Annotated in this window: 204 protein-coding genes and 3 tRNA genes (2 of these 207 running past the window's edge); 95 read left to right on the top strand and 112 right to left on the bottom strand. The window is 41.5% G+C overall.

The window, feature by feature from the left end:
- Positions 1-266, top strand: the 3' portion of a protein-coding gene (locus AFM12_RS08945; RefSeq protein WP_229308479.1) for an aminoacyl-tRNA hydrolase. The gene continues 37 nt to the left of window position 1, outside the view; 266 of the gene's 303 nt are visible here — the last part of the coding sequence; the start codon falls outside the window, past its left edge; it ends in the stop codon at positions 264-266.
- 88 nt (positions 267-354) lie between these two features.
- On the opposite strand, the gene AFM12_RS08940 is transcribed toward AFM12_RS08945, so the two are convergent.
- From AFM12_RS08940 to AFM12_RS08925, 4 genes are all read right to left on the bottom strand, one after another.
- Positions 355-942 carry a GNAT family N-acetyltransferase gene (locus AFM12_RS08940; protein ID WP_055146855.1) on the bottom strand — a complete coding sequence of 196 codons (588 nt, stop codon included), beginning with the start codon at positions 940-942 and terminating at the stop codon, positions 355-357.
- Positions 942-1,343: a ketosteroid isomerase-related protein gene (locus AFM12_RS08935; protein ID WP_055147878.1), complete on the bottom strand. Its 402-nt coding sequence runs from the start codon at positions 1,341-1,343 to the stop codon at positions 942-944. Before AFM12_RS08935 ends, AFM12_RS08940 begins: the two co-directional genes overlap by 1 nt.
- A 135-nt stretch (positions 1,344-1,478) precedes the next feature.
- A complete protein-coding gene (locus AFM12_RS08930; RefSeq protein ID WP_229308478.1) occupies positions 1,479-2,540 on the bottom strand; it encodes an MFS transporter in 1,062 nt (353 codons plus the stop codon).
- 105 nt (positions 2,541-2,645) lie between these two features.
- A complete protein-coding gene (locus AFM12_RS08925) occupies positions 2,646-3,584 on the bottom strand; it encodes a D-2-hydroxyacid dehydrogenase (RefSeq protein ID WP_055146853.1) in 939 nt (312 codons plus the stop codon).
- 48 nt (positions 3,585-3,632) lie between these two features.
- Between AFM12_RS08925 and murB the strand changes: the two genes are divergently transcribed.
- Together murB and AFM12_RS08915 are read left to right on the top strand one after the other, a co-directional pair.
- Complete coding sequence (gene murB, locus AFM12_RS08920; RefSeq protein WP_055146850.1) at positions 3,633-4,652, top strand: UDP-N-acetylmuramate dehydrogenase; 1,020 nt, start codon at positions 3,633-3,635, stop codon at positions 4,650-4,652.
- A 34-nt stretch (positions 4,653-4,686) separates the two neighbouring features.
- Entirely contained in the window at positions 4,687-5,280 is a 594-nt protein-coding gene (locus tag AFM12_RS08915) for a DUF6962 family protein (RefSeq protein ID WP_055146847.1), read from the top strand.
- Here AFM12_RS08915 and AFM12_RS08910 read toward each other — a convergent pair.
- From AFM12_RS08910 to AFM12_RS08880, 7 genes are all read right to left on the bottom strand, one after another.
- Entirely contained in the window at positions 5,277-6,089 is an 813-nt protein-coding gene (locus tag AFM12_RS08910; RefSeq protein ID WP_055146844.1) for a hypothetical protein, read from the bottom strand. The genes AFM12_RS08915 and AFM12_RS08910 overlap by 4 nt on opposite strands.
- A gap of 62 nt (positions 6,090-6,151) precedes the next feature.
- Positions 6,152-7,147, bottom strand: a complete 996-nt coding sequence (gene trpD / locus AFM12_RS08905) for an anthranilate phosphoribosyltransferase (RefSeq protein ID WP_055146840.1) — start codon at positions 7,145-7,147, stop codon at positions 6,152-6,154.
- Between the two features lie 46 nt (positions 7,148-7,193).
- Entirely contained in the window at positions 7,194-7,760 is a 567-nt protein-coding gene (locus AFM12_RS08900) for an anthranilate synthase component II (protein WP_055146837.1), read from the bottom strand.
- Positions 7,761-7,787: 27 nt separating this feature from the next.
- On the bottom strand, positions 7,788-8,246 hold the full coding sequence (locus AFM12_RS08895; protein WP_055146834.1) for a hypothetical protein: 459 nt from the start codon (positions 8,244-8,246) through the stop codon (positions 7,788-7,790).
- A gap of 35 nt (positions 8,247-8,281) precedes the next feature.
- Positions 8,282-9,700, bottom strand: coding sequence for an anthranilate synthase component I family protein (locus AFM12_RS08890; protein WP_055146831.1), 1,419 nt, complete (start codon positions 9,698-9,700; stop codon positions 8,282-8,284).
- 277 nt (positions 9,701-9,977) lie between these two features.
- Entirely contained in the window at positions 9,978-10,592 is a 615-nt protein-coding gene (locus tag AFM12_RS08885; RefSeq protein WP_055146828.1) for a superoxide dismutase, read from the bottom strand.
- A gap of 60 nt (positions 10,593-10,652) precedes the next feature.
- Positions 10,653-11,111 carry a nucleoside deaminase gene (locus AFM12_RS08880; protein ID WP_055146825.1) on the bottom strand — a complete coding sequence of 153 codons (459 nt, stop codon included), beginning with the start codon at positions 11,109-11,111 and terminating at the stop codon, positions 10,653-10,655.
- 88 nt (positions 11,112-11,199) lie between these two features.
- On the opposite strand from AFM12_RS08880, the gene nadC reads away from it, so the two are divergent.
- Positions 11,200-12,051 carry a carboxylating nicotinate-nucleotide diphosphorylase gene (gene nadC, locus AFM12_RS08875; protein ID WP_055146822.1) on the top strand — a complete coding sequence of 284 codons (852 nt, stop codon included), beginning with the start codon at positions 11,200-11,202 and terminating at the stop codon, positions 12,049-12,051.
- 74 nt (positions 12,052-12,125) lie between these two features.
- Complete coding sequence (locus AFM12_RS08870) at positions 12,126-12,392, top strand: hypothetical protein (RefSeq protein WP_055146819.1); 267 nt, start codon at positions 12,126-12,128, stop codon at positions 12,390-12,392.
- Here the strand turns inward: AFM12_RS08870 and AFM12_RS08865 are convergent.
- Complete coding sequence (locus AFM12_RS08865; protein WP_055146816.1) at positions 12,389-12,970, bottom strand: LOG family protein; 582 nt, start codon at positions 12,968-12,970, stop codon at positions 12,389-12,391. The genes AFM12_RS08870 and AFM12_RS08865 overlap by 4 nt on opposite strands.
- Positions 12,971-13,074: 104 nt before the next feature.
- On the opposite strand from AFM12_RS08865, the gene AFM12_RS08860 reads away from it, so the two are divergent.
- Entirely contained in the window at positions 13,075-14,187 is a 1,113-nt protein-coding gene (locus tag AFM12_RS08860) for a Gfo/Idh/MocA family protein (RefSeq protein WP_055146813.1), read from the top strand.
- A 67-nt stretch (positions 14,188-14,254) separates the two neighbouring features.
- Here the strand turns inward: AFM12_RS08860 and AFM12_RS08855 are convergent, their stop codons facing one another.
- Positions 14,255-15,013, bottom strand: coding sequence for an HpcH/HpaI aldolase family protein (locus tag AFM12_RS08855; RefSeq protein ID WP_055146810.1), 759 nt, complete (start codon positions 15,011-15,013; stop codon positions 14,255-14,257).
- A 174-nt stretch (positions 15,014-15,187) separates the two neighbouring features.
- Here AFM12_RS08855 and AFM12_RS08850 point away from each other — a divergent pair, with 174 nt between their 5' ends.
- Positions 15,188-15,691 carry a gluconate 2-dehydrogenase subunit 3 family protein gene (locus tag AFM12_RS08850; RefSeq protein WP_055146807.1) on the top strand — a complete coding sequence of 168 codons (504 nt, stop codon included), beginning with the start codon at positions 15,188-15,190 and terminating at the stop codon, positions 15,689-15,691.
- 20 nt (positions 15,692-15,711) lie between these two features.
- Positions 15,712-17,421, top strand: coding sequence for a GMC oxidoreductase (locus AFM12_RS08845; protein ID WP_055146804.1), 1,710 nt, complete (start codon positions 15,712-15,714; stop codon positions 17,419-17,421).
- 43 nt (positions 17,422-17,464) lie between these two features.
- On the opposite strand, the gene AFM12_RS08840 is transcribed toward AFM12_RS08845, so the two are convergent.
- The 3 genes from AFM12_RS08840 to AFM12_RS08830 all read right to left on the bottom strand — a co-directional run bounded on the left by AFM12_RS08840 (position 17,465) and on the right by AFM12_RS08830 (position 21,819).
- Positions 17,465-18,331 carry a DUF4249 family protein gene (locus tag AFM12_RS08840; RefSeq protein WP_055146801.1) on the bottom strand — a complete coding sequence of 289 codons (867 nt, stop codon included), beginning with the start codon at positions 18,329-18,331 and terminating at the stop codon, positions 17,465-17,467.
- Between the two features lie 2 nt (positions 18,332-18,333).
- A complete protein-coding gene (locus tag AFM12_RS08835; RefSeq protein WP_055146798.1) occupies positions 18,334-21,108 on the bottom strand; it encodes a TonB-dependent receptor in 2,775 nt (924 codons plus the stop codon).
- A gap of 66 nt (positions 21,109-21,174) precedes the next feature.
- On the bottom strand, positions 21,175-21,819 hold the full coding sequence (locus AFM12_RS08830; RefSeq protein ID WP_055146795.1) for a PepSY-like domain-containing protein: 645 nt from the start codon (positions 21,817-21,819) through the stop codon (positions 21,175-21,177).
- A gap of 219 nt (positions 21,820-22,038) precedes the next feature.
- Here AFM12_RS08830 and AFM12_RS08825 point away from each other — a divergent pair, with 219 nt between their 5' ends.
- The 15 genes from AFM12_RS08825 (at position 22,039) to AFM12_RS08755 (ending at position 37,906) form a co-directional block, all read left to right on the top strand.
- Positions 22,039-22,620: an RNA polymerase sigma factor gene (locus tag AFM12_RS08825; protein ID WP_055146792.1), complete on the top strand. Its 582-nt coding sequence runs from the start codon at positions 22,039-22,041 to the stop codon at positions 22,618-22,620.
- Entirely contained in the window at positions 22,613-24,052 is a 1,440-nt protein-coding gene (locus AFM12_RS08820) for a hypothetical protein (protein WP_055146789.1), read from the top strand. The genes AFM12_RS08825 and AFM12_RS08820 overlap by 8 nt, the downstream gene beginning before the upstream one ends.
- A gap of 126 nt (positions 24,053-24,178) precedes the next feature.
- Positions 24,179-24,823, top strand: a complete 645-nt coding sequence (locus AFM12_RS08815; protein WP_131458266.1) for an outer membrane beta-barrel protein — start codon at positions 24,179-24,181, stop codon at positions 24,821-24,823.
- A gap of 53 nt (positions 24,824-24,876) precedes the next feature.
- A complete protein-coding gene (gene tyrS, locus AFM12_RS08810; RefSeq protein ID WP_055146783.1) occupies positions 24,877-26,190 on the top strand; it encodes a tyrosine--tRNA ligase in 1,314 nt (437 codons plus the stop codon).
- A 199-nt stretch (positions 26,191-26,389) separates the two neighbouring features.
- Entirely contained in the window at positions 26,390-26,863 is a 474-nt protein-coding gene (locus tag AFM12_RS08805) for a hypothetical protein (RefSeq protein WP_055146780.1), read from the top strand.
- Entirely contained in the window at positions 26,860-27,084 is a 225-nt protein-coding gene (locus tag AFM12_RS08800) for a helix-turn-helix domain-containing protein (protein WP_055146777.1), read from the top strand. Before AFM12_RS08805 ends, AFM12_RS08800 begins: the two co-directional genes overlap by 4 nt.
- 89 nt (positions 27,085-27,173) lie before the next feature.
- Positions 27,174-29,831, top strand: a complete 2,658-nt coding sequence (locus tag AFM12_RS08795) for a DUF1553 domain-containing protein (RefSeq protein ID WP_055146774.1) — start codon at positions 27,174-27,176, stop codon at positions 29,829-29,831.
- Between the two features lie 54 nt (positions 29,832-29,885).
- Entirely contained in the window at positions 29,886-31,379 is a 1,494-nt protein-coding gene (locus tag AFM12_RS08790; RefSeq protein ID WP_055146771.1) for a DUF1501 domain-containing protein, read from the top strand.
- A 22-nt stretch (positions 31,380-31,401) separates the two neighbouring features.
- Entirely contained in the window at positions 31,402-31,824 is a 423-nt protein-coding gene (locus AFM12_RS08785) for a hypothetical protein (protein WP_055146768.1), read from the top strand.
- Positions 31,825-31,928: 104 nt separating this feature from the next.
- Complete coding sequence (locus tag AFM12_RS08780) at positions 31,929-32,180, top strand: hypothetical protein (RefSeq protein ID WP_055146765.1); 252 nt, start codon at positions 31,929-31,931, stop codon at positions 32,178-32,180.
- Entirely contained in the window at positions 32,177-32,458 is a 282-nt protein-coding gene (locus AFM12_RS08775) for a type II toxin-antitoxin system RelE/ParE family toxin (RefSeq protein ID WP_055146762.1), read from the top strand. Before AFM12_RS08780 ends, AFM12_RS08775 begins: the two co-directional genes overlap by 4 nt.
- 397 nt (positions 32,459-32,855) lie before the next feature.
- On the top strand, positions 32,856-34,319 hold the full coding sequence (locus tag AFM12_RS08770) for a formylglycine-generating enzyme family protein (protein ID WP_055147875.1): 1,464 nt from the start codon (positions 32,856-32,858) through the stop codon (positions 34,317-34,319).
- Positions 34,320-34,328: 9 nt separating this feature from the next.
- Positions 34,329-35,135 (top strand): 3-coathanger stack domain-containing protein, encoded by an 807-nt coding sequence (locus AFM12_RS08765; protein ID WP_055146759.1) that lies wholly within the window; start codon positions 34,329-34,331, stop codon positions 35,133-35,135.
- Positions 35,136-35,627: 492 nt separating this feature from the next.
- The gene (locus AFM12_RS08760) at positions 35,628-36,527 is read left to right on the top strand and encodes a sugar phosphate isomerase/epimerase family protein (RefSeq protein ID WP_055146756.1); all 900 of its coding nucleotides are present in this window, start codon (positions 35,628-35,630) and stop codon (positions 36,525-36,527) included.
- The gene (locus AFM12_RS08755) at positions 36,524-37,906 is read left to right on the top strand and encodes a c-type cytochrome domain-containing protein (RefSeq protein ID WP_055146753.1); all 1,383 of its coding nucleotides are present in this window, start codon (positions 36,524-36,526) and stop codon (positions 37,904-37,906) included. Before AFM12_RS08760 ends, AFM12_RS08755 begins: the two co-directional genes overlap by 4 nt.
- Here AFM12_RS08755 and araD1 read toward each other — a convergent pair.
- The gene (gene araD1 / locus AFM12_RS08750; protein ID WP_055146750.1) at positions 37,884-38,891 is read right to left on the bottom strand and encodes an AraD1 family protein; all 1,008 of its coding nucleotides are present in this window, start codon (positions 38,889-38,891) and stop codon (positions 37,884-37,886) included. The two genes, AFM12_RS08755 and araD1, sit on opposite strands and share 23 nt — an antisense overlap.
- Before the next feature lie 169 nt (positions 38,892-39,060).
- Between araD1 and AFM12_RS08745 the strand changes: the two genes are divergently transcribed.
- Positions 39,061-40,683, top strand: a complete 1,623-nt coding sequence (locus AFM12_RS08745) for an ABC-F family ATP-binding cassette domain-containing protein (RefSeq protein ID WP_055146747.1) — start codon at positions 39,061-39,063, stop codon at positions 40,681-40,683.
- A 76-nt stretch (positions 40,684-40,759) separates the two neighbouring features.
- Here AFM12_RS08745 and AFM12_RS08740 read toward each other — a convergent pair whose 3' ends face one another.
- The 3 genes from AFM12_RS08740 to AFM12_RS08730 form a co-directional block, all read right to left on the bottom strand.
- Entirely contained in the window at positions 40,760-41,314 is a 555-nt protein-coding gene (locus tag AFM12_RS08740) for a DUF4136 domain-containing protein (RefSeq protein ID WP_055146744.1), read from the bottom strand.
- A gap of 119 nt (positions 41,315-41,433) precedes the next feature.
- Complete coding sequence (aroB, locus tag AFM12_RS08735) at positions 41,434-42,465, bottom strand: 3-dehydroquinate synthase (protein ID WP_055146741.1); 1,032 nt, start codon at positions 42,463-42,465, stop codon at positions 41,434-41,436.
- A 26-nt stretch (positions 42,466-42,491) separates the two neighbouring features.
- Complete coding sequence (locus tag AFM12_RS08730; RefSeq protein WP_082391256.1) at positions 42,492-43,373, bottom strand: 1-acyl-sn-glycerol-3-phosphate acyltransferase; 882 nt, start codon at positions 43,371-43,373, stop codon at positions 42,492-42,494.
- A 27-nt stretch (positions 43,374-43,400) separates the two neighbouring features.
- Between AFM12_RS08730 and AFM12_RS08725 the strand changes: the two genes are divergently transcribed.
- Together AFM12_RS08725 and dinB are read left to right on the top strand one after the other, a co-directional pair.
- The gene (locus AFM12_RS08725; protein WP_055147873.1) at positions 43,401-43,877 is read left to right on the top strand and encodes a DinB family protein; all 477 of its coding nucleotides are present in this window, start codon (positions 43,401-43,403) and stop codon (positions 43,875-43,877) included.
- Positions 43,878-44,951 carry a DNA polymerase IV gene (gene dinB / locus AFM12_RS08720; protein WP_055146735.1) on the top strand — a complete coding sequence of 358 codons (1,074 nt, stop codon included), beginning with the start codon at positions 43,878-43,880 and terminating at the stop codon, positions 44,949-44,951.
- Positions 44,952-45,067: 116 nt separating this feature from the next.
- Here dinB and AFM12_RS08715 read toward each other — a convergent pair whose 3' ends face one another.
- The 3 genes from AFM12_RS08715 to AFM12_RS08705 all read right to left on the bottom strand — a co-directional run bounded on the left by AFM12_RS08715 (position 45,068) and on the right by AFM12_RS08705 (position 49,627).
- Positions 45,068-46,795, bottom strand: coding sequence for a glycoside hydrolase family 13 protein (locus AFM12_RS08715; RefSeq protein ID WP_082391255.1), 1,728 nt, complete (start codon positions 46,793-46,795; stop codon positions 45,068-45,070).
- 96 nt (positions 46,796-46,891) lie between these two features.
- The gene (locus AFM12_RS08710; RefSeq protein WP_055146732.1) at positions 46,892-48,229 is read right to left on the bottom strand and encodes a Gfo/Idh/MocA family protein; all 1,338 of its coding nucleotides are present in this window, start codon (positions 48,227-48,229) and stop codon (positions 46,892-46,894) included.
- Between the two features lie 21 nt (positions 48,230-48,250).
- Positions 48,251-49,627 (bottom strand): 3-keto-disaccharide hydrolase, encoded by a 1,377-nt coding sequence (locus AFM12_RS08705; RefSeq protein ID WP_055146729.1) that lies wholly within the window; start codon positions 49,625-49,627, stop codon positions 48,251-48,253.
- 125 nt (positions 49,628-49,752) lie between these two features.
- On the opposite strand from AFM12_RS08705, the gene AFM12_RS08700 reads away from it, so the two are divergent.
- A complete protein-coding gene (locus tag AFM12_RS08700; protein WP_055146725.1) occupies positions 49,753-50,616 on the top strand; it encodes an AraC family transcriptional regulator in 864 nt (287 codons plus the stop codon).
- On the opposite strand, the gene AFM12_RS08695 is transcribed toward AFM12_RS08700, so the two are convergent.
- Positions 50,613-51,833, bottom strand: a complete 1,221-nt coding sequence (locus tag AFM12_RS08695; RefSeq protein ID WP_055147867.1) for a peroxiredoxin family protein — start codon at positions 51,831-51,833, stop codon at positions 50,613-50,615. The two genes, AFM12_RS08700 and AFM12_RS08695, sit on opposite strands and share 4 nt — an antisense overlap.
- Before the next feature lie 142 nt (positions 51,834-51,975).
- On the opposite strand from AFM12_RS08695, the gene rsmH reads away from it, so the two are divergent.
- The 3 genes from rsmH (at position 51,976) to AFM12_RS08680 (ending at position 55,526) form a co-directional block, all read left to right on the top strand.
- Positions 51,976-52,920, top strand: a complete 945-nt coding sequence (gene rsmH / locus AFM12_RS08690) for a 16S rRNA (cytosine(1402)-N(4))-methyltransferase RsmH (RefSeq protein ID WP_229308477.1) — start codon at positions 51,976-51,978, stop codon at positions 52,918-52,920.
- Positions 52,921-53,059: 139 nt separating this feature from the next.
- Entirely contained in the window at positions 53,060-53,431 is a 372-nt protein-coding gene (locus AFM12_RS08685) for an FtsL-like putative cell division protein (protein WP_055146722.1), read from the top strand.
- 4 nt (positions 53,432-53,435) lie between these two features.
- Positions 53,436-55,526 (top strand): penicillin-binding transpeptidase domain-containing protein, encoded by a 2,091-nt coding sequence (locus tag AFM12_RS08680; RefSeq protein WP_055146719.1) that lies wholly within the window; start codon positions 53,436-53,438, stop codon positions 55,524-55,526.
- Positions 55,527-55,561: 35 nt separating this feature from the next.
- Here AFM12_RS08680 and AFM12_RS08675 read toward each other — a convergent pair whose 3' ends face one another.
- Entirely contained in the window at positions 55,562-56,128 is a 567-nt protein-coding gene (locus AFM12_RS08675; protein WP_055147861.1) for a DUF1572 domain-containing protein, read from the bottom strand.
- An 86-nt stretch (positions 56,129-56,214) separates the two neighbouring features.
- On the opposite strand from AFM12_RS08675, the gene AFM12_RS08670 reads away from it, so the two are divergent.
- Together AFM12_RS08670 and AFM12_RS08665 are read left to right on the top strand one after the other, a co-directional pair.
- Complete coding sequence (locus AFM12_RS08670) at positions 56,215-57,429, top strand: M14 family zinc carboxypeptidase (protein ID WP_095533207.1); 1,215 nt, start codon at positions 56,215-56,217, stop codon at positions 57,427-57,429.
- A 5-nt stretch (positions 57,430-57,434) separates the two neighbouring features.
- Positions 57,435-58,196, top strand: a complete 762-nt coding sequence (locus tag AFM12_RS08665) for a carboxypeptidase-like regulatory domain-containing protein (RefSeq protein ID WP_131458264.1) — start codon at positions 57,435-57,437, stop codon at positions 58,194-58,196.
- Here the strand turns inward: AFM12_RS08665 and AFM12_RS08660 are convergent.
- Complete coding sequence (locus tag AFM12_RS08660; RefSeq protein ID WP_055146713.1) at positions 58,193-59,431, bottom strand: D-alanyl-D-alanine carboxypeptidase; 1,239 nt, start codon at positions 59,429-59,431, stop codon at positions 58,193-58,195. The two genes, AFM12_RS08665 and AFM12_RS08660, sit on opposite strands and share 4 nt — an antisense overlap.
- A 26-nt stretch (positions 59,432-59,457) precedes the next feature.
- The gene (locus AFM12_RS08655; RefSeq protein ID WP_082391254.1) at positions 59,458-60,144 is read right to left on the bottom strand and encodes a DsbA family oxidoreductase; all 687 of its coding nucleotides are present in this window, start codon (positions 60,142-60,144) and stop codon (positions 59,458-59,460) included.
- A gap of 47 nt (positions 60,145-60,191) precedes the next feature.
- Here AFM12_RS08655 and AFM12_RS08650 point away from each other — a divergent pair, with 47 nt between their 5' ends.
- Positions 60,192-61,763, top strand: coding sequence for a phytoene desaturase family protein (locus tag AFM12_RS08650; protein ID WP_055146707.1), 1,572 nt, complete (start codon positions 60,192-60,194; stop codon positions 61,761-61,763).
- Between the two features lie 39 nt (positions 61,764-61,802).
- Here the strand turns inward: AFM12_RS08650 and AFM12_RS08645 are convergent, their stop codons facing one another.
- Together AFM12_RS08645 and AFM12_RS08640 are read right to left on the bottom strand one after the other, a co-directional pair.
- A complete protein-coding gene (locus AFM12_RS08645; protein WP_055146704.1) occupies positions 61,803-63,005 on the bottom strand; it encodes a pyridoxal phosphate-dependent aminotransferase in 1,203 nt (400 codons plus the stop codon).
- A 362-nt stretch (positions 63,006-63,367) separates the two neighbouring features.
- Positions 63,368-64,015, bottom strand: coding sequence for a response regulator transcription factor (locus AFM12_RS08640; RefSeq protein WP_055146701.1), 648 nt, complete (start codon positions 64,013-64,015; stop codon positions 63,368-63,370).
- Positions 64,016-64,614: 599 nt separating this feature from the next.
- On the opposite strand from AFM12_RS08640, the gene AFM12_RS08635 reads away from it, so the two are divergent.
- Entirely contained in the window at positions 64,615-65,409 is a 795-nt protein-coding gene (locus tag AFM12_RS08635) for a sensor histidine kinase (protein ID WP_157687344.1), read from the top strand.
- 48 nt (positions 65,410-65,457) lie between these two features.
- Positions 65,458-66,168: a LytR/AlgR family response regulator transcription factor gene (locus AFM12_RS08630; protein WP_055146695.1), complete on the top strand. Its 711-nt coding sequence runs from the start codon at positions 65,458-65,460 to the stop codon at positions 66,166-66,168.
- Between the two features lie 6 nt (positions 66,169-66,174).
- Here AFM12_RS08630 and AFM12_RS08625 read toward each other — a convergent pair whose 3' ends face one another.
- A complete protein-coding gene (locus tag AFM12_RS08625) occupies positions 66,175-69,156 on the bottom strand; it encodes a lantibiotic dehydratase (protein ID WP_055146692.1) in 2,982 nt (993 codons plus the stop codon).
- A 145-nt stretch (positions 69,157-69,301) separates the two neighbouring features.
- Between AFM12_RS08625 and AFM12_RS08620 the strand changes: the two genes are divergently transcribed.
- The 3 genes from AFM12_RS08620 to tpiA all read left to right on the top strand — a co-directional run bounded on the left by AFM12_RS08620 (position 69,302) and on the right by tpiA (position 73,380).
- Complete coding sequence (locus AFM12_RS08620) at positions 69,302-70,027, top strand: YebC/PmpR family DNA-binding transcriptional regulator (RefSeq protein ID WP_055146689.1); 726 nt, start codon at positions 69,302-69,304, stop codon at positions 70,025-70,027.
- A gap of 238 nt (positions 70,028-70,265) precedes the next feature.
- Positions 70,266-72,491, top strand: coding sequence for a carbohydrate binding family 9 domain-containing protein (locus AFM12_RS08615; RefSeq protein ID WP_055146686.1), 2,226 nt, complete (start codon positions 70,266-70,268; stop codon positions 72,489-72,491).
- A gap of 127 nt (positions 72,492-72,618) precedes the next feature.
- Positions 72,619-73,380 (top strand): triose-phosphate isomerase, encoded by a 762-nt coding sequence (tpiA, locus tag AFM12_RS08610; RefSeq protein WP_055146683.1) that lies wholly within the window; start codon positions 72,619-72,621, stop codon positions 73,378-73,380.
- Positions 73,381-73,523: 143 nt separating this feature from the next.
- Here the strand turns inward: tpiA and AFM12_RS08605 are convergent, their stop codons facing one another.
- The gene (locus AFM12_RS08605; RefSeq protein WP_055146680.1) at positions 73,524-74,210 is read right to left on the bottom strand and encodes a sulfite oxidase-like oxidoreductase; all 687 of its coding nucleotides are present in this window, start codon (positions 74,208-74,210) and stop codon (positions 73,524-73,526) included.
- A gap of 103 nt (positions 74,211-74,313) precedes the next feature.
- A complete protein-coding gene (locus AFM12_RS08600) occupies positions 74,314-74,961 on the bottom strand; it encodes a DUF1684 domain-containing protein (protein ID WP_082391253.1) in 648 nt (215 codons plus the stop codon).
- A gap of 24 nt (positions 74,962-74,985) precedes the next feature.
- Here AFM12_RS08600 and AFM12_RS08595 point away from each other — a divergent pair, with 24 nt between their 5' ends.
- Both AFM12_RS08595 and AFM12_RS08590 read left to right on the top strand, forming a co-directional pair.
- Positions 74,986-75,603, top strand: a complete 618-nt coding sequence (locus AFM12_RS08595; RefSeq protein ID WP_055146677.1) for a rhomboid family intramembrane serine protease — start codon at positions 74,986-74,988, stop codon at positions 75,601-75,603.
- Complete coding sequence (locus AFM12_RS08590) at positions 75,600-76,454, top strand: LytR/AlgR family response regulator transcription factor (RefSeq protein ID WP_055146674.1); 855 nt, start codon at positions 75,600-75,602, stop codon at positions 76,452-76,454. Before AFM12_RS08595 ends, AFM12_RS08590 begins: the two co-directional genes overlap by 4 nt.
- On the opposite strand, the gene AFM12_RS08585 is transcribed toward AFM12_RS08590, so the two are convergent.
- Positions 76,444-76,695 carry a hypothetical protein gene (locus AFM12_RS08585; protein ID WP_055146671.1) on the bottom strand — a complete coding sequence of 84 codons (252 nt, stop codon included), beginning with the start codon at positions 76,693-76,695 and terminating at the stop codon, positions 76,444-76,446. The two genes, AFM12_RS08590 and AFM12_RS08585, sit on opposite strands and share 11 nt — an antisense overlap.
- 144 nt (positions 76,696-76,839) lie before the next feature.
- Between AFM12_RS08585 and AFM12_RS08580 the strand changes: the two genes are divergently transcribed.
- Positions 76,840-77,760, top strand: coding sequence for a DnaJ C-terminal domain-containing protein (locus tag AFM12_RS08580; RefSeq protein ID WP_055146668.1), 921 nt, complete (start codon positions 76,840-76,842; stop codon positions 77,758-77,760).
- Positions 77,750-78,040 (top strand): chaperone modulator CbpM, encoded by a 291-nt coding sequence (locus tag AFM12_RS08575; RefSeq protein WP_055146665.1) that lies wholly within the window; start codon positions 77,750-77,752, stop codon positions 78,038-78,040. The genes AFM12_RS08580 and AFM12_RS08575 overlap by 11 nt, the downstream gene beginning before the upstream one ends.
- Before the next feature lie 6 nt (positions 78,041-78,046).
- On the opposite strand, the gene AFM12_RS08570 is transcribed toward AFM12_RS08575, so the two are convergent.
- Positions 78,047-78,418 carry a DMT family protein gene (locus AFM12_RS08570; RefSeq protein ID WP_055146662.1) on the bottom strand — a complete coding sequence of 124 codons (372 nt, stop codon included), beginning with the start codon at positions 78,416-78,418 and terminating at the stop codon, positions 78,047-78,049.
- Positions 78,419-78,638: 220 nt separating this feature from the next.
- On the opposite strand from AFM12_RS08570, the gene AFM12_RS08565 reads away from it, so the two are divergent.
- From AFM12_RS08565 to AFM12_RS08555, 4 genes are all read left to right on the top strand, one after another.
- Complete coding sequence (locus tag AFM12_RS08565; RefSeq protein ID WP_055146659.1) at positions 78,639-79,364, top strand: hypothetical protein; 726 nt, start codon at positions 78,639-78,641, stop codon at positions 79,362-79,364.
- A 69-nt stretch (positions 79,365-79,433) separates the two neighbouring features.
- Positions 79,434-82,478, top strand: coding sequence for a serine hydrolase domain-containing protein (locus tag AFM12_RS08560; RefSeq protein WP_055146656.1), 3,045 nt, complete (start codon positions 79,434-79,436; stop codon positions 82,476-82,478).
- Between the two features lie 327 nt (positions 82,479-82,805).
- A complete protein-coding gene (locus AFM12_RS19690; protein ID WP_131458260.1) occupies positions 82,806-83,021 on the top strand; it encodes a hypothetical protein in 216 nt (71 codons plus the stop codon).
- Positions 83,011-83,799 carry an immunity 49 family protein gene (locus AFM12_RS08555; RefSeq protein WP_055146653.1) on the top strand — a complete coding sequence of 263 codons (789 nt, stop codon included), beginning with the start codon at positions 83,011-83,013 and terminating at the stop codon, positions 83,797-83,799. The genes AFM12_RS19690 and AFM12_RS08555 overlap by 11 nt, the downstream gene beginning before the upstream one ends.
- A gap of 530 nt (positions 83,800-84,329) precedes the next feature.
- Here AFM12_RS08555 and moaA read toward each other — a convergent pair.
- From moaA to nirB, 7 genes are read right to left on the bottom strand one after another with little or no spacing between them, the layout of a single operon-like run.
- Entirely contained in the window at positions 84,330-85,310 is a 981-nt protein-coding gene (moaA, locus tag AFM12_RS08550; protein WP_055146650.1) for a GTP 3',8-cyclase MoaA, read from the bottom strand.
- Position 85,311: 1 nt separating this feature from the next.
- Entirely contained in the window at positions 85,312-86,442 is a 1,131-nt protein-coding gene (locus AFM12_RS08545; RefSeq protein ID WP_229308476.1) for a cysteine desulfurase family protein, read from the bottom strand.
- A 40-nt stretch (positions 86,443-86,482) separates the two neighbouring features.
- Entirely contained in the window at positions 86,483-86,881 is a 399-nt protein-coding gene (locus AFM12_RS08540; RefSeq protein ID WP_055146647.1) for a hypothetical protein, read from the bottom strand.
- Positions 86,882-86,935: 54 nt separating this feature from the next.
- Positions 86,936-87,538, bottom strand: a complete 603-nt coding sequence (locus AFM12_RS08535) for a response regulator (protein ID WP_229308475.1) — start codon at positions 87,536-87,538, stop codon at positions 86,936-86,938.
- A gap of 56 nt (positions 87,539-87,594) precedes the next feature.
- On the bottom strand, positions 87,595-89,058 hold the full coding sequence (locus AFM12_RS08530; RefSeq protein WP_055146642.1) for an ATP-binding protein: 1,464 nt from the start codon (positions 89,056-89,058) through the stop codon (positions 87,595-87,597).
- Positions 89,058-89,408 (bottom strand): nitrite reductase small subunit NirD, encoded by a 351-nt coding sequence (gene nirD, locus AFM12_RS08525; RefSeq protein ID WP_055146639.1) that lies wholly within the window; start codon positions 89,406-89,408, stop codon positions 89,058-89,060. The genes AFM12_RS08530 and nirD overlap by 1 nt, the downstream gene beginning before the upstream one ends.
- Positions 89,409-89,438: 30 nt before the next feature.
- Positions 89,439-91,973 carry a nitrite reductase large subunit NirB gene (nirB, locus tag AFM12_RS08520; RefSeq protein ID WP_055146635.1) on the bottom strand — a complete coding sequence of 845 codons (2,535 nt, stop codon included), beginning with the start codon at positions 91,971-91,973 and terminating at the stop codon, positions 89,439-89,441.
- A 226-nt stretch (positions 91,974-92,199) separates the two neighbouring features.
- Between nirB and cobA the strand changes: the two genes are divergently transcribed.
- The 3 genes from cobA to AFM12_RS08505 are packed head-to-tail and all read left to right on the top strand — an operon-like array spanning position 92,200 to position 97,917.
- On the top strand, positions 92,200-92,955 hold the full coding sequence (cobA, locus tag AFM12_RS08515; RefSeq protein ID WP_055146632.1) for a uroporphyrinogen-III C-methyltransferase: 756 nt from the start codon (positions 92,200-92,202) through the stop codon (positions 92,953-92,955).
- Positions 92,948-96,490 carry a nitrate reductase gene (locus AFM12_RS08510; protein ID WP_055146629.1) on the top strand — a complete coding sequence of 1,181 codons (3,543 nt, stop codon included), beginning with the start codon at positions 92,948-92,950 and terminating at the stop codon, positions 96,488-96,490. Before cobA ends, AFM12_RS08510 begins: the two co-directional genes overlap by 8 nt.
- On the top strand, positions 96,487-97,917 hold the full coding sequence (locus AFM12_RS08505; protein WP_055146626.1) for a rubredoxin: 1,431 nt from the start codon (positions 96,487-96,489) through the stop codon (positions 97,915-97,917). Before AFM12_RS08510 ends, AFM12_RS08505 begins: the two co-directional genes overlap by 4 nt.
- Before the next feature lie 70 nt (positions 97,918-97,987).
- Here the strand turns inward: AFM12_RS08505 and AFM12_RS08500 are convergent, their stop codons facing one another.
- Positions 97,988-99,226, bottom strand: a complete 1,239-nt coding sequence (locus tag AFM12_RS08500) for a pyridoxal-dependent decarboxylase (RefSeq protein ID WP_055146623.1) — start codon at positions 99,224-99,226, stop codon at positions 97,988-97,990.
- Positions 99,227-99,391: 165 nt separating this feature from the next.
- Here AFM12_RS08500 and AFM12_RS08495 point away from each other — a divergent pair, with 165 nt between their 5' ends.
- Positions 99,392-99,892 carry an ExbD/TolR family protein gene (locus AFM12_RS08495; protein WP_055146620.1) on the top strand — a complete coding sequence of 167 codons (501 nt, stop codon included), beginning with the start codon at positions 99,392-99,394 and terminating at the stop codon, positions 99,890-99,892.
- On the opposite strand, the gene AFM12_RS08490 is transcribed toward AFM12_RS08495, so the two are convergent.
- Positions 99,846-100,658, bottom strand: coding sequence for a tRNA threonylcarbamoyladenosine dehydratase (locus tag AFM12_RS08490; protein WP_055146617.1), 813 nt, complete (start codon positions 100,656-100,658; stop codon positions 99,846-99,848). The genes AFM12_RS08495 and AFM12_RS08490 overlap by 47 nt on opposite strands.
- Positions 100,655-101,320 carry a TatD family hydrolase gene (locus AFM12_RS08485; protein WP_055146614.1) on the bottom strand — a complete coding sequence of 222 codons (666 nt, stop codon included), beginning with the start codon at positions 101,318-101,320 and terminating at the stop codon, positions 100,655-100,657. Before AFM12_RS08485 ends, AFM12_RS08490 begins: the two co-directional genes overlap by 4 nt.
- A gap of 83 nt (positions 101,321-101,403) precedes the next feature.
- Between AFM12_RS08485 and fucP the strand changes: the two genes are divergently transcribed.
- Both fucP and AFM12_RS08475 read left to right on the top strand, forming a co-directional pair.
- A complete protein-coding gene (gene fucP / locus AFM12_RS08480; protein WP_055146611.1) occupies positions 101,404-102,675 on the top strand; it encodes an L-fucose:H+ symporter permease in 1,272 nt (423 codons plus the stop codon).
- Positions 102,676-102,720: 45 nt separating this feature from the next.
- On the top strand, positions 102,721-103,326 hold the full coding sequence (locus tag AFM12_RS08475) for a hypothetical protein (protein WP_055146608.1): 606 nt from the start codon (positions 102,721-102,723) through the stop codon (positions 103,324-103,326).
- Here the strand turns inward: AFM12_RS08475 and purU are convergent.
- Positions 103,323-104,162 carry a formyltetrahydrofolate deformylase gene (gene purU / locus AFM12_RS08470; protein ID WP_082391251.1) on the bottom strand — a complete coding sequence of 280 codons (840 nt, stop codon included), beginning with the start codon at positions 104,160-104,162 and terminating at the stop codon, positions 103,323-103,325. The two genes, AFM12_RS08475 and purU, sit on opposite strands and share 4 nt — an antisense overlap.
- A 215-nt stretch (positions 104,163-104,377) precedes the next feature.
- Between purU and AFM12_RS08465 the strand changes: the two genes are divergently transcribed.
- A complete protein-coding gene (locus AFM12_RS08465; RefSeq protein ID WP_055146605.1) occupies positions 104,378-105,790 on the top strand; it encodes a tetratricopeptide repeat protein in 1,413 nt (470 codons plus the stop codon).
- Between the two features lie 6 nt (positions 105,791-105,796).
- Here the strand turns inward: AFM12_RS08465 and AFM12_RS08460 are convergent, their stop codons facing one another.
- On the bottom strand, positions 105,797-107,833 hold the full coding sequence (locus AFM12_RS08460; RefSeq protein ID WP_055146602.1) for a tetratricopeptide repeat protein: 2,037 nt from the start codon (positions 107,831-107,833) through the stop codon (positions 105,797-105,799).
- A 161-nt stretch (positions 107,834-107,994) separates the two neighbouring features.
- Between AFM12_RS08460 and AFM12_RS08455 the strand changes: the two genes are divergently transcribed.
- From AFM12_RS08455 to AFM12_RS08435, 5 genes are all read left to right on the top strand, one after another.
- Positions 107,995-109,701: a tetratricopeptide repeat protein gene (locus AFM12_RS08455; RefSeq protein WP_055146599.1), complete on the top strand. Its 1,707-nt coding sequence runs from the start codon at positions 107,995-107,997 to the stop codon at positions 109,699-109,701.
- Positions 109,702-109,708: 7 nt separating this feature from the next.
- Positions 109,709-110,524: a lipoprotein insertase outer membrane protein LolB1 gene (gene lolB1, locus AFM12_RS08450; RefSeq protein ID WP_055146596.1), complete on the top strand. Its 816-nt coding sequence runs from the start codon at positions 109,709-109,711 to the stop codon at positions 110,522-110,524.
- Between the two features lie 9 nt (positions 110,525-110,533).
- Positions 110,534-111,721 (top strand): murein hydrolase activator EnvC family protein, encoded by a 1,188-nt coding sequence (locus AFM12_RS08445; RefSeq protein WP_055146593.1) that lies wholly within the window; start codon positions 110,534-110,536, stop codon positions 111,719-111,721.
- 61 nt (positions 111,722-111,782) lie between these two features.
- On the top strand, positions 111,783-112,598 hold the full coding sequence (panB, locus tag AFM12_RS08440; protein ID WP_055146590.1) for a 3-methyl-2-oxobutanoate hydroxymethyltransferase: 816 nt from the start codon (positions 111,783-111,785) through the stop codon (positions 112,596-112,598).
- Positions 112,599-112,660: 62 nt separating this feature from the next.
- Complete coding sequence (locus AFM12_RS08435; protein WP_055146587.1) at positions 112,661-114,688, top strand: ComEC/Rec2 family competence protein; 2,028 nt, start codon at positions 112,661-112,663, stop codon at positions 114,686-114,688.
- A 61-nt stretch (positions 114,689-114,749) separates the two neighbouring features.
- On the opposite strand, the gene AFM12_RS08430 is transcribed toward AFM12_RS08435, so the two are convergent.
- Positions 114,750-115,295 (bottom strand): cob(I)yrinic acid a,c-diamide adenosyltransferase, encoded by a 546-nt coding sequence (locus tag AFM12_RS08430; RefSeq protein ID WP_055146584.1) that lies wholly within the window; start codon positions 115,293-115,295, stop codon positions 114,750-114,752.
- Between the two features lie 111 nt (positions 115,296-115,406).
- On the opposite strand from AFM12_RS08430, the gene AFM12_RS08425 reads away from it, so the two are divergent.
- Together AFM12_RS08425 and AFM12_RS08420 are read left to right on the top strand one after the other, a co-directional pair.
- Complete coding sequence (locus AFM12_RS08425; protein WP_055146581.1) at positions 115,407-115,901, top strand: hypothetical protein; 495 nt, start codon at positions 115,407-115,409, stop codon at positions 115,899-115,901.
- On the top strand, positions 115,902-117,110 hold the full coding sequence (locus AFM12_RS08420) for an S-adenosylmethionine:tRNA ribosyltransferase-isomerase (protein WP_055146578.1): 1,209 nt from the start codon (positions 115,902-115,904) through the stop codon (positions 117,108-117,110).
- Here the strand turns inward: AFM12_RS08420 and AFM12_RS08415 are convergent.
- Positions 117,096-118,124: a LacI family DNA-binding transcriptional regulator gene (locus tag AFM12_RS08415; RefSeq protein ID WP_055146576.1), complete on the bottom strand. Its 1,029-nt coding sequence runs from the start codon at positions 118,122-118,124 to the stop codon at positions 117,096-117,098. The genes AFM12_RS08420 and AFM12_RS08415 overlap by 15 nt on opposite strands.
- Before the next feature lie 204 nt (positions 118,125-118,328).
- Here AFM12_RS08415 and AFM12_RS08410 point away from each other — a divergent pair, with 204 nt between their 5' ends.
- The 4 genes from AFM12_RS08410 (at position 118,329) to AFM12_RS08395 (ending at position 125,397) form a co-directional block, all read left to right on the top strand.
- Entirely contained in the window at positions 118,329-121,199 is a 2,871-nt protein-coding gene (locus AFM12_RS08410; protein WP_055146573.1) for a glycosyl hydrolase 115 family protein, read from the top strand.
- An 84-nt stretch (positions 121,200-121,283) separates the two neighbouring features.
- On the top strand, positions 121,284-122,483 hold the full coding sequence (uxuA, locus tag AFM12_RS08405) for a mannonate dehydratase (RefSeq protein WP_229308474.1): 1,200 nt from the start codon (positions 121,284-121,286) through the stop codon (positions 122,481-122,483).
- A gap of 20 nt (positions 122,484-122,503) precedes the next feature.
- Positions 122,504-124,594 carry an alpha-glucuronidase family glycosyl hydrolase gene (locus tag AFM12_RS08400; RefSeq protein WP_055146571.1) on the top strand — a complete coding sequence of 697 codons (2,091 nt, stop codon included), beginning with the start codon at positions 122,504-122,506 and terminating at the stop codon, positions 124,592-124,594.
- A 47-nt stretch (positions 124,595-124,641) separates the two neighbouring features.
- Positions 124,642-125,397, top strand: coding sequence for an SDR family NAD(P)-dependent oxidoreductase (locus AFM12_RS08395; RefSeq protein WP_055147845.1), 756 nt, complete (start codon positions 124,642-124,644; stop codon positions 125,395-125,397).
- A 103-nt stretch (positions 125,398-125,500) separates the two neighbouring features.
- On the opposite strand, the gene AFM12_RS08390 is transcribed toward AFM12_RS08395, so the two are convergent.
- Positions 125,501-126,784, bottom strand: a complete 1,284-nt coding sequence (locus AFM12_RS08390) for an enolase C-terminal domain-like protein (RefSeq protein ID WP_055146568.1) — start codon at positions 126,782-126,784, stop codon at positions 125,501-125,503.
- Positions 126,785-126,965: 181 nt separating this feature from the next.
- On the opposite strand from AFM12_RS08390, the gene AFM12_RS08385 reads away from it, so the two are divergent.
- Entirely contained in the window at positions 126,966-127,394 is a 429-nt protein-coding gene (locus tag AFM12_RS08385; RefSeq protein WP_055146565.1) for a hypothetical protein, read from the top strand.
- On the opposite strand, the gene AFM12_RS08380 is transcribed toward AFM12_RS08385, so the two are convergent.
- The 3 genes from AFM12_RS08380 to AFM12_RS08370 form a co-directional block, all read right to left on the bottom strand.
- Entirely contained in the window at positions 127,391-128,701 is a 1,311-nt protein-coding gene (locus AFM12_RS08380; RefSeq protein ID WP_055146562.1) for a DEAD/DEAH box helicase, read from the bottom strand. The two genes, AFM12_RS08385 and AFM12_RS08380, sit on opposite strands and share 4 nt — an antisense overlap.
- A 65-nt stretch (positions 128,702-128,766) precedes the next feature.
- Positions 128,767-129,747 (bottom strand): glycosylasparaginase, encoded by a 981-nt coding sequence (locus AFM12_RS08375; RefSeq protein WP_055146560.1) that lies wholly within the window; start codon positions 129,745-129,747, stop codon positions 128,767-128,769.
- A 3-nt stretch (positions 129,748-129,750) separates the two neighbouring features.
- Complete coding sequence (locus AFM12_RS08370; RefSeq protein ID WP_157687338.1) at positions 129,751-131,514, bottom strand: sialate O-acetylesterase; 1,764 nt, start codon at positions 131,512-131,514, stop codon at positions 129,751-129,753.
- Between the two features lie 214 nt (positions 131,515-131,728).
- Here AFM12_RS08370 and purH point away from each other — a divergent pair, with 214 nt between their 5' ends.
- Positions 131,729-133,243 (top strand): bifunctional phosphoribosylaminoimidazolecarboxamide formyltransferase/IMP cyclohydrolase, encoded by a 1,515-nt coding sequence (purH, locus tag AFM12_RS08365; RefSeq protein ID WP_055146554.1) that lies wholly within the window; start codon positions 131,729-131,731, stop codon positions 133,241-133,243.
- 74 nt (positions 133,244-133,317) lie between these two features.
- Positions 133,318-134,712: an MBL fold metallo-hydrolase gene (locus AFM12_RS08360; protein ID WP_055146551.1), complete on the top strand. Its 1,395-nt coding sequence runs from the start codon at positions 133,318-133,320 to the stop codon at positions 134,710-134,712.
- A gap of 88 nt (positions 134,713-134,800) precedes the next feature.
- Here the strand turns inward: AFM12_RS08360 and AFM12_RS08355 are convergent, their stop codons facing one another.
- The 3 genes from AFM12_RS08355 to AFM12_RS08340 form a co-directional block, all read right to left on the bottom strand.
- Positions 134,801-135,292, bottom strand: a complete 492-nt coding sequence (locus tag AFM12_RS08355; RefSeq protein WP_131458256.1) for a hypothetical protein — start codon at positions 135,290-135,292, stop codon at positions 134,801-134,803.
- Positions 135,293-135,409: 117 nt separating this feature from the next.
- The gene (locus tag AFM12_RS08345; protein ID WP_055146542.1) at positions 135,410-136,162 is read right to left on the bottom strand and encodes an ABC transporter ATP-binding protein; all 753 of its coding nucleotides are present in this window, start codon (positions 136,160-136,162) and stop codon (positions 135,410-135,412) included.
- A gap of 7 nt (positions 136,163-136,169) precedes the next feature.
- Positions 136,170-136,901, bottom strand: a complete 732-nt coding sequence (locus AFM12_RS08340) for an MlaE family ABC transporter permease (protein ID WP_374754266.1) — start codon at positions 136,899-136,901, stop codon at positions 136,170-136,172.
- Between the two features lie 105 nt (positions 136,902-137,006).
- Between AFM12_RS08340 and AFM12_RS08335 the strand changes: the two genes are divergently transcribed.
- Both AFM12_RS08335 and AFM12_RS08330 read left to right on the top strand, forming a co-directional pair.
- Positions 137,007-137,711, top strand: coding sequence for an SDR family oxidoreductase (locus tag AFM12_RS08335; RefSeq protein WP_055146539.1), 705 nt, complete (start codon positions 137,007-137,009; stop codon positions 137,709-137,711).
- Between the two features lie 66 nt (positions 137,712-137,777).
- Complete coding sequence (locus AFM12_RS08330) at positions 137,778-138,251, top strand: DUF5606 family protein (protein WP_082391279.1); 474 nt, start codon at positions 137,778-137,780, stop codon at positions 138,249-138,251.
- 4 nt (positions 138,252-138,255) lie between these two features.
- Here AFM12_RS08330 and treF read toward each other — a convergent pair whose 3' ends face one another.
- Positions 138,256-139,863, bottom strand: coding sequence for an alpha,alpha-trehalase TreF (treF, locus tag AFM12_RS08325; RefSeq protein WP_055146536.1), 1,608 nt, complete (start codon positions 139,861-139,863; stop codon positions 138,256-138,258).
- 35 nt (positions 139,864-139,898) lie between these two features.
- On the opposite strand from treF, the gene AFM12_RS08320 reads away from it, so the two are divergent.
- From AFM12_RS08320 to AFM12_RS08305, 4 genes are all read left to right on the top strand, one after another.
- Positions 139,899-140,894: a hypothetical protein gene (locus AFM12_RS08320; RefSeq protein WP_157687335.1), complete on the top strand. Its 996-nt coding sequence runs from the start codon at positions 139,899-139,901 to the stop codon at positions 140,892-140,894.
- 11 nt (positions 140,895-140,905) lie between these two features.
- On the top strand, positions 140,906-141,874 hold the full coding sequence (gene nadA / locus AFM12_RS08315; protein WP_055146530.1) for a quinolinate synthase NadA: 969 nt from the start codon (positions 140,906-140,908) through the stop codon (positions 141,872-141,874).
- A gap of 3 nt (positions 141,875-141,877) precedes the next feature.
- The gene (locus AFM12_RS08310; RefSeq protein ID WP_055146527.1) at positions 141,878-142,342 is read left to right on the top strand and encodes a DUF1648 domain-containing protein; all 465 of its coding nucleotides are present in this window, start codon (positions 141,878-141,880) and stop codon (positions 142,340-142,342) included.
- 162 nt (positions 142,343-142,504) lie between these two features.
- A complete protein-coding gene (locus tag AFM12_RS08305) occupies positions 142,505-144,154 on the top strand; it encodes a S41 family peptidase (protein ID WP_082391250.1) in 1,650 nt (549 codons plus the stop codon).
- A 3-nt stretch (positions 144,155-144,157) separates the two neighbouring features.
- On the opposite strand, the gene AFM12_RS08300 is transcribed toward AFM12_RS08305, so the two are convergent.
- The 4 genes from AFM12_RS08300 to rseP all read right to left on the bottom strand — a co-directional run bounded on the left by AFM12_RS08300 (position 144,158) and on the right by rseP (position 147,034).
- On the bottom strand, positions 144,158-144,604 hold the full coding sequence (locus tag AFM12_RS08300; protein ID WP_082391249.1) for a hypothetical protein: 447 nt from the start codon (positions 144,602-144,604) through the stop codon (positions 144,158-144,160).
- Between the two features lie 19 nt (positions 144,605-144,623).
- Positions 144,624-145,103, bottom strand: a complete 480-nt coding sequence (locus AFM12_RS08295) for a MarR family winged helix-turn-helix transcriptional regulator (RefSeq protein ID WP_055146521.1) — start codon at positions 145,101-145,103, stop codon at positions 144,624-144,626.
- 87 nt (positions 145,104-145,190) lie between these two features.
- Positions 145,191-145,664 carry a DUF6702 family protein gene (locus AFM12_RS08290; protein WP_131458254.1) on the bottom strand — a complete coding sequence of 158 codons (474 nt, stop codon included), beginning with the start codon at positions 145,662-145,664 and terminating at the stop codon, positions 145,191-145,193.
- Positions 145,665-145,687: 23 nt separating this feature from the next.
- The gene (gene rseP, locus AFM12_RS08285) at positions 145,688-147,034 is read right to left on the bottom strand and encodes an RIP metalloprotease RseP (protein ID WP_055146515.1); all 1,347 of its coding nucleotides are present in this window, start codon (positions 147,032-147,034) and stop codon (positions 145,688-145,690) included.
- A 339-nt stretch (positions 147,035-147,373) separates the two neighbouring features.
- Between rseP and AFM12_RS08280 the strand changes: the two genes are divergently transcribed.
- The 3 genes from AFM12_RS08280 to AFM12_RS08270 are packed head-to-tail and all read left to right on the top strand — an operon-like array spanning position 147,374 to position 149,649.
- The gene (locus tag AFM12_RS08280) at positions 147,374-148,342 is read left to right on the top strand and encodes a YpdA family putative bacillithiol disulfide reductase (protein ID WP_055146512.1); all 969 of its coding nucleotides are present in this window, start codon (positions 147,374-147,376) and stop codon (positions 148,340-148,342) included.
- 45 nt (positions 148,343-148,387) lie between these two features.
- On the top strand, positions 148,388-149,086 hold the full coding sequence (locus AFM12_RS08275; protein ID WP_055146509.1) for a 3'-5' exonuclease: 699 nt from the start codon (positions 148,388-148,390) through the stop codon (positions 149,084-149,086).
- The gene (locus AFM12_RS08270; protein ID WP_055146506.1) at positions 149,083-149,649 is read left to right on the top strand and encodes a hypothetical protein; all 567 of its coding nucleotides are present in this window, start codon (positions 149,083-149,085) and stop codon (positions 149,647-149,649) included. Before AFM12_RS08275 ends, AFM12_RS08270 begins: the two co-directional genes overlap by 4 nt.
- Before the next feature lie 49 nt (positions 149,650-149,698).
- On the opposite strand, the gene ilvA is transcribed toward AFM12_RS08270, so the two are convergent.
- From ilvA to AFM12_RS08235, 7 genes are all read right to left on the bottom strand, one after another.
- Positions 149,699-150,946 (bottom strand): threonine ammonia-lyase, encoded by a 1,248-nt coding sequence (gene ilvA, locus AFM12_RS08265; protein ID WP_055146503.1) that lies wholly within the window; start codon positions 150,944-150,946, stop codon positions 149,699-149,701.
- Positions 150,947-151,054: 108 nt separating this feature from the next.
- Entirely contained in the window at positions 151,055-152,098 is a 1,044-nt protein-coding gene (gene ilvC / locus AFM12_RS08260) for a ketol-acid reductoisomerase (protein ID WP_055146500.1), read from the bottom strand.
- Positions 152,099-152,234: 136 nt separating this feature from the next.
- Complete coding sequence (ilvN, locus tag AFM12_RS08255; protein ID WP_055146497.1) at positions 152,235-152,780, bottom strand: acetolactate synthase small subunit; 546 nt, start codon at positions 152,778-152,780, stop codon at positions 152,235-152,237.
- A 1-nt stretch (position 152,781) separates the two neighbouring features.
- On the bottom strand, positions 152,782-154,524 hold the full coding sequence (gene ilvB / locus AFM12_RS08250) for a biosynthetic-type acetolactate synthase large subunit (RefSeq protein WP_055146494.1): 1,743 nt from the start codon (positions 154,522-154,524) through the stop codon (positions 152,782-152,784).
- Positions 154,525-154,532: 8 nt separating this feature from the next.
- Positions 154,533-156,218, bottom strand: a complete 1,686-nt coding sequence (gene ilvD, locus AFM12_RS08245; protein ID WP_055146491.1) for a dihydroxy-acid dehydratase — start codon at positions 156,216-156,218, stop codon at positions 154,533-154,535.
- A gap of 278 nt (positions 156,219-156,496) precedes the next feature.
- Complete coding sequence (locus tag AFM12_RS08240; RefSeq protein ID WP_055146488.1) at positions 156,497-157,309, bottom strand: enoyl-ACP reductase FabI; 813 nt, start codon at positions 157,307-157,309, stop codon at positions 156,497-156,499.
- Positions 157,310-157,540: 231 nt separating this feature from the next.
- Positions 157,541-157,616: transfer RNA gene (locus AFM12_RS08235), tRNA-His, on the bottom strand.
- A gap of 152 nt (positions 157,617-157,768) precedes the next feature.
- Here AFM12_RS08235 and AFM12_RS08230 point away from each other — a divergent pair.
- The 8 genes from AFM12_RS08230 (at position 157,769) to AFM12_RS08195 (ending at position 167,356) form a co-directional block, all read left to right on the top strand.
- Entirely contained in the window at positions 157,769-158,545 is a 777-nt protein-coding gene (locus AFM12_RS08230; RefSeq protein ID WP_055146485.1) for an SDR family NAD(P)-dependent oxidoreductase, read from the top strand.
- A gap of 16 nt (positions 158,546-158,561) precedes the next feature.
- On the top strand, positions 158,562-159,416 hold the full coding sequence (locus tag AFM12_RS08225) for a fumarylacetoacetate hydrolase family protein (RefSeq protein ID WP_055146482.1): 855 nt from the start codon (positions 158,562-158,564) through the stop codon (positions 159,414-159,416).
- Between the two features lie 65 nt (positions 159,417-159,481).
- On the top strand, positions 159,482-161,365 hold the full coding sequence (locus AFM12_RS08220) for a mucoidy inhibitor MuiA family protein (RefSeq protein WP_055146479.1): 1,884 nt from the start codon (positions 159,482-159,484) through the stop codon (positions 161,363-161,365).
- Position 161,366: 1 nt separating this feature from the next.
- Entirely contained in the window at positions 161,367-162,569 is a 1,203-nt protein-coding gene (locus AFM12_RS08215) for a DUF2130 domain-containing protein (protein ID WP_082391248.1), read from the top strand.
- A 73-nt stretch (positions 162,570-162,642) separates the two neighbouring features.
- A complete protein-coding gene (locus AFM12_RS08210; RefSeq protein WP_055146473.1) occupies positions 162,643-164,118 on the top strand; it encodes a S41 family peptidase in 1,476 nt (491 codons plus the stop codon).
- Positions 164,119-165,156 carry an energy transducer TonB gene (locus AFM12_RS08205; protein ID WP_055146470.1) on the top strand — a complete coding sequence of 346 codons (1,038 nt, stop codon included), beginning with the start codon at positions 164,119-164,121 and terminating at the stop codon, positions 165,154-165,156.
- Positions 165,157-165,212: 56 nt separating this feature from the next.
- Entirely contained in the window at positions 165,213-165,908 is a 696-nt protein-coding gene (locus AFM12_RS08200; protein WP_055146467.1) for a glycosyltransferase family 2 protein, read from the top strand.
- Positions 165,905-167,356, top strand: a complete 1,452-nt coding sequence (locus tag AFM12_RS08195; protein WP_055146464.1) for a cellulose synthase family protein — start codon at positions 165,905-165,907, stop codon at positions 167,354-167,356. Before AFM12_RS08200 ends, AFM12_RS08195 begins: the two co-directional genes overlap by 4 nt.
- On the opposite strand, the gene AFM12_RS08190 is transcribed toward AFM12_RS08195, so the two are convergent.
- Genes AFM12_RS08190 through hisIE form a run of 3 tightly spaced genes read right to left on the bottom strand, consistent with a single transcriptional unit; the run spans position 167,353 to position 168,674 of the window.
- A complete protein-coding gene (locus AFM12_RS08190; RefSeq protein WP_055146461.1) occupies positions 167,353-167,736 on the bottom strand; it encodes a hypothetical protein in 384 nt (127 codons plus the stop codon). The genes AFM12_RS08195 and AFM12_RS08190 overlap by 4 nt on opposite strands.
- Complete coding sequence (locus AFM12_RS08185) at positions 167,733-168,071, bottom strand: phage holin family protein (protein ID WP_055146458.1); 339 nt, start codon at positions 168,069-168,071, stop codon at positions 167,733-167,735. The genes AFM12_RS08190 and AFM12_RS08185 overlap by 4 nt, the downstream gene beginning before the upstream one ends.
- Positions 168,072-168,674 carry a bifunctional phosphoribosyl-AMP cyclohydrolase/phosphoribosyl-ATP diphosphatase HisIE gene (gene hisIE, locus AFM12_RS08180; protein WP_055146455.1) on the bottom strand — a complete coding sequence of 201 codons (603 nt, stop codon included), beginning with the start codon at positions 168,672-168,674 and terminating at the stop codon, positions 168,072-168,074.
- A gap of 114 nt (positions 168,675-168,788) precedes the next feature.
- Between hisIE and AFM12_RS08175 the strand changes: the two genes are divergently transcribed.
- Positions 168,789-168,861 (top strand) — tRNA-Gly (locus AFM12_RS08175).
- Between the two features lie 57 nt (positions 168,862-168,918).
- Positions 168,919-169,007 (top strand) — tRNA-Leu (locus tag AFM12_RS08170).
- Positions 169,008-169,245: 238 nt separating this feature from the next.
- Here the strand turns inward: AFM12_RS08170 and AFM12_RS08165 are convergent.
- Positions 169,246-170,367, bottom strand: coding sequence for an aspartate aminotransferase family protein (locus AFM12_RS08165; protein ID WP_055146452.1), 1,122 nt, complete (start codon positions 170,365-170,367; stop codon positions 169,246-169,248).
- Positions 170,368-170,392: 25 nt separating this feature from the next.
- Entirely contained in the window at positions 170,393-171,361 is a 969-nt protein-coding gene (gene argC, locus AFM12_RS08160) for an N-acetyl-gamma-glutamyl-phosphate reductase (protein ID WP_055146449.1), read from the bottom strand.
- Between the two features lie 230 nt (positions 171,362-171,591).
- On the opposite strand from argC, the gene lgt reads away from it, so the two are divergent.
- Positions 171,592-172,410: a prolipoprotein diacylglyceryl transferase gene (gene lgt / locus AFM12_RS08155; protein WP_310586859.1), complete on the top strand. Its 819-nt coding sequence runs from the start codon at positions 171,592-171,594 to the stop codon at positions 172,408-172,410.
- Here lgt and AFM12_RS08150 read toward each other — a convergent pair whose 3' ends face one another.
- From AFM12_RS08150 to AFM12_RS08110, 9 genes are all read right to left on the bottom strand, one after another.
- Positions 172,411-173,778, bottom strand: a complete 1,368-nt coding sequence (locus AFM12_RS08150; protein WP_055146447.1) for an NAD(P)/FAD-dependent oxidoreductase — start codon at positions 173,776-173,778, stop codon at positions 172,411-172,413.
- A gap of 5 nt (positions 173,779-173,783) precedes the next feature.
- Positions 173,784-174,923: an aromatic ring-hydroxylating oxygenase subunit alpha gene (locus tag AFM12_RS08145; RefSeq protein WP_055146445.1), complete on the bottom strand. Its 1,140-nt coding sequence runs from the start codon at positions 174,921-174,923 to the stop codon at positions 173,784-173,786.
- A gap of 33 nt (positions 174,924-174,956) precedes the next feature.
- Positions 174,957-175,967 (bottom strand): glycosyltransferase family 2 protein, encoded by a 1,011-nt coding sequence (locus tag AFM12_RS08140; protein ID WP_055146442.1) that lies wholly within the window; start codon positions 175,965-175,967, stop codon positions 174,957-174,959.
- A 3-nt stretch (positions 175,968-175,970) separates the two neighbouring features.
- Positions 175,971-176,609: a PglD-related sugar-binding protein gene (locus AFM12_RS08135; RefSeq protein ID WP_055146439.1), complete on the bottom strand. Its 639-nt coding sequence runs from the start codon at positions 176,607-176,609 to the stop codon at positions 175,971-175,973.
- A gap of 53 nt (positions 176,610-176,662) precedes the next feature.
- Complete coding sequence (locus tag AFM12_RS08130; RefSeq protein ID WP_216598501.1) at positions 176,663-177,652, bottom strand: ketoacyl-ACP synthase III; 990 nt, start codon at positions 177,650-177,652, stop codon at positions 176,663-176,665.
- A gap of 4 nt (positions 177,653-177,656) precedes the next feature.
- A complete protein-coding gene (locus tag AFM12_RS08125; protein ID WP_055146433.1) occupies positions 177,657-178,709 on the bottom strand; it encodes a ketoacyl-ACP synthase III in 1,053 nt (350 codons plus the stop codon).
- 3 nt (positions 178,710-178,712) lie between these two features.
- A complete protein-coding gene (locus AFM12_RS08120) occupies positions 178,713-178,943 on the bottom strand; it encodes an acyl carrier protein (protein ID WP_055146430.1) in 231 nt (76 codons plus the stop codon).
- Between the two features lie 75 nt (positions 178,944-179,018).
- Positions 179,019-180,923, bottom strand: a complete 1,905-nt coding sequence (locus AFM12_RS08115) for an ArnT family glycosyltransferase (RefSeq protein WP_157687332.1) — start codon at positions 180,921-180,923, stop codon at positions 179,019-179,021.
- 104 nt (positions 180,924-181,027) lie between these two features.
- Entirely contained in the window at positions 181,028-182,305 is a 1,278-nt protein-coding gene (locus AFM12_RS08110) for a DUF349 domain-containing protein (RefSeq protein WP_055146425.1), read from the bottom strand.
- 144 nt (positions 182,306-182,449) lie between these two features.
- Here AFM12_RS08110 and AFM12_RS08105 point away from each other — a divergent pair, with 144 nt between their 5' ends.
- Positions 182,450-183,271, top strand: a complete 822-nt coding sequence (locus AFM12_RS08105; protein WP_055146422.1) for an aminotransferase class IV — start codon at positions 182,450-182,452, stop codon at positions 183,269-183,271.
- Here AFM12_RS08105 and AFM12_RS08100 read toward each other — a convergent pair.
- The 5 genes from AFM12_RS08100 to AFM12_RS08080 form a co-directional block, all read right to left on the bottom strand.
- Positions 183,255-184,829 (bottom strand): alanine/glycine:cation symporter family protein, encoded by a 1,575-nt coding sequence (locus tag AFM12_RS08100; RefSeq protein WP_055146419.1) that lies wholly within the window; start codon positions 184,827-184,829, stop codon positions 183,255-183,257. The genes AFM12_RS08105 and AFM12_RS08100 overlap by 17 nt on opposite strands.
- Before the next feature lie 239 nt (positions 184,830-185,068).
- The gene (locus AFM12_RS08095; protein ID WP_055146416.1) at positions 185,069-186,526 is read right to left on the bottom strand and encodes an amino acid permease; all 1,458 of its coding nucleotides are present in this window, start codon (positions 186,524-186,526) and stop codon (positions 185,069-185,071) included.
- A 91-nt stretch (positions 186,527-186,617) separates the two neighbouring features.
- Entirely contained in the window at positions 186,618-187,646 is a 1,029-nt protein-coding gene (locus AFM12_RS08090; RefSeq protein ID WP_055146414.1) for a PorP/SprF family type IX secretion system membrane protein, read from the bottom strand.
- Positions 187,647-187,806: 160 nt separating this feature from the next.
- Positions 187,807-188,904, bottom strand: a complete 1,098-nt coding sequence (gene gmd / locus AFM12_RS08085) for a GDP-mannose 4,6-dehydratase (RefSeq protein ID WP_055146411.1) — start codon at positions 188,902-188,904, stop codon at positions 187,807-187,809.
- A gap of 23 nt (positions 188,905-188,927) precedes the next feature.
- On the bottom strand, positions 188,928-189,473 hold the full coding sequence (locus tag AFM12_RS08080; protein WP_055146408.1) for an SPOR domain-containing protein: 546 nt from the start codon (positions 189,471-189,473) through the stop codon (positions 188,928-188,930).
- 461 nt (positions 189,474-189,934) lie between these two features.
- Between AFM12_RS08080 and AFM12_RS08075 the strand changes: the two genes are divergently transcribed.
- From AFM12_RS08075 to AFM12_RS08065, 3 genes are read left to right on the top strand one after another with little or no spacing between them, the layout of a single operon-like run.
- Positions 189,935-191,947 (top strand): T9SS type B sorting domain-containing protein, encoded by a 2,013-nt coding sequence (locus AFM12_RS08075; protein ID WP_082391247.1) that lies wholly within the window; start codon positions 189,935-189,937, stop codon positions 191,945-191,947.
- Entirely contained in the window at positions 191,922-193,388 is a 1,467-nt protein-coding gene (locus tag AFM12_RS08070; RefSeq protein WP_055146403.1) for a capsule assembly Wzi family protein, read from the top strand. Before AFM12_RS08075 ends, AFM12_RS08070 begins: the two co-directional genes overlap by 26 nt.
- A complete protein-coding gene (locus AFM12_RS08065) occupies positions 193,385-194,845 on the top strand; it encodes a capsule assembly Wzi family protein (protein ID WP_055146400.1) in 1,461 nt (486 codons plus the stop codon). The genes AFM12_RS08070 and AFM12_RS08065 overlap by 4 nt, the downstream gene beginning before the upstream one ends.
- On the opposite strand, the gene AFM12_RS08060 is transcribed toward AFM12_RS08065, so the two are convergent.
- The 26 genes from AFM12_RS08060 to AFM12_RS07930 form a co-directional block, all read right to left on the bottom strand.
- Positions 194,835-196,706: a polysaccharide biosynthesis protein gene (locus AFM12_RS08060; RefSeq protein WP_229308473.1), complete on the bottom strand. Its 1,872-nt coding sequence runs from the start codon at positions 196,704-196,706 to the stop codon at positions 194,835-194,837. The genes AFM12_RS08065 and AFM12_RS08060 overlap by 11 nt on opposite strands.
- A gap of 106 nt (positions 196,707-196,812) precedes the next feature.
- Positions 196,813-197,754, bottom strand: coding sequence for an MraY family glycosyltransferase (locus tag AFM12_RS08055; RefSeq protein ID WP_157687329.1), 942 nt, complete (start codon positions 197,752-197,754; stop codon positions 196,813-196,815).
- 7 nt (positions 197,755-197,761) lie between these two features.
- Entirely contained in the window at positions 197,762-198,664 is a 903-nt protein-coding gene (locus tag AFM12_RS08050; protein WP_055146391.1) for an NAD-dependent epimerase/dehydratase family protein, read from the bottom strand.
- Positions 198,665-198,723: 59 nt separating this feature from the next.
- Positions 198,724-200,019, bottom strand: a complete 1,296-nt coding sequence (locus tag AFM12_RS08045) for a phage tail-like protein (protein WP_055146388.1) — start codon at positions 200,017-200,019, stop codon at positions 198,724-198,726.
- A gap of 175 nt (positions 200,020-200,194) precedes the next feature.
- Positions 200,195-201,409, bottom strand: a complete 1,215-nt coding sequence (locus AFM12_RS08040; RefSeq protein WP_055146385.1) for a glycosyltransferase family 4 protein — start codon at positions 201,407-201,409, stop codon at positions 200,195-200,197.
- Positions 201,410-201,424: 15 nt separating this feature from the next.
- Positions 201,425-202,285: an SDR family oxidoreductase gene (locus tag AFM12_RS08035; RefSeq protein ID WP_082391244.1), complete on the bottom strand. Its 861-nt coding sequence runs from the start codon at positions 202,283-202,285 to the stop codon at positions 201,425-201,427.
- A 1-nt stretch (position 202,286) separates the two neighbouring features.
- The gene (wecB, locus tag AFM12_RS08030) at positions 202,287-203,414 is read right to left on the bottom strand and encodes a non-hydrolyzing UDP-N-acetylglucosamine 2-epimerase (protein WP_055146382.1); all 1,128 of its coding nucleotides are present in this window, start codon (positions 203,412-203,414) and stop codon (positions 202,287-202,289) included.
- The gene (locus AFM12_RS08025; protein ID WP_055146379.1) at positions 203,407-204,396 is read right to left on the bottom strand and encodes a polysaccharide biosynthesis protein; all 990 of its coding nucleotides are present in this window, start codon (positions 204,394-204,396) and stop codon (positions 203,407-203,409) included. Before AFM12_RS08025 ends, wecB begins: the two co-directional genes overlap by 8 nt.
- A 2-nt stretch (positions 204,397-204,398) precedes the next feature.
- A complete protein-coding gene (locus AFM12_RS08020) occupies positions 204,399-205,535 on the bottom strand; it encodes a glycosyltransferase family 4 protein (RefSeq protein WP_055146376.1) in 1,137 nt (378 codons plus the stop codon).
- Positions 205,519-207,354, bottom strand: a complete 1,836-nt coding sequence (asnB, locus tag AFM12_RS08015) for an asparagine synthase (glutamine-hydrolyzing) (protein WP_229308491.1) — start codon at positions 207,352-207,354, stop codon at positions 205,519-205,521. The genes AFM12_RS08020 and asnB overlap by 17 nt, the downstream gene beginning before the upstream one ends.
- A 37-nt stretch (positions 207,355-207,391) precedes the next feature.
- A complete protein-coding gene (locus AFM12_RS08010; RefSeq protein WP_374754265.1) occupies positions 207,392-208,489 on the bottom strand; it encodes a hypothetical protein in 1,098 nt (365 codons plus the stop codon).
- A gap of 1,292 nt (positions 208,490-209,781) precedes the next feature.
- Positions 209,782-210,753: an SDR family oxidoreductase gene (locus tag AFM12_RS08000; protein WP_055147830.1), complete on the bottom strand. Its 972-nt coding sequence runs from the start codon at positions 210,751-210,753 to the stop codon at positions 209,782-209,784.
- 4 nt (positions 210,754-210,757) lie between these two features.
- Positions 210,758-212,065, bottom strand: coding sequence for a Vi polysaccharide biosynthesis UDP-N-acetylglucosamine C-6 dehydrogenase TviB (gene tviB / locus AFM12_RS07995; RefSeq protein WP_055146367.1), 1,308 nt, complete (start codon positions 212,063-212,065; stop codon positions 210,758-210,760).
- The gene (locus AFM12_RS07990) at positions 212,032-213,081 is read right to left on the bottom strand and encodes a Wzz/FepE/Etk N-terminal domain-containing protein (protein ID WP_055146364.1); all 1,050 of its coding nucleotides are present in this window, start codon (positions 213,079-213,081) and stop codon (positions 212,032-212,034) included. The genes tviB and AFM12_RS07990 overlap by 34 nt, the downstream gene beginning before the upstream one ends.
- Positions 213,081-215,360 carry an SLBB domain-containing protein gene (locus AFM12_RS07985; RefSeq protein ID WP_055146361.1) on the bottom strand — a complete coding sequence of 760 codons (2,280 nt, stop codon included), beginning with the start codon at positions 215,358-215,360 and terminating at the stop codon, positions 213,081-213,083. The genes AFM12_RS07990 and AFM12_RS07985 overlap by 1 nt, the downstream gene beginning before the upstream one ends.
- Before the next feature lie 293 nt (positions 215,361-215,653).
- Complete coding sequence (gene cysC, locus AFM12_RS07980) at positions 215,654-216,244, bottom strand: adenylyl-sulfate kinase (RefSeq protein WP_055146358.1); 591 nt, start codon at positions 216,242-216,244, stop codon at positions 215,654-215,656.
- Between the two features lie 150 nt (positions 216,245-216,394).
- Positions 216,395-216,754 (bottom strand): hypothetical protein, encoded by a 360-nt coding sequence (locus AFM12_RS07975; RefSeq protein ID WP_055146355.1) that lies wholly within the window; start codon positions 216,752-216,754, stop codon positions 216,395-216,397.
- Positions 216,755-217,672: 918 nt separating this feature from the next.
- On the bottom strand, positions 217,673-217,984 hold the full coding sequence (locus tag AFM12_RS07970) for a nucleotide sugar dehydrogenase (protein WP_055146352.1): 312 nt from the start codon (positions 217,982-217,984) through the stop codon (positions 217,673-217,675).
- Complete coding sequence (locus tag AFM12_RS07965; RefSeq protein WP_055146349.1) at positions 217,985-218,971, bottom strand: VWA domain-containing protein; 987 nt, start codon at positions 218,969-218,971, stop codon at positions 217,985-217,987.
- Between the two features lie 3 nt (positions 218,972-218,974).
- Entirely contained in the window at positions 218,975-219,793 is an 819-nt protein-coding gene (gene murQ, locus AFM12_RS07960; RefSeq protein ID WP_055146347.1) for an N-acetylmuramic acid 6-phosphate etherase, read from the bottom strand.
- 3 nt (positions 219,794-219,796) lie between these two features.
- On the bottom strand, positions 219,797-221,176 hold the full coding sequence (locus AFM12_RS07955) for a dipeptidase (protein WP_055147827.1): 1,380 nt from the start codon (positions 221,174-221,176) through the stop codon (positions 219,797-219,799).
- A gap of 245 nt (positions 221,177-221,421) precedes the next feature.
- Entirely contained in the window at positions 221,422-222,207 is a 786-nt protein-coding gene (cysQ, locus tag AFM12_RS07950) for a 3'(2'),5'-bisphosphate nucleotidase CysQ (protein ID WP_055146344.1), read from the bottom strand.
- Between the two features lies 1 nt (position 222,208).
- Positions 222,209-222,805: a glycerol-3-phosphate 1-O-acyltransferase PlsY gene (plsY, locus tag AFM12_RS07945; protein WP_055146341.1), complete on the bottom strand. Its 597-nt coding sequence runs from the start codon at positions 222,803-222,805 to the stop codon at positions 222,209-222,211.
- Positions 222,806-222,941: 136 nt separating this feature from the next.
- Positions 222,942-224,780 (bottom strand): glycosyltransferase family protein, encoded by a 1,839-nt coding sequence (locus AFM12_RS07940; protein ID WP_095533206.1) that lies wholly within the window; start codon positions 224,778-224,780, stop codon positions 222,942-222,944.
- A gap of 21 nt (positions 224,781-224,801) precedes the next feature.
- A complete protein-coding gene (ruvB, locus tag AFM12_RS07935; protein WP_055146338.1) occupies positions 224,802-225,830 on the bottom strand; it encodes a Holliday junction branch migration DNA helicase RuvB in 1,029 nt (342 codons plus the stop codon).
- A gap of 80 nt (positions 225,831-225,910) precedes the next feature.
- A complete protein-coding gene (locus tag AFM12_RS07930; RefSeq protein ID WP_082391242.1) occupies positions 225,911-228,574 on the bottom strand; it encodes a T9SS type B sorting domain-containing protein in 2,664 nt (887 codons plus the stop codon).
- A 127-nt stretch (positions 228,575-228,701) separates the two neighbouring features.
- Here AFM12_RS07930 and AFM12_RS07925 point away from each other — a divergent pair, with 127 nt between their 5' ends.
- From AFM12_RS07925 to AFM12_RS07910, 4 genes are all read left to right on the top strand, one after another.
- Complete coding sequence (locus AFM12_RS07925) at positions 228,702-229,145, top strand: GNAT family N-acetyltransferase (RefSeq protein WP_055146332.1); 444 nt, start codon at positions 228,702-228,704, stop codon at positions 229,143-229,145.
- Between the two features lie 47 nt (positions 229,146-229,192).
- Positions 229,193-229,771: a peptide deformylase gene (gene def / locus AFM12_RS07920; protein WP_055146329.1), complete on the top strand. Its 579-nt coding sequence runs from the start codon at positions 229,193-229,195 to the stop codon at positions 229,769-229,771.
- Between the two features lie 3 nt (positions 229,772-229,774).
- Positions 229,775-230,557 (top strand): amidohydrolase, encoded by a 783-nt coding sequence (locus AFM12_RS07915; protein ID WP_055146326.1) that lies wholly within the window; start codon positions 229,775-229,777, stop codon positions 230,555-230,557.
- Between the two features lie 98 nt (positions 230,558-230,655).
- On the top strand, positions 230,656-230,686 hold the beginning of the coding sequence (locus AFM12_RS07910; protein ID WP_157687326.1) for a WD40/YVTN/BNR-like repeat-containing protein. Its footprint extends 956 nt past the window's final position; the window shows 31 of its 987 coding nt (coding positions 1-31); its start codon is at positions 230,656-230,658; the stop codon falls past the right edge of the window.

Genomic DNA, 230,686 nt, shown 5'->3' with positions numbered 1-230,686 from the left:
ATTCACAAAAAGCAAAGCTTCGCGAGAAATGCCCAAATCAGATCAACCAAAACGATGAATGGGTGATTACTGCTCAGGAAACCCGGTCGCAGGTCAAGAATAAGGAACTGGTTATAAAGAAGTTTAAACAATTACTCCGAGAAGCTTTTCAGGTACCCAAAGCCCGGAAATCCACTAAACCCACCATAAGCTCCATTGAAAAGCGACTGAAAATGAAGAAGATTAAATCACAGACTAAATCTTTGAGAGGGAAGGTTGATTATTGACTTATTCACAATTGGCTCTGTTTCCGGGTTCTTAGGATTACTCGTGGCACGACTCTCTTTCTACGCTGTTAGTCTTGCCACGAAATTTTTAAAGCGTTTTCGTCCAGTACTCCATTAGTTTGGGAGATTCCTCCGGCTCATCAATGTCTTTCCAGCTGAACAATGATTGTAATGTTTCTGACTTTGAGTAGCCTCTCTTTTTCCAAAAAGGTTTTAAATCTTGATAATCGGCTGGTCGAAGTGGGTGAGTTTCCGGTCGTTTGATAGCACAAAAGACAGAGAACTGAGCTCCTAAGTTTCTCGCATGAGCCTCCCTTTCTTCAAAAAAACGATTTCCCAAGCCTTGTCCACGGTATTCTTTGAGCAAAATGCTTTCGCCGAAATAGCAAATAGTATTAAGATCTGTACTGGCTTTTAAAAAGGGCTCCCGGACTTCAGCTGTTTCATCTTTGAGAGGAATGCATGTTGTAGCCCCTACCATTTGATCAGTATTAAAAACCGCAAATAAAAAGGATTGAGGAGCATTTGTATAAGTTTTAAGATATTCCCGCTCGTAGTCAATTGACCCATCATAGAGATAAGGGTAATCACGAAAAACCTGAATTCTCAATTCGGCCAGAGGTTCAAGAACCTCTTTGATTTCCTCCCCTATGAACGACTTAAAACTTAATATCATTAAGCTCCTACTTGCTTCAGCCAATCTTCAAGATTATAATAGGTGGTTACCCGGGTAATTTTACCTCCCTTTTGTTCCAGAAAAGCACCAGCAGGCAAAACGTAGGTTTGACCATTGGCGGCAGGCAAGTCGCCATCTGTATTTTTATATGTGCCATGTACGGTAAACTCGGCTGCCAGTCGTGAACCATCCTCGCTAGCCAAATAAGTCAAATCCCTCAGCTCTTCATCGTAGCATTCGTCCATGTGTTTGAGAAAAGAACGGAAATGATCAAGGCCGTAATTTGAGTTTCCCTGATTAGAATCGTGTCGTACATTTTCATCCAGCAGGCCAAGCATCACTTCCCAGTTTTTGGCATTGAAAGCCTCGTAGTATTTTTTTATTATGGCGATTGAACTCATAGAATCAGTTTTTTGCTGCAAACGTAGTGAATTGAAACCTAAAACGGTTTCAAAAAAAGTCCAATATCTACTCTACACTTTGAATTTTACGAGCTACAAAAACACTGATGAAAAGCATGGCAATAGCATAATAGCCTACCCAATTAAATGGTCCAGATAACCGTTTTCCCTTTGAATCAGAATGGCCCCGCCTATGCTGGAGGCAGCCGACTGAGCCAATAATTGCACAGAAGAATTAATGGCCATAAAGCCACCTCTTTGTTTAGGTGTAACTACGGATGAAACCATGGCCTGTGTAGGAATTATCCGACCATTGGTAAAAATGAAAAAGATTCCGGAAACCATTAAAACAACGTACAAAGGAACCGGAATAAGATTAGTAATCAGGAAAATAGGGATCATAGACAAAAAAGCGAACGTCACAAAAACCGGATACTTGCCCTTGCGGTCCGCAATCCTCCCTACAATGGGAGCGGAAAAGATCGTTAACATGCCCCCGACCAAATAAATCAGGTAAATATCGGCTTCGCTATAACCAATATTAGAAACGAGGGTAGGTGCGATATACGGAATGATACTGAAATGCCCGAGCATGATAATGGTTGAGAGTGCTAAAGCCCAAAGCTGATTCGGGGTCTTGATGATGCTTAAAATAACTTCTCTTCTTTTCTGCTTTTTCGAATCATCAAATAAATGAGCATCGACATTGGGTACAAAGAAGATAACCAGAACAGTAATAATGAGCCCTAAACCAGCCACAAAAAAGAAGGGAGCATGCCAGCCTGCCTTGCTGGCCAGATAAAGGCCACCCGGCACACCTGCCACTGAAGCAAATGAAAAAGCCATCATAATATAACTCATCGCTACGGCTCGTCTTTCATAATTAAACGAGTCTGCCACAATGGAAAGCACCTGAGAGCCGATCATGCCACCAAATAAACCCGTTACAATTCTGCTCGTCATCAGCACGGCAAAATTTGGCGAAATAGCACAGGCAAAGGTACCCGCCACAAAACCGATATAAGCAAATAACAACACTTTCTTCCGGTCAAACCGGTCCGCAAAAAAGGCCAGACTAAAGCCAGAAATACCTGCTGCAAGTCCATAAGAGGCCACCAGGTTCCCAAACTGCTGGGCATTAATTTGGAAGATCTTCATCAATTGCGGCCCCAGGGGCATCAGAATGATGAAGTCCATGATGTGAGTGAAATTAACCAAGGTCAGAATAACTAGCAGCAGCTTTTCTTTGGAGGAAATTTTTTGCAAGAATAAACTAAGAGAACGCTAACTGCCTGTTTAAGTTCAATTCACCACATTTATCGGATCACCTTTTTGCCAGGCTTTGATATTATCAGTGACAATTTTAAATAATCTTCTTCTGGCCTCGAGCGTTGCCCAGGCTATATGCGGGCTAACAAGCAAATTCTTAGCTCCGAAAAGCGGATTCCCTTTTTTAGGTGGTTCTACCGAAACAACATCCACGGCTGCTCCCGCAATAACCTCTTTTTCAAGTGCTTCTCTCAGATCAATATCATTGATCAGCGGCCCTCGTCCGGTATTGATTAAAATTGCGGAAGGTTTCATTTTCGCAAAAACACTTGCATTCATAAAACCCTCGTTTTCATCAGTTAAGGGACAATGCAAACTGACAAAGTCAGACTTTTCTAAAAGCTCATCCAAGTCGACAGTTTGAAATACTGGATGAGGTAATGATGATTTTCGATTAACAAGCACATTCATTTCAAAGCCCTGAGCTACCTGTGCTACTTTTTCACCAATATCACCTATGCCTACCAAACCAATGGTTTTTCCGGCGAGCTCTGTCAAAGTGTAATCATAAAAACAGAAATCAGGTGAATTCACCCATTTTTCGGGTTGATTGTGCTCAGCAATACTATTGGTAAACCTGAGAATCATAGCAAATACATGCTGAGCTACCGACATCGAACTGTAGTTTTTCGCATTCGTTACTACAATGCCATGCTTTTTCGCCGCATCAAGATCTACGACATTATAACCTGTGGCTGTAACTCCTATGTATTTTAAATTAGGTAATTGACTAATTATCTTTTCGTCTAAGATTGCCTTGTTTGTAAGAATCACTTCTGCATCTTTAGCCCTCTCTACCGTTTGATCGTATGGAGTACGGTCATAGCTTGTAAAGCAACCCAAAGTCTTAAGCTCGCTCAGGTCTAGTTGTTCGGGTTTACTTGTGAAGGCATCGAGAAAAACAATATTCATGGGATATGATAAGGGTTTCGGTAAATTGCACCGAAATTTATTCTGTGCATGCCAAAGATACTCAAAAATGCCTCATTAAAGCCCTATAATACCTTTGGGCTTGAAGCCGCAGCAGCTTTTCTCACAACTATTTCATCTGTTGAAGATCTCAGTGAGTTGGTCAATTTGCCTGACTTTGAAGAAAAGCAAAGCCTTGTTCTTGGAGGTGGAAGCAATTTGCTCTTGACACAAGATTTTGATGGTATGGTCATCAAAAATGAGATCAAAGGCATTCATTCTATCAATGAAACAGATGAACATATCTGGCTAAAAGTAGGTGGAGGTGAAGTTTGGCACGACTTCGTAATGTATTGTGTGAATCAGGGTTACGGAGGCGTTGAAAACCTCTCGCTGATCCCGGGAACCGTTGGGGCGGCTCCTATGCAGAATATAGGTGCATACGGAATTGAAATTAAAGATGTTTTCGATTCGCTGGAGGCCTTTAACTGGCAAACAGGAGCAATTGAAACATTTGATAATCCAACCTGTGGCTTTGGCTATCGTGAAAGCATATTCAAACATAGTCATAAAGGGAAATACTTTATTGTCAACGTTACTTTCAAGCTGAAAAAGAGACCTGAACTAAATATTGAATACGGAGCTATTCAAACCACATTGGCTGATATGGGCATTACAAACCCTACCATTAAAGATGTTAGTAGGGCCGTTATTACTATCCGGCAATCAAAATTGCCGGACCCCAAAGAGATTGGAAATTCAGGGAGTTTTTTCAAAAACCCGGTTATTAGTAAAGCACTTTTCATAAAAATTCAGGAGAAATATGATAATGTGCCATCCTATCCCATAGACGACGAAAATGTGAAAATACCTGCCGGATGGATGATTGAAAAAGCTGGATGGAAGGGCTATAGAAGAGGTGATATCGGTGTTCATAAAAATCAGGCACTGGTGCTGGTTAATTATGGTAACGGCTCCGGTTTAGAAATCAAAAAGTTATCCGAGGAGATCATTGCCTCGGTCTTTGAAAATTTTGGTGTAAACCTTCAGCCCGAGGTAAATATTATCTAAATTCGGTTTCCTAACCCTGAATAATCAGATCCGAATGGAGACTTCTCACGTTATTTCTGACCTTATTTTAGGCCTCACCGGCCTTTTTGTTTTCTTCCGCTATCTACTGAAACTTCCACTCATGGAAACAGTGCTTTGGGAAGCTTTTGTGCTTTCTGTAGCTGTCGCTGCTTTTGCCGGTGCTGCTCGTTTTGCCGGTATTGATAATGCGGGCCTGGTTTCAAACTTTTTTCAGAATATGGCAGCTACAGTGGGAGCCTTAGGGCTGGCGGTGGTTTCCTGGTTCAAAGTTTGGGAAAACGACACTTTGGATTCCACTATTGGTTGGTCTGTTCTTGGAGTTGGTTTTATAATTTTCGCTCTTCTTCAGGTTGGCATCATGCCAGACCTTATTTCTCATATTCCGGTGGTTTCAATGATTTTAGTTGCCATTGCTGCCATTTATGGTATCACCAAAGGCCAAACCAAACTCGGCATCTGGTTACTGGCTGCTGTACTTTTTGCCGCACTGGCCACCTTCAGAAATGAGTTTGTGACAGATCTTGACAACTCCATAGATGCCTATCATTATCTGCTGGCCATTAGCCTGATATGTTTCGGAATGGCGGCGGCGAGGCCTTCGGTTTAAAATTCTGAATAGGCTATTTCGTAAACAGACCAAACATCACCGGCCTTCCTTCCATACGGGACGACGTATCCGGGCCTCTCAGTAAGAATAGTCTTTACATTCATAATATTCCCTGACTGAGGCTCAAATTCATACTGATTTTGAAGTGCCACAGGAACTATATTAGGTCCAAAGCCGAAATAATCTTTCAATAAATTCTCAGAGCCCAATTCAAGAAATGACAGAAAATCAATTGGTTTTCTGCCTGTATAGATGTTCCAATATTTTCTCAACTTTTTGGGTAAAAAACTCTCTTCCTTTATATAAGTGTAGTCAAAATCAGAAGTAGAACAATCAAAACAAATACTGTTCTTAACGTTACCACCTTCATACCTGAACCAGGTATGTCCCCATTCTGCCCCGGGTTTATGAATTCTTAAGAGACCTTCCTCTGTAAGAGAAATGTCACTGGTATCGGCATTGATCATCTGGTTATTCCGGTAAAAAGAAAAGATATAGCGAATCAGATCTCCTGCTTCATTGTATAAAAACGTCCTGCTGCTGAATTCGTCGGGGTAACCTACTGCAAAAGTGGTCGAAGAATCTACCTGTCCCTCATCATTATAAAAGAAGTCAATCTTATCTGTGTATGTTGAGTAAGAATAGGTGGCTTCATGCATTTTTAGATCTGCATCATAGAAAAAATTCCACTCTCCTCTCGCTGAGGTGATTTTGGAAACCAAACTAGTCTCAGGAGAAAGGTCTTGCTTTTTGTCCTTACAGGCTACTATTACAACCAGCACGGCCATTAGTGGAATCAACTTCTTCATGGTGTAAATTTTGAGATAAAATTAAACCGAAGAATAGCTATTCTAAAACCTTAAAATAAGTTTCAATCAGCCAGTAACTGTAAAGCTTTCAGTGCCTTACCGCTCTCCAGCGATTCCTTTGCTTGTGCAAAAGCCTTTTTTATAGGGATGTTACGAGCAACGCCCAAAGCCATGGCTGCATTGGCAAGTACCACGTTCGTTTGTGCCATAGTTCCTTTGTTCGCCAATATATTTTTCATGATTTGAGCTGACTCCTCAAGTGAGCCTCCACCGTAAATTTCTTCAGGTTTAATGGCTTCCAGGCCAAAAGCAGATGGCGAAAACAACTCACCCTCATCAGCCGAAGGAAAATGCGAAGAAAACATGAAGTCGCCGGTCAATGAGATTTCATCATAAACTGCCAGGTCAAAGACGACCCCAAAGCGACCACCCAATTTTCGAAAGACCTGCTCATATAACTCAAAAACACACAAATCATAAACTCCTGAAATCTGCTTTTTGACTTCAGCAGGATTCAGAAGTGGCCCCAGCATGTTAAAGAAGGTTTTCATGCCCAATTCTTTTCTTACTGGTCCAACATGCCGCATCGCCGGGTGAAAAAGTGGGGCATGCAAATAGCAGATTCCAGCCGTTTCCAGCTTCTTTTTCAGGTAATCTGTATCATTGGTAAACTTTATTCCCAAATGTTCCAGCACTGTACTGCTGCCCACTGAGCTGCTCACACCATGATTACCATGTTTAGCTACCTTTTGACCCGCTCCGGCTACAATGAAGGCCGAAGTAGTAGAGATGTTGAAAGTATCTTTGCCATCACCACCGGTACCACAAACATCCATAGCATCAAACTCAGAAAGATCAATTTTCACTGCGACTTCCAACATTGCTTCACGAAAACCCTCCAGCTCAATGGCCGTAATACCCTTTTGTTGAATACCCATCAGAAAGGCCGCGATTTGAGAAGTATTGACTTCTCCGGCTGCTATTTTTGATAACGCCGTGAAAGCTTCTTCTTTGGTTAAAGATTGGTTTTGAATGAGTTGGTCAAGGTAGGTTTTCATAGTCGGTTTTTGTCTGGGGTTTTGCTGAGTGTAAATTTAAAAATGCTTAACTCCTCATCCAATTCTCCACCATCTTCACCCCATGCTCCGTCAAATAGGCCTCGGGGTGAAACTGAACGCCTCTGACATCATATTTCTGATGGGCCTCAGCCAGTACAAAGTCGTTTTCATCTTTAGCCGTCACTTTTAAGTCAGAAGGCATGGTTTCCGGCAGAACTGTCCAGCTGTGATAACGACATACCTCAAAACGTTTTGGGAGGCCTTTAAAGAGGACTTCATTTTCATCAAGCACTTCACAAGGGGTGGTTACTCCATGCAATACCTCGCCCATATTATCTAATTTACTGCCAAAAGCCTCTCCTATCGCCTGGTGGCCCAGACACACTCCAAAAATAGACTTTGAGGTTTTGTATTCGGCTAGCAAATCCATCATGATACCGGCCTCTTCAGGAATTCCCGGACCCGGTGAAAGAAGAATTTTGTCATACTTTTTGACATCTTCCACAGCTATCTTATCATTTCTGAAAACATCCACGTTTCCGCCCAAATCTTTGAGGATGTAAACCAGGTTGTAAACAAAGGAGTCGTAATTATCTAAGACGAGTATTTTCATTTCAATCTATTTTAAGCCCACAGGCTTCTATTTCTTTTTCAATCTTTCTTTTCCTTCTTTTGAAAGGACCATTCCCTCATTTCTGGTCATGGTTTTAATGTTTTTGACTTTCCTGAACCGTAGAGCTGACCAATCTTCATCCACCGCTACCATTCTCACCGGCTCATAACCCATTTTACCTAAAGCAGCCCAGCCATTATCCCGGTTAAACTCACACTTATATTTTTTCGAGCTTCCTTTTGGGTATGCAAACCAAAAAAGTCCGTCCTCTACCAATTGTTTTTCAATGGCAGGAGCAAACTTTTCAATCTCCTCCAGTTTTGTACAAAATGCAAGAACAAATTCAATTGGCTCAGTCCCCATCTCAAACTTCTCCTCGATAAAAGCCTTAAAGTCAGCCATTGTTTCCGGATATTCTTCCGGAGCATTAAGGATCAAAATCGACTTCTGGTTTTTAAAATTGAGCTTTTTGAGTAAGGGTGTCATAATGAGTTTCTTTTTAGGGTATAAATCTAAACTTTTTATAACTCCTCCGCCCGTTTCATGGCGTCTCTTAAAGCTCCCAGCTTATTACCTACTTCAGCCATCTCGCTTTCAGTATTTGACTTGTCAACCACACCCATCCCGGCCTGATAAAACAGCGTATTATTTTTGCTCAAAAACGTTCGAATGGCAATCGCATGGTTAAAGTTTCCCTTGAAATCCATAAACCCGATGGCACCTCCATAAATGCTTCTGTTGGTCGGTTCTAACCTGTTAATAATGCTCATGGCCATATGTTTTGGAGCACCCGAGAGCGTACCGGCCGGGAAAGTATCAGCTACCAGCTGCAGAGGGTTTGTACCCGGAGTCATTCTTCCGGTTACTTTAGAAACTAAGTGTATCACATGACTATAAAACTGGACTTCCTTAAAAACCTCCACTTTTACTTTGTCAGAACTTCTGCTCAGGTCATTTCGGGCCAGATCTACCAGCATCACATGCTCGGCAGATTCTTTCGGGTCAGCATCCAATTGTTTGGCCAGTTCGGCATCTCGTTCGTCATCTCCACTTCTTCTGAAGGTACCTGCGATTGGATGAATCTCCGCCATATCATCCTGAATATGAATCTGTTTCTCTGGTGAAGAACCGAAAATGTGGTAGTCACCACCATCAAAATAAAACAGATATGGAGAAGGATTGATACTTCGCAAAGCACGGTAAACATTGAAGTCATCTCCCTCAAAAGTCTTTGAGAATCTTCTTGAAGGCACAATTTGAAAAACGTCTCCTCGATGACAGTGCTTTTTGCAGGTTTCTATAATCTCCCGCATTTCTTCATCATTCAGGTTGCTCTGCTCTTCACTAGTCGCCTTAAACTGCCGGTGACTTAGTTTTGGTGTGTTCACAAAGAGCTCGATAGTCTCTAATCCATTCTCCACAGGTTTTACCTCCTGACCTTTTTTGAAATAAGAATGCTCCAGTATATGCAGTTCATCTTTGAAATGATTGACGGCCACCACATAACGGTAAACCCGGTAGATCAAGGATGGAATAGCCGTTTCCTCTGATTTCTCCTGAATTTCAATATCTTCAAAATACTCAACAGAATCATAGGTCATATGCCCGAAAAGTCCGTTGGTAATAAAACCATGCTCAGTGGCCTCCGGCTCAAATTTCGCTGCAAAATCACGTAAGGTTTTTACAGCGTCTTTACGATTCTCCAGCCTGAATTCTTCTGATGTACCGTCGGGGTATTCTGTTTTTACCTCGCCGTTATCAATCACAATACTGGCTATGGGGTCGCAGGCGATATAGCTGAAGCTGTTTTGCATCGCATGGTAATCAGCACTTTCCAGAATCACCGAGTATTTGTATTGATCCCTCAGTCGGAGGAAAATACTCACCGGAGTCAGCGTATCAGCCAGCAGGCGTTTTGATCTTGTCTTAATCTTGTACATTTCTTATCTTTTGTTTTTGTCTCTCCGATGTCATTCAGGCAGGTCGTACGGAGAGGGTCAAAAAAAAACGGCCTGCTGTGTTGAACAGCAAGCCGCAATATTGTTAAAGCAAAGCATGGTCTGTTCAACTCCCCTGAGAAGAACTCCACCACCAATTGTTTGCTCTGCTTGTTAAAATCATGGCGTAAAAGTAGAAAGGAAATTTTAAAATGCAACGAAGGGCACAAAAAAACCCGGTCTCTCAACCGGGCCTTTCAAATATAATCATCATCGAAAATTATCCTTTTGCAGCAGCGTAACGCTCTTCTACGGCGTTCCAGTTTACAACGCTCCAGAAAGCATCGATATAATCAGGACGCTTGTTTTGGTATTTCAGGTAGTATGCATGCTCCCATACGTCCAATCCTAAAATCGGGGTACATGGGCACTCAGCTACATCCATAAGTGGATTATCCTGGTTTGGAGAAGAGCACACACAAAGTGAGCCGTCAGCTTTAACACCTAACCATGCCCAGCCTGATCCGAAACGCGTGGCAGCAGCTTTCTTGAATTCTGCTTTGAACTCGTCTACAGAACCAAAAGTAGAAATGATTGCTTCTTTTAACGGCCCTGAAAGATTTCCGCCGACACCTTGCGGAGCCAGAATCGACCAGAAGAGAGAGTGGTTATAATGACCACCTCCGTTATTTCTTACAGCAGCTCCGCTTTTACCAGCTACCTTCATGATTTCCTCAATTGATTTGCCCTCCAGATCAGTACCTGCAATCGCGTTGTTCAGGTTTGTAACATAACCATTATGGTGACGATCATGGTGAATTTCCATGGTCATTGCATCAAAATGAGGTTCTAGTGCGTCATTGGCAAAGGGTAGTGCCGGTAATTCAAAAGCCATATTTAAAAGAGTTTAAGTGTTCAAAAATCTGTTGTGCCTAATAAACAGGCTCTTTCGCATTTATGTTCGCAATTTCCCGAAAAATTCTTTGAGCAAGACCTCGCTTTCCGAAGCCAGCACACCTGAAATCACCTCTTTTTGATGATGAATGATCTGATCAGAAAACCTCTGATACCCGCGTTTCTGATCAGCCGCACCAAAGATGATCTGATCTACCTGACTCCAGGCGATAGCCCCTGCACACATCACACAAGGCTCGAGTGTAATGTAAAGCCTGCAATCTCTTAAATATTTCGCATCCAGGTGATTCGCCGCGGCCGTTATCGCCAGCATTTCTGCATGAGCAGTTACATCATTGAGTCGCTCAGTCTGGTTATACCCTTTACCTATGATCTGATTATTATCGGTAACAACGATGGCTCCCACAGGCACTTCCCCCTCTTCCATGGCCTGTTGTGCCAGGTCCAGAGCTTTGGCCATAAAATATTCATGCGAGTAAAGCGGATAACTATTCTTCATAAAACAAAACTATCGAATAGCCCTTTAAAATGATTGCCATGCAAAGGTTTTTTAGCCTATTTGCAATGCAATTCATAAACCCACAAAAATGGAAATCAAAGAAGCAGATGTTAGAGCATTTATTCAGGCCGCACTGAAAGAAGATGTAGGCGATGGTGATCATACTTCGCTTTCCACTATCCCTGCAGAAGCTAAAGGTAAAGCCCGTTTAATTGTTAAAGATGATGGAGTTTTAGCCGGTGTCGAGTTGGCAAAAGCCATTTTCCGGGAAGTTGATCCAACGCTGGAAATGGAAGTGCTTATGAATGATGGTGACGATATAAAATATGGTGATATCGCCTTCTATGTCAGCGGGAAAGATCAGTCGATTTTAACAGCAGAGCGATTGGTCTTGAATTGCATGCAACGTATGAGTGGAATTGCCACCACCACCCGCGAAATTGTCAATAAATTGGAAGGAACCAAATGCAAGGTGCTGGACACCCGAAAAACAACCCCAAACTTTCGATTACCAGAAAAATGGGCTGTAAAAATCGGAGGCGGGGTTAATCACCGCACAGGTTTATATGACATGATTCTGATCAAAGACAACCATGTCGACTATGCCGGTGGCATCAAAAATGCTCTCAATGCTGCTCAAAAATATCTCATTGAAACCGGGCGGGAATTACCTATAGAAATTGAAGTCAGAAACCTTGACGAGCTCAATCAGGTCTTAGAAGTCGGAGGAGTAGTTAGAATTATGCTTGACAATTTTGATTATGATCTTACTCGTGAAGCTCTTCAAATTATTGATGGTCGTTTCCCAGTGGAGTCTTCCGGCGGCATTACTCCCGAGACAGTTCGTTCATATGCTGATTGTGGAGTTGATTACGTCTCTATGGGCTACCTCACTCACTCGGTAAAAAGCCTTGATTTAAGTCTTAAAGCCGTAAAATAAAACCTTTTGCATATTTTGGCTTTCGGAAATGATGCCTTTTAAATTTGATTTATAATCATATCTGTGTAAATCAAATGAAACTAAAATTACTCCTTTCCGTAGCCGCTATTGTTCTTGTTTTTGCCTCATGTAGAAAAAAAGCCGGCCCGTTAAACTGTGCTGCTGCCTCTGTTAGATATTCAGAGAGCTTTAGTGACTTTTTTAATAATGAAACAAGAGGCAATTGTGAAGCTGTCAAAAAATCAATTCAGGATCTCTATCAAAGCTGTACTACACTGGCTACCGCTGACAGAGAGTCATATGAAGAATTTGAAAATAGTTTTGATTGCAGCGATTACTAAATCTGATCTCGCTCAAGCCATTTGAAAGCAGGCTGAGGTACGTATTCGTCCATTAGCTGAAATAAATGATCAATCGAACCGGAGACTTGAAGGATGTCACGGTTCGGTTGTTTCAAAAAGCCTTCCGTCACCATGTGATCAAGCTGTTTGATCATAAGGTCATAAAAGCCTTTAACATTTAGAAGGCCTACTGGTTTTTTGTGCAAACCTAATTGCGACCAGCTCAGAATTTCAAAAAGCTCGTCCATACTTCCAAAACCACCAGGCATTGTGACTATTCCATCACACATTTTTTCCATCAGAGCCTTTCGTTCATGCATGGTTTCTACCACATGAATTTCAGTCAGGTTTGGATGACCAACTTCCATTTTGTCGAGAAAGGAGGGAATAATGCCTACTACCTCTCCCCCATTTTTTAATACCGTATCGGCTATCGTACCCATTAGACCCAGGCTGCCACCACCATAAATCAGACGCATGCCACGTTTTACCATTTCCTCTCCTAGTTTAACGGCCGTTTCATTATACAGTGGATCGTGGCCGGGATTAGCTCCGCAATAAACTAAAAGTGATTTCATATAAAATTCGAGATTTGGTCTATTAAAAGAATGATGGTCAAAAATAGGAGAATAATTTCACTAATTTGGGTCAACGTTCAACCTTAATACAAGCTTAACCTGCAATGAAAAGCTCAGAAAACAGAAGAGAATTTATCAAAAAAATGGGCCTTGGCAGTCTTGCTCTCCCCGTTTTTTCCTCTATCCCTTTTTCAGAAAAGCCACCGAAATATGAAGGCAAAAAAATCGGAATAGCCCTTGTTGGGCTCGGCTATTATGCCACAAAACAAATCCTGCCCGCCATTGACGCTTCTCCTTACTGGCAGCTAACCGGAATTGTAACCGGTACGCCCTCTAAAATCCCGGAGTTCAAAGAAAAGTACAATCTGAAGGATGAAAACATTCTCAATTATGAGAATTACGACAAGCTCAAAAACTGCTCTGATATAGACGTGGTTTATGTCTGTTTGCCCAATGGCATGCACGCCGAATACGCCATCAAAGCAGCCAAAGCCGGCAAGCATGTGATCACCGAAAAGCCTATGGCTAACTCGGTGGCAGAATGTGAAGCCATGATCAAAGCCTGTAAAGACAGTAATGTCAAACTAGCAGTGGGCTATCGCTGTCATTTTGAGCCTTTCAATAAAGAGGCCATGCGTTTTGGCAGGGAAAAAACCTTTGGTGAAATCAACTATATCAACAGCATGTTTGGCTGGCGTGCCGGTAATCCAAACATGTGGCGTCTTGATGGAAAATTGGCTGGTGGAGGACCGCTGATGGACGTTGGCATTTATAGCATTAATGCTGCCCGGTATGTAAAAGCGATGGAACCAACCTCAGTCATTGCTCATTTTGGTCCGATTACCCGGCCTGATTATTTTGACGAGGTTGAAGAGTCTGTCAGCTGGCATATGGAGTTCCCGGATGGCACCGTTTTCACAGGCTTTACCAGCTACAATACCAATGTAGAGAAGTTGGAATGCTACGGAGACCAAGGTTGGTTTGAGATGGGCCCGGCCTTTAGTTATGGTCCCTTAAAAGGCAAAACCTCAAAAGGCCCGATGGATTTACCCGTTGTACACCATCAAACCTACCAAATGAATGGAATGGGTCCGATGTTTTTGAGTAAAGACCCTTTACCAGATCATATTTCAGGTTTGGAAGGATTAAAAGATATAAAAATCATGATGGCGATTTATGAGTCAGCCAAGGCTGGTGGGAAGAAAATGATGCTGTAAAATTTACATCAAATTGATCAAAATCCCTTTTTGTGAATGCATTGAGGGGTTTTGGTTTTTGAAAACATCATCCCCTAAAAGTTTTTAAACTCTCTTTCGCCCCTGAAATAATTGCCTTGGCATCGTTATAGACCGTCACCAGCCTGAAACCCATTTCAGAGAACATTTTAGCGTCTTCAGCACTGCCGCAATGGACTCCGGCTTTCAGGCTATTCTTTGCACAGGTATTGAGAATGGTGTCAAAAACATTCTTCATTTCGTTGCTTTCGAAATCAGCCACTTTGGGGTGACCCATTGAAATGCTCAAATCCCATGGGCCGAGAAAAAGGCCGTCAAGTGTAGGCGTTTGGGCTATATCCTCAATGTTTTTAAATGCATCCGGTGTTTCTATCATTGCCATGGTCACGATTTGCTCGTTGGCCTGCTCAAAATAACCTTCATGAATAGCTCGGGCTCTCAGCGGTCCATAACTCCGGTAACCTTCTTGCGGATATCGGCAGGCACCTACAAACTTTTCAGTATCCGCACGGTCATTGATCATCGGGCAAATGATGCCCATTGCTCCCGCATCCAGCATGCTCATGATATAAGCTGGATCATTCCAAGGCACTCGCACAAATGGCATCGTTTCAGTGGCTGACATAGCCTGAAAAATACGAAGAACGGTTTCAAAATCTTTGGCATGACCGTGCTGAGCGTCAATAGTCATGGCATCAAAACCCTGATGGGCTATCAGCTCGGCCGTCCAGCTATCTGAATTTGAAATCCAGGCATTGCCGGCGGTTAAATCTTCTTTCCAGAGCTTTTTAATCAGGTTTGGCTTCATGCTTTCGTTTAAAATTTGCCTGAAATTAGGAAAAGAAAACCGGACATACCTGCAATTCTACATCCACTTATTTGATCTACCTATCTGGTAAATTGGGCTATAATCTCTCTTGCCACTATTTTTCGACTCATTTCTTTCTAAATTTACCACCCACTTCATTAAACCTATTGAAAAATGAATAGAAGAAGTTTGTTAAAAAATCTTGGTCTTGGTGCCGCAGCAACTGTTGCTTTGCCTGCTTGGGCCGTTAGCTGGACCGAAAAATCATTGCCTGCATCTCCCGCTTTGAAAAAAGCTGATGAAGCGATGTTGAGGCAAATTATTGACATACTCATTCCTAAAACAGATACTCCAGGTGCCCTTGAATTGGGTATTGAGAATTTCGTAAAGGCAATGATCAATACCATGCATACCGAAGAAGAACAGAAATTCTTCTATAATCAACTTGCTGGTTTTGACACCTATGTTGAAAAAAAGTATCAATACAATTTTGATGAACTTTCTCCAAAAGGACGAGCAGAATGCTTGAAGGAACTAGAGGATACTGAAGTTCAAAAGTTCTTCAACATCATAAAAAGATACACTGTACAGGGTTATACCGGATCTGAATGGTATATGATAGAAAAAGCCGGTTATCAGTACGCTCCTGGCTACGGGCACGGCTGCATAGATGCTTAACCTAAAACCTTATTGAACCAATGACCAATAAAGATAAATCAACAAAAAAAAGGAAGTTTGACGCCATTGTTATCGGATCGGGCATCAGTGGTGGTTGGGCGGCCAAAGAGCTTTCTGAAAAAGGCTTAAAAACACTGATACTTGAGCGAGGACCAGATGTCAAACACAATATTGATTACCCCACTACGGCGATGATGCCCTGGGAGTTTGAACACGGACTTCGACTACCGCTCAAAGAAAGGGAAGAAAATCCGATAGCCTCGAAATGCTATATTTTTAATGAAGATGCCAAGCATTTTGTAGTTAAGGACAAAGAGCACCCTTACGTTCAGGATAAGCCTTTCGACTGGATCAGAGGCTATCAGGTTGGTGGAAAGTCATTACTATGGGCTCGTGAAACCCAACGCTGGAGTCAGCTTGATTTTGATGGACCAGCACGTGATGGTTTTGCGGTGGAATGGCCGGTAACCTATGACGAGATTGCTCCATGGTATAGCTATGTTGAGAAGTTTGCGGGTATTACCGGAAACCGCGATGGTTTGCCCCAGCTTCCTGATGGTGAATTCTTGCCTCCTTTTGAGCAGAGTTGCGTTGAAGAATATTTTGATGGTTTCCTTCAGAAAAACTATCAAAACCGCAGGGCGATCATTGCCCGCAAGGCTCATATAACCGAACCACAGGACATTCACCTTCAACAAGGTCGTGGAAAATGCATGCACCGAAACCTTTGTCAAAGGGGCTGCCCTTTTGGCGGGTATTTTAGCAGTAACTCATCTACAATTCCGTGGGCGTTAAATACCGGAAACTGTATACTTAGACCTGATTCTGTAGTTCATTCTATCATTTACGATGAGAAAAAAGGGAAGGCTACGGGCGTAAAAGTAATTGACAGAATCAGCAAGGAGGAAATTGACTTCTTCGCCGATATCATCTTTGTGAATGCTGCAGCCATGAACACCACGGCCTTGCTTTTAAATAGTAAATCGAGCCGCTTCCCCAACGGAATTGGAAACGATAATGAACTGATGGGCAAATACATTGCTTTCCATAACTACCGTGCCCGTGTGAGCGGGCGTTATGAAGGCTTTTTGGATAAAACTACCGATGGTCGCCGAGTTGGAGGCAGTTATATGCCGAGATGGCGTAACCTTTATGAGCAAGAGACCGATTTTATACGTGGATATGCAGCGGGTTTCTCAACAGGTCGTGGAGAAAGTTTTAGTACCGATGGAGTGGGTGAGGAATTGAAAAATAACCTTTTCAATCGAGAATTAGGCTCGTGGTATGTGGGCTCACATATGATGGGAGAAACCATACCAAAAGAGAAAAGTCAACTGACCCTTGACTCCTCAAAAACTGACGAATGGGGCATTCCACTGATTCATTTCAATTTGGATTACGATGATAACGATGAAAAAATGGTCAAAGACTATATCGATAACACCGTTGAAATGTTCGAAAAAGCAGGCTTTACAGATGTAAGAGCCTCTGACTCAAAACAAGCTCCGGGACTTGACATTCACGAAATGGGCGGTGTAAGAATGGGGAAAGACCCCAAAACGTCTTTATTGAACAAATACAATCAGCTGCATGAGTGCAAAAACGTTTTTGTGACTGACGGAGCCATGATGACTTCCACTTCTACGCAAAACCCTTCGCTTACCTATATGGCGTTTACAGCGAGGGCTGTAGATTATGCCATAAGTGAGAGAAATAAAGGAAATTTGTAACTAAAAGGCAGGTGAGGTTTCTCCTCACCTGCCTTTTTAATAATTACTCTGCTCTTTTTACGGTTAATCTTAAAGTATCGGCATTTACACCAGTAAAAATTCCCAATCCATTGGAGATTGTGCTAATTGGAGTAGAAATGTTTTGTGTACTGGTATTATTATTCTCATAAAGAGCGGCATAATCTGGGTTAAGACGGTAGAGAATGATATTGTAGTTCCCAAAATACTCAAAAGACTGTGGCTGCAGATTTGTTGCATTCGTTAACACAGGTTGATTATTAAATCTACGAGCTGGTCTTGTAAAACCATTTTCATCCTCCGGGAATTGAGTTACTGGATCAAGGCTCTCTTCTGCGTACATGGCCGCTACAAAATGGTAAACTTCATCCGGGTTATTCCAGGTGACTTCAATAGGAGTTCGGTCTTCTTGCTGAAAACCTCCGCCTGGTCCTCCAAAGCCACCTTGGCCAGGCACAAACCCACCCGAAAAATCTCTTTCAATTCGCTCTATTTCTGATAAGCTCAGTTGAAAACCTTGAGGTTTTACAGGGAGAATGGTGCTTGCTGAAACTGTTCTTCCATTATATTGAAAACTCATGTTGTAGGTAGTTCCTTCAATTCCCAGAACCTCGCTTGATTCATAATGGCCTGAAGCAATCTCATTAAGTGTTAAATTCTTGCCATCATCACCGGTAATAATAATTTCTAATCCGGATATGCTTGTTGATACATTTTCTTCTTCATTGAAAGAATACGGAATCTCTGTAAAAACAGTCATGGATACTTTTTGACCCGGAGCCAAAAAGGCCTCTATCACCGGCTTGTCTCCTGGTAAAATCACATCATTGATTTCTGTACAAGAGAAAACTATCAATAATAAAATGAGTAAAGAAAAAGCTATATTTTTCATTTCTATTTTAGTCTAAAGCTTAAACTTAAATTAGGTGTAATACCCAGATAAGTAACATCTGTGGTTTGAAGAACAGATACATCTGATTCTTCTATAATTTCAAAACGTTTATACCAGACATTGGTACGGTTGTACAAATTGAATACAGACAACCCTATACTTCCATGTTTAAAATTATATGTAGCTGATACATCCATTCTATGGTAATCGTCAAACCGGTTCGCGTTTTTGTCGGAAGGGTTTGTGAATGTTTTGGAGGTTCCATCCAAAAGTGTCAGGTCATAAGCTCCAATTATAGAAGTATAAGGCCTACCAGTGGAGTAAATAAATGTGGCGGCCAAATCCCATTTTTTAACAGAATAAGAGCCCACTGCTTTAAACTGATGTCTTACATCCTGATCAGAGTAATAAGGTCTATCAGAAAATGCATCAATTTCTCTCACAGCTTCTGAAAGCGTATAACCAAGCCAGCCGGTATATTTGCCAAACTTTTTTTGAAGCAATAAATCCATTCCTTTAATGGTTTCATTTCCGTTAAAAAAGGTTTCCTCCACTGATAAACCTCCGCCTCTGGGACCATCTGGGCCAGGAGGGCCTCCAGCATTCACATCGGGCACGAAACGAAGAGAATATTCGGTAATCCCTGTATTTTTCTTTTGATAAAACTCTACATCAACCAAATAGTCTTTAAGCTCATAAGCCGCTCCAATGATCAGGTGTTTTGACTGTGTCACAGGAAGGCTTTCTCCGTTTGCAAGGATCCAAAAATTTCGGTTACCCTGAGAAATGTCCTCACGGTTAATTTGTTTAATAAATTGATTATAAACGCCGCCACCACCTTTTAACTTAAGTTTATCGTTTAGCATATAATTGAAGGTCAAACGGGGCTCCAGGTAGACTTTACTAGTTACATCAAAATGATTTAAACGTATGCCCGGGATAAGCTCAAGTTTTCCGTTAATTACTTTGAGCCTGTCCTGCAGATAAAAAGAAGAAAGTATTCCCTGGTCATCTCTATCAAGAATGGTAACAGTGTCGTTTTGAGTGTAATTAAATTGAATGGCATTTTGAGTAATCATCGTTCCAAACTCAAACTGATTATTTGCACCTACTTTCCATTCCCAATCCGATTTAAATGAGATATCAGACAAACCGTTGGTTTCGAACCGGCCAAGCTTATTGTTTATCGTAGAGTCTCCCCTTACAATACTTATGTTTCTTGAGTTATCCCGATGACTAAAAAAATCTGAAAAACTAACTAAGGTATTAGAGTACAACTTATTACTCCATTGCCTTGACCACTTTAAGCTAGCTCCTGTGTTGCCCCAGTTTGACAAATCATTGGTAGAAGAGCCAAGATCAAGCCCGGCATTCTGAAATGGACCAAAGCCGGAAAAGCTTGTTTGGGTAGAGTTATCCATGTTATCTGTGCCATTAAAAAAGCTCAGGGAGAACACGTCCTTGCGGGTAGGCCTGAAGGTTAGCTTGGCATTCAAGTCATAAAAATACGTGGAAGCTTTCTCTGAGGTCTGAAGGTTGTTACCGCCGAAACGTCCACCTCCGAAACCTCCGGCCGGTCCTCCACCAAAACCGCCTGTTTGGGTCTCTTCTTCTTCAGCTGTAAATTTGTCAAAGATTTTAGTGTAAAGAGCCCCCCTGTAAGATCTTCTGGCCGCGGCCAGGAATGTCACTTTATCTCCAATTGGCGTTTCGACAAACCCGCTTGCACTTAGAAGGCTTAAATCTGCACCTGCGTTAAACTCCTTGCTATTTCCATCTTTTCCGGTAATCTCGGCTACCGCTGAGATTCTTCCGCCAAAACGTGCATCAAAACCTCCCTTGTAAAGTTGTATATCCTTGATTGCATTATAGTTGAAAGCTGAAAAGAACCCGAATAGGTGGTCGACATTATAAACCGTAAAGCCATCATATAAGACCAATGTCTGATCTGGAGTACCTCCACGAACATACAAGCCCGAAGAAGATTCGTTAGAGGCACTTACTCCCGGCATCAATTGAAAAGCCCTGAAAGGATCCTTCTCACCCACGTTTGGTAATTTGGCAATATTCCTTGGTGTCATTTTAATCATACCCACCACCTGATTTGCCTGTACCATTTCGGTTTTATTCGCCGTGACAGTAATCTCCTCAAGATCATGCGAGTCTTCTTTTAGCTCAATTAGGAAATCCTCGATATTACTTTGTGGAGTTAGACGAATTACCTTTTTCAAATAACCCACATAACTCACCTGTAGCAAAACAGTATCTGAAGGCACATTCAAGATAGTGAAGTAGCCATCAACATTAGTTTGGCTTCCTATGCCTGACTTATTATAAACGGATATCGTTGCGAAAGGGAGGGTCTCGCCTGATAATTCATCCTTTATTACACCGGACAGACTGAAGTTATATCTGGTAGGATCATGCAAGGAAGTATTATTTTCTTCTTTACGATTTATATAATCTGCTTTCGAAATAAGCTTTGCAACGTTTGGATTTACAAACTCAGCAATTACATCTAAATCATTTTTTTCAATTATTAAATCAAGAATTCCTTTCAAGTCAAGATTATCAATCCATACGGTAGTTTTTTTGTCTGGAATTAATTCAGGGTCATACTCAACTTTAACACCATATTTCCACTGGATTTCTTCCAGGATTTTTTTGATACTGGTATCAGAAAAGTGTTCTGACTTTATTTTTATGGAGCGGCTTTGAGCCATCACTTTACTTTGCCCTAAAAGCCCTAACAAGACGAAGAATAAAATTTTTTTCATAGTATTATTCAAAAAAATGGGGTCAATAAAAATTAACCCCATTCGCATTTCTCAACTCTAAACTATCTAGTTTCTTCCCCCTTTATTTGGGCCACCTTTTCCGTGCTTTTTGCCGCCTTTATCTTTCATGTTGAACTCACTCACAAAATTGCCATCCGCATCAAAACCTACGCCCAGATAAGTGTCGTCAGATTGAAGAATAAGCACACCATAACTTCCGTCATCATGTAGTCTGGCTTTCTCGATGGTAGCATCAGCATAGTTTGCTGAGATATAGTCGGTTATTGCCGTTGGCAAATCCGCGACATCTACCGCCGTTCCTTTGCCTTTATGAGTTTTTTCTTCAAGAAAATTACCATCAGCATCAAAAATCAATCCGGCATGTGTGCCGTCAGCCAGCGTAATTTTAACCATAGTGTACCCAGTCTCATCATTTGTGCCGGCTCTGTCAATGGTAGCATCAGCGTAATTCGCCGAAATGTAATCCGTAATGGTAGCAGATAGATCCTCTACGGCTACTTCCGTAATATTACAATGCCCACGATGACCTCTGACGACACCGGTAGAGTCATCAGTAGTAGCAAAAAATAGCATGTCTAACATAGCCGAATCTCCGGCAGCCGCATCTGGGCCAAGATTAAGGCTTTCACAACTTGTAAAAGCAAGGGGGGCGGCCAGTAAAAAGGCCCAAACAAATTTTAAATGTCTCATTTTTAAAGATTTAAGATTTTGAAAATAAACGTAAGGTTAGCTTACAGGTAAAGTTTAAATCATATCCAATCCTTTGTTTCGTGTTTCTTGCCTTTCAATACGCAGCTCTCCAGAGGCGGCGTTGCCCCGAGAGAAAAAAATTTTTAAGGCAACGAAAAGAAACCCACCTTGCGTATTAATAATCAGGTAAAGTAAGTTTTGATCTAAAACCCTTCTTTTTTGTCACTGTTTCGAGCAAAAAAACGGCCTTTTGATCTTGAAGAAGTCCTGAGTGGCTGCCTGAAAAACAGGCAGTCTGCTCAGAAGACGCTCTATGAGAAATACTATGGTTTTGCTAAAAATATCAGCCTAAGATACGCCTCAGGTCATGATGAGGCTGTAGAAATGGTTAATGACGGCTTCATGAAGATTTTTACCAAAATCTCAATGTATGACCCGAATCAGTCCTTTGATGCCTGGTTTAAAACCGTAATGGTGAGAAGCTGCATTGATTACTACCGCAAAAACCATAAAAAAGTGGCTTTTGTGGATGTTGACGAGCTGCACTACCTGGCATATGACGACCAATTGCTGGAGCGAATCAGTGCTGAAGAAATCATTGAACTTATTCAAAACCTTCCGCCTGCCTACCGAACTGTTTTTTCACTTTATGTAGTGGAAGGCTACAGTCATGCTGAGATAGGCAAAATGCTGGGTATTAACGAGGGGACATCTCGCTCTAATTTGGCCAAGGCCCGAATGAAAATGCAGGAGATGGTAAAAATTTATGTTTCAGACCAAAACGACTATAGAAATGTCTGAGGAAAATTTTGATAAGAAAATTCGGGAAAAGCTGTCAAAGCATTCTCCGAAATATGAGACAGGAGCATGGGACTCCTTCAAAAAAATGCTACCCGCTCCATGGTATATCAGGGCATTCCGTGATTACGGAGCCTGGCTTTTCGGAGGCATGGCAACTACGGCCCTGGTGCTTACTACTATTTATCAATCGCAAAAAACAAACAGACTGAATGAAGAGATTTTTACACTAACAGAAAAATTAAATCAAAGCTCAGAAGTAGATACCGTCTTTGTTAATACCCACTCTGTAGACACTGTTCTGGTCAAAGAAACAGTCACCCAATATGTGCCTGTAGATCGAATAGTTTATGTAGATAAAAGTGCGGAGGCAAAAGCTATAGAAAATTCCACAAGATTGGAATTGGAGGAGAATAGCCCTATCACCACGGAAAACACCGATAAGGTTGTTGCTTCACCTCAAAATCAGGGTAATACAACAAGTGAAAAAGTACCTTCAAAAAAATCGCCGAATCTGGTCACGAAAAACTCACAAGAACCAGGAATGGCCAAGAGTCAAAGAGTTGATGATATCCGGCAAAATGAAGAATCGTCGATAAAAGAAGAACGCACTGTTTACGACGGTAAAATTCCTCAAAGTGATGTTAGTGATCAAACTGAGGTTAAAAACAAGTCTTTTAATGAGCCGGAAGATGTTACGGTTTTTGAGGAAAAGATGAATGACGCCGGCGAAGTAACGGAACTCGCAAAACCTTCTGTCCAACTTGAAGAGCTGGCCGAAGAGGAAGACACTGAGCCAAAACGAACAGACCCAAAAGAAAAAGCGAAAAAGCCTGTCAACTGGCCAAAAATGAGAGCTGGAATTTCTTCTGATTATATTGGCTTTAATTCTCTGCTTACAGGACCTACCGTTGAGGTATTTTTGATGGACAAACTGAGTCTGAATACAGGTGTTTTGTTCTCTCGTCAAATAGAAACTAAACATCCCCTTGAGATGGATTTCAATCGCAAAACAGGAAAGCGTTTTGAAGAAGAGTACGGTCGGTATATCCCAAAAGAAAATCCTCAGATTAAGGATATCAGCATCAAAACTTCCTTAATTAAGATGCCTGTAAATTTCAATTATTATATCAATACATGGAGCAGGTTCAATTTTATGGTTTCTGCTGGTACCAAACTTGACCTTTCTGTTTATCAGGATGTTAATTTCTCAAGCGGCGTTCTTGGTAGTCAGATTAGCAGGCGTTTTGAGGCCCGGCCTAAACCTAAAGTGTTTAATAACCTTTTCTATGGAATGGGTGTGCAGTACCAGTACCGGGGGGTTGTAGCCCAGCTGGCTCCGTATTTTGAGTTTGCCTTCCGTAACCCAGATTACTTTACACCTCCTCGAAATGTGGGTATAAATGGTTCATTAAAGTTTCAATTCGGGAAGTAGAAAACGATTTTAAAGAAATTTAACCGAGACAATTTCATTGAATTTTTGTCCTGAGAGACCCTTTCTGTATTTTTGCCCCTCAAAATAAAAAACGGGCCGGGATTTCGTTATCAGGTCAAAAACAAAATGAAGAATAAATTCATCCTTGGTTTTCTGTTGATCAGCTCTGTGGGCTTCGCTCAAATGAAGCAAAGCACCTTTGTTTTTGGACCAAAAATAGGCCTTCAAGCTAACCACATAGCGATTGTTGACAATCCCGGAGAAACCTCCTCTAAGCTCAGCATGCAGTATCAGGCAGGTGTTTTTACACGTCTGAATCTGGGAAAACTAAGCCTGCAACCAGAAGCCGTTTTTCAGGTTAAAGGTGGTAACCTTGTTGACCCCAACCAAAAACTCACTTTCCGTTATCTTAGCACGCCTATTCTTTTGGGTATTTCTCCTTTCGAAGGATTTCACCTTGAAGCCGGGCCTGAGTTTAACTGGTCGCTGAATCAGGGCTGGAAAAAAGAAGGAGTAGAACAATACGGACCTGACCTAAAGAAAGATAATGCTTTTATCGTTGGAGCCCGAATTGATATGCTGGACATGTTCTCCATGTTCAGTTTAAACCTGCGATATGCTCATGGCCTTAATAGCTTCAACACCCGCATTCAAAACGATGGCACTCCGCTAGATTTGAGAAACAGGACTTTCCAACTTGGCATAACCTACAACTTCTCTGAATATTACAAGTGGTGGAAGAAGTACGGCATCAAAAAATCAAAGAAATAAATCACTAAAATATTCGCCCAAAGCTCATTGCTATGGGCCCATAGCTATATACAATGAACTTCATAGAAGAACTGGAATGGAGAGGCATGCTGCATCAGATGATGCCCGGCACTGCAGAGCAACTGGAAAAAGAAATGACTTCAGCTTATATCGGATTTGATCCTACGGCCAAGTCTCTTCATATTGGAAACCTTGCAACAATCATGTTGCTGGTACACTTTCAGCGGGCCGGCCACAAGCCTTATGCACTTGTAGGAGGAGCCACTGGTATGGTGGGCGACCCTTCCGGCAAATCAGCCGAACGCCAGTTTTTAGATGAAAACGTATTGAGAGAAAACCAGGAAGGTATCAAGGCCCAGCTGGCCCGATTCCTTGATTTTGAAAGCGGGAACAATGCCGCTGAAATAGTCAATAATTACGACTGGTTCAAAGAGATGGGCTTTTTGCAATTTCTGAGAGAAGTGGGTAAGTATTTGACCATCAACTATATGAGCTCAAAGGATTCTGTAAAAAACAGAATTACCACAGGTATTTCTTATACCGAGTTTACCTATCAACTGCTTCAGGGTTACGATTTCTATCATTTGTATAAAAATCACGGAGTTCGCCTGCAAATGGGTGGCTCTGACCAGTGGGGTAACATCACCACAGGTACCGAGCTTATCCGTAGAAAAGAAGCCAACGATGGCTCCGATGCCGACGGCGAAGTAGAATACTCTGCTTATGCCTTAACGACTCCATTGGTAACTAAACCAGATGGCACCAAATTCGGAAAGTCAGAAAGCGGTAATGTTTGGCTTGATCCAGAGATGACCAGTCCATATCAGTTTTACCAGTTTTGGATTAACCAATCTGACGAAGTTTGTGAGCGACTAATTCGTGTATTCACCCTGCTGAGCAAAGAGGAAATCGAAAAACTGGAAACTGAGCATAAAGAGGCTCCACACCTAAGAATTGTACAACAAGCTATCGCCAAAGATGTGACCATTCGGGTTCATGGTGAAGAGCAGTACAATTTGGCCGTAAAAGCCTCAGAAGTTTTGTTTGGAAAAGCTACGCTTGAAACCCTACAAAGTCTGGATGAAAAGACGTTCAACTCTGTTTTTGATGGCGTACCAACGACTGAAATTTCAAAGGCGGACTATGGTGCCTGCGAGAGTCTTTTAGATTTAGTTTCGGTAACCACGAACGGCGAGATCTACGCCTCAAAGGGAGAAGCCAGAAGAGCCTTCAAAGGAAACGCTGTAAGTGTCAACAAAACCAAAATTCAGGACGAGAGAACTCCTGTTTCAGACCTGACTTTGTTGAATGACAAGTATCTGTTGATCGGGAAAGGGAAGAAGAATCATATTGTGAAAGTTTCTTAAAACTTTCGGCATTCTACTTTCTGTATTTTTTTCTGCATGTGTTTGACTTTGATGCGAAAAAAAGTGGTCTCTGACCTCTGAGAAACTCCTATTTATCATATAAAAGGTGAAACAAAGATTTAAGAACCTTGAAATATATTTAACGTTTTATTTTAAATATTTAAAACATAATTTACATTTGAGTTCTAAATCTTAAGATATGAACTCAAAATCAGACACTCTTTTCCGGCTACTTGTTGGCCTAATTATTATCTCCGCAATTCTCCACGTGATGAGCTCCCGATTGGGCTACTATTACGAATTCCCGTTTGTGCCGTTTAGTCTATTTGCTTTGAACGCTATCGTTTTAACCGTTTATGGAATCATTGCTTTTCAGCTGGGAAAAGTGAGAAAATCGTATCATCGGCAGTCATATTTCAGTCCTGTTGAAATAAGGCGTTTTAAGCAGATTGGTGTGCTTTTGTTATTTCTCATTCCCATCAATGGACTTATTGAGGTATTGAGAGACTTCTACACTGGCAACCCTTCTCCAGGCAAGGTTTTCCTAAACTTTTTAAGTTACTCGTTCTTTAAGTCCCCATCGTTTTTATTTGCTGCCCTTATCATTTTTATACTGATAGAATACCTACCAGTGGCCGAAAAAAACCGAGCTGATCTCGGAGAAATCATATGAATATCATTGTCAATCTGGACATAGAAATGGCCAAAAAGCGTATGTCGCTCAATGAGCTCTCTGAAAAAGTTGGGGTCACAACGGTCAACCTCTCGATTCTGAAGAATCAAAAAGCCAAAGGCGTGCGTTTTGAAACCCTTGCTAAAATCTGTAGAGCTTTAGATTGTACTCCAGGCGATTTGCTGGAAGTGAGCTTTGAGGAAGAAGAAATCAACGACTGAGGTTCTCTTCAAAATCTTTGCCGACAGTTAAGGTTGAAATAGTTTACAAATCCTGTTAACTTCAATTTCCTGATTCAACCTAACCTTTGATGCGATTCAAATTTTCTCTGTTTCTAAGCCTTCTTTTTGGCTTCAGCCTTCTGCAATCCTGCACTTCAGGAGATGAAGTTGACTTCAGTAGACAAATAAAACCTATTCTCAATAAGCGTTGCATCGCCTGCCATGGTGGTGTTAAAAAACAAGGCGGGGTTTCATTCCTTTTTGAGGAAGAAGCAAAATCAAAAGGTAAATCTGGCAAAATGATTATCGTAGAAGGTGATGCCCATGCCTCAGAAATGATTCGCAGGCTAACACTTAGTGATCCTGACGAACGAATGCCCTTTGAGGCCGACCCTCTTCCTGAGGAAGAAATTGAACTGCTCACTCGATGGATAGAACAGGGAGCAAAATGGGGTGAACATTGGGCTTACCAAAAAGTTGAAAAACCCGAAGTTCCTGATAAAGACCAGGATTGGGCCAAAAATGAAATCGATCATTTTATCGCTGTGAAAGCGGAGGAAAAAGGGCTTGAAGTATCAAAAGAAGCAGAACCTGAAGTACTCGCCCGCAGGGTTGCACTTGATCTGATTGGTTTCCCAGCACCAGATTCTCTCAAAGCGGCTTATCTCGCAAACCCAACAGATGAGAACTATGAAGCATACGTTGACCAGCTGCTGGCCTCTCCGCATTACGGAGAAAAATGGACCTCCATGTGGCTTGATCTCGCCCGCTATGCAGATACCAAAGGCTATGAAAGGGATGATGAAAGAAATATCTGGCGTTATCGCGACTGGCTTATCCGATCCTTTAATACGGATATGCCCTATGACCAGTTCATTACCGAGCAATTAGCCGGCGACTTACTCGAAAACCCCACTGATGACCAACTCATAGCCACCGCCTTCCACCGTAACACCATGACCAATGACGAAGGCGGTACGGATAATGAGGAATTCAGGGTTGCGGCGGTGATTGATCGGGTAAACACCACCTGGGAAACCCTGATGAGCACCACTTTTGCCTGTGTGCAGTGCCACAGCCACCCCTATGACCCCTTCCGACATGAAGATTATTACCGGTTCATGGCCTTTTTCAATAATACCCGGGATAACGATGCCTATGCCGAGTACCCGGTTTTGAGGCATTTTGATCTGGAACAAAAGGAACAGCTTGGTCAATTGACAAGTTGGGCGACAGATCATTTGAACGAAGATCAGGCCAGCGAAATCAAACACTTTATCAAAACTTTTCAACCTGCCATCAATTCTCTGGAAACCGACGAGTTTGTAAATAGCGAGCTCAGCGATACCAAATGGCTGGCCATGCGTAATAATTCCTCCGCCCGTTTATCTAATGTTGACTTGACAAATGACAAAAAACTCATCTTTCGTTATGCTTCCGGTCTGCGTTCAGGTAGTCTTTTTCTCCATACTGGAAGCCCAAAAGGGCCCGTGATAGGACAGTTTCGCCTCAAACCAAATAAAGGTGGCTGGCAAATTGCTGAGATTCCACTGCAATCCGTTGGTGACAAACACGATATCTTTTTCACATTCAGCAGCTCCCAATTAAAAGATCCTCTACAAACGGGTATTCGATTCGACTGGTTTCATTTCACGGATGCACCCTACGAAAACCTGCCGAAGCCTCAGCAAAACACCTTTTGGAGTCTGGTTAAAACCAACACTGAAGAAACCCCCATCATGCTTGACAATGTGGAAGAATGGAGTCGCGAAACGCATGTTTTTGAGCGGGGAAGCTGGCTTTCAAAAGGTGAAAAAGTGGTGGCTGGTGTTCCGGTTTCACTCAATGAATTCCCGGAAGAATACCCTCAAAACCGCCTTGGTCTGGCTCAATGGATGACGGATAAAAAACATCCGCTTACCTCAAGAACTATGGTTAACAGGGTCTGGGAGCAGTTTTTTGGTCGTGGATTGGTAGAAACGCTTGAGGATTTGGGCACTCAAGGAGCAGAACCCACTCATCAGCAATTGTTGGATTATCTGAGTTATCAATTCATGTATGAAGACGAATGGCACTTGAAAAGGCTCATGAAGAAAATTGTGATGAGTGCCACTTACCGTCAGGATTCCCGAATCAGTAAAAAACAACTGGAGAAGGACCAGTTCAATATGTACCTTGCCCGTGGACCAAGAGTCCGGTTATCGGCCGAACAAATCAGGGATCAGGCTCTGGCTATTTCGGGCAAATTGAACCCCGAAATGTACGGAAAACCGGTGATGCCTTATCAGCCTGATGGCGTTTGGTTATCACCTTATAACGGCAAAAAATGGAAAGAAAGCGACGGTGGTCAGCAATACCGAAGAGCCCTTTATACCTTCTGGAAACGTACCAGCCCTTACCCATCTATGATTAATTTTGACGGGGTTGGGCGTGAGGTTTGCTCGGCCCGCCGAATCAATACCAATACACCATTACAGGCTTTGACCACACTAAATGATTCTGTTTATGTGGATCTGGCCATTCATTTTGCTCAGCAAATTGAGCTGAGAGATATTGATCAAAGCATAGTTAAGGCATATCATCAGGCCACTGGCAAAGCCATTGATCCTAAACGGAAGGAAGCATTGAAAAATCTTTACGATGAGGCATTGAAAAGCTATCAAAAAGAGGAAGAAGCCGAAACATTGGCCTTTGCCATGGTCACCAATGCTTTATTTAATATTGATGAAGTGATCATGAAAAATTAAACTGCCGGGCCTTCGACTCACCGAGTCCTGCGGACAGGCCCAAACACTGGAAAAATGAGTAAACGAAAAAACATATTCACCGAAGCTCTGGAAGCCAAATTTCAGGAGCAAACTCGCAGGAACTTTCTCAAAGAGAGTTTTATGGGGCTTGGAGGACTGGCTCTTGGTGGTCTTCTTGGTTCTTGTGAAACGGGTTCTAAAGGCAGCTCATCACTCTTTGACACTGGCAATCCTTTGATGGTCAAGGCTCCGCATTTTGCTCCTAAAGCCCGCTCAGTCATCTACATTCATATGGCTGGAGCCCCATCTCAACTGGAGCTTTTTGACTATAAACCCGAACTTCAGAAACTCAATGGGCTTGACTGCCCCCAATCTTTGCTTGAAGGGAAAAAGTTTGCCTTTATCAGAGGCGTTCCAAAAATGCTGGGCCCACAGGCCAAGTTCAGTCAGCATGGTGAAAGCCGAGCCTGGATCAGTAATTATTTGCCACATTTGCAGTCGGTGGCTGATGAAATCACCTTCCTGAAATCGGTAACCACTGATCAGTTTAACCATGCTCCGGCACAGCTGCTGATGCAAACAGGCTCTGCAAGGCTTGGTCGGCCAAGTATGGGTTCCTGGGTCACCTATGGACTTGGCACCGAAAATGCCGATTTACCCGGTTTTGTGGTTTTGACGAGTGGTGGGGCCAATCCAGACGCAGGAAAGAGTGTTTGGGGGAGTGGATTTTTGCCTTCGGTGTATCAGGGGGTGCAGTGCCGCTCAGCGGGTGATCCTATTTTGTTTCTCAATGACCCGGAAGGTGTCAATCGAGACCTACGACGTGCCTCCATTGATGCCATTAATAAGGTCAATCAGCAGCAATTTGAAGAGTATGGAGACCCGGAAACACTAAGCCGTATTTCTCAATACGAGATGGCGTACCGAATGCAAATTTCGGTGCCTGAAGTCATGAATATCAATGATGAGCCCGAGTACATTCATGAGATGTACGGCACTCAGCCAGGTAAAGCGGCCTTTGCGAATAATGCCCTTCTCGCCCGGAAATTGGTAGAAAAAGGGGTGCGTTTTGTACAGCTTTTCGACTGGGGCTGGGATACCCACGGTACCAGTCTGGATGGCTCCATTGACGTGGGTCTCATCAATAAATGCCGCCAAAGCGATAAGGCTGTTACCGCTCTTTTACTCGATCTCAAACAAAGAGGATTACTAGATGAAACCCTGGTCGTTTGGGGTGGAGAATTTGGCCGTACACCAATGGCTGAGAACCGCGAAGGTAAGCCAAATGCCTTCAAAGGCCGTGATCACCACGCCGAAGCCTTTACCATGTGGATGGCCGGCGGAGGCATCAAAAAAGGTTATACCTATGGAGAAACAGATGAAATTGGCTACTCGGCTATTAGCGGTAAAATAACCCCACATGATATTCAGGCCACTATCCTGAACCAATTGGGTTTTGACCACGAAAAACTAACTTATGAATTCCAGGGTCGCCCTTTTAGATTGACAGACGTGGAGGGGAATGTGATTAAGGAGATTTTGGGGTGAGTGGTTCTTTTGAATTAGATTTATGACATTAACGAATAAAGAAAAAGTTGGACTTTCTTCCCTAGTCTTGATTGTCTTATTTGCCATTTGGCAAAGTTTATCAAAAGAAAGATTCAAATCTAAATTTGAAAGCTGTAGAAAGCAGTTTACACCTTGTTATATTACAAAAGCTAATTATCACAAATTAAAAACATCTGGTCTTAACCTAGGTTACTCCTATTCGGTGGATGGTGATGATTACGATGGTTATTACAATTTTGGATTGTCCTTTACTGATGAATTTGAAATAGTTATTTTAGGCGAAACTGTACCTTGTGCATTTTGCGAAACTGATCCTGAAATTAGTATCCCTTTGTTAATAGAGGATCAATTCAAGGAGCTAGAACTAAATTATCCAGATTCTTTGGCTTGGTCACGAAAATATGAGATCAAGAATCTACCCTGATAGAATAGATATAGGCAAACTGAATTCACTAAATCTTAGGTTTTGACAGAATTGCCTCAATTAATACGTTTGATATACGTATATTTAACGTAAATTAAACGGATATGCTTAAGACAAAAAACAGAAAAGAGATTACACTGGATGATCAAACGGTTTCGCTTTTGCAAATGAAAGCTGATATAGAAGGTCGAAAGCTTAAGAACTATATGGAACGGGTTTTGACTGAAACTGCCAATGATTTTGCTTTGTCTGATGAGTACAAAACCATGATGGATGGACTACTTGATAAGCATCAGTCTGGAGAATTAAATTTTCTGAGTGAGGAAGAATTCAAAGCTCAAACTGCTCGAAAATGAGTTTTCAAATCAGGTTTGAACAAGGCTCTTTATTAGATTTCCAGGAAGGAATGAAGTATTATGACTCGATTTCCAATGAACTTGCTGAACGGTTTCATGCAGATTTCTGGGACACTATTGATAAAATAAAAAGCAATCCGCTCCATTACCAAAAGCGATACAGAAATATACGAATCGTTTTTACAGAGAATTTCCCCTTTGGTGTTCACTATTTTATTGAAAATGAAATGATTTATGTTTTAAGGGTTTTACACACCAAAAGATTCTTCAAAACCTAGGAAAATCTCTTGAATAAGCCAGTTAGATTGTTAATGCTATGAACCGCAGGAATTTTATCAAAAGCAGCGTTTCATGCTCAGCAATTTTCACTACCTAGGGCTCTGTCTTTGTTGAGGTGAAATGCGGCCTCTATCCGCTATTTGCAAAAAATACAACACTATTCCTGATCTTTAAATCTGATGTATATAAGATTGGCAATAGTATCTTACTAAAACCAGAATTTTGATATCACCACAACTAACTTTCAGCTAAGGAGTGCCGGCTTATTAAGAGTTTGACTATTGGAATTAGCTCGACTAAAAGGTTCTTTTCGAGGCAATTACCATAAAATAAAAGTTTTTGTGGTCGGGAGTTATTTTCATTTGTTTTGAAGCAAAAGAAACTCCTTACAAGCTTATGAAAAGAATAATACTACTATGCTTAACCTGTTTAAGTATTCAAGTCTGGGCAAATAATTTGGTCGTTAGTAATGTCGCACTTGTAGAATACAATGATGTTTCTAACTATGTAAAAGTTCAGTTTGACCTAAGTTGGGAAAACTCCTGGAGGTTGAGCTCCGGGCCTGCTAATTATGATGCTACCTGGGTATTTATTAAATATCGGGTCAATGGTGGTGCATGGACTCATGGTATCGTTAGTCAAGCTAACTCTTCGGCTCCGGCTGGGGCAACCATAGACGTCATGTCTGATGGTATGGGGGCATTCATTTACAGAGATGCTGATGGTAACGGAAATGTAGATTTCGATGGGATAAAATTAAGGTGGAATTTTGGGTCAACCTCTATTAATGATCAAATCGATGTTCAGGTACAAGCGATAGAAATGGTTTATGTACCACAAGGTAGCTTCTATCTTGGTGGAACCACTGGAGATGAGTCTAATAAGTTTTACGCAGGAGGTTTTAGTACATCTTCCTCCTTTTACGTGACTTCAGAAAATGCAATAACCATTGCAAACACAAGTGGTAATCTTTATTATACGGGAGATAACGCTTCAGGAGGCGATCAAACAGGCACTCTGGGTGCTAGTTTCCCAAAAGGGTATAATGCATTCTATTGTATGAAGTATGAAGTAACCGAAGGCCAATGGTTGGCTTTCTTTAACTCTTTAACCGAAACACAAAAGACCAATAGAGATTTAACCGATGCGACTCGCAAAAACAGTGATGGTGTTGTAAGTAGAAATACAATAGCCTGGACCGGAGGAAGTGCTGAAGCAACAAGTAGTGCACCCGACAGAGCTCTAAGTTATGCTAGCCCTGGAGATATAAATGCTTACATGGATTGGTCTGGGTTGAGACCACTTACAGAGCTTGAATATGAAAAGGCTTGCAGAGGCCCTGTGCTTCCAAAACCAGGAGAGTTCGCCTGGGGTAGTGCTAATATTGCCAATAGTGCATATACACTTGTTAGTTCAGGTTTGTCAACTGAACGAATAAGTAACCCTGCCACATCGACAGGGAACGCAATTTATTCTGATACTAATGGGACTATTAGTGGACCTTTACGTGCGGGTATTTTTGCCAGATCTGCCGTGACCAAAAATCGAGAAGAAACTGGTGGTTCTTTCTATGGAATCATGGAAATGAGTGGTAACCTATATGAAAGAGTAGTTACGGTAGGCACGGCTCAAGGGAGAAGCTTTTCAGGAATCCACGGTAATGGTATAATTTCTTCTACCGGAAACGGCACTGCTGTTAATTGGCCTAATAACTCAACTGGAGATGGATATAGCTATCGTGGTGGGTCCTGGCTCAATGGCTCTGATTTTATAAGAGTTTCAGATCGTTTTGATGGAGCTTCAATTATTGGAACAGGAAATAATCGTCTCGGTTTTCGCTGTGCCAGAACTGCACCTTAAGTCATAGAAATGAAAGTAAATTTTAGGCTTTTATTCTTATTTGCGTGGCTCATAAGTCTCAATTCCAAAGCCCAGTTTAATGGTTCAAATGGTGATGGCTTCGACAAGACCACTTTTTCAGGCTACCTGGATGGTGTTGAGCCTTTATTATTTGGCGGTGGAAATGGGGATGGTTTTGATCTAAAGCTTTTCAATGGTTATTTAGACGGTACTGAACCAGTATTGTTTGGAGGTGGTAATGGAGATGGGTTTGATCGGCTCCAATTTATGGGTTTCCTGGATGGTTATGAACTAGCTTTGTATACTGGTGGAAATGGAGATGGTTTTGATCAATCATTGTTTTCGGGTTACTTAAACGGAACTGAACCCGTTCTATTTGGGGGTGGAAATGGAGATGGGTTTGATCTGATATTATTCACCGGATACTTAGATGGCCTTGAACCAGTGTTGTTTGGTGGTGGAAATGGAGATGGTTTTGATCAATCAAATTTCCTGGGTTATTTGGATGGAGTAGAACCAAATTTATTCAGCGGGGGCAATGGAGATGGTTTTGATTTTGGAGCTAGAAGTGCATATTTATCGCCGAATGGACCTTGTGTTCAAGGAACCTTACTTACTATTAATGACAATCCAATTAACTCAGGTATTTATGAAAATCAAGGCACTATATCATCAGAGGGCAAAATAAATTCAGGGAGCAATGTGGAGTTTACATCTAACCGAGAGATTATCCTTCAGCCAGGATTCAGTTCCGAAAACAATACTGTTTTTCATGCTTTCATTGGTCCTTGTAATACTGTGCCCGTGAATTTATAGTTAGTTCTGCCTATTTAACATTTCAATGCTTGGTGATGCTTCTCCCTTCGTTTTAGTAAATGTAGTGTCAGGTCGATATTTGAAGAAAACCGTCATTCCAAACTTTAGAATAAACCCGTAGCAATTGTGACCTGAGTCTATCCGAAAGGATATCCGGCTTCTTATATTTCAATACTCAACTGAACTTCAATTTTCTAATATAATTTAGATTTCATACGAAATTTAACCTAAAAGTTGTCAAGTAAAAAGAATGGCCTGATGCCGTTAAACATATGCTTTAAAGGAGAAAATTTATATATACTCAAACACACCTGTTTAGAGAGCGATACTTAATAAGTTTTACCCATTGCTCCGTGTTTGGTGGCTTACATTTAATCATTAATTTCACCCATCTTCTTAATTCATTAAATTTTAAGGTTTGGGCCTGCCAGGAATAAAAGAGTTGGTCGATATAAGAAAATCCAGACTATGTCTGGACAATTACTAAACCCTATGAACCGCAGAAATTTTATCAAAAACAGCATGGCCACTTCGGCTCTATTGAACATAAACATGGAAACTAAACCTAATCTTAAAATTAAACCAATCATCATGGCCACGGATTGGGGCTATTCAGGTGGCATTTCTGAATTTTGTAAGCTGGCAAAAAAAGAGGGTTATGACGGCATAGAAGTCTGGTGGTCTTCACATGAAAAAAGACCTTTGGAGTTATTTAATGCTTTAAAGGAGAACGAACTAAAAGTCGGCTTTTTGGTTGGTGATGGCAGTCCTGATTTTGAAACACATTTTAATCGTTTTAAAGCAAATCTTAATGGGGCTTTAGAACAGGGCTATCAGAAGCCGTTATATATCAATTGCCATTCTGGTAAAGACTATTTCCCTGCTGAGCAAAATCAACGCCTTATCGAATATACCATTGAAACCGCGGCTAAATCCGGGATTGAGGTAACCCATGAAACGCATCGGGGAAGAATGTGTTATTCGGCACCTATTACACGCGAGTTTTTGTTGAAGTATCCTCAGATGACACTTACGCTGGACATTTCACACTGGTGTAACGTACACGAATCACTGCTGGATGACCAACCGGAAACTGTTAAACTGGCTCTGGAAAGGGCCCGTCATATTCATTTAAGAGTCGGGCACCCGGAAGGACCGCAAGTCAATGATCCCCGTGCTCCGGAATGGGCAGATGCTCTGAAACATCATTTGACATGGTGGGATGAGGTAGTAGCAAACAGACTACAAAGTGGAGCAACTTTTATGACATTTTTGACCGAGTTTGGCCCGCCTCATTATCTTCCGACATTGCCTTACACACAGCAACCTGTTGCAGATCAATGGGAGATTAATGTGCATATGATGAAACTGATCAGAGAACGCTACGCATGAAAGAATTCATAGCCCAGTTTCACCCTTTGTTAGTTCATTTGCCTATCGGTTTTTTGCTGATCGGGCTTGTCTTTTTTTTGTTACACAAAAAAGGCGTAGAAGGTATCTCAGATAAAACGATTCGGTGGATTTTGCTTTTCTCGTTTTTGGCCTCCCTATTCTCTTCAATATCTGGCTATCTGCTGGCCGATGGCGGAGGATATGATAGCGAGCTAGTTAATAAACATCGCAATGGCGGAATTTCCTTAATTCTCCTTACTGGTCTTCTTTATATTCTTAACCTCAAAGAGCAAAAAGGACTGATCATCAACATTCTATGGGCAGTTAGCAGCATCTCTCTATTCTTGACTGGTCACTGGGGTGGAAGCCTGACCCATGGCGAAGACTTTCTCAGTTTTGGGTCCACGGAATATACAAAACCTGAAATCACAGACCCTCAACAGGCCTTGGTTTATCAGGAAATCATTGAACCCATTTTTGCGGAAAAGTGCTGGAGCTGTCATTCCTCAAAAAAGCAAAAAGGAGACCTACGACTCGACTCCCCGGAAGCCATACTTCAAGGTGGTGAAAATGGCGAAATTTTGACTGCTCATCAGCCTAAACAATCAGAATTGTACAAGCGATTATTATTAGAAAAAGAAGACGATGACCGCATGCCTCCTGATGGTAAACCTCAGCTGACGAAAGATGAAATTCAGTTAATCGAATGGTGGATTGCAACAGGGCTTTCATTTGATCAAAAGGCGGGAGATTTGGAGCAGTCCCCGGCAGTACAATTGGCTTTGAAAAGTCTTGTCAAAGCCGAAGCGACGCCGGCTCCGATACCTCCTGTTGAACAAAAACCAGTTGAGGAATCGTTAATACAGAGCCTAAATGTAAATGGTGTTTCTCTTCAAAAAGTAGCCGATGAGTCCCCGTTTCTCAGTTTGTCAATTATCTCAGGCCAGCCTGATCAATCGGTTTGGAAAAGCTTTGAGCCACTTTCTAAAAACATCATATGGTTGAGAATTAACAATCAGGAATTGACGGCCGAGAAACTCAAAGCGATCTCTGGGTTTGAATATCTGACGACTCTGGATTTGAGTCAAAATACATTTGAAAACTCTTCCCGACCTGATTTTTCTCAATTCACTTACCTTCAAAAGCTCAACCTCGCTAATAGCAATATTTCCTTTGAAGCTTTACAAACATTAGCAGAATTGGAGAATCTCGACAAACTTTTTCTTTTTGGAACGTCATTGTCAAAAGAACAAAAAGAAAAGTTCAAAACCATGCTGCCAAAAACTACCATAGAATTCGGCAACTATGAAGTACCAACACTAGAGGGAGATACTACTGAATTTACAATGGAGATGCTTACTTCAGCGAAAGAACTTTGATCTGTTTTTCAGTTGATTCGTCATGCTTAATCGGGTTGATCAAAGCCTTACCCATCTGAGGCCAGTCGATGACCATTGAATCATCCTGCTCAAGTTTTATTCCGGCTCCATAACTAAAGGCACCTGTGCCAAAAAAATGAATATGAACCTGACCAGGTACACGATGATTGTCGTATTTGAAATGGTGATATTCCAGATTTTCAAGACTGTGGGCCATGTTTGCTTCGCCAGTTTTGACTTCTTTTTCCCAGAGCACCTTGCCGCCCTTTTTGACAGTCACCATTCCTCTCAAGTTATTGAAAATATTTTCATCAATCACCAGCTCAGGCCCAATGCTACAAGTTCTTATTTTTGAAGGAGCCAAATACAAATAATTAATTTTTTCCATAACGTGATCTGAGTATTCATTGCCCGTGGCAAAACCTATTCTTACCGGTTCCCCATTTTTGTTGATCACGTAGATACCAGCGATTTCAGGCTCCTCTCCCCCATCCAAGGCATAATTTGGGATGTCAAGCGGCTCAAGGTGCCCTTTGAGAACCGTTCCGTTTCCTTTGTAAAACCACTCGGGTTGCGTTCCAACTTTGCCCGCTCCGGGTTTCCCACCTTCCTCTCCCATGAAATACATTTTCATAGAGTCAGTTTGGGTGCCTGCATCGGCGGCGGCATTCATTTTATCCCGATTCTCGGCACTGGCTTTATGGGTTAAACCTGTGCCGGCCACCATACATTTATTGACATCCGTCGGGTGGTCAAAACAAGGAAGCCATTGCCAATCAGTTTTGCCTGCCCATACCTCCTCATAATTCAGTTTTTGACCAGAAAGACTGAGCTCCACGAGCTCTTTCATGGATTTCTTAGTATCCATCGCCTGATTTACCAGATCGTAAACAGAGGTGAAAATATTGAGCAAATGCAGCTTTTCTCCTGAAACCAGAGCTACTTTCCGCTCTTTAGACGGACTGAGCAATTGAACTAAACGCATATTTTAGGAAGAGTTTGAGCTGACGAATTTAAGGCAGATCATTGGGCTTTGCACGGATAAAATAGAACTATTTGCAGCCCTTAAAAGTTGAACAAATTCACTCTTTTCATATTGCATTGCAAAAAACGTATCTTTGCACCCATTTTTAGAGGCAGATTAAACATTCATTATGCTAACAGTCAATAATATATCTCAGGTTTTTGGTAAAAGAACCCTTTTCGAAGAAGTAAACCTGAAATTTGCTCCAGGTAACGTGTATGGTCTGATCGGGGCCAACGGTGCCGGAAAATCCACTTTTGTGAAGATATTGTCAGGCGAGCTGGAGCCTACTACGGGAAAAGTTAGCCTTGACCCGGGCGAAAGAATGTCGGTGCTGAACCAGAATCAAAATGCCTTTGATGATTTCTCTGTATTGGAGACGGTGATGCGAGGCAATGAGCGTTTGGTAGAAATTATGCAAGAGAAAGACGCCATCTACATGAAGGAAGATTTCACGGAAGAAGATGGTAACCGTGCCGCTGAGCTGGAAGCTGAATTTGCTGAAATGAATGGCTGGGAGGCTGAGTCTGATGCTGCTGCATTACTTTCAGGCCTTGGGGTAAAGGAGGAATATCACCATACCCTGATGTCAGAGATGAACCCGGCTGAGAAAGTGAAGGTTTTGCTGGCCCAGGCCCTTTTCGGTGAGCCTGATGTACTTCTTCTGGATGAGCCTACCAACAACCTGGACATTGAATCAATCATCTGGTTAGAGAACTTCCTTTTGAATTTCAAAAATACGGTGATCGTTGTTTCTCACGATAGACACTTCCTGGATAACGTTTGTACATATATCGCCGACCTTGACTTCAAGAAAATCACCCTTTACGGTGGTAACTATAGCTTCTGGTATGAATCTAGCCAGTTAGCCGCCCGTCAGAAGGCTGATCAGAATAAGAAAGCCGAGGAGAAAAAGAAAGAACTGGAGGAGTTTATCCGCAGATTCTCTGCCAACGTGGCGAAATCAAAGCAGGCTACAGCACGACAGAAAATGCTCGACAAACTTGATGTTTCGGCTATTCAGCCTTCATCTCGTCGTTACCCATACATTGGTTTTAAACCTGAGCGTGAAGTAGGTGACCAGATTTTGAATGTTGAGAATCTCAGCTACAAAAACGAGGAAGGAAAATACCTTTTTAAAAACCTGACTTTCAGAGTGGCCAAAGATGAAAAAATCGCGTTCCTGAGCCAGGATGGACTTGCTGTAACCGCATTCTTTGACATCATCATGGGTAAGAAAAAAGCAGAGTCAGGTACTTTTCAATGGGGTGTTACCATCACTAAAGATTATATGCCAAACGACAGCAGTGAGTACTTTAATGACAGCTCGCTGAATTTGGTCGATTGGCTTCGTCAATACTCTGAGGATAAGGATGAAACTTTCGTTCGCAGCTTCCTGGGTCGTATGCTCTTCTCTGGTGAAGAGGCGTTGAAAAAATGTACAGTCCTTTCGGGAGGTGAAAAACAGCGTTGTATGTTCTCAAAAATGATGCTCTCTAACGCAAACGCTCTTGTTTTTGACGAACCAACAAACCACCTTGACCTGGAATCTATTCAGGCCTTGAACAAAGGGATGGAAGAATACGATAGCGTGATTTTGTTCACTTGTCATGACCAGCAATTGACCAATACGGTAGCCAATAGAATCATTGAGTTGACACCGAACGGCACTTTGGATAAGCTGATGACTTTTGATGATTACGTAAGAGATGAAACGGTGAAATCTCAGCGTAAGGAATTGAGAGGTGAGTAATTGAAATTATTTTCAAAGCATAAAAAATCCCCCGGTCCAGACAGATCGGGGGATTTTATTTACGTGCTAGTTTAAATTAAATGCCTGTCAGTTTTCGGGGCTGTTCACCCGCCGCAAAGAGCGGATACTGATCAAATATCGTTCGGACGACGTTTCGGTAATAATTAATAGGTTTCTTCACCTTCTTATTGAAAACTCCGCTGGCGTAACCTCTCCAAATAAGCTGACTGCTCTCAGCATCAAGTAAAGACACCAGAATCATACCGCCACCAAAGTTGAAATTTTGGGTTTTATAGGTATCGTCAAATTCGTATTTATTCACCCAGCGATCAAGCGATGGCTGAAAGTAACCTTTGTATTCTACACGATCGCGAATGATACTATAGCTTACCAAAAGACCCGGTGCGTCATCTGTCAATTTATAACCACGAGCTCTCATTTGTCTTCTGATAGCATCCTGAATTTCTGTACATATAAATGAAGTATCTACTTCACACGCCAGAAAATTATAATTCTTGTAAGTTGTAAAATCGGTAGCGTAACTGTAATCATTGTCTACCATAAGTTTGAGGGAGTTGCAGGAGGCTAATCCCAAAACTAAAAGGGCCAAAAGAGGAAGAAGTCTTTTCATAAATATCAGTGTTTTCAGGTTCTTAGATATGAAGTATACGATTCAGGGCTCCAAAAAGTTGCACCCGAATTCTAAAAATAACTTCGAAAACCATTAAAAACAAAGGACTTAACCCAAAATTACTCGCCGATGTATTGACGCAGGGCTTTTTCCATTTCCTCTTTATTGCAGATAACATCAAAGCCACAAGAACCTTTCCCATCAAGAAGTGAGAATCTCACCTGACCTCCCTTGTTCTTCTTATCCTGTAAAGTATGTTGCAGAATAGCCTCCAGGTCACCTTCTAAAATTTCCACCTTTCCATAAATTGAGAATAGAAATTCCTCAATTTCAAGAAATAGAGATTCGTCGATTAGCCCTCGCTCAAGGGAGATAGAAGCCTCGCAAATCATGCCCGCAGCAATAGCCTCACCATGCAATAATCTTTCTTTTTCCGGGCTCTCCAGAAAATAGGTCTCAATAGCATGACCTAGCGTATGTCCAAAATTCAAAATTTTACGACGACCTTTTTCAGTAGGATCACTGGCGACAACCTCTTTTTTGATTTCTACTGAGTGGGCAATCAGGTCTGCAAAATCTTGATCATCAAAATCAATTCTTCTGATTTCATCCCATTTTGCTCCATCAGCAATCAGGCAATGCTTTGCAACCTCAGCAAAACCGGATCTCAATTCCGCCCATGGCAACGACTTCAGAAAATCGGCATCAATCAACACCGTTTTCGGCAATTGAAAAACCCCGATATGATTTTTGTAGCCATTGAAATCAATACCCAATTTACCACCAACACTGGCGTCAACCTGAGCAAGAAGTGTCGTCGGAATCTGAATAAAATCAATGCCTCTTTTATAGGTAGCCGCACAGAAACCGCCCATATCTCCGATAACTCCACCACCTAAATCAATCATTAGCGAATGACGGTCAAGCTCGTTATCCGTCATCACCTGCCAGATGTGCTGACAAGTGCCCAGATTTTTCTGTTCTTCGCCACTTTTGATCTCAATTAAAATATGCTCCGGCAAAAGCTCTTTGATGAGTGGATAGCAATGCTGACCGGTATTTTCATCAACCAAAACCGTGATTTTTGAGTAATCACCAGCCTTAAGAAACTCAGGTAACAGCGTAGTGATAGAGCCAATTTTTACAGACATATTTTTAAAGGTTTTGCGTCAATGAATTACAGAAATTGAGAAATAAAAATACCCAGAAGTAGCCAGTAAGTCCCGGCGGTAACATAATAAATGCCATACCAAACCGAGTCAAAAAAGATGGTACGGCCGAACTTCCTTTTGGTAAACCAATGAATGAAAAGAAAAAGTGGTAAATGAATGAGCCAGCCTAGATAGTGCACCAGATTCCTCAAAAAACCAACCGGCTTGAAATTATGATCTATCATCGCCTCCATCTCTTCAGTAAGTTTTGCGGTGAAGACTTTTGCAAATTCAGCCGGGTCCTGAGTGAGATCAAAGTCCTCTTTTCTCAAAGGCTTGGCGACTCTCAGATTAATCCTTTTCCCGAAGTTTTTGAAGCTATCGTAGGTACTAACCACCGGTACCACCTCTGCATCTATTCCATCTTTCCAGGCTCTTAAAGCCATGGCAGAGGTACCCATCCTTTTCAATGGCAGAAGAGTAGTTTGATTTTTACATCTGCCCTCAGGGTAAATTAAGACCTGTTTATTATTTCTAAGGAGCTCATGGCACCTATCAAAAGTCTGATTATTCTTCGCCATGTTCTGCTTTCCCTCGGTAATTCTCCAAATGGGTAAAATATGAACCAGATCAAGAATAAAGGCTACAGCTTTATTATTAAAAGCATCGCCACGGGCTAAGGCATGAACATACCTTTTGGTCTCTATATGCAATAAGATAGCGTCGTAAAATGAGTTAGCATGGGTAGCGGCAAAAATGATAGGCTTGGTATCAGAAATGTTCTCCATGCCCTCGGCATCCAGCCGTTTTACAAAGAAAAAATTGACTATTCTTGCATAAAGCCGCATAAACCAGAATACGATCGGCTTTACCTTTGGGTGCATTTGGGGGTAACTGTAACTGCTCATAAAATTCCGACAAAAATAAGCATTGCGATGCAAGAAACCGCAGAAAGATTAAGACAGCTGATTAACAGCCAAATAGGGACATTAAAGCTGGTTTCCGAGGCCGAAGCTTCGGTCAAACCAAGTCCTCAGAAATGGAGTAAAAAGGAAATATTAGGTCATCTGATAGACTCCGCTACCAATAACCAAACCAAGTTTGTTAAAACCATGGAAACTGGCGGACAGGATTTACCTGGATATCATCAGGACGAGTGGGTGGAGCTCCAAGCCTACCAAAAAGCAAACTGGTTACAATTAATTGACCTCTGGCGGGCCATCAATCTACACCTTGCTCATCTCATAGAAAATACTCCCGAGAGCACTTTACAGAACACTTTGACCATTGAAAATGCCGGACCTTTTACACTGGAGTTTATCATGAAGGACTATATTGAACATACGAAACACCACCTTCTGCAAATATTGCCCGATGCTGGCCTGACCTCTACTTTTAAAATGGTTTACTAGGTGGAACGCCTCCGTAAAATCATACATATCGACATGGACGCCTTCTTTGCTTCAGTAGAGCAAAGGGATAACCCGGAACTGCGTGGTAAACCAGTGGCCGTGGGCGGCAGTGCACAGCGAGGCGTGGTGGCGGCAGCAAGTTATGAAGCCCGCAAATTCGGGGTAAAATCAGCCCTTCCATCTGTTACAGCGAAGCGACATTGCCCTAACCTTATTTTTGTTAAGCCTCGTTTTGATCAGTATAAGAGGGTTTCCAACCAAATCAGGGAGATTTTTGCGGAATACACTCCGCTCATTGAACCGCTTTCGCTCGACGAAGCCTATCTGGATGTTACAGAGAATCTGAAAGGCATTGAAACAGCTACAGAAATCGCCCGTCAAATTCGTCAGAAGGTTAAAGAACAAACTCAACTTACAGCCTCTGCTGGAGTTTCTTTCAATAAATTTCTGGCTAAAACGGCTTCTGATGTCAATAAGCCAGATGGAATGTTTGTGATCAAACCGCATCAGGCTCAGGCTTTTGTAGAGAAACTGGAGGTTCGACGCTTTTTTGGGATCGGGAAAGTGACGGCTGAGAAAATGGTAAAACTGGGCATTTTTACCGGCAAAGAGTTACGAGAGAAGAGCTTGGAGTATTTGGTCAACCATTTCGGAAAGGCCGGACAATATTATTATGAAATATGCCGGGGAGAAGATCACCGTCAGGTCAACCCCGAGCGAATCCGAAAATCAGTAGGCGTGGAGAATACCTTCAAAACAGATTACAACGAGCCTGACGACCTCTACCGTGAATTGGACATTATCTTGGAAGAGCTTCAAAAACGGCTTCAGCGAAGCAAAGCCTATGGCAAAACGGTGACCTTGAAAATCAAATACCAGGACTTTGAGCAAATCACCCGAAGCCGAACTTCACAACTGCTAATCATGGATCAAAACACAATTGGCCATATGGCCTACGAGCTACTCAATGCTCTTTTACCTCTGAACAAAGGCGTTCGTCTCATGGGAGTCACACTCTCCAATCTTGAATTTGCGGATGAGATAGAGGGACGGCAGCTGACGTTGGATTTTTGAATTTCGAATAAAAATGAACCCTCTTATTTTTCGCCACTAAGTCACCAAGACTCAAAGTAGCACAAAGATTATTCTTAGTGATACATGAAGTCTTGGTGGCTATTCGGAGATGACGTCTATTTTAACCTGAAAACCATACCCTGATAAGGTTTCAGGCTCACAGTACCATTTGCTAGATCAACATTCTCATAATTATTGACCAAAACCTCTTCGAGGGCAAGGTTCTCATCAAGTTTCAGTGAAGTTACTTGTTTCGAAAAATTGAGGAGTATCAACATTTTTTCTTGTCCCAGTGTACGGGTGTAGGCATAAATCTGTGGATGCTCCTTAGCGAACAATTCGTAAGTACCATGAATCAAAACCAGGTTTTCTTTTCTCAATTTCACCATCTTTTTGAAGTGATTCAGAATGGAATTTGGGTCATTCTGCGAAGCCTCCACATTGATGGTTTTATAATTTTCATTCACAGGCAACCATGGTTTTCCAGTGCTGAAACCTGCATTTTGAAAAGTGTTCCATTGCATAGGCGTACGGCCATTATCGCGGGACGAGAAATTGAGCTTTCTCATGAAAAGCTCCATGTACTCACCCTCCATCATCGCTTTTTGATAGCTGTTTTTGGCGGCGATATCCTGGTATTGATCTATGGTCTGGAAATCAATATTGGTCATACCTATTTCGTCTCCATAATAACAATACGGCGTACCCCGCATACTTAAAATAAAGGTATTCAGCATTTTTGTGGACGGTGCTCTAAACTCCGGAGAATCATCACCCCAGCGACTTACCATCCGGGCCTGATCGTGGTTAGAAAGGAAAACGGAAAGCCAGCCCTGATCAGCAAAGGCACTATCCCATTTAGAGAACACTTGCTTCATTTTGCTCAATTCATAGCCACCGTATTGAGCAACATCCACGCCATCAAAAGCATATGCCATATTGAGCTCGTTTCGGCTGGCATCCACCAAATCATGGGCATCCTGAAAATTACGACCGGCTCCTTCGGCAACGCTCATCACAGGGTATTTGCTGAATACCTGCTCGTTCATTTCTTTGAGGTAATCATGCAGACCATCCTGCACCGCATAGTACTCAAAGAAATTCTTCTCATACCCATCGGGTAATTTCGGGAAAGTGGTGTCTTTGGCGGCAAACTGGAAGGCATCCAAGCGAAAACCATCCACGCCTTTCTCTGCCCAGAATTTCATGATGTCATACACTTCCTGACGCACTTTTGGGTTCTCCCAATTCAAGTCCGGCTGCTGTTCCGAAAAATAATGGAGGTAATAAGCGTTTGTGGTGGAGTCATATTTCCAGGCATCACCCTTCGGGTCAAACAGACTATAGCGGTAATTCGGCTTTCCTTTTTCGGCCGGCCACCAGTGATAATAATCGCGGTAAGGGTTATCCCTTGAGCTACGCGATTGTTTAAACCATTCGTGCTCATTGCTGCTGTGGTTCACTACCACGTCCATCACCAGTTTAATCCCCCTGTCATGCATGCCTTTGAGCAGTTTATCAAAGTCTTCCATAGTCCCGAACTCCGGCTGAATATTGCGGTAATCGCTAACATCGTAGCCATTATCGGCATTAGGTGAACTGTTAAACGGGCACATCCAGATGGCATCGATGCCGAGGTCTTTCAAATAATCCAGCTTTTCGTAGATCCCGTTCAGGTCACCGATTCCATCGCCGTTGGTATCATTAAAGCTTCGCGGGTAAATCTGATAGATGACCAGCTCTTTCCACCAGTCTAGCTTTTCGGTGGTTGATTCGTTTTCTGCCTTCGGTTGGCATGAAAATGCAAGGAAGCCTGTAAGAAGGCTAAGAAGGTATTTGTTCATGTTAAAGTATTTTCAATGCCGAAAGTACAAACTTTCTCCAAACAAAAAACCCGCCTCTGCTGAGACGGGTCTTTGCTATTAACCTAAACTTATTCATCAATATTTAAACGGAACGCCTCCCGCTAAAACTTCCTGATTAACTTGGTCAAACGTTACCCGCTGACCAGTTCGGTAAGCAGCGTTTGACATGATTGTGGCTATAGAGTGCTGATATCCAGCCTCAATTGGTGCATTGTTCTTTTTACGCGAACGCACACATTCCATCCAGTTTCTAACATGATTCAGGGTGAGTGAGTCGCCCCCAGTATTGGCACCAGTTTCTACTTTCTCTCCTTCTAATGTCATTGGTGTCAAACGGTTTTCTTTCATGCCCATTTGAGAAGCCATCCTCTGTGTAAGGCCACCATTGTCAGAAATCTCGTTGGTATCCAGATTGATCATTCCACCGTTGGAATAATACAGCTCTTTTGTCCCTCCCGCTGAGTTTGAGAATCTACTTGTAAACTGCACCTGGAAGCCTTTTGATAGGTCATCTAAAGGACCGTAATCAAACACCACCGTTAAGGTATCCGCATTGCTACGACCATCTTTCCATTGGTAAATTCCACCATTGGCCACCACACTTCTTGGGTGAGGCAAACCGCTAAACCAGTGTACGGTATCAATCTGGTGACTCATCCACTGACCCGGTATTCCTGATGAATACGGCCAGAAAAGACGATACTCCAGATATTTTCTTGGGTCAAAATCTTCGTATGGACGGTTCATCAGATATCGCTTCCAGTCCACGTCGCTTTCTTTGAGATTCGCAACCAATTCTGGTCTTCTCCAGCGGCCGGGCTGGTTGACATTCCACATCAACTCCACCATCACGATATCACCAAATTTACCCGACTGGATGTAATTTGCCGCCGCATGATAGTTCGCACCGCTTCGTCTTTGAGAACCTATTTGCACGATCTTACCGCTGTCTTTGACTGCTTTTAACACCGCACGGTTGTCTTCCATGGTTTCAGCCAGAGGCTTTTCTGCGTATACGTCACAGCCGGCCTGCACCGCCTCAATAGTATGTAAGGCATGCTGAAAGTCAGCCGTACTAATCATTACGGCATCCACAGAATTGGAAGCATACAGCTCCTCGTTATTCATGAATTTGGTCACCTTGCTGCCTAGCTCTTTCTGAAGATAAGCCTGACCTTCATCACGGCGTTTGTTCCAGATATCTGAAACAGCCACCATCTCGAAATTCATTTCTTTTTGAAGGGCTTTGAAGCTGGATACATGAGACGAGCGGTGACGGTCTGAAAAACCAACACAACCCACTCTTACCCTATCATTTGACCCGATAATCCGGGCATAACTTGACGCCGAAATTCCGGTGGCGACACCGGCCATCAGCGACTTTTTAATAAATTCTCTTCTTGTATTATCCATTATTTCAATAGGTATTAATTCTTAAAGTTTTCTCACTTTCAGGCTACGAAAATGTACCTCATCGCCGTGATCCTGAAGAAGAATTGGGCCCTGATCTGCCGCACCGAAACCTTCGAACTTCTGGTATTTGCTACGAGCTACCAAAGCATCATAAATGTTACTTTTACGCACGTACTCCACTACTTTAAAGCCATTTAGCCAGTGCTGTACGGTATTATCAGGCATCACCACCAAACGGCCCTGATTCCACTCGCCGATTTTCTTTTTGAAACGCGGATTCTGATCACCTGACGGAATCAAATCATACAAAGAAGCCAGCGTACGGTTTCCAACAGCCCCCATCTTTGCATCCGGGTGCTTTTCATCGTCGAGAACCTGATACTCTAGTCCAATGCCACTCTTTCCACCGCTATCAAAATCTTCATTCACAAAGTATTTTATACCTGAATTTGCTCCTTCAGAAAGCATAAATTCAAACTTCAGTTCAAAAGCACTGAACTGCTCTTTGGTCACGATGTCATTTCCGGTTTCAGAGCCATCAGATTTGTGTATCACAATGTCGCCATCTTCCACACTCCATCTTTTTCCACTCATTTCCTGACTGTTCACGGCTCTCCAACCCGTAAAATCTTTACCATTAAAAAGCATCTCAAAACCCTGAGCTTTCTCCTGAGCAGATAGGTCGTTTTTCAACATATTAACTACAGGAACATTATCGTAAGGAGCAGGCCTCAGATTCTCAGTTTTAATTTTGATGTTTCTCCATCGGATCTGCATACCCTCGTGCATATCGCCATAGATTCCATGAACCTGAAGAGCTATAAGGCCCTCCGGAGTCATATCGTCCACAAGGTGTGAGATTGGAACACCATTCACCCAGGTTCTGATGGTATTGCCGATGGCTTCAATTCTGTACAAGTTCCAGTCATTGTGTTTGAAAGCATTCTTAGCTTCAGGTCGTCCTTCCGGCATACATAACCAACCGCGGCGGGCCTCATCATAAATTCCACCCGACCAGGCCCTGTCAGAAGGGTCAATTTCCATCTGATACCCATGAACCCGACCATTATTAAATTCAGGAGTTGACAAGCTTCTGAACTGTATACCGGAGTTCATTCCTTCATCCACTTTGAGCTCTAGCTCAAGGATGAAATCACCATAAGTTTCGTTGGTACACATGAAAGAGTTAGGAGTGTTGGCCACAGTGGTGCCGATCACCATTCCATCTTTCACTTCGTATTTAGCTTCTCCATTTTTCTGATTCCAGCCGATCAGGTTCTTTCCGTTGAAGAGCATTTTCCAGCCATCGGCCTTCTCTTGAGCTGTTAATTGAGCTTTTGAGGGCATTGCAATGCAAAAAAGTAAGCCCAAAAGGGGTAGATAATTTAGTTTTTTCATCAATAGGTTTGGTTCTTTTTTGACAAATCTACGAAAGCAAAGGTTAAAAAAATAGAAATTTTCGAGATCGATCTAATACTATTTTAGCAACAGTTTTATACTTTTGGTCAAAAAAAACTCAGATCGTGAAACCTCAGTTATTAAAAATATCCAATCCTTTAGACTATTCGTTCAATCTCTTTGAGCAGGAGTGCCCCTATTTTGGTACGCCTTGGCACTACCATCCGGAGGTTGAAATTGTATTAGTTCAGGAAAGCGAAGGAGAAAAATATATCGGGAGCAGTATCACGGAATTTTCACCGGGCGACCTCACAATGATCGGTTCATATGTGCCACACTACTATAAAAATTACGGTGACTATTATGAAGGTAATCCTAAGAAAATGGCCCGATCAACAGTGTTACACTTTAACGAAGATTTTTTGGGTGACAATTTTCTTGATGCACCGGAAAACAAGAAAATTCAGGATCTGATTATTAATGCTAAACGCGGAATACTCTTTCACGAAAATGTAGCCCAGAGCCTCAAAAAGGATTTTGCAAAACTCTCAAAAACGGAAGGCCTCGACCGTTTGTTATTATTCCTTTCAATTTTAAATGAGCTCAGCAAAGCCGAGGACATGACTTTTCTGACTACCGACCCGATGCAGCTCACTAATCATCAGGATTCAAACCGCATAAAAAAGGTTTTTGAGCACGTTATGCAGAATTTCAACGAAGATATCAAATTAAGTGACGTGGCCTCGCTGGCCAATATGAGTGAATCGGCCTTCAGCCGTTATTTTAAAAAGAGAACACGTAAGACCTTTAGCACTTTTTTGACCGAGATCAGAATAGAACACGCCTGTAAACTATTACAAAAAGATCATCATAGCGTTTCGGAGGTCTCTTATGAAAGTGGATTTAACAATCTATCCAACTTCAACCGTCAGTTTAAGAGTTTGAAAAATACAACGCCCCTGAATTACAGGGCTCGGTTTTTGGGTTAAACCTCTTCAGCGATAAGCTTCTCCATAAATCGATCAAAATCCTCGGTGAACTTCTCATAATATTCACCAGTACCCGGCCCGGAAAAACCAGTGTGTATTTTCCGTACCTTCCCTTGCTTGTCAACATAAATAGTGGTCGGGAAACTCATGACATGATTTAACATCGGCAAAGCTTTGGCCGCTTCTTTCCCTGAATTGAGGCCAGCTAGCAACACCTCGTAATCCATTCCGAAACGTTCTTTCATTTTCTGAATTTTCGGAAAAGCAAATTCAGGATCGGTCTTTTTCTCAAAAGCCAAACCAACTATCTCCACCGGAGCATCGGGGTGCTCATTGAGCCATTTGACATAGAATTTACTTTCATCCATGCAGTTTGGGCACCAACTTCCTAAAATTTGCACCAGCACCACTTTACCCTGATATTTTTCATCCTTTAATGAAACCATTTCACCCTTCTCATTCGGAAATGCAAACTCAATGGAATCATACCCGTCCTTCAGATAAGTCAAGGTCTCAGCATCGGGAAGTTCAGCGTTTTCGTCTTTCGCCGCCAGCCAGGTTTCTTGATAAAGCAAACTGCTGGAGAAACGACCGCCTTTAAGACTATCACCCTCTATTTTGGCTTTGAACAGGAAAATGTGAGTGCCGTCAAAGCAACTCATTTTGAGACTATCGCCAATTACATTCCCGGCCAAAAAACGATAATCACCAGTGGTGGTTAAAAATGTTCCATTGACCTCAGCTCCATTTTGCTCAAACAAACCTATTGCCGCATAGGAGTCTCCTTCTTCTTCATAAAAGGTGGTCGCCCATTTTCCAGAGACATTTGCGGTACCAGGTTCGCCATCAAAACGCTGTTCTATTCCTTTTTTGGCATAAAAAGCCCCTGATCTGGTATCAAGATTCCCGAGTTTTTTGCTGTAGATGCCTTTGAGTTCATCCCCATCTTGCTTTGCAATAATTTCAGCATCAAAAACCTCCATTGAAATTACCAGCGAGTCATTCCGGTAAGATAGCTCATCCAGTTCCAGAACCTCTTTTCCGTTGACAGCATAAACATGAATTCCATCCCCCGCCTTTTCAAATTTCAGATGAAAAGGTACTTCCCCAATAACCGTTGGCACACTGGCACGCCATAACCCATCAAGATCGATGGTTGGTTCAGAACAGGAGAACAATAAACCCAGGAACGGGAAAAGGAGAATCAATTTTTTCATGTGTTCATTACTATTAATTTCTTTGGTCACATGCGACCTTTGATGATTGAAATAATCATTTCATTATTTTTAATGCCTATTTCAATCATGTCGGTTTCATGTGAGATGGTCTAAAGGCATTTTGACTACTTTTGCAAACATAATGAACGAGAGAGAAAGTTCTACAAACCCGATGGAGAATACGGAATACCATGTACCCGTAATGCTGCAGGAATGTCTTGACGGCCTCCAGATTAAACCTGATGGCCTATACGTAGACGTTACTTTTGGCGGTGGCGGACACTCAAAAGCCATTCTGGAAAAACTAACCACGGGTAAGCTCTATGCCTTTGATCAGGATGATGATGCCAAGGCAAATGCCGATAAAATTGAGGATAAAAATCTGGTTTTTGTAAAGGCGAATTTCAGGCATATCAAAAAGTTTCTTCGCGTTTACGGGGTCAAAAAAGTAGATGGCATATTGGCCGATCTCGGCATTTCATCTCACCAAATTGATGAACCTACACGAGGTTTCTCTACTCGTTTTGATGGCGAGCTGGATATGCGGATGAATAACAAAGAAGGGCTATCAGCGAAAGAGGTGGTCAATGAATATTCTGCAGAGCAATTGCATAAAATCTTGGGCATGTATGGCGAAATCAAAAATGCCCGCACGGCGGCTCAGGCTATAGAAATGGGGAGGGCGAGCCACCCGATTGAAACCATTGCCCAATTGAAAAACATCTTGGAATCTGTAGCTCCAAAACATCGGGAATTCAAATATTTCGCACAGGTTTTTCAGGCCCTTCGTATTGAGGTCAATGAAGAAATGAAAGTATTAGAAGAATTTCTTCAACAAACACCCGAGCTTCTCAACCCCGGAGGTCGACTGGTGATTATGTCTTACCATTCGCTGGAAGACCGCATGGTTAAAAACTTTATCCGCGGTGGGCATATTGACGGCAAAATTGAGAAAGATTTTTATGGCAATATCATGAAGCCGCTAGAAGCAGTTACCCGAAAACCGAAGACAGCCAGTGATGAAGAATTGCAACGCAATCCACGATCACGTAGTGCCAAATTACGCATAGCAGAAAAGCCAGAATAACCGGAACCTTTTCACCTACTTTCCTAGACCGTCAAAAATCTGTTGTTGAGGATACTCTCAGGTAGCTTGGGTTTTTCTACTGGGTTTGATTACATTTGATTATTGCTTAATCGTTTTTAATTAAACGTTCCTAATAATCATGGCTGTAAATACTCCCCGGGGTCAACGGAAAGAATCGCCGTTTACCCATCTTACAAATCGTCTCAATTTTTTTGAATGGCTGGCTGAAAAGCTGGAAATGACAGAGGATTTTCCTACGGAAATGCTCAAAAAGGCTCTTTTTGCCTTCCTTTTAGTCTTTATTTATATCTTTTTTCAACATAATATTGAAACCCTTTTCAGGGATTTGACTAAAGCCGAGACGCAGATTAAGGAAAAACGAGCGTCTTATATTTCACACAAATCTGCTGTGATGGTAAAAAGTAAGCACTCTCAGGTTTCTGAATCTTTAGAGGGCCGTGGACTGCATCGCAATGTGGAACCACCTGTAAAAATCATCGCTAAAAACTAGGGTCATGAGCAGTATCAAGAGTCAAATTCAAAGCCACTCCCTTCGGGTATTTATAGGTATTAGCCTCTTCGGTGTTATTATCGTTTGGGGTATTTGGAGAATTCAAAGCAATGAGGAGCTGGTCAATAAATCTGTAGAACGTAGCCTGATTTTTGAGGAGGAAATCCCTGCCATGCGTGGCAACATTTATGGTTCCGATGGCAAAAGCTTGCTGGCCACCTCAGTTCCCCATTATTATATGGGCCTTGACACCGATCAGGCCAGTGATGAGCTTTTTGACAATAGTATTGACTCACTGAGTATGATGCTGTCCCGTTTTTTCAAAGACAAAAGCAGGCAGGAATATAAGTCGCTGATCAGCCAACGTAGAAAAGACCCCAAAAGAAGATACCTGCGTGTGGTAAACCGCCGGATCTCTCACCAGGAAAAAGAAGAATTACAAAAACTGCCGCTTTTTAGGGAGGGTAAGTTTAAGGGTGGTGGAATTTTTGAACCCGTTCCTACCCGCTCATTGCCTTTTAACAGCATGGCCATGCGAACCATCGGCAGCCTGGATCGCGAGACGAAAACTAAGGGGCTTTTCGGAATAGAATACTCTTATAATGCCTATTTGGCAGGTAAAAACGGGAAAGCTTTGGTGAAGCGACTGGCCGGTGGCGTAAAGCTTCCTCTTGAATCAAACAGTAATTCCGAAGCCAAACCTGGCATGGATGTGGTGACTACAATTGATGTCAATTTTCAGGATATTGTGGAGAGTGCACTTCGCAAGAAAGTAGAAAGCACTAATGCCAAATATGGCTCGGCAATTTTGATGGAAATTGAAACCGGAGAAATAAAAGCCATCACCAACCTAAGTCGTCGGGAACGCAACGGGGAGGTTCATTTTCTTGAGGATATGAATCATGCCGTTCTGAGCTCCACCGATCCGGGTTCAACATTCAAACTGGCTTCCATGATGGCAGTAATTGAGGAGGGAAACCTTTCGCTGGATGATTACGCCGCCAACTGTAACGGGAAAATTATGCATCACGGCCTGCCATTCACCTGCGATCATGTTCACGGTGATATTACGGTTGGACAAGTTTTTGAGAAATCATGCAATATTGGCGTATATAAGCTCATTGAGAAGGTTTTCGGGATGAAAGGCATTGATAATTATGTCAATTATATCAGCCAATACAACCTTGACAAACCCGTTGGCTTTCAGCTCAAAGGCGAGAAAAAACCGTACTTCAAAAACTCGCAGGACAAATCCTACAGCCGATCTACGCTACCTTGGATGAGCATTGGCTACGAGTCTTCAATCGCTCCGCTTCAAATGATGGCCTTCTATAATGCCGTGGCCAATGATGGCTACTGGGTAGAGCCATATCTGGTCAAAGAAATCAGAGAAGGGAATCAGATCATAGAGCGATATGAGCCTCGAAAAAGCAGCAGTAGAATTGCCTCAAAAGATGCCATTGAAGCTGCCAAGGCCATGATGAAAGGTGTGGTGGAAAACGGCACCGGATCAGGCATTAAAAATGGTTTCTGCAAAGTGGCCGGTAAAACCGGAACCGCTCAAAAGCTCAGCAGCGAAGGCTACAGCAAGCAAGGTCGTTATTACACTTCATTCATGGGCTTTTTCCCAGCCGACAATCCGAAATACACCTGCGTGGTGGTGATAGATGCTCCTCAAGGTTTTGGGATGTACGCTTCCAAAGTATGTGCTCCGGTTTTCCGGGAAATCGCCGATAAGGTCTTTGCCTATGATGTGAAAATTCACCCGGCTCAACAAAAACAGCAGGAAAGAAGGTTGTTAGCTCTGCAGCAAAAAGCCGGAATCTCAACCGATTTGCAGGAAATCGCTGAAGAACTCAATCTGCCAGTAGAGCCAGAAGCAGACGGACTACTCAAAGCCGCTATAGTAAAAAATGACAGTCTGGTTTGGCAAAAACTGGATGAAGATAATGGCCTGCCGAATGTCACTGGAATGACCCTGCGAGATGCCCTGCCAGTTCTGGAGAATAAAGGCTATACGGTCAAACACCGTGGCCTTGGGAAGGTGAAAGAATATGCCCTTTCAGGAAGCACAGTGAGTTTGGTTTTGAATTAAGAGTCGTAGAAATCAGCCTTTTCTCCAAACCTTAATTATTTCTTCCCTAAATACTCATCCGTAAAATGTCCGCGTTTCTTTTCTGTAGCAAACTTTTCGGCATTATAGGCTTTTGAGTCGCCTCTTGGGATCGATAGACTTTGCCATTGATCACCTCTGATCATGCGACCGATATAAACGATTTGACCAACATGATAAGAGTAATGAGCCAGTTGTCGATTTATAGCTTCCGTAATGGTATGGCCTTGATTTCGGATATAAACGAGTTGATTGAAATTCTCCGTATTTACAGAATCCAACGCCTCAAACAAGCAGGCCCAGCCTTCTTCCCATTTTTTGAGTAATTCGTCTTTTGATTTGATTTCATCCTCAAATTCAGCATCTCGGTTTCGCCAATCCTTTTCTCCATCTGATGTCAGAAAGTCTGTCCAGCGGGAGAGCATATTGCCCCACAGATGATTTACAGTTATGCCGATAGAATTACTGGCCTCATTAAATTGCCAGAAAAGCTCTTCTTCAGTTAGTTGATCAAAAGTTCGCTCACCCAATTGTTTGTAATACTCAAACTGTTTGCGGATACTTTCCAGATAATTCTCAATCATGATGATAAATTTGAAAGGTGTGCCGGAGATTCTGCCAAAAGCCAAAAATCATCCTTTAATTTGAAGAATAAATATAAGAACAGAACGTGAGCCCTGCGGAAATCCTGAATATTTACGAAGAAGTCAAAGAGCCCTTTTTTACGCACCGCCGGTTTAAACACCGCGATCTTTTGCCATTGATCGAGGCCTCTTCTCTGAAAAAGGAAGTGATCGGTCAGTCCTTTGAAGATCAGGACATCTATAAGTTCCGTTGGGGAAATGGACCTGTCAAGATTTTGCTGTGGTCACAAATGCACGGCAATGAGGCCACGGCCACGATGGCCTTGTTTGATCTGTTTCATTTTTTCGCAAAAATCAAAAACGAGTTTACAGAACTTCTTCTCAATTCGCTGGAACTGCATTTTATCCCGATGCTCAACCCCGACGGGGCCGAGCGGTTTATACGGCGAACCGCTCAGCAGATTGACATGAACCGCGATGCTCTTGCTTTGGCCTGCCCTGAAAGTCGCCTTCTCAAAAAAATGCAGGATGAACTAAAACCTGCCTTTTCTTTCAATCTCCATGATCAGGACGTCCGTTGGGCAGCCGGCCAAACTGAAAACCAGGCTTCCATCGCATTTTTGGCCACTGCCTATAACACCACCTGTGAGTGGAACCCAAACCGTACACGGGCCATGCAGGTAATTTGTGAAATGAATGATGTTCTTCAATCATTGATTCCAGGAAAAGTGGGTCGCTTTTCTGATGAATTTGAACCCAGAGCCTTCGGTGATAATATACAAAAATGGGGTAGCAGCCTGATTTTGATCGAAAGTGGTGGAAACGGCCAAAACAGGGAGAAAATGGAGTTGAGAAAACTCAATTTTCTGGTGATCCTAATAGCATTGGAAGCCATTGCAAAACAGAATTATACAGATAGAAAGCTGGAAGAATACGAAGCGATTCCGCTCAACACCAAATGTCTTTTTGACCTGCTGATAAAAAATGTTGAATACCAAGGGCAAGCCATCGATATTGGTATTTACCTCAATGAAAAAAATAACGAAGATGCCAGTTCATATACTCTTGAAAGCTCGGTGGAAGACCTTGGCGACCTGAGCACTTTTTTCGGAATCGAAACTTTTGACGGAACCGGCCTCACGGTTCAGCCCCTCTCCGACTTTTCAGAAATATTAACAAAGTATCAAGAACAAGTAGGCGATACAGATCGTTTAGCCTTTGAAAAAAAGGCTAACTTCGCATTGACCGAAAACGGTAACCTCCGCTATTTCGTCATCAATGGAATCATTCATACCTCATAAATCACTTGTCTAAGAGAAATGTACTTCTGATTACACTTTTACTGCTCTGCAATTGGGCTGTGGCCCAAAAGCAATGGTCGGTTTTTGGTAAAGTAGTTAATCAAGAGAACGGCAAACCCATCTCTTCATTAACCGTGACAAATCAACGAACAAGCCATGTGGTGGTCACGAATGCAGAAGGCGATTTTTACATAAGAGCCGCTGAGGGCGATTCATTAATAATTACCGGAATTGGATATGGTAGGCAGGCCGTCTACTGGGACAAATCCATTGAGGACTTGGTTGTGGGAATTGAGCAAACCGCCATTGGGCTGGCTGAGGTGGTTGTCAAAGACAAAAGAACGGAGACTATTGAGCGTGAAATCAAAGAGTTTCTGGAAAACCCACATAATTCCGCCACTATGAAACGTGATATCATGGGAAACTTGGTTCAGCTCAGTGGCAGCGGAGGATTAGGTGGAGGAGCCGGAATTTCCATTGATGCTTTGTATGATCTCTGGAGCAAAGAAGGCAAAAACCGCCGTAAAGCCGCCGAGCTTGAATACCAGGATCTGAAGCGTTTTTACATAACCCTTCGCTATAACAAAGGGAAGGTGGCCACCATTACAAAACTGACCGAACCCGACTTAACAGAGTTTATGAACTACTGTAAACTCGACGATGGATTTATTCTGGAGGCTTCTGATTATGATCTCACCTACCAGATTTTGATGTGCCTCCGTGAGTATAATAATACGGCTAGTTTTCCAGGAGTGAGGAGAAACTAAAATCTTGATTTTACCTCAATCAGGAAATCCGCTGTTTCAGAACGGGTTTTGCTCACGGACTGAGTGAAATTATTATTCATTACCCCAAAAAGCAACAGCCTGCCTTTGTCGGTTTTCATAAACCCGGCCAAATTATAAACTCCACTCATAGAACCCGACTTAGCATAAATAAACGGGGCTTCTTCTTCGGCAAATGTCTTCATGGTTCCATTTAAGCCGTTGGTCGGTAAAAAAGTTTTCAGACGTTCAAAACCCAACTCATTTTCTATTAGGCTGACAATTGTTGTGAGGTCTTTTGGAGTAAACAAATTATACCTTGAAAGTCCCGAACCATCAACCCAACGTGGTTTTTGAGGAAGATGCATTAATTCGTTCTGAAGAAGTCGCTCAATAATTTTTCCGGTATTGATGGAATCCGAAAACATTTTCAGACCCGATTGAAGAAGTAATTGTTCCGCAAAGAAGTTATCACTTCGGTGCATCATATAGATCAACGCCGAATCGAGAGATACAGAATATTGATTTTTATAAGAGTCTACGTTCAGTGCTTCGCCTATTGAAACATTTGTTCCCAAGTCTTTACTAAGAATACCTGAAAGCAATTGATCATTCATGATCATTGGAAAGGAAACCTTTTCGCCAATGGCCAAAGTCTCAATTTCAAAACCTTTGCCTAATGGAATAATTTTTTCAAGATCTTGGTCGGTTTTCTCAAAAAAATCTGGTTCAAAATGTAGCCCTTCCTCAGATTTTTCGGCTTTCAGCAACTGCCCATAAACAGGAAAAGCCGAAAGAGCTACCTGGTAATTATCTGCTGCATCGTCCCACATCCAGCCCTGCCCGTATGCCGGTCCGATGTAAAGGCTGTTATCAAGAACAATGGGCTTGTTTCCTGTTAAAACCGGGTATTCTCTTTTAAAATCAGGATGTTGATAAGAAGGGTCAAAAGCTCCTCTTACATAAAGAGTATCCGGTGTTTCAAGATATTGAAAAGCCAAAAGGCTATCCAGAAGAAAATGGGTGGCTGAATAAAGCGTAAAAAGCTTTGTGGTACTAGCTGGCACAAAATACTTATCTGCATTTTTTTGAAAGAGCGTATCTCCCGTCTCAAAATCAATGAAAATGAAACCTTGGTGAAAACCCTGATTCTGTGGTAAAATCTTTGAGAAACGCTTTTGAACTGAACAGCTATTCAGCAAAATTAGAATCGCAAAACCCGCAAATAGCTTTTTCAAACTTTATACAATTAATGAATCCGAATTTAGCAATTCGGATCATCAATTGAGCAGGCATCAGCCTCTTCTTCTTTGATTTTATTTGAGACCTCGGCCAAAGCCTCTACAAAAACCTCAGACGGTTGAGCTCCGCTCAGCCCATACTTTTGATTAATAATAAAAAATGGAACACCGCTTATACCCAGATTCTGATAGTGCCTGATTTCCTGCTTAACCCAATAACTGGCTTCCTGATTTTCTAAGGTTTCAAGGGTTCGTAATGAGCTCCAGCCAAATTCTTCCATGAGCTCTACAATCACATCAACCGAGCTCAAGTCTTTTCCTTTCTCAAAATATGAAGAGAGCAGAAAACCTTTAAGCTCAGTAGCTCTTCCTTCCTTTTGGGCTTCGTGTAGCAAATTGTGAAGCTTCAATGTGTTTGGAACACGTTCAATTTGGTCAAAATCAAATGCAATTCCGGCATTTTCACCAGCCTGTAAAACCCGCTGCGAAAGCATCTCAAAGCGATCCATGCTTCCGAATTTATTGGTATAATGTTCTACCTTATTGACCCCTTCTTCGGGCACTGTGGGATCAAGTTGAAATGGATGCCAATTGACCTCAACCTCCAGTTCCGGTAATTCCTCCAGGGCTTTTTCCAAATGTCTTTTACCAATATAGCACCAAGGGCAAACGACATCAGAAACGACGTCAACTGTGATTTTCTTCTTCATACCCTGAGAACATTTTCGGGCTATGAAAGTTCCTTTATTTTTGGGAGATGAATAATAGTTTTGATATCATAATTACTGGTAGTGGACATAATGCTTTGGTAGCGGCTTGCTATTTGGCTAAAGCAGGAAAAACTGTTCTCGTTTTGGAGAAAAACGATTATCTGGGCGGTGCCACTACGTCTCAAAAAACTTTCCCCGAATTTGAAGCTTACCTTTCTCGATACAGCTATTTGATTAGTCTTTTACCCCAGCAAATAATCGAAGACCTTCAGCTGGACCTACCTTTACTTCAAAGAAAAACAGCTAGTTATACTCCATATGAAAATGAAGGTAAAATTGAGGGCTTATTGCTGAGCAATATCAATTCTAAACTGTCAAAAGCCTCAGTTCTGAGCCTTAGACTTGGTGAAAAAGAATGGGAGGGCTATCAAAAGTTTCAGGAACGATGTCAAACGTTTGCTTCGCTCATTTGGGATTCTATTCTTCAGCCATTGGCTTCTAAAAGTTACTGGAAACAAAAATTTGAAAATGCAGGCGAGTCCGAACTTTGGGAAGATATTGTAGAAAAACCAATAGGAATGTTTATTGAGAAATATGTCCAGTCTGACATTTTGAGAGGGGTTTTGCTCACGGATGCCCGAATAGGCGTACTTTCTCATGCCTATGACCCCTCTCTTCTTCAAAATCGCACATTTATTTATCACATTATCGGAAACAAAACGGGCGAATGGCGGGTACCCAAAGGAGGGATGGGCAATCTGGTGAAGCAACTTATTCAAAAAGCTACTGAATTGGGCGTAGATTTCAAAACCTCCACAGAGGTCAAAAAGCTCCAAGAAATAACTGAGGGTATGGAAGTTAGAACCGAAAAAGAGGTTTTCAGAGCATCTAAAGTTTTATGGAACGCAGCACCAGCTATCCTTGAAAAAACCTTGGCAAACTATCATTCAATTCATACTCAAAAAGATGAAGGAACAGCCTTCAAAATCAATATTTTGCTGGAGAAGCTTCCACAATTGAAAGATAAAAATGTAAAGCCTGAAGAAGCTTTTTCGGGTACATTTCATATTAATCAGTCATTTAGGCAACAACAGAAAGCTTTTGAAGAGATAATGAATGGCTATTTACCGAAATACTTTCCATGTGAAATGTATTGTCATACATTGACCGACAATTCGATTCTTTCTGATGAATTGAATGAAAAAGGTTTTCACACAATAACCGTTTTTGGATTGGATATGCCATACCGCCGTTTCACAGAGAATAATGAAGCCCAGAAAGAAAAAATACTATACTCCTTTTATGATGGCATTAACCAGTTTCTGGAAGAACCTATACAAAATTGTATTGCCAGAAACAGTGATGGAAGCCTTTGTATCGAATGCAAAAGTGCTTTAGATCTGGAGAAAGACCTTGGCCTGCCTATGGGCAACATTTTTCATAATGACCTCAGTTGGTTCTTTGCGGAATCCGAAGAAGAGGCTGATCAGTTCGGCGTAGAAACGGATTTGGAAAATCTGATACTCTGCGGCTCCGGAGCCAAAAGAGGCGGAGCAGTTAGTGGAATACCAGGGTATCTGGCGGCAAGGATGGTTCTTGAAAAAGAAAAGCCCGATTGACAAGATCAACCGGGCTTTAAAATCTATTATTGATAGAAATTACTTCAAATTAGCACTAGCCTTTCTGATTCTTTCAATCGCTTCTTCAAGAGACTCGTCAGAGGCTGCAGTAGAAATACGAATACAGTCCGGAGCTCCGAAACTTTCGCCTGCTACAGTGGCTACGTGAGCTTTTTCCAGTAGATAAAGACTGAAGTCGTCGCTGTTCTTGATCGTAATCTCACCATCAGACTTACCGAAGAAATCACTAATATCAGGGAAGGCATAGAAAGCACCATCCGGTACATTAACCTTAAAGCCAGGAATTGATCTAAGACCGTCAACTACAAGTGCTCTCCTAACAAGGTAGGCTCTCTTCATAGTTTCGGCGGCAGTCATATCGTCCCAAGCCACTACGGAGGCTCTCTGAGCAATATGATTAGTTCCTGAGGTCACCTGACCCTGCAGTTTTGTAATTCCTTTGACGATCCACTCAGCGGCACCGATATAACCAATCCTCCAGCCAGTCATAGCAAATCCTTTTGCCATTCCGTTTACTGTAATAACACGGTCTTTAATGGAAGAGATTGAGCCAATTGAGAAATGACCTTCTTCCATAAAGTTGATGTATTCATAAATTTCATCAGCCAATACATATATATTCTCGTGTTTTTCAATCACTTTCGCTATAGCCGTCAATTCATCTTTGCTGAAAACAGCACCCGTTGGGTTTGACGGTGAAGAGAACATGATCACCTTCGTTTTATCAGTAATAGCTGCTTCTAGCTGCTCAGGTGTTACCTTAAAACCATTTTCAAAAGAACCGTTAAGAATAACCGACTTTCCTTCTGCCAGTTTAACCATTTCAGAGTAGCTCACCCAGTATGGAGCAAAAATGATCACCTCGTCACCTGGGTTTACCATCACAGCCAGAGCATTTGCCAATGAATGTTTAGCACCTGTTGAAACCACGATATTCTCAGGTTTCCAGTCGATATTATTGTCGCGTTTAAACTTGTCTGCAATAGCTTTTCGCAACTCAGGAATACCAGGGACCGGAGTATATGAGTGAAAACCGGCATCAATTGCCTTTTTGGCTTCCTCACAAATGTGCTCAGGAGTTTTGAAATCGGGCTCACCGATTGATAGGTTGATAACATCAATCCCTTGCTCACGTAACTCACGTGATTTTTGGGACATCGCAAGTGTAGCTGAAGCCTCAAGGTTCAGGATACGGTCGGCTACTTGATGTACTGCAGACATGATAAAAAAATTGGTTTTGTTAATAATTAGAAATCCTATTTAAAAGCCTGAAAATCAATTGATTTCAACAGGCCTTAAAAAATCGGTGGCAAAATTACGCCCTTCTCTCACTTAATGAAAAGAATTGTAGATTTTATTGAAGCGGGCAAGAAGAATTTTTAACTATTTACTTCGTCTTTTGAAAAGTTGAAGCCCTATAAAGTACAAAACTCTACGAAATCGCTTTCGTAGAGTAGAGACTTAAAAGTTATAGATGTGTATTTAGCAGGTTGTGAATCTTTTCAATAGTTCCCAAAAGAAACATTCCCAGCTTCTTGGGACAAATATATTACACGAATTCGTGTATTGTCTATATCAGTTTTCTATGCCGATATAGAATAATAGGGCTTTAAAGATATCGCCACACCAAGTAGCTGATTCCTTCCCTTTAATTTCAGCTTGTTCATAATATTAGCCCTGTGATTGTTTACTGTTGCTTTACTGATTGTAAATCTCTGAGCAATCTCAGGGGTGGTGCATGACTCTGACAAAGCCTTCATTATCTCCAGTTCTCTTGGAGTAAGAAGACCTAAAAGTGAGTCATCTACCATTGAACTAATTTTCATGGAACCAGAATCCATCAGCAACTTCTCCACATTAGGTGAAACATACGCTCTGCCTGCAGTAATTTCATGAAGAGCAAAGAAGAATTGACTCATACTGTCGGTTGACATAACATGACCTTCAACAGAAAGACTGTTAACAACTTCTTTTGCTTCCATAGAATCCTGAGACATGAACAATATCTTGCTCGCACTTCCAGATTCCTTTATTTTTTTTACCAATTCAATGCCATTCATTCCCGGTAAGGGAAAAGCTATAATGGCAATGTCTGGCTTCGATGTTTCTATCTGCTTTCTTGCCGACTCTCCTGAAGTAGCATATGAATCAACTTCATAATTTCTACTTTGTAAAGACTCTCTGAGAAGCTGACAGAAAAAAGTGCTCTTATGAGCTATTGTGATTTTCATACTTTTAAAGGTTTAATTGTTCGCTTTGGATATTAAACCTTCAAAAACGTGCCAAAAACCGAAATGTTTTTGACTAAAAATTCATAAAAAAATATTAATACGGTATTGTATGACAATAAGGTATTGTATGACAACCTGATGCCGCAGTCTTGTTTGAATTAAACATTTTAACTACTGTTGTCTTGCGAATTGAAAGGTTTTGCTTTTGCATAGCTATTATTAATTATTTTTTGTAGTAAACTTTAACTATGCCAAAGGTCACATACGCGATTCGAATAGAATAATTTTTTACACCAATTAACTGATTGGCCATCCATAAAGGCTTATTCGGTATGCAAGCTACTTTTTCAAGGATTCGCAGCTTCATTGCCACCTATAAAATAGAAATCAAGAAACATTTCTTAGGATGGTGTGTTTTTTATCTCATTGATTTTGGCTTTGTTCTTGGATTCGAAGACCGGACAGGATTTGAATTTTATGCAATTTACTTCAGCTCAGCTTTTCTATATATCCTAACTTTTTATTCGGTTGTTTCTATATACGTCAAGTTTCTCCCCCAAAAACCAATAATTGGCTTGCCTCTTGCGGTGTTTATTATCATGACTTCTGCTTTGGCGAATTGTTTATGGCAGATTTACATTATTGAGTATGAAAGAGCTGTAGATTCATTAAATAATTCATTAGAGAACACATTCGTTCGATTTTTCATCTTCGAGGTTTGGCGGTTCTCAACCTCCGGACTGTACGCCTTTGCTTATTGGATCTATTTACAAAGGACCCAGGAGCAGAACCTTAGAATTGTAACAGAAAAACAACTATTCAAAACGGAGTTAAACTTTTTAAAAGCCCAGATTAATCCTCACTTTCTTTTCAATACATTGAACTTCGTATATGGTGATGTAGCACCTAAAAGTGAACGTGCAGGAAAAGCAATTCTAAAGCTCACCAATCTCATGAGATACTCTGTAGAGAGTACCAAAAATGAGAAATCAAATCTCAAAAAAGAGGTGGATGCGATAGACGAATACATAGAGCTTCAGAAAATCCGGTTTCAGGACAGAGTTTGTGTCCAATTTGTTAAAGAGGGCCTTTTCCCTTTCTTTGCTTTGCCACCATTGGTGTTAATGTCAATCGTGGAGAATGCTTTTAAATATGGAGTTATTGATGATCCGGCAAACCCAATAGACATCTCCTTAAAGGTAACTCAAGAAGATATGCTTTTCAAATGTAGGAATCTGAAAAGAAAAGATTTTGCCGACCGCGAAACAACAGCAGTTGGTGTTGCCAACATAAAAAGAAGACTTTCTATGCTCTATGAGAAAAGCTTTGATTTAGCTGTGAATGACACGGAAGATATTTATGAGGTAAATCTCTCCGTAGTATGGCAGAAATAAAAAATATGTATACCTTTAATTGTATTTCGTACATCAAAACTCCCCAACATGAATTGCATTGTTGTCGATGATGAAAAAATTGCCATTGAAATCATCGAAGGTTATATTGAGAAACTTCCATCGCTTCACCTTATTGAGTCTTTCTCTGACTCGGTAAAAGCATTGGATTTTGCACAGAATAATGATGTTGATCTCATTTTCCTTGATATCAATATGCCGACCATTACAGGTTTAACTTTTATGGAATTATTAAAAGGGAAATCTATGGTGGTATTAACCACTGCCTATTCTGAGTATGCCCTTGAAGGTTTCAAACATGATGTTGTGGATTACCTGACCAAACCGATATCATTTGAACGCTTTTACGAAGCAACTCAAAAAACCAGTCGTAGAAAGGCGAATAAAACGGCAAGTAATACCATTGATGACTACATCATGGTTAAAACAGACAGAAAGGGTAAGTATGTGAGAATTAAGTTTGAAAATATTCTTTACATAGAATCTTTAAAAAATTACGTCGCTATATACACCTTGCAGGGCGAAAGGATAGTTACTTTGCTCACGATGAAAGAGCTGGAAGAACGTTTACCAGAAGATCATTTTTTCAGAGCTCACAAATCATTCATTGTTTCTCTTGACCAGATCAACCATTTAGATGGGGGTGAAATTATGCTTACGGATTCTGATGCTCGTATACCACTTGGAGTCACCTATCGTGATCGTTTCTTTAAAGTTCTGGAAAGTAAGATTATGCAGTAATTACTTTCACTTCATTTTGGCTATGGCCGATCGATAAAAACGTGAGATCATGTCATAAATGATCATTTCATGCCTACGAGGCTCGGTTAATATAAATCGGTTGATACTCATATGAATAAACGTTGAAACGAGGTTATCTTTTATTAAATCGGTTGCTTCTTCCAAGCCTTCTAACAAAGATCCTAATCGTCTGGAGAAATCATCGTAAATTTCATTTTCCCCTGATGTCAGTATATCTTCTATCAACTGTCTTTTTAACCTAAATTTCTGATCTAGTTGCCTCTTTTCTGATTTAGACACCCTGAACTCATTCAACAAGGCTCTACGATTTCTTTCTGCAAGTTCATACTTCTGCTGCTGAGATGTGTAATTGAAAGCCGATAGATATAGGTCCACCATTTTTATAGCAGCTTTCCATCTGAATTCTTCTCGCTCATCGCCTTCAAACTGACTCAAAAGGTAAGATATAAAACCTGAATCTAGGTCATGAATTGCTTCGGCAATCTCTATATTCTTTGCACCATACCTTTCCAATTCCCTGTGATAAGATTCTAGCTGAACTTTTTGAATGAATCTGTCATTCAAAAAGCCCTTCAGACTTTCTTGCACCACTCCCATAACAGCAGAGAAGTCCTCCCTGCTTTTGATAAGAAACCGAATACGTAAATGAGAATCAGGATCATTAAACCTTACAAAATGCCAGATATTAACCAGCTCTTTGGACTTTAAGTCCCGAACAAGAGGGTAGATTGTATTTATAAGAATCTTATCAGCAGTTTTTTCGGAACAGTAGAGTTTAAAATAAAGCCATTCCGAACCTGGATCCCAAATACGCTTAACAGTTTCACCAGAGGGCTTCTCAGGCACCTTCGATTCATTGATCTGCCCCCCTGAATTCACCCACCCAACCATTTGGTTCGCAAAGATTTTTTTTGAATCAAAGTCAGTTATGTGACCCGAATGACCGAGATATTCCAAAAGCTTAACTTTCTTTTTGTTTTTAATTTCATTTCGGAATAAATCCAGCACAAAATCAGAATGAAAGAATATCACCAACTCATTGTCTCCTTCCACGATAATTACCTTATCTGGAATATTCCTTTTTAACCTCCAGGCTTCAAACTTTTCAATTGAGGTTATTTTTTGAATGCCCAAAATATCGTCTTCATTTAGATTCCATTCCGCTCTTTTGACGATAACATTTTTGTGTGAAACCCGTGGTAGAAAGGGAAATTCCTCTGCCCAAGATGGCCAACCAAATTGTAGGCCGTTCTGAAATCCCTGAGTTTGGAGCTCTCCCAGAAACTGGTACAAAGGAAGACTCTGAAAAGCAAAATTATGAGCATTTGAAAGCCTTGGAACTACCGACCTGCCACTAACTTTGTCACGCAGGATAATATTGTCTCCTTTCACTGAGACCATTAAATCCCGGGCTGCAATTTGACTACCTTTGGTCGCATCAGAATGTGCTAAAAATGGAATTTCATATTTCCGGAAGGCAGGGCGATAAATAATATTTCCTACTTCTTCCTGAGGGAAATGAACAATTTCGGCTAAAACTGATTCTGAACTTTCCTGCTCATCCTCAGCGATTTTGATTAGCTTCTGTCTTAGCTCTTCGTTAGCCTCAGCAAATCTGGCAGAAAGATTCAAAGCACTACTTCCTCCAGCCATTTCAAAAAGCAACTTGTTTTTCTCAATCAACCTGAAGATTAAAGAGTAAGTTGGTGCCAAACTAACCTCATTTTCTACACAATCAATAAATTCAATCAATGGAATCTCATACTCCTCGTTTCGTAAGAGATTTTGAAACATTTTGTATTCAGAAGCAACAATTTTGAGATCAGGTTTGAACGAGCCTTTATCAGAAATGACGCCCTCCAATAAGGGAGCCACAAAGTCAGAATTATTGCCAAATCCGATCCCGATTTCGTCATCTAAAACCTCCAAAAGAGGTATTTCCTGCTCCTCATATCTGCGATAAAATTCCTCTGCAAACTTGCCCAGTGAGTTTGAAGTCTTTAGGAATGAACATCTCCCTAAAAGGTCAACAACTTCTAATAACTCATCTTCATAACTCTTGTTGACCGTCCCTCTTATATCTTGAAACGAAGTTACCTGAAAGAGAGCTTTGTGTGAATACGGAAAACCCAGATCTTCAATCTGATCGTAAATTTCTTTGAAATTCTGCTCTGCATTGACCTTTCTTTGATCCAGCTGACTAAGAAGTTCTTGTAACTTTTGAAGCGGATCGAAATAGGAGGTGCCTGAAGCTGATTCAAGTAATTTTTCAAAATACCCATTCCCCGTAGCAGAAGGCTCCAATTCGCTGACCAGGATTTGATTTCCAATCAATACTTCTATAAACTCCTCTGACTCGTCTTTTTCAAAACCACAATTCCTAATGACCAAAACGGCCTGATCAAATGTAAGGCCTTCGCCAATCTTCCTAAAGACCTCGTCAATTAGCTCATTCTCTTCAATAGCTGAAACTTGGTAACTCCTTTTACCTGAACTTTGTGAGTACTCCACATACCTCAACTGCCCCCCTAACCTGTAAATACTGCTATTCGGAAAGTACTTCAGGTTTTTTTTTACCGAAATATCCTCCTCCAGTCTTTTCTGAACCGAACAAAGAAAGCTCATATCGAACCTAGTTGCCCTACTGGTTTTGGGCTTAACTTTTAGATTGGTTGTTTCTCCCCAATCGCAAAGCCCAACTCCAGAAAATAATCCGAAAGGAGTGCAACGTCCGCTTGCCCGCAAAATATATTTAGCTGCCGAAAATAAAGTATTTCGGTAATCTTTTCCAGAAAGAGCATCGAGATTGGTTATTGAGTAATAGAGGTTAGGGGAAGCAATATATACTGCCTCCAAAAATTCGGGTTCTTTCAGCTTTTCAAGGACATCCTTTTCTTCTAATCTCTGGATTTCGGGCAAAGTCGGTGTCCTCAGAATAAGTGAGGGATAAAAACGGGTCAGATTCATTAGGGTTGGGGTACCTAACAAAAATGCAAATTCTCGCTGGTTAATACCAATAAATCTTCATCAAAAACCTTGAAGAAAAACCTTTTCTCTTGCGATTCATTTTTTACAAAAGAATTAATTTTGAACCCAAATCTTAAAAAATACTATGGGAAGAGCATTTGAATTCCGAAAAGCACGAAAAATGAAACGGTGGAGCACCATGGCTAAAACCTTTACCAGAATCGGCAAAGATATCGTCATGGCCGTTAAGGAAGGTGGGCCTGACCCTGCTGCGAACTCCAAATTACGTGCGGTAATTCAAAACGCAAAGGCTGCAAATATGCCTAAGGCAAATGTGGAAAGTGCTATCAAAAGAGCATCTTCTAAAGACCAGGAGGATTATAAAGAGATTGTACTCGAAGGTTACGGCCTTCATGGTGTAGCTGTTTTAGTTGAATGTACAACTGATAATAATAACCGAACGGTAGCCAATGTACGAAGCTATTTTTCTAAAACCGGCGGAAGTTTAGGAACGAATGGAATGCTGGATTTTATTTTTGAGAGAAAGTGCGTCTTTAAGGTACAAAACAAAGAAGGGCTGGATCTTGAAGATCTGGAGTTGGAGTTAATTGACTTCGGGGTTGATGATATATTCGTAGATGATGAAACTGACCTCATCAATATCTACGGTGAATTCAAGAGTTTTGGTGATATTCAAAAATACCTGGAAGAAAATGGTTTTGAGATTGACAGCTCAGGTTTTGAGCGAATTCCATTGGACACAAAAACGCTCTCAGAAGAAGAATCGGCTGATGTTGATAAATTGATCGAAAAGCTCGAAGAAGACGACGATGTGCAGAATGTTTATCACAACATGGTACTTGCAGATTAATACCGTTCGATAAAATTCTTAAGCCGGAGACAGTAAACCTGCTCCGGCTTTTTTTATGCCTTCTTTGAAAAGTATTATCGATAAAATGCCTCTAAAGCCTGTAAGTCACTCAAAACAAACGTTTGCAGAAGAACTTTAAACACATCGAAAATTGCTCGCTATTAAAAATATGCAATTCATTCTGCTGCAATTTTCTTAGATTTGCACCTAAATTCCACTATACCCCTAACAAACTAACTTGAATAAACTATTTGTATTAACCTTTCTGTGCCTTGGAGCTAAGGCACAGCAAATACGCCATAATCCCTCAGATTACTTTCTGAAAGCATACAAGGCGGAAGAAGAAATGACTCTCGACGCAGAGGATACCGAAGCGGTTTGGCAAAGAGCCACGGCCATAGGCGACTTTTGGCAAAAATTCCCAACTTCGGACAAAAAGACTGCAACAAAAACAACTGTTAAAGCGGCTTATGACGATAAATTCCTCTACTTTTTCATAGAGGCTTTTGACAGCACAAACAATTATATAGCTCCTTCATTAAAACGAGACCAAAGTCTTACTGAGCAGGACGGGGTAGCCGTAGTCCTAGATCCCGTAAACAAAAAAACAAATGGTTTTGGCTTTGCCTGCACACCGAACAATGTGCAATCTGAATACCAATATGCTAATACCGACTCCGAACTGTCTTTCGCTTGGGATAATAAATGGTTCTCAGAGACAAAAAGGTACGGCGATCGATATATTATTGAAATGGCTATTCCATTCAAAACCCTAAGATTTAATGCCGGCAACACGACTTGGGGAATAAACTTTATCAGAAGTGACCGAAAGAAAAACGAATTTTCTACCTGGACAAACGTACCCGTTCAGTTTCAAGGGATTGATTTAGGCTACTTTGGAACTTTACAGTTTGAGGGTGAACTTACCCAACAAAAGGGAAATATTTCGCTTATCCCCTACGTAACCACTCGTACAAGTGCTAATCCCGAAGAAGGAGCACCAAACAGTTTTAAAGCTAATGCTGGCTTGGATGCAAAAATCGCGGTCAGCCCCTCACTAAATCTTGACCTTACTGTTAATCCTGATTTTTCGCAGGTAGAAGTAGACCAGCAAGTGACCAACCTTACACGGTTCTCCATTTTTTTCCCTGAAAGGCGAACCTTCTTTCTGGAGAACAGCGATATTTTTTCGGAGTTTGGAGCCCCTCCTTTCAGGCCTTTCTTTTCTCGCAGAATAGGATTGGATAAAAATGCTCAACCTATCCCTATCATTTTTGGAGCACGCCTAAGCGGAAACCTTACTGATAAAACCCGGATCGGTGTAATGAATATGCAAACCGGTGCAAAAGATGATTTTGCTGCACAGAACTACACCGCAGCCTCAGTGCATCAGCGTTTTGGTAGTCGTTCGGTTCTAAAGGGTTATTTTCTGAACAGAGATGCTACAGGAACACAACCAGAAGGAGGAATGGAAGATCCGCTGGAGAAATATGGGCGGAACCTGGGCGGAGAGCTCAACCTGATTGACAAAAGTGGATCCAATCAGTTTTGGATGGGATATCATCATTCGTTCAAAGAAAACCTGAACTCAAAAAATGCATTTTACCAAGTTGGTTACGGGCATTTTGGAGAGTTCTACTCCGGGTTTATCGACTATGATTATTTCGGGCAAAATTACCATGCTGATATGGGCTTTATTAACAGGCTCGAAACCTTCTCCATCACCGGAGATACCTACGATTACCCGGACACAACGATTAGGGCCGGGTTTCAACAGGCTTATAATGAGAATAATTTTACTTTCAGACCACAAGATAAAAGTCTCGTACAATTAACACTTGGTCAAAGTAGCTACCTGGTTTGGTTTGCAGACGGCTCTTTAAGTGACAGAGCTCACGCCTATTTGGCTGATCTTAAATTCCGTAATACCGTCGGACTGAATGTTGAATTTAGAAATAGCGTTGAGAATTTACGCTACTATTTCCCGCTGCCTGACAAAAAGCCACTGGCTCCCGGAAAATATAAATACAATAACGTAACTTTTTTATTTACAGGAGATACCCGAAAAAATGTCATTCTTAATGGTAGCCTTGTACTTGGTCAATATTATAACGCTCAAATAAAGCAGTATAACCTCAGCGTACTATTGAGAAAGCAGCCTTTTATTAATGCTACGCTAAGTGCACAATTTAATGACCTCAAATTCCCTGAAGAATACGGTCGGACAAAACTTTGGCTCATTGGCCCCAAAATAGAGGCCACTTTCTCAAATAAGCTTTTCTGGACTTCCTTTTTACAATTTAACACCCAGCAGAACAACTTCAACATTAACAGCCGTATCCAGTACCGCTACAGCCCGATGTCTGATTTCTTTCTGGTATATTCTGATAATTATTTTACCGATACTCTTACGAATAAGAACAGAGCAATCATTTTTAAGTGGAACTACTGGTTGACGCTTTGATTTTTGGAGAAAGGAGAACGGAACAAGGAGAAAGGGAATGGTACAAAAAGCGGGTTTTCTTTCCCCTAGTGTGATTACCTCTTATCTTTGCGGCTTAATTATTCATAATTAGGAATCTAAACAGAAAATGAGAACAAAATACGCTGCAGGTAACTGGAAAATGAATATGACTTTTGAAGAAGGTCAGATCCTTTTTTCTGAGGTTACAAACATGGTGAAAGATGAGGTGGTAAACCCGAATGTCAAGGTAGTAATGGGTGTTCCAGCTCCATACCTTAGCTCTTTCAGCAAGCTGATCAATACCGACAAAGTGAGCATTGCCGCTCAAAACTGCTACCCAAAAGCATCTGGTGCTTATACCGGTGAGGTTTCTGTACCAATGTTAAAGTCGGCGGGTGTTGAATATGTAATCATCGGTCACTCTGAGCGTAGAGAATATTTCAATGAAACCGATCAGTTCATCGCTGAAAAAGTAGACGCTATTCTTGCGGAAGGATTAACTCCAATTTTCTGCTGCGGCGAAACTTTAGGACAACGTGAGGAAGGTATTCATTTTGATTTTGTTAAAGGTCAACTGACCAACAGCCTTTTCCACTTAGATGCTGATGCTGTACAAAAAGTGGTGATTGCTTATGAGCCAATCTGGGCTATTGGTACAGGTGTAACGGCTTCATCTGAGCAGGCTCAGGAAATGCATAAAGTGTTAAGAGATCACCTTGCATCGAAATACGGTCAGGAAGTCGCTGATAATATCTCAATCCTTTATGGAGGAAGTGTAAAAGCAGGCAATGCCCCGGAGCTTTTCTCTCAACCAGATATCGACGGCGGGCTTGTAGGAGGTGCATCTCTTGACTCAAGAGGCTTTACAGATATTGCGAAGTCTTTTTAAAAGAAAGACTTAAGATAGAAGATTTAAGGCGTAAGACTCATAGGTCTATTCTGTATATAAAAGACCTTTCAAACTTGGTTTGGGAGGTCTTTTTAATTATCGCAACAAAAAGTCTTTTGTCTTGTGACTTAAATCTTAAAAACTCACGAATACCGATCATTCCTCCACGGATAAGCAGTGTCTGAATAGCCGCGTTCTTCCCAGAAGCCACGCTTGTTGGCATTCATGAACTCGATGCGTTTTATCCATTTGGAGCCTTTCCAGGCGTAAAGTTGTGGCGTGATCATACGACAAGGCCCGCCGTGTTCTTTTTCAAGTGGCTCGCCAAAAACTGTATGAGCCAGCAAGACATCGGGTTTCAAAGCTTCCTCAATGGCGACATTTGTGGTATATGTATCATATCCGTAACACATGATATGCGTAGCCGTTTCTTTGGGCATCACCAAAGCGGCCAAATCAGCCAACCGAACGCCCTTCCAAGGCATGTCCATCTTACTCCAGGTGGTCACGCAGTGAAAGTCTGAGGTATCTTCAGTTTGGGGTAAAGCCATGAAATCTTCCCACTTTAACACTACCGGATTCTCCACTTCGCCATTAATGGTAAGCCTCCAGTTTTCAAGACTTATTTCCGGGTGGTAACCTAAATCAAGCACCGGCCATTTCTGAGTTTCCGTTTGTCCTTTAGGCAGTTTTGGCATGCCATGGCGATTAACAGGGCCGGTTCCCATAGGGCGGTTATCCGCTATTGAAGGAGTTTCGCTCATTTTTTTCTCAAAACGAGTTTTGAGTTTCATCCGGGCTTCTATGATCCGGTCTAGTTTGTCTTGCATAAAATTGAAGAAGTTGACACTTGTTTAAACGAAAATGGGCAGATAATGGTTTGAAAACACCCGACCGAAGCGAAATACTCCGGAGAGCCAATTTGTCAATACCTCAATGTACCCCCTTATACTCTCCTAAATAGTTTTTCTCCCCTGCCCTGATGGTCACTTTCAAATGATTTTCAATTGGCGGAATAGGGCAGCTGTACCCAGCTGAGAATGCACAATAAGGATTGTAAGCCTTATTGAAATCGAGCCAGATTTCGTCTCCTTCTAATTCTTTCATTCTGAGATCAATATATCTACCACCCCCATAAGTTTCTGAGCCGTTTGTCAGGTCTTTGAAAGGAATAAACAGATAGTCTTTATAAAGCGGATTCTGCATCAGAGCCAGACTTCTATACACATTCAACTTTTGCTTTTTGCCATTGATCTTGAAAATGAATTGACCAAAAACCACATATGTTTTTGTGTCGCCTGAACTCGTTAGGATTTCAAAAGGTTCTCCTTTTCCTTTGAGTTTAAATTTGCATTTAACTTTATACTTTTCATCAGGCTCGAAAAAGTCGAGAAACTTTAGATCTTCCACTTTCAATGGTGCGTTCGGGTTATCCAAAAACTCCTGTTTGTAGGTCTTTCTAAAATCAGTAACATCCTTTTCAAAGCCTTGGGCAAAAGTCGGGTGCGTAAGAAAGAAAAGACCAATCAAAGAAATAATTGGGTGAGCTAAGTGGCATTTCGTAATTTTCGGTCGGTTCATAAAAACAAATTTAAACCATATTTCATGTCTGTAACTATTCTTCTTGTGATCGCCACAGTCATTGCCAGTGTTTATGCCTGGCGAGATACCTCGCTCCGCAATAAATGGATTCACAACCCATACTTGGCGAACCGAAACAAGGAGTATCATCGCCTGCTTACCTCGGGCTTTATTCATGCTGATTACCTGCACCTGTTTTTCAATATGTATGCCTTCTACCTTTTTGGTGGTGTGGTCGAGCAATATTTTTCCGTATTCTTCGGAGCCAAGGCCATTCTGGCTTTTTTGGGTTTGTATATTTTAGGAATCATAGTGGCTAACCTTCCTGATTTTGTGAAGTATAAAGATCATGCAGGCTTTAATTCACTTGGAGCCTCCGGTGGTGTATCGGCAGTGGTTTTTTGTTCGGTAATTCTCAATCCGATGATGGAGCTGATGATTTTCCCGATACCAGTCGCTATGCCGGGGTATATATTTGCGGTAATCTATGTTGCCTACTCCATTTTTATGGAGAAACGTCAGATGAATAATGTCAACCACATGGCTCACCTTTGGGGAGGGCTTTGGGGAGTTGTCTTTATTTTAACTACTGAACCCTCCACTTTGAGACGTTTTATTGAACAAATTGAACTGCCTTTTTGAGATTTAAAAAACTCATACAGCAACCTTACCCCTTTGAAGATGGGGAACGCTCGGCCGTCGAGCTGATTTTCCGGTCTTTTCTGGTTGGGGTTTTTATCACCGCCTTTCTGTTGATATTTCAACCTTTTGGTTCTTCCAACTGGAAAAACGAAACAGAAAACTGGTATTGGTATGTGATGGGGTTTGGCCTGATCACTTTTGCATGTTTACTTTTTATGCGATTTGTTGTCATTCGTCTTTTCCCCGGGTATTTCAATGAAAAAGACTGGACAGTAGGCCGGGAGATTTTGTTAAACATCTGTTTTTTGATCTTTATTGCCTTCAGCAATTTCGTATATGAAGCCAGCTTGTTTGTCAGTAGCTGGAGCCCCATTCATTTCCTTTGGAGTTTGATGACGGTAGTTGCCATTGGTATCTTCCCCATCATCTTTGATGTACTGGCTAAATACCACAGGGCACTAAAGAAGTTTATGCCTGAAAAACAGATTGTAATCAGTCCGGAAGTAAAAAGTGATAAAATAGAACTTACCGCAGAAAACGGTATTGACAAAATTGAGTTTGAGTCCAATGAACTCCTTTTTATCGAGTCGGCCGATAACTACTCAAAAGTGGTTCTGAAAACTTCAGAGCCTGAATTATTACGAAGCAGCCTCTCCCGACTTGAGAGTCAAATCCTCAGTAAAAATATCAAACGTTGCCATCGCTCGTTCATCGTCAATCTCGACAAAGTGGAGCGGGTTACCGGCAATGCCCAAGGCTATAAACTGCATCTGGAAGGATCAGAAACGCTCGTGCCCGTGGCCAGAAAATACAGCGAGCTAGTGCATGAGTTACGTGAGGTCAGCCAATAAGCGTCAACAAAGCAATTGCTCCGAGAATAAGCCATTTGAGTTTGTCCCAAATACCACCTCTTTTCTTAAAAATGACGAGGAGTAACTCAACGATCAACAAGCCGAAAAGAGCGTAAAAAGTGGCCAAAGCTAAGCCCGTATTAAAGGCGTCAAAACGATTGCCGAAGTAGATCAACAGAAGACAAGCAATTGGAAAAAGGAGCTTACTGAAGGTTCTGATATCGAAGGTGTTATTTGCCATGATTTTGTTTTTCTACAGAGACAATTTCCGTCTTTTTTTTGTTATATCCTCATGACACCGCATACAGAAAAGCATGATCGAACTCATGTTTGAGCCTTGGCGGATTAATTAAATTCGTACACAAACCACAACAGAAAAAAGACCATGAATTATATTGATTATTATGAAAAACTGGGGGTGAGTAAAACGGCCACCTCTGATGAAATTAAAAAGGCCTACAAGAAAATGGCTCGTAAGTTTCATCCTGATCTCAACCCGAATAATGCTGAGGCGAAAAAGAAATTTCAGGAAATAAACGAAGCCAATGAAGTGCTTTCAGATCCTGAGAAGCGAGCCAAATACGATAAATACGGCAAAGACTGGAAGCATGCCGAGGAGTTTGAGAAAGCCCGTAAAGCCCAGGGCAGCCGAAGCTACGCAAATACCGGTAGCGGCAGTTATTCGTACAGTGGGAACGCTTCTGATTTCTCAGATTTCTTTGAGTCCATGTTCGGTGGCGGTGGAGCCACATCTTCAGGTTTTGGGGGGCAGCGTTCGGTCAAATTCCGTGGAGAAGACTTCTATGCCGAACTTCATCTGTATCTCACCGATATTCTGGAAGATAAAAAACAAGTGCTGACGGTCAATGGGAAGAATATCCGGATCACCATTCCGGCTGGCGTGGAGAATGGTCAAACCATCAAAATAGCAGGTTACGGCGGGTCAGGTGTCAATGGCGGGCCAGCAGGCGACCTGTACATCACCTTCTCTGTGGCTAATAATACATCTTTCAAAAGAGAGGCCAGCGACCTGCATCTGAATCAGAAGATCGACTTGTACACAGCGATGCTCGGTGGTAAAATCGAGCTGAACACCCTTAGTGGGAAAGTGAAAGTGAGTATACCGGCTGAGCTCAAAAACGGGTCTACCGTTCGGCTGGCAGGAAAAGGGCTGCCGGTGTACAAACAGAAAGGGAAAACGGGCGACCTATACGTTCACTATGAAGTGGAGCTACCGACAAACCTATCTGCGAAAGAAAAAGAACTATTTCAGCAACTCAATAAACTAAGAAACCATGAGCACTAAGAATTATATATTTCTCGATGATTTTTGTGAATATCACTCGATTAAACTTTCGTTTATCAACGAGCTGGGTGAGCACGAACTGTTGAAAATTACACGGCAAAGCAGTCGCCCCTGTATACCGGAGGAGCAGGTGCCTCTACTGGAACAGATGGTACGGCTTCACCGCGACCTGGACATCAATATCCCAGGCATTGAAGTGGCTCTGAACCTGATCAACGAACTGGAAAATCATAAGCGACGAATTTTGGAGCTAGAGAACAGGTTAAAGCGGTTTGAGTAAGTCCCACTACCATTTTTTAAAAATAAAAAACACGGCTAAAACAAGGAGAACAAAGCCTACAATGTGATTCCATTTAAAGCTTTCATGCTTAAAAAACACAACCGTAAAGCTCATAAAAACAATGAGGGTAATGACCTCTTGCAAAACCTTAAGCTGAATCAATGAAAAAGGTCCACCATTCTCCTTTATGCCTATCCTGTTTGCAGGTACTTGAAAACAGTATTCAAAAAAGGCTATCCCCCAACTGATGAGAATAATACTGAAAAGGCCCGCCTTCTCAAACCATTTCCATTCAGAAAACTTTAAATGACCATACCAGGCCATTGTCATAAATGAATTTGATAATATCAATAACAGAATCGTTGAAAGTGCTTTCATTTTCTATTTGTTAAAAAATTATCAAAAGTAATTTGAGTAGTAATAATCTCTATTGAATCCTGAAATTTCTTTTTGGGGGTTTGTCAAACATCCCTAAACGATGACAAACGACCCTTTGTTTTGTCAAACGCCACTTTTCTTTGATGCTAATCCCTTTGATTTTTGAGTCAAAAACGCTGACTATAGTTTTGAGTCATCAATCAAAAAAAGCATTAAAGATATGAAAACGCTGATTTACGATTATTCCATCATTCTACACGTAGCAGCAGGTATTTTGTCGCTCATTTTCGGACTCATCGCCATGACCACCCGTAAGAAAGGAGGAAAATTGCACAACCGCTCAGGCCTTATTTTTTACTGGAGTATGGCCCTCATTTTTGTAACAACCGTGCTCTTTGTGATCCTCTACCCTACAGAGATGAAATATCACTTCTTCCTGACCATCGGTATTGTGAGTTTCTATCCCACATTCACCGGTAAACGCCTGTTGAAAATGAAAAAGAAAATGGAGCCCAAATGGTTTGACCTCATAGCAACCTACACCATGCTAATTTCAGGTATTGTGATGATCGCCTACGGCATTTACCTTCAAATGAATCAGCCGGAGGCCATGGCTATTTTATTTCTGGTTTTCGGGCCATTTAGTGCGATTCAGGCCTGGGGCGATTTAAGAATTTATTTGGGCAAAAAAGAAATTGAGAAAATGCACTGGTTTCTGGGTCACGCTGGGAAAATGATCGGTGCGTACTCTGCTGCTGTCACTGCCTTTTGTGTCAATATTGTTCCACGCTATATGCCGGAAGGTTCTCCAATGCTTGCATACATTATAGTTTGGGTTTTACCGGGAGTTCTGTTTGGAATTGTTTCCACCTATACCATCAAAAAGTATCGCCGGAAATTCAATGGACAAAAGCCTTCCTTAAAATCAAAAGTGGCTTTGGCGTAGACCAATCGGTTCGGAAATGCGTCAATTATCCGCTATTTTTGCATCATTCAGTGCTCATCAATGCGAATCATGCAAAAAAGCCCGGGAGGCAAAATACTACTTCTGCTCACAGGAATCTTTCTCGTTAGTTTTATCGGCTCCAGATTTCAAAAGGCCAGCTCCACTCCTAGTGTAGTAAAGTATGATGGTTACCTGCCGGTGATCATGCGAAAACCAGAAATGCCGGGTATTTTCAAACCGAATGTGGCCGAAATCAAAGCTTTCAAAGAAAAACAGTGGATATGGGCCGATAGTGTGCTGGCTACGCTCTCCTTGAAAGAGAAAATCGGGCAACTGTTCATGATTTCCACTTACTCAAACCGGAACGAATCTCACTATTCTGAAACCCAAAGGCTAATTGAAGAATATTATGTAGGAGGGCTAATTTTCTTCCAAGGTGACCCTGTTACTCAAGCAAAACTGACAAACCGCTATCAGGCAGCCAGCAAAGTACCGCTTATGATTGGTATGGATGCGGAATGGGGTTTGGGTATGCGACTTGACAATACGATGTCTTTCCCGAAACAAATCACTCTGGGAGCTATTAAGGACAACAACCTAATAGAAAAAATGGGCTTCGAAATCGGTAGACAGTGCAGAAGGCTTGGAGTACATATCAATTTTGCTCCTGTGGCTGATGTTAATACCAACCCTGACAATCCTGTAATCAACTACCGGTCGTTCGGTGAATCTCAAAACAGAGTGGCAGACAAGTCTAGAGCTTACGCCAGAGGTCTTAAAAGAGCAGGAGTTATTGCTGTAGCAAAGCACTTCCCTGGTCATGGCGATACTGATGTGGACTCGCATGTGTCATTGCCGGTTATATCTCATTCGAAAAGTCGTCTGAGTTCTACTGAGTTGGTACCTTTTAAAGCTTTGATTGCTGATGAAATCGGGGGCGTAATGACCGGCCATCTTTTTGTGCCTTCATTAGAAAGTGCCTCCAATACCGCTGCTACAGTTTCTAAAAATATTGTGACTGATCTCCTCAAAAAAGAGTTAGGCTTTCAAGGTTTGGCCTTTACCGACGCCATGAATATGCGGGGAATAACCCGTGGTTTTGATGCCGGTGGTGCCGAGCTGGCAGCCTACAAAGCTGGTAATGATGTGTTGCTTCAAACGGCCAACCTCTCTGCTGCCTTTGAAAAGCTCTACGATGCATTTGCAAGCGGTGAACTCGATGAAGAGGAACTTAACAGCCGTGTTCATAAAATTTTGAGAGCTAAATACCGCGTAGGCCTTCATCAAAAAACACATGTGGATCTGACCAATTTAGTGCAAGATCTGAATGACGATCAAAGCCAGATGGTTAAAGATCAGCTCTTCAAGAAAGCCGTGACTGTAGTCAGAATTCAGCCTTCTACAATTCCATTTATTCAACTGGATACGCTGGCCATCGGCTCGGTAGAAGTGAGCGGAAACCAAAGTACTTTTCAGGAAGAGCTAAGCAATTTCGGCAAAGTGGTGCCTTACAAAATGAGAGTAAAGCCAAGCTCCTCAAAAGATTGGCAATACATTGTGGATCAGGCCGACGTGCTGGACTATATGATCGTCAGCGTTCATGATATGAACAGCCGGAAATCAAGAAATTTTGGGGTATCACCCTCTACCATACAGATGATCAGGGAGCTCTCGAAAAAAACACGGGTGATTATTACCACATTCGGGAACCCTTATGGTCTTCAACTTTTTGATGAATTCCCTAACCTGATTTGTGGCTATGAAGAAGAAACAGGTGCTTATCGGGCGGTAGCTGAAGTGCTTTTTGGAGCTCTTTCAGCCAATGGCACCTTACCCGTAACGGCCTCTTCAAGTTCAAAATCTAACTATGGAAACAACTCCGCCAACCTGGGTCGCCTTACTGAAGATTTCCCTGAAAATCTCGGCATGAGTGGGAAAAAGCTGAATGAAATCGACGGTATCATCGAAGATGCCATTGACCAAAAGGCCTTCCCTGGCTGTCAGGTTTTGGTAGCCCGGAGAGGTAAAGTGGTTTATCACAAGGCTTTCGGAACCTACCGATATCAGCGTGACGAACCGGTTACCAAAGAGACCATTTATGATTTGGCATCTCTTACCAAAGTCAGTGCTACACTACAGGCCGCCATGATGCTCAATGAACGCGGTTTATTAGATTTAAACCTCAAAGCATCAGATTACCTCCCTGAGCTCGCAGGCACCAATAAGGAGAACATGATCGTTGGTGATATACTCTTTCATCAGGCTGGTCTGAAATCTTTTCAGGCTTTCTGGACACACACTAAGACGAATGGCAAGAATTTTAAAAATGACTTTTACGAGTTCAAAAGAAGTGACGAGAACCTGCAGGTGGCTGAAGGACTTTATATAAAACCGTCTATCCGCGATTCAGTTTGGCAATGGTTGTTAGACTCTGACCTTACTACCCGTAGAAACCGGGATGGCTCTTTCAGATACCTTTACAGCGATCTGGGTTTGATCATGATGCAACGTGTCATCGAGAAAATATCCGGTCAACCGCTTGATGAGTTTCTTGAGCAAAACCTCTATGAACCATTGGGCATGACTCATACCCTCTTTAATCCACTAAACCGTTTCCCGAAAGAGCAAATAGCCCCAACAGAGAACGATCAGATTTTCAGAGAAAGACAAATTTGGGGTACGGTACATGACCCCAACGCCGCCTTACTGGGAGGAGTCGCAGGCCATGCCGGCCTTTTCAGCAATGCCTGGGATCTGGCCAAACTCTATCAAATGAACCTCCAAAAAGGCGTTTATGGTGGTAGAAGATACCTTTACCCCGAAACCGTCAAGCACTTCTCTACAAACTATACAGCCAAAAGCCACCGTGGTATTGGATGGAACAAACCGCACCCTGATGCCGACCTTTCCAGTGTAGCTTCAGATGCTTCTCCAAATACTTACGGTCATACCGGTTTTACCGGAACTGTGGTGTGGGTTGACCCAGATCGTCAGTTGATTTTTATTATGCTGGCCAATCGCGTTTACCCCCGTGATAATAACCGCAAACTCATGCAGCTTGAAATCCGCAGAAGAGTCCACGAAGTGATTAATGCGGCGGTAGAGGGGGTTTGAGAATTCTAGAAAGGCTCCGATTTATAGAGTTTTTGTATTAAAACGATCTGAAGTCAGATCAAATTTTATAAAAAAAGGTCCGGGAGCAGATCAAAAAATCGGAAATTTAGTTATTGAACATTTCAGGTTTAAGCTAGTGAAGAGTTTTGATTTAGCTGAATTGCGGGTGAAATGAGTGACCATCAGAGTACCTTGAGGAGACTCTGAGAAGGGGAATAGCATTTACATCAAAGCACATTAGAGAATCCCACGGAAATTATCATTATAGAAAGCAAACAGTTCAAATATTCAAAAACTGGGGCAGGAGAGCTGGATGAGTTTACGGGCGTGAAGCTGAATAACCCAAATCCACCAACTGGATTGCCTGCTCAGATGAGTGATGGGTGGATTGATTATGTGGCCGGACGATTGAATGACGAGGGTAAAACAAGCGTTAGCAATATGATTATATTGAATAAGAACAAATTAACAAAGTATGTTTCAGCAATTGACAGAACCAAAGGGGAGTTGAATATTTTAAAACTGGGGAATTATGATTTATAAAGTCAAACAAAATTTGGATAAAATAATTGATAATAATCTCTATTTAGAGGCTCAATTACTTAAAAAAATATCCTTAGGTGAATATGAACCAAAACAAGCTGTAAATACTTTATGGAAGGCTAATCACGATTATGCCATAAATGCGTTTGTAGAAAATGGAAGTAACAAAAAAAGTAAACATCACTTTAGTATTTGCGGATTATTGGATGAATTTCAAATAAGTACATACAATTCCCGCATCCCGGACTATGGCCTTCGCCATATTTGTATGCCCATTTTATCGGACAATGAAGACCTGATAAAACGCTATGCTGCCCTGCGATATGTAAAACACCCGGTTTATGCACCTAAAAGCATGGATGAAATGGTGGAACTAGGTGATACGGCCATTACATTTAACACCATTCAGCATTTTATGGCTGAAAATCTGGAGGGTGTCAGGCATAACCTGGCTATCTATGAAAAATACAAAAAGAAAGTGCTAAGAAGTGGAAAAACGCTTGAAATAGATTATCGTTTTTTTTATGCTCTTTTAGCCAGAGACAGGAGTAAGATAGAAGAATCAATAAGGGATTTATTAGCCCCTAAAGCCCATAAACGAAGAAACGATTCCCCCGTATTGGGTGAAATCGTATCTCTTCCTGCATTGGGCTATGCCAAATTGGCCTGGAGGTATGGCATTGAGGTTGATATTGATAGCCATCTTATTCCGAAAGAATTATTGCCTATCCAGTCTTTGGAGCAGTATGAAATCCCATATGATTTTCTGAATTTGTAATCTAAATTCTCCAAAGTAGAGTCTCAATGAAAACTCTGCGAAATCACCATACCGCTTAAAAACGAATATCACCCCCAATCGTAGTCATACTTTCACTCACTTCGGCAGAGCGGACTAACGAAGAGTTTTGAGATATCTGCATTGCGAGTGAAATGAGTGACTTTCAGAGTTACTTCAGTAGACTCTGGGAAAAGTGGAAAGTCAGTTTACATTTCAATAAATGTTTCTCTCTCCCGTGATCTGAGTCTCTTTAAAGTACTCTGCTGCTCTTCCCATGGCCAGACCCTTATTAGGTTTAAGCGATGTTACAAAATCCAAATCTCACCCCCCAATCGTATTCATACTCTCACTCACTTCAGCAGAGCGAACGGCTTCGGCTTCGAAACCGTCTTTCGGGCGGTTGGAGAAAGTAATCAGGAGTTTTTCTTTTCCCCTGAGCAGAGTCTCCGATAGGGACTCTGCGACTTTTAACAATGCCAGAGCCACCTTAAGGTTTCAGCGAATTCATGCCAAACTACAAAACACAACTATCACCCCCCAATCGTAGTCATACTCTCACTCACTTCAGCAGAACGAAGGGCTTCGGCTTCAAAACCGTCTTTTGGGCGGCTGGAGAAGGCTGCCAGTAGCTTTTCTTTGATGATTTTGTTATCTGGTTCTGTTCTTAAAAGGTCTCGGATATTCATCACGCCATCATCATAAAGACAGGTTTTTAGGGTGCCGGTCGGGGTGACTCTAATGCGGTTGCAGCTTCCGCAAAAGGTGCGACTGAATGCTGCTATAACTCCCACATTTCCCTGATGACCGTCAATACTGTAATTGCTTGAGGTGGAATGAGCCTCGTCTTTGAGTTTTTTTAAAGAAGGGCAGGCTTCCCGAATTTTTTCAATGATGCGGGTATGGCTCATAAAGGCCTCTTTATTGATGCCGCTGCCGTTGAAAGGCATTTCTTCAATGAATCGCACCGAAACCGGAAGCTCTTTCGACAAATTTACCAGCGGCAGAATGTCCTGATCATTTTTACCAGCCATCACCACGGCATTGATCTTGGTCTTGATACCGTTTTCCAACAGAGCATCCAAGGTTTTGAGCACATTGGGCAGCTCATCTCGGCGGGTCATTTCTTTGAAGCGTTCCCTATCCAGCGTATCCAAGCTTAAATTCACCGAGCTGATACCCAACTCTTTTAATTCAGGAACAAGCGGAGCCGTTAAAACCCCGTTGGTGGTGATATTGACCTGTTCTATACCCGTGATATTTTTGAGACTTCGCAGAAAAGCCATCATGTCTTTTCGTACAAAGGGCTCTCCACCGGTGATACGTACTTTAGTGATGCCCATTTCGGCCATGAGCGTGACCATTCGCACCATTTCCTCAAAGGTGAGCAGATGCGGTTTTGGCAGGAAATTGATACCTTCCTCTGGCATACAGTAGAAACAACGCAGATTACAGCGATCTGTCACTGCCAGTCTCAGGTAATTGATAGGTCTGCCGTGGTTGTCTCTGATCATATCAAAGGTTTTGATTTACAGTTTCTATAACGTGCTTTACCGCCTTTTCAATCTCCATTTCTGTTGTAAATCTACCTAAACTAAAGCGAACGGAAGCAAAAGCATCAGCTTCTGATTTACCCATGGCTCTCAAAACATACGAGGGCTCGGTGCTGGCCGAATTACAAGCTGATCCGTTGGAGACCGCAATTTTCGTCATTCGCATCAGCAGGTCTTCGCCATCAAGGCCTTTGAAACAGATACTGCTGATTCCCGGTACACGGGAGGCTCCGGCGGCATTGACCTCCGCATTTTCTATGGCGGTCAACAGGGCATTTTCGAGTCTTGAGCTCAACTCCTTCAATCTGGTAAACTCCGCTTCTCTTTTCGATTCGGCGAGTTGCAGGGCTTTTGAAACACCGACAATGCCCGATACGTTCAGTGTTCCGCTTCTTCGGTTTCGTTGGTGGCGGCCGCCATGTATTTGAGGGCTGAGTTCCACTTCCTTTTTGCACAGCAATACGCCGACACCTTTGGGGCCATAAATCTTGTGAGCCGAAAAACTGGTCATATCTGCGGAAGAAAGAAATGGAAGTTTACCCACCGCCTGAGTGGCGTCCACGTGCACTTTTGCTCCTTTTTGATGAGCTAACTCAATGATTTCCTTAACAGGTAATATCACACCCGTTTCATTATTAACCTGCATCACAGAAAGCAGACAATCTTTGCCTTCTAAAAAAGGATCAAGCTGTTCAAGATCAATTTCACCATTGGTATTAACCGGAAGGTGATGAACTTTCACCCCTTTACTTTGAAGGTATTCTGCCGTGTCAAGGGTGGCCTTATGCTCGGTGAGAGGAGTAATAAGTGAACCTTCAAAGCCTTTTGCTTCAAAAAAACCTTTCAAAGCAAGATTGATGGCCTCTGTAGCACCTGAAGTAAAAATGATTTCTTTGGTGCTATAACCCGTTATTTTTGAAATACTTTTTCTGGCCTCATCAACGGCCTCCTCTGCCAGCCATCCATAGGCATGAAAGCGACTGGCGGCATTACCATATTGACTAGTAAACCAGGGTAGCATTTTCTCCATCACCAGCGGATCCACCGGGGTGGTAGCGGCGTAGTCCAGATAGATGGGCATTAATTCCTGCATGCTTCAAAGGTATTGAAAAGCCCCGAACAAAAAGAAGTCCCTAGAAAGGAACAATCAGCATCCTCACCTTATAATCTAGCATTTTCACCTGATCAGAAGTTTCCTTTTGGTAGGTGGTATGAGGACTAACATCAAGAAGTTTAATTGAATAATTTTTGAAAGTTACTTCAGTTGGATCAATGGAAAAATGAAGAACACTGTCCATTGTAGAAACTCCATCTGTGATCTTGAAGAAGACATCCACATCTCCCTGCCAGATACAATTTATATTGGGGTCTAAAGGACACCTGTAATCACTCAGGCTATCAATTGTAATTCTTAATTTTTCTCCCAAGACATATTCCTTTTTTAGGAACATGCCGTCATCTGCTTCAATTTTAACTTTTTTACAACCAATTAAAGAAAGGACGAGTAGTGAAAAGACTACGTAATATCTCATATCTTCTTTTTAGAGTAAAGAATGAAGGATGATTCCAATAGGTTGCAAATGGACTCAAAACCCTTCATTGGTCGCCATTCTCACTAGTTCGGCGGTATTGTTCAAGCCTGTTTTCTTGAGCATATTGGCCCTATGATTACTCACGGTTCTAATGCTTAGTGTCAGCCTCAGGGCGATATCTTTGCTGCTCATACCCTGAGCTATAAACTTCAGGATTTCCTTTTCTTTTTTTGAAAGTTTATCGAGTACACTGGCACTTCTTTTAGACTTCACCTTTGGCATTCCTCCACCCTGAAGGGCCGAAACAAGCAGAGCAGAAACGTTAGGTGGAAAATATTTTTCTCCACGGTGAACCGTTTTCATGGCCTTCAGAATTTCCTCTTTTTCCGCATCTTTCAGAATATATCCGTCGACTCCATTGGTTACACTATTGACGATATAATCCGGGTCATTATGCATTGAGAAAATTAAAACCCTGACAGCCGGATAATTCGCTGATATTTTCTTTGCTGCCTCAATACCATTCATCCCGGGCATGTTTACATCAAGAAGTACAAGATTCGGCTTCAATTCTTCGATTCTTTGCAAAGCCTCCTCTCCATCAGAAGCCTCACCTATAATCTCCAGATTTTCCTCATCCTCAAGTAGAAACTTCATTCCTTTTCTGACCACTTCGTGATCGTCGACCAACAAAAGTTTTATCACATCCGACATTATTTATCCGCAGGTTTGATCGGCAATTTAATGAAAATGTCGGTTCCCCCTCCCGGAATAGTGGTGAGTTTAAATGCCCCGTTAAGCAACTCAGCTCTGGTCTTCATATTTTCCACTCCGTTATGAATCAAAGAAGCTCTGCTTTGTTTCAGTTTGCCAGGGTCAAAACCTACTCCGTTATCCGTGATGCTAAGCTCCAAAACATCGTTGTTTTCATTCAAACTTACTTTGGCTTTGCTGGCATTTGCATGTTTGATGATGTTGTTGAGGGCCTCCTGGACGATTCTGTAAATCGCAATTTCGAGTTTCTGATCATAGCGTTTATCAGGCTCATCAATGTCAAGATCTATTTCCGTTTCACCGCTAAGACTTTGACTGGCAATCAAGATTTTCAGTGCCGATGATATGCCATAATCATTTAACGCTGTCGGCATGAGATTAAACGAAACAGCCCGGGTAGTTTCTATCGTTTCCGTCAGCAGATCTTTAGTATGTTCATAAGCTTTTTGATATTTCTCCGAGAGGTCAGATGACTTTAACCGGCTCAAACCTAGCTTTACCCCGGTCAACATCTGACCAAGACCATCATGAATTTCTCGTGAAATACGTTTTCTCTCCTCTTCCTGTCCTTCAAGCAAAGAAGCAGACCTGATTTGGTCCTCCTTTCGTTTGAGCTCATAACGCTCCTTCATGGCTTTGTCTAAGTCTTCCTGAATATTCCGGAGCATTCGGTTTGAAACAGATAGCTGGCTATGCGTATCGTCGAGTTTTTGCTTCGAAGTAATGAGTTCGGTAATTACCCGCTTGACATAATTTGAAAGAGGTTGAAAAATCAAGACAAACTCGAAAAACAAGGTGAGAAGCGTAAGAAACAAGATGACGAATTCTATTCGCTTAATATTTCCTATAGTTTTTGCAGCCTGCAGGTCATATTCAAAAACGATACGATCCATCGTTTTAAGAAATGCCGATTCATGGTTGAGAAGTACGCCAATGTCTTCGCTCATCTTTTCATTTTTCTGAGCCTCAAAGAATGCATTCATTCCATCATAAGATGGTGTTATGGCCTTAAAAAGGCTATCAATGACCTTTGTATTCTTTACTTCATAGCGTTTATCATCTACCAGAAGATTGTCTCTCAAACCCATGTGGACTGATTTCCATTCCGAAAGGCTCTCAGAAAATGTATTTTCTAAACTTTGATCCCAATTTCCCGGACTTGTTTGTCGAAGAACCGACAGTTTGGTTAACTGCTGAGAAAGCATTCTTTGTCTACCGGCAAGGTTTATGACCCTGCTACTATCGGTGGTATTGGTTAGAATAAGTTGAATTAACGTATGACCGAGAATAGTCAAAACAGCAACCAAAGACAAGGCTATAACATATTGAATAGTAAGTCTTTTTGCTACCGTTTTGTCAATAGAATTCATGCTGATGCCATCAATGGTTTCGTGGGGCTGCATCAGTCGATTCCTATATATACCAATCCGTTTTCTATCTTGACCGGGTAGGTTTTGATCTCATAGTCATCGCCACTAAGGCAGTTACCAGAGACCAAAGAAAATGTTTTTTTATGAAACGGGCATGCCACTTTCGGTACGTCCCCATCAGAACCGATCATTCCCCGTGAAAGAGCCATTTGTTTTTTATGAGGACATAGGTTTTGAGTAGCAAACCATTCGCCCCTTCTGGCAAAATTATAGATCGCAATTTGCTCACCCTCAATTAGTGCACAGGAGCCTCCATTGTCTGGCACATCCTCAACTTTACAGGCCAGAATCCATTTTATTTTTTCAGATACTTGAGTCGTCATGATTATAATTTCCTGTTTTTTTATTTCCAATTATGCGTTCCAGTCTGCAGCTTTCACCTGTTCTCTCATGGGCACCAATTCCACATTAGGATCTTTAACTTCGGGTGCATTCACAAAATGAGTGAAACGTTTTCGAAGCTCTGGTGTTTCCACTACTTCCTTCCATTCGCATTTGTATTTACCAACCAGCGAGGCCATTTCTGCTTCCAGTTCAGCATTTATTCCCAACACATCATCAATAATTACAGACTTCAGATACTTAATTCCTCCTTCCATTTTGTCAAGCCAGGCGGCAGTACGCTGAAGCGGCTCCGCGGTACGGATATAAAACATCAGGAAACGGTCAATGTATTTGATACAATCTTCTGAGCTCAGATCGGTAGCCAACAAATCGGCATGTCTTGGTCTTGTGCCTCCGTTTCCGCAGACGTATAAATTCCATCCGTTTTCAGTAGCAATGATTCCGAAGTCTTTGCTTTGAGCCTCGGCACATTCTCGGATGCAGCCGGAAACCGCTGATTTTAATTTATGAGGAGAACGAAGTCCTTTGTAGCGATTCTCCACCTCGATAGCAAAAGAAACGGCATCCTGAACTCCAAAACGGCACCAGGTAGTTCCTACGCAACTTTTGACTGTCCTCAGAGCCTTACCGTAAGCATGACCACTTTCAAAGCCGGCGTTAACTAATTCTTCCCATATCTTGGGTAAATCACCCACATGAGCTCCAAAAAGATCAATCCGCTGGCCACCTGTAATCTTGGTATAGAGGCCGTATTTTTTAGCAACTTCTCCAATCACTATCAACTTATCAGGTGTAATCTCGCCACCTGGAATCCTCGGAACTACGGAATATGTTCCGCCCCTCTGAATATTTGCAAGAAAACGGTCATTCGAATCCTGAGAAACAGCCCTACCTTTTTCCAGAACGTTTTCATTCCATAGACTGGCCAAAATTGAAGAAACCACAGGCTGGCAAGTTTCGCAACCATCACCATGGCCCAGCTCATGAAGTACTTCATCAAAAGTTTGGAGATTTCTCAGTTTTGTAAGACTTAATAATTCCTGACGAGTGTGGTCAAAATGTTGGCAAATGGTTTTTCTTTCTATAATTCCCTGCTCCTTAAGAACCCCGCTAACAAGGTCCTTCACCAAAGGAACACAACCCGCACAACCGGTACAGGCCTTGGTTGATTTTTTGATTTCATCAAGGGTTTTACAATCATTCTGGGTCATTTGATGAATGATATCTCCTTTAGAAACGGCCTCACAAGAGCAAATTAAGGCGGAATCAGGCAAGCCCATCACTCCGGACTCGCCATCATCACCACCTCGTGCACCTAAGATCATATCTTCCGGATCAGCCGGAATCGGCAGCCCGTTACTGCAGATTTGCTGAAGCATATTGTATTGTTCAGCATCTCCGATAAGAATTCCTCCTAAAAGCTTTTTGTTGAAAGTATCAATATTGACACGCTTGTAAACTCCTTTTGCTTTGTTTTCATAAACTATGGTCTGGCATTCGGGCTCTTCAATAAAGGGGTTTCCAAAACTGGCCACATCTACGCCGATCAGTTTAAGTTTAGTGCTCATATCAAAGCCCGTAAACTCCTGCTTTTTACTTACCGCCCCCAGATTCAGCCTGGTGGCAATGGCGTTTAAAGCAACTTCTGCCATTTCATAACCCGGAGCCACCAGCCCATAAATCATGTTATCGTAGAGGGCACACTCCCCGATGGCGAAAATATTTTCATTAGAGGTTTCCATTTGCTCATTGACAAGGATACCACCTCTGGGCCCCAAGGTCAAATTTGCTTTACCAGCAACTTCATCTCTCGGTCTGATCCCCGCTGAAATCACAACCATTTCGGCATCCAGAAACTGGCCGTCATGAAACTCAAGACCTGTCACAGTGCCTTCGCCGGAGAAGCGTGCTGTATTTTTATCACAATGGACTGTAATACCCAGTTCGTTAAGTTTGCCTTCAAGAATTTTTGAACCCTTATCATCAATTTGCCTTGGCATCAGACGTGGAGCAAATTCTACCACGTGAGCATCCTTAATTCCCAAATCCAGCAAAGCTTTTGCGGCTTCAAGCCCGAGAAGACCCCCTCCTATGACCACTCCCCGTTTTGCTTTTTTGGCAAAGCTCTTCATCATGTCCAGATCTTCTATAGTGCGGTAAACAAAAATACCATCCATATCAACCCCTGGAATATTCGGCACAAATGCCCCTGAGCCGGTTGCCAGAACTAAAAAGTCGTAGTCTTCTTTTACACCCCGGTGTGACTTTAGTTGTTTACTTTTTGCATCTATTTCAGTAATTGGATCTCCCAGATGAAGCTTTATCCCATTTTCCTGGTACCAGCTTACCGGTGCCATAGTCAACTCCGAAAGAGTCTTTTCACCAAAATAAGAACTAAGGTGAACACGGTCATAGGCCGGGCGTGGCTCTTCACCAAATACGACCAGCTCAATATGATCAGCCAAAGCTGACTTTACAGCCTTCTCACAAAACTTATACCCCACCATTCCGTTCCCGACGACAACAATCTTGGACTTTCCCATGAGCGAATTGAATTAATTATGCAATAATCACTAATTATTATACTCACTATAGAATAAATTATAACTGAGTATAACATTTAAAATCAAATGTATGTTATATGAGTATTATTGCCAAATAAATGTTTAAATAATTGAACATATATAATTATTTTGGAGCTCATTTTGGTTTATTCCAATTATTTATCACATTTGTAAGCAATACATTAAATAAGTATTTTTACTCATTATGAAATTATCTTTAATTGGAGCAGGACCAGGGGATGAAGAACTGATTACACTGAAAGCTGTCAGGCGACTTAATGAAGCAGATATTATACTTTATGATGCTTTGGCAAACCAGGCTTTGCTGGCTCATGCCGAATCCAAGGCTGAGATCATTTATGTGGGTAAGCGAAAAGGACAGCATTCCGTCACACAGGAAGAAATCAACAGAATTATCGTAGCGAATGTATTACTGGGTAAACATGTGGTACGCCTGAAAGGGGGTGATCCGGTAATTTTTGGAAGAGGTTTTGAAGAAATGGATATGGTAAAAAAACTGGGAATTGAGGTAGAACTAATCCCCGGTATATCAAGCTCTGTTGGCGTACCTACATTAGCTGGAGTGCCCGTAACCAAACGGGGAATTAGTGAAAGTTTTTGGGTATTAACCGGTCATACGAAAAGTGGAGAACTCCCAAAAGATATGGCCTTAGCAGCTCAGTCAAATGCGACAGTTATCGTATTAATGGGTATGAGCAAGCTTTCTGAAATCTGCAATATTTTCTCAGAAGCAGGAAAAAGCAACCTACCGGTGGCAATCATTCAGGACGGCACTACAGAGAAGCAGAAAATTGCAGTGGCCCAGGTAAGCTCTATTTGCGACGAAGTAGCCTCCAAAGGACTAACAAATCCGGCTGTTATTGTTTTTGGAGAAACCGTAAAATGCTCTCCGGATTACGTCATGAAGTACCTTCAAAAAGAAGTTTTGACCTATGCATAATTCTGGAATCATAAACAACGAAACCTTCAGGTCTACCTGTAGTTACTGTGGAGTGGGGTGTGGTATTACCATTACTTTACAACCCGAAGGCAAAATTACCGTGGAAGGCGATAAAGACCATCCGGTAAACCATGGTATGCTTTGCTCAAAAGGAATGAACCTCCACTACACCGTAAATGATACTTCCGATCGCCTTCTGTATCCAACAATGCGATACAGCAAAAACCTCCCAAAGAAAAGAGTCAGCTGGGATCAGGCTCTTGACCGAACCGCCGCTGTATTTCAATCAATCATTGAAAAATTCGGACCAGAATCAGTAGCCTTCTATGTTTCCGGGCAATGCCTCACGGAAGAGTATTACCTCTGGAATAAACTCATGAAAGGCTTTATTAAAGGTAATAATATTGATACCAACTCCAGGCTTTGCATGAGTTCAGCCGTTGTTGGCTATAAAAAAACACTTGGTGAAGATAGTGTGCCTGTTTGCTATGATGACATTGAATTGAGCGATTGCCTGCTCATTGAAGGCGGAAACCCAGCCTGGTGCCATCCCATTATATGGAGACGTGTTGAAGCTCATAAAGAAGCCAATCCGGATGTGAAAATTATTTGTCTTGACCCCCGGAAAACTCAGACGGCCGCTTCCTCAGATTTACATATTGCTCTTTTACCCGGAACAGATGTCTATTTCAATAACGCCCTGGGCAGAGAACTTATCGCAAACGGCTTTACCGATCAGGAGTTCATTGATAAAAACACAGACGGCTATAAAGAATATGAGACTGAAGTTTTCTCAAAAACAACTGAAGAGTACGCTGAGCTTTGTGGAGTAAACCCCGAAGATATCCGTCAGACAGCTCAATGGATTGGACGGTCTAAGGGCTTCCTGAGCATGTGGACGATGGGATTGAACCAGTCTGCCATCGGTGTGCAAAAGAACCTTTCATTGATAAGCCTCTCTCTGATCACCGGAAAAATAGGGAAACCCGGCAATGGACCTTTCTCTTTAACAGGCCAGCCCAATGCCATGGGCGGTCGGGAGGTAGGAGGACTTTCCAATATGCTTGCCTCTCACAGAGAGCTGTCAAATCCACAACATATTGCAGAAATGGAAAGTTTCTGGGGTGTATCAGGGATCTCAAACAAGCCAGGCCTTTCGGCTACGGAAATGATCGATGCCCTAGAAAATGGAAAGTTAAAAGCCATCTGGATAGTTTGCACCAACCCTTTGGTAAGCTTACCTAATCTAAACAAGGTCGAAAAGGCCCTCAAAAAAGCAGCTTTCGTTGTCGTACAAGACATTTCCTCCAATTCTGACACTTTGGCCTTCGCCGATGTGGTATTGCCCGCAGCCGCCTGGGCAGAAAAAGAAGGAACCATGACCAATGCCGAGAGAAGAGTTTCACTCCTTCAAAAAGCGATTGAGGCTCCGGGAGAAGCATTGCCTGATTCTGAAATCATTTGCCGCTTTGCTGAAAAAATGGGCTGGGGAAATTCATTTCGATACAGTAGTCCTGCTGAAATTTATGACGAGTATGCTCAAAGTACAGTCGGCACAAACATTGACTGCTCCGGCATAAACTATTCTCTTTTAAAAAAGGGACCTGTTCAATGGCCTTACCCAAAAGGAAGTAATAGCACCTCCCGACTATTTGAAAACAACGCTTTCTATACGCCAAATAAGAAAGCTCAGCTCATTCCGGTTTCCGGAGTAAACACCTCAGAAGGTACTACCAAAGAATTCCCTTTAGTTCTTCTTACCGGCAGAATCAGAGATCAGTGGCACACCCAGACCAAAACCGCTAAAGTAAATCGCCTGAATCAGCATAAGAAATCACCATTCCTTCAGCTAAATCCGAAAGATGCCGCGGAGCGGAAAATCAAAAACGGCCAGCTCGTTTCTGTAAAAGGAAAACGAGGGGAGGTAAGAGTAAAAGTTGAAATTACAGAAGAGGTTAGAAGCGGCACTTGTTTTATGCCAATGCACTGGGGCAAAATCCTTCAAAGTGACCTTGCCCGTGCCAATAACCTGACCAGCGACCTGGTGGACCCTATCTCAAAAGAACCCGACTTTAAATTCTCCGCAGTACAGGTTTCGTTATATAAGAAGCCGGTTGAAAAAATCATTGTCATCGGAGCCGGATCTGCCGGCCTGGGCTTTATCAACGCTTATCGTCAACTGAATTTTACTGACGAAATAAAGGTTTTCTCCAAGGAAATTTACCCCTTCTATAACAGAGTTATGCTACCCGATTACATTAGTGGGACTCAAAACTGGGATCAGTTGGTCAAACTAAGAGAAGACCAGTTTAAGGACAATGGAATTCAGGTTTTTAAAGGGGTAAGCATTGAGCATATTGACAGAAAAAACAAGGTTGTCATTGACTCAAACGGAGAAGAGCATCCCTACGATAAACTATTCCTTGGCATGGGAAGCCGGGCCTTCATGCCAGGCAATTTCCCGAAAATGGGAGGTATTTTCAATATGCGAAGCCGTATGGATGCCGATGCTTTAGAACCCTATATTGCCAGGAAAGGAAGGGCCGTCATTGTGGGCGGCGGCCTTCTGGGCCTTGAAATGGCAGCTTCACTACGTGAACTGGGCATGCCAGTAACGGTGGTTCAGCGGATAGGCCGTTTCATGGATCGCCAACTGGATATGCAGGGCAGTGCTATTTTGCACGAAGAGATTACCCTGAGAGGAATTGACACTTTCTTTAATGATGAAGTCGAACAGTTTTTCGGAGATGATAAAATCGAAGCCATTCGATTGAAATCCAGACATAAAATAAGCTGCTCTCTGGTTATTGTGGCCGCAGGCACCATCCCATCTATTCAAATAGCCCAGCAGGCAGGGCTTTCCTGTAAACGAGGCATTGAGGTTAATGACTACCTCCAGACTTCAGACCCGGATATATTTGCCTGTGGCGAAATTGCTCAATGGAAAGGAGAAATGCGGGGCATTACAGCTGCTGCAGAACAGCAAGCTGAAGTCGTAGCCAATTTCCTTTCCGGAGATATCTCAACGCCTTATAAAGGCAGCCTTTCCATGAATATTTTGAAAGTAGAAGGACTGGAGCTTTGCTCTCTTGGCTTGATAGAAATTCCTCAAAACCAGAAAGGTTATGAAGAAGTAATTTTTATTGACCGGGCTAAACGCTACTATAAAAAATGTATAATCAAAGATGACCGGCTTGTAGGGGCTATTCTCATTGGTGACAAATCTGAATTTATAGAGTTCAAAGATCTTATTGCCAACGGAATAGAGCTGTCTGAGAAAAGAATTCAATTGCTGCGTAGCGGAAAAAAAGCCGAGCCCGTATTGGGCAAACTAGTTTGTTCTTGTAACAGTGTTGGGGAAGGGAACCTACGAGCCAAAATAGATTCTGGTATTTGTGACTTTCAAAAGCTATGCGAAAGCACCGGAGCAGGTGCGGGATGCGGCTCGTGCAGACCTGAAGTGCGTTCTATTCTGGAAAAATCACAACGTGAAAATGAGATTCTTAACCTGAGCAGTAAAACGGTAAACGTATGAGAGATTATCATGTAGTCCGGGTGAATTATCTGGGTGGAATTGCCTCACCGGGCGAACTTAGAAACCTGCTTGAAATTTTGAAATCCTGTGAAGTGGCTGACCTCCGTTTCGGGCTTCGCCAGCAGGCTGTTTTCAAAGTTTCTTTTCTTCATGAAAAAACATTTTTTCAACGAATGGAAGCAGCAGAAATCGACTATTATATTCATGCTAATCCGCACCCAAATGTGGTCAGTTCGTACGTGGCCGAAGAGGTTTTTCAGCGAGGAAACTGGCTCAGTGAGGGAATTTATAAAGATATTTTTGACGGTTTTGATTTCAACCCAAAACTGAAAGTCAATATCTCCGATAACGCCCAAAGCTTTACCCCTTTCTTCTCAGGTCATATCAATTTCATTTCTTCAGAGAAACCAAACTTTTGGTATCTCTATTTCAGACAGCCAAAATCCAATGAACTGATAGCTTATGACAATCTTTTATTCAGCACAGAACTGGCCGAAATTTCAAAAAAGATAGAAGCCAACGTCCTTGAAAATAAAGACCCGTTTTATGCACTTCCTGAATTGATCTCGTCTCCGGTAAAACAGGAACTAAAACTTCCAAAATTCACCCTTCCTTATTATGAAGGCTTTAACCGATACGGCAAAAAGTCGTGGCTGGGAATATACCGCAGAAACGAAACATTCAGGGTTTCATTCCTTCTGGACCTTTGCAATCTGTGTATCAGCACCAAAATTGGAGAAATCTGCATTACTCCATGGAAATCAATCATTATCAAAAATATTGACACCAAAGACCGAAAAAATTGGAGCAGTTTGCTCGCCAAACACGACATTAATGTTAGACATGCGGCGAACGAACTCAACTGGCAAATTGAAGATGATTCACCTTTAGCTCTGAAACTGAAAAGCAGGCTGGTTAAATATTTCAATAAAATGGACCTCCGCACCTTCGGGATATGTCTGGGCATAAAGACCGTTCCACGTACCGAGGTCTTTGCCAGTATCATGGTTAACCGAAGGAAGCTACTCAATCTGATTCCTGTTTACGACATCACGTATACGCTTGATTATGACCCCAATGGCCGAAAAGTCGCTTACTTTGCAAAAGGTATTCCCGGCTTTCAACTTTCTGAAAGATTGAGAAAGTCTGTTCTGGCTTTCAATGAAAACATCTCTAACAAAACAATATTTGAAATTCCTGAGAGCAAAGAACAGGCAACATCCGAACTGGAAACAACTTCGATTCACGAATGCGGGAACTGCCAAACCATCTATCAGAAAGAATATGGTGACGTATTTAACCAAATAGAACCCGGCACAGACTTCGATGATCTGCCTGATCATTATGTATGCCCGGTTTGTTTTTCGGAAAAGGAGCAGTTTGTTATCAAAGAAAAATTGCTTTCTTGGCTCGAGGAACACGCATAAAGCCTTTATCTGGACTAAAATCAACCAACTAATAAGCTCGATAAGCTATCGTTTTGGAAGGTTTCCACAATTAGTAATGCTCAGCTAGTTCCAGGCTCAAATCTTCCACCAAACTTTCCAGAAAACCCACAGAAACGTGCTCCATCACTATGATTTTATACCAGGATGGTTTGCTGTGGCTATCAGGCACCAGATAATACTTCTTTTCTATTTTTGGGTTAACATGTTTGGCCGGAATGGTCACAATATTTGATTTCTTTTCTCTGAAGAAATTGATCTTACTTTCTTTTAATTTTTGGCATAGCCAGTCGGTTCGTTTTTTGAGAATGTATACTTTTTCGCTCCAACCGTGAGGCCCGTGTGCCGTCAAAATCATCCAGACAGCCACGGAATTCGCTCCTGAGCGGCTTCCTACCAAAGTATAATCTTCTCCTTTGACATACGAGGCATCCTGATTCAGGGTGTATTTCATAAATCCTTTTCTGATCAGGAAAATGCCCGTACCATAGGGAGCCTGTACCATTTTGTGGGCATCTACGGTAATGCTGTTAATCAGCGGATTGGAGAAATCCAGTTTAGTGTCCACATTAATAAACGGATAGTAAAAACCGCCATAGGCACTATCCACATGGATTTTGAAGTCTAAACCTGAGCTTTGCAAAGCCGTAGCAATGACATCAATATCATCTACACTACCGAACATCGTGGTCATCATATTGGCCACGAAAACCACACCTTTCATTCCTTTATCTTTGAAACTTTTGATCTTGGCTGAAATATCCTCTAAAGCCATTTTTCGAGTCTCGGGATCCACCTTAACCTTATATTGGTTAAGGCAAAGCAGATTACAACCTTTTGAAATACTGTAGTGTGTGTCTTCTGAGCAGACCACCGCTATTTCATCGTTGCTCAAACCCTGAGCCTTAAAATATTCCCGGTAAATCCATAGAGCCTGAATATTTGATTCTGTACCCCCGGTAGCCACGTAACCATCATAATTTCCGTGTTCAGCTTTGAAAATGTCACAGGCAATGATATCAAGCAGTTCACGCTCCAGCTGCTGTGTACCTTCAAATGTTGCTTCTGATGTTGCGACAGTATGACAACCGATATGATTTGGGTTATTAACGAGTGTTTGTAAAAAGGGTGCGTTGGCCAGAATTGGGCTGTTTCCCGGGAATATCTTGCTGTCAAGATATGAGCATGGCATACCCAAAATAGGCTCTTTATAAAAACTTCGGTTTTGATCAAGGGCAGATTTAACCCGATCCAGGATTTCCTGATGTGATTTTTTCTTCCACAGCTTCATGTTTGTTGTACTTGTTGATGATCAGCAATTTAATCAAATTTAGTTGTCACAACAACTATCTTACGAAAGAAAACAATGCAGCACAACTAATTATTAAGTTTTATAACTATTATTTTAGTTTTAAGAAATTTATTTCTACATTCATCTTCATAAAAGAAAAACACGATGGCTGAAATACAAACTCCTCAAAATGGCAAAAAGAAGGCAGCAAAGCCCGACATGACGCCTTTGGTTGATCTTGGGTTTTTACTGATCACCTTCTTCATTTACACCACAACATTTAACCAACCGAGCGTGCTGGATTTCGCGACCCCAAAGAGTAGCGAAGGAACGGCGGCAGTCAATAATCAAAATACATTGACCTTAATTTTAGGCGGAGATAATAAGGTTTATTGGTACCAAAAGGCACTCAAAGAAGTTACGTCGGAAGATTTAGTAGAAACCGATTATTCAAGTGCTGGCATCAGGCAGGTAATTTTAGAAAAGAAGAAATTGGCTAAAAATCCAGACAACCGGACGATTATTATAAAACCTACCGAAGACGCCACCTGGGAAAACGCCGTTGACGTATTGGATGAAACCATCATTACCGGTTCAAAACGTAAGGCCATTACTGAGCTTACACCGAGGGAGCTTGAGGCTTACCAGGGAAAGATGATCTACTAGGTTTCTTCTTTTTCTTTCGCATCGGCAGGGGTTTCTCTACTAAATCCACACTTTTATTAAGCAGCCTTCTGATAACCACACTAGCCGAGACACCGCCAAAAGCAGCTGGCATATAAGAAATAGTACCATAGGCCGACTTCTTATAATTAGATCCATCAGTCATCAAGAGCGATTCTTTATCCATCTCCTCGGTTGAAAACACGGCAAGTATTTTTCCCGGTTTAACACCTAACCTCTGAATTCTTTTCCTTACATAACGTGCCAGTTTACAAACATGCGTCTGATAGATTTCAGCAACTTTGATTTGAGTAGGGTCCATTTTACCACCCGCCCCCATTGAGCTCACCACATTTACGTCCATTTCAAAAGCCGTGGTGAGTAAAAGTAATTTTGGCGATAGACTGTCGATACAATCCATCACATAATCAAAAGGCTGTTTTAAAATCTCCCGGCAGCGGTCAGGCGTCAGGAACTCCTGAACGGTATGCAGTTTTAAATCAGGATTAATATCCTTTAACCGCTCTGCCATAATTTCTACTTTAGCTTTACCGACGGTAGATTGTAAGGCCGGTAATTGACGATTTATATTTGTTGGGTCCACCTCATCACCGTCGACAATCGTCATTTCCCCAACTCCAGCTCTGCAAATAAACTCAGCAGCAAAAGAGCCGACTCCGCCAAGCCCAACCACCAAAACGTGAGCGTTTTTCAGCCGATCAATGCCTTGCTGGTCAATTAATAACTCTGTTCTTGAAAGCCAGTTCATTTGAGGTTGTCAAAGTTTAATTTGAGTTGAGATACCAACTCTTCAATCGGCATCTCTTTCCATTTGGATGCACTTTTATAAACCTCCACAATAGAGCTTTCGCTGGTATCAGTTTCCAAAAAAAGCCGATCGAGCGGACAAGCCAAAAAAGCTTCTTTCAATTTTTTATTTGGGTTAATCAAGTTAGTACCAAAAGACAAATAAAACCTGGCTTCAGTAAGCTGCAATACTTGCTGAGCATTCCCAGAAAAGCCGTGAATAATAAGTTTCAAATCAGAAGAAAACTTCTTACGAATTTGAAGAATATCAGAGTAACTTTTAACCAAATGCAGAATAACTGCTAGCTTGTGTTTTTGAGCAAGTTCCATTTGAGCCAACAGCACCTCTTTTTGAAAATCAAAAGCCGGTCCATTTACCCGATCAAGCCCGCATTCGCCCAAGGCAAAATATTGCCTATTGGAAACCTCCTTTTTTAGGAAGTCAAATTGCTTCTCAAAAGAAGCTTCATTCATATACCATGGGTGAATACCAATACTTCTGAAAGCCGCTTCCTCCATTGGCGGAACAACTCTCAGATCAGTATCCACATACTGGTTTAACACCGGGAAAGGCACTCCTGCCTCAACCGAATGGCAATGAATATTTACAAAGTCTGAAATCATGACGGGCCTAAAATTATTCGATAGGATTTACATTCCCATTTTTTACTTAGCTTAGAATCCCGAATTCAACCCTAACATCTGAAATGTTAAAGAAAACTCCGATACTTCCGTTTATTCTCACCACCAGTCTTTTTGCCCTTTGGGGATTTGCCAATGACATCACCAATCCGCTGGTGAAGGCCTTCGGTACCATTTTCAATCAAAGCCAGACCGTCAGCACTTTTGTGCAGGTCGCTTTTTATGGAGGATACTGCTTAATGGCCATTCCTGCGGCGATATTCATCAAAAAATATACTTACAAAAAGGGCCTTTTGATCGGCCTTGCTCTCTACGGTTTAGGCTGCCTGGCTTTTATCCCTGCGGCTCAGTTTGGGCTTTTTCAGTCTTTTCTCATCGCCTATTTCATTATGACCTGCGGTTTGAGCTTTTTGGAAACGAGTGCAAACCCATACATTCTGGCCATGGGAGAAGAAGAATCGAGCACTCAAAGACTCAATTTAGCTCAATCTTTTAATCCAATTGGATCTATTACAGGAGCCTACATTGCAACTAATTTCATTTTAGCGAAAATGAACAAACTGGGCACAGCAGAAAGAGCGGCTTTACCAAAGGCTGAATTTGAATCCATCAAAATGGCGGATCTTGAAGTGGTAAAGGGGCCTTATGTAATTATTGGCTTTGTCTTGGTAGTCATGTTTATCCTTTTTCTTATTTATAAGATGCCCGAGTTCAAAGAAAAAGACACCAGTAAGGGCCTGGATCTGAAGGGTACTTTTAAGCGTCTATTTGCCAATGCCCGTTACAGAGAAGGAGTAATAGCTCAAACCTTTTACGTAGGAGCTCAAATCACCATGTGGACCTTCATTGTGCAATACGGCACCGGGGTCTTTATGGAGCAGGGCATCAGTGAAGTAGATGCCGCCGAGAAATCAAGTGGCTTACAGATTTTTGCTCTGATGCTTTTTGCCGGGAGCCGATTTGTCTTTACCTATTTGATGAAGTTTTTCAAACCCGGGCTCTTACTCATGATATTGTCTATTTTGGCAGTCATTCTCTTAATTCCAGTTCTTTCCTCGACCTCTCAAATGGGACTTTACTGTATCATAGGTGTTTCGGGCTGTATGTCTTTGATGTTCCCTACCATTTACGGTATCGCTTTGAAGGGCGTAGGAGATGATGCCAAACTAGGTGCTGCCGGTTTAGTTGCTGCGATAGGCGGTGGAGCTTTGATTCCTCTGATACAAGCGAATATTATTGATAATGCAGCGGTTTCTATTTCGTTTGTTGTACCGCTGATCTGCTTTATAGTGATTGCCATTTATGGTAGAAGAGCCTATAAAACCTTTGCTGTCTAAACCAATAAGAGGAAGTCGCTGTTCGTTACTTACAAAATTCAAAACATGCGAAAATCACTATTAACAATACTTTTTAGTCTTACCCTTCTTGGTGCTTTTGCCCAGCAAACTCCTCAACCGCCTGAAGAAGAAGAAGTTTTTTTTGAACAACCACAGTCAGATTTCAAACAAAGGCTTCATTACGGCGGAAACCTCTGGTTAGGCTTTTTTGGAGCATTTTATCTGGACGCTTCGCCAATGGTAGGCTACGAAATCACTGATATAGGGACCACCGCAGGTCTAGGAGCTTCATTTATTTATCAGGGAGGTTTTAATACTGGTGGCTCATTCATGGCAGGGCCTCGTATTTTTATTCGTCAACCAATTTGGCGTAGCATCTTTGCTCATGCCGAATTTGAACTCATGAATGCTCCTGAAAATCAGTTTTACTCTTATAATCAGGACCGTCAGGGAATAGATATTGGTAGAAAATGGGAAGGATCACCACTTATCGGAGCCGGATTTTACCAAGGCAGAACCCGACAGCAGGGCGGCAGTTTTATATCCGTCATGTATAATATTGGCTACGCCTACAATCGAGGCTTCATCTCGCCCCAGGGGCTCGGTGGAAACAGCTCACCTTTTATCTTAAGGTTTGGTTTCTTTTTCTAAAGAATAATAGTCCGATTACCGTAAATAAAGACTCTGTCGTTAAAGACAAGTTTCAGAGCTTTTGTCAAAACTGTTTTTTCAACATCCTTGCCTTCGCGAGACATGTCCTTTGCTGTAAAACGGTGACTAACTCTTTTCACGTCCTGAGCAATGATTGGTCCATCGTCCAGGTCATTATTGACGAAATGAGCCGTAGCTCCAATAATCTTTACGCCTCGGTCATATGCCTGCCGGTAAGGGTTAGCCCCAATAAATGCAGGTAAAAAGCTGTGATGAATATTGACAATCTTGTTCGGATATTTCTCGACAAAATTTGGAGTCAGAATTCGCATATATTTGGCTAAGACCAAATACTCTGGCTGATAAGGCTCTATGGCCTTAAAAACGGCCTCCTCATGCTCCTCTCTGGTCAAACCCTCATGACTTACCGTATGAAATGGAATCCCGAATTTTGAAACAAATGGCTCCAAAACGTCGTAATTACTCACCACCGCCAAAATATTGGCATCGAGTTCATTGAAATGAAATCGGGTCAGGAGATCAGAAATACAATGATGCTCTTTGGTACACAAAATCACCACATCCTTTTTCTTCTTAGCATTGGTTCTGAACCGGATTCGCTCATCTGGCACTCTGGTTCTTAAGTCCTGAAGAACCTTTTCAGGGTTCAGCTCGTCCGCACTCTCAAACTCCGTACGCATGAAAAACTGTCCGCTGGGGCTCACATATTCATCCTGCCTGATAACATTACATTCATTCTTGTAAAGCACCTTAGTGACATGATAAATAAGCCCTTTGGCATCAGGCCCTTCCATTAAAAGGATATGTTTGGTCATAAACGTGAGACTTTGAACATGCGAATCAAATAGATATGTCTTAGCCAATGCAAATCTAAGACCGATTATTTCCAAAAATGGTCTGAAACAGTAGCACTAACTGTGGATAAAATACGTTAAAGCCACATTGAATTGTCGATATTATTTATCTACTTTTATCAAACCAAGAAAAGGAAGCGGCTTTCTCAAGGCCACTTACCTTGAGATGAATCTAAATGAGCAAAGACTACAACGAAGACTTTGATGACTTCAACGGCACAGCCCTAAATGAGTCTGCCAAGAAGTTTGAAAGCATGATTCAGAATAACGAGTCTCACTACCTTGATGAGATCACCTATGAATCGCTGTCTAATTTTTACATTGATAATAATCGTTGGGATTTGGCTGAAAAAGCTTGCGATTTAGGCTTACAACAATACCCATATTCTCTTGAGTTGCTGCTCAATCAATCTCAACTCTTCGTTAATACACTAGCTTATGACCAGGCTTTGGAAATGCTGGAGAGAGCAGAAACGTTTTACCCGGCAGATCAGGAAGTGAACTACATGAAAGGTGTTGTTTTAAATCTCATCGGCAATTTTGACGATGCCATTGAGGTATTAAACAGAGCACTTTCATTATCTGACGAAAAAGAAGAAGTCTATTTTCAGCTGGCTCAGACCTATCAAAATAAAAACGAATTCAGAAAAGCTGTTGAATACTATAAAGAAGCCATCGCAGCCGGTTATGGCAGTGAGCTTATTTATTATGAATTAGTTTTTTGTTACGATTTTCAGGATAAACTCGAAGAGAGTCTCCCCTACCTCAGAAGCCTGACAGATAAAGATCCTTATTCGCATTTGGCATGGTTTGGTTTAGGAATCGCCTGTAGCAGGCTCAAAAAATATGAAGAGGCTATCAAGGCCTTTGACTTTTCAGTAGTTATTGAGGATGATTTCGCCAGTGGTTGGTTTAACCTTGGTCACTCAAAAATGAACTCTGATGACCATGCAGGAGCAAAAGAAGCTTACCTGAGAACTTTAGAGCTGGAAAATAGTTCGTCAGAAGTTCTGACTTATCTGGCAGCATCCTGCGAGAAATTAGGCGAGCACTCCAATGCTTTAAAGTATTACAAAGAAGCCACCGAGCTGGAACCCACTTGGGAAGAAGCCTGGTACGGCATGGCATCCGTGCTTTTTGAGCAGCAGAAGTATATTGAAGCTACGCACTTTATCAAAAAAGCAACAAGTCTGAACTCCGTTAACAGTGATTACTGGTTATTGCAGGCTGATGTTGAATCAAGATTGGGCAACATGCTGGCGGCTATTGAGGCCTATAATGAAGCCGCTAATCTTGATCCTGAGAATATTGATATCTGGCTCAACTGGTCATTACTTTACTTTGAACATGAGGATTATAACAAAGCCTTCGAGATTATTTATGACGCCATAGAGCAAGTGCCTGACGAGGCCGATCTTCACTACCGGGCTACGGTTTACCTTATTTTTGACGGAAGTTATACGGAAGCCTACAAGTATTTGCAAAACGGCCTTGAGTTAGATTTTGAAGCTCATGAGCAGATCTACGGTTTCTTCCCAAGCCTGAAAACCCAGAAGGCTTTAAACCGAATTATTGAGCAATACCGATAGATTTTCTCAATAGGCTACCCCATTTCTGGTCAGTAGGTCAATGGCCTCTGCCTTTCCCTTTCTAGCCGCTTTCTGATACCACGGAACTGCTTTATCTACCATATTGCGATTGGCGTAGTTAATACCAATGTTATATTCATAATCTCCACTGGCATCAAGTTCCGCTGCTTTTTCCCAGTAAAGAACTGTTTCATCATGACGACCCAGCTCCGACAAACTCACGCCAATATTTTTGTAGGCCGGCATATAGTCGGGATGGTCATTAATCAATGCTTTCAGCAACTCTACCTCTTTATTCAGATCACCATCAGCCCGGAAAGAGTAGGCGTAATTCAGTCGGAAATCCGGGCTTTCTTCATCGTTTTCATTCAATTGAGCATAGAGCTGACGAGCCTCCTCTCCATGACCAGTATTAGCCAAAATTGAAGCATAAGTAGCTTGGAAATCCTGATTTTCAGGCTCGCCGTTTACTGCTTTCTGGGCATAGGGCAAGGCTTCGTCATTTCGGTTTTGTTTACTCAAAGCCAACGCCATCAACCAATCGGTCCGGCTCTTCACGGGCAGGTATTGATAGGCTCGGTTGATATACGGGATCGCCATATCATACTGCCCTTCATCAATATACATTGAGGCAATGGTACGGCATACATCAGCGTTTTTGAAGCCATTATTATCCGCGTGAGTCAGGTATTCTTTTGCAGTCGTAAAATCTTTCTCACCCAAATAATACCAGCCCAGGTTACTCAAAACCATAGCATCTTCAGGGTAAAACTTCTCTGCCGGTTTGAAAAGCGTATAACCGTTTTTCCAATGCGAAACCTGATTAAAAGTGAGAGCAGCACAAATACCCAAAAGACCAAAGCTCACATATTTCAAAGCCACGCCCTTTTCAATTCCTTTTCCCAGATAATTACTCATGAGAAACAAAGGACCAATAGAAGATAGATAATAGTAGCGATCGGCTACAATAGCACTACCAACTGGCAGAATCTGCAAAACCGTAGAAATGGCGATCACGAAAAAGGATACTGCCCACCAAATTTTCTTATTCTTTCTTCCCAGAAAAAAAGTCAACCCAAGGAAAACCAAAAGGCCTATAAGAGCAAGATTATAAATACCCGGAATGTTTCCTCCTACCCTTGGTGGATACGGATAGAAAGGAAGTAAATCAATGGGAACGAGCGTCTTGAACCAATAAAAAAGAAAGGAATAAGCCACAATTCTGACACGCTCGAAACCGGTATACGCTGCCCCGATAACCGCTGAAGCATCTGCTCCGGCATCCTTCTGAGCCGTAGTAGCGATGTAGGCAAAGAAAAGTGTGATGGCGAAAAAAGGAATTTTTTCTTTCCAGATTTTCACTGAAAAAGGCTTCTCCTCTTTTGACAAAAACCACCAGTCTGTAATCACCAAAAGGGCTGGTAAAACTACGGCCATCCCTTTTGAAAGACAGGAAAGAATAAAGAGTATCAGAGCCCATACATAATGCTTGGTCTCTCCCCGTTCTTTGAAATTGACATACATCAAAAGAGAAAGAAGAAGAAATAGAGTGTATAGCACATCTTTTCGTTCTGCCGCCCATGCTACAGACTCTACATGAAGAGGGTGCAACGCAAAAAAGCCTGCTGTGAGCAAAGCAACCCATGAGGATTGATTGAGTCTTTTGATCAAAACAAATACCAGAGTACTGTTTAGGGCATGAAGCCAAAGATTATTGAAATGATATAAATGAGGGCTTTCTCCTGCAAAAAGATACTCAACAGCCAAAGTCAACATGGTGAGCGGATGATAATTACCGACATGGAAATCAGTAAGAAGGGCTTTTAAATCAAACTCCTTCACCGCATCATTGAGCAAAATATAAGGGTCATCATCCCAAACAAGACCATTTTGCCAGATCAAGCCATAAGCTGCAAAAACAGCAATTAAAAGACCTAAACCAACCTGTAATGGTTTTGGGTTGAAAGTGTCCGAAATGGCTACGGGTTTTTCTACAGGATTCTGAGATTTATTTGAGGGTTTGCTGGCCTTCTTTTTTGACATAAATCAGTTTTACAGATGATATTCCAAAATAAAGTAATTTCATGCGAAAAAATGTTGTTTTGGCGAATTGTAACAAATTCGGGACATTTGCATACTGATTTGGCAGAACTATTGTTATATACTAACAGAGAACGTTAAATCACTATAAACTAAATGCTTAAATGCTTAAAAAGCTGCTTTTCTTTTTGCTTGCCTGCTTCTCAATAGCATACGCACAAGAACCTCTTTCTGAGACAGATAAAAGACTTGCCGGAGAAGGCGTTTTCTTGCTGGGGATGAAAGAATTTATGGCAGAAAACTACGATAAAGCAGCCACCCAGTTTAAAAAAGTAATTGACGAGTTCAAGCCAACTGCCGGAGTCTATCATATGCTGGCCAAGGCTTATCTTGAACAAAATGATTTGCCCGCCGCAGCTACTGCCGCTGCTAAATCTCTGGAACTGGAGAAAAACAATGTTTACTATCAAGAGTTTCAAGCCAGTCTTTTTACCGCCTTACAGGATTATGAGGAGTCGATTGAGCTTTACAAAAAGCTTATCAAAAACGACCCTTTGAAAGTAGACAATTATCTGCATCTGGCTGAGATTTATGTTTCTTTGGGTGAATACAAACAGGCTATCCGGCTTTATGATGAGGTTGAGAAAAATCTGGGGACGGATGAGGAAATCTCAAGACGAAAGCAATTGCTTTACCTCAGACAAGATAAGGTGGAAGAGGCTATTCAAGAGGGAGACAAACTCATAGAAACCCAGCCGCTTGAACCTGAGTATGTCCTGAAACAAGCTCAGATTATGATGAGCAATCAGAAATATAATGAGGCGGAAAGCTTGCTCAAAAGTCATCTTGAAAAAGATGGGGATCTGGGAGAAGCTCATGTCATGCTTGCTGAAATTTACCGCTCTAAAGGTGATTTAAAAGCAGCCACTGACGAGCTCATGCTGGCCATAGAAAATCCCCTGCTTGAAGCCGATGTTAAGCTGCAAGTGCTGGGTTCATATATTGAGCTAGTTGAAGAAAATCCAGTAACTGCTCAGCTTGACAAAGCCGTTAACCTTACCGAAGAGATGATTGCCAATGAGCCTGAAGCCTCAGTGGCTTACGTTTATCTGGCCAATCTTCTGGTAAAAAAAGGGGAGCTGGAAAAGGCTCAGGAGAACTACCTGAAATCTACTCAGTTTGATAAATCAATGTACGGCGTCTGGATGGCCCTGATAGAGATTGACACTAAGCTGGGAGACGCCGAGGCCATGGCAAAACATGCTCAGGAAGCCGCCGACTATTTCCCAAACCAGGCCTTTTTCTGGTATCATTTAGGTTATGGAAATGTCCTCCTGGAGAATTACGAGGAAGCCATTTATGCTCTGGAAGAGGCCCAGTTTCTCTCTTTTGACAACAAAGAGCTACTAAAGCACATTTATACACTCTTAGGAGATTCTTACAATCAGACAAAACAGTATACAGAAGCCGAAAAAGCTTATGACGATGCTCTCAAAATAGACCCTGATTACCTGCCTGTTCTCAATAATGCCAGCTACTATCTCGCTCTGAGGGGGAGAAACCTTGACAAGGCTTTGAGCATGTCAAAACACCTTATTGAACTGGAGCCTGATAACCTTGAATATTCAGACACTCATGCCTGGGTATTGTTTCAAAAAGAAGAGTATCAGCAGGCTTACGATGTCTTAAGTGCAGCCCTAGATAAAAGTGATGAACCAAATGGAACAGCTCTTGAGCATTTCGGAGATATCCTATCAAAAATGGGTGATTCAGAAAAGGCCCTAGAGTACTGGTACAAAGCAAAACTCACCGGTGAGCACAGTCCACTTTTAGATAAGAAAGTTGCCGAAAAACAATATTTGGTAGAATAACTCTCGAATGTATCTCAAAAACCTAACCTACGTTCTACTCTGCAGCCTGATGTTTTTTCAGGTTGGATGTAAAAGAAACAAACTTCAGAAATCAATAGCCGAAATCCCGAAATCGGAGATAGACACTGTTGATTCTCTTCAGATCGAAGAAGTTCTCAATTTTGAAATCATCGAATCTGATTTTGACTATCTGAAATTGAAAAGTAAGATCGACCTGCAGTCTGAGGCCATTTCTCAATCATTTCCCGCAAATGTTCATATCCAGAAAGACAGTGTCATCTGGATTTCGGTTTCAGTGGGTATTGAGGCCGCCCGATGTCTCATTACTCAGGACAGCATTCTCTGTTTAGATCGAATAAATCGAACTTATTACAGCTTGAGTATTGAAGATTTGAGCACGCAATTCAATTTTGACTTTGATTTTAAACTGCTTCAGGCTCTTTTGGTAGGTAACTTGCCTTTAGATCGAAAACCAGGTGACAGAATTGAACCCAATTCACTTTACACCAGTCTTTTTCAAAACGCCAATAACATCAGCATTGAAAACCAGATAGACAATGTGACTCATAAGCTAAATACAATTCTCGCTGAAGATGTTCAGGGGAAAAGCAAACTTGGAATTTCTTATGCAGACTTTATTCCTTTGCTTACCGGTCAGCTGGTTCCACATTCAATTTTTACCAAAATTGATGTTCTGAAAGGAGACGAAATTAAGACCACAACCCTTGAATTTAAGCACACCAAATTTGAGTTTACCGATCAGAAGTTACGATTTCCTTATTCTGTACCCAAGAGTTACACCAAAGGCGAGATAGTCTTTTAAATTTGCTATATGAAGAGCAGTCTGCGGCTTTTACTTCTTTTTTGCCTGGTAATGGGTCATTTCATGGCAAATGGCCAAAAAAGCCGTGAGCAATTGGAAGAGGAGAAAAAAGCGAACCAAGCCAGAATAGAACGAGCTCAACGGGTATTGAACCAAACCAGTCGTCAAAAAACAGCTTCTCTCGGAAAGCTAAAGGCCATAAATTCTCAAATCAACAGTCAAGTCAGGCAAATTGATCTTATCTCTCAGGATATTACCCTAATTGAGCAGGAAATAGGTAAACTGGAAGAGGACAAAAAAGCTTTGCAAAGTCAGCTGGACCTCCTCAAGCGGGAATATGCGGAAATGCTTTATATCGCCTCAAAATCAAGCGGTAAAATCAATAAACTTAGCTTTCTGTTTTCGGCAAGGTCATTCAATGATCTCATTATGCGGTATAAATACCTTGAGCAGTATACCGATAACCGCAAAAAACAAGTCGCCAAAATCAATTCAGTTTCTGAATCTCTGGCTGCTCGCCAAAAGGAATTGAATGCCAAAATTGGTTCTCAGCAAAAAGTAATGGCTGAGAAGCAGTCTGAAACCAAAAAACTAAGTAGCCTGAAACAGCAGCAGGCCAAAACCATTTCAGTTCTGGCATCTGAAGAGAAGAAGCTGCGAACCGAGATTGCTAATTCAAAAAGAGCTATCAAGCGACTCGATAACTTAATCAGCTCACTCGTTAGTAAGTCGGTGGCAAAGACCAGCTCGGCGAGTGTTAATGAAGCTGTGGTGAACACAAAACTCTCGGCTTCCTTTCAAAACAACAAAAGGAAGCTCCCGTGGCCAGTGCAAAACGGTTTTATCTCTGACAGGTTTGGAGTAAAGAATCATCCCGTTTTGAAAAACGTAAAAATTGACAATAACGGTGTAGATATTCAAACTTCACCCAATGCCCGAGTCAGTTCAGTTTTTGACGGCATTGTGCTTGATATCTCACAGATTCCCGGCTTAAACAATGTTATTGCAGTGCAACACGGCGAATATTTTACGGTTTATGCAAACCTGAAAAGTGTTAACGTCAAAATCAATCAGGAGGTAATTGCCGGGCAATTAATAGGAATAGCTGCCGAAAAAGATGGCGAATACGAGATCAATTTTCAGGTTTGGCATCAGTTCAGTAAAGAAAACCCGGAAAACTGGCTTGCCAGAAAGTAATTAATTAACCGGGATCAAAAGAATTTCAGGGAAAGATATATTTGTAAAAAACTCAAAGATCATGTCTGTACACAATGAGGTAAAAAGAGTGACCACCAATGTTTTAAGGTCAATGAAAAGTAAGGGCGAGAAAATCGCCTGCCTTACGGCCTACGATTACTCTATGGCCAAGCTGGTGGATGCTGCCGGCATTGAGCTCATTCTGGTAGGAGATTCGGCCTCAAATGTTATGGCCGGGCATGAAACCACGTTGCCAATCACGCTTGATCAGATGATCTACCATGCTCAGTCTGTGATCAGAGGAGTTAATCGCTCACTGGTGGTAGTTGACCTCCCTTTTGGTAGCTATCAGGGCAATTCTACCCAAGCCCTTAAGTCGGCCATTAGAATCATGAAAGAATCCGGGGCTCACGCCGTTAAGATGGAAGGTGGAAAAGAAATTGAAGAGTCTATTATTCGTGTTTTAAGTGCAGGTATTCCGGTGATGGGCCATTTAGGTCTTACGCCGCAATCCATCTATAAGTTTGGTACATACACTGTTCGAGCTAAAGAAGACGAAGAGGCTGATCTGCTTCGTTCAAATGCAAAATTATTGGAAGAGTTAGGCTGCTTTGGGATAGTACTAGAGAAAATCCCGAGTAAACTGGCAGCTGAGGTAACAGCAAGCCTGGAAATTCCAACTATAGGAATAGGAGCCGGTAATGGCTGCGATGGGCAAATTCTGGTCGTACATGACATGCTAGGCATCAATAAAGACTTTAGCCCTCGTTTTTTAAGGCGATACGCCGATTTATATACCGAAATGACGAACGCTTTCACAGGTTACATCAACGATGTTAAATCCGGCGATTTCCCGAATGAGAAAGAAAGTTATTAAGGAACATACTTGACTGGCAATCTGGGTTTTGACTACATTTAGCAAACACAATTGCTAATCCCATGTCTTTAAAAGCCTATCCCACACTCAGGCCTTTGATATTTCTGATTCTCGGTATCATTGCCGCAGAATATTTCCAAATTTCATCTTTTGTTCTGATTTTTCTGGCCATTGGCGTAGTTGCCGGACTTTTCACAGGTTTCTATTTTAAACATGCCACGGTCCTTAGTATAGCCCTTTTTACAGGCTTGGCAGCTCTCGGATTTCTTTTGTCCAGGAAGCAGAAGATGGAAGTTGACTTCCCTCTTGAGCAAATTGACGCTTATGTGGCCAGAGTCTCCTCATCTGGAGAAACAAAGCCTAAATCCTATAAATCAGAAGCAGAAATTATTCAGATAAAGCATCAGGGCCAATGGCGTGATGTAGACCTGAAAATGCTTTTGTATATCAACAGTACAGACTCTTTGGTCCCTCGGTACGGTGATATTTTTCTTATTAATGAGGCTCCTCGTCTGATAGAGGGTGTGAAAAACCCTTTTGAGTTTAATTATCAAAAGTTTCAATTCAATAGAGGAATTCCGGCCCACCATTTTCTAAGAAAAGGGGATTATGTCCTTTTGGGAAGTCAACCAAAATCCCAAATTAAGAACTGGGCCTACACTTTAAACTCAAAGGCAAGAGACATTCTGAAAAACGCTTTGGAAGACCCAAAAGACCTGGCTGTTGCAGAAGCCATGTTAGTCGGAGCCAAAGATGATCTTGACAATGAAACCCGTGATGCATATGCTACAGCAGGTGCTGTTCACATTCTGGCAGTTTCAGGCCTTCATGTAGGCATTTTGATGTTACTCATCAATTACCTGCTGGGGTTTCTGAAGAAATTCAAAAACGGTCATGTTATTCTGGGTCTTACTACGGTCATTCTTCTATGGCTTTATGCCCTATTTACAGGCCTTTCGCCAAGTGTTACCCGGGCCACTTTGATGTTCTCCCTTTTTCAACTTGGTACTATTATCCGGAGAGATAAAAATAGTATTAATGTCTTGGCCGGCTCTGCATTGACACTTTTGGTTTTCAGACCAAACTGGCTCTTTGAAGTAGGTTTTCAGCTCTCCTATTTGGCCATGTTCGGGATTATCTTCCTGTATCCATATCTCAATAGGCTCATTGAACCAAAGAATAAACTGTTAAGTCACTTGTGGCAAATATCAGTTGTCAGTGTATCTGCACAGCTATTCACTCTGCCTCTGAGCTTATATTATTTTCATCAGTTTCCTTCCTATTTTTTATTGACGAATCCTTTGGTTACGGTGGCAAGTATGGGTGTACTTTTTACGGGTCTACCCTACCTGATTCTTTCTGGTGTTCCATTAATATCCGATTTTCTTCAAGCTGCACTTTCTTTTGTACTAAAGTTGCTTAACTTTTCTGTGGTTAGCATCTCCCATTTACCAAATGCTAAGCTCTCGGGTTTTCATCTTGATGTTGTTGAAGCCACTACTTTATATCTCCTTCTTTTTCTTCTCATCTTCTTCTTTATTAGGAGGCAGCCTACCCTACTCAAAACCGGGGTTTTAGTTGCGTTTGGCCTGACAGCCTTCAATGTAAAAACTGACCTGACACAAATGAATCAACAAGAGTTAACTCTCCATTTTATCCCGAGAGGAAGTGGCATTAGTATTATAGATTCCAAAACGGCTATTTTCATCTGTGATTCATTAACCGAAGCCAATCCCAGAGCCTACGACTTTCATTTGAAAAACTATTATGATGCTAGAGGAATTCGGAATTACACCATATCCCGTGAACCAGATGTGGATGATATGTTGGCATTTGAATTCAAAAACAAGAAAAATTTATGGATAAGGAAGTATTTCAGACAACCCATTGATGAGCTCTTTGATAAAATAATGGTTTCTCAAAATGCAGTTTATGATATCAATAAACAGTTTTCCGTCTTCCCCAAGACGCTGATTTTAGATGATACCAACAGTCGGTATCGTATTGAAAAACTCAAAGCTCAGGCAGATACTTTAGGCGTTCATTTGATCTCGCTTTATGATACGGGAGGCCTGACTTTCAGGGAGTAAATTTTTGATTTTTCGAGGATAGTTCTTTCGATTCCTCCTTGAAAATTAGACTTCCTAATATTTAACTACCCCACTTTACCTCCTCCACTCCAAGCTCTTTCGCCACCTGACGACCTAATACAAAGAAATAATCTGAAAGGCGATTGAGGTATTTGATGATCAAAAAATTAAGACCTTCCTCATCATGAAGTCGAATAGCACAACGTTCGGCACGGCGGCAAACTGTTCTAGCCAGATGTGTATAGGAAACCAATACATGACCTCCTGGCAAAATAAAATGACGCAGGTCTTTCAGGTGAAGATTCATTTCGTCAATCTTATTTTCAACGACATCAACGTCCTCTTCAGTCAAATTAAGAATCGGCTCATCAGCGAGCTTTGTTTCATTGGCCATTTCGGCTCCGATGGTAAAAAGTTTATCCTGAACATCTTTCAGAAAAACCTTTCTTTCTTCCTGTTCTGTAGTATCTCTCAGCAAACCTATCCAGGCATTCAGTTCGTCAACCGTGCCATAAGCCTCAATCCTCATCTCTCCCTTACTCACTCGCTTACCCCCGATTAGACCCGTCTTCCCTTTATCGCCTGTTTTAGTGTAAATTTTAGCCATTTTACTTATCGTTTTATTGTCTCTTCAATTTTGCTAGGATTCCCCCTTCTACACCACTAAATTTGCGGCCAATTCATCAAAGGCACAAGCAATTGTGTTTATTCTTCAAGAATGACAGACGTAATCACTAAGATTCTCAAATTCGTTTCTTTTATTCTGGTTATCATCATGCTCCTGTTGTGCTATGTGCAATTGCCAGACTCTATAGCTGTTACACATAATGAAATAGGTCGTCCTACAGGTTTTATGGACAAACAAACATTTTTCTATGTGGGGGTGGCCGTCATTGTTGGTCTTTATGTTCTTTTCGGACTTTTAAAATCAACTTTGGTGAAAACCAATTTCAGCAATTTGAACCCTAAAAGTCTTTGGGCTCAAAAGCCGGAGCAATTGAGAAACCTTTTGGGAGGTTGGTCTGATGTATTTTTGACGGTAATTAACATATACCTCCTTTTCACTCTGCTTGCGATCAAAGAAACAAATGGCGAGGCCAGCAGAAACCTATTCAGAAACTATGATTGGTTTCTGATAGTGGGAGCAATAGCATTGATTATCCTGATCTTCTTTGTGCCTTTAAGACTTCTGTTTACCGACCCAAAAGAGTAGATGCTTTCGCCTATTCACATTGAGGACTATAACTATGAACTTCCCGACGAAAAAATCGCGAAGTATCCGGTAGAGCCTCGGGATTCTTCAAAACTTTTGCTGCTTAAAAACGGAGAAATCAGCTCAGAGAGCTTCTCAAACCTTGTCAATGAGCTACCCCCTAAGGCCCATTTAGTCTTCAATAATACCAAAGTCATTCCGGCCCGATTGTACTTCAGAAAAGAGACCGGAGCTTTAATTGAAATCTTTCTGCTGAATCCCGTTTCTTTTGGAGGAGAAATCAGCCAAAATATGGAGACTTTCGGGCCTGTGGTTTGGCAATGCATGATCGGAAATAAGAAAAAATGGAAGACCGGAGCTCTCCGTCGTGAATTTGAGATTGAAGGCCAGTCCTTAGAAGTCTCCGCTGAAATTACCGATACTGAGAAAAACCTTATTCGCTTTAAATGGAGTGGAAACGAAATCACTTTTGCTTCATTGGTTAAGGCTTTCGGAGAGATTCCTTTACCGCCCTATCTTAACCGAAATACAGAGGAGAAAGATTTAGAGACGTATCAGACCGTTTACTCTGAAAAAGAAGGTGCCGTAGCCGCTCCGACAGCTGGCTTGCATTTTACCAAAAATACGTTTGCGGAGCTTTCAAAGGCCAAAATTCCAACTTCCTACATTACACTACACGTGGGAGCGGGCACTTTTCAGCCGGTGAAAGCCGGAAACGCTCTGGAGCATGATATGCATTCAGAGCAAATGGTATTCAACAAAGAGTTCATTAAAAAACTGATTGAAAATCATGAAACGGTCATCCCGGTGGGTACAACATCAATGCGTTCTTTAGAAAGCCTGTATTGGTTTGGGGTAAAATTGATAAAGGAACAAGAAAATTCCGTTTTTCAGATTCCAAAATTGTATCCATATCAATGGGGCAACCAAACTTTGCCGGAACCAAAAGAAGCATTGCAGGCCATCGATAAATTCCTGGAAGAAAAGCAAGTCAAGCAACTAACAGGCTCTACTGAGATTTTCATTTTTCCCGGATACCAGTTCAGGATTTGCAAAGGAATCATCACTAATTTTCATCAACCAAAATCGACCTTACTACTTTTAATTTCTGCACTTATAGGTGAAAAGTGGAAAGAAGTGTATGATTTTGCTTTGCAAAATAAGTTTCGGTTTTTGAGCTACGGAGACTCCAGTTTACTTCTGCCCTGACCGGTCAGAGGAACCCCTTACAATAAGCTTGTGCGATAAAATAAGTGTATCCTGCATATTCATGTCCACCTCTCCTTTGATATGATCAATCAAGGTCTTGGCCGTCAGCTCACCCATCTCATAAGCAGGATAATGCACAGTCGTTAGCTTTGGTTCAATGATTCTGCTGATGGGGTCATTATTAAAACCAACGATAGCAATATCCTCCGGAATTCTCAACCCTGAGTATTTCAAAGCAATTAACAAACTCCCTGCATAAAGGTCGTTGCTCACAAAAATACCATCTGGTTTCTGTTTACTTTTTTTGATTACCTCAACAATCTCATCCACATCATCCGGGATAAGTTTGCTCTCAAAAAGCGAGCTTTCATCCAAGGGTAAACCAGCCTTTTTCAAGGCATCGCGATAACCCTTATATCGGTCTGAATACACATTTCTCCGCAAATCACCAGTAATATGCCAAATTCGTTTACAACCCTGCTCAATGAGATGTTCCGTAGCTTGTCTACCGGCTTTTCTATTGTCAATAACAATCTTGACCATTTTAGAATCTTCCAGAACACGGTCAAAAAACAAGACCGGCACCCCCTTGTTGACGAACTGGTCAAAATGCTCCAATGTTTCAGTCTCAGCCGAAGCCGAGACCATAAGACCATCCACTCTTGAGCTAAACATGGTTTTAGCATTGGCGATTTCTTTTTCCTGCGATTCCTGAGATTGAGTAATCAAAAGGTTATATCCGGACTGGTTCGCTACCTTTTCCATACCAGCCAAAACAGAAGCCATAAAAGTTGAATCCAGCTTTGGAGTTATTACCCCTAAAGTATCGGTTGATTTCTTCCTCAGGTTCTTCGCAAAAGTATTGAGCTGATATCCGAACTTCTCCGCAGCTTTATTGACCCGCTCTTTGGTTTTTTGATTAATGGCCGGGTGATCATTCAAGGCCCTGCTTACTGTAGAGGGCGAGAGGCTAAGATGCTCGGCCAGATCATAAATAGTGGTTTCTTTTTTCATTGAAAATTTCGGAGGCTGGTATTTGCGTCGACAAAATAGGCAATTTTTATTCCTTTAAACTAAAATGCAATCGGTTGAAATTGTCAAAAAGCACTACCTTTGTATCAGAGTCTTCGAAATTCATAGGTTAGTGAAGAATTGAATGATTGGCGGTTTTTTCCGCCGATCATTTTTATTTCTTCTCCATTCAAATTCAACCCCTTCATGAAAAAGATAAAACTCCTTTGTCTCTTTTTAATGGCTCTTCCAAGCCACAACATTTTCGCCATTGATGACATAAAATATGTTACTGAGACTAAAGGTAAAGGTGATTTTACCATAATAGAGAATAACATTCCAGCTGCAATTTTCCTGAGTCAGAGTGATTTCGGTGGTGTTCTCAAGGCAGCTGAAAACCTCAAAAAAGACCTATCCGCCATTAGCGGCAACTCCCCTACGTTAACCTCCACCAATACAAACGGTCGAATTCCGAATATTCAGAGAGCTATTATCATCGGAACTTTAGGCCACAGTGATCTGATCAAAGAGCTTGTCAACAAAGGCAAAATTAAGGCCTCCGATCTAGAAGGCAAATGGGAGACCTTCAAAATAATAACTGTTAAGAACCCATTCCGAGGTATTAAAGAAGGACTGGTGATCGTGGGCTCTGATAAACGCGGGACCATATTCGGCATTTATGATTTATCGCGTCAAATGGGCATTTCTCCCTGGTATTGGTGGGCAGATGTACCGATTGCACAGAAAACCAACTTATTTGTCAAAGCCGGAACACACACGCAAGGCACTCCAAAAGTAAAATACCGCGGCATTTTTATAAACGATGAAGCACCTGCTCTTAGCGGTTGGGTTCAGGAAAACTATGGAGGCGTTTTTAATCATGAATTTTATGAAAAAGTATTTGAGTTAATCCTTCGCCAAAAGGCGAACTACCTATGGCCGGCCATGTGGGGTAGAGCCTTCTTTGATGACGATCCTCTTAATGCCCCATTGGCAGATGAGATGGGCGTGGTCATCGGCACTACCCACCATGAGCCACTTCATCGGGCCCATGTGGAGTGGGATCGCTATGGAAAAGGAGAATGGAACTACGAACACAATCCCGAAGTACTTCGAGATTTTTGGCGAAAAAGTATGAAGGAAAGGCACAAATATGAATCCATTGTTTCCATTGGTATGCGTGGCGATGGTGATGAACCCATGAGCAGGGAAACAGCCACCGCTTTGCTTGAACAAATAGTAGAAGATCAACGGAAAATCATAGAGGAAACCACCGGCAAGCCAGCCAATAAAACGGCTCAATTATGGGCTCTGTATAAAGAGGTTCAGGATTATTATGACAAAGGAATGAGAGTGCCGGAAGACGTAACTCTACTTCTTTGTGATGATAATTGGGGGAACATCCGTAAACTTCCCAATTTGGGAGAAAAGCCTCGTAAAGGTGGTTACGGCATCTACTATCATTTTGATTATGTCGGTGGACCAAGAAATTATAAATGGATCAATACTAACCCGCTTCCCAGAATCTGGGAGCAAATGCATTTGGCACATGAATATGGTGCAAACGAAATCTGGATTGTCAATGTGGGAGACATCAAACCGATGGAAATTCCAACCAGCTTTTTCCTCGATTATGCCTGGGATCCAGATCGGTGGAATCAAGATCAACTCGACGAATATCTGGTTTCACTTTCCTCAGAAATGTTTGGCGAGCAACATTCCGCTGAAATAGCAGATATACTGGCTAAATATGCAAAGTATAATGCCCGAAGAAAGCCTGAATTGCTGGAGCCCGGTACATTTAGCTTAACTCAATACCGCGAAGCCGACAGAGTTCAAAATGAATGGAAAGATCTTTTGAACCGTGCAGATGATTTGAAATCAAAAATTGACCCGATGTATGCTGATGCGTTTTACCAATTGGTCTACCATCCTGTTGAAGCTTCACAAAACCTCAACGCCTTGTACCACGCCGCTGCTAAGAATGAAGCTTATTATCAGCAAGAGCGGTCGGCTACTAATGATATGGCTTTTAAGGTTCAGCGACTTTTTGATAAAGATCAGCAAATCTCTGATTATTATAACCACACACTGGCCAAAGGAAAATGGAATCACTTTATGGACCAAACTCATATTGGATACACCTATTGGCAGCAGCCCAGAATTAATAATATCCCGGCGGTAAGGCTAAGAACAAACCCAAAAGAAAGTCTACCTAAAGTATCCATTGAGGGCAACTTCAGAACTTACACCGCGGGTACAGCTGATACCCTGAGAATTGAGCTTGGAGAAGACGCCTTCTTTGAGGTTTATAATCAGGGTGACGTGGCATTTTCTCTCAATGTTGAGGAAAATAGCCAGATGGGGGTTCAACGCTTTTCGGGTCAGATTAAGAGAGAAGAAAAATTTTGGGTAAAACCTTCAGAGGCCGGAATTGGAACAGTCAAATTAAAAATTGACAATAATCAGTTGCTAATCCCAGTAAAAGTAATCGAACCTTCTGTTCCCGAAAATTTCGAAGGATTTGTGGAGTCAAAAGGAGTGGTTTCCATGTTCGCCGAAAACTACTCAAAAGCCGTTTCAAACGACAACGTGCACTGGCAATTTCTGCCAGATATCGGTAGAGAGAGAGGTGGCATTACCAGTTTCCCTGTGACTGAGCCACCCAATGTTATTGAAGAGAATAGCCCGAGGCTTGAATATGCGTTTTGGATTACAAATCCCGGTGAAAAAGAAATTCATGTCCAGATGGCACCTACTGTTGCTTTTAATGCTTCTGTTGGACTTAGCATTGCAGTTTCCGTAGATGGTGAAAAACCGGAGATCATCAATATCAACGGAGGAGAAAACAACAGGGCATGGGAACAAACTGTAGCCGATAACCTTCGTGAGGTCGTTGTAAAAAGAGATTTGTCTGAAGGTGCTCACACCCTGAAGATATGGCGAGCAGACCCGGGTGTGGTTTTTAGAAAACTCGTAATTCAAAGACCTGCCAACCGTTTTTTTAGATTTTCCCAGAGTTATTTAGGGCCTCCTGAAAGCCCAAGAGTAGGAAAAAATAGCAACGGAGCTAAATAAGTATCTTTTTTAGGCAAGGGTAGGAAAAACGAAGACAGCAGAAAAATGTAATATTGTGTTTCAATCAACTCTTAAGAAATAAAGATGAAACATACCATGCGTTGGTACGGCCCTAAAGACGGGGTGTCATTAATGGATATCAGACAGGCCGGCTGCTCCGGAGTAGTTACAGCACTACATCAGATTCCTGTCGGGGAAGTTTGGTCGGTAGAAGACATCAAAGAACGTATTGCCATTGTTGAGAAAGACAATGATAAATTCAGCAAACTAACCTGGGATGTTGTTGAGAGTCTTCCGGTGCATGAAGACATCAAAAAGGGTATTCCAAGTCGTGAAGGATACATTGAAAACTATAAACAATCGCTAAGAAACCTGGCAGCCTGTGGTGTAACTACCGTTTGCTATAACTTCATGCCCGTACTTGACTGGAGCCGTACTCAGTTGGCACATCAAATGCCGGATGGCTCTTATGCCCTGCGTTTTGTTTATGTTGATTTCATTGCTTTTGATCTGTTCATTCTCAAAAGACCGGGAGCTGAAAAGGATTACGATGAAGACTTAATTACCAAGGCCAAAGCCCATTTTGAGCAAATGACTGAGGAAGACAAAGTCAAACTCAAAGGAGCTATGCTTCAGGGGCTTCCCGGATCAGATGATGCTTTTGAGCTTTCTGCCTTCCAGAAATTACTTGATTCTTATAACCATATCGGCGATAAGGAACTTAGAGAAAACCTGTATTATTTCATTCAGCAGGTAGGGCCGGTGGCCAAAGAAGTAGGTGTCAATATGTGCATTCACCCTGATGATCCACCAAGGCCGCTCATCGGGCTACCACGTGTTTTCTCAACAGAAAGCGATGTTGAGCAGCTGATGGCGGCTTATGATGACCCGGCTAATGGTGTGACTTTCTGTACAGGTTCTTTTGGTGTAAGAGCAGATAATGATCTGGTGAGCATCATTACAAAATTTGGTCATAGAATCCACTTCATTCACCTGAGAACTACGCTTAGAGAAAGCGAACCTTGGGTATTTCACGAGGCTCCTCATATGGCTGGTGATGTGGATTTCTATGATGTGATTGAGGCTCTGTTGAAAGAAGAGCAGAATAGAGAAAAAACAGGCAATAAGGTGAAAAGTATCCCGATGAGGCCTGATCATGGACATCATTTATGGTGCGATATGCAAAATAAATACTACCCAGGTTACAGTTTTGTTGGTCGTTTGAAAGGACTTGCAGAGCTGCGTGGAATGGAGATTGCGATAAAGCGTCAAATGAATAAATAAATAACAGAACCTGACTTTTAATGAAACTCCTCAGTGCTTTAGTCTTAAGCTTAATTTCTTTTGTCTCATTAGCCGATGACGGCTCTCGCCTGTGGTTGAAATATGATTTGATTCAAGACGAGGCTTACAGGAAATCTGTTCAAAAGGCGTTCAGGCAGATCATTGTCTTAGATCAAACTGAAACGACTCAAGTAGCTGCAGATGAACTGCAAAAAGCCCTGTCGGGATTTACAGGTAAGACCATTTCAATTAATAACTCGCCAGCTAATAAATCGATTGTTCTAAAGTTAGGTTCTGACCCTCGTATCCAAAAGAATGAGGGGTTTACAATTTCAAGTACATCAAAAGGTGCTGAAATCATTTCTCCCTCAGACGAAGGTTTGCTGTACGGAGCTTTTGCTTTAATCAGACGCATTCAAACCGGCCAGAGTCTTGATTTTGAATTGGCTGAAAGCCCAAAAGTTCAGGTCAGAATGCTCAATCATTGGGACAATGCCAACGGGACGGTAGAGCGAGGATATGCCGGATCTTCCATCTGGAAATGGTTTGAGCTCCCCTACCGCATTGATCCCAGATATATTGAATACGCCCGTGCAAATGCCTCAATCGGCATCAATGCCGCCAGCATCAATAACGTGAACGCCAGCTCAAGATTTCTGACGGCCGAGTACCTGGAAAAGATCAAAGCTGTAGCAGATGTTCTACGTCCCTATGGAATCAAAGTATTCATTTCGGTCAATTTCAGATCGCCCAGAACCCTTGGCGGCTTGGAAACTTCAGACCCTCTAGATCCCGGTGTACGTCAATGGTGGAAGTATAAAACGGAAGAAATTCATCGCTATATCCCAGATTTCGGAGGCTATTTGGTTAAAGCAAATTCCGAAGGTGAGCCCGGTCCTCAGGACTACGGCCGTACGCATGCAGATGGTGCAAATATGCTGGCGGATGCAATGAAAGGACATGAAGGAGTAGTTATCTGGCGGGCTTTTGTTTATGAAGCAGATCCAAATGGAGATAGATTTAAAGAAGCCTTTAACCAGTTCAAACCACTTGATGGTACCTTCCATCCTAAAGTGATAGTGCAGGTAAAGAACGGACCAATTGATTTTATGCCTCGCGAGCCGTTCCATCCCATGTTCGGAGTTTTTCCTAAAACTCCACTGGCTATGGAATTTCAGATTACTCAGGAGTATCTCGGTCATTCCACTCACCTCACCTATCTGGCTCCAATGTTTGAAGAGGTATTGGATAGCGATACCTATGCCAAAGGCGAAGGAAGTACAGTAGGTAAGGTCATTGATGGTTCATTAAACAATTATCAAGTCACAGTGATGGCCGGAGTAGCGAATACGGGCTCTGACGCTAACTGGACAGGCCATCCCTTTGGTCAGTCAAACTGGTACGCCTTTGGTCGGTTAGCCTGGGATCATACCTTGAGTTCAGAACAAATTGCCGAAGAATGGACCAAAATGACTTTGACGAAGAAGCCCAAAGCCGTCAAAGAGGTGGTTGATCTCATGATGAAGTCACACCCCACTTACGTGAAATACACTTATCCTCTCGGTTTGGCTCACATGATGGGCGAAGGCCACCATTACGGTCCGCAACCGTGGCTTGAAAAAAGTGGAAGGCCCGACTGGACTTCTGTCTATTATCACCGGACGGCTAAAGACGGTATCGGTTTTGACCGTACCGGCGGAATGAGTGATGCTTTAAGTCTCTATTCACCAGACGTACAAAAAGCATGGGGTGATCCGCAAACGATGGATTTGAATTACCTTCTTTGGTTCCATCATTTGGATTGGGATTATGAATTACCCACGGGTAAAACGGTTTGGAACGAACTCATGACGCGTTATTACCAAGGCGTTGATGAGGTAGAAGAGCTACAAAAGCAATGGAATTCACTAAAGCCCTATATTGATCAGGAAATCTTTGAAAATGTAAAAGGCAGATTGGCAATACAGCATAAGGAGGCTCTCTGGTGGAGGGATTCCTGTTACTTGTATTTTAAACAATTCTCAGAAAAACCCTTACCAGTTGGTTTGGAAGAACCTAAAAGAACACTCGAAGACGTTAAAGAACTGGAACATATATATCACTTACGATAACCTTAACCTATCCGCAGAAATCAGTAAAATCTGCGTACCCTAAAATGATGAACAAATTCTCCCTCGAAGGCAAGATTGCCTTAGTCACAGGTGGTGGAGCAGGCATTGGCCTGGCCATTACTGAGTGTTTTATTGAAGCCGGAGCCGAAGTAGTGATCACTGGTCGCCGTGAAGAAGTTCTAAAAGAAACGGCTGAAAAGCTTGGTCCCAAAGTTCATGTTAGAGTCAATGACATCACTGACTTGAAAAGCCTTCCCAGCCTTGTTAAAGACATTGAAGAAAGCATTGGTGCCATTGATATTTTGGTCAATAACGCTGGTGTGAATCAAAAGAAACCTGCTCTGGAAACTACCAATGAAGAATTTGACCGCATCATTCAAACCAACCTTTACGGTGTCTTTGCTTTGACCCGTGAAGTTGGAAAATACATGACAGAGCGTAAAAAGGGCTCTATCATCATGATCTCCAGCATGGCGGCCTATTATGGGATCGATCGCGTGGTTTCTTACACCGCGGCTAAAAATGGCGTTGAAGGTTTGGTGATGGCGTTCTCTTCGGAGTTTGGAGCCTTTGGTGTTCGTGTGAATGCTATTGCACCAGGTTTTATAGAAACTAATATGATGCTCACCGCAATGAACTCAGACCCATCAAGAAAAATGAAGGCTTTTGATAAAATTCATCTTCAACGCTGGGGGCAAATCAAAGATGTAGGCTATGCCGCAGTATTTCTGGCCTCTGATGCTTCGGAGTATATTACTTCTGTTTCTCTGCCGGTGGATGGAGGGAATAGTAAAGGATTTTAAGTTGTCTTAATCTCTTTAAAACCTTAATTTCTTAATGTTAAATTAGTCCGCTTGAGTTTAACATTAAGGAGTTAAGACTAGTAAGGTTTGAACACTTAGCTTATTACACCAGTACTTCTATCTTCTCAACGGTATTATCATCAAACTCAACCCCAAAACCCGCCTTAGTAGGTAATGGTAAAAAGCCATTCTGCGTAACAAATTTTTCTTTCTGGAAGTGCATTTTGTAGGGTACGTGATTAATGAGATATTCCACCAACGGACACACTTCTGGCGATTGACTTAAAACCACATGCAATGCAGCATGAATGCTATGCCCATGCGGAATCACCTTGGCTCCATAGGCCGTGGCCAACGTACAGATTTTCGTCAGCTCACTTACACCTCCACACCATTCAGGATCAGCCTGAATGATTTTTATGGCATCTGCCTTTAGAAAGTTCTGAACTTCCCAGCGGCTGTAGAAATGCTCACCTGTCGCAATTGGCACCGTCGTTTTCTCACTTAGTAATCTGAAACTTTCCAAATGCTCGGGCGGGAAAGCCTCCTCCAGCCAGTACGGATGATATTTCTCAACGGCATTGCACCAGCGAATGGCATAAGTTACATCCCAGGCCATGTAGGCGTCAAACATGATTCTGGCGTCTTCTCCTAAAGTGGTTCTCAGCTCTTCTACCAGCTCAATATTCCGTTTCATACCATGAGTTCCATCCGCCGGGCCGTAAGCGGTGAACCACTTCTGATGGGTGAAACCCTGGTCAAGGAGTTCTTTGGCTCTGGGCCCCACTTTGCCTTTCTCTATAGTATAACCTAAGCAGCTGCCGTAAACCTGAGCTTTTGAGCGTGTCGGCCCGCCCAATAATTCATAAACAGGTGCTTTGAAGTATTTGCCACGAATATCCCAAAGGCAATTGTCAACAGCTGAAATCGCCATCATATAATGCCCCGCCCGGGCATGTCGGTTGCCGCGATACATTTGATCCCAAAGTTTTTCACCAGCCAGAGCATCCTTGCCAATTAGAAAAGGCTTCAATTGCTTCAGTATTGGCTCAACCAAAGAATGCTCAATTTCACCATAAAGCCCTTCTATGCCTCCCCGGGTGATAATTTTGAGGTAAATATGATTCAACGTATAAGTTCCAGTCGGGCTGTTCGAGCGATCTACATAGACGTCAGGGCGAAGCTCTTCATAAATATCATTGGCATGACTTTGATGTTGGCGATTATACCCTGAATGCTCACGGGTAAATGGCCCGCTGACCTTGAGGATTTGTACATCCTCAATGATAGTGTTACTGGAGAAAAGTTGATCTCCAAACCGAGCATAAAAAGGTAAAAAGACGGAGGTTTTGACCACATCGGTCAAAAATTTTCTTCTTGAATTCATCAGGTCTCAATAAGGTTTATTGAAGCTAATTATTTGATTCTGAATTCATAAAGCGGGATCGACCAAAAACAATAATTTGATGCCCATTTTACAAACCGAAATGGAAGAATTAAAAACGAATTGACTTTTGAAGAAAGGCACTTTATTTGCATCGCAAACCAAAAACAACTTAAGACTACCAATGAAGCATATTTACACAATCACCCTCTTTTTCTTTTCAATTATTGCTCTGGCAAACAACCCCTTTGAGCTAAAAAATGAAGAAATTGATTTTAGCCATCTTGAAAAGATTGAACAAGTAGTCAATCAAAATCCAGACATAAGCCTATCAACTCTTGAAAAAGAATCTCCGGAACTAATCGAAAACCTGACCTTTGATTCTGATTTAACCGGTACAGCCTTTTTGACAGATAATGACACTTTAATACCTCCATTTTGGTGGGGATTTTGTCTTGGCATCTGGGGAGTGATCATCGTACTGATCATGACCGATAAAGACAAAGACGCCGTAAACACAGCGTTTAAAGGTTGTATTGCGATGGGATTAACCGTGCTAGCCGTTTATGGCATTATTGTTTTAATCAGTCTGACGGCAGCCGCTACTATTTAATCCGATTTAGGCGGTCTGTTTTCTGATTTAGAAGAGCCTTTAGGGCCAGCACCTTTCCTTTTACCTCTAAAAGGCCGTTTACCTTTAAAATTACGATTTGACTTTCCTTTGAAGTTCTTTTTGCTGTCACCTTTTAATCCACCACCTTTCTTTTGAGGTGTGTATTCAGGACCCTTTCCAAATTCTTCAGGAATATCTTTCTTAGGGATATCTTCACCAATCAAGCTTTCTATTCTATAGAATTTGCGTTGATCTTTCTGATTGATCAAAGTTATTGCCGTGCCGGCAGATCCCGCTCTTGCTGTACGACCGATTCTGTGTATATAGTCCTCAGGATCAGGCGGACAATCAAAATTAACGACTAGGTCAATTCCAGTAACATCAATTCCTCTTGAAATTACGTCGGTGCCTACCAGAACACGCACCTTTCCGGCTTTAAACTGATTCATCAAGGCCTCACGGGCCGACTGGTCAAGGTCTGAACTGAAGCCCTTGGCTCCGCATTTGTGATTATTGAGTTCACGTTCAATGTTTTTCACATTGTCTTTGGAAGAAGAGAATACGATAATGCTTTTGAAATTCTCGTCTTTGACAATTGAAACTAACAGGGGCAATTTTTGAGTATCATAAACCACGTAAGCCTGCTGGTCAATCCCTTTGGCCGGCTTGGAAATCGCAATATTAATTTGCTCCGGTTCCTTCAAAATTTTGGCTGCCAGTTTCCTGATTTCAGGAGCCATTGTCGCCGAGAAAAGCAGAGTTTGTCTGTTTTCAGGCAAATTGGAGATGATTCGCATGATATCTCCCAAAAATCCCATGTCCAGCATTCGGTCGGCCTCATCCAGAATAAGGTGTTGAAGTTTGCCAAAATCAACAGTTTTTGAGTTCATCAAGGCAATCAGCCTTCCTGGTGTTGCGATTACAATATCCGCTCCGGCTTCCAGAGCTCTTTTCTGAGTTATGAACGCCTCGCCATCACCTCCGCCATACACCGGAATAGAACTCACACCCGTGAAATAAGAAAGGCCCTCCACCTGCTGGTCAATCTGTATAGCCAGTTCACGGGTAGGAGCAATGATCAATGTGTTCAAATGCCTGTCTTTTTCAGGCATATTCACAATTTTATGCAAAACAGGTAAAAGAAAGGCCGCGGTCTTTCCTGTACCCGTTTGAGCACAGGCGATCAAATCTTTGTTTTGCAGAATTTTTGGAACAGCAAGCTCCTGAACGGGAGTTGCATTCTCAAAACCTATAGCGTCAAGGCCTTCCAGTAATTTTTCGTCGAGCTGTAATTCTTTGAATGTCAAATCAGTGGTTGTTTAAGCACGTTTGTTCACAAATATAACAATTAATGTGCCCACAAGTTTATCCATCAGGATTTCACCAGATAATCGCTTTCATAAACCTTGGTTTCACCACCCTGATTAATAGCGTAATTGAAACCCTTCAGAATGGCGAATGCTCCATGGTGCCCTTCCTTGTTTATAGCCAGAAAGCCAACCTGAGATTCCTCAAAGTTTTTGACTTTAGCTGCAATTCGTTTAACCCCTTCCTCACAAGCTTCCTGAGGAGATTTTCCCTGTCTCATCAATTCTACGATCAAAAATGAACCACAGGTTTTCAAAACCAACTCCCCTACACCGGTGGCTACGGCTCCGCCAACTTCATCATCCACATACATTCCTGCACCGATCACCGGTGAATCGCCCACACGGCCATGCATTTTAAAAGCCATGCCGCTTGTAGTACAAGCTCCGGCAATTTTAGAGTTATTGTCAATGGCCATAATACCGATAGTATCATGACGCTCAATATTGGCCTGAGGCTTGTATTCAGCTGTCTTCAACCATTCTTCATAGGCCTTTTCTGCCTCCTCAGTCAGAATGTTTTCAACTTCAAAACCTTCTTCTACAGCAAATTTTTGAGCACCCTCACCAGCTAACATTACATGGGGAGTTTTTTCCATTACTTTCCGAGCTACAGAAATAGGATGTTTGATGCCCTGAACAAACGACACCGATCCGGCATTCATTTCCCAGTCCATGATACAGGCATCCAGCGTTACTTTACCGTCTCTGTCTGGCCTTCCGCCGTAACCTACACTCATGTCTTTGGGGTCGCCTTCTGGCACTTTCGCTCCGGCCTCTACAGCATCTAAGGACGTTTTGCCCGATTCTATTTCAGCCATTGCTGCGTTAACGGCGGCCTCGTTAGGTCCCCAAGTAGCGATACTGATGGGTAATTGTGGCTTTGAGTTCGTATTTTGAACATGCTTTTCCTGCTCTTCGCAAGAAATTAAACTAAGGGCAGCCAGTGCTGAACCAGCTTTAATAAATTCTCTTCTGTTTGTCATCCTTTATTCGGTTTTACATCGGTTAAATGAAAGTGTAATCTTTTGGTCAATACTTTGATGAAGGTATATTTTCTTTTGAAGGTTATTTTTTAGAATAAGATCAATAATATCCGATTTATCCAAAGTCTCAATCTTCTTAAACATCTGGTCAAGAACGACATATTCCTCCCTTGAAAACTGATTTTGCTCTTCATTAAGACACTCGCTTCCTTCGAGTTTGAATGATTCTCCTGTAGTGCTTACACAGGACTCTTTCCTACAAAAAACAAATATTTGAGTCTGTTGCAGATAAATAAGATCAACAGAAGTATTTACGGTTTCAAATCCTTCCGAATCACGCCAAAAGACCTGGCCCGCGTCACATTGAGCTTCAAGACTGATGACTTCACCTTCTACGTAGTCAGTCGGTTCTGATATTTTGATTGGCGTTCCAATAAGCTTAGGCACCTCATAAAACAAAGTATCCTGAAGTCTGTTAAACTCTTCATTCCCATTATTACCGAAAACAAGACCAACAATTCCCTCAAGACCTGAAAGGCGAATGGAATCTCCGACTATTTCGGCCGGACTATCCTTGGTCAATGAAAACGAAACCGGCAGGTCAATTTCTGAAGCTTTTGGTAAAGCCGTCCAATTGCAATTCAAAGGCAAATTCCAATCTTTAAAAACAACTTTCTGATCTCTTTTGTGATTCTCAATCTCCTGACTTTTGAAGAATTTCCCCGTATACGGTACCGATTGAGTAAAGTAGTCATCCGAAAGGGCTCTGTTCCACAATACTCCAGCCAAAACAAATCCTTCCTGTGTAAAATGGGTTCCGTCTGATCTCAATGTTGAGTTTGCCAATCCTTCCAGAATATCTGTATCTGGTCCTAAAAATATATCTGGATCAGACTCCACCAAAAGCATTTGACCATCACGGGTTGGCTTTCTCAATTCCCATGGATTTGGATCAATCCCCGCTTCGGGGTCCGCTCCAGCCTTGTTCCAGGATGTCAAAGATATCACCCAACTTAATTGTTGAAAATCAAGGGTATCTCTCATCTTTTGAACCATGTAAAAAACTTCGTCCCGGTAAATTTCTGAAGTGGCATTGTAGCCGGGATTTACTGAATTTGATTCCCCCTGCATCCATAAAACACCTCTAAGACCAAGATCAAAAGTGAATTTATGTAACATATAGTCTACATAAAAGTAAGGAGGCTCATTATAGACGGCCGAAGTCCACCAATCACCTGTGGATGTTCCGCCTGCCGCGGCGTTAAAGAAAAGAACCGGCACTTTCAATCGACTGACAAGTGAATCTCCCAAAGAACCCAGAAAAGAAGTGCCCGGAGGGCTCGGCCATACCCATCTTTTGTACTCTGTGGTATTCAGAGAAATGAAGTTTGGTCTGCCTTCACGACCACCGTCAAATAATGCCGCTACCACCCGATCATCAACAGGGGCCGGCCCTTCCATTTGAGCATTTGACTGACCGGCTATCAGAAAAACCTCACCAACACCAACATGATCAATTTTTTCTGAAGCCTTTACCTCAATTTCATCAAGAAATTCAAAGTCAAACGAATACCAACCCCCTTGAAGTTGGATAGTTGTATCCAATTTACTTTTACCAGCCTTTAGATCAATGAAAGTTTCCAGAGACCATTGGCTTTCCAAGTCATTGACTTTGAGCCTAATCGATTTAAACTGATTCAAATTTTGCAGACTAACTCTTACGGCTCCGACATTCTTAATATTTCGCTGATAAACTGATTTTTCCATTGGCAAAACCACATACTTTCCAAACCCGAACAAGGGAGAAAAGCAGAAAATCAATAGAATTAATGGTAAGATCAGCTTGTGAAACATTCTGATAAATTTGGTAAAAGATACACAGTACCGGTCACAATCTTTTAAACTCTCAGCGAAATTAAGCTCGACGATCAAAAAGCCTTATTTTTGCACTCTTAATTATCAAAAGAATCTAATAACTACGATGGCAAAGAAAATTCAGTCGGCACTGATCTCAGTATTTTACAAAGATGGTTTAGATAAAATCGCTAAACTACTTCATGAAAACGATGTTCAGGTTTACTCTACCGGCGGAACTCAGAAATTCATTGAAGACCTTGGTATCCCGGTAACGGCCGTTGAAGACCTTACTTCTTACCCTTCAATTTTTGGTGGAAGAGTAAAAACACTCCACCCGAAAGTATTCGGAGGCATTCTGCACAGAAGAGAAAACGAAGACGATGTAAAAACGGCTGCTGAATTTGAGATTCCTGCCATCGATCTTGTTATTGTTGACCTGTATCCTTTTGAAGAAACCGTAGCTTCAGGTGCTTCTGAGGATGATATCATTGAAAAAATTGACATCGGGGGTATTGCCCTGATCAGAGGAGCGGCCAAAAATTATCAGGATGTACTTATCGTGTCAAACAGAGATCAGTACGATGATGTCTATGACATTTTGAAAGAAAAAGGCTGTGGTACCGATCTTGAAGATAGAAAGCACTATGCCATGAAGGCTTTTGGGGTTAGTTCTCATTATGACTCCGCCATTCATGGTTATTTCTCTGGAGCAGAGGGAGCCGGAAATTTCAGAGCTGGTGCGTCAAAAACATTGCGATACGGAGAAAATCCGCATCAGGCGGCCACATTCTATGGCGACCTCGATGCTATGTTTGATCAGATTCACGGAAAAGAGTTGTCGTACAACAATCTGATGGATACGGATGCTGCCGTTAGGCTTATTGATGAGTTTGATGATCTCACCTTTGTGATCATGAAGCATAATAACGCCTGTGGGGTGGCTTCAGCGGCCACTACGCATGAAGCGTACAAAAATGCATTGGCCTGCGACCCGGTTTCTGCTTTTGGTGGTGTTTTGATCACCAATTCTACCATTGACAAAGCGACTGCCGAAGAAATGCATTCGCTGTTCTTTGAGATTCTGGTAGCTCCGGCTTTTGATCAGGAAGCCTTGGACATTTTGACGAAGAAGAAAGATCGCAGATTGCTGATCAGAAAGGATGTTACCCTTGGCAAAAAACAATACAGAACCCTTCTCAATGGCGTTTTAGAGCAGGATAAAGACATGAGCATGGAAGGTGGTGACCAGTTCAACGCCGCAACAGAGAAAAAACCAACCGATTCAGAAGTAAAAGCTCTGGAATTCGCCTTGAAGATCTGCAAGCACCTAAAATCAAACAATGTGGTTTTGGCGAAAGAAGGTCAACTACTGGCTTGCGGGGTAGGTCAAACCTCAAGAGTGGATGCTCTCAAACAGGCTATTGACAAGGCTAAAGAATTTGGTTTTGATCTAAATGGTGCGGTGATGGCTTCAGAAGCCTTCTTCCCGTTCCCGGATTGCGTAGAGATCGGTCATAACGCTGGAATTACAGCCGTAGTACAGCCGGGTGGCTCTATCCGCGACCAACTCAGCATAGATTATTGCAATGAAAATGGCGTAGCAATGGTGATGACGGGTGTAAGACACTTTTTACATTAATCAAGAAGTTGGAAGTTTGAAGTCGGAAGTAATCGACTTCAAACTTCTGACCTCTGACCTCAAACCTATTTGAAATGAAAGTACAATTTTACGGAGCTGCACGTCGGGTAACCGGTAGCAAGCACCTTCTCACTACCAATAAAGGCACCAAGATTCTTTTGGATTGCGGTCTTTTTCAAGGTATTGGTACTACAGAGCTTAATCTCTCCTTTGGGTTTAACCCGGCAGATGTTGATTACGTGATTCTATCGCATGCTCATATTGACCATACGGGATTGCTTCCAAGACTGGTCAAAGAAGGATTTAACGGAACCGTTTATTGTACACCCGCCACTAAAAGCCTTTGCCAGATCATGCTGCTGGACTCCGCAAAAATTCAGCAGAGTGATGTAAAACGCATTAATAAAAGGCGACAAAAGCAGGGTCGTGAACTGCTGGAAGCTTTATATGAAGAAGAAGATGCAGAAAAGGCAATTGAGCTGATGAAAACCGTGGGTTACCACCAGAAATTTGAGATTGAGCCCGGGGTTACCTTCAGCTTTTACGAAACAGGTCATATTCTTGGCAGTGCAGGCATCTTTATCGAATACGAAGAAGATCAGCACAAAAAGTCGATATTCTTTACCGGTGATATTGGAAGACCAAATGATAAGATTTTAAGAAGTCCGGAGGCTTTTCCACAATCAGATTATATCATTTGTGAATCTACTTACGGCGACCGCCTGCATGCTCCTTCAGAGGATATGAGGGCTCGCCTTTTAGAAGTTGTAAAAGAAACCTGCGTAGAAAAAGGTGGAAAGCTGATCATTCCTGCATTCTCTGTAGACCGGACACAGGAGCTAATTTATGCTTTGGACATTCTGGAGAGTGAAGGAAAATTGCCGAAAATACCGGTTTATATTGATAGCCCGCTTTCGGTAAAAGCCACGCTGGTCATGCGGAAACATGAGGAAGAGTTTAACCCTGAAATCCTGGATTATATCAAAAGAGACGGCGATGCATTCGGTTTTGAAACGCTGCATTACATTACAAAAGTAGACGATTCTAAGGCCCTTAACTTTTATGATCAGCCTTGCATCATTATTTCGGCTTCCGGAATGGCCGAGGCAGGCAGAATCAAGCACCATATCAAAAATAACTGCGAAGACCCGAAGAACACCATCATGATTGTGGGTTACTGCTCGCCAAGTTCATTGGGTTATCAAATCAAGATCAAAGCACCAAAAATCAGAATCTTTGGTGATGAGCTGGAACTCAATGCCAACGTAGAAATCATGGATTCTTTCTCAGCACATGGCGATTACGAAGAAATGATGGATTACCTGAGCTGCCAGGATGCTTCAAAAGTTAAAAAGGTTTTTCTGGTTCACGGAGAAATTGACACTCAACGAGCCTTTGCAGAAAAACTCCATGGAATGGGTTTCAAAACCATTGAAATTCCGCAGCATCAAGAGGGTTTTGTGATTTAATGTTAAGCGAGGTCGGAGGCTTCGTTGGGGTGAATAGTGGTCTCTGACCAGTTGCTTTTTTGAAATTGTGAAGATTCGAAGTTACAGGTCATAAATTATCTAAATCTGACTCCTCGATTACGTAAAAATATTGGCTAAATACTTTCCTCCCAGCAATAAAATCCTTCTCTCCTAGAATCCTGCTTTCTGGTTCGAAAAGAAAATCAAATTTCTGGTATAAAGAATCTGTTTCAATACAATAAGGAAATGGAAGTTCTGAATTATTCAGACTATCACAGGTGATAACAAAACTTACGGTATCACTTAAAAGAACGTGTAAGTTCTTTATTTCAAAATTACTCCAAAAGGAAGATGGACTTCCATCCCCATGAAGGCTGGCATAAACTCTCTCGGTTTTTCCATTTGGTGGTATTTCAATATTGACCAAATCCATTTCTATGTCAATGAGTTCTCCATTTTTTCCAAACTCAAAAGGTCTTATTTGAATATTATACTTCGTATTGTTTACAAATGTGTAACCAATGTCATTTGAAAAACATGAAGACATCGAAAACAGAGTTAAAATCAACAACTTTTTCATATATGAAGATGTGTTTTTATTAAAACTCCTGCTTGTGACCAATACAACACAAGTAACCATTCCCTCAAAACAGAGTTTTGAAAACACCCCATCGAAGTCGGAGATTTCGGAGAGCTTTTAGTGCCCATCCCTCAACTGACGCAAAGCATGATTTGAAAACACAAACTCATCCAGTTCTTTGATGTGGGTTTTCATGATGGATTGGCTATCTCCTTCCCAGATTTTTTTGCCTTGATAAAGGAACATGATGTATTCGCCGATACTCAGAACCGAGTTCATGTCGTGAGTAATCACCACTGTAGTGATCTGGTATTCGTCAGTGATTTCTTTGATGAGTTCATCAATTTTGATGGCCGTAAGTGGATCCAGACCGGAGTTTGGCTCATCGCAGAAAAGGTATTTTGGGTTCATTACAATTGCCCTGGCAATACCTACTCTTTTTTTCATACCACCGGAAATCTCAGAAGGCATTCGTTTGCCGGTGCCATCGAGGCCTACCCGGTGAAGACAAAACTCCACGCGATCTCTCTTTTCGTTTTCCGGCATATCCGTCAACATATCCAGCGGAAAACGAACATTCTCCTCCACCGTTTTGCTATCGAAAAGAGCTCCACCCTGAAAGAGGACTCCCATTTCGCGGCGGATATCTTTTTTGTCTTTTTCTTCCTGAAGCAGGAAACGACGACCGTCATAAAGCACCTGCCCTTCTTCAGGCTTTATCAGGTCAAGCATGCATTTCAGCAACACACTTTTCCCAGTTCCGCTGGCACCAATCACCAAGCTGGTTTTGCCTTTCTCAAAAGTCCCGCTGATATCGTGGAGTACCTGACGGCCGTTGAAAGACTTGGAAATATTCTTAATTTCTATCAATGGAAAATCAGGTTAAAAGTTCTGCTAATAAGTAATCGGCAATTAAAATCGCTATACAACTATTGGTAACAGCCGCGGTGCTTGACATCCCCACTTCCAGAGCACCTCCGCGGGTATAAAAGCCTTTATAAGAGGAAATGGTGGCAATGAGAAAACCAAATACGAAAGCCTTCACAATGGCGATAATGATATTATAAGGCACAAAAGAAAAGCGGATACCATAAATATATTCTTCCGGCGTCAGAATGCCCGTTAAAGTACCGGCTAAGTAACCACCTCCGATGCCCAGAAAATCTGAAAGTATAGCCAAAAGAGGAAAAGTAACTACAGCCGCCAGCAGCTTTGGAAGAACCAGATAAGAGGCCGAGTTGATACCCATCACCTCAAGAGCGTCGATCTGCTCGGTGATTCGCATGGTGCCCAATTCACCAGCAATATTCGACCCCACTTTACCGGCCAAAACCACACACATAAATGTGGAAGAAAGCTCTAAAAGAACCATATCCCTAACTACATTACTTACGATATAATTCGGTATAAACGGACTAACAAGGTTCGCATATATCTGCACACAGGTTACCGCCCCAATAAATACGGCGACAATGGCAACAATGAAGACAGAGTTGGTTCCTATTTTGATGCATTCGTCAATGAACCTGTCCCAATAGACTTTAAAGGTTTCACGACGAACAAAAAGACTCCCCAGAAAAAGGAAAAATTTTCCTGCTATTGACAGCATAAAGCTAGATTTTACGGCTTTTACAAAGGTAATAAATAGATCGGCTCTGCATAACACAATAGTCCGATCCATTGAAATCATGTAGTTTTGTACAAAAATCAATCCATGAGTAAGTCAGCAGTAATAACGGGAGCTACCAAAGGTATAGGAAGAGCCATCGCCATTCGTTTCGCACAGGAGGGTTTTGATCTGGCCCTGACCTCCAGAACAGAAGCTGATCTTTCGGCTTTAAAAAAAGAGCTTGAAGCTCAATTCGGTATAAAATGTGTTGTCTTTGCTGCCGATTTGAGTAACAAAGCTGAAACCGAAGCCTTTGTAGCCGAGGTCAAAAACACCTTTGACAATGTCAATGTTTTGGTCAATAATACCGGAATCTTTGTGCAAGGAGGTTTGATGACCGAGCCTGATGGTGCTTTGGAAAAGCAAATTGATACTAACCTCTACTCTGCATATTATGCAACACGAGGCCTTATTGAAACGATCAGAAAAGCGAAAGGAGCTCATATTTTTAATATTTGCTCCATTGCAAGCCTCCAGGCTTATCCGGGTTCAGGATCTTATTCTATCTCAAAATTTGCTCTTCTGGGCTTCAGTAAGTCTTTACGTGAGGAGCTAAAACCTGAGGGTATCAAAGTGACTTCCATCATGCCTGGAGCCACTTTTACCAGTAGCTGGGAGGGTATTGACCTGCCTGAGTCGAGATTTATTAGTGCCAAAGACGTGGCGGATACCGTTTGGGCTTCCTATAATCTTTCTCCTTCAGCTTTGATTGAGGAAATCGTGATGCGACCGCTGGAAGGTGACATTTGATCGGAGCTTTTGACATGGAAATAAAACAATTCCCTAATTTTGCCGCCTGAAAACGAAAACAGAAAAATGGAAGCATTACAAGAAGTAGCTCACATTGCCGGAAGACCCGGTCTTTTTAGAATTATCAAACCTGGTAGAGCCGGTGTCATTGTAGAATCAATGGATGGCAAGGGCAAAAGAGAAATGGTAAGTGTGAATGCCAAAGTTTCTGTTTTGAAAGATATTTCTATCTATAGCGAGGAATTTAACAAGTCAACCCCACTTTCTGAGATTTTCACAACAATGCGTGAAAAACACGGAGAGAAGGTAGACTTTGACACAAAAAATGCTTCTCAGGATGAGTTCTTCACCTTCTTTGGCGAAATAATGCCAGATTTTGATCAGGAAAGAGTTTATTCTTCTGACATCAAAAAAATTATTCAGTGGTATAACCTTCTTTCGACGTCAATGCCTGAGCTTTTTGAAGAAAGCAAAGAAGAAGAGCCGGAAGTAAAAGAAGAAGCTCCAAAAGCAAAGAAGAAGGCGAAATCAAAGGAATAAAAACCTACTCCGTTTCCTCTGAAAGCAGTTTGAGTAAAATTCCGTTGGTCCAGCCGAAACCATCCTGCACAGGGTATTCGCCACCACCGGCCAGCAGGCTAAGGTCTTCCACATTATACTTTTCAACCATTTTCCCCGTGTTTTGATAAACACGGAGGCAGTTATTGACCCAGTTGGCTTTAATTTGATTGGCCAGCTGGTAATAGCCATACTTTCGTAAACCTTCAATAGCCAGCCACTGTAACGGAGCCCATCCATTGGGAGCATCCCACTGCTGACCTGTTTCTGATAACGTGGATGTTAAGCCGCCCGGCTTCAAAAAAACGTGACGAATTAAGTGAGCTACCGACTCCGCCTGCTCCTCCGAAGCCATTTCAAAAACAAGAGGAAAGACAGCCGCGAGAGAAAGATGTGGTGTTTTTTGGCCTTCCACGAAATCATAATCCACGAAGAAACCTGATTCTTTATCCCAGAAATAGTCATTGAAAATAGCCAGACGTTTTTCTTTCAAAGCCTTATAACTATCAGCATATTGGTCTTTTCCGGCAATTCGATTGGCCTTTTCCAGAACATCTTCCAAATGATAAAGCAAAGCATTAAGATCTACTGGAAGAATGTCAGTGGTATGAATCGTCTCCATATGCTCACCATCTTTTAGCCAGCGACTGGTGTAATCCCAGCCGGACTCAGCCCCGGAGCGTAAATCGCGATAAACTTTTTCTTTATTTCGACCACTTAACTCAGCCGTATGAATGTCCTCTTTATAAGCTTCAGGTCTAGGAGTGGCACTTTCATCGTAGTAGCGATTGAGGATATTTTCATCATCCACAAAAACTACTTTGTGAAATGCCTTTTCATCTTTTGAGCGAGCAGCCGATTGTTCATCAGCCTGTTCTTTAGTGGCAGAAGACATCCAGTATTGATATTCTTTCTGAAGTTGTGGTAGAAACTCCACCAAAATCTGCTCATCCTTTTTGACATCAGCCAGCAGCTCCACCATCATGGAGAAGAATGGTGGCTGTGAGCGAGTCAGGTAATAACTTCGATTTCCGTTAGGAATATGTCCGAAATCCTGAATCAATTGAGCAAAATTAACCACCATGTTCTCAATCAGCGTGTCTTTACCTGCCACCTGAAGGCCCAGCATGGTAAAATAGCTATCCCAATAATAGACTTCACCAAAACGCCCGCCCGGCACGATATAAGGTTTTCTTAGCGGAATAAGCGTACCACCATCATCCTCAGGTTGGCGGGTTAGCACCGGCCAAAGTTTATTGATATGCTCATCAGCTCTGAGAGACAGATCAGACTTATAACCAGATTCATTGATAGACGGAATCTCAAAATTGTCTTCCACAAACTTTCTGAGAACAAAAAGAGAATCTCCTTTCAACTCTTCATACCTCAGCAGAATCTCTTCAGGGGAATACTTAGGCACACAGTCCACAAAAGTTTTGGAATCAGAGAAAACACCTCCAAGCTGAATATCTTCAAAAAGTACAGGGTACATTTCTTCTGGTGATTTATATTCTTTCTTCTTTACCGGACTGCCGCAAGAAAAAGTAATTGTTGCAAAAAGGGCAATTTTTCCAAGATTATTGGACCATGTCATGTTAAACTGAAACGGTAAATAAGTTCTATACAATTATGAAACGCCCAATTTATGAAGAGAAATCAAAACTTCGTAATTTGACGCACTTTATACCAAGTCCAAATATGAAATTTAGCTTTCTGCTTTTTACAAGCCTCCTGGCTACCGCCTCAATGGGCTTTGCTCAGTCAGATTGCCTCTTACAAAAACACACTTCTGAGGTTAACGGAAGGCTGGAACTGGAGCAAACCAACTCGTACAATTCAGAAGGTAAACTCATTGAGGAATCCAAAATTCATATGACCCATTACGGGGAAGCTTACACGAGTAAAAGACTCTTTGAATACAATCGCAAAGGCTTCATTCTTTCTGAGACCGACTACCATAACGGAACTTTCAGAAAGAGGAAAAGTTACCAATATGACGATCGCGGTCAATTGATTTCAACCACCGAAACCCTGGATTCTCTTGCCAATGCTCCGGCCTTTAACCGCCTGAATGTTACCGCTCAAAGTCAAAGTGAGAAATTATTCTTTGAACCAGATGGCAGCGTAAGTGGTAAGGAAATATCAAAAGAAACCGCTGACGGGAAACCTCTTCTTTTTCAGATCGTCAATGCGGAAGGCAAAATCAATCATTCGTCCGAGTATAGTTACGCTGATAACGGTCTTCTGGTTTATCAAAAACGTGATGACAGAGCTGGAAACATGATGGAAGAAACGTATTTTGAGTACAATCAGGACCAGGTTCTTCAAAAAGACAGTACTTTTCTGAACGATAAACTCATTGCTCAAACGCTTTACGAGTATACTGGTAATTTGCTTAGCAAAAAGACACGTCTTGGCCGAAATGTCAGAGTAGAGTACATCATCAATTACTCGTATGATGCCTCCGGCAATAATACCGGAGAAGTTTTCATTTATAATGGCGAACCGCTTAGTAGCATCAAAAGGGAGTTTGACCAAAATGGCAATAAAGTACAGGAATCACATTTTAATAAAGACAATAACGTAGTTAGGAACCTGACCTGGGAGTATAACTGCCCCAATTAATTGAAGAACAAATGGAAGTAGAAGCACTTGAAAAAATAGATTACGTAGCAGAAATCAATCGCCTGAAGAAAGAGAAAAACGCTGTTATTCTGGCCCATTATTACCAGACGGCTGACATTCAGGACGTAGCTGATTACATCGGTGATAGCCTCGGGCTTTCTCAACAAGCGGCCAAGACCAAGGCTGATATGATTGTTTTTGCCGGGGTACGTTTTATGGCTGAAACAGCAAAAATTCTTTCGCCGGATAAAAAGGTAGTCTTGCCGGATATTAACGCCGGCTGCTCCCTTGAGGAATCGGCCCCGGCTGATGTTTTCTCGGCTTTTAAAGCAAAACACCCCGATGCTGTCGTTATTTCTTATGTCAATTGCTCAGCAGAGCTTAAGACGTTGACAGATATTGTATGTACCAGTACCAATGCCGTTAAGATTGTTGAGAGTGTTCCTAAAGACAAGCAAATCATTTTTGCTCCGGATAAAAATCTTGGTGATTACCTTAACAGGAAGACCGGCCGTGACATGATTTTGTGGGACGGAGCCTGCATGGTACACGAGGCTTTCTCCGCTGATATGATCACCGAGTTAAAAGCAAAGCACCCGGATGCCGAAATCATTGCTCACCCTGAGAGTGAAAAACCAGTTTTGGATGTTGCCAGCTATATTGGTTCTACCACCGGCTTGCTGAAATATACCATGAGCAGCCCGTCAAAAGAGTTTATCGTGGCTACGGAGTCCGGCATTCTTCACCAAATGAAGAAGGCTTCGCCGGATAAGAAATTTCATGTGGCACCAACTGTTAAAAATGGCTACGCCTGTCAGGCTTGTCAGGACTGCCCGCACATGAAGCTAAACACCATGGAAAAGCTTTATTACTGCTTGAAAAATGAAAAGCCTGAAATCACTTTGCCTGAAGATGTAATTCGTGATGCAAAAGCACCGATTGACCGCATGCTGGAGATTTCAGCGAAGTTTGGTTTATAAAAAATGAATAAGGAGAAATCATACACACTGCTCGGATTCTTCCTGCTTCTCTGGGCAGTGGTGTATTTTTTCATGTATTACAACGCCATGCCTGAGCGTGTGGCCATGCATTTTGATGGCGAGGGTCAACCGAATGGTTTAGGTAGCCGACTGGAAGCTTCAGCAGTTTTTATCATCATGGCCGTGGTGATGCTCATCATGCATTTTGTCAAAAAAATGGACCCTGAAATGATGAACATGCCGGTCAAAAAGACCAAAGAAAACCTACCGGTTCTGTACCAAATCTCCAAAGAGCTACTTTCCTTCATCATTTTTTGGTGCGGAGCTTTTTCCTTGTTCATATCTTATCAAATGGTCCAAATAGCTCTCGCTAATAACTCTGAATTAAGTGATTGGCTCTTTTGGTTTTTACTTATCGGACTTTTTATCATGATTGGGTATTATATTCTCAAAATGCGGAAGCACTAGTAGCTTAAGCCTGGTTCTGGCCTCCTGCGTATATCTGGTATCGGAATCATTTGATTTCAAGAATAATTCATTATCAGAAAATCGAAATCTTTTAAAATAATGCATCTTGCAAACAGTTTGGCCGACTCTTTTGTTAGCTAGGAAATAAACAGACAAACCGCCTTGGAGAAGAAGAAAATCAATAACAGCAAATTTGCCATCAGGCTTCCCATTATTATCGCCATTACTTTGGCCGCAGGAATTCAGATAGGGGCAAAGTTTTTTGGAAATAAGAGCGTGATCGGTGATGTGGTGAAGTCCTCGAGTAAGTTTAAAGAGATTTTGACTTACATAGACCGTAGTTATGTAGATGAGGTAGATACAGACTCTTTGGCAGATTACGGCATCATGAAGATGCTCGAAAAGCTGGATCCTCATACGGCTTATTTACCAGCGGAAGAAGCAGAACTGGCAATGTCTGAGCTTCAAAATGGTTTTGACGGTATCGGGGTCGAGTTCAATATTTATAATGACACGGTTTATGTGGTAACACCTTTATCAGGCGGGCCTTCAGAAGAAGTGGGGATTCAAAGCGGTGATGCCATTATTGAAGCCAACGGCACTGAACTTACAGGTGAGAAGGTAAACACCCGACTCATTTTCAACACTCTTCGTGGTCAACGTGGAACAAGTGTTGACATGAAAATCAAAAGAAAAGGATATAATGACCTTCTGGACTTCACCGTTGTTCGAGATAAAATACCAACCTACTCGGTGGACGCGGCTTACCTGATGGAAGATAAACAAACCGGATTTATCAAAATCACCCGTTTCTCAGAGACGACCTACAGCGAATTTATGGAAGGCCTTGAAGAGCTTAAAACTCAGGGAATGAAACGCCTGATTTTGGATTTAAGAGGAAACCCGGGCGGGTATCTTGAGAGAGCCGTAAACATCGCTGACGAATTCATTGAAGGATCTGGAGTGCTTGTTTACACCGATGGCAAAGATGACCGCAATGATCGCAAGATCTTTGCCCGTCACGAAGGTGATTTTGAAAAAGGAGCCCTGATTGTTTTAATTGATGAAGGTTCAGCTTCGGCCTCAGAAATTGTTTCCGGTGCCCTTCAGGACTACGACCGGGCTCTGATTGTTGGTCGTCGTTCTTTTGGAAAGGGACTGGTACAGGCCCCAATTTCACTATCTGATGGCTCAGAGCTACGTTTAACGATTTCTAGGTATTATATCCCAAGCGGCAGAAGCATTCAGAAGCCTTATGAAAGCGGTAATCTTGAAGATTATTACGGCGAGCTGGGTCACAGAGCTGAGCATGGCGAATTTTTCAATGCCGATAGCGTTCAGAATGAAAATGGAAAGGCTTATGAAACCGTCCATGGCCGTAAAGTTTATGGTGGTGGAGGTATTACTCCGGATATTTTTGTGCCCCGAGACACCTCTCATATCAGCCGCTATTTGATGGAACTATATAGCAATAATGTGATAAGGGAGTTTGCAACCAGTTACGCCAATGATCATAAGGCTCAGCTAGAGAAAATGTCCATTGACGCCTATGTCAAAAACTTTACTGTAGACAGTAAAATGCTTTCTCAAATCAGAAGTAACGGTGAGAAGCTGTCCATTGAGTATAATGCCGAAGAATTCAGAAAGTCTAAAGAATTTATTCAGCAGCAGGTAAAAGCTTTGATTGCCAGAGCCATATGGAAAGACCGGGCAGGTCTTAGTAATTCATTCTACAAGGTGGTGAATAAAGACGATGAGTTCATCAAAGCAGCCTTAAGCCATTTTGATGAAGCCGGGAAACTGGGAAGCTAAACTTTATTTTCTGGAGAAATTATAAGCCAGACCAAGTCTTGATCTGAAAAGACCTGATTCAAAATCACTGGCAACAAAAGGCGAAAGCTCAAAAGCGATCTGTACCTGAGGATACTTTTCAAAAGGTGCGGATCGCATTCCTAAATTGATAAAGTACCCTTCCATAAAGTTATTTCCGGCAGATGCCGCTAATGCATTTGCCCTGATGCCTCCCCCAAAATAAAACCGCCCTTTGGTATTCTTATTGAGATTGATAGCCGGGGCTATTTCCGTGGCCAGTGATGAGAAAAAAGAATTCATCTGAAATCGGCCATCCAGCCAAAAGCCTTTGTCAGGATTGGTAGAAACTGAAAGAATAGAACTGAAAGGATAATATGCAACACTTTGAGCCTTGCTTTCACTTAGCAGGAAACTTAATGCAGCTACAAAAAACAAAAGCCTTATTTTCATGGAAGCAAGATAGAAAAACTTAGTGAACGGTTTCCATCTTTTTGAGGTCTTCAAGGCCTGCTCGGGTATCTTCGGTGCGATCGTCTACCACCTCTTTAATTTTATCAATCACCTCCAGAAAAACGTCCAATTTCTCTTGAGGAATAACCTTTCTTATTGTGTGATTGAATGCTCTCACGCCATCTCTCGCAAAGTTTCTTTTTTCCTTCCCCTCTTCAGTTAAGAAAACATTCACGAAACGTTTGTCGTTTTCGTCCACTTGTCGATAAATCCAGCCCTTTTCCTCCAGCGACTTCAGCATTCTGGTAAGGCTGCGGGGCTCCATACCTATTGAGGGTCCGATTTTAGTAGCAGGTGTGCCGTTGTCCAGGTCAATATTGAGCAAAACATAACCAATGGACATGGTCATATCATTTTGACCGGCATAAATATTATACATCCTAGAGATGGCGTGCCAGGTCCATTTTATATGAAAATCAATGGTATCTTCCTTACGCATTATAGGATTTGGGCTAGTTTTGAGTTAACACAAATTTAAAATTGATTTATTGGTATGCAAGCATACTATTAAAAGAAAATATTGTACTTATAGAGGATTAGCCTTCAATTTGTCCTTTTTATTGAAAAGAAGTGTTTGCCTGTTTTCGCCGTCAATGAAATTGACAACATTCGTTTGATCATCAAAAACCTCAAGGAAAATGGTATTCAGGAGGTTAAAACCTTTCAATTTTTTCGCTTCTGAAACCTCGATATATATCCAGGTTATATCTGTTTCAATTTCTTTACCCAAGTATTCACCAAAAACAACGTCCTTGTCTTTGACAAAGGCCAGATGCTTCCTGAAATAATTTCTGATGACAGCGTTACTTTCAGCATCCGTAATTTTCAGGTCTTCCTTGTCAGAGAATTTTTGCAACGCAAGCTCAAAGTCATCCGAAAAAACCCGGACAGTCATCTCAATAGAGCCCGACTTCTCATTCAGCCTGGCCTCTGTCAGCGAAGTATGAAAATCATGCCTGCCTTTAAAGCAAAACAGGACTAAGCATAGTCCTGTCAGCATTAAATATGTTTTCAGGCGGCCCATTAGAACATCGCCTGTATAACGTCATTGAACATGATATACGCCAGCAAACTGAGCAGGATAATCATACCAACCTGCTGGGTACGCTCCATGAATTTCTCAGACGGTTGACGACCAGTAATCATCTCATAAAGAAGGATCAGGGCATGACCACCATCGAGAGCCGGTATAGGTAATAAGTTCATAAAGGCCAAGGCCATAGAAAGCATACCCGTGATAAGCATGAAACGGCCCCAGTCCCAAACACCACCATAAAAACGTCTGGCAATACCCACCGGACCAGCAATAGCCTTACCGGCTGAAACCTGACCGGTGAAGATTTTTTTGAAACCTTTAATATTGTCTGTAATTACAGAAAACGCACGGCCTGACCCTACCACAAAAGCCTCTCCAAGAGAAAGGTCAATATGCTCGTAATTAAGATCAGGGTTGGCAATAAAGCCAAGTTTACCATCTTCTGATAATGTAGGACTCACATTCAGAGTGTCAGATCCCCTCAAAACGCCAAGAGTTACTTCTTTACCGGCATTTTTATGAGCCATATCCACGAACTCATGATAGTAAGTGATCGGCGTATCGTTCATGCTGATGATACGGTCATCAGCCTCCAGACCCACACTTTCAGCCGGAGTATCAGGACTTACCTCTCCTATGGCAAATGGATGAAGGGCATCAATGAAGCCTTGGCTGTCTTCATCAGAAAGTTTTTCGTAAATATCGTTCGGAATAGGAATTTCGATGGTTTGTCCGTCTCTTTCAACAGTGAAGTAAACATTCTCACCCAAAATCACATCAGAACCCATCACATCAGAGAATTCTTTGATGCTTTTACCTGAAACATTGATGATTTTATCACCGGTTTTTAGGCCTACTTCCTCAGCTACAGGGTAGGCTACAATGCCGCGTTTATTGACCTCCTCCATTGAAAGGAAGTTATCGCCACTTTTATAGGTGATTCCCCAGAAAATGAGAACACCTAAAATAATATTGACAATAATACCACCAAGCATCACTAACAGTCGCTGCCAGGCCGGCTTAGCTCTGAACTCATACGGCTGTGGCTCAGAGGCCAGTTTTGAGGCATCTTTGGTTTCATCGATCATCCCCTCGATATCCACGTAACCACCCATTGGGAACCAACCCAATCCGTATTCGGTATCGCCTTTCTTCTTTTTCCAAAGTGCAAAGTTCAGCACGTTTGGCATTGGGAAAAGGAAATCGAAAAAGATGTAAAATTTATTGACTCTGATTCCAAAAATACGGGCGGCGATAAAATGCCCCCATTCGTGTAGTCCTACAAGTATTGTCAGCCCCAGAAGCAGCTGACCCGCCATGATTAATCCTTCCATACCGTATATCCTGCTCCCCTACAGGCTATTTGTGTTTGTTGTTTTGGGGATCATTGCCTTTAAGGCATTTAACTTTTGAACGAAAAGCTTTCAAGCCAGTTTCGATCAAACTTTTATAAGGCAGCAAAAATCGGTGATCTTTAAGAGAAATCAATGCTTTTTCCTGATAATCAGCCAATGTTTATGCACCAGATAGAACAACGAACACTTTGACGGTCTTGTTCATGGACTTCCAATTTTTTAATCCGGAAACATTTCCTCAAATCCGATTGAATAAAGCTTTAGCTTTAGCACAGGTTTAAATTGCTATTGAGGCTCATAAGCTCTTAATTTGTGAATATGAAGCACTATGATATCATCATCATTGGAGGCGGGCCTATTGGCCTGGCCTGCGGTATTGAAGCTAAAAAAGCCAGCCTTTCTTACCTCATTTTAGAAAAAGGAGCCTTGGTCAACTCCCTGTATAATTACCCTTTGAATATGACTTTTTTCAGTACTTCTGAGCGACTGGAAATTGGGAATGTGCCTTTTATGTCTATCAATTCAAAACCGACCAGAATAGAGGCTTTGGAATATTACAGAAGAGTGACAAAGCAATGGGAATTGAACATTCACCTTTTTGAGGAGGTCAAAGGTTTTGAGAAAACCGGAGTTAACTATGAAATCAAAAGCTCAAAAACGGAATATACTGCGGAGAACGTCATCATTGCCACCGGCTTTTACGATATCCCAAACCTGATGAATGTCTCGGGTGAGGATTTGCCAAAAGTGACGCATTATTATAAAGATCCTAACTTCTATGCCTTTCAAAAAGTGTTGGTTGTTGGGGCTAATAATTCAGCTGTGGATGCCGCCATGGAAACGTGGAGAAAAGGAGCCAAAGTGACCATGGTGATAAGGGAAGAAGGCATTGGTGAGCGGGTAAAATACTGGGTAAAACCAGATATTGAGAACCGAATCAAAGAAGGCTCAATAACGGCTCATTTTAGTTCTCAAATCAAAGAAATACGAGAGAAAGAAGTGGTAATTTCGACACCTGAGGGTGAAAAGGTGATAGAAAACGACTGGGTGATTGCCATGACGGGGTACCAGCCTAATTTACCTTTTCTGCAAAGTTTGGGCATCAATCTCTCAAAAGATGAGATCATGAAACCACAATACAGCGATGAAAGCATGGAGACCAACCTACCGAATGTTTACCTGGCTGGGGTGGTGTGTGGTGGTATGAATACACATAGCCTGTTCATTGAAAATTCAAGGGTGCATGCCGAACAGATAGTAAAGGCGATTTTAGAGAAGAGGTCTTAGAATCGAAATATTTTTTCTGTAGCTTGTGTTTAAAATCGACTTAAGATGGACCCACAACTCTTCAATATTCTTTTCCTAGACATTGAGACTGCAGCTCAGTTTAGAACCTATGAAGAAATGCCCGAGCGGATGAAGCCGCTTTGGGACCGAAAATCAAATTACCTGAAAAACGAAAAGGAACTCAGCCCCGCAGAATTTTACCCTGAGCGGGCCGCCATCTATGCCGAGTTTGGTCAGGTGATTTGTATAGGTTTAGGCGGGTTTTATCTGGACGCCGATAAGAAACTTGCTCTTAAAACAACAACCCTCTCAGCTCCTACCGAGAAGGAGCTTTTGGAGAAGTTCTCAGAAGTTTTAAATGCTCACAAAGCCAAAGACTCTTTAAAACTCTGTGCCCATAACGGCAAGGAATTCGATTTTCCGTACCTCTCCCGTAGAATGCTGATTCATGGTTTGCCTTTGCCCTATGCACTGGATTTGTCTGGCAAGAAGCCCTGGGAGGTCAATCATATAGACACCATGGAGTTGTGGAAATTCGGGGATTATAAAAATTATACCTCCCTTGACCTGTTGGCAGCTGTTTTTGATATCCCGACAAGTAAGTCAGATATCAGTGGAGCCGATGTTAATCGCGTTTTTTACGAAGAAAACGATCTGCAACGCATCATGGATTATTGTGAAAGAGACGTGAAGGTGCTTGCTGAGTTATATTTGAAGTTGAAGGGGGTTAATGAGTCTATATGAAAGGCCTAATCATATTATTGGTATTTCTATTAAGTTTCTCAGGGCTCTTTGCTCAGGAAACAGAACTAGCTCTGGATATCAAAGAAATTGAGATTTACCACATTATGAAAAATCTCACCAAAGGGCACTTTGTAAGAACGAATGGAGAATTTGAACTCACATTTGAAATTGACGAAAAGGGCATACCTCATAACTTAAAGGTAAATCCTGCCCCTGAAGATTCTATTCTCCAAATCAACCGCTTTGAATTAGAGCAGTTAAGATTCAAGACTGAGGGAAAACCTCAACAAGTACTCTTCAAAATATTCTCTCATTACACAACACCGTCTTCAAAAGGTGAAGATAGGGTTTGGGATAAATATGACATTGAAAATCTGAGATTCCACTCTAATGACGGCGAATTACTTGGCTTTTTAGAGCATGATGATTTAATTGAATTAAGACCTTTCCTTTATATGGGAATATCTTGCGGAACCGGGAATTGGACTCCTCAGGAAATACCTCAGGTTAATCCTCTACTGAAACCAAAACTGACGGAAAAGCTAATACTACCTAATTTCTAGTATTTCAAGAAGACTGTTTTCGACTCTGCTCAAACTGACAGTTGGGTTATCAAATCAAAAACTCAAACAACTCGGGTTTGTCGTTGATATAGGTAAACTCAATGCCAGCGGCTTTCATTCGGGTGATCAGGCTTTGAAAATCTTCTTTTGCTTTAATCTCGATCCCAACTAAGGCAGGGCCACGTTCACGGGCTGTTTTCTTTGAGTATTCAAAAAACACGATATCGTCTGTAGGCCCAAGGGCATCATTCACAAAACTTTGCAAAGCTCCGGCACGTTGAGCAAAACGAATGATGAAATAGTGTTTCAATCCTTCGTACAACAATGACCGCTCACGAATTTCCTCCATCCTAAGGATATCATTATTGCCGCCACCCAGAATACAAACTACATTTTTGCCTTTGATTTCTTCGGCGATATCGTCCAGAGCAGCGATGCTTAAAGCTCCGGCCGGTTCGGCGACAATGGCGTCTCCGCTGTACAAATCAAGAATTGTTGAACAAACTTTGCCTTCCGGCACAGTTAGCACCTTATTGAGGTTTTCTTTACAAACAGCGAAACTCATTTCACCCACCCGCTTCACAGCAGCACCATCCACAAACTTGTCGATTTCTTCCAACGACACGACTTCACCTTTCGCCAAAGAGGCCTTCATGGAGGCCGCTCCTTCGGGTTCTACACCGATTAGTTTGGTTTGAGGACTACGAGCTTTAAAAACCGTTGAGACTCCAGCTCCAAGTCCACCACCACCGATGGCAAACAAGACGTAATCAATCTCAAAATCAGCATCTTTAACAATCTCGAGACCAACCGTCCCCTGCCCTTCCATCACAGAAATATCATCAAAAGGGTGAATGAAAGTCCCTCCGGTTTCGTTTTCAAAAACGCGTGCAGCATTGGAGGCATCGTCGTAGGTATCCCCTGTTAAACGGATATCAATCCATTCCTTCCCGAAAAGTCTTACCTGCCTGATTTTCTGTGCCGGGGTGGTACTGGGCATAAAGATGGTGCCCTTCACCTGAAGGTATTGACAAGCCCAGGCCACTCCCTGAGCATGATTACCTGCTGAAGCACAAATGACTCCTTTGGTCAGTTCCGAAGGCGTTAGCGTACTCATTTTATTATATGCTCCCCTCAGTTTGTAAGAACGTACCACCTGCAAATCTTCCCGCTTCAGATAGACATTGGCCTCAAACTTCTCAGATAACGAGGCATTGAATTGCAAAAGCGTGTGGGTTACCACAGGGGCTAGTCGTTCAGCCGCCTGAAGAATTTTATCAAATTGAGGCTTTTCCATGATGAGGTGTCTGTTTGAACGAAGTCGAAAACAGTGTTTTGACAAAAATAAAAAAGCCGGAAAGAAATGACTCTTTCCGGCTCCTTGAATATTTCGGATAACTATATCTTAGTTATTCTCCGGTCTCAAACTTCTAACTGTTCTACCAGCCTGCCACATTTCAGACTCGCGAAGCTCAGCTAGTTCAGCTTCAAGCTTCTCACGGTAATCTGGCTGTGAGTTACGAGTAATTGAGATTTCAGCTTCGTTCTGTGTTTTCACAGAGTTATAAAGCTTCTCAAATACCGGCTTGGTAGCATCACGGAAAGGCTTCCACCAGTCCAAAGCACCACGCTGAGCGGTAGTTGAACAGTTAGCATACATCCAGTCCATACCGTTTTCAGCTACCAATGGCATCAATGATTGCGTAAGCTCTTCAACAGTCTCGTTGAAAGCTTCTGATGGAGAGTGACCGTTCTCTCTCAATACTTCGTACTGAGCAGCGAAGATACCCTGAATACAACCCATCAAAGTACCTCTTTCACCTGTAAGGTCAGAAGTTACTTCGTTATAGAAATCAGTTTCAAAAAGGTAACCAGAACCTACACCGATACCCATAGCGATACACTTCTCACGAGCCTTACCAGAAGCATCCTGATAAACAGCGAAAGAAGAGTTCAAACCTTTACCTTCTACGAATAAACGACGAAGCGAAGTACCAGAACCTTTAGGAGCTGTCAGGAACACATCCACATCAGTAGGAGGAACGATACCGGTTTTCTCTTTGTAAGTGATACCAAAACCGTGAGAGAAATAAAGCGACTTACCAGCAGTAAGGTGCTTTTTCACAGTAGGCCAAAGTTCAATCTGAGCAGCGTCAGAAAGCAGGTAACAAATGATCGTACCTTTCTCAAGAGCTTCTTCGATTTCGAAAAGTGTTTCGCCCGGAACCCAGCCATCAGCAACGGCTTTGTCGTAAGTTTTACCTTTACGCTGTCCTACGATTACGTTCAAACCGTTATCTCTCATGTTCATTGCCTGACCAGGACCTTGTACACCGTATCCGATCACAGCAATGGTTTCGTCTTTCAAGACTTCTCTGGCTTTTTCCAGAGGAAATTCTTCTCTTGTTACTACTTCCTCTTCTACACCACCAAAATTTAGTTTTGCCATTTTTTGATTATGATTGTTATTATACTTTCTATTTAGATTTCCTTTTTACCGACTCTGGCAATTCGGGCTGCAAAGCTAAGTGCTTTGTTTTAAATTTCCCATAGTCAGCTATTTCTTTGATTATGAATTAACTGTATTATAAATAATACTCCCATTCCACTTCGTCAGGCAGGTATTCTACCAGACCTTTTGGGGTGCGGGCCACGGCCACTCTTCCTGATCTTACAAACTCCAGAATTCCGTAAGGTTTGATGTATTTGAAGAAATCAAAAATCTCTTCTTCCGTACCCGTTTTTTGAAGTACTACGTAGTCAAGTCCCCAGTAAACGATATACGCTTTGTGCTCACGGTTAATGGTTTCCATATCCAGCGGCTTTGAGTCAAGCGGCGTCGGGATTTTGAAAAGGGCGATATCGTTATATACAATATCCTCATTGAGGTAACCGAAAACGGATAAAACCTCAACTACTTTTCTGATCTGACGAACCAACTTCTCAACGGCTTCACGCTGTTCGTGCTTAATCACGATAGTGAATCGGGAAACACCTTTCCGCTCGGTTTCAGAAACCGTTAAACTTTCAATATTGAGTCTTCTGCGTGTGAAAATGATCGTGATTTTATTCAAAAGCCCGATACTGTTTTCAGTAAATACGCAAATGGTATAGGTCTTTAATTGCTCCATTTTATTTCAATCTGATTTCTGAAACGCTGGTACCGGCAGGCACCATCGGGAATACATTTTCTTCTTTTTCTACGATCACCTCCAATAGGTAAGAACCCTCAGAGCTCAATAATTGGTCAATAGACTCACTCAGATTTTCACGAGCCTCGCAAGTATGACCCGGTATACCAAAGCCTTTGGCGATGGTGATGAAATCAGGGTTTTGAAGGTCTACAAAAGAGTATCTTCTGTCAAAAAACAACTGTTGCCACTGACGCACCATACCCAGAAAACTGTTATTGAGAATGATCATTTTAACGGCTTTCCCACTTTGAGCAATAGTACCTAGCTCCTGGATGGTCATCTGGAAACAACCGTCACCAATGAAAGCAATCACGTCACGATCTGGTGCTCCCATTTTCGCTCCAAATGCCGCTGGAATGGCAAACCCCATAGTTCCCAATCCGCCAGATGCAATGTAAGAATGTGGCTTTTTGAAATCGTAATATCTTGCTGTAACCATCTGGTGCTGCCCTACGTCAACAACCACACAGGCTTCTCCGTTGGTTTTATCAGACACCATTTTCACCACCTCAGCCATCTTTATTTTGCCTTCACCCGCCAAATCCCGATTATTAACGGCTTCTTTTTCTGCCGGTTCAAGATCCCTGAATTGTTGTTTCCAATCTGTGAAATCTCTTTTTTCAATTAGCGGAAGTAACATTTGAAGAGCTTCTTTGGCATCGCCAATTACAGGAGCTTCCGCCTTTTTAATTTTGTCAATTTCAGCCGGATCTACCTCAATGTGAACAATTCTAGCCTGCTTTGCAAAACGATTTGCATCGCCTGTCACGCGGTCATCAAAACGCATTCCGATAGCAATAAGCACATCGCATTCATCCGTCATCACGTTAGGAGCATACATCCCGTGCATACCCAGCCAACCCATATAATTCGGGTGCTCAATGGATAGGGCAGAAAGGCCTAGTAGCGTACTAGCGACAGGAATATCAGCTTTTTCAACCAGGGCTTTGAATTCCTCCATCGCCTCAGAGATCAATACCCCATGACCTACCAAAATGTAAGGTTTTTTGGCAGAGTTGATCAGCTCAGCTGCTTTCTCCACCTGCTCCATTTTGGGCTTAATTCGCGGGTGATAGCCTGGAAGCCAATCCACCTTTTTATATTCAAACTTTTTGGTCATGAACGCCACCTGAGCATCCTTGGTGATATCCACCAATACAGGACCAGGTTTACCGGCTCTGGCAATGTAAAAAGCCTTTGCCATGATTTCAGGAATCTCATCAGCACTGGTGATCTGGTAGTTCCATTTACAAACCGGGGCTGTAATACCAATCACATCTGTTTCCTGAAATGCGTCTGTTCCTAAAAGTGCCGAGGCTACCTGACCGGTAATTGCTACCATTGGCGTACAGTCTATAATCGCATCAGCAATTCCGGTAATTAGGTTAGTGGCTCCAGGGCCAGAAGTTGCCATACAAACACCTACTCTTCCGCTGCTTCGGGCATAGCCTTCAGCGGCATGAGATGCTCCTTGTTCATGCCTTACAAGAATATGCTCGATACGGTCCATGTAATCATACAAGGCATCATAGACAGGCATGATGGCACCACCCGGATAACCAAAAATGGTATCCACTCCTTCGGCAATCAGACACTCCATAAGTGCCTGCCCACCTGAGTAAACCTTTCCGTTTGAGGAGTTTGACACTTCTTTTCCTATGCTTTTTGTTGCTGTAGCCATAGTCAAAATTATTTATCAGTCACACAGCCTTCATGAGCCGGCGACACCGTTTTAAAGTATTTTCTAAGTACGCCGTGCTCTACGAAAGGCGGAGTCAGCGGCTTCCAGTTTTTCTTTCTTTCTGCCAAAATTTCGTCGGAAACGTGAACTTTCAATTCCCTCGTTTCAGCGTCAATCGTGATTTTATCCCCGTCTTCTACCAAAGCAATTGTACCACCCTCATAAGCTTCAGGAGAAATATGCCCCACCACAAAGCCATGAGTACCTCCACTGAAACGACCGTCTGTAATCAGGGCCACTTTATCTCCCAGACCAGCACCCATTACAGCTGAAGTCGGCTTAAGCATTTCAGGCATTCCCGGACCTCCACGTGGGCCTTCATAACGAATTACAATAACCTGACCCGCTTTGATTTCTCCTTTAGCAAAAGCTTCCAGCATGTCTTCCTCTTTATTGCAAACCTTTGCTACACCTTCGAATTTGGTTCCTTCTTTTCCGGTGATTTTAGCTACACCTCCGTTTTCAGCGAGGTTCCCAAACATCATTTGCAGGTGACCGGTAGATTTAATTGGCTTTTCAATAGGACGAATGATATCCTGAGCGTCAAAATCAAGATCAGGGGCGGCTTCAAGATTTTCAGCAACTGTTTTTCCTGTCACTGTTAAGCAATCACCATGAATCAAACCTTTTTTATGAAGGTATTTCATGATCGCAGGTACACCACCAAGATCCATGATGTCTTCCATAAAATATTTACCTGAAGGTTTCAGGTCAGCAATAAAAGGAGTGCGATCAGAAATTCTCTGAATATCATCATATGTTAACTCGATTCCGGCAGAATAAGCAATTGCCAGATAATGCAAAACTGCATTGGTAGAGCCACCAAGAGCCATCACAATGGTCAGAGCGTTTTCCAGTGATTTCTTTGAAATAATATCTTTTGGTAAGATTTGCTTCGCCAATAAGTTTTTCATGGCTGCTCCAAGATCAATACACTCCTGTACTTTGCCCTCGTGAGTTGCAGGGTAAGTTGCGTTATACGGCATTGCAAGACCCATTGCCTCAATAGAAGAAGCCATCGTGTTAGCCGTGTACATTCCTCCACAAGCACCCTGACCCGGAATGGAATTCTGGATGATTCCTTTATAGTCTTCTTCAGCGATAGTTCCTGCTACTTTCTGACCATAAGCCTCAAATGCCGAAACAATGTCGAGTTTTTTACCTTTCCAGTTTCCAGAACGAACAGTACCGCCATAGGTCATGATGGCAGGACGATTCAGGCGTGCCATGGCCATTACTGCACCCGGCATATTTTTGTCACAACCCACAACTGCAATAAGCCCATCATACCATTGTGCTGAAACAACATTCTCAATAGAGTCAGCAATAATATCACGGCTTGGCAAAGAGAAACTCATACCATCATTGCCGTTGGTCATTCCGTCAGAAACACCAATGGTATTGAAAACAAGTCCAACCATATCATTGGCCTGAACACCCTTTTTCACATGTGCTGAAAGTCCGTTGAGATGAATATTACAAGGGTTTCCTTCATAACCGGTACTGGCGATACCGATCTGAGGTTTCTTCATATCGTCTTCTTTGAGACCGATGGCGTATAACATGGCCTGAGCGGCAGGATTACTAACTTCCTGAGTAAGTGTGCTGCTAAACTTGTTGAGCTTTTCTGACATAAATGATTTTACGCTTTCTGCGAATATTCGCTAATTAATACAATTTCGTTGCAAAGAATGTTCCAATCCAAGAAATATCCAAAGGTTTTGAATAAAAATTGACAGACATATTGAACAATAGCATTTTTCTAAGGGAATGATCTCCTAAGGTATTTAAGATCAATTGGCATTAATGGTACACAAAAAAGATAGCTGCCGCTTAATTCTGCTATGTTCGACATAAAAAAGGGCGACTCTGAAAAACAGAGTCGCCCTTTGAATATAATCTGTGAGAGAACCTATTTGCCCATCATTTCAATGATTTCTTCTGAAATACCTGTGCTCGAATAACCTCCGTCATGATAAAGGTTTTGCATCGTAACCATTTTCGTAAAATCAGAGAAAAGAGAAATGATATAATTGGCACAATCTTCACCAGTGGCATTGCCTAGCGGAGACATTTTTTCAGCGAAATCAAAGAAAGAGTCAAAACCTCCAATACCAGAACCTGCTGTAGTAGGTGTAGGCGATTGAGAAATTGTGTTTACTCTTACATTCTTCGCTTTACCTAAGCGGTAGCCAAAACCTCTGGCAATCGACTCTAAGACAGCCTTAGCATCTGCCATGTCTGTATAAAATGGATACGTACGCTGGGCAGCTATATATGACAGACCAACAATAGAGGCCCACTCATTTAATGAATCGAGCTTCTCGGCCACCTGCATAAATTTATGAAAAGAAAGAGCCGAGATATCCAGGCTCTTCATATACCAGTCGTAATTCAGATCACCATACTCTTTACCCTTTCTAATATTAGGCGACATTCCGATAGAGTGTAGAACAAAGTCTAACTGACCACCCAAAACTTCGGTTGATTTTGAAAATAAACTCTCAAGGTCTTCAACAGATGTTGCATCTGCAGGAATAATCTCAGCATTCACCTTTTCAGCCAGCTCATTGATTTTACCCATACGCATAGCTATAGGGGCGTTTGTTAGAACGATAGACGCTCCTTCTTCATGAGCTTTTAGAGCAGTTTTCCAGGCGATTGAGTTTTCATCCAAAGCACCGGAAATGATTCCTTTTTTACCTTTAAGTAAACCGTAAGACATAGAATATGATTTAATGTTACGCTGCAAAAGTAGGCATTTCTTAAAACAAGACAGCGATTCCTAAAAGTGAAAAAGCTATATCCGATATAATGCTTTACAATGCATGGCAAGATGATGGGTTTCGAAAAGGAATATTGTATCACTACACCCCATGATTAACAGTCTTGATCAAAAAATAAACGAAGGTCTGAAAATAAAAAAGCCCGACTCTTTCGAATCAGGCTACTTGGAGGGAGGAAGATGGGGTTCGAACCCACGACCCCCTGAACCACAATCAGGTGCTCTAACCAGCTGAGCTACAACCTCCATTTTTAAACGGAGTGCAAAGGTAAATGCATTCCTGAAAATCTGCAAAAGTTAATCATTAAAATTTATTCTGTCCTGATTCTTATTTCTACACCCTCTGATTTGACCAAAATCGAAGTAACTTGCGAAAACATTAAACCCTAATATCAATCGATGTTCAGACTCGATAAAAAAGTGGCCATAATCACAGGAGGAGCCAGTGGTATTGGCCTTGAAATTTCAAGAAGCTTTGCCAAACAAGGAGCCATCGTTCACATTTTTGAGCTCAATATGAGCCAGGCTGAGCGAGAGGCAGACCTCATCATCGCCGCAGGTGGTCAGGCTTACATTCATAAAGTAGATGTTGCCGTTCAGGCTCAGGTAAAGAAAGTAATGGACAAGATCAATGCTGTACAGCCCATTGATATTTTAGTCAATAATGCGGGTATTGCCCATATCGGCACCGCAGAAACAACCACCGAGCAAGACATGGACAAAATTTACAATATCAATGTAAAAGGTGTCTACAATTGTATCCACTGCGTTATCCCCCACTTTAAGAAAAACGGAGGAGGTAATATTATCAATATGGCTTCGGTGGCTGCCACGGTAGCCGTTCCCGAGCGTTTTGCCTATTCAATGGCCAAGGGGGCAGTTCTGACCATGACCATTCAGGTAGCCAAAGACTTCCTAAAGGACAATATTCGATGCAACAGCATTTCGCCGGCCCGTATTCATACCCCTTTCGTAGATGGATATATCGAATCAAAATACCCCGGAAGAGAGAAGGAGATTTTCAAAAAACTTTCCGAATCACAGCCGATTGGTCGCATGGGTAAACCCTCAGAAGTAGCCGCTATGGCGGTTTACCTGGCGTCTAACGAAGCTGCATTTCTTACAGGGGCCGACTACCTTATCGACGGGGGATTCGTCAAATTAAATACACCATAATTCAACCTATATAAAAATGAAGTTAATACGATTTGGAGAGCCAGGAAAAGAAAAGCCGGGGATCATGGATGCCACCGGAAATTATTGGGATGTCTCAGATTTTGGAGAAGACTATAACGAAGCATTTTTTGAAACCGACGGTTTAAGCCGCTTGTCAGACTGGATCAAAAAAAATCAGGGAACGTGCCCGAAAGTCAATGATGATGTCAGATTAGGCCCATGCATAGCCAGACCTTCTAAAATCATTTGTATTGGACTCAATTATGCCAAACATGCAGAGGAGTCCGGTATGGCTAAGCCCTCAGAACCTGTTATATTTTTTAAGTCAACATCTGCTATCTGTGGTCCGAATGACAATGTGATTATTCCTAAAAACTCAAAAAAAACCGACTGGGAGGTGGAGCTTGCCGTGGTGATCGGCAAAAAAGCTTCATACGTTTCAAAAGAAGAGGCCATGGAATATGTGGCCGGCTATTGTCTCCATAACGATTATAGCGAACGCGAATTCCAGTTAGAAAGGGGTGGCCAGTGGGTCAAGGGAAAATCCAATGACACCTTTGCTCCTCTTGGGCCCTTCATGGCATCAAAGGATGAAATTGGCAATCCTCACAAATTACGTCTTTGGCTCAGCCGAAACGGAGAGGTCATTCAGGACTCAAATACCGATGACATGATATTCTATATCGATGAAGCCATCAGCTATTTGAGCAACTTTATGACCCTTCTTCCTGGTGACGTCATTTCCACCGGAACACCGGCAGGCGTAGGTCTGGGCTTTAAGCCCCCGCAATATTTGCAGCCCGGCGATGTGATCGAACTCGGTATTGACGGATTAGGAGTTCAAAAGCAGACGGCTGAGGACTGGAAATGATTATATAAACTCCCAAATGGTTCAATTGTTTGGGAGTTTTACAATAACTAATAACCACATACCCTATGAAATATTTTCAACTTTTGCTCCTGGTTTCTTTCTCTGCAATCGGTCAGAAACAAATTGACTCGCAAGTCACTAAAATTAACATTTACCCTTCCGGTGCACAGGTTTTCAGAAGTCTTAAAACCGATCTTACCATTGGCACAAACCAACTCGTAATTCGAGGAATTTCGAATGAAATCAGCTCGGAAAGTATCCAAGTCAACCTTTCTGATCATTCCTTAAGTGTTTCCGATCTGATTTATCAAAGTTCATTCCTTTCCGCCCCCGAAACGCAGAAAAGAAATACTGAAATCAAGAAAGAAGTCAGACAAATTATAGAGCAGAAAAGTCAACTCAATATTGACCTCACAGTCCTAAGTCGTGAAGAGCAACTTCTGCTTTCTAACCAAAAAGTAGGTGGTACTTACTCTGGTATGAAACCCGAGGATTTAAAAAATACAGTAGACTTCTTCAAAACAAGAATGCAGGAAATCCTAAATAAGAAGGCATCTATTTCAAAAAGTCTTGAAGTTTTTGACAATCAAATCAGAAATCTTAATAAAGAGCTAAACGAGCTAATGAACGAAGAGAAAAATCAGCTCTCTGAGATTTTGTTTACAGTAAAGTCCTCTAACGCTCTCAAAAATAAAGAAATTGAAATTTCCTACTTTACACCAAATGCCGGCTGGGCTCCCACTTATGATATCAAAGCAAACAGCTTTGACCTGCCGCTGCAGATCCTCTATAAAGCCGATGTTTACCAGTACACCGGCGAAAATTGGAAAGACGTAAGCCTGACCTTTAATAATCTTATGCCAAATGCGAAGGCCAATGTTCCTGAAATAAGGCCCTGGGTCTGGGGATTTCCAAATAGCTATGAACTGGGCGAAGAGTTAGCATACAATAAATCGGATTGGCAAATTACCGGTTTTGTAGTTGATGAAAGAACCAATGAACCCCTGCCTGGCGTATCTATTCAACTCAGGGAAACTACTTTGGGCACCTCCACAGATGTAAATGGTTTTTACTCGTTGACCATTCCACCAGATCGTAGAAAAAAAGACAATTTCCTTTCTTACAGCTTTATAGGCTTTAATTCACTTACTCTAAATTCGAAAGAAGTACCTTCAACGGTGAAACTCAACGAGGATACCCAGGCTCTTGAAGAGGTTGTAGTCACCGGATACTCCGTTCAACGCAAAAAAACAACTTCATTCTCGGAAGTGTTAAGTGGAAAGGCAAAAGGAGTAACAATAAATACACGACAAGAACTCAAAAAGCTGGTTGCAGAAGAAGAAGGGCCAACGTCTCTACAGTTTACCCTTACAGAGAAGACCTCACTTGAGTCGAGCGGTAAAGCCCGATCCATCGAATTAAAGGAATTACAAATACCGGCAACTTTTGAACATATTTCTGTTCCTAAAATTGATCAATCCGTTTATGTCAATGCAAGCATAACAGACTGGGGGGCACTGAATTTGCTTCCGGGGAAAGCCAGCATTTATGCAGAGGGCACTTTTTTAGGCACTATAGATCTCGAGCTACCATCTTCAGACACCCTAAATATTTCGCTGGGCAAAGACCCCGGTGTATTTATTACACGAAAGCTCCTGAAAAGTTTCGCTCGGAATAAAATCCTCGGAAGTAGCGTCGAGGAATCCTTTAACTTTGAAATTCTGATTAGAAACACCAAAGACTCCGAAATAAACTTCAAATTAATTGATCAGTTTCCATTGAGTGGAAACAAGGAAGTAGAAATTACTGAGATGGAGGCCAAAGGTGCCAATATTGACGAAACATCAGGAAGAGTTATCTGGAATGAAAAGGTCTCCCCTAACTTAAATAAGACATTCAAAATAGGCTATAAAGTGAAATACCCGAAATCAGGATATATCTCTGAATAATATGCAAAACAAAACTACCTGCCCAAACTGCGGACACTCTTTTGATGTCGGCGAAGCCCTGCAAAAACACATGCAGATAGAGCTCCAAAAGCGTATTGAGCAACAGGAAAAAGAGAATGCGACTAAAATAGAACAGTTCAAAAAGCAGCTGCAGGAAGAGAAAGCGAAGTTTGAACAGGAAGAAAAAAAGAAAATGTGGGCCATCGCTCAGTCTGAAGCCCAAAAACGAGCCGATGAAAAAAATGCGGCTATGCTCAAAGCCCTTCAGGAAGACAACCAGCATAAACAAAGGCTGATTCTGGATGCCCAGAAAAAAGAGCTTGAGCTACTAAAAAAGGAAAATGAGCTCAAAATGAGTCAGGAGCAGATGCGGATCAAACTGGAAAAAGAGTTGCTTGAGAAAGCCAAATCCATTGAAGAGTCTGCTGCCAAACGAAAAGACCAGGAGTTTGAACTTGTCAAAAAAGAATACGAGAAAAAGCTGGAGACCCAGATGAACCTCGTCAAAGAAATGCAAAGAAAAGCCGAACAAGGCTCCATGCAGTTACAAGGTGAAATTCAGGAATTAGAGATTGAATCCATTCTGGAAAGGACTTTCCCTTACGATGAAATTGAGGAGGTCAAAAAGGGAATTCGCGGGGCTGACGCTATTCAAAAGGTAAAAAACGAATTCGGGCAGATCTGTGGGAAAATCATTTTTGAAAGTAAAAGAACTCAAAACTGGGGCGGTGACTGGATTGAGAAACTCAAAACTGATCAACGTGAAACCGGAGCTGAAATCGCTGTTTTGGTAACTCAGACCATGCCCAAAGACATGGATCGTTTTGGAGAAAAAGAAGGAGTATGGGTCTGTGGTTTTCACGAAGTAAAAAGTCTGGTTTATGTTCTCCGTGAAATTCTGATCAAGGCTCATCAAGCGGGTTCTGTTAATGAGAACAAGGCGGACAAAATGAGTTTACTCTATTCTTTTTTAACCAGCAGTCAGTTTAAACAGCAGATGGAAGCCATTGTCGAGGGCTTCTCCAATCTGAAAAGTGAGTTAGACCGTGAAAAGCGGGCCATGCAACGTATATGGAAAGAACGTGAGACGCAAATAGATAAGGTTATTGGCAACACCATTGACATGTATGGAAGTATAAAAGGCATCGCAGGGAACGCCATTTCGCCTATTCAATACCTTGAACTCCCTGAAGGAGACGAATAATTTTTAAGGGGATCCATTTTTTGGCACAGTATTAGAGAATGATTTCGCAGAGATCATTAAAACGTGTCCTAAAATGAAAAAAATCACTTTCCTGATAGGTACTGTCCTATTAAGCCTGAATACTTCAATTGCTCAGAAAGAGCAGCCAGCAGAAAAACTAAAAAGCAAATGCACGCTGGTTTTTGAAGATGCCTACGAAAAAGTTGAAAAAAATTATGCCGGCTGGCATGAGAAAACCGGATCGAACAAAGACAAAAAGAAGTTCGATAAGCTTACGAAAGAAACACGTGAGCGGGTTAGAAACGTTAACGAGCCTGCCGAATGCTATTTTATGATGAATGACTGGCTTTCATTCTTTGAAGACGGCCACCTGTTTATCAATATTCCGGAACCTTACACAAAACCTGAACCAGAAGAAGAAAGAGCCAAAAGAGCGGCCCGTACAGCTTCAGTTTCTTACAGAAGTGAGGAGCAATTCAGAAAGTTTTTAGACAGTAAACCAAATCAACATGAGCTGGTGGGTATTTGGGAAACTGAGGATAAAAACTACCGTCTCGGCATGATTGAAGAGGGTAAAGGTGAGTTTACCGCCTTCCTGATGGAGGCTAAAGATGAGCTTTGGACAGCAGGTAAATCAAAATTCACGCTGTCAGAAAAGTACAAAGACCATTACGAGGCCGAGTATAGATATTTCGACTTCACGGCTGAGACCAAGTTTGCGAGACACATCAAAGATTACTTGGTTATTGAGGGAATCTATAAAATGAAAAAGGTTTACCCTAAGCCACAGACCATTGTTAGTAATGTGGATATTCTGACTAAACTGCCTGATTACCGTGTTGAGCAAATTGACGACAAGACAGTCTTGATTACGTTGCCACCTTTCACAATGTATGATTCTGATGATGTAATCATGGCGATGGTCACTAAGTACAGTCCGTTAATCAGCTCCACTGAAAATCTTATTGTTGACCTGAGAAACAATCCTGGTGGAAATGAAAATGCTTTTGCTGCCCTTTATCCATACATAGCTGATAAGCCGATTGTAAGAAAGGGAGGAATGTTCAGATCATCTGAAGACAATATTGTACTTCTCTCACATGAGCTGGAGTCAATCCAGACGGATCCTAAGTTTAAGAGAATTCTTGCTCCAAAACTAAACAAAGTGATCTCGCTGATGAAGAATAACCCGAACGGCTATGTTCAGGGGCCAGACAAAGTTTTCCAATATGTAAAACCCTCTGTTTACCCTAAAAAAGTAGCAATTCTGGTCAATGAAAATACGGCAAGTACCGCAGAAAGTGTTACTTTAGAAGCTAAGCAAAGCGATAAAACAATCGTTATAGGTACACGTACCAAAGGGCTGGCTGATTATATCGAAGTTAGAGACTGGGGCTTACCTGCATTTGGCTGGAGACTGGCCATTGGCATGGCAAAAAGTATGAGAGACCAGGACATCGATAATAAGGGCATTAAGCCTGACGTTAAAGTACCAAGTAACGAAGTTGACTGGGTTGGCTTTGCTACAGAGTACTTGAGTAAACGTTAAATGAAGAAATTCCTAAAAACCACATCAATTGTTCTCCTGACATTAAGCGGTCTCCAAAGCTTTGCTCAGCAAGCTTTAAAAGAAGCCCTTCAGGGAGAATGGGTAAAAGATGAAGTAACATTAAAGGACGGGAGTCCGCTATATGATCTTTCAGTGACGGGATCCAGCTTTGTGCTGGATTTTCGTCGTGATAGCCTTATCGTTTCACTGAATGGCGTCAATTCTGTTCAGCGATACCGGATCTCTGACAGTGTATTCTCTTACCGTAACGACCACTACAAGATAACTCGCCTTGAGAAGCCTATTCTGGAGTTACAGCAGGTTAATCAGCCTTCTGATGTAGAACCGCTGCGGATAAAAATGATCTATAAACCCATTTACGATCTAAGCACCACTCCTGAAGCCTACCTGGCAAAAAACGGGGATCTTGTTTATGTATATCAGCCAGATGTGGTAGAGCCGAAATTCATTCATCCTACCATGAGTGCAATGTCCAAGATCTTTTCTGATTTTAAATTCCCCGAATACAAGAAAGGAGGTTTTGTCGTACGTTTTGTGATTACAACAGAAGGTAAAATGGAAGGCCTGAGAATGGTAGCCAGCTCAGACCCTAAATACGATAATCGATTGATCGATGCCGTTGAGAAAACCAAGGGACATTGGCTACCTGCCACCTATCAGGGTGAAATTGTCAACTGTGAAGTAGAATTCAATTTTGACCTTGGTTTTACCAAAACCTCCAGTGAACAGGTAGAAGCTATGAATGAAGCTCAAATGGCAGAGGATTACCTAGCCTATGGTCAATATTACTTTGGCGAGAAAAACTACAAAACCTCAGTTTACTACATCGATAAAGCCATTGAAAAAAATCCATATTTTGTAGAAGCCTATTACCTCAGAGCCGCAGCCCATGTTTTCAGAAAAGATATAAACTCTGCCTGCAAAGACTATCTCCAGCTCAAAGTGCTGGAGCAGCAAAAAGCCGCTGATTTATATGACAAATACTGTGAAAACTACAAACCTGAAACTATAGAGTAACAATTGTCGTAAATTGCAGAGGACTTTTTTCTAACCTTTGCAAAAACTGAAAACTCTTGGTTCCTGAAGGAGTATTTGTAATTATACCAGCCTTTAACGAGGCCCTTTCTATTGACAAAGTTATTGCCGAAATTCCGAAAGGTGTTCAGGAAATAATTGTGATTAATAACAATTCAAGAGACGAAACCTCCGCTGTGGCGAAAAAGGCTGGTGCCACTGTGCTTGATGAACCCCGTCAGGGCTACGGCTATGCCTGCCTGAAGGGCATGGAGTATGCCGCCACAAAATCTCCGCAGACTATAGTTTTTCTAGACGCGGATTATTCCGATTACCCGGCAGAACTTTCACAGGTGATTGCCCCCATTTATGAGCAAAACAAGGATATGGTAATCGGAAGCCGTGTTTTGGGCCAAAAAGAAAGCGGATCTATGACTCCACAGCAGGTATTTGGTAATTGGCTGGCTACACGACTAATCAAACTTTTTTTTGGTGTTCATTATACCGACCTCGGTCCATTCAGGGCAATCCGCTGGGATGCTCTCCAAAAGCTCAAAATGGAGGATAAAACCTATGGCTGGACCGTAGAAATGCAGCTTAAAGCCGCAAGGCACAAATTAAAAATCACAGAAGTCCCTGTGAATTACAAAAAGCGAATTGGTCAATCAAAGGTGTCAGGAACAGTAAAAGGAACAGTGCTCGCCGGTTACAAAATTTTGCTTTGGATCTTTAAATACGCACTTTCATCAAAATGAGTGAGCCTTTACTTCTCATAGCGTATCTGATTCCTTTAAGTATAATTTTTGGCTATTGCCTCATGCAGGCCAGCCTCATCATCACCCATTTTAAATATAAGGCACCAACTCCATCTGAAAATCAGGAAGATTGGCCATTGGTCACTATTCAGCTACCTCTTTATAATGAGCAATATGTTGCTGAAAGGTTAGTCGATTCAATTCTCAGCATTGAATACCCGAAAGGCAAACTACAGATTCAACTATTAGATGACTCTACCGATAAAACCACAGAAATACTTCAAAAAAAGGCTCGGGAGTACGCTGACTTAGGTTTTGATATAGAATTAGTCAGAAGACCAGAGCGAACAGGCTTCAAAGCCGGAGCATTGAAATACGGCCTTCCGATGGCTAAAGGTGAATTTATAGCCATTTTTGATGCTGATTTCATTCCTCAAAAAGATTTCCTTTTTAAAAGTATACCACTTTTTCAGGATTCGCGAACCGGAGTGGTACAAACAAGATGGGAGCATATCAATGAGGACTATTCATTACTCACAAAGCTTCAGGCCTTTGGCCTTGACGCTCATTTTTTCATAGAACAACCGGGGCGGGCTGCCGGACAGCATTTTATCAACTTCAACGGTACCGCCGGTGTATGGCGAAAGGAAACCATAGAAGATGCCGGAGGCTGGTCGCCTGATACGTTAACAGAAGATCTTGACCTTAGCTACCGGGCCCAATTAAAAGGCTGGAAATTTCAATATTTAAGAGAGCTTCCTTCCCCTGCCGAGCTACCCGTAAGTTTACCGGCCATTAAATCGCAGCAATACCGCTGGATGAAAGGTGGTGCAGAGTGTTTTGTTAAAAATGCAAGAAAAGTCTTTAAGGCTAACCATTTGAGCCTCTCAACCAAACTGCATGGTTTTTATCACTTGCTAAACAGCTCCATTTTTTTGAGTGTGGTGGCTTTAGCTTTCGCCAGCATCCCATTGGTGTTAAACACCGATATCTTTTCGAAATATCATCGAATTGTAAACCTGACTACCCTTTTTCAGGTCAACTGGCTCATTCTGGGTTCATTTTATTGGTTGGCCTTTAGGAGGAAGAATCCTAACTTTTGGCTGTTCGCCAAGCGTTTCTTTATGTTTTTGGTATTTATGATGGGGCTATCGCTACATAATACCATCGCCGTAATTGAAGGTTATCTGGGACGAAAAACACCCTTCGTACGTACTCCTAAGTTTAATGTGGTCAACAAAAACGACTCTTGGCGTGGTAATGTCTATTCCATCAAAAAAATCGGGCTACTCACCTGGATTGAGGCTTTGATCAGCCTATTGTTCGCTGCAATGCTACTGATAGATTTTCAGAAAAACCTTTTCGGCATGATGCCTTTTCATTTTATGGTCTTTCTGGGCTACGGGCTTGTGGTATTCTACACCGTCAGGCACGCCTTACAGAGCTAAGGCATCCCTTGCTGAAAAGTAACTTCTTTTGCCAGGCTGGTGGCATTGAAATATACAGCCATTGAAATAGCTGAAGACTCGTTTTGAATAGCTTCACAATGTGGCCCCTCCTCAAGGTAATAGACAAATACCTTCTGGTTTTTACGGTCAAGTATTTGAAAATCGTAGCGGCCTAATGTTGCGAGGACCTCATTCTCCGAATGAGTCAGAATATTATCCGACACAGCTTTTAGTGCTTCAATTTGACCAGACCTCAGATTTTCACATCCTCCTCTATCTTTCTTAAATGACTCAAGGTCTACTCCATCACCAAGCTCAAAAGGTTCAGATACGCAGGCCGAAAAAAACAAGAGAAACAAAAGAGGAGTTAAAAACTTCATTCCTGAAATGAACCTACCAGACTGTTGACAATTGATAAAATAAAACTGAAAATTAATGGCTGTAGAAAACCATCAACTTTGAAACCTCCCACCAAAGCATCACAGATATAAACGATAGCCACGGTCACCACAAAATAAAATAACCCGAGGGTTAGAATTGTAATCGGTAAAGAAAGGATAGTAAGGATCGGCTTCACAAAGGTGTTAAGGAGACTCATCACAAAAGCCACAATTATGGCTGAGGTAAGACTACTCACTTGAATTTGAGAGAGCACATCAGGGATCATGTAAACGACCAGCCCAACAAGAGCTAGTCTGACAATGTAGTTTAACATTTACTTATGTCTTTTGATTAATGTATCAATAACTTCATCAAGAGCGATATCTTTTGCTTCAAGTAAGGTTAAGTAATGATACATCAAATCTGCAGCCTCACCAAGAAACAAGTCTTTATTATCGTCTTTTGCTTCAATTACGAGCTCCACCGCTTCTTCGCCTACTTTTTGGGCAACTTTATTGATACCCTTTTGAAAAAGACTGGCGGTGTACGATTTTTCAGAAGGATTTTCTTTACGCTCTTTTATGGTTTTTCTCAAATGCTCCAGAAAACCTACCTTCCCTTCATTGGTTTCTTGCCAGCAGGTATCATCTCCTGTATGACATGTAGGACCTACCGGGTCAGCTTGTATTAGGATAGTATCTTCATCACAATCGATAGCTGATGAGACATAGTTAAGAAAATTACCTGATTCCTCTCCTTTGGTCCATAGCCGGTTTTTACTTCTGCTAAAAAAAGTAACTTTTTTTTCAGCCAGTGTTTTTTGATAGGCCTCCTCGTTCATGTAGCCCAGCATCAAGACTTTTAACGTCCAATGATCCTGAATTACAGCAGGTAACAATCCGTCGGCGTTTTTAGAGAAGTTTGGTTTTCTATCCATAGCAGTTTTTTCTGGTTGACAAAAGTACGTCTACCCGAAAGAAAAGACGAAAAATTCTTACAAAATCTATTGACAAATAAAACCCTTGGATTATCTTTGCACCCACATTTACAGGCAGAAGTAGCTCAGTTGGTAGAGCGTAACCTTGCCAAGGTTAAGGTCGCGGGTTCGAGACCCGTCTTCTGCTCGAAATAAAAGCTCCCATCTTGTGGGGCTTTTTTTTTCACAAGGGTAACCAAAACCCGCCGGGGTGGTGGAATTGGTAGACACGCAGGACTTAAAATCCTGTGGGCCGAAACGCCCGTACGGGTTCGACCCCCGTCCCCGGTACCATAAAAGGAAGCTGTTTCAGCTTCCTTTTTTTATTTGTATCCTTTCATAGATGCAGCCTTTTTACAAAAGCTCTATGTCTATTACGGGATAGTATAGACTATCAAGAAGTTAAATAAGAAAAGACCGTTGATAGTAACATCTCCTATTTAATATAAAGCAATGTCATAAAAAAAAAAGAGCTGCTCAGAAATTTGATTCTGAACAGCCCGCTTTGAAATATCTCTTCCTTCAATGAAAGTTAAATCAGATACTTTTTAAGAGCACTTATAAAAGCATCTATTTCTTCTTTACAAACCCCAAGGCTAGGAAGCAATCGAATCGTATGAGCACCGGCTACACCGGTAAAAATCTTATCATCAAATAAGATTTTCTCTCTGATTTCCTTAACGGGTTGATCGAGCTCAATGCCGATCATCAAACCTCTACCTCTAAGTTCTTTTATACCGGATATTTTCTTCAATTGATCAAAAGCATACTCACCTACAACTCTGGCATTATCAAGCAAGCCCTCCTCTTCAATTACCTGCAGAACTGAAAGTGCAGCGGCACAGGCCAAATGATTACCACCGAAAGTAGTACCAAGCAAACCGTATTTAGCTTCAAATTTTGGAGAAATAAGTATACCACCAACCGGAAAACCATTTCCCATGCCTTTCGCCATTGAAATAATATCGGGCTTTACGCCTGAAAACTCCCAGGTGAAAAATTTACCTGAACGCCCATAACCACATTGAACGCTGTCGTGAATAAAAACAGCTCCATGTTGATCACAGGATTCGCGGATAGCCTTCATGAATTCGTCAGACCCCACGTGTATTCCACCTACTCCCTGAATTCCTTCAACTATTACAGCACAGGTTTCATCATCTACTGCCTCTCGTACCGCTTCTGCATCATTATAATCCAGAAAAATAACATGAGAGTCATCGTTGATCGCCGCTTTAATATTCGGGTTATCTGTAACAGCAACGGCGGCAGAAGAACGTCCATGGAATCCCTTTTTGAAAGCAATAATTTTCTTACGCCCGTTGTGAAAAGAAGCCAGCTTTAAAGCGTTTTCATTGGCCTCCGCACCAGAATTAGCCAGGAATAATTGATAGTCAGGTAAACCTGACAATTCGCCTAGTTTTTCTGCCAATTGTTGTTGCAAAGGGATGCGTACAGAATTTGAGTAAAAACCAAGATTGGCTACTTGATCAGAGATAGCCTTAACATACTCAGGATGTGAATGACCGATAGAAATAACGGCATGACCACCGTATAGATCAGTATACTTCGTTCCGTTTTCATCCCAAAGTGTAGAATTCAGAGCTTTAACTGGGTTAATGTCATATATAGGATATACATTGAAAGTATTCATTTCTTTTCGTTTTAAATTACTATTCTTAAAAACCGACAGACTTTAAACCAAGTCCTGTTTTTTCATCAATCCCAAAAATCAAATTCATGTTTTGAACTGCCTGTCCGGAGGCTCCTTTCGTGAGATTATCGATGATACTTGTAATCAGAAGTTGATCGCACTCCTTTTGCAATTGAAGAATGCATTTGTTGGTATTCACCACCATTTTGAGGTCAATAGTAGAATCACTAACATGCGTGTAAGGTTGGTCAGCGTAAAACGATTTGAAAAGAGTTTTGGCCTCATCCAAACTCCCTTCAAAAGATGTATAAACATTCGCCATAATTCCACGAGTAAAGTCACCGCGATAAGGAATAAAGTGAATGTTTTTATCAAAGCCATCTTGAAGAAAACGCATACTCTGACCAATCTCTTTTAAGTGTTGGTGTGTGAAGGCCTTGTAAACAGAAATATTATTATTTCTCCAGCTAAAATGCCCGGTCGGACTCAGAGATTGTCCGGCACCGGTAGAACCCGTTACTGCACTTACATGAACATCTTCTTTCAGCAAGCCTGCTTTAGCCAGCGGCAACAAAGCAAGTTGAATACTCGTAGCAAAGCATCCTGGATTGGCAATCTTGTCAGATGTTTTTATAGCCTCTCTCTTCAGCTCCGGCAATCCATAAGTAAAACCGTTTGACTCATCTCTGAAATCAGTACTGAGGTCAACAATCTTAACCTTGGCTGGCACCTGATTTTCCTCGAGAAACTTAACTGATTGACCATGACCCGAACATAGGAAAATAACATCTACTTTGTCAAAGGGGAGATCAGTTGTGAAATGTAAATCTGTGTCCCCAAAAAGGTCTTTGTGGGTCTCCCAAACGGCTTTCCCTGCCTGACTTTGAGAATTAACAAAAACGATTTCCGTCTGTGGATGGTGAATAAGAATACGCAATAGCTCCCCACCGGTGTAACCAGCACCACCTATAATACCTGCTTTAATGATTTGCATTGATTAAATTTTAATAGTCAAAAATAGATCTGAAGATAGAAATGGCCGTATCTAACGCATTAGACACGGAAAATTCGTCGCTCGATGGCGATGAAAAACGATAAAGTATGTAATTGACTAGTGCTCATAATGCGGGGCAAAAATCCGCAAAGGCAGTAAGAAACGCAAGGTTTTTAATTCGTTTTCTAAAGAAAGGCCTAATTTTACCAGACTATAACTCAAATCACTGAATGATCTTAACTGAAATAATCTGGGACGTAGATTCCATTATCACCGAAATATTTGGCTTTCAATTACGCTGGTATGGCCTGTGTTTCGCCGGAGGTTTTCTTCTAGGCTATATGGTTTTTACCCGAATTTTCAGAACAGAGGGTAAACCCGAAAAAGACCTTGACCCTTTGCTTCTGACCATGATTATTTCGACAGTTCTAGGTGCCAGAATTGGTCATTATGTATTCTATGAAGGGTCTCATTTTCTGGAAGATCCGGTGCATTTTATCACGGAAATGCTTATTCCACCTTATGCTGGACTTGCGAGTCACGGTGGTGGTTTCGGGATTGTTTTCGCTCTTTGGCTATATTCCAGAAAACGCCCCGATCAACCTTTTTTCTGGGTATTGGATAGAATGTCTGTAGCCGTTGCTCTCACCGGAGCTTTCATTCGTTTCGGCAATTTAATGAATTCAGAGATTGTTGGGAAAGCCTCGGATGTACCTTGGGCTTTTGTGTTCAAGCAAAACTTTGAATACTCCCAGGTACCTCGTCACCCTGCTCAGCTGTACGAGTCACTTAGCTGTCTATTACTTTTCATAATCATGTATTTCATCTGGAATAAATACAAACAAAGGCTACCGGATGGTTTACTTTCGGGGCTTTTCTTTACATGGATTTTCACCCTTCGATTCTTCTATGAGTTCCTTAAAGAGAATCAGGTAGAATTTGAAGACGGTATGGCTCTAAACATGGGCCAATGGCTGAGTATTCCGATGGTTCTATTCGGATTATTCCTTTTATCAAGAGCTTATAAAAGAGGGCTTAAACCTGCCTGATTAAGAAACTTTTTCAAAGGGATTATTCCCAAAACCAATCTTACCTGAAAGACTGGCTCCGTAAGGAACATGGCCTGTTTTAACACCCATTAAGCCGCAAGCCTCCGCTGCTACTCTGATAGAGTTGTTGGTGCTTCTCTCATCGGGGTAAATGTGAGCCATATTGGCTACAAAAAGATTCTTAAGTTCCGTTTTACTTTGAGGAACCTTCTCAGAGAAATATAAATCACAAACGGTAGCCGCGGTATTGGTTTTAAAAACATGAACATCTTTAATCCAATCCTCTGAAAACTCAGGATTGATTCTTTTCAAAGGCGGAATCATTCGTTCTTTGATTTGCTGAGCATCCATTCCGGCAAGATCTTCAGACATGGCAAAATAACGGGAGAGGTAAAGGATGTGAGAGCCGTTATATTCCTCCTTCGGAATCATATTGGTATGCTCAATAATTCCACCAAAAGGATAACCCTCATCTGCAACGTTCATCCAGTAAATATCGCTGAATTTCTTCTTTAACTCCAGAATAGTGCATACTGCACCAAAGTACTGAACTCCATTTCCGCCGAAAGATTGAGGGAGATTTTTGACCTTATCAAAGTAGACTGAAGGGATGGTTATGAGATACTTTCCTCCCGAATATTTATTTTTTGAAGTCTTAATTCCTTTGAGTTCATTGTCTTGAATAATCAATTCTTCTACTGGCTCATTTACCTTGATCTTGACTCCCATAGCTGTGAGTTCCTCAACCATTTTGTCAAGAAGAACTTTCCAACTTCCCTTAATATAGGCAAGTCGTTCATCTCCTCCAGATCTCGAATTCAGTCGTTGTGCAAGACGACCAATCATCCAGGATAATGGAACCTTATCAGCATATGGACCAAATTTGATATCAAGCATGGGTTTCCATAAAGCGTCCGTCATGCCTTTGCCGGAATACTTATAAAACCAGTCGAGAGTGGCAATGTGCTCTTTATCCTCCCACTTCACCATTTTGCCTAAATAGAGCGTGCTGAGGCCCCACAAAAACTTATCCCAAAGGTTAGCCGGCCTGAATTTCAGAAGATCAACGATACCATTGAAATTATAGATTTTTCCATTTCTGAAAACGCCCATAGTCGTCTTATGGTAAACCACTTTATCCATCAAATTCAGTTCTTTCAGCAGCCAATGAAACTCAGCATCCTGGGTAAAGAAATGATGATAATAATGCTCCAGCTGATTCCCTCCAATCTCAAAGGTGTTAAGTAACCCCCCAACTTTTGAAGACCCTTCCAACAAAGTCACTTCAAAACCGTCTTTCGCAGCAAGATACGCTGCCGAAAGCCCTGTCATTCCTCCACCAATAATGGTGATTTTTTCTTTGGTCATTTAACCTATATTAAGACGTTTTTTTCGCGTTCTATAAATTTCATGTAGGTATTTTGAAAGTCCCAAATACGAACTTCAGAAGAATTTAAAACACCTTTTAAGGCATTAGACTGCTCAATACCTTTTTGTACATTTTCACAAATTTCCCGGTCTTCCTCAAGGGTGGTTCGGGTAAATTCAATAGACGAGTACCTTAGGACTTCCGAAATATTTTCATCAATCAAACGCCCTTCGCCGAAATTAGTTTCATACAAATCATAGCTAAAAACCGATTCATTTTCAGATACAGGCTCTATGGATCCAATGTAGGCCGTAACACCAAAAAGAGAACCTATTGAAAGGTTAGGAAAAACAAGAAGATGATAAAAGCCATCAGGCTGAAAAGGGCGGTCTTTTAATAACTTATGAAAACGCTCCCTCTTCTTATCCTTTTCAGCATTTTCAGAGAGATGAAGTGTCATATCGGTATGATCACCATGGTTCCCAAAATCAACGGTTGATTTAAGGTTAAAACCCTGCTTATAAAACGTACTCGGATGAACTGAAGAGATATGATAGCCTTCTAAGGTGTTTTCAATTACGATTTTCCAATTAGCCTTATTTTGTATCTCATAATGTTCGGCTTTTCGACCTAGCATCGAACTAATTTCAAGAAGCTTTTCTGCACTGCTGCCGAGAAATTCAGTCAAAAGAGGGGCATCGTTTGAAACATTTACAAAAACAAACTTCCCACAGGTGTCCAACTTAAATTGGGTAAGTCTAAGTTCGTTGAGTGATTCCTTATCCAGTCCCTGAAACTCTTTTTTTAAAGGTATTCCGAAAGGAATGCCATCTTTATTGTAATTCCAATTATGATATGGACAGGCCAAAGGGCCGTTACCGCATTTTTTTGAATGTATTTTATTGAACCGATGGGTGCATACATTATGAAACGCCTTCAGCTCACCTTTGAAGTTCTGAATCACTACAGATTTTCCTCCTATTTCTCGGGTCAGAAAATCGTTATGCTCTTGTAGGTCAAGAGTAAGACCAACATAATACCATGAAGCCTGAAACACTCTTTCCTGCTCCATTTCAAAAGTTTCCTTACTATAGTAGGCCGAATTCGGAACAATCGCCTTTAGAAACTGCGAATTCTCAATCATAGTGGTAAATTATTCAGCAAGATACAAAATCAATCAATCTTCTTTCCAAAGCCCCAGTGCCTTCTTAAAACCGGCATAAAGCCGAATTAAGAATGGAGGGAGAAGGTGATCTCTGATTAGCTCTTTTTTATGCGGAATCTGGGGAAAAGTTAACTGCAAATACTTTAGTGCAGGCCCGAGTTTCTTAAAATAATGGTTTTCGTATTGAGAGGCACCAAGCAACATAAAGTAGTACCGTGCTATATTTCGTTCAAAAGATTTCTTAAAACTGAACCCGGTAGCCTTATTGAGCTCCTTATACATAAATATCCGGTTCCTCAGAAACTTCTCGTCTTTCTTATTATCTGTCAAACTAGCTCCGCCGGCATGTTTGCGATATACGGCCATAACCTCTGGCAAATATCCAATTTTGCCATTCTTTGCTGACAAAATCAGGATTGGAATATCACCACTCTTTGACTTCTCAAGCCAATCAGGAAATGGGAAAAAAGCAGAGCTCCTGATCATCAGACTGGCCGTAGCCATAAACCAGATCTCATCTTCGCCGATCAGATCTTCAACACCAAAAGTTTTTTGTTCTTTCCATGGGTTGAGAAGGTCATCATCCTGAAGCTCAGAACGAAGGAAATCGGAGTCTTTACTCCCAAAATCATCAAAATACTCTATTCTGGCATTATGAAAACAAATGCTGTAGTCAGGATGAGCATCCAGAAATTTCACCTGTTTTTGAAGCTTCGAAGGGTCGCTCCAATAGTCATCAGATTCGCAGGTGGCAAAATACTCTCCCCGCACCATTTCCAGTGCTTTCCGGGAGTTTGGCATTACGCCCAAATTCGTTGAATTTCGGTAATAACGGAGTCTTTGTGCCTGAGGATGGTTTTGCTTGATTTTCTCTACAATAGCATCAGTGTTATCCGGCGAATTATCATTAGCTAAAATCAGCTCAAAGTCAAAATCTGTTTGCTGATTAAGAACAGCCTCCACTGACTGTTGCAAAAACTTTTCATGCCGGTAGGTCAGCATGACCACACTCACTTTTATCATTGGTTAAAGAGTCATCGGTAAGGCCGGACTGCCGAAAACAGATTGACCCGGTTTAACATTTCTGATTACCAGAGATCCAGCTCCCACAAAACCACCTTTACCCACGGTTTTCTTCGGCACTACCTTAGCTCCTGTTTGAAGCATCACTTCATCCTCCAAAACCGTATAGCCTGTAATCGTAGAATAAGAACTCATATGAGACCATTTCCCCACACGGGCATCATGACCTAAACAAGAAAAGTGCTGTAATGAAACAAAATCAGAAAGGGTAACATCAACAGAAACAAACACGAAAGAGAAAATCAAAACACCTTTCAGGTGACTGATATTGGAACGAACGTTTGCTTTTAAATCTACGAGATTGATAAATTCTCCGCCCTTGGCCAGAATCATTTCAGCATATTCCTTTTTAGGCTGCACAGTACCTAAGGCACAAACGAAAACGTCGTTTTCCTCGGGCGTATAATGCTCCACGCTGTCAATGATTTCCGGATATCCTTTGTAGCCCTCTAATGCGTCTATTTTATCATCCAGAAACCCTTTGATTTGATACTCTCCATCGATGAAAGCCTGTGTGTTGGTCGCAAGATCAAAAACCTCACGGCCAAAGCCCCGGGCACCAATAATGACTAAATTTTTCATACCGTTTTATTGCCTCCAAAGGCCCATAAAGGTGGCCCTGGAATATTTTTTCTCTAACAGAAGGTAAGAACATTTCCTCCCCATGAATAACCAACACCAAAACCTGCAAGAAGAGCCTTTTGACCCGTTTTAAACTTCTCGTGATGTTCTTTCAGGACTATTGGAAGAGTCGATGAAACCGTGTTTCCACAATCCTGCATGTGCATCAGGAAGTTCTCCTGCTCTATCCCAATTTTCTTTCTTAGGTGATTGAGCATGAAAGAATTAGCCTGATGAAAAACAAACCAATCAACTGATTCCACACCTTCCAACTGATTTTTGCTTAAGGTATTTTCAACCAGCGATGGAACGGCAGCCAAAGTGAAATTAAAGACTCCTGCACCATTCATAAACAGGAAATCATCCATCTCAATATTGGTGTCAGTTGACTTTGTACCTGACTTCATGGCACCATTCTTAACAATCAAATCATCAAAACCACTACCATCAGTCCCTAATTCAAACTCCCCAATTGCAGCAAATCCGTCTGTACTGATCAAACTCGCAGAAGCTGCATCACCAAAGATGGTTCGGTTTCCTTTGTCTGATTGATGGATATGCTTTGAATAAACCTCAGAAGTAATCAATAAAACATTCTTAGCAATTCCTCCGGCAATTAAACCCTTTGCCAAGGCCAGACCATAAACGTAGCCCGAACACCCCTGATTATAGTCCAATGCCCCCGCTGAGGTGGGAATCCCAAGTCTATCCTGGACTATACAGGCCGTGGTTGGCAAAAAGTAGTCCGGGCTTTGCGTACAGAGCAAAATAAAGTCTATATCAGCCTTATCGATAGAATGCTCCTCAAAAAGTTTTTGAGAAGCCTTTATGGCCATATCAGACGTAAATTCATCCTGAGCTGAAATGTGTCTCTGATTAATACCTACCTTTTTCGCCACTTTCTCCACCGTCCATTCCGGAAATTCCTTAACCAAAGCTTCATTGGTCAAGATATGCTCAGGCAGATAGTACGAAATAGCTTTAATATAGGCTTGAGACATCATTTGATTATTTTAGTATTCCGATTTCAGAAATGGTCAGGTTTTCAGTTTCAAAATAAACTGAACCCCAGGATAAGCCGACACCAAAACCACAGCCAACGTTCTTTTGAGAACCTTTCTCTAATGCCTCTTTGCGTTCACTTATTAAGGTCAATGGAATGGTCGCACAACTCGTGTTCCCATATTTTGGCAAAGAATAAGGCACTTTCTCCGGGTCAATTTTGAGCTTTTTTCTAATCTTCTCATTCATGAAAAGATTGGCCTGATGAAAAGCGAAGTTATCAACCGTTTCCTGATCAATCTCAAAATGCTCTAGCAAAGCCTTTACACTTTGGGGAGCCTTACTAATTCCAAAAGAAAAGACGTCCATCCCTTCAAGCACCAATTGTGCTTTTGATCGCGAAATACCTTCGTCTATATCTTCTTCTCTCGCAGAATCCTCAGAAAACGGATTCCTTGATCCTCCATCAGGAATGATGATTGCATCTTTCCCCGAGCCATCTGTTCCGAAGTGAAACTTCATGGTTGGAGCCCCTTCTTTGTATTCCAGAGCAGTGGCTGTACCTGCGTCTCCAAAAAGTGGATACGTGCTTTTGTCATTGACTGAACAAGTTCTTGAAATGGTATCCCCTACAAGAAGAAGCCCTTTTTTGAAATGGCCCGATTGCATAAGTGCAGCAATATTACTCAGACCGAAAACATATCCACTACAGCCCATGGCGACATCAAGGGCATAGGCATTTTGTGAAAGGCCAAGTTTATCCTGCAAGATCGTTGCAGAGGCCGGTAAAATATAATCCGGCGTTTGTCTGACAAAGATGAGGCAGTCTACCTCTTCAGCATTCCATTTGAGATCAGAAAGGAGTCTTTTTGCCGCATCTTCACATAAGTCAGAAGCAGTCATACCTTCGTCAGCCAGATGACGATATTGGATACCCGTATTTTTGAGAATTTTCTCCGCATCATTCACTAAAGGATCAGTCAGGTTATCCTTTCTATTGGCTGGCATAGTAGCAGCCATTCCTTTGATGCTCACATTGGGTATTTCCAGAAAAGCCATGTATTATTTTTTTGATTCTACCACCGCCATAAGGTCAGCAATAGTTGTAGAGTTGCGAATGTCATCTCCGCTAACTTTGACATTATATTCCTCGTCTATCATGGCAATTACCATGAGAGCCACCATTGAATCCCATTCTTCCAATTGCCTGAACTCTGTCTCCGCCTTGAATTCTTCCGGCTCGGTCTCGTCAAATTGCTCGGCAAAAAACTGGATAAATTCTTCCTTATTCATTTCGTAGTCTAATTATCAATTTCGGAACACAAAACTACGTAAAAACGGTCGAAGATGTATGACGACTGTCAGCCTCTAAAGCTTTCTGAGAAAATATTTACTTTCCGGTACAGGTGTATCATTTGTTTGGTCACCTTTTCCCAACTGAATATCACCGTCTTTGAAAGGTATAACTCCTTCAGAATAGAATAAATACTGGGCCTCAGGTGGTATGGGTTTCACCGGAGATCTGAAAGGGTGAATTGGAATCAGTGTACGTTCAAAATCTTTACCCCAAAGTGGATAAACATAGTCTTCATGCTCCTGTTGGGTACCCAAAGCCACAATAGCATCTTCAGGCACTAACTCCTCAAACTTATAGTAGGCATCGCTAAACTCGGGCCTGCTTAATGTGAGCTGAGCTGTTCTGTCTATTTCAAAAATATTATTCTCACCTACCAGCGGATAGAGCCTGCGATGACTCAATGTCAAAACTGCTGTAATTCCGATGATAACACTACAAACCAGTAAATACGGTTTCCATTTGGTTTTCTTCTCAAACAGAAAAGCCAACAAAGGCAAGCACCAAACAGCCATATTCATGAAATAGCGGCCTTTGATGGGGTCATAAGGAGCCGTGAAACTTAAGGTAAAGAAATGAATAGCTGCCGCCGAGACGAATAAAACCGGCAATAAATCAACCTTTTTTCTAAAATAAGCAATGAGAATCAATACAAAAACCGGAAGAACTAAGGCAAAACTGATGATTCCCCAAAAAGGCCGTTCTTTATAAAACTGCATTTGCGGGTTACCCATCATCTCAAAAGGATATACCACCCAAAACTCTCCTCTCTCCAGTCCGAATTTGTTAAAAACCTTATTCGGAACAGCCCGAAAGCTATTGTTCAACTTTTCTCCCCATTCCGTGTTCCTGAGTCCATCCAAATGCAGGAAGTCAGACGAGTACCTTAAAACATTAAACTCAAAGTTTCGGAGTTTGTCGCGATTAGAATAGCCTTCAATACCGTGGTATTTCATCATAATCGGTGGAGCAGAAAGTGCTCCCAGACTCGGCTTCTCAGCCACTTTGAGGTTGCCGATATAGCCATTTGGGGCCACATAAACCGCCATGCTTAAGACCAAAAGGCCAAAAGCAAGAGGTAGCTTTTTGGTCAATCCCTTTGCTGAGAACAAGACATAAAGAGCGATCACAAAAACCGCAGGCCCTATCAACATAAACGTCACCTTGTGCGAAATCCAGACGCCCAGGATCAGAGCCAGAATAAGAATATTTTTAAAGTTGACCTGTTCTTTTAACTCCAGCAAAAAATAAACTACCATGCCGAGATAAGCCGACTGAACAATATCGGTCTCTGTTGTCACGGCCTGTATCAAGGCCGAGGGAAGTAGGGCCGCCATGAAAGCTGCAAATATGGCCCCTTTTGTGTTTTGGAAAAGCTTTCTGGCAATCCCATGAGTGGAAATCACAAAGACCCAGTATGACAGAAAATGAATCAACTTAAAGCCTTTCTCTCCCAAAAGATGATATCCGAAAATCTGAAGTGTTGGTAATGAATTCGGGTAGTAGTCAATTGACCAGGTGGTTCCGTTCACTCTGCCCATATGACCATTTTGAAGGTAATAAGCACATTTGACCAGGTGACCAGTCATACTATCCCATTCATTGGGATATGTCATTACCAAAACCAAGATGTTGATTATGGTAACGATGAGCATAAAAAGACTCAGAACCACGAAAATGCCTTTCTCCCATCTACCACAAGAACTCCAAAAAGAGCTCAGGCCAGTTCTAATTTCAGAAAAGACATCTTTTATTGAACGGTAGCCATCTTCGCTTTTTAATTTGATTGCAAAGTTTTGGAGTAAGACGAAAAGAAGCAAAACCAAACCCCAAACCACCGGCCTGTTGATGAGGTTAAAAGCACTAAGGAGATACCCTGTGGGGATTATACTAACAACAAAACCCAGAAAACAGTACATAAAATACTCTTCTGGGTTTTGAGAAATTTTGAGGCTGTTTTTATGAATCAGCCCAAAAAAGATAAGATATAATAGAATAGCTAAAACGGCCATCTAAACTGAAATCAGGAATTCACTTTTTGGCGTAGCTCTTCCAGAATAATCTCTTTCATTAAGAGTTTTCTTTTCTGAGTTTTAAGGTTGTTGAACATCATTCTGTCCATATCACCACTTTGACCAGCATCTCTTTCAGTGCTTTCCTCCAGCTCCTGTAAGTCATTTCTGGCTCTTCTCACGATATTCTCCATTTCACGGTATTTCACCATGTCTTTTTGATTATCGTCCAGGAAATTGAATGTCGGGTGCTTTCTACCTACCACCTTCATCAGGTAACTCAATTCAAAAATCTTATCGCAAGCCGCCCTGAAACGCTCCGCCACATTTCTATCTGCCACATGAGAAGGAACCCGGATATTTTTCCATTGATTCAGGAGAACCTTTGCTTTGGTAGTAGCATCAAAAATAGCCTCATTTTCTGCCTGAGAAAGAAGCTCCGCCTCAGCCATCATCCTTTTTTGAGACTCCACACGAGGATCTACACGGCGTTGTACCGTAATACCTTTAGAACGGGCATATTTCTCGTAGAAAGATGAATTAGATCTTTTGAAGTTCTTGTAAAGAAACTTGAGCATTTTTGGAGGAACAGGTCCCACGTCTTTCCATTCCCTTTGATAAGACTTCATATCTTCAAAGGCTTCTTCAAGATCATCTCTTCGATGTAAAGCCTGAGATTTCTCTATAAGCTCTTCGAACTTAGCCTTATTGACATCAATAATGCGGTTCTGCTCGTCAAAATGCGTTTTACGACGCTGGTAAAAGGTATCCAGAATGTCCCTGAATTCTTCCTCCATTTCATCATTTCGCTTTTTGTCAACCGGACCGGTTCTGATCCATTTAGCTCTTATATCCTGAAGTGTGTCCGAAGAATCTCCCCAGTCCTCACTGTCTTTGTGTTTTCGGGCTTCTTCAAGGAGCTCGTTCTTTACTCGAAGATTATTCTTTTGATTAACTTCAATCAGGCCGTTAAGGTAAGCCTCTTTGATGTCCAATTTTTTCAGTAACGGGGTAAAGTCACCGATTCCGTCAAAATTCAACAGTCTTTTCCTGAGCTGAATAAGTTTGGTTAGATAGGAGCCCTTGTTTTGGGCATTGTCAATGTCTTCCTCTAATTGTTCAACTTTTTTAACCGCAATATCATAGCGATCAACAAAGTATTGGAAAGCCTCTTCTTCTGTCCTTTTTACCTCTCCTATTTGTCTGTCGGGCATTTCTGCATACCCTTTTAAAAATACCTTACTGTCTTTGATGTAAGCGTATTCATTTTCTAGTGTAACACCTTCCATTGGTTTATTTTATTTATTAAACTGGCTACGGTTGTTTGGTAAGCGTAAAACTCGCAGTTTTTTTGAAGAATCCAAAGTAATTAAGATTAAGATGGACCGTCAAAAGAATCCTTTTGCTATTTTACAACCCTAATCGAATAGAATATGTTTCATTGCTATTACAAAGGGGAGATTTTACCCGTATCGGAATGCAGAATTCCTGCCAACGACCTGGGTCTTTTCAGGGGATACGGAGTTTTTGATTATTTCAGAACCTATCAGAAAAAACCTTTTCAATGGGACTGGTACTGGAAGCGTTTTGAGAACTCCTCAGAGAAACTAAATCTCAAAATTCCGATTGAAAAAAATGATGCCCGCGAGGTGGTTGACCGATTGATTGGGCTATCTCCAGAGGATGAATGTGCGATACGATTTATTCTTACCGGAGGTACTACCATAAACGGAACTGATGCAGAAGATCCAACTCTAATTGTCTTCTCTGAAAAAATCGCAGAGGTCAGCGAAAGCACGTATCAAAAAGGAATTAAAATAGAGTCACGGGAGTATCTCAGGGATATGGCTGAGGCCAAAAGTACTGACTACAAATTTTTACTTACCATAAGGCCTGAACTGGCTAAAAATGGGTCTTACGATGTGCTTTATCATCAAAATGGAGAAATTTCTGAATTAAGCCGAAGCAATATTTTCCTCGTCAAAGACAATGTCTTGATTACCCCTTCAAGAAATATTCTCAAAGGCATTACCCGCCGAAAGGTTTTGGAGTTCGCCAAAGAAAAATATAAAATTGAAGAACGTCCTGTTCTTTTTGAGGAGCTTAAAAATGCAGAAGAGGTCTTTACGACCTCTTCCACTAAAAAAGTTTTAAGCATCACTCAAATTGATAACCTGATTATCGGAAACGGAAAACCCGGTCCTATTTCTCAATCCTTATTGAGTGATTTCAATGCCTTTACTCTTTCTTATTGAAGAATCTGGCCACACCAATGGCATCGAGGTATCTGTTCAGTTCTTCTTTAACTTTCGGGAAAAGGAAGAACAGACCTATCATGTTAGGGTAAACCAGAGCCAGAATCATGGCATCTGAGAAACCCCAAACGGCACTCATATTGGCCGCCGCTCCAATAACAATAAAGACGAGGAAAATGATTTTGTATGAAAGGTCTGCAGCCTTGCTTTTACCAAAAAGGTACATCCAGGCCTGAAGACCGTAATAAGACCAGGAAATCATGGTTGAGACGGCGAATAAAACAATAGCCACCGTTAGAATGTAAGGGAACCACGGAATAGCCGCTTCAAAAGCCATGGAGGTCAAAACTGCACCTTCCACTTCTTCACCACCAATCATAACGCTGGCACCACCGTACTCAAAAATACCTGAACTGTTGTACATGATGATCACCAAAGCCGTCATGGTACAAATCACAACCGTATCAATAAATGGCTCCAGTAAGGCAACGAGGCCTTCTGAAGCAGGATACTTCGTTTTTACAGCAGAGTGAGCAATGGACGCGGAACCGGCACCTGCTTCATTGGAGAAAGCAGCTCTCTGAAAGCCGACGATCATTACCCCGAAAATACCACCAAGGCCCGCTTCAGGAGTGAAAGCATTTTTGAAAATCAAGGCGAAAGCGTCATCAATGAAACTAAAATTCGCAAAAATGATAAATAGACAGGCTGCCACATAAATGGCCGCCATGAAAGGAACAACCTTCTCAGTGACCTGAGCTATCCGCTTGATACCACCTATGATTACCACACCTACAACAATAGCCAAAACAATACCTATCACAGTTCCGGAGCTTCCGCCTTCCCAACCAATCAGCGAGGCTAATTGAGAAGCGGCCTGATTCGATTGAGCCGCATTACCACCACCGAAAGAAGCACCTACACACAGGACCGCGAATATGGCAGCCAAAGCCTTACCAAGACCCGTTTTGCCAATATCCTTAAAACCTTTAGTCAGATAATACATTGGCCCACCGTAGACTGTACCATCGGCCGCTATGTCCCGGTATTTCACTCCAAGGGTGCATTCCACAAATTTCGTTGACATACCTAAAATACCTACTGCGATCATCCAGAAGGTAGCTCCGGGCCCTCCTAGTGCTATGGCTAAAGCCACACCAGCAATATTTCCTAAACCTACCGTACCTGAAACCGCAGTAGCCAGGGCCTGAAAATGGCTAACTTCGCCAGCCTGGCCCTCAATTCGGATAGTATCTACAATATCACCATCGACAATATTGAGGTTGGGTGTAGTAATCGGATCACCACCTTGCTCTATTTCATCATATTTTCCACGAACAATATTGATGGACAGCGGAAAACGGCGAATATTAACAAAGGAGAAATAAACGGTAAAAACCAATGCCCCGCCGACAAGAAGGATGAGAATAAAAGGAATATCAAAAACACGAAAGAGTACGATACTTCCCCAAGCATCTGCAACAGGAGTAAAAGCGTCGTTAATAATTTCGTCAATCCCTTTTTCCGGGGCCAGATAAGCTAATTTATCTAAATTCATATAAAAGGTTTGGGTTGATGAATTGAAAAATCAATTCGCAAGATAAAAGAAATATGATCTAACCCGAATTATGCATTGGAAAATCTATTACGAGCCGAAATTACTTTGAATCAGTTCGTAAACCCATCTAAATTCAATAAACATAACGATGCTATGATTATTTAATTTAGATGTCTGATTCTTTGTAATTTAAGCTCTCACTACGATCCCCCAATACATAATTCGGGTTTATTGCACCATTATTCTATTTCATGGTTGATTTTACTGTGTTTTCTACCATATCCGAAATAAATAATCAAACCCAGACCTAACCATGCAGCCAAACGATACCAGGCCTCAACTGGCAATGAAGACATCAAATACACGCAAACGGCAATTCCCATGATAGGAACAAACGGAACCAACGGTGTTTTAAAAGACCTTTTCATTTCAGGCTGTTTCACCCGCATCAGCCACACCCCGGCACACACCAAACTAAATGCAAACAGCGTACCTATGCTTACCATATGCCCCAAATCACTCACCGGAACAAAACCCGCAAAAAGACTCACGAAAACCATAAAGAAGAGATTTGTTTTCCAGGGTGATTTGAATTTTTGATGTACATCGCCAAAGAATTTCGGCAAGAGACCATCCTGAGACATGCTGTAGAAAACCCGGCTTTGCCCGAGCAACATCACTAACATAACCGAGGTATAACCTGCCAGAATGGCTAAAATCAAACCTTGCTGAAGAAAATCATAACCCGTTTTAGCAAAAGCCGTTGCTGCCGGCTTAGCATCATTCGCAAACTCTGAATAGTGAACCAGACCGGTCATCACATGAGAAAACAAAACATAGAGTATGGTACAAACGACTAGTGAGCCCAGAATACCAATTGGCATTCCTTTTTGAGGGTTTTTGGCTTCCTGTGCTGCTGTAGAAACGGCATCAAAACCGATAAAAGCAAAGAATACAACCGCCGCCCCGGTGGCTATGCCTGTCCAGCCAAATTCACTTCTTACCCCTGTATTCTCAGGAATATACGGTACATAGTTCTGAGGATCAATATGACTCCAACCGAGAATGATAAAGACCAAAACCACAGCGATTTTTAATACCACCAGAACATTGTTCATTCTAGCCGAGCCTTGTGTTCCACGAATAAGAAGCAAAGAAAGCAGAAAGACGATAATGACCGCCGGTAAATTGATAAAGCCACCGTCAATGACGGTTCCGTCCGCTAGGGAAAGGGTTTCGTAAGGAGAGGTAACAAAATGAGCAGGTAGGTGAATACCCCATGAACTGAGCAATTCCAATAAATATCTAGACCAGCTCACCGCTACCGTGGCAGCACCGAGGGCATACTCCAAAACGAGGTCCCAACCAATAATCCAGGCGATAAATTCACCCATGGTGGCATAAGAGTAGGTATAGGCACTACCCGCCACAGGGATCATAGAGGCAAATTCAGCATAGCAAAGACCTGCAAAAGCACAACCCACTGCTGCCAGAATAAAAGAAATAGTGACCGCAGGTCCCGCATGGTTGGCGGCAGCAATTCCAGTCAAAGAAAAAAGCCCTGCACCAATTATAGCCCCGATTCCTAAAGCCACCAAACTGGTGGCACTCAGCGACCGCTTCAGCTGATTGGCTTCTCCCGAAACACCTTCAATGAGTTTATCAATCGACTTCCTTGCCCAAATATTTGATGCCATTCTGATTTGATTAGTTTCTATGCAATATAAAGAAAAGGGACGCTGCAAAAACAGCGTCCCTTCTATAAATCTTTCGGAGGCGTCGTACCGCCTAAAACTTGGGGCACGACAACGCCTTTTTTCTTCTTCTGACGTGGGGGTTTCGTTCTGACTCGAAGGCTTCAAACTGATAGGCTACAGAAATTTCATGGGCTCCGCCGGAGCTTGTGCCCAAGCTACTAATGGTGAGATCATAACTATATCCAAAGGAGAACTGGTCAAACCTAAAACCTGCCAGAGCCACAAGTGCATCATGATTTACTGAGTTTGTTCCGTTCTTCTTGAGAGGAATTCCACGATACCAAAGACCAACTGTTAATGGACTGTAGGTCACATATGCACCCAGATCTAATTGAGAGAATTTCCCTTGCTGTTTGTACAGGAAGGTCGGGATCAACACAAATTCCTTATCACTATTGGCCCCCAGTCCAGACGGGTCTCTCAAAGGAATATTGAGTCCCCCATTCACCATGTATTTACGTTGCAAAACTTCAGCTGAGTTTGTCAAACCTAAATCTGGCTCCGTTAAATGATGAACAGAAACACCCAGATAAGCTTTCGGATTATAATACAATAAACCGGTGCTGAAATCCATAAAATTGGCATTTGATTGTATACCTGCCAAAGGATCACTAGTAGGACTTCCATTAAACCCGTTATTATCAAACTGATCAGGAAAAGTCAAACCATTCGTATTAAAACCACGGTTTGATCGCGTAGCCTGAACGCCCAATCGTAAAAAATGATCGTCCACCAGATTCAACTGATACGAATAAAAACCTGAAATCTCTGTGTTTTTTAAACGAGCCGCTCCCTGCTGATCGGTCAAAACCATCAGGCCAATACCACTTCCAAAGCGATCGATATAATGATCAACCGCCAATACAGAAGTGGTAAAGTTAGCTGAAAGCGAAGGCCACTGATTTCTAAAGTTGAAAATCATTCGTGGAGCATACCCACTACCGGTAAAGGCCGGATTATGATACATAGGAGCCGCGTAGAATTGAGAAAACTGCGGATCTTGTCCAAACGCATTCAGGCCGGTTAATAAAACCAATATTAATAGCAGCTGTTTCTTCATCTGTATAAGTTCTTTTTGCTGATTGCTTTCGCAAATTCAGTTCATATTGGAAATGATTACAATATTCATTCCAAAAACTACTTTACATTGGAATCAACCAAATGACTGCGAAACAAGGCTTCAGGTCATTCAAAAACGAAGAGAACGGCTGTAAATTATCTCAAATCCGTCTGCCGGCCTTATTTACTCCTGATTGATTTTTGAAAAGCTCCAAATCTGCCTGAACCATTTCTTTCACCAGGGCAGGTAAATCATATTTTGGTTCCCAGCCCAGTTTGGTTTTTGATTTTGTAGGGTCACCAATCAAAAGCTCTACTTCTGTAGGTCTGTAGTATTTCGGATCAACCGCCACGACTTTCTGCCCGATCTCCAAAACATATTCAGGATTTGAACACGACTTCACAAATGCTTCTTCGTTTTCTTCCGTTCCTTTAAACTCCAGCTCCACACCGATTTCAGCAAAAGCCATCTTCACAAAATCACGTACTGTTGTAGTTTCGCCAGTGGCAATCACGAAGTCCTCCGGTTCATCCTGCTGAAGAATCAGCCACATGGCTTCAATATAATCTTTGGCATGACCCCAGTCTCTTTTGGCATCCAGGTTACCCAGGAAAAGGCAATCTTCTTCTTTCAACGCAATCTGAGCCACCGCTCTGGTGATTTTACGAGTCACAAAAGTCTCTCCACGAAGTGGCGACTCATGATTGAAAAGAATACCATTACAGGCAAACATATCATAAGCCTCCCGATAATTAACTGTAATCCAGTAGCCGTATAATTTGGCTACGGCATAAGGTGATCTTGGATAAAAAGGCGTTTTCTCTGACTGAGGTACTTCCTGAACCAATCCATAAAGTTCTGAGGTAGAAGCCTGATAAATGCGGGTCTTTTTGGTCAAACCTAAAAGACGAACAGCCTCCAGAATTCTTAAAGTACCGATACCGTCCACATTTGCTGTATATTCAGGAGAGTCAAAACTCACTTTTACATGCGACATGGCTCCGAGGTTATAAATCTCATCCGGTTGAATTTCCTGAATAATTCGAATAATATTGGTTGAGTCGCTCAAATCCCCATAATGAAGAATGAAACGAACATTGGCCTCATGAAGGTCTTTATAGATGTGATCAATACGATCGGTGTTGAAAAGAGAAGCTCTTCTTTTGATACCATGTACTTCGTAACCCTTTTCCAGAAGAAACTCTGCCAGATAAGCACCATCCTGACCGGTAACTCCTGTAATTAATGCCTTTTTCATTAACGCTTTATAACTGTGAAATTTTAGTTGATATTCAATCCATTTTGGAGGTTTACAGTTTCCATCATGATTTTTGAGGAACTAAACCGCGACCGTAGTGAAGAATAGTATTGCTCAGCATCCATCCGCCTCAGGAAATCCCCGACTTTAATCCGATACGTTGGCTGGCTGTAGGATTCGTAAATCTCAAGCTCCGGGAAGTGCTGTAATAAATACCCTTTGGCTGATTCAAACTCACCCCGACTGTTCCCGGAAAATACTTGTATTCTGAAACCCGGAGCATCGGTTTGCGTGGCATTATAAGCAGCGATCTCACCGATCGCTTTATCAATTCGCTCATTCTCATTAGTCAAGCCCTCGGATAAGTAGGCCGCCTCTTCTAGTTCATTTTCTTCTAAATCAGCTCCCTCTTCTTCAGTAGCTGGCAACTCAATTTCAGGGACAGGCCGTACTGCAGACAAATCCTCGGCATAGGAACTCAAAGCTCCGCCATTCCCGGAACCCGAACTGATATTCCGGGCACAAGAACCCAGGCTCAAAAGAAGGACGACAAATAGGACTTGCTTCATAACGATTTAAAAAGAAAAGCAAAGTTAAGGTAAAGTTTGGAGAAAGGAGAAGGGAACATGTAGAAAGGGGAGCTTTGACGGATGACAGATGACCGATGACGGGTGTTTTTGGAGAACACCCGCTTGCCGGACAGGGATGACCGATGACGGATGGCCGATGACAGGTGTTTGTCTATGCTTGAATAGGGTTGACTGGACACCATCCCAAACAAGATCTATGTAAATCAGTTATATCCGTACTATCAGTGTTCCAATAATATATGTCGAAGGAAAACAAGCCTTTCAAGCAAACTTTTATATAACTGGTTTGGGCCTCTATAAGCCGGGACCGAAGGGCCGAACGGTAGAGGGTCTCTTGTCTTGCGTCTTAAATCTCTTGTCTTCCCAAAAAACCATTAAATAATAATATTTCAAAAAGCCCTCAAAAGCCTGTAACTTTAAGGTTCTTTAAAGATGACCGGATGAAAATCCTCTATCGCCTATACTATTTTGTCAGAAAACTCTTGTTCCCAGGTGGGTTTGTGTTGCTTTTTGCAACGGCAATACATGGACAAAGTTTGTGCGAAAGTGCTTCGCCTGGTGGATTTGAATTTGACGGGCCATCTTCTGGCTGTGGACCATTAACAATTAAAGTAAAAAATACTTCCGGTCTCAATAATGTTCAATACCACTTCTATTACAATGGAGAATCGCTTGATGAAGTATTGAATTCTGGCCTCCTTACTTCCTCCACAACAAACCTTTATTTTGCAGAAGACGAAAACACCACCTACACCATTCTTCAGTACGGCAAAGACAATAACGGAGATGACTTTTATTCGTGTAAGAATGTGACGGTGAGGGCGAATAATAAGCCAGTGTTTAGTTACACCTCATGCAATGGAAACAGAATAAATGTCACCATTCCGCTTTTGCCTCAAAATAATTTTGATTCGTATCAGATAGATTGGGGAGATGGAACTCTTGACTTTGGCAGCAGTTTACCATTAGAGAAGTCACATTCATTTAATGACCAACAATCAGAGAGACCAATTACTGTAAAAGGTCTATTTTCAGACAATTCTGTCAATTGTGCTACTGAGGTTGTAGTGAATGTAGAGATGACCGAAGGTGGAAACTATCCGAACATCGACTCTCTTTATTTAATTGAAGATGAGCAAAAGATTGAACTAGTTTTCGACGGCTTGGATACTGATCACAGGATTTTTAGGCGAGTACCACCTAACTCCTATAATAATAATCAGGCGGAGACAACTATTGTCCCCGGAATTTCGTCACTTCAGTATCAAAATGTTGATACCCAAATGTGTTTTGCTACCTTCCGAAATTCCGGAGGTTGCTTTGAAAGTTCCGGAGAGGTTTGTACGACTCCTTTAAAGTTTATGGAAATCACAAGAGATGCTGCAGTTTTAAACTGGGTCTTGCATCCGACAGGCCTGAACACACTATTTGGATCCAATGGTGAAACTCAAAATGTAACGTACAACCTTATCAAGGAAGAAGATGGGGTTGTTTCGAAAATTGAAAACATCTTACCACCCTTCTCAGACGACATAGAATGCACTAAAAACTACTGTTATCAAATAGAGACAATTGTCTCAGGGATACCGAAGTTTGGAGCTTCAATTGGATATTCGAGTGTCAGTATCTCGAACAAAATCTGCACAGACTTAGATGAAATCAAACCTCCGGCAATAACTGATCTCTACATCACCTATAACGATGATGAATCTAAATCAATTTATTTCAATGATAATAGCGTTTGGCCCATAGAAAGAGAGAAATATATGCTGGTAAAAAGTGGAGAAAGTATTGCCTTGGATAGTATTTCTACCGACAAAAACATTTTCAATGTTGTAAATGATGAAAATTGTTTTTCTGTTTTTTTTCGAGACCAATGTCATAATTTGAGTGAAAATAGCCCGGAGGTTTGTATTGTTGAGCTCTCGGCAAATGCTGAAGCCTTGAATTGGACTAGCAATAACCCTTTTGCTAAAGAAGAAGTTGTAGGTTATTCCCTCTTTAGCCAAAATGAACAAACGTTAAGTTTCGAACTTATAAACTCGTTCCCTGCAGAGAAATTTGAACATTCTCCCAATCTGGAAATGTTCGAGAATTCCGCCAGATATAAATTGAAGGTCATAAGTCAATCGGGACTTGAAAGTTTTTCAAATCAGGTCTTAATCCCAATATCGACCAACCTTTACTTCCCTACTGCCTTTAGTCCAAATGGAGATCAAATAAATGACACTTTTGAAATCAAGGGTAACCTCAGTTCACTGTCGAGTTTCGAACTTTTCATTTATGATCGACTGGCTCATGAGGTTTTTCGAAGCACTGATCCTAAAGAGATCTGGGACGGAACGCTCAATGGAAGCCCCCTACCCAGTGGCACCTATCTGTATGCCCTAAAAGCCACTAATAAACAAAACGAAGAAATCCACAAACATGGTTATATGGTCCTACTACGCTAAAAAAGGCCTGGCTTTCCTCGGAGTGTTACTGGGTTTGAGTGCCGTCGTTTTCGGTCAGCATCAAAAGAACCTGAAACCAGCTGTTTATTTGGGACTTGAAGCCGGAGTGTCCTCAGCGGGTACAACTCCTTTCTGGTTAAGAGCAAATGATTACGATCAATACCCTGATGCTCCTCATTTCTTACAAGGCTATCTGAATGTACAGCAAGACTATGACAGCCTTTTTCAGAAAAAATCGACATTAAAACCCTTCTCGATGGGCTATGGTGCACAACTCATTGTACAGCAATCCAATAAAACACGATTGATCGTTCCGGAAGCCTTTGTCAAACTGCGGCATAAACATTGGGAATTGTATGGCGGAAGAAGGAAAGAAATATTTGGATTAACTGACACCACCCATACCTCCGGCTCTTATATCTGGTCCGGTAATGCCTTGCCGATGCCTAAAATTCAGATCCATACGCCAAAATATATTGCACTTGGTAAAAAGGATAGAATCAGTTTTAATGCCGGTATTTCGCACGGGTGGTTTGGCAAAGACTCCATAATACAAGGTCATTGGCTTCATCAAAAATGGCTTTATGGAAGAATTGGGAAGCCAAATTCAAAAGTTCAGGTAACGGCCGGAATAAACCATCAGGTCATGTGGGGCGGGTATTCTGACTTGCTTGAAGACGACAGTCAATATACGGTAACTATAGCTGGGAAATTAGCCCCCTACCCGCTCTACTCCTATCAGTATATCATTTTACCGTTTCTTCAAAAATTCACCCCCCCTGATCCCTCAAAAGTGCCCGGATATGATGGTGGCTTAGCAGTAGGAAATCAACTAGGTTCAGTTGATATTTCTTTTCAATACAAAGGAGAGAATACTGTCTGGTTATTGTATAAACAACAACCTTATGACTTTGCCCGCTCCCTTTATAATTTAAATAATATCGAGGATGGCCTTCATGGTATTAGCATAAGCCTGCCGAATGGTAAATTCTTACAAAATATTACCGCAGAGTTTTTTTACAGTAAAAGCCAGGGCCGGTATCGTTTTGGAAAATACCAGGAAAGCAATTACGGTGAGATTGATAATTACTTTTTCCACGGTCAATACCAAAGTTGGTCATACCAAAATCAAATACTGGGAACGCCCTTTATTCTTTTTGAAGGACAAAATCAAAGGCGATTCAATAATCGTTTAAAGTATTATTACCTTTCTCTCCAAGGAAAACTCAAGCCTAAACTGAGCTACACGCTTAAACAGGTTTATAGCCGGAATTTTGGAACCTATTCCCGCTCCATTCATTTGAGTCAATACAGCGGGAGTCTACAACTGATATACCAAGCCGGATCCAGCCTTATTTCAGGACAATTCATGATGGACCATGGTCGCTTGTATGATCAAAACATCGGTCTATCTTTGTCCTGGCAACGTCAACTGTATTGAAATATAATCTTTTCATATTGCTCCTCATCACCCCGGTGCTGACCTATTGTCAAAACCTACTAAGGAATAACAGCTATCAGGCTGGTCTCTCGACCTACCTCACTTCGGGAAATCAATTGCCTTTTTGGTTACATAGCAATCAATATGGCGAAGTCCCGTTTGAAGGGAATGTTCTTCAGGTCATGGCATCGGCTCATCATGAATATGATAGCACTTATTCAGTTGATCAAAAGTTAAACAAAATGGCTTTGGGGTATGGGCTTAGGGCAAATGGTAATGTTGGGCGTGTAAACGTTTTAAGGTTGACTGAGGCCTATTTAAAAGGGCGTGCGGGGCCTTTTGAGTTCTATGCAGGTCGAAGAAGAGAAATTGTGGGTTTAGTGGATTCGACACTCAGCTCAGGTTCTTATATCTGGTCAGGCAATGCCTTACCGCTTCCCAAGGTTCAATTGAGTATCCCCAATTATACTCCAATTCTAAAAAATAAACTTTTGAACATCAAAGGTACCTATGCCCACGGCTGGTTTGGAAGTGCTGATTCTGTACAAAATTATTATCTGCATCAGAAAACTTTCTATGCCCGTTTGGGCAAACCTCAATGGCGAATGAAGTTTTATGCGGGTTTTAATCATCAGGTGCAGTGGGGAGGTAAACCAACGGTGCCCTTTTATGATACTCCGACTGATCAAACCATCACTTCATTTCCATCGGACCTATCAACTTATATTAACGTAGTTACTGGAATAAGTCTGAACAAAAATCTGGATGCGGGAGAAATAAAGGATGGTATCCCCTATAATGAAGCCTTTAACCGGGCCGGCAATCATTTGGGAACCATCGATATTGCTATGGATTTCAACACCCACTTTGGTACTTTCATGCTTTATCGTCAAAGCATTTATGAGGACGGTTCTCTGTTTTACTTAAACAATATTTCAGATGGTTTGCTGGGGCTTGGCTTTAAGAATTCCAGATTGGGGATTGGTTTGGAATATTTGGATACCCGAAATCAGGGTGGCAATACCGGATCAGGAAATGTCATTCCACAGTTGAGGGGTTTTGACAATTATTTTAACAATGGCTTGTATGAAGATGGTTACACGTATCTAAGCCGCACCCTGGGTACACCTTTTCTTATGCCCTTTAGACAGTTTTCGTCAAACGTTGAGGGCTCAAACATTAATCCCAATTATCTATACTTTAACCGTATAAAAGTCATTTACTCTTCGCTGTCTTATTGGCTTCCAAACCTTCAGGCACATATAAGTTATAGTTTCATCGAAAGCCCGGGCAGATATGGCTCAAAGCAGACTTTGAAAAATCATTCCACTTTCCTTAGCGTACTCTATCAAAAAGATAGCATGAATTATCAACTTTCCGTAGCCTCAGACATTGGTGATTTTTGGAATTCCAGAACAGGGGCACATTTGTCCGTCATTAAAAAGCTTAGCTTTTAGTCTCATCAAGGCTAGAATAAACTGAATTCTCGCTCACATATTCAGGAACCAAGGCCTTAATGTGTCTTACGATTTCCACCTTACTCTTTGTTTCCAGCTCTTTTAACAGCTCCATAAAAGCTCTTTGGAGTTCCTCATGGGGTTCCGGCTTTACCTGGGCAATTAATATCTTGGGATGGTGAGTTGCTTTGGTTTTCTCCAAATCGCCCAGTAGTTCTTCATATAACTTTTCTCCCGGACGAAGTCCGGTGAATTCTATTCGAACATCCTCATCTGGCTCAAAACCCGAGAGTCGAATCATCCGATGAGCCAGATCGACAATACGAACCGGCTCGCCCATTTCAAAGACGTAAATCTCCCCTCCTTTCCCCATGGTACCGGCCTCCAACACCAATTGACAAGCCTCCGGTATCGTCATAAAATAACGAATGATATCAGGATGGGTTACGGTAACAGGACCACCCTTTTCAATTTGTTTCTTAAACAAAGGAATGACAGAACCATTGGATCCCAGTACATTGCCAAACCGTGTCGTCACAAAACGAGTGGTATTTTGATGAGCATTGAGACTTTGTACATATTTCTCTGCCAGCCGCTTGCTGGCCCCCATCACATTCGTCGGGTTTACCGCCTTATCTGTGGATATGAAAACAAATCGGTTGGCCTGATACTTCAGGGCCAGATTAGCCATGTTCATCGTTCCCCTCACATTTACTTTTACGGCATTAAAGGGATCCTCTTCCATTAACGGTACATGCTTATAGGCCGCAGCATGAAATACCACCTGAGGAGTATACAACTGAAACAGCTCCTCCATGCGATGCTCAGAACTCACATCTCGAATGTGAAATGAAGCCTTCAATGAATGATTTTTGGAAGATAATCTGCGAATCTCGGTTTCCAGATCATAGAGAGCAGACTCCGCCTGATCGACCAAAATCAATTCCTCAGGATCAAATCTTAAAATCTGACGTACCAGTTCAGAGCCTATGGAACCTGCCGCACCGGTCACCATGATTTTTTTTCCATTCAGGTATTCATTGACCAGGCGATTATTCAGACTGATAGGCTCTCTCTCCAAAAGATCTTCAATTTTAATCTCATGGATCTGACTGGCCTTTAATTCTCCATTCATCCATTGTTTGATGGGTGGAAGAATTTTCAAAGGAACTCCGGTCTTTAACAGCGAATCAATGATTTCATTTCTCAATACCGAACTGATGGACTGGATGGCAAAAATAACTTCCAAGTGAGGGAAAAGTCTTTTTTGGCGTTTCAGAAACTCTTCTAGCCCATCTTTCTTACTCAGAATAGTGATCCCTTCAATGGACTTCCCATTCAACTGTGGATTATCATCCAGAAAGTACAAAATCTTATATTTGTACCTTTTATCATTATACAATGAATTTTTGGTAATTCTTCCCAAATCACCTGCACCATAGATAATGACCGGTCTGCTGTCCTTGTGATTTGTAATCAATCGTTCATAGACCGATTTGACCATGAAACGACTCACTGTTAGGGAGAACATGGCAATAAAGAAACCAATCAGCAGGATAGAATAGGGTATTTTGAACAGCGACCAATTCATTTTATGGCCAATAAATGACAAAACAAATAAAGCCAATGAGGAAAACAACAGGGCATTAAAGAGGTTCTTGATATCCTCCAAACTGGTATGTCTGACAATACCGGAATACGACTGAAAGATGAGGAAACCAATCAAACGAAAAAAGACCACTAAGGCCAAATGATATTTGAAAAGTTGCGGATCAACATAGGTAAATTCGAAATTAAACCGGGCCAGAGCAGCCAAGGTAAAAGAGGCCGCCACTATACCCATATCAACGAGTAGTATCAACCATTTCGAAACAAATCTGGAGGTAAACTTGTGGATCATACCAAATAATTAAGGATTCAACTTTAAAATTAACCCTTTCCTTCTACTGATTTTAATCCCTAAAACATTATTTATTCTTTGGTATCCAACGAACTCCCTTTCCTAAACGAGCACGAAGCCTATGCATGACTACCAGCAGCACAAGATGAACCACAAGAACGATCCACAACTGATCACTCAAGACCAGTACTGTATTCAGGAACAACTGAAGTCCGGCATAGAGCACACTCACCCGTAAATGAGAGATTCGCAGTTCGTTGGCCATTAATTGAAAAAAATGAAGCCGATGTGCCTCAAAGATAGCCTCTCCCTTTAACAGTCGGTAGAAAAGCGTATAGCCGGTATCAAGTCCATACAAGGAGAAAAACATCAAATATTTCCAGGATACGGCCTCACCTAGCAGTACGATACCAAAGAATAGTATAGCCGCCAGTGAAATGCTTCCCACATCGCCACCGAATGCCAAGGCTCTTTTCCGAAAGTTAAACCATAAAAAGGTCACTAGAGCAAGCATTAGCAGAGTAAGCAACTGCTGATCAATGAATCTAACTTTTTGATTCATATAGGATAAAGAAACCGCCCCAACCAGACCATAAAGTCCGGTAATTCCATTGATACCATCCATAAAGTTAAATGCATTCAAAAATCCAACTCCTAAAAAGAACAAAGTGAAAAGCAGGAGCAAATTGCTCTCTAAATCTATTTGATAGAGCATCAATCCTGTTCCTATTAATTGAACCAAGAATCTCGCCTTTCCAGACAATGTGAAAAGATCATCCAGAAAACTAATACTCGCCAGAGTAAAAATGGCCATCAAAAAAAAAGGGTATTGAAATTGGGTAGCACAAGCATAATATAGAACTGCTAGCGGAAAGAGAACTCCTATTCCTCTCACCGTTACCTGCTTGTGAGAGCTGCGGTTATTCGGGACATCATGTATGTGAAGTTTTCGGGCAAATACAATATATAAATATCCCAGACCTGAGAAGGCCAGAAAGAGTGCTGCCATCAAATAATTATTCATTAACGAAACTCCGAATGGTTTTTCTAAGGCCTTCTGAAGCCTCAAAATTAGGTGGATTTCCCAGGACTGACCTAAGCTTCTCATTAGAAACTTTATAATCATCTGTTAGTTTGTATAATCGCTCTGAATTCAAGGGTAAATGAAGCCAATTACCCATTTCGGCCAGTGACCTTATAAGAGGTGCAGGAATCTTCCAAATACGAACAGGCTTGCCCAATTCCTGACTGATTAGTTTAACGAGCTCAATCGTGGAAACATAATTGGTATCTGCCACCTGATACACCCCTTGAGGAATTGTCCGGTTCCGAATCAGTTCAGTGATGACATAGCAAAGATGATCTACACTTAAATAAGACCGCTCATTGTCAAAGGCCCCCAAGGGATAGGGAAGGCCAGATTTCACCCAGCGATATAAGAGATTTAAATTTCCCTTATTGCCCGGGCCATGAATCATACAAGGCCGAAGAATTATGACTCTTTTGCCATTTACTTTACGAGATAAAAGGGCCCTCTCCGCTTCTAATTTAGATTTGCCGTAAACCGTGACCGGGTCGGGTATTGTGTTTTCCAATAGTAATTCTTTCCCAGGAGAATCCGCTACCGCCTTTACCGAACTGAGGAAAATAAAAGTATCTGCCTCAGATCGCAGGAAAGCCTGGAACAACTGTTGAGTAAGTTCCGTATTAACGCGAAAGTAGTCCGCCTCTTTATTAACATTTTTAAGGTCATGGGCCAGGCCAGCCAAATGAACCACCACCGAAGTGTCACCGGGCAGGGAATCAGGAACACCTGATCTCAAAGAAATTTCTTTATGAGAAATAAGTCTCTCATCCAGATAATTTATCAAATTTTTCCCAACAAAACCGCTGGCTCCAGAAATTAATACATCATTCATAAAGGAAAAGCCTCAACCGTTATGACAACGATTGAGGCCTGTAAATTTTAAAACATAGACTAATTGATCTTATTCTTCAAAATTTCATTTTCAGCCTTCAAAGCCTTTACTTCCTTGTTTAATTCAATCATGTAGAGGGTTAGCTCCTCAATCTTTTCCATAAAGATTTTTGAAGTAGCTGATACATCCAAACCACTAGCAGCCATTTCATCGGCCGATGGAACATTCGGAAGATGCTTATTGTCATTAGTAAAGGACTCGACCTCTTCCAAAGACATCAGTTTATAACTTGGGTCAAAGACATAATCGGCCCAGTCAGCAGATGAAGCAAGAGCCACTTTCACCTTTTCTGTTAAAATTCCACCCTTTACCAGAAGATTATAACCGCCACTTGTATTCGCCGAAGCTCTCTTTGCAGGGTCAACATCACCAATGGAGACAAATTTTGCTGAGAAGTCACCGTAGATAAGCGGGGTGGTAGTACTGGAGTTTGCTATGTAAAGTTTACCGTTACCAGTCTCGTTAAATCCTGCGTTTGCTCCTATAAAGATGTTACCATCACCATTGGCATTGCTATATCCTGCATTGTAGCCAATACCAATATTGTTGGATCCCCCAGTATTTGACTGCAATGCATTTGTTCCAATAGCAGTATTTTGAGCTCCAACACTGTTCAAGATTAGCGAATGAGCTCCAACTGCCATATTAAAACTACCGGATGTATTGTTCAGTAATGAATTACTTCCCATGGCAAAGTTGTAGTTTCCAGTGGTATTATTCTGTAGAGACCCATATCCAAAGGCACCATTATGTGAACCACTAGTATTACTATACATTGATAGATATCCGAAACTCGAGTTATTAATACCAGTAGTCGTTGATAAACCGCTCAAATAACCAAACAAAGTTGGGGACCCATTTACAGTGCTTATTAATCCCGAGCGAGCTGCATTGACCTTCAGTGTCAGTGGTGCTGCGTCAGTTGTCCCAATAAAATTCGTTGCTTCAGATGTTCCTGCATTACCTGTTAAAGACCAATTATCGGGATTTGCGGCAGCGATTGAATTAGCTTCGGTCGCAGATAAAGGAGACCATTTATTTCCGTCAAAGAAATAGAAACCCGATTTCTCGTTTGATTGAAAAATCAATAACCCATTTGCTGGATTTTTGATATCATTCCGTTTCTCTAAAGTCATTCTAGGAATAAGCAAACCTTTATCAATAGACTGAATATCTAAGGCCGCGGACTGATCTGGCTGTTTAGTACCTATACCAACATTTTGGGCTTTGGCCTGTATTGTTAAAACCCCTATAATTAGAAGTACAAATACATATTTTGGGTGTAAGTTTTTCATGTGTTTTTAATTAATGCTTTAAAACGAATTGATATTTCCGAAATAAAAATACAACCAATTAGTATCTAAACGTAATAAGTGGTTTAATTTTTATTCAATGGTTGATTGTAAAAAATGCCACAAACGTACCATGAAATAATTATTTAAAAACTAATTAACGATGTTTTCTATTTGCTCATGAAATTATCCTTAATTGAGTCTCAATAGTTCTCAGAACTTTATCACGACTAAACTCTTCCGAAAAATACTTTAAGCTGTTTAAACCTAGCTTAGTTAATTCATCCTTACTCATCCTGACCATATTCAGTGCGGCTTCTGCAAGCTCTTCAGCATTTTCCGCTGATGCCACAAGTCCACAAAAAGCATCCCGTATTATACGTGCACCTTCTCCATCAATCGAGCCTAGTATTGGTTTCGCACATGCCATATATGACTGCAATTTAGAAGGGATCGTTAACTCAAAAATTTTATTCTTTTTTAAGCTAACAATCAATACATCAGCATACGAAAACATACTCGCCATTTCAGTAGTTTGAAATGAGCCAATGAAGTGTACGCTGTCTCCCAGTTTTCTATTATCGACTTCTCTAACTAAAAATTCCTTCATTCTACCATCACCAGCAAAAATCCAGTTTACTTTATTATTTGTTTTCGATTTTACTATTTCTGCCGCTTTAATCAATGTTAGCAAGCCCTGAGCCTCTCCTAAATTACCTGCAAAGAAAAAATTAAATCCGTTCGGAAAGTATTCCTTATGCCGATCCAATGGAGCTGTTACAGAATAGTAATCCTCGCACGTATTAGGAGCGTATGTTACTTTATTTTCATTAATACCCTGTTTTTTTAAATATTCCTTAAATCCCTTGGATTGCAATAATATTTTGTCCGAATGTTTGTAAATCCATTTAGTTAGTTCATTTAAAACACGGATAATCCATGAACTATCTATATTGCTTGCAGCTTTAACACTTTCTGGCCATAGGTCTTGAACCCATAAGGCAATTGGTATTCTCCTTATTTTCTTAATTACTATTGCCGGTATGGCAGAAGTAATGGGCGAAGGTTGAAATACTAAAATGACATCAAATTTTTCGTTTATGCATAAGGCACGCAGACTTCCAAAAATTAAGAATGTAAGATAGTTCAAAGCAAGTAAAAGACCTGAGCCCTTCCCTCTCGAAAAAAGTGGTGCCCTATATACTTTGATGAAATTCCATTCCTCTTTTAACGGATAAAGAAAAGAGTAACCGTCAAAAAACTTACCATAAGGGTAGTTAGGCATGCCAGTAAGAACCGAGATATCGTGCCCCTTCTCCCTTAACCCAATACAGATATCATTTATTCTGAAACTTTCAGGCCAGAAATATTGTGTCACGACTAATATTTTCATAGCTGCATATTATAACTAAAGATAGTGGGCGTAAAATCCTGTATGAGTATCTATCCAACTTTTCATTTCGGTTACCATTTCCTCATAAGAAGGGACTACATAATCAAAATTTTCCCTGGTACAAACTAAGCTTTTATCAACGGCATATTCGCTATTTTCTTTGATAGTGAGACTTTTAACAAATGTATTATTCATCAACACTAACAAATCAAACTTTGATATTTTTGAGCCATTAACCAAGTTATAAATGCCTGACAAATCTTGCTCTATAGCTGCGACTGTGGCCTTCGCAAGTTCAATTGTGGTGATGCCTGTCCAAATTGCCCTTTTGTAACCATTGATAGTTCCTTTTTGCTGCATAAACCAATTGAATAAGCCAATTCCGTTGATATTTAACTCGGGACCAATTATTGATGTTCTAATTGTCAAATCCTTAGAGTTACAAATCTCGCCCAAAGATTTTGTCTGTGCATAAGTTCCAGTACCATCTTTTACAGAATTTTCTGTATAATTCCCTTCTCTGCCTGAAAATACGCAATCTGTACTTATATGTACGACCTTTAATTTCAAGTCCTTTGTCAAGTTTTTTAGAAAATGTGGCAAGTAACTATTAACTAATATTGCCAAATCTTGACTTTCATCAGCCATTTTATTTAGTATTCCTACACAGTTTACAATCACATCAGGCATGATACTATATATGTATTCTCTCAGCTCTTGAAAGTTTGATATATCCATCAATTTTGTAGGATGAATTTCAGAATATGTCCTTGCAATAGAATAGACTTCAAACTTCTCCGACATCTTTCTTAGATGGGTAATTATTACATGACCAGCCATACCATTGGCACCTAACACCAGTATTTTCCTCTTCATTTTACTGTTTTTGCTTTCTCCAAATAACCTGATTAACAATTGGAGTATAACTTTGGATTATTCTAATTACCCTAGTAGAAACATTTTCTACTAAGTAATGAGGTGGAATATCAGCTCCTGAGCACTCCGTATTGATCGCAATTGATAACGCATTTAAAATCTCTGCCCTCTTTATCCCACCTAAGACAACTGTGCCATAGTCTACAGCCTCTGGCCTCTCGGTGCTTGTTCTCAAGCTGATTGCAGTAAAACCCAACATCGCACTTTCTTCACTAATTGTTCCACTATCTGAAAGTACGCAGAGAGCCTCTTTTTGTAATTTTAAGTATTCAAAAAAACCAAAAGGCTCAGAAAGCATAATCAACTTATGTAATTTAATACTTAAGTTGTTAAGCTTTTTTCTCGTTCTCGGGTGAACGCTAAAAATAAGAGGGATTTTATATTCTTCTGCAATTTGATTTAGAGAAGCTAGTAACTCCTCAAAATTATTCCCCAAGTCTATATTTTCTTCCCGATGAATACTGACGATAAAATATTTTTTCCTTTCTAAGCTTAAAGTATTTAGAATACCACTATTCGAGAATGAGTCTCTATTTCGTACAATAACTTCATAAAGTGGGGAACCTGTAACAAAAATGTGGTCATTTTTATAACCTTCAGCTATTAAATACCTACGAGAATGTTCTGTATATGTAAGGTTGATATCACTTATATGATCTGATATTTTTCTATTTATTTCCTCAGGTACGTTCTGATCAAAACACCTATTCCCGGCCTCCATATGGAAAATTGGTATTTTTAATCTTTTAGCGGCAATTGTACACAGTACGCTATTTGTATCACCCAAAACTAAAAGAGCATCTGGCTTTTCTTTTGATAGAATATCAAAAGACTTTGCAATTATATTTCCTATTGTTTCCCCTAAAGAGCTTCCAACTGAATTCAAAAAAAAGTTAGGCTCGCGAATACCCAACTGTTGAAAAAAAATATCATTAAGTCGATAATCGTAATTTTGCCCAGTATGCACTAAAATATGAGTAAATGTTTTATCCGCTAATTTAATTATCTCACTTAGTCGTATAATTTCAGGCCTTGTGCCTACTATGGTCATTAATTTCATTCTACTCATCAATCACAGTTTTTAAAATGTCTATCAACTCTTTTTTAGACAACCGTCTGGTATTATGGGAGTTGTAGTCCTCATTAACTAACGAGTCTTTTTCTCCTTCAACAAAGTATTTGTCATAGTTCAAATCTCTGTTATCCGCAAAGACTCGATAATAGTTTCCCAAATCTTCCGCACTTATAAACTCTTCCTTCGAGAGTAATGACTCATATAGCTTTTCAGAATGTCTGGTTCCTATGATATTTATGGGTACATCAGACTTATACATTTCTTTTAAAGCAATCGCCAACTCTTCTATTGTAGATGCAGGTGACTTTTGTACAAAAATATCCCCTGAGTTTCCATTAGTGAAAGCAAAAAGAACTAACTCAACCGCATCCCCTAAAGTCATCATGAAGCGGGTCATGTTCGGGTTTGTTATGGTTATTTGCTTATTACTTTTTATTTGGTCAACAAATAAAGGTATGACAGAACCTCTGGATGCCATCACATTTCCATATCGAGTACCGATAATTTTTGTTTCTCCAGACACTCTGGACTTCGCAATGAGTACCTTTTCCATCATGGCCTTAGATATTCCCATCGCATTAATAGGATACACAGCCTTATCTGTACTTAAGCAAATAACTCTACCTACTTTTCTTGCTATTGCTGCATTCAAAACATTTTCAGTTCCCAATACATTTGTTTTAACAGCTTCTATAGGATAAAATTCACACGAAGGAACCTGCTTTAATGCGGCCGCATGAAATACATAATCTACCCCTTCTAATGCATAATAAATACTATCATAGTCTCTTACATCTCCGATAATAAACTTGACTCTTGAACTTTTTGCAGCAATACGCATATCATGCTGCTTTTTCTCATCTCGACTAAAAATTCTAATTTCTTTAATATCAGTATCAAGAAACCTTTTTAAGACTGCACTACCAAAAGACCCTGTACCTCCGGTGATTAGTAAGGTTTTGTTTTTAAAATCCATATTTAACTTTTAAGGTTATCTAGTAAAAAATCAAAGGTTTTTTTTGAAGTCAATTTCCAGCTATACTCTAAAGACATATTGTATGAAAGATTCGCATACTCAGATCTTAGTTTATCGTTCTCTACCATTTCCTTTAATGCCATTTCTGTATCCTCAACTCTAGTAGGGTTAAAATAAAACCCCGCTTCTTTCAAGAATTCAGGCATCGGAGGAAAGTTTGAACAAGCGATAGGCAAACCTGAGCTCATCGCCTCAATTAGAATATTTGGCATATTCTCACAAGTTGAAGAGAATACAAAAGCATCGCTCATTTTGTAGAAAATATTAATTTGATCTAAACCTACATCTTGTATCCATTCAATTCCTTTCCCCTTTTGATTTGCTCTAGCAATAGCCTTAAGCAACTTACTCCCCTCACTTTGTTGTCCGATTGTCCCCAAAATTAGCAGAGATATAGGGTATCCTTTTTTACGCAAGTTATCTACAGCCTGAACAAGAGTATCTGCATGCTTGTATACCCAAATACTAGACACGTATAATAATTTATAAGGGTTTCCAAAATCATATTCAGAAATAGATCTTTGCGTTTTTGGTTTAGACCTAAAAGTATCTGATATGCCATGATTGATAATTGTAGTATTCAATTTAGATAGGTCTAAAACCTTACCTATCTCTTTTTGAGCATGGTGTGAAAGAAAAATGAGACCTCGTGATTTTCTAAATGCTAACATCTGCACATAGAATAATAAGACCAACTTTAACCTAAAGAATGAAATTCCAAATCTCTTTCTTTCAGCCTTGTCAAAAATTAACATATTTCGAGACATACTAACGAATGGAGTAAATTTACCTGTATATGTACCGAAAGGACAAAAGAGCAGATCACAATTGCTTTTTATTGCATTGTCTCTTAGGAATATCTGCCAAATAAGCCTTCTGAGATATCCACCATTTAACCAAACTGGGCTTATTTTCACTATAAAATCCCTTTCTGGTAGTTCACGAAGTAAGCTGTCCACACCCCACACTTTTATGAGTTTAAAGTGGTTTTGATCTGGATGAAAGTTGGAAAGTATTTCCTTTAAATGCCTTTTTGCACCTCCTGAGCCGGGAGTCGATGCATCAATGCCTAGTGTCATCTTTTTTTAGATTATCTGTAGAGATCCAGTATTCGAACCAACGAGCAAATGTAATTAACTTTATGAAATAGTAGTCTGACTGTGAATCGTTGCTGTTAAAACTTTTGGTTACTAAATTATTGTAGAATTCAAATAGTTTATAATCGAATAACCTCAGGTAGTCAATATATGTACTAAGTTTGTTCTCCGGTAGTGCACTCGCTAAAAACTTTTTAATTGGCGGAGTAAAACCCATTTTTTTTCTAGTTATAATTTCTGACGGCAATATTGGTTCAACCATTTTTCGCATTAAAATTTTATCTTTCCCAAAGCTAACTTTATGTTTGACGGGTATTTTTTGCGAAAAATCAATGAAGCGGTAATCCAAAAAAGGGCTTCTAACTTCAATTGAATTTGCCATAGAAGTTCGATCCACCTTTACCAAATAGTTGTCAGAAAGTGTATTGCTTCTTAGATCGTAAATTCTTAACGCTTCAGCTAGGTTATTTTCAGCCATTTCAAGGGCTTCACCTAACTTTCCTTTGGAAAAAGTTTTAAATATTTTTGGTTTATAACGATTATTACTAAACAATTCTGAGTAGAATTCATCTTTTTCATTAAGTGACAGTTTTAACAATTCAGCTATTTTATCCAATTTTGGATTTAACCATTTTACAGAATGAATAGTTTTTAGTAAACTTTCTCGCAAAAAAGTGGGTAATTTCATTAGACGGTCTAAGGTATAGCCAACACTGTAGATAGGGTAACCTCCAAAAATTTCATCTCCTCCGTCCCCACTCAGTACAACTGTTACATGCCTTTGTGCCAACCTACATATATTGTATGTTGGATAGGAAGAGTAATCGCTAAATGGCTCATCGAAAATTTGTGGATATATTTCAAGTGCAGTCATGAAATCAGGATTTGTGAAAGTTAAGTGGTGGTGCTTCGTCTTAAAGCTGTCTTTAACAATGTTGATGAAGGGCGTCTCATCATACTTATTTTCATCAAAACCCATTGAAAAAGTATGAAGGTTTGAAAGTTCAGTGAAATGTCGCATTTCTGCCACCACCGTTGAACTGTCTAACCCCCCGCTTAAAAAAGCCCCAACTGGCACATCGCTTCTCATTCTTAACCGTACAGCATCTTTGATGAGTGCCTCCCCCTGTTCAAGTAAAACTTTCTCATTGTACTCTTTTCGAGACTGTTGTATTTCAAAAAACTTATACTTTTTCACAAACTCAGCAGTATCTAAATCAAAGAGTAAGTTCGTGCCCGCTTCTACCTTAAAAACGTTTTTGTATATCGTTTTGGGAGCTGGAATATAGCCCAATGCAAAATACAACTTAACTGACTCATTATCAATATTTTCAAGCTTATTGATCTGCAAATCTTCATGTGTTAAAATACTTTTAAGTTCGGATGCAAAAATGAGTTTTTCCTTTAAATTGAAGTAGTATAAAGGTTTTACACCTAGTCTATCTCTGGAAAAAAAAAGCGTTTGTTTGTTAATATCATAAATACAAAAAGCCCACATCCCATTAAACCTATTAACGCATTTTTCACCCCATTCAGCAAAAGCAGCAAGAATAACTTCCGTGTCAGACTCAGTGTTAAACGTATACCCTAGTGATAATAATTGTTTCTTTAATTCAACGTAGTTATAAATTTCCCCGTTGAACACAATTTTAAATTGACTTTGGTGAGTAGTGTACGTTAGTGGTTGCGAACTGGCGTTACTCAAATCAATAATGGACAACCGATTATGTCCTAAACTGACTTTACTATCCATGTAAAAGTCATTCCCATCCGGTCCCCGGTGGTTTAAGGACGTTATCATCTTTTTTATACCAGACTCACAATTAAAGTTAAAGCCATTAATTCCACACATATCGAATGTCCCTTTTTTTCAATAGTAATATTATTAAATAAGCGTAAACACTCATTTTAACAAATTCAATGGAATCTGATCTTATTATTCTAATCATTAAATAGATTAAGAGCGGAGCAAGAATATTTTTTATGGAACCCTTTTTGCTATGAACAAATGAATTCACGTACGTTACTAAAATTGATAGTATTAGGGCTCCTAATACTCCAAAATTCATATAAAGCTCCGATAAAAATGAAAAGCCAAAACCATTATCATCCCCTGCAGAAACCATATTTTTATTAAAATGTAAAGCCGGATAAAATAGAAAGTTGTCAGTTAACACCCTAAGTCCAGGTACTAAGTTCAGAAATGACGAAAAAAAAGAATATCCAAATTTGAACTCATTAAAATCATTGAAAACAAAATAGTTAATCTGAGATACTATACTAAATTCTAATCCTAGCTGGAAGAGTATATTACTCAAAGTTAGTTCATAACCACTCCTACTAAGTCCTATTATGCCGTGAATGAAGAAAATAAAAAAACCAGTAAAAATATACAAGAGTTTGTTTATTCTTGCCAGTTGTAAAACTCTGAAGGCTATTGCGATGAGTAATAAAATTATAAAGTAGCGGTAGCCTACAATCACTTTAGTTAATAATATAAATACCAAATTCACAAAAAACCACCAAAATAGCTTGGAGCCCTTTAGCCTTTGTGCGGTCAATACAAAGCCAATAATCCAGCACAGCGTAAATAAATTAATCAAGATGTTAAAAATTGAATAATCGTATTGATTGACGCCGTAATTACTGGCGTGTGCAAATCCGCCCAGCCTCAAGAAATCAGCAATAAAAAACGAATATGTTCCTAGCATCATTATAAGTACCCTTTTTTGCGAACAAATGAAAACACGACTCGCCTTTGTTGTACTCCTTATAACATTTTTACTACTAGCTAGATGATGGATATACGGAAGAGATGTAACTGCTATGTTAAAAATATATAGAGCGGTAATAATTGGCTTTGGAGAGTACTCAGGTAGAATTGCTACGCCGCCCATCAAAAATTCCTCAGAAAAAATGGCAATGGAATTTACCATTGTAAATAGAGGTACGAACCAAACTTTTAAGTCAAATATATTTTTCAGGTTCGAGAAATAAAATGCCCCATTAATTAATGTACATATATATAATAAGATCAACGATTCAATATTCTTATTGAAGAATAAATGATAAAGAAAGCAGAGAGATAAAACGGTGACATTTATTAACATAGCCTGAGAAGTAGACCTTTCACAATGCTACTAAAAAGTAGAATCATAAAATAAAACAAAAGAGAATTCGCCGTATTAAGCCAGCACAATAAAAGGGTGAGTAATCCATATACAATATAAGGTGATAAAAATTTAAACTTAGAAACCCCTGAAAAGTTAACTATCCTTGTGTTTGCAATATGCAAGATGGAGTAATTTGTTATACCGAAAAGTATACAAATGATCGCTAAATCGTATTTAATTTCAAATACCCGCAAGTTGTACAAGAAAATTATCACTAATAGATACAAAATGGATCCAATTCCTAGGATGATATAATATGACTTTTCCAAATCAATAGAAACAATTCTATTTTTTGTCTTTAATAAAAGAATTGATATTGCCTCCATCAAGAGTCCTAAAGGAAAAATGAAATAGAAGTAAATGGTAAATTCCGCAATGAGTTCGATGCCATCCGCAATTTTTAGAAAAAATTTGGGAAATTGTGTGACAAATGAATCTATAATCGCGACTACACCAACTACATTTACAATGTTTGACCTAATATTGACAAGTCTTAATTTTGTTTTTTGGGATTCTAATAAAAAATAAATAATAAATACATTTGAAATAAGTAAAAAGCTGAATATGTCGTTTTCAAGTAATAAAAACTTCGTTAAAAAAAATAATATTAGGTACAACGAGAGCCTGAGAAGGCTAAATAAAATAAGCTTTTTGTAATCTTTCGCGATGAAAAAAGGGATAAGTAGCAGTTCAACCAAGATGTCCGTAATCCTCCACGTTATAACACCAATTTTAATATCCGTTACAACAAATAAGATAAGGGTTAAGATCGAACCAATTATTATCGTTAATAATATTTTTTCCGATAAAAAATGGTTAAAGTTTCTTTTTTGTGAGGCAACCATAAGTGCCTCTTGCTTCAAATTTCCAATTAGATATACACTCGCAGGTATAAACAATGCCAGAGTATAGGAAATTTCTCCAGCATATTCTTTTGATATAAAGAAGTAAGGAAAAACTACAACAGCTAGAGGGAATAATTTAATAATTACCTCATTTGATATAAAATACAACTCATTAATTTTTTTGAGCTTCAACACACCATCCTTGATTATTTAGATAATAAGTTTTCGTAAACCCTCTTTCACTTTAACCGTTGGGCTATACTTCAGGTATGTGTTTGCCTTATCAATCGCAGCAAGGCTATCTTTAATATCTCCATCTCTAGCTTGTCGGTAGACCGGGTCGATTTTTGTTCCACTTATGCTATTAATATTTTCCCACAACTGGTTCAAGGATACTCTCTCACCGCAAGCAACATTATATACTTGATTCACGGCACCCTCATTTTCAACAAGCATTGCTTTAATATTTGCTTGTACAACATTCTCTACAAAAGTAAAGTCTCTTGTTTGTTCTCCATCCCCATTGATATAAGCAGGTTTTCCTTCCTTTACAGCTTTAATAAATAGAGGAATAACGGCTGCATAAGCACCATTAGGGCTTTGCCTTGGGCCAAATACATTAAAGTACCGCAAACCTATGGTTTCTAGGTGGTAGGTTTTGGCAAATACATCTGCATAGAGTTCGTTTATATATTTTGTCACAGCGTATGGTGAAAGAGGTTTGCCAATTCTTTCTTCTACTTTGGGCAATTCTTTACTATCTCCATACGTAGAAGAAGAAGCCGCATAAATAAAGCGTTTTACTTTATGGTCACGTACAGCGACCAACATATTTAAAAAACCATTAATGTTTACTTCATTGGTTGTAATTGGATCTGCGATAGAACGGGGCACAGAACCCAATGCTGCTTGGTGTAGTACATAATCCATTCCTATGCAAGCGTTTTGACAGGTCTGCAGGTCCCGAATATCGCCTTCTTGCAACTCTACATTTGGTAGAGAAACAAACTCCTCTATGTTTGACCGATACCCATTGGAGAAATTATCAAGTATCCTAACTTTCCTGACATTATACTTCACCAGATACTCCACCAAATTAGAACCTATAAACCCTCCTCCGCCTGTAACAAGAATGTTCAGCTTACTCAAGTCAATGTTCCCATGATACTTATTCTCGTACATCATGTTATAATCTCTTATCTATAAGTGATACAGGTAATACACCCTTCACATCAAAAATTATTCCTTTATAAGACTCAAATTGTTTGATAAAATCGGTTGAAAAGAAATCGGCATGGCCAACCGCTAACACTATTCCTTGGTATTGGGAGGTATCAGGTGAATCTATTAAGTCAAGCTGATATTCGTGCTTGACTTCTGACTTATCAGCCCATGGATCATATATATCTACCCGACAGTCAAAGTCGGCAAGCTCTTCAATAATATCTATAACCCTTGAGTTCCTTATATCAGGACAATTCTCCTTGAAAGTAATACCTAAAACCAACACTCTAGCCTGATTTACAGCTACACCACTTTTTATAAGAAGCTTCACTGTTTCAGATGCTACGTGCTTACCCATATTGTCATTTATTCTTCTACCAGAGAGAATTACTTGGGGATGATATCCTAAGGACTCTGCTTTGTAAGTAAGATAATAGGGATCTACCCCAATACAATGTCCGCCTACTAGTCCGGGTTTAAATGGAAGAAAGTTCCACTTTGTACCAGCTGCTTCTAATACAGAACTCGTGTCAACATTCATTTGATTAAAGATCAAAGAAAGTTCGTTTACGAAAGCAATATTAATGTCCCTTTGGCAGTTTTCTATCACTTTCGCTGCCTCTGCGACTTTTATTGAAGCCGCCTTGTAAGTTCCTGCTGTAATAATGGAGGAATATAAATTATCAACAAAATCAGCCACTTCAGGAGTAGAGCCAGAGGTAACTTTTCTGATTTTTGTCACAGTATGAACCTTATCTCCCGGGTTGATACGCTCTGGCGAGTAGCCGCAAAAGAAATGCTGATTAAAGGTTAGGCCACTTACTTTTTCCAACACAGGAACACAATCTTCTTCCGTACAGCCTGGATAAACCGTGCTTTCGTAGATCACGATGTCTCCTGTCTTCAACACTTTGCCCACTGTTTCGCTCGCCGAAATAAGAGGCACTAAATCCGGTTTTTTGAATTGGTCGATGGGTGTAGGTACGGTGATGATGTAAACCCTCACCCCGTCCCTAATCCCGTAAGGAAAGGTGTTTAACTCATTCGTAAAAGTTAAATGCTTTGCAGATTGGATGTCTTTGGCGGATGTCTCTTTAGTTCGATCAAAGCCATTTTTAAGCTCTTTGATACGATCTTTATTAATATCAAAACCCATCGTTGGGTATTTCTTCCCAAACTCTACTGCTAACGGGAGACCAACATACCCTAACCCAACCACCACAATCTGACTCTGATTTAATTTAAAATTGCCTGGTAATTTTTCTTCCATAAAATTGCAATAACAGTAGAAATTAATACTCCGATAAACGTTGTTGAAATTAGAATAACTGCTTTATTGGGTTCTGATTTTTTGTTTGGAACAACAGGCGGCTCCAATACCTGAAAAACAGGTGTAGCTTGCTGCAACTTGATTTTCGCCTCCTCATATTTCTTTAACAATTCGTTGTAAACATTGGAAGACAACTTGTATTCAGACTCTAATCTTTCTCTTTGAACATCAGCTGCTTTCAGGCGAATTGAAGGAGCTGAAAACTGATCAGCATAAGAGGCTTTACGAGTTTGGTCATTGTAAAATTCACCTCTAGCAGCCGCAACCTTTCCGCCCAAGAAGTCTACCTCCTGCTTATTTTTTTCAGTTCTATATTCTGAAACATATTGTGTTAAGTAGGTCATGGCATATTTAGCCACTTCCGCTGCCACAACAGGATCTGGCATTTTAACCCTAAAACCTATTACACCACTTTTCTTGTCTATTGAACCTTTTATTCGCTCTCTTAAATCTTGTAGCCTATCCTCCGTCAATCGATTCATCACTATCACACCTTTAGGCTTTCCAGTAAACGTTTTTAACTTTTCATCCTCTAATTCCTTTCCTTCTTCAATGGTTAAATGATAAAAGTCCTCAAATTGTAAGGTGTCTCCACTTTTAGAAAGCACATTTTGCTTCATCAGTTCGAGAAAAAAGGGCGTGCTATTAATCAGGTCTGGATATAAATCCGGCCGGATTGCATCCGTATTATTTTTTAATCCTAATTCAAAGCCACCAATGCCTACCAAGTTCGCCAGACCTCCTAATGAAGAGCCTGCACCTCCGCTAACTTCTGGTAAAATCTTCCCTTCAGAAACAAACTCTTCACGAGCCGTAAAAGCATACAAGGCACCCCCAATCACAAAAAGGGTTGTAATGGATAAGATCAACCACTTTTCCTTCCAAAGAACTTTTAGCAGTGCCTTAAAGTTTATGGTAATGACATCTTCTTCTCTTTCTCTATCCATTATCTCCATTATAATATGCGAACAATGGTGACCATAATGGTGGCAATAGAAACCATTGCTGAACTCACAGCTATCCGCTCGGCCGCTGTCCAACGGTATTTCGTTCTTGTAGGAACCACAATTTCCATCCCTCTGGCTGTTTCTGGACGATCTTTAATCCCCAGGAAACTACGTGTCCGATCCGTCAATCCGTTAGCATAGCGTACGTAGGCTTTTCGTACGTATGCCGAATCTGTATAACCACCCGCCTGAGCAATGTAATCTTTAAATTCAAAAGCGGGATCATAAGCCACAATGGTTGGATTTAACACCTGGCCTTTCACGAAAACGTAATCCATCTTTTTAGGAATGAAAAGACTATCTCCTTCCTGCAAGACCAGATTACCGATCTTATTAGCCGAACTTAAAACATTTTTTAAGTCTAAAGCTACTAGTTTTTCCTCTTTATAAAACTTGGCTCCCTCTACATAGGCCCCTTTCAAAAGTCCACCAGCCCTGGAAACTAAATCCGCAATGGTTTCTCCACGGTTTTGAATGACATATTCTCCCGGATATTTAACCTGTCCAACAATTTTCACAATTTGCTGTTCCTCATAATTCGCAATTTCACGAACATAAACCTGGTCAAATGGGCGAAGGGTCAATTCCATGGAGATCAAATCATCACTGGTATCGAAAGGAATAATCTCCACGTTTTTTGAAGACAGGTCTCCTTCTTTTACTCTTCGGGCAATTTCGATATTTCCCTTCTCGGCTCCATCGGCCAAACCTCCGGCCATAAAGATGAGGTCATTGACACTCATGTTTTCCTGAAACTCGTATTCGCCAGGCTCCACAATGGCTCCTTTGATTTCTACCGACCGAACTTCCCGTAGTTCACTGTAGGATTTGATGATCAAAATGTCTTCTCTCTTTAAAGGTATTTCCCAATCAGTGGAATTCATTAAGTTCAGCGTGATAATCTCGGTATCCAGATGGTCGTTTTCTCGCCGCAGGATAACTCTGGTCTTAAAGGCATCTTCTTTGAGGCCTTCTGCTATCTTTATCAAATCACCAACGGTCTTTAGTTCCTCCTCTAAGGCATAGGTGCCCGGTCTGAATACGGCACCCAGCACTTCCACCTGATTCTCTACCCGATCTAAGACAGCCCCAATAAATATATGATCTCCGTTTTTCAATAAGAAATCATCAAACTGCTCTTCTCCCAACGTCACCAGTTTTTTTTCCTTACCTGTGTATCGGGTGATTTTAACGCTATTGGTATAGGCTTGCTCCGAAAAGTTACCGGCATACTGAATAGCGTCTGCTAAAGATTCTTCAGCTTTAAGCTCATAAATCATGGCTCGTTTAACTTCGCCTTCTAATTCTACTTTACGCTCGGCCACCGGGACAAAAATAACATCTCCGTCTTTTAACAAGAGATTCGTGTATTGACCTGAGTTCAATAATTGATACAAATCCACTTCCTGCACCAATTGATTTTGGCGTAAGACTTTAATGGTCCTGAAAGAGCCGTTGACCGTAGGTCCACCACTCAAATAGAGGGCATTTAAAGGTGTGGAAAAGGCCGATAAGGTATAAGTGCCCGGCTTTTCAATTTCACCCAAAATATTGACCTGTATACTGCGAACATCGCCTAGCGTAACATCCAGACCTAAGGAGTTATTTCTCAAACCGCCAAACAGGAGCTTCAGGCGATCCTTAATTTTGACTTTCGCCTGTTCTATTGTTAAACCGCTGACCTGAAAAGGAGAAAGGCTTTCAAGCTGAATAGTTCCCTCCGGCGATACCTTAACATCATAATGTTGGAAGGCATAACCCGTGATGTCAATCATCAATTCATCATCCGGCCCTAAGGTGTAATTTGGAGGAGTAGGCAGGCGGAGATTAGGCTCAAAGGTCAGGTTTTGATTTCTGAAAATAGAGCGACCATAGATTTCGGTTTTCTTCCCCACCTCGGTTTTGTCATCGACCTGAAGGTCGGTACGCTTGGCCACCTCTCCCAGTTGCTCTCTTTTGCCATCACTGACGGTTTCCTTATTGAGGGTATTTTCTCCTGACTTTAAACGCTCGATACGTTCACGAATCATGGCAATTTCCTGAGCAGAATAGCCGTTCAGCCGTGCGGCAGCTTCAATTTCCTGCTCTGTCAGCCCTCGTTCTTCTGCTTCTTTCAGAAACTGCTCCACCTGAGCATCTGTCACATTTTCAATGTCTACAGGAGACTGGGCCAAAGCCGTAAGAGAAAGCATTATGAACAGGACAAAAAGAAACCTGCTTTGCATCATTGGGGATTTGGGGTTCGTTTTCGCTTGCAATTTTACATAAAATATGCAGGCATTCAAGAGATTCTTTTGCAATTGTTATTATTCGGCGGGGGAGAGGTTAAAAGTTAAAGGGTGAAGGTTTATGGTTAAAGGTCGAATGGTGATTTGTTCGCTATTTAAGTCTGCATAATATGGGCTAATTTTTTGTTTCCTTTTTTTGTTTTGAGTAAACTTACTTCAGAATAGAACAGACACCATGTTCCTTTCTCCGTTTTCCATGTTCCGCCATCAAAAACTTCCGAGTTCCCCAATCACTAAGAACCAGAAACCAAACCAACAATCCGACCCACCGAAGCCTCCAAATGTTCTTCAGAAGTATTGATACTCAAGGCGGGCATCAATGGCTCCTCGTACGGTTGAGAAATTCCGGTAAAATTTTTGATCTCTCCGCGTTGAGCTTTGGCATAGAGGCCTTTGACGTCTCTTTCTATACAAACCGCTAAAGGAGTAGAAACGAATACCTCTTTAAAACTTTCTTGTCCAATCACCGCCTTGGCATTGATACGGTCCTGTCGGAAAGGGGAGATAAAAGCCGTGATGACGATAGCTCCATGATTGACCAAAAGCTTACAGACCTCACTTACCCTTCTGATATTTTCATTTCGGTCTTCTTCTGAAAAGGTGAGGTTTTTGTTTAACCCATGCCGGATATTATCGCCATCCAGTACAATAGCATAACGGCCCAACTGATGCAAGGCCTTTTGTGTAGCTTTCGCCAGTGTAGATTTCCCTGAGCCGCTCAAGCCGGTAAACCAGAGAACACAGCCTTTTTGGCCCAAAAGGTCTTCAAAATCAGGGCGGGAGAGGTAATCTTTTTCCCAAACGATATTTTCCGGTTTTTGCATAACAATTTTCTTTTCTTTCGACAGTATTTCAAAATCAAAAGGCCTGTTTCAGCCTGCGGTCTGATTTCACCGCAATGATAGAGAATCTACCCTTATTCTTATTCAAAGGGATAAAAAAATCGGGCACCTTTCAGGCACCCGACTTCAGACTTAGGCCGGCATTGGCTCCGGCTTCTGCATTGTCCGTTTTCGCTCATACTTGCGGGTACCCCCTGCTCTGACATACTCCTCTGAGTTTTTGCCATACATGGCGGCTACGCCCACCAGCATCCGTTCAGAGAAATCGCGAAGCTCGCGTTCCTTGTACTTCAGCTGATTTTTCAGACCGTCGGCCGTCGAGAGGAGGGTATTATACTCCTCCAGCTTCTGCTCGGTATCTGCAATGAGTGATTGATAGCCGGCAACGGTTATTCCATTGCCCAGATCCAATGAAGGATCAATTGATTTGATGGCGGCCATACGCTGACCTGCCTCTTCCGCTGCACGCGAAAGTCTTTTTCGATATGCCATGTCTCCTATAATTTAAAGAGTACGTACATCAGCAATACCGCAGAATCACTATTTTTTTTCTTTAAGAATTAAAGCTGTACTTTTGAAGTCCCAATTCAAAAAAGCATTTGCTTTAAGGCCCTGAACAGTCGACTCTGTTTCGGGCTTTTTTCTTTCAGATCCATCAAGGAATCCAAACTGTATCATTCAGGTTACCTCTTTCAATTCTTTCATCGGCCAAACGGTTAGCACAACTCCTTCGTGAGCTCTCAACCAAGGTTGAAAAGGTCTTCAGGAAGTTTCGTGAGCAACAAACGCAAGATGATTTGTTGTTCGCGAAGGTTGTTGAGCTGTCAACGAACTTTCATGAAGAGCAAACGAACTTTAAAGAGCAGGTCATCAAAGTTGCGTGGAAACCAATGAAGAATGCAAAGCAGCTTTTCATTGTTCCGAATCTGCTTTCACAAAAGCGAAACCTATCCGGCCGGATAAAAGCAACCTTTAGAAGCTCCTTCTCCGACGGCCCGCCGGGTGGCACCCGACTTGCGTTACAAATATAAAACAATTCCATAAAACGAATTTAAAGAACGTTTACAACACAATCCACCATTTGTGTCATCTTGAGAACATTTAGGCCTACAGGGGCTTTAAAAGTGGCCAAATTAGTGTGCAAAATGTAACATTTTGCATCAATTCAAACGGAATTCGGAGATGTTTTGCAATAAATTTTTATGTAACTCATTGACATAAAGTAACTTAGGTCATTTTTTTTGTTTTAAATCAAAAAATTGAATTTTATGACCCAAAATCATCGATAAAGTGTGGATAAGTTTTTATCGACATTTAATTAAGTGGTTAAAAGACGCCTGCTGGTTGCAGTATTTTTTGAAATCATCAATAAGATCTCAGCAATTTAATCCGGCTAACGAAGAAGTCCTGTCAATCATAAATCACTTGACGAAGTGGTTTTTTAAATTCGTCCACAGTAGTCGGTACCGTGACCAGATATACCCTTTTTTGAGAAGTTGAATTTGGAATTTCGGTTTTAAAAGTAACATTGACAGCACGATTGAAGTCCTCGATTTCTGATTGACCTGTTTTGTCTTTTTTTGATTTTAACTCCTCAATTCTCTCGGCATTGATATCTATTCCAATCGTCCGAAACTTTTGGCCGAATGCAAGAGCCAGTGGTAAGCCGACATAACCAAGGCCTACGACACATATTTCAATATTTTGGAATTGATGATTCACTCAATCTTCCAGTAAGTTGCCAAGAGCAGTATTTTTGAGCAGAAAAGAAATCAGAAAGAAAACAACGGCCCAATTGAGATAGATATAATAATAATCGGTGACATCCCGAAGGGCAATATTTTCAAACTTTTGCTTCTCCAGAAGGTCAATTTCACCAAATACGCCGGCCAAACTTCCTTCCGAAATCGCTCTAAAAAAGGAGCCCTTGCTATCTTCCGCTATTTCATTTAAAGTACGGGTGTCCAGTTCCTGAGCATTTTGCCGACCTAGGGCTATCGAATAGATTCTAATTTGAAAAGCTTTGGCTAGTTCGGTGGCGGTTTCAGGTCCAATGGTCCCCGCAGTATTATCCCCATCACTCAGTAAAATAATGACCTTGCTGTTTCCTTTACTATCACGGAGGCGGTTTATGCAGGTAGCAATGGCGTTGCCAATGGCGGTCCCTTGTGATTGAATCAAGCCCGCCGAAAGGTTTTGAAGGTAATCGTCCAGAATCGCATGATCAGTGGTGAGCGGACACAGCGTAAGAGCCTGCCCGCCAAAGGCAACCAACCCAATGCGATCATTTTCCCTTTTGGCAATAAAGCTTCTGGCGACGCTTTTGGCCACCTCAAGTCTGTTAGGCTCTAAATCAGTGGTCATCATAGACTCTGAAATATCAATGGCCAGAACGATATCGATGCCCTCAGCAATTTCTTCCTCAACAGAAAGTACCCGCTGCGGTCTGGCCAAAGCAATAATGCCGAAAATCAAGCCGAGCCCAAAAAAAAGTGGAATGAGATACCGCAGCCAATAGAAAATAGCATTAGCACCTGCCGTTTCAGTACTCAAAACCAGCTTTTCACGATTTCGATTTGTGATTAGACCCCGAAGCAAATAAATAAATGGAACAGCCAGAATGGCATACAAATAATAGGGATTTGCCCAGATGAAACTTTTGAACGTTCCCGGCAAAAACCATTGATATGAAAGCCACTCCGGTAACATGCCTTACCGAAGATAATTGTCTACGGCACTTCTGACACTACCATATTTCAGGAGAAGTTCATTCGCTTTTTCGTAACTCAGGTCAGGAAGTTCCTGCAACACCATTTTGGTGCCCCTGTCTACCAGCTTTTCATTGGAAAGCTGCATGTCCACCATTCGGTTTCCTTTGACCTTCCCCAATCTGATCATTACAGCCGTGCTGATCATGTTGAGCACCAATTTCTGGGCAGTGCCTGATTTCATCCGGGTACTGCCGGTCACATACTCCGGCCCCACCACCACCTCAACAGGATATTGGGCGTTCTCCGCCACTTTTGAACCTTCGTTGCAAACGATGCATCCGGTAATCAATCCGTTTTCATTGGCTTTGTCCAGGCCACCGATGACATAGGGCGTTCTACCGCTGGCAGCAATACCAATGACTACATCTTTGGCGGTGATTTTGTATTCCAGCAAATCTTTCCAGGCCTGATGCTCATCATCCTCAGCAAACTCAACGGCTTTTCGGATAGCAGAATCACCTCCGGCCATAATGCCTACCACCAAACCATGCGGCACCCCATAGGTAGGGGGGCACTCAGAAGCGTCCACTATGCCTAATCGACCGGAAGTACCGGCTCCAATGTAAAACAGACGTCCGCCATCCTTCATTTTCAGAACAATCTGATTGACCAGTGCCTCTATGGCCGGAATAACCTTCTCAACAGCCAAAGGAACTGTCTTATCTTCCTGATTAATACCAATCAATAGCTCTTTGACCGATTTTTTATCTAAATCCTGATGGTTGGAGGAAGCCTCGGTCGTCATATTTAAGTCTGCCATAATTTATTTTGAGAGCTCCGCAAAGTTTTTGAAAAATAAAGGAATGGCTTCAATACCCTTATAGAAATTGAACAGGCCGTAGTGCTCATTGGGTGAATGCAACGCATCTGAATCAAGGCCAAAACCAAAGAGAATTGATTTTAAACCCAGCACTTCCTCAAAAAGGGCAACAATCGGTATGCTACCGCCACCCCGGGTAGGAACCGGCGTTTTACCAAAAGCTTCTTCCATGGCCTTAAAAGCAGCCATGTAGCCAATCGAGTCCGTCGGTGTAACATAAGGCTGACCACCGTGATGTCTGGAAACTTTGACTTTAACCGTATCCGGAGCGATGGCTTTGAAATGCTTTTCAAACAGTTCTGAGATTTCTTTCCAATCCTGATCAGGTACCAGTCGCATGGAGATTTTGGCATTGGCTTTCGAAGGTAAAACGGTTTTTGAACCTTCACCGACATAACCACTCCAGATGCCGTTAACATCCAGTGTTGGACGAATGGCAGCCCGCTCACGGGTGGTATAACCGGTCTCACCGGTTACAGCATTCACATCCAGATCATTTTTGTATTCTTCTTCATCAAAAGGAGCAGCCTCCAGAGCATCTCTTTCTTCGGCTGAAAGTTCAATGACTTTATCATAAAACCCTTCAACGGTCACCTTCCCATTTTCATCATGAAGCGAAGCAATCATTTTGGCCAGGACATTGGCAGGGTTTGCCACTGCACCGCCATATACGCCGGAGTGTAGATCACGGTTAGGACCAACAACCTCCACTTCCATGTAAGAAAGGCCTCTTAATCCTGTTTCAACAGACGGAATGTCATTGGCAATAATAGATGTATCAGAAATCAAAATGATATCTGCCGCCAAACGCTCTTTATTTTCCTTGATGAAGGTCTCCAGATTTTCAGAACCTACTTCTTCTTCTCCCTCAAACATTACTTTGACATTGCAAGGCAATCCACCCTCAGCCATCATCATTTCAATGGCTTTCACGTGCATATAAATCTGGCCTTTATCGTCACAAGCTCCACGGGCAAAAATGGCTCCGTCTGGATGTATTTTGGTTTTCTTAATTACCGGCTCAAAGGGCGGGCTGTTCCATAATTCGTAAGGGTCAGCGGGCTGGACATCATAATGCCCGTAAATCAGGATTGTCGGAAGGCTCTCATCTACGATTTTCTCTGCATAAACTACAGGGTGACCAGCTGTTTCACAAATCTCAGCTTTATCCAGACCGGCATCGGTCAGTTTTTGGGAAATCCATTCCGCAGCTTTTTGCATATCCCCGTCAAATTTGGGATCGGCACTAACAGAAGGAATTTTAAGGAATTCGATTAGTTCGTCGAGGAAGCGTTGTTTATTCTTTTCTATGTAATTGTTCATCAAAAAGTGTTTGTTGAGAACAAATCTAAGGCTTTTTAAGAGCAAAAAAGAAGTTTTTGAACTCTCGTTGGGTTGAGACCCACCGGTACCAGATACTTCCAGCCTTCGGCTATGAATTTTTTGAGATGCAGGGCTTCGACCCAATCAAATAAGGGCTGATTTGAATCGGCCCGAGATAAGACGAGTTTGATGAATAGTCGTGGCACGACCGTCTTCTTCCGAGATTAGTCCTGCCACGACTTGGTTTACCAGCTTAACTCACCGCCACCGATGGCGATGAAATAGGGGTTGAGGAGATTTTCCTTATTGTACCTTAAAGGTTGTTTTGTTTCGTAGTGGAGAACTGAACCTCCGGCTTCTTCGAGAATGATTTGCGGGCCAGCGGTATCCCATTCCATGGTAGGGGCAATGCGTGGGTAGATGTCAACTTCCCCTTCAGCAATTTTGAGAAACTTTAAAGCACTACCCATTGACTTTAGCTCCGGCTCCTCAAAGACTTCGATAAAATCATTCGTCTCCTGGTTTCTATGTGAAGCCGAAGCGGCAATTTTAAGATTTTTATCACTGGCCTTAAAGGATTTCACTTTGATCTCTGAACGTTTTCCTTCTGCATCTTCTTTGAAGGCTCCATGCCCTTCAACAGCCCAGTAAAATTCATTTTTGGCAGGCACAGCCACATATCCTTCTATCGCCTTACCATTTTTCAACAAAGCAATATTGATACAGAAATCCTGCTTCTTTTTGATGAATTCTTTGGTGCCATCTAAAGGATCAATACACCATAAAAACTCCAGAGAGGTTCTGTCCACAAGTTCTTCCGTATTCTCTTCTGATAAGATCGCAATATCAGGTCGGAGTCTCTGCAAAGCAGCCACAATCACTTCATGACTGTTCTTGTCCGCCCGTGTTAATGGAGAATCATCACCTTTGATCGTAATGTCTTTTTCAGGATCAAAGGAGTGGTAAACCTCCATGATTTTTTGAGAGGCTTCTTTAAGTATAGGAAGAATATCTTCTACTGAATGAGTCATATTATTTAGGCGGGTACTTATTTTCTGTTCCACTCAAAAGGCGTTTGATATTTTGTCGATGAGTGTAAACAAGAAGTAAAAAAAGAACAAAGCACATCAACTGAAAAAAGCGGAGCTCAGGAAGGGCAAAAAAACTGTAAATCAAAAAGGAGAAGGAGCCGGTCAAAGAGCCCAACGACACATATTTTGTCACATAAACCACGACTACAAAAACCAAAAGACAGATAAGTGCGGCCAAAGGCTGAAGTGCCAGAATAATTCCGAAAGAAGTGGCTATCCCTTTACCACCACGAAAACCCGCGAAAACGGGAAGTAAATGACCAATAACAGCTGCAAAACCAAAGATGATCAATGTTTCAGGCTCGTTTGAAAAAAACATTCTGGGAATCTGAACCGCCAACACGCCTTTCAGCACATCAATAATTAAAACCGCAAAGCCAGCCTTTTTACCCAGAACACGGAGTGAATTTGTGGCCCCTGCATTCCCCGACCCATGATCACGGATATCTACTCCATGCACAAACTTGCCATACAAAACCGCTGTGGGAACCGAACCTAAGAGATAGGCAAGAATAAGAAAAGGAAGAAACTCTGTCATGCAGTTTTCCGAGCATATTGATTGAAGCCGCAAAACTACATTAATTGTACCATTTTAAGGACACGAAACAGGCAAATTTATATATTAATCACACTTTCAGTAGATTATGACCAAGAGATCGTCTACGAAAATAGACCTATTTCAATTTTACACCTCTTTTCTTTTTCGCCATATCATGAGCAGTATCGTAATAGGAGCGAAGATTTACCCAATCAAAAATATCGGAGAAGTTCTCTGTTCTGTTTCGTTGCATGATCCTGTCACGACGGTTCATGATCACAAACTGATAAAGTTGATCGGCAAGCTGATCGGCGGCTTCATCAAAGCTTTTACTCTTTCTGTTGACCACATAAACACCCACACTTTCGTAATCTTCCATGATTTGTTGCATGAAATCACCGAAACCAGATAGATCTGAAGTAACCGTAGGAATACCACGAATAACACATTCAAGAGGTGTATAGCCCCATGGCTCATAATAACTTGGGAAAACACCCAAATGACAGCCCCTTACAAACTGACCATATTCCATCCCGAAAAGTGGGTTAGTCGGAGAAATGAAATCGGGGTGATACACAAACTTCACACGATCTTTCTCATGATTCTTAAGATTTGACTCATCAAAGAAACGGGTGATATCATCAGGTCCCTGAAGCAAGTGTGTCACCGTATGCGGCAAAGTATTGACTTTCCAGGATTGTATCGTTCTTCTCAATCTAAGCCTCCAGTATTCATCTACCATCTCATTGAGATTTGGCATGGTATGATCAGTATTTGAGGCAGATGCATAAAAAAGTTCTTCCCCAATCTGCTTCTCAATGGCCTCGCAGGTTTCTTTGATTTCTTCCATAACGGCCCTCGACTGAAGCACGCCTGGGTCTATGGATTTTATCGGATTTCTGGTAATAATGAACATCACCACATTGGTGTCCACCTTATTTTTAACCAACTTAAAATTGAGCCTTTTCAAAGCTTCAAGGGTCAAATCATAGCCTTTGTTTTTAAATTCATAACGGCCCGAGGTGAAGAAATAAAGTGTATTGTCCAGGTCCCAACTATAACTTTGGAAGAAATGACCCATCACAAATTGATTGATCTTTTGCTTATACTTCACATGCAGATTTTGGAACTCGTGCGTAGCCGCATACCGCGTAATGTTCAGGCCGTTTGGTAGAATCAGATCACATTCACGCTCAAAAAACACTTCGCATTCTTTAGCCGTAACATCACTTACGGTGGTAAGCACATGGCATTTTTGAGCAGCAGCATGCTCAATCCCCGCCTGAGCTTCTATCCCATAATTTTTTGCTTCTTCACGCCAGTTATAGGATGGCAAGTGTTCGTAAAAATTATCAACATTGCCGGCAATATATCTTCCCAGCATGGTGGCATGGGTAGTAAAAACGGTGGCAATATCCTTATTTTCTTTCCGAAGGTTAATTAACGGAATGGCAGACATCCATTCATGAAAATGGGCGGTTACCGAATATTTTTTACTGTAATCATCCACAAAAGATTTGAGGTATTCCTCAATCATATGACTGAAGGCAATAACACTATTTACCAACGGCTCGGCATTGATAGTGCTGATCTGATGATTCTCCCATAAGTCAAATTTCAACTTGTCAACATTGTCCATCATTTTACTGAAATCAAGCAAAATGATCCGAGGTCTGCCTGTTACAAGCCAGCGTCCGTAATGAACATCAAAACCGTTCTTCTGTAATTTCTTGGCTGTTTTATTGAAAATAGAATCATCTTCAATAGCATCAAATTCGATACCCGCAGTTTGCGGAAAATAGGGGCCGATGAGACAATAATCGTCTCCCCATTTTTCAACCATCGCCGGTACTTTTGACCTTATTACGGTATAAATACCACCGACCTGATTACACACTTCCCAGGCCAGTTCAAAGAGAACTTCTTTTGATTGTTCCCGAGGCTCAATTCTTACGGTTTCAGAAGATGATTTCATACATTATAATTTTGTCATAGGTTAGTCAAACAAATCGCCCGTTCTATGTTTCGGGACAATATTAAGGTGCTTGTAGGCCTTTTCTGTAGCCTCACGACCCCTTGAAGTCCTTTTCAGGAAACCCTCCTGAATCAGAAAAGGCTCGTAGACTTCCTCAATGGTTTCTGCCTCCTCTCCGCAGGCGGTTGCAATAGTACTCAGTCCAACAGGACCACCCTTAAATTTATCAATGATCGTAAATAAAATGCGATTATCCATTTCATCAAGACCATGTTCGTCAACATCGAGAGCTTCCAATGCCATTTTGGCAATATCCAGCGTAACTTTTCCTCCCCCTTTGACCTGTGCAAAATCACGCGTTCTACGCAAAAGGTTATTGGCAATACGTGGTGTTCCACGACTTCTCCTTGCTATTTCAAAAGCTCCCTCCAAGGTAATCGGAGTTTTTAGAATATAGGCCGATCGTTCTACAATAGTGCTCAGCAATTCGGCATCATAATATTCCAGTCTTGAATTTATCCCGAATCTCGCCCTTAATGGAGCCGTCAACAAGCCCGCTCTTGTGGTAGCTCCTACCAGCGTAAACGGATTGAGAGAAATCTGAACACTACGGGCATTGGGTCCGCTATCCAGCATGATGTCAATTTTATAATCCTCCATCGCCGAATAAAGATATTCCTCCACAATGGGATTCAGTCTGTGAATTTCATCAATGAAAAGAACATCGTTTTCCTCCAGATTGGTCAGTAAGCCGGCCAGATCGCTGGGCTTATCCATGACTGGCCCCGAGGTAATTTTAATACCTGCGTTTAGCTCGTTTGCAATAATGTACGAGAGGGTGGTTTTCCCTAAACCCGGAGGGCCATGCAGTAAAACATGATCAAGGGCTTCTTCCCTTTGTTTTGCAGCCTGAACGAAAATTTTGAGGTTTTCCAATACCTTAGCCTGACCCGTAAAATCGTCAAATGACGTCGGGCGTAAAGCCCTCTCAATATCCTTCTCAATCGGGCTCAGGCTTTCACTATCCGCATTCAGGTAGTCTTCTCTCATGTTGATTTATACAACCGATAATTTGTCAAAAATACAAATTGTGATGAAGGCAGCTAAGATTGGCAGAAATTTATATTCGCCTAACGTAAAATCCAGACTGAGCCCACTTCTTTTTGACGACCCCATTCCGGGAAATCAATGGCATCGTAGGTGAGCACATAAGCATAAACTCCGGTGGGTACGGGAGAACCTTTCAGTGTACCGTTCCAGGTGGTATCCAGATTATTGGTTTCAAAAACGATTTCACCCCAGCGGTTATAAATTTTGAGGTTCGGATTATCGGTGTGTTTGTAATAGAACGAAAAAGTAGGGTTCATACCTCCTGGAGTGAAAGCGGTCGGAAACTGGGTATCTGGAATACATCCAGACTCCACCAAAACGGTTTCCTGAGTACTGCATTCAAAATTATTTTCAACATCCAAAAGATAAGTATCCGGTATTTGTATGTACTGAGCCGTATCTCTGGGTCCTACAGTCAAAGGCACTCCCAAAGATGTTTGCCACAGGTATTCAAAGGTATCTCCCCCAGTTACATCAGGATCTATCACCACAGGGTCCACTGGGTTGTCTCTTAAACAAACATAAAAAGGAGGAGTCAGCGATATTTCAGGTGATGGTTTTATGTAGATGGAGTCTTCCAGAACAATCTCCGTACATTCTGTTTCCGTCAGATTGATAATCTGATTGAGAATGGCATTATCAATCACCCGCTTCACCTGTGAAGTATTATAAACCGTTATCGTTGCCTTGATTTTATTCCAACCCAACTTAGGAAAGGTATAGTTGACATTTTGCCCCTTCATAGTAGTACCATCTTCAAACTCCCATAGCACTTCATTTCGCATAGGGTCACAGATATTCTGTGTCTCTAAAGCGGTGGTAGAATTAAAACAATTTCCGAAGTAGGTTGCTGAAACACCACCCCCCTCTTGGTTTTGAGCTGCGTAAGCAACGGTAGGTAAACCAAGACCACTGGTTCCGTTTAAGTCTACTCCATTAGCTACATCAATAAATCCAACGGCAGCTGGCCCACCCTGAAAATCGGGCTCCTGAATATAAGCTATTTGAGAACCACCGTTAACGACCATGTACAGCTGTTTCCCCCGCGGAGCCTGAGGGTTTTGAGGGCCTAATTGAATAGCCCCGTATTGGTCTGTTGTTGACGAAGAAATGATTTCAATTTCTGAGGAGATTGTTGCATCATCTACCAAAAAAAGAGGAATTTGAAGCAAGTAGGATGTCTCTCCGGCTGATGGATTTCCGCTTATTGTAGCATATAAAAAGCGATTATCCTCGTTAAATGATAAACCATAAACAGAAGGTGGTGCCGAAATTCCCAGTTCAATAGAGTTAATCTGGGACCATTGCTGGGTATCAGGGTCATAGGCAAAAATCTGCACGTAATTCTGCCCATTTATCACAACACCTTGTGCCAATAATTCCTGATCCGTGCTATAAACCAAATACCCATTTTGAGATTCTTCATTCGCATAAGGTGCACCTAAAGTTTGTCTTCTGGTAATTAATCCAAGCGTATCCAAGGTCATGAATTGAAATTCAGAACCATTTTCTGAATGGGTAATCAACTCGAAACCCGCTCCGTCATTCACCGATCGTACAGCTAGCTTATCGGCAATATCATAAGCCACCGGCACATTTCTTTCCGTGATCATTCCAAGGCCTTCGTTATACCTCAGATCAATCACTGAGTAGCTTAGAAGACCGGTATCTTTATCTTTAGTGAAAACATAGTATTGGTGATGAGGGCATTCGTTACAATTGCTCTTGGGAACAATAGCCACTGCCTGAGAGGCTGTATTATTCCCGGATAAGGTGCCTAATCCTAAAGAATCAAGAATCTGCTCATCATTTCCGTCATAAATGTTTACACCATCTGTATAGAAGGCCAAAGCACCTGAAGGTCCATAGACCATTGCCGTGGCCGAGTTTGTATTTAAAGGATTTGAGCCTCCTGGAATAGGTTGATAAACCACCGAATCTTGTTCCGCTTCTCCAAAAACAGAACCAGACTCAGCCAGCGAATCTCTTTCTGCTACCTCACCTGTACCCTGAAACTCTAAAGTAGCACCATTCCCAAAATACCATCTTTCATTACCCCCGCCGCTGGATGCCGGTTCATAACAAAAATTAACTGTGATTTTGGCGGTTCTGGAGCAGCGGGTAACCTTATCAAAAACCTCGACTGAATAGCACCCGGAGCTGTCAACCGTAATGGTTTTTGTAGTATCGCCACCGGGAAACCAGAGATAGTCATAGTTATTAAGGGTCGGGTTTGTTAATCCAAAAGGATTTAAGGTTAATGGAGATCCTGAACAAACCGTAGTATCCGTAGATGGCTGCCCATTAAAAAGTGGTTGCTGAGGCATAGCCCCAACCGTTATTTCTTTTGTAACCCGTGTTTGAACTCCGGACTGGTTCGTTTTAAAAAGAGAAACCGTGTAGGTGCCGGTACTCTGAAAATACCATGTCGGGTTTCTCATTCCTCCTATTGGTGGCTGGCCGTCTCCAAAGCTCCAAACCCAATTATTGGAGGTAGAATCCTGATCAAAGAAATAAGTTGGGTTGGGGCAGCCTGTAATTTGACCTGTGTTAGGATCTCGTTCTAAATCAATAGCACAAGCCTTGCTGGCGTAAATGGTCTGAGCATACCCCTCCTTCAGACCTGCCAAAGAAATAATCCAAAGCAGCCCGGAAAACATAAAATGTTTTGGGGATATTCTCATCGTTTAGTTCAATAATTAAGGCAAAAATCGCACCAAGGACTATAGTGTATACGTTTCCTTTAGCAAGTTTGTGTCCTAAGAAAACGATCTTCACGCCTGAATATTCAAAAAATTAAGCCTGAATTCAATGCAAGTGTCTATAAAACACGGTTCTGTGGAAGAATGTTACCAAATAGCCTGTTTAATTCCTGAGTTTGCCGGAGACTCCTATCCTTTGAACGAATATGAAAATCGTCTGAATGGTAAACGCCATATTATTTTAATTGCCTTTGTGGACGGCCAGCCTGCGGGTTTCAAAATAGGTTATGAAAGTGACAAATCTGGCGTCTTTTACAGCTGGATGGGTGGAGTAATTCCGCAGTTTAGAAAAAACAGGTTGGTTACACTATTGGCTGAAAAACAGGAAGAAATTGCAAAAGAAAATGGCTTTGAAAAAATTGAATTCAAAACCAGAAACTATCTGAAACCCATGCTAATATTTGCTTTGCAAAGAGGCTTTGATATTATTCGCGTAGAACCACGGAACGAAAGCTACCAAAACCGAATTATCCTTCGGAAGCAACTCCGGTAGAATCCATTCGGATTGCTTATTTTTGCAAAAATTTGAACAAAAAGCGAATGATTTACCCGATTGTGGCCTACGGCGATCCTGTATTAAGAAAAGAATGCCGTGATATTGAAAAGGATGAAATAGATGTCAAAAAACTTTCAGAAGACATGTTTGAAACCATGTATGCGGCGTCAGGAGTAGGTTTGGCTGCTCCGCAAATAGGAAAAGACATTCGGGTTTTTGTAGTTGATGGTCAGCAAATCAATGACAATCGTGAAGAGGGTGAACCTTCGAATATTCACCTTGAAGGTTTCAAAAAAGTGTTTATCAATGCGGAAATTCTTGAAGAAGATGGTGACGACTGGCCTTATGAAGAGGGTTGCCTGAGTATCCCGGATGTAAGAGCTGATGTTTACCGCCCTGAAAAAGTGACCATTCGTTACTTTGATACTGACTGGAACGAGCATACTGAAGTTTACGAAGATATTGCTGCCAGAATAATTCAGCATGAATACGATCATATAGATGGCATTCTGTTTACCGATCATGTTAGTCCTTTGAAAAAGCAGATGCTTAAAAAGAAGCTTACTAATATCTCTAAGGGTAAGGTCAATGCCGATTATAAAATGAGGTTCTACAAAAAGTAAATCATGAAAGACATACTCTCCGTCTGCCTTGTTCAACCTGATATCCACTGGGAAAGTCCGGAAGCCAACAGGGCAGAACTGGAAGAGATGTTGAGTGAAACAAATGATCAGACCGATCTGATTATTCTGCCGGAAACCTTCTCAACCGGTTTTACATCAAAAGCGAAAGAATTTGCCGAACCCATGAATTTCAACACCCATAAGTGGATGAAACAGATGGCCGCCCGGCACAACGCTGCTATCTGTGGCTCTCTGCTTATCCTGGAAGATGAGAATGTTTTCAATCGACTTTTGTTTGTGAAACCCGACGGCGAAACGTCTAAATACGACAAAAGACACTTATTCAGCATGGGTAATGAGGGCAAGCAATTCACCGCTGGTCAGGAGGCTATGACCGTTGAGTGGCATGGTTGGCGAATTCGTCCATTAATTTGTTATGACCTTCGCTTTCCTGTTTGGTCAAGAAATACACCGGTTCATTATGATATCGGTATTTATGTCACTAACTGGCCTGAACCACGTATGGAGGTATATAATACCCTTTTGAAAGCTCGTGCCATTGAAAATCAGACCTATATTCTTGCAACAAACCGTGTGGGTTCAGATGGAACAGGTATAAATTATGTTGGTGAAACTCAGGCTATTGATGCAAAAGGCACCATTATTGATAAACTACAAAGCAACCCCGGACTACTTCAGGTGCATCTCTCAAAAATAGCATTGGAAGAGTTTCGTGAGAAATTTCCCGTTTCAAAAGATGCGGATTCATTTTCGCTGGAAAATTGAATCTTGTTGAGAAATTAGGAAAATCTGTTCGGGTCTCTATTTTTGTAGATTCATTGTATCAACCTCGTTTATAAGAACGCCTTTGAGTAAACTTTAACTTGAGCCTGAAAATTAAAATACTACTTACCG

Origin of the sequence: Jiulongibacter sediminis (genome assembly GCF_001306455.1) — a bacterium.
GTDB lineage: Bacteria > Bacteroidota > Bacteroidia > Cytophagales > Spirosomataceae > Jiulongibacter > Jiulongibacter sediminis.
Note: the sequence above shows the minus strand (reverse complement) of the source record. Positions and strands in the feature narration are given on the sequence as shown.

Coding starts and splice junctions, on each gene's coding strand:
- AFM12_RS08940 (WP_055146855.1), bottom strand. CDS start 942: ATGATATTAAGTTTTAAGTCGTTCATAGGGGAGGAAATCAAAGAGGTT.
- AFM12_RS08935 (WP_055147878.1), bottom strand. CDS start 1,343: ATGAGTTCAATCGCCATAATAAAAAAATACTACGAGGCTTTCAATGCC.
- AFM12_RS08930 (WP_229308478.1), bottom strand. CDS start 2,540: ATGGACTTCATCATTCTGATGCCCCTGGGGCCGCAATTGATGAAGATC.
- AFM12_RS08925 (WP_055146853.1), bottom strand. CDS start 3,584: ATGAATATTGTTTTTCTCGATGCCTTCACAAGTAAACCCGAACAACTA.
- murB (WP_055146850.1), top strand. CDS start 3,633: ATGCCAAAGATACTCAAAAATGCCTCATTAAAGCCCTATAATACCTTT.
- AFM12_RS08915 (WP_055146847.1), top strand. CDS start 4,687: ATGGAGACTTCTCACGTTATTTCTGACCTTATTTTAGGCCTCACCGGC.
- AFM12_RS08910 (WP_055146844.1), bottom strand. CDS start 6,089: ATGAAGAAGTTGATTCCACTAATGGCCGTGCTGGTTGTAATAGTAGCC.
- trpD (WP_055146840.1), bottom strand. CDS start 7,147: ATGAAAACCTACCTTGACCAACTCATTCAAAACCAATCTTTAACCAAA.
- AFM12_RS08900 (WP_055146837.1), bottom strand. CDS start 7,760: ATGAAAATACTCGTCTTAGATAATTACGACTCCTTTGTTTACAACCTG.
- AFM12_RS08895 (WP_055146834.1), bottom strand. CDS start 8,246: ATGACACCCTTACTCAAAAAGCTCAATTTTAAAAACCAGAAGTCGATT.
- AFM12_RS08890 (WP_055146831.1), bottom strand. CDS start 9,700: ATGTACAAGATTAAGACAAGATCAAAACGCCTGCTGGCTGATACGCTG.
- AFM12_RS08885 (WP_055146828.1), bottom strand. CDS start 10,592: ATGGCTTTTGAATTACCGGCACTACCCTTTGCCAATGACGCACTAGAA.
- AFM12_RS08880 (WP_055146825.1), bottom strand. CDS start 11,111: ATGAAGAATAGTTATCCGCTTTACTCGCATGAATATTTTATGGCCAAA.
- nadC (WP_055146822.1), top strand. CDS start 11,200: ATGGAAATCAAAGAAGCAGATGTTAGAGCATTTATTCAGGCCGCACTG.
- AFM12_RS08870 (WP_055146819.1), top strand. CDS start 12,126: ATGAAACTAAAATTACTCCTTTCCGTAGCCGCTATTGTTCTTGTTTTT.
- AFM12_RS08865 (WP_055146816.1), bottom strand. CDS start 12,970: ATGAAATCACTTTTAGTTTATTGCGGAGCTAATCCCGGCCACGATCCA.
- AFM12_RS08860 (WP_055146813.1), top strand. CDS start 13,075: ATGAAAAGCTCAGAAAACAGAAGAGAATTTATCAAAAAAATGGGCCTT.
- AFM12_RS08855 (WP_055146810.1), bottom strand. CDS start 15,013: ATGAAGCCAAACCTGATTAAAAAGCTCTGGAAAGAAGATTTAACCGCC.
- AFM12_RS08850 (WP_055146807.1), top strand. CDS start 15,188: ATGAATAGAAGAAGTTTGTTAAAAAATCTTGGTCTTGGTGCCGCAGCA.
- AFM12_RS08845 (WP_055146804.1), top strand. CDS start 15,712: ATGACCAATAAAGATAAATCAACAAAAAAAAGGAAGTTTGACGCCATT.
- AFM12_RS08840 (WP_055146801.1), bottom strand. CDS start 18,331: ATGAAAAATATAGCTTTTTCTTTACTCATTTTATTATTGATAGTTTTC.
- AFM12_RS08835 (WP_055146798.1), bottom strand. CDS start 21,108: ATGAAAAAAATTTTATTCTTCGTCTTGTTAGGGCTTTTAGGGCAAAGT.
- AFM12_RS08830 (WP_055146795.1), bottom strand. CDS start 21,819: ATGAGACATTTAAAATTTGTTTGGGCCTTTTTACTGGCCGCCCCCCTT.
- AFM12_RS08820 (WP_055146789.1), top strand. CDS start 22,613: ATGTCTGAGGAAAATTTTGATAAGAAAATTCGGGAAAAGCTGTCAAAG.
- AFM12_RS08815 (WP_131458266.1), top strand. CDS start 24,179: ATGAAGAATAAATTCATCCTTGGTTTTCTGTTGATCAGCTCTGTGGGC.
- tyrS (WP_055146783.1), top strand. CDS start 24,877: ATGAACTTCATAGAAGAACTGGAATGGAGAGGCATGCTGCATCAGATG.
- AFM12_RS08805 (WP_055146780.1), top strand. CDS start 26,390: ATGAACTCAAAATCAGACACTCTTTTCCGGCTACTTGTTGGCCTAATT.
- AFM12_RS08800 (WP_055146777.1), top strand. CDS start 26,860: ATGAATATCATTGTCAATCTGGACATAGAAATGGCCAAAAAGCGTATG.
- AFM12_RS08795 (WP_055146774.1), top strand. CDS start 27,174: ATGCGATTCAAATTTTCTCTGTTTCTAAGCCTTCTTTTTGGCTTCAGC.
- AFM12_RS08790 (WP_055146771.1), top strand. CDS start 29,886: ATGAGTAAACGAAAAAACATATTCACCGAAGCTCTGGAAGCCAAATTT.
- AFM12_RS08785 (WP_055146768.1), top strand. CDS start 31,402: ATGACATTAACGAATAAAGAAAAAGTTGGACTTTCTTCCCTAGTCTTG.
- AFM12_RS08780 (WP_055146765.1), top strand. CDS start 31,929: ATGCTTAAGACAAAAAACAGAAAAGAGATTACACTGGATGATCAAACG.
- AFM12_RS08775 (WP_055146762.1), top strand. CDS start 32,177: ATGAGTTTTCAAATCAGGTTTGAACAAGGCTCTTTATTAGATTTCCAG.
- AFM12_RS08770 (WP_055147875.1), top strand. CDS start 32,856: ATGAAAAGAATAATACTACTATGCTTAACCTGTTTAAGTATTCAAGTC.
- AFM12_RS08765 (WP_055146759.1), top strand. CDS start 34,329: ATGAAAGTAAATTTTAGGCTTTTATTCTTATTTGCGTGGCTCATAAGT.
- AFM12_RS08760 (WP_055146756.1), top strand. CDS start 35,628: ATGAACCGCAGAAATTTTATCAAAAACAGCATGGCCACTTCGGCTCTA.
- AFM12_RS08755 (WP_055146753.1), top strand. CDS start 36,524: ATGAAAGAATTCATAGCCCAGTTTCACCCTTTGTTAGTTCATTTGCCT.
- araD1 (WP_055146750.1), bottom strand. CDS start 38,891: ATGCGTTTAGTTCAATTGCTCAGTCCGTCTAAAGAGCGGAAAGTAGCT.
- AFM12_RS08745 (WP_055146747.1), top strand. CDS start 39,061: ATGCTAACAGTCAATAATATATCTCAGGTTTTTGGTAAAAGAACCCTT.
- AFM12_RS08740 (WP_055146744.1), bottom strand. CDS start 41,314: ATGAAAAGACTTCTTCCTCTTTTGGCCCTTTTAGTTTTGGGATTAGCC.
- aroB (WP_055146741.1), bottom strand. CDS start 42,465: ATGTCTGTAAAAATTGGCTCTATCACTACGCTGTTACCTGAGTTTCTT.
- AFM12_RS08730 (WP_082391256.1), bottom strand. CDS start 43,373: ATGAGCAGTTACAGTTACCCCCAAATGCACCCAAAGGTAAAGCCGATC.
- AFM12_RS08725 (WP_055147873.1), top strand. CDS start 43,401: ATGCAAGAAACCGCAGAAAGATTAAGACAGCTGATTAACAGCCAAATA.
- AFM12_RS08715 (WP_082391255.1), bottom strand. CDS start 46,795: ATGAACAAATACCTTCTTAGCCTTCTTACAGGCTTCCTTGCATTTTCA.
- AFM12_RS08710 (WP_055146732.1), bottom strand. CDS start 48,229: ATGGATAATACAAGAAGAGAATTTATTAAAAAGTCGCTGATGGCCGGT.
- AFM12_RS08705 (WP_055146729.1), bottom strand. CDS start 49,627: ATGAAAAAACTAAATTATCTACCCCTTTTGGGCTTACTTTTTTGCATT.
- AFM12_RS08695 (WP_055147867.1), bottom strand. CDS start 51,833: ATGAAAAAATTGATTCTCCTTTTCCCGTTCCTGGGTTTATTGTTCTCC.
- rsmH (WP_229308477.1), top strand. CDS start 51,976: ATGAACGAGAGAGAAAGTTCTACAAACCCGATGGAGAATACGGAATAC.
- AFM12_RS08685 (WP_055146722.1), top strand. CDS start 53,060: ATGGCTGTAAATACTCCCCGGGGTCAACGGAAAGAATCGCCGTTTACC.
- AFM12_RS08680 (WP_055146719.1), top strand. CDS start 53,436: ATGAGCAGTATCAAGAGTCAAATTCAAAGCCACTCCCTTCGGGTATTT.
- AFM12_RS08675 (WP_055147861.1), bottom strand. CDS start 56,128: ATGATTGAGAATTATCTGGAAAGTATCCGCAAACAGTTTGAGTATTAC.
- AFM12_RS08655 (WP_082391254.1), bottom strand. CDS start 60,144: ATGAAGAAGAAAATCACAGTTGACGTCGTTTCTGATGTCGTTTGCCCT.
- AFM12_RS08650 (WP_055146707.1), top strand. CDS start 60,192: ATGAATAATAGTTTTGATATCATAATTACTGGTAGTGGACATAATGCT.
- AFM12_RS08645 (WP_055146704.1), bottom strand. CDS start 63,005: ATGTCTGCAGTACATCAAGTAGCCGACCGTATCCTGAACCTTGAGGCT.
- AFM12_RS08640 (WP_055146701.1), bottom strand. CDS start 64,015: ATGAAAATCACAATAGCTCATAAGAGCACTTTTTTCTGTCAGCTTCTC.
- AFM12_RS08635 (WP_157687344.1), top strand. CDS start 64,615: ATGACTTCTGCTTTGGCGAATTGTTTATGGCAGATTTACATTATTGAG.
- AFM12_RS08630 (WP_055146695.1), top strand. CDS start 65,458: ATGAATTGCATTGTTGTCGATGATGAAAAAATTGCCATTGAAATCATC.
- AFM12_RS08625 (WP_055146692.1), bottom strand. CDS start 69,156: ATGAATCTGACCCGTTTTTATCCCTCACTTATTCTGAGGACACCGACT.
- AFM12_RS08620 (WP_055146689.1), top strand. CDS start 69,302: ATGGGAAGAGCATTTGAATTCCGAAAAGCACGAAAAATGAAACGGTGG.
- tpiA (WP_055146683.1), top strand. CDS start 72,619: ATGAGAACAAAATACGCTGCAGGTAACTGGAAAATGAATATGACTTTT.
- AFM12_RS08605 (WP_055146680.1), bottom strand. CDS start 74,210: ATGCAAGACAAACTAGACCGGATCATAGAAGCCCGGATGAAACTCAAA.
- AFM12_RS08600 (WP_082391253.1), bottom strand. CDS start 74,961: ATGAACCGACCGAAAATTACGAAATGCCACTTAGCTCACCCAATTATT.
- AFM12_RS08595 (WP_055146677.1), top strand. CDS start 74,986: ATGTCTGTAACTATTCTTCTTGTGATCGCCACAGTCATTGCCAGTGTT.
- AFM12_RS08585 (WP_055146671.1), bottom strand. CDS start 76,695: ATGGCAAATAACACCTTCGATATCAGAACCTTCAGTAAGCTCCTTTTT.
- AFM12_RS08580 (WP_055146668.1), top strand. CDS start 76,840: ATGAATTATATTGATTATTATGAAAAACTGGGGGTGAGTAAAACGGCC.
- AFM12_RS08575 (WP_055146665.1), top strand. CDS start 77,750: ATGAGCACTAAGAATTATATATTTCTCGATGATTTTTGTGAATATCAC.
- AFM12_RS08570 (WP_055146662.1), bottom strand. CDS start 78,418: ATGAAAGCACTTTCAACGATTCTGTTATTGATATTATCAAATTCATTT.
- AFM12_RS08565 (WP_055146659.1), top strand. CDS start 78,639: ATGAAAACGCTGATTTACGATTATTCCATCATTCTACACGTAGCAGCA.
- AFM12_RS08560 (WP_055146656.1), top strand. CDS start 79,434: ATGCAAAAAAGCCCGGGAGGCAAAATACTACTTCTGCTCACAGGAATC.
- AFM12_RS08555 (WP_055146653.1), top strand. CDS start 83,011: ATGATTTATAAAGTCAAACAAAATTTGGATAAAATAATTGATAATAAT.
- moaA (WP_055146650.1), bottom strand. CDS start 85,310: ATGATCAGAGACAACCACGGCAGACCTATCAATTACCTGAGACTGGCA.
- AFM12_RS08545 (WP_229308476.1), bottom strand. CDS start 86,442: ATGCAGGAATTAATGCCCATCTATCTGGACTACGCCGCTACCACCCCG.
- AFM12_RS08540 (WP_055146647.1), bottom strand. CDS start 86,881: ATGAGATATTACGTAGTCTTTTCACTACTCGTCCTTTCTTTAATTGGT.
- AFM12_RS08535 (WP_229308475.1), bottom strand. CDS start 87,538: ATGAAGTTTCTACTTGAGGATGAGGAAAATCTGGAGATTATAGGTGAG.
- AFM12_RS08530 (WP_055146642.1), bottom strand. CDS start 89,058: ATGCAGCCCCACGAAACCATTGATGGCATCAGCATGAATTCTATTGAC.
- nirD (WP_055146639.1), bottom strand. CDS start 89,408: ATGACGACTCAAGTATCTGAAAAAATAAAATGGATTCTGGCCTGTAAA.
- nirB (WP_055146635.1), bottom strand. CDS start 91,973: ATGGGAAAGTCCAAGATTGTTGTCGTCGGGAACGGAATGGTGGGGTAT.
- cobA (WP_055146632.1), top strand. CDS start 92,200: ATGAAATTATCTTTAATTGGAGCAGGACCAGGGGATGAAGAACTGATT.
- AFM12_RS08510 (WP_055146629.1), top strand. CDS start 92,948: ATGCATAATTCTGGAATCATAAACAACGAAACCTTCAGGTCTACCTGT.
- AFM12_RS08505 (WP_055146626.1), top strand. CDS start 96,487: ATGAGAGATTATCATGTAGTCCGGGTGAATTATCTGGGTGGAATTGCC.
- AFM12_RS08500 (WP_055146623.1), bottom strand. CDS start 99,226: ATGAAGCTGTGGAAGAAAAAATCACATCAGGAAATCCTGGATCGGGTT.
- AFM12_RS08495 (WP_055146620.1), top strand. CDS start 99,392: ATGGCTGAAATACAAACTCCTCAAAATGGCAAAAAGAAGGCAGCAAAG.
- AFM12_RS08490 (WP_055146617.1), bottom strand. CDS start 100,658: ATGAACTGGCTTTCAAGAACAGAGTTATTAATTGACCAGCAAGGCATT.
- AFM12_RS08485 (WP_055146614.1), bottom strand. CDS start 101,320: ATGATTTCAGACTTTGTAAATATTCATTGCCATTCGGTTGAGGCAGGA.
- fucP (WP_055146611.1), top strand. CDS start 101,404: ATGTTAAAGAAAACTCCGATACTTCCGTTTATTCTCACCACCAGTCTT.
- AFM12_RS08475 (WP_055146608.1), top strand. CDS start 102,721: ATGCGAAAATCACTATTAACAATACTTTTTAGTCTTACCCTTCTTGGT.
- purU (WP_082391251.1), bottom strand. CDS start 104,162: ATGACCAAACATATCCTTTTAATGGAAGGGCCTGATGCCAAAGGGCTT.
- AFM12_RS08465 (WP_055146605.1), top strand. CDS start 104,378: ATGAGCAAAGACTACAACGAAGACTTTGATGACTTCAACGGCACAGCC.
- AFM12_RS08460 (WP_055146602.1), bottom strand. CDS start 107,833: ATGTCAAAAAAGAAGGCCAGCAAACCCTCAAATAAATCTCAGAATCCT.
- AFM12_RS08455 (WP_055146599.1), top strand. CDS start 107,995: ATGCTTAAAAAGCTGCTTTTCTTTTTGCTTGCCTGCTTCTCAATAGCA.
- lolB1 (WP_055146596.1), top strand. CDS start 109,709: ATGTATCTCAAAAACCTAACCTACGTTCTACTCTGCAGCCTGATGTTT.
- AFM12_RS08445 (WP_055146593.1), top strand. CDS start 110,534: ATGAAGAGCAGTCTGCGGCTTTTACTTCTTTTTTGCCTGGTAATGGGT.
- panB (WP_055146590.1), top strand. CDS start 111,783: ATGTCTGTACACAATGAGGTAAAAAGAGTGACCACCAATGTTTTAAGG.
- AFM12_RS08435 (WP_055146587.1), top strand. CDS start 112,661: ATGTCTTTAAAAGCCTATCCCACACTCAGGCCTTTGATATTTCTGATT.
- AFM12_RS08430 (WP_055146584.1), bottom strand. CDS start 115,295: ATGGCTAAAATTTACACTAAAACAGGCGATAAAGGGAAGACGGGTCTA.
- AFM12_RS08425 (WP_055146581.1), top strand. CDS start 115,407: ATGACAGACGTAATCACTAAGATTCTCAAATTCGTTTCTTTTATTCTG.
- AFM12_RS08420 (WP_055146578.1), top strand. CDS start 115,902: ATGCTTTCGCCTATTCACATTGAGGACTATAACTATGAACTTCCCGAC.
- AFM12_RS08415 (WP_055146576.1), bottom strand. CDS start 118,124: ATGAAAAAAGAAACCACTATTTATGATCTGGCCGAGCATCTTAGCCTC.
- AFM12_RS08410 (WP_055146573.1), top strand. CDS start 118,329: ATGAAAAAGATAAAACTCCTTTGTCTCTTTTTAATGGCTCTTCCAAGC.
- uxuA (WP_229308474.1), top strand. CDS start 121,284: ATGAAACATACCATGCGTTGGTACGGCCCTAAAGACGGGGTGTCATTA.
- AFM12_RS08400 (WP_055146571.1), top strand. CDS start 122,504: ATGAAACTCCTCAGTGCTTTAGTCTTAAGCTTAATTTCTTTTGTCTCA.
- AFM12_RS08395 (WP_055147845.1), top strand. CDS start 124,642: ATGAACAAATTCTCCCTCGAAGGCAAGATTGCCTTAGTCACAGGTGGT.
- AFM12_RS08390 (WP_055146568.1), bottom strand. CDS start 126,784: ATGAATTCAAGAAGAAAATTTTTGACCGATGTGGTCAAAACCTCCGTC.
- AFM12_RS08385 (WP_055146565.1), top strand. CDS start 126,966: ATGAAGCATATTTACACAATCACCCTCTTTTTCTTTTCAATTATTGCT.
- AFM12_RS08375 (WP_055146560.1), bottom strand. CDS start 129,747: ATGACAAACAGAAGAGAATTTATTAAAGCTGGTTCAGCACTGGCTGCC.
- AFM12_RS08370 (WP_157687338.1), bottom strand. CDS start 131,514: ATGGAAAAATCAGTTTATCAGCGAAATATTAAGAATGTCGGAGCCGTA.
- purH (WP_055146554.1), top strand. CDS start 131,729: ATGGCAAAGAAAATTCAGTCGGCACTGATCTCAGTATTTTACAAAGAT.
- AFM12_RS08360 (WP_055146551.1), top strand. CDS start 133,318: ATGAAAGTACAATTTTACGGAGCTGCACGTCGGGTAACCGGTAGCAAG.
- AFM12_RS08355 (WP_131458256.1), bottom strand. CDS start 135,292: ATGAAAAAGTTGTTGATTTTAACTCTGTTTTCGATGTCTTCATGTTTT.
- AFM12_RS08340 (WP_374754266.1), bottom strand. CDS start 136,901: ATGCTGTCAATAGCAGGAAAATTTTTCCTTTTTCTGGGGAGTCTTTTT.
- AFM12_RS08335 (WP_055146539.1), top strand. CDS start 137,007: ATGAGTAAGTCAGCAGTAATAACGGGAGCTACCAAAGGTATAGGAAGA.
- AFM12_RS08330 (WP_082391279.1), top strand. CDS start 137,778: ATGGAAGCATTACAAGAAGTAGCTCACATTGCCGGAAGACCCGGTCTT.
- treF (WP_055146536.1), bottom strand. CDS start 139,863: ATGACATGGTCCAATAATCTTGGAAAAATTGCCCTTTTTGCAACAATT.
- AFM12_RS08320 (WP_157687335.1), top strand. CDS start 139,899: ATGAAACGCCCAATTTATGAAGAGAAATCAAAACTTCGTAATTTGACG.
- nadA (WP_055146530.1), top strand. CDS start 140,906: ATGGAAGTAGAAGCACTTGAAAAAATAGATTACGTAGCAGAAATCAAT.
- AFM12_RS08310 (WP_055146527.1), top strand. CDS start 141,878: ATGAATAAGGAGAAATCATACACACTGCTCGGATTCTTCCTGCTTCTC.
- AFM12_RS08300 (WP_082391249.1), bottom strand. CDS start 144,604: ATGAAAATAAGGCTTTTGTTTTTTGTAGCTGCATTAAGTTTCCTGCTA.
- AFM12_RS08295 (WP_055146521.1), bottom strand. CDS start 145,103: ATGCGTAAGGAAGATACCATTGATTTTCATATAAAATGGACCTGGCAC.
- AFM12_RS08290 (WP_131458254.1), bottom strand. CDS start 145,664: ATGCTGACAGGACTATGCTTAGTCCTGTTTTGCTTTAAAGGCAGGCAT.
- rseP (WP_055146515.1), bottom strand. CDS start 147,034: ATGGAAGGATTAATCATGGCGGGTCAGCTGCTTCTGGGGCTGACAATA.
- AFM12_RS08280 (WP_055146512.1), top strand. CDS start 147,374: ATGAAGCACTATGATATCATCATCATTGGAGGCGGGCCTATTGGCCTG.
- AFM12_RS08275 (WP_055146509.1), top strand. CDS start 148,388: ATGGACCCACAACTCTTCAATATTCTTTTCCTAGACATTGAGACTGCA.
- AFM12_RS08270 (WP_055146506.1), top strand. CDS start 149,083: ATGAAAGGCCTAATCATATTATTGGTATTTCTATTAAGTTTCTCAGGG.
- ilvA (WP_055146503.1), bottom strand. CDS start 150,946: ATGGAAAAGCCTCAATTTGATAAAATTCTTCAGGCGGCTGAACGACTA.
- ilvC (WP_055146500.1), bottom strand. CDS start 152,098: ATGGCAAAACTAAATTTTGGTGGTGTAGAAGAGGAAGTAGTAACAAGA.
- ilvN (WP_055146497.1), bottom strand. CDS start 152,780: ATGGAGCAATTAAAGACCTATACCATTTGCGTATTTACTGAAAACAGT.
- ilvB (WP_055146494.1), bottom strand. CDS start 154,524: ATGGCTACAGCAACAAAAAGCATAGGAAAAGAAGTGTCAAACTCCTCA.
- ilvD (WP_055146491.1), bottom strand. CDS start 156,218: ATGTCAGAAAAGCTCAACAAGTTTAGCAGCACACTTACTCAGGAAGTT.
- AFM12_RS08240 (WP_055146488.1), bottom strand. CDS start 157,309: ATGTCTTACGGTTTACTTAAAGGTAAAAAAGGAATCATTTCCGGTGCT.
- AFM12_RS08230 (WP_055146485.1), top strand. CDS start 157,769: ATGTTCAGACTCGATAAAAAAGTGGCCATAATCACAGGAGGAGCCAGT.
- AFM12_RS08225 (WP_055146482.1), top strand. CDS start 158,562: ATGAAGTTAATACGATTTGGAGAGCCAGGAAAAGAAAAGCCGGGGATC.
- AFM12_RS08220 (WP_055146479.1), top strand. CDS start 159,482: ATGAAATATTTTCAACTTTTGCTCCTGGTTTCTTTCTCTGCAATCGGT.
- AFM12_RS08215 (WP_082391248.1), top strand. CDS start 161,367: ATGCAAAACAAAACTACCTGCCCAAACTGCGGACACTCTTTTGATGTC.
- AFM12_RS08210 (WP_055146473.1), top strand. CDS start 162,643: ATGAAAAAAATCACTTTCCTGATAGGTACTGTCCTATTAAGCCTGAAT.
- AFM12_RS08205 (WP_055146470.1), top strand. CDS start 164,119: ATGAAGAAATTCCTAAAAACCACATCAATTGTTCTCCTGACATTAAGC.
- AFM12_RS08195 (WP_055146464.1), top strand. CDS start 165,905: ATGAGTGAGCCTTTACTTCTCATAGCGTATCTGATTCCTTTAAGTATA.
- AFM12_RS08190 (WP_055146461.1), bottom strand. CDS start 167,736: ATGAAGTTTTTAACTCCTCTTTTGTTTCTCTTGTTTTTTTCGGCCTGC.
- AFM12_RS08185 (WP_055146458.1), bottom strand. CDS start 168,071: ATGTTAAACTACATTGTCAGACTAGCTCTTGTTGGGCTGGTCGTTTAC.
- hisIE (WP_055146455.1), bottom strand. CDS start 168,674: ATGGATAGAAAACCAAACTTCTCTAAAAACGCCGACGGATTGTTACCT.
- AFM12_RS08165 (WP_055146452.1), bottom strand. CDS start 170,367: ATGAATACTTTCAATGTATATCCTATATATGACATTAACCCAGTTAAA.
- argC (WP_055146449.1), bottom strand. CDS start 171,361: ATGCAAATCATTAAAGCAGGTATTATAGGTGGTGCTGGTTACACCGGT.
- lgt (WP_310586859.1), top strand. CDS start 171,592: ATGATCTTAACTGAAATAATCTGGGACGTAGATTCCATTATCACCGAA.
- AFM12_RS08150 (WP_055146447.1), bottom strand. CDS start 173,778: ATGACCAAAGAAAAAATCACCATTATTGGTGGAGGAATGACAGGGCTT.
- AFM12_RS08145 (WP_055146445.1), bottom strand. CDS start 174,923: ATGATTGAGAATTCGCAGTTTCTAAAGGCGATTGTTCCGAATTCGGCC.
- AFM12_RS08140 (WP_055146442.1), bottom strand. CDS start 175,967: ATGATAAAAGTGAGTGTGGTCATGCTGACCTACCGGCATGAAAAGTTT.
- AFM12_RS08135 (WP_055146439.1), bottom strand. CDS start 176,609: ATGAAAAATTTAGTCATTATTGGTGCCCGGGGCTTTGGCCGTGAGGTT.
- AFM12_RS08130 (WP_216598501.1), bottom strand. CDS start 177,652: ATGATGTCTCAAGCCTATATTAAAGCTATTTCGTACTATCTGCCTGAG.
- AFM12_RS08125 (WP_055146433.1), bottom strand. CDS start 178,709: ATGGCTTTTCTGGAAATACCCAATGTGAGCATCAAAGGAATGGCTGCT.
- AFM12_RS08120 (WP_055146430.1), bottom strand. CDS start 178,943: ATGAATAAGGAAGAATTTATCCAGTTTTTTGCCGAGCAATTTGACGAG.
- AFM12_RS08115 (WP_157687332.1), bottom strand. CDS start 180,923: ATGTACTGTTTTCTGGGTTTTGTTGTTAGTATAATCCCCACAGGGTAT.
- AFM12_RS08110 (WP_055146425.1), bottom strand. CDS start 182,305: ATGGAAGGTGTTACACTAGAAAATGAATACGCTTACATCAAAGACAGT.
- AFM12_RS08105 (WP_055146422.1), top strand. CDS start 182,450: ATGTTTCATTGCTATTACAAAGGGGAGATTTTACCCGTATCGGAATGC.
- AFM12_RS08100 (WP_055146419.1), bottom strand. CDS start 184,829: ATGAATTTAGATAAATTAGCTTATCTGGCCCCGGAAAAAGGGATTGAC.
- AFM12_RS08095 (WP_055146416.1), bottom strand. CDS start 186,526: ATGGCATCAAATATTTGGGCAAGGAAGTCGATTGATAAACTCATTGAA.
- AFM12_RS08090 (WP_055146414.1), bottom strand. CDS start 187,646: ATGAAGAAACAGCTGCTATTAATATTGGTTTTATTAACCGGCCTGAAT.
- gmd (WP_055146411.1), bottom strand. CDS start 188,904: ATGAAAAAGGCATTAATTACAGGAGTTACCGGTCAGGATGGTGCTTAT.
- AFM12_RS08080 (WP_055146408.1), bottom strand. CDS start 189,473: ATGAAGCAAGTCCTATTTGTCGTCCTTCTTTTGAGCCTGGGTTCTTGT.
- AFM12_RS08075 (WP_082391247.1), top strand. CDS start 189,935: ATGAAAATCCTCTATCGCCTATACTATTTTGTCAGAAAACTCTTGTTC.
- AFM12_RS08070 (WP_055146403.1), top strand. CDS start 191,922: ATGGTTATATGGTCCTACTACGCTAAAAAAGGCCTGGCTTTCCTCGGA.
- AFM12_RS08055 (WP_157687329.1), bottom strand. CDS start 197,754: ATGGCAGCACTCTTTCTGGCCTTCTCAGGTCTGGGATATTTATATATT.
- AFM12_RS08050 (WP_055146391.1), bottom strand. CDS start 198,664: ATGAATGATGTATTAATTTCTGGAGCCAGCGGTTTTGTTGGGAAAAAT.
- AFM12_RS08045 (WP_055146388.1), bottom strand. CDS start 200,019: ATGAAAAACTTACACCCAAAATATGTATTTGTACTTCTAATTATAGGG.
- AFM12_RS08040 (WP_055146385.1), bottom strand. CDS start 201,409: ATGAAAATATTAGTCGTGACACAATATTTCTGGCCTGAAAGTTTCAGA.
- AFM12_RS08035 (WP_082391244.1), bottom strand. CDS start 202,285: ATGAAGAGGAAAATACTGGTGTTAGGTGCCAATGGTATGGCTGGTCAT.
- wecB (WP_055146382.1), bottom strand. CDS start 203,414: ATGAGTAGAATGAAATTAATGACCATAGTAGGCACAAGGCCTGAAATT.
- AFM12_RS08025 (WP_055146379.1), bottom strand. CDS start 204,396: ATGGATTTTAAAAACAAAACCTTACTAATCACCGGAGGTACAGGGTCT.
- AFM12_RS08020 (WP_055146376.1), bottom strand. CDS start 205,535: ATGACACTAGGCATTGATGCATCGACTCCCGGCTCAGGAGGTGCAAAA.
- asnB (WP_229308491.1), bottom strand. CDS start 207,354: ATGATAACGTCCTTAAACCACCGGGGACCGGATGGGAATGACTTTTAC.
- AFM12_RS08010 (WP_374754265.1), bottom strand. CDS start 208,489: ATGGTAAATTCCATTGCCATTTTTTCTGAGGAATTTTTGATGGGCGGC.
- AFM12_RS08000 (WP_055147830.1), bottom strand. CDS start 210,753: ATGTACGAGAATAAGTATCATGGGAACATTGACTTGAGTAAGCTGAAC.
- tviB (WP_055146367.1), bottom strand. CDS start 212,065: ATGGAAGAAAAATTACCAGGCAATTTTAAATTAAATCAGAGTCAGATT.
- AFM12_RS07990 (WP_055146364.1), bottom strand. CDS start 213,081: ATGGAGATAATGGATAGAGAAAGAGAAGAAGATGTCATTACCATAAAC.
- AFM12_RS07985 (WP_055146361.1), bottom strand. CDS start 215,360: ATGATGCAAAGCAGGTTTCTTTTTGTCCTGTTCATAATGCTTTCTCTT.
- cysC (WP_055146358.1), bottom strand. CDS start 216,244: ATGCAAAAACCGGAAAATATCGTTTGGGAAAAAGATTACCTCTCCCGC.
- AFM12_RS07975 (WP_055146355.1), bottom strand. CDS start 216,754: ATGGCATATCGAAAAAGACTTTCGCGTGCAGCGGAAGAGGCAGGTCAG.
- AFM12_RS07965 (WP_055146349.1), bottom strand. CDS start 218,971: ATGTTACCGGAGTGGCTTTCATATCAATGGTTTTTGCCGGGAACGTTC.
- murQ (WP_055146347.1), bottom strand. CDS start 219,793: ATGGCAGACTTAAATATGACGACCGAGGCTTCCTCCAACCATCAGGAT.
- AFM12_RS07955 (WP_055147827.1), bottom strand. CDS start 221,176: ATGAACAATTACATAGAAAAGAATAAACAACGCTTCCTCGACGAACTA.
- cysQ (WP_055146344.1), bottom strand. CDS start 222,207: ATGACTCATTCAGTAGAAGATATTCTTCCTATACTTAAAGAAGCCTCT.
- plsY (WP_055146341.1), bottom strand. CDS start 222,805: ATGACAGAGTTTCTTCCTTTTCTTATTCTTGCCTATCTCTTAGGTTCG.
- AFM12_RS07940 (WP_095533206.1), bottom strand. CDS start 224,780: ATGAAATCATCTTCTGAAACCGTAAGAATTGAGCCTCGGGAACAATCA.
- ruvB (WP_055146338.1), bottom strand. CDS start 225,830: ATGAGAGAAGACTACCTGAATGCGGATAGTGAAAGCCTGAGCCCGATT.
- AFM12_RS07930 (WP_082391242.1), bottom strand. CDS start 228,574: ATGAGAATATCCCCAAAACATTTTATGTTTTCCGGGCTGCTTTGGATT.
- AFM12_RS07925 (WP_055146332.1), top strand. CDS start 228,702: ATGCAAGTGTCTATAAAACACGGTTCTGTGGAAGAATGTTACCAAATA.
- def (WP_055146329.1), top strand. CDS start 229,193: ATGATTTACCCGATTGTGGCCTACGGCGATCCTGTATTAAGAAAAGAA.
- AFM12_RS07915 (WP_055146326.1), top strand. CDS start 229,775: ATGAAAGACATACTCTCCGTCTGCCTTGTTCAACCTGATATCCACTGG.